This window comes from uncultured Microbacterium sp. (assembly GCF_900078385.1).
In the GTDB taxonomy this organism is placed as follows: domain Bacteria; phylum Actinomycetota; class Actinomycetes; order Actinomycetales; family Microbacteriaceae; genus Microbacterium.
The window spans coordinates 222288-445794 of sequence record NZ_FLQR01000006.1 but is presented as its reverse complement, the minus strand read 5'-3'; the positions used below and the strand labels follow the sequence as shown (position 1 = coordinate 445794).

The following is a 223507-nucleotide window of genomic DNA, read 5'->3' as shown; positions in this document are numbered from 1 at the left end:
TGCCGTCGGCCCTGCTCGCATCATCGGTCGCCTTGCCGTGGTTGTGGGTGAGGATCGCGTGGCTGAGCGCCGGCGTGGGCACCCACGCGTCGCGGGAGTCGACGCGCACGTCCACCCCGTTGGCGACGAGCACCTCGATGGCCGTCCGTTCGGCGGGCCGGGAGAGCCCGTGCGTGTCGCGGCCCAGGAACAGCGGACCCGTGATCCCCTGCGCGGCGCGATAGTCGACGATCGCCTGGGTCGTCGCGAGGATGTGCACCTCGTTGAAGCTCGTCGACAGCGACGAGCCCCGGTGACCGCTCGTGCCGAACGCGACCCGCTGCTCGGCGATCGACGTGTCCGGTTTGCGGTCGTAGTAGGCGGCGATCAACTCGTCGACGTCGATGAGATCGGATGCTTCGGCTGGCTGTCCTGCGCGGCTCATGGCCCCAGTCTGACACCGCGGAGTCGGCGAGGGCACCCCGCACTAGGCTTGTGGACCGTGAGCATCGATCCCGGAGCGCCTGCCCGTCGCACGTACAGCTACCTGGGCCCGGCGGGAACGTTCACAGAGACGGCGCTCGCGCAGGTGCCCGAGGCGCGTGAGCAGATCTGGCGGCCGGTGCGCAATGTCGGCGAGGCGCTCGCCGATGTCGTCGAGGGACGCTCGGATGCCGCGATGATCGCGATCGAGAACTCCGTCGACGGCGGGGTCTCGACCGCGCAGGATGCCCTGGCGACCATGCCGGGCCTCCGGATCGTCGGGGAGTACCTCGTCCCGGTGAACTTCGTCCTCGTCGCCCGCCCCGGCGTGCGGCTCGAGGACGTCTCGCTCATCGCCGCGCATCCCGTCGCCTACGCGCAGTGCCTGGTGTGGCTGAGCGAGAAGCTGCCCGAGCACGCGCACATCCCGGCGGCCAGCAACGTGGCATCCGCCGTGGGCATCGTCGACGGCGTCAGCGACGCGCAGGCCGCGATCGCCCCTCCCGGCATCCTGGAGCACTACGACCTCGAGCTGCTGGCCGAGGGAATCGGCGACAACGCCAACGCCGTGACGCGCTTCGTGCTCGTGAGCCGTACGGTCGCGGCGCCCGCTCCGACCGGCGCCGACAAGACGTCGCTCATCGTCGAGCTGCCGGAGGAGTACCCCGGCGCCCTGCTCGAACTGCTCGAGCAGTTCGCGACGCGCGGGATCAACCTGTCGCTCCTCGCGTCGCGGCCGATCGGCGACGAGCTCGGCCGGTACCGCTTCGTCATCGACGCCGACGGGCACATCGAGGACGAGCGGATGGCCGACGCCCTGCTGGGTCTCCGCCGCTTCTCGCCGAAGGTGATCTTCCTCGGCTCGTACCCGCGCGCGGACCGCGCGATCGTGCACTACCCCGACCGCTACTCCGACGACGTCTTCGTGGAGGCGCGGGACTGGCTCCGGGGACTCATCTCCGGCGAGCCCGACGCGTAGACGCGGGGTCGCATGGCGGCCTCGGTGGGTTCGCCGGTGAGGGGATGCCGCGGAGCGGCGCGGCTCGTTCATCCGCGCCAAAGTGCGGGTCGCGGCGCACTCCACCCACCTTTCGGCGCGGATGAATTGCGCCACGGGTTTTCGGTCGCGCCAAAGTGCGGGTCGTTGCCCGAGGCACCCGCAGTTCGGCGCGGACGAACTGCCGCGCGCGCCCTGCACCCCGTCAGGCGGCGAGGGCCTCGAGGGTCTGGATGCGGCCCGCGGCCGACTCCATCGGCTCCGTGTCGTAGGCGCCCGCGACCGGGGAGACCATGACCTCGTCGACGCCCCAGCGGGCGGCGAACTCGCCGAGCGCGGCGCGCACCTCCGCACCGGTGCCGACGAACCACTTCTGCCGCAGCGCGTCCAGCACGGGCGCGGCCAGGTGATCCCTGGCCTCCGCGGCGGCGGCCTGCTCGACGGTCTCGAGCGCGGTGAGCGGGCGGTTCCCGCGCAGCCGCGCCATCATGCGCGCCTGCGGCAGCATCCGCTCGTCGGCCTCCAGCGCCGTCCCCGCGGCGACCGCGTTCGCCGTGAGGAACGTGCGCGGGGCAGCCAGGGCCGCCGAGGGCTGGAACTGCGACCGGTACAGGTCGAGGGCACGCTCGAGTCCTTCACCGGAGAAGTGGTTCGCGAACACGTACGGCAGGCCGTGCGACGCGGCGAGCTGCGCCGAGTAGTCGCTCGAACCGAGCAGCCAGACCTCGGGCGTCGTCGTGGCGGCCGGGGTCGCGTGCACCTCGTACGTGCCGCCGGAGGTGAACCGCAGCGTCGCGCCGTCGCCCGAGACCATCGACACGATGTCGCGGACGTGCTCGGGGAACCGCTCCACGTCGCTCGTCGCGCCGCTCATGCGCAGCAGCTGCGTGATGACCGGGTCGCTGCCCGGCGCGCGTCCGATGCCGAGGTCGATGCGCCCCGGGGCGATCGCCTCGAGCGCCGCGAACTGCTCGGACACGACGAGCGGCGAGTGGTTCGGCAGCATGACGCCGCCCGAGCCCACCCGGATCGTCGAGGTGCGCGCCGCTGCGGCGGCGATCAGGACCGGCGGCGTCGTCGAGGCGACGGCGGGCATGTTGTGGTGCTCGGCGAACCAGTAGCGGCGATAGCCGAGCTCCTCCGCGCGCTGCACGAGCGAGAGGGATGCCGTCACCGCCTGCGCGCTGGTCTGGCCGGTGCGGACGGGGACGAGGTCGAGGGTGGAGAGCGCAGGAGTCATCCCCGAGGACAACCGTCGCGGCACCACCGCGTATTCCGGATGGACTCCCGGCGCCCTCGCGCGGCGCCATGCCGCCTCGGCCGAGGGCCACGCCCGCCGGGCTCACCGCCCGCGGCGGACCTCCTCGTACGCGGCCAGCGCCGCACCGCGCGACTCCTTGAGGTCGACGAGCGGCTCCGGCGGCTCGCCGCCGGAGCCGTACTCCGGGGCCCACTGGGCGACGTACTGCCCGTCCGCGTCGAACTTGCTCGCCTGCAGCTCGGGATTGAACACGCGGAAGTACGGCGCGGCGTCCGCGCCCGATCCCGCGACCCACTGCCAGTTGAACGGGTTGCTGGCGGCATCCGCGTCGATCAGGGTGTCCCAGAACCACTGCTCCCCGAGCCGCCAGTCGATGAGCAGGTTCTTGATGAGGAAGGATGCCGTCACCATCCGCACGCGATTGTGCATGTGGCCCGTCGCCCAGAGCTCCCGCATCCCGGCGTCGACGAGGCGGTAGCCGGTGCGACCGTGCTGCCACGCCTCGAGGAGGTCCGGTCGCAGCCGCGGCCACGGGAACGCGTCGAACTCGCGTCGGAGGTTCGTCGTCGCGAGGTCGGGAGCATGGAACAGCGTGTGCCACGCGAACTCGCGCCAGCCGAGCTCGCTGAGGAACCGCCCGCCGCCGCCGGCTTCGACCGCCGCATGCCACACCGTGTGCGGACTGAGCTCGCCCCACCGCAGCCGCGGCGACAGCAGCGAGGTCGCGCCGGCGGCCGGTTCGTCGCGCGCCCGGTCGTACGCGCCCAGGTCGTCGTCGAGGAACGCCCGGAGTCGGCGGCGCGCGGCCGGCTCGCCCGGCTCCCACGCCTCGCGGAGGCCTCCGGCCCAGTCGGGTGCGGTCGGGAGCAGATCCCACTCCGCCAGGTCGTCCGACGGCACGCCGCCGTCGAACCCGGAGATCGACCGGGGCTCGGGCAGGGGCGCGCGTGGCGCGGGCTGCTGCTGGCACGCACGCCAGAATGGCGTGAAGACCGAGAAGTGCGTGCCGGCGCCGGTGGTCACGGTCCACGGCTCGAACAGCAGCGAACCCGCGAACGAGGCGACCTCGACGCCGTCCTCGCGCAGCGCCGACTTCAGGTCGGCGTCGATGTCGCGCTCGGGGAGGCCATAGCGACGGCTCCAGAAGACGGCGCCGGCCCCGGCATCCCGCACCACGTCACGGACGACGGATGCTGCCGGCCCGCGCCGCAGCACGAGGCGCGCGCCCTTCTCGTCCAGGCGCTCGGTAAGCGAGGCGAGCGAGTGGTGCAGCCACCAGCGGGCGGCGCCGCCCAGCGGGCGGATGCCGGGGGACTCCTCGTCGAGGATGTACAGGGCGATCACCGGCTCGCCCCGGTCGACCGCCGCGCGCAGCGCCGGGTTGTCGGCGAGACGGAGGTCGTCGCGGAACCAGACGATCGAGGGCGACGTCATCCCACCATCCTGCCGTGCCGGAGACGGAAGCGGGCGGAGGATGCGGTCACGCCGTCGAGCCGGCGCTCAGCGCGCCGTGATCTCGTGCCCGCGCGGCACGGTGACCAGCAGGCCGCCGTTCTCGACGCGGCAGTGCAGGTGCGTGCCCTCGCCGAACTCATCGCCGTCCAGCTGCACGGGCTGGGCCGCCTGCGTCGCGATGTCGATGCCGACACCGCGGGTGTAGCGCACGGCACTGTCCTTCGTCGTGAGAGCGAGGAACTTCCGCCCCGCACGGAAGCGCCGCAGCACGCTGTTGTCCCACGCGACGCGGCGCCAGACCAGCAACCAGCCGAAGGCCCCCTTCGGCTGCACGACGACGACGTCGAGCTGGCCGTCGGTCACGGATGCCTCGGGGATGAGCTCGAGTCCGGCCGGGAGCGACCCGCAGTTGGCCACCAGCACGCTCTGCACGTTCGCACGGTGCATGCGGTGCCCGGGCAGCTGGTACATGACGGGGAAGGGCTTGGCGCCGACGAGCGAGCGGGCCGCGCCGTCGACGTAGGCGACCCAGCCGACCTTCTTCTTCAGGTCGCCGTTGGTGTTCGCGATCATGGCGGCGTCGAGCCCCATGCCGCCCATCACGACGAACGCGCGCTCCTCGGAGGCCGCGTCGGACCGCGTGATCTTGGCGAACCCGACGTCGATCGGCAGCGTCTCGCCGTCGAAGGTCGCACGGATCATGGCCTCCGCGTCATCCAAGGGCAGTTGCAGGTTGCGGGCCAGCAGGTTGCCGGTCCCGCTCGGCACGATCGTGAGCGGGACGCCGGATCCTGTCATCGCCTCGGAGACGGCGCGCACCGTGCCGTCGCCGCCGGCGACGAGGACGGCATCGACGTCTTCGGCCAGCGCCTGACGGGTCACGTCATCGCCCAGGTCGTCGACGGTGGTCTCGTAGAAGAGCGGCTCCACCCACCCTGCCTCGGCGGCCAGCCGCGTCACGGTCGCGCGCAGCTCGTCGGCGTCGACCTTGATCGGGTTGTAGACCAGCGCGGCCTTCGGGTTCGGCCGTCGGCCGCCCTCGGAGATCGGCTCGGTGCGGCCCTCGGCATCCACGCGGCGGGCTTCGCCGCCCTCGCCGTCGGTCGTGTCGGGCGCGACATCATCCGGCTCGCGGATGGTGTCGTCCGGCGCGGCCGCCTCGACGGGGTCGGGTGCGTCGGGCGTCGCGCCCCGCGCGGGGTCCGGCGCGTCGGACGGCTCGGCACCACGGTCGTCGTCAGAGAGAGGCCCCATGGGAACAGACTAGGACCCGCACGCGGGGGAGGAGCGACCACCCCGCTGGCTAGACTTGACGGATGATCGATCTCGCCCTCCTCCGCGACGCCCCGGAGATCGTGAAGCGCTCGCAGGAAGCACGTGGGGAGTCGGCCGATTCCGTGGATGCCGCCCTCGTCGCCGACCGGGAGCGCCGCGCTGCGCTGACGGCCTTCGAAGAGCTCCGCGCCGCGCAGAACGCGCACGGCAAGACCGTCGCGAAGGCTGCCAAGGAGGACAAGCCGGCGCTCGTCGCCGAGGCCAAGCAGCTCAGTGACCGCGTCAAGCAGGCGCAGCAGGCGGTCACCGCGGCGGAGCAGGCCGCCGACGCGGCCCTGGCGAAGATCGAGAACATCGTGCTGGACGGGGTCCCCGCCGGAGGCGAGGACGACTTCATCACCCTCCGCACGCACGGGCAGCCGGCGGCGTTCGACTTCGAGCCGCGCGACCACCTCGCCCTCGGCGAACTGCTCGGCGCGATCGACATGGAACGTGGCGCGAAGGTCTCCGGCGCGCGGTTCACCTTCCTCACCGGCATCGGCGCGCGCCTCGAGCTCGCCATCATGAACATGGGTCTGGACCGCGCGCTCGCCGCCGGCTTCATCCCCGTCATCCCGCCGACGCTCGTCCGCTCCGAGGTCATGCGCGGCACGGGCTTCCTCGGCCAGCACGCCGACGAGGTGTACCGGCTCGACGACGACGACCTCTACCTCGTGGGCACGAGCGAGGTCCCCCTCGCCGGGTTCCACATGGGGGAGATCCTCGACCTCACCCGCGGCGCGAGGCGCTACGCCGGCTGGTCCACCTGCTACCGCCGTGAGGCCGGCTCGCACGGCAAGGACACCCGCGGCATCATCCGCCTGCACCAGTTCAACAAGCTGGAGATGTTCGTCTACACCACCCCGGAGGATGCCGAAGCAGAGCACCTGCGTCTCGTGGAGATGCAGGAGCGGATGCTGCAGGACCTGGGCCTCAGCTACCGCGTGATCGACGTCGCCGCCGGCGACCTCGGCTCCTCGGCCGCCCGCAAGTACGACGTCGAGGCGTGGGTCCCCACCCAGGGCGCGTACCGCGAGCTGACGAGCACCTCGAACTGCACGACCTTCCAGGCGCGGCGCCTCGACATCCGCCACCGGCCGCCGGTCGAAGGGGGCGGGCTCGGCAAGACGGCGCACGTCGCGACGCTCAACGGCACGCTCGCCACCACCCGCTGGATCGTCGCGCTGCTGGAGACCCACCAGCGCGCCGACGGCTCGGTGTGGATCCCCGAGGCGCTGCGCCCGTACCTCGGTGGCCTCGAGATCGCGGAGCCGATCGCGTGAGCGAAGCGCATCTCCCGCCGACCGGCTCCGTCAAGGTGGTCCGGCCGACGAAGGCCGCGGAGCTCGTCGAGGAGATCGCCGAGGACACCGAGAACCCGGACGTCCCCACCGAGCGCCTCCTCATCGCCCTCGACGTCGACGGGACCGTCCTCCTCGAGGACGAGACCCTGAGCCCGGGCGTCGTCGCCGCGGTTGCGCACGCGCACCGCGCGGGGCACGAGATCATGCTCGCGACCGGCCGCTCATGGGAGGGCACCCGCGGCATCCTGCGCATCCTGGAGATGCAGCCCGAGTACGTCGTCTGCTCCAACGGCGCCGTCATCATGAAGCGGATCGCGGGCGACTTCGGCGACGAGCTGCGTTACGAGCGGTTCCACGTGGAGACGTTCGACCCGGCCGAGGTGCTGAAGCTGCTGCGCGAGCACCTGCCGGAGGCCCGGTACATGGTGGAGCTCCCCGACGGACGGCGCCTCTACACCGAGCAGCTCGACGACTGGAACCTGCAGAACGCCCGCCGCGTCCCGTTCGCCGAGCTCTCCGCATCCCCCGTCTGCCGTGTCGTCGTGGTCTCCCCGGACGATACCGATGAGGACTTCGTCGACCTCGTCGCGCGGATCGGCCTGAACAAGGTCTCCTACGCTGTCGGCTGGTCGGCATGGCTCGACATCGCCCCGCAGGGCGTGGACAAGTCCACGGCGCTGGAGAAGGTGCGGGTCTGGCTGGGCGTCGACCCCCCGCATGTGCTGGTCATGGGTGACGGTCGCAACGACGTGGGGATGTTCCGCTGGGCGCGCGAGCACGGCGGCCGCGCCATCGCGATGGCGCAAGGTCCCGAGGATGTCCGCAGCGAGGCGTCCGAGACGACCGGCTCCGTGCAGCACGGCGGCGTCGCCGACGTGCTCCGCAGGCTCTGACCGCCCCATTCAGCGGGTCCACAGCCGTTCCGGCGAAAATGGGGAGTGAACCCGTCCACTAGACTCGACGCCTGTTCGTCGGATGCCGTTGGCATCCGTCGGGAGGGTTGTCCGAGCGGCCGAAGGATCCGGTCTTGAAAACCGGTGGGCAGCAATGTCCCGTGGGTTCGAATCCCACACCCTCCGCAGTTTGTGAAAGGACGTCCGTGAGCGAGCCCACCCCCGCCGCCAAGGCGTCCCGGCACCGCCGGCACCCGGTCGCGCGGCACGGCATCCTCTCCTCGCCGCACCCGTTCGTCCAGGTGCTGCAGATCCTCGGGGCCGTCGTCGCGGTGCTGGCGATCAGCATCGGCGCGGTCGGCGCCTTCGCGGTGTGGGATGCCGCGCGCGCCCTGGAGGAGAGCGGGGTCTCGATCGGCGACGACGAGTCCTCGCTGCCGCCGACGATCGGCGAGATCGAGGGCGGCGTCAACATGCTCGTCGTCGGCACCGACTCGTGCGAAGGGCAGGACCTCGAACTCTTCCCCCGGTGTGCGCACGACGACGGCGGTGAGCGCAACGACGTGACGATGCTGCTGAACATCAGCGATTCGCCGCGCCGCGTCACCGTGGTCTCGTTCCCCCGCGACATGATCGTCCCCATCCCGTCGTGCCCGACCAAGGACGGCGGGAGCAACTCGGCCATGAGCGCCCAGATGCTCAACTCGTCGTACATGTACGGCGGCCTGCAGTGCAGCGTGCTCACGATCGAGGAGCTCACCGGGGTCGACATCCAGTTCGCGGCATCCATCCGCTGGACCGGCGTCATCAACATGTCCGATGCGATCGGCGGCGTCGACGTCTGCCTCTCCGACGACGTCCAGGACGCGCACACGGGCCTCAACCTGACCAAGGGTCAGCACACCCTCGTCGGCGCGGAGGCCCTGCAGTTCCTCCGCATCCGGCATGGCATCGGCGACGGCTCCGACCTCGGACGCATCTCCAACCAGCAGCAGTTCATGGGCTCGCTCGTCCGGAAGCTGAAGTCGGGCGCCGTGCTCGCCAACCCGCAGGCGCTCTTCGGCCTCGCGACGACCGCGCTGCAGCAGGTCAACAACGGCCAGCTCGTGCTGAGCTCGTCGCTCGCGAACGCCACGCGCATGGTGCAGATCGCGATGGCCGTCAAGGACGTCGCCTACGAGGACATCGTCTTCGTGCAGTACCCGACCGAGTACGCCCCGGGCGGCGCGCGGGTGCTCCCGGTGACGTGGGCGGCGGACGTGCTGTTCCAGGCGATCGCCGACAACAAGCCCCTCAAGCTGACCGGTGAGGTCAGCGGCGGCAACGGCGTCGAAGTCGTCGGTGAGGCCGACGGCGACGGCACCGCGGGATCGCCGACGGCGACCCCCGATGCGACCGCGACGCCGGACGCGACCGAGACGCCGACCGCAGACGACGCCGTCGAACTGCCGAGCTCGGTCACCGGCCAGACGGCGAAGCAGGTCACCTGCACCCGCGCCGAGCCGTAGTCCTCAGCCCCGACGCCACGCGTCGGATTCGAGGTGCGAGCCGGCCTGCGGTCCCATCGTCAGCATGCCGCCGTCGACCGGCCAGCTCGCCCCGGTGACGTAGGACGCCGCCGGTGAGGCGAGGAACGCGACCACGGCCGCGATCTCCTCGGGTGTGCCGGGGCGCGGGACCGGGATGCCGGGGCGGTGGGTCTTCTCGGCGTCCTCGGACTCCATGTCGTTGAGCGGTGTCGCGATCTCGCCGGGGGCGACGGCGTTGACGGTGATGCCGTGCGCGCCGAGCTCCTGCGCCATCGTCTTCACGAGGCCGCCGAGGCCGTGCTTGGCGGCGACGTAGTGCGACGAACCCACGCGCGGCTGGTGCTCGTGGACGCTCGTGATCGCGATGATCCGCCCGCCGTGACCGGCCGCGACCATCCGCTGGGCCGCGGCCTGCATACCGGCGAACGCGCCGTCGAGGTTCAGGGCGACGGTCTGCCGCCAGTCGTCGAGCGTGAGCTCGAGGAACGGGATGCCGCCTCCGCCGCCGGCGTTGTTGACGAAGACGTCGACGCCGCCCAGCTCGTCCGCGAGGGCGTCGATCGTCGCGGGAACCGTGCGCAGGTCGGTCGCGTCGAAGCGTGCCACGACGGCGCGGGAGCCCGCGGCGCGCACGGCCTCGGCGGTGCGCTGCGCACCCTCCTCATCGCTGTGCCACGTGATGCCGACCTCGATCCCAGCATGGGCGAGCGCGACGGCGGTGGCTGCGCCGATACCCGAGTCGGATGCCGTGACGATGGCGTGGCGGGGAGCGAAGTTGTCGGTCATGCCGTCACGGTACGGTCGGCCCCGGGGAGGGGAGCAGAGGCTTTACATCGGGATGCCGGTGGGGTACCGGGGCCGCGGGATGCGGTTCGGTCCGACGTCCCGGACCGGTTATGATTGCCGGGTGCATCTGCGCCGTTTCCGGCTGGATGCCTGGAGACGTCGCATAGTCAGGCCTAGTGCACCACCCTGCTAAGGTGGAGTTCCCGTAAGGGAACCGAGGGTTCAAATCCCTCCGTCTCCGCCATGAAAGCCCCGGTTGCCCGGGGCTTTTCACATTCCCGCTACGGGAGCGTCCGCGCTGTCGGGCTCTTCGCGATCGCGCCAGGTGTCCCCGAGGTGTCCTTCGTCGGATCCGGGATCGGTGAGGCCCCCGCGTGCCGCAGGATGGCCTGCGCGTCCGGGCTGATGGTCGTTGGAACTGGCATGCGGGGATCGTCTGCCCTCTGGGACGCGCGCACGATGCGATTCGGAATCGTACGGATCGTGAATGCGAGATCGGTATCGAGTGACTTCAACGGGCGCCGCGTGCGGACTCCGAGACCTCAGGTGGTACCGCCGCGCACGAGTGTGAACCCCGTCGGCAGGCGGGCGTCGGAGAGCGGCGGTGCGCCGAGCCGGGCGCGGAGATCGTCCGCGAGATGGTGGATCAACCCGCGCAGGTCGGTGTCGATCGTCGTGAGAGGCGGTGAACCCAGCCGACCCGCAGGTGTGTGGTCGACGCCCACGAGCGAGAGAGCCGTGGGAACCTCGACCGTGAGAACGCGGCAACCGGCGAGGACCGCCATCGCTACGTCGTCGTTGTAGCAGGCGACGCCTACGGGTTCGCCGCTTGTGAGCATCTTCTTGACGGCGGCCGTGCCGCCCTGTGTTGTCAGGGGAACAGCCACCCTCTGAATCGGCGGTAGGCCTTCGTCGACGCAGAACTGGCGCAGTGCCTGGAATCGCGTCGCGCCGTACGGATCGACACGAGCATCCTGGAGCGCGGCGAACCACAGTTCGCGTCTGCCCCCGTCGAGCAGCGCTCGCGCTTGGATGGCACCGATGCCGCCATCGGATGGCAGAGCGCCGGTCGCATTCTGTCTGCTCGGGACGGTAATCGTTCCGCGCATTTCGACGAACGCGCGCTCATCGTCTGAGAGGACACCCATGTCGACGAGGGCTAGGGGCCTGAGCGCGAGCACGGCTTCGATCGTCTCGTCGACCGTGCGACTTGCGAACCGCAGCACCACGTTGCCCCCAAGGGCGCTCATGCCAGACATCATTTCGTCGGCGGCGTCTTGGATGTTGCTGTTGAAGGTCGTGTTGGGCAACAGGACGACGATCGTCTCACTACGCCCAGAAACCAGCGACCGTCCCGCTGGGGAAGGGCGATACTCGAGTTCGGTCGCAGCGGCGCGGACGCGTTCTCTGGTTTCGGGTGAGAATCGTGCGTCGTTGCCGTTCAGGATGTTGCTGACAGTCGAACGGGAGACACCCGCCCGCTGAGCCACCTCGAGGCTCGTGGCGGGCCTCGGGCGCGATTCCCGAATAGTCACGGGGACATCCTGACACACCCGCACCTGCGTTAGTGGACATTAGTAACACGTGTGCCCTACAGTCAGTTGACACGTGTTACCGACCAGCGGTGGCGCACATCTGAGTGTTGGGACAAAGGAGTTCGGATGAAGAAGACACGCCTTCTCGCGGCGGGGGCTGTCACCCTGGCCGCCGTAATCGCGATGAGCGGATGCGCAGGTGGCGAAGCCGCTCCCGAGGCGCAGCCGACCACCCTCAAGTTGACGATCAACACCCCACCGTCGAGCTTCGCCATCGGCAACCTCGCCGGTCAGGACGCAACGCTGTCGCTGTCGATATACGACACGCTGGTGATGCGCGACCTCAACAACGAACTCGTGGCCGCCGCAGCAGAGTCCTGGGAGTACTCCGAGGACCGGCGCACGCTGACATTCGACATCCGGGACGGGCAAGAGTTCAGCGACGGGTCGCCGCTTGATGCCGACGCTGTCGTCGCCTCGCTCGACCTGGCCCGCACCGGGCCGTCGAGCCAGGCCGCATTCGCATCGATCAGCGCGATCGAAGCCCCCGACGAGTCGACCGTCGTGATCACCCTCGCCGAGCCGGACGCCGCGCTGTTGCCGAACCTGGCTCGTCCGTTTGGGGCCATCGGGGCGCCCTCCGTGCTCACCGAAGAGAGCTCGCAGCTCTCGCCTGTCGGCTCGGGGCCTTACGTGCTTGACCAGGACGCCACCACCGTCGGATCCGAGTACACACTCACGCGAAACCCAGCCAACTGGAACGCGGACGCCTACGAGTTCGACACGGTAAAGATCACGGTCATCCAAGATCCGGCGGCCGTCGTGAGCGCCACCCAGACGGGTGAGATCGACTACGCGCTCGTTTCGCCGCAGGAGGTCAACGTCTTCCCAACGTCCGAGTTCGCATCCGGTGAGAACTTGCCCACCGCGATCGGTGGGCTATGGATCGTCGATCGCGCTGGAAGTATCGTCCCCGCCCTCGCGGATCTGCGCGTCCGACAGGCGATCAATATGGCGCTCGATCGCGACGGAATCGCCGAGAGCCTCGGCGGCGGCACCAGCACTGCTACCAATCAGGTCTACAGCCCGGTCGACGGGGCCTTCTCTGACCAGCTGCTCGATGTGGACGCCTACGACCCGGCTGCGGCGAGGAAACTGCTCGCCGAGGCGGGATACGCCGACGGCTTCGACATCACGGTGCCCAGCACGGTGATATCACAGACGTTCGAATCGATCATCACCCAGCAACTCGGCGAGGTCGGCGTCCGTGTGACGTGGGAGCCTGTGCCGTTCCAGGACTTCTACTCCAAGGTGTTCGCCGGCAACTACGGGATGTTCTTCATGTACAACGCCATCTCCGGTTCCGACGCCCTCGACACCTCGGCCGTGCTCCAAGGTGTGTTCAACCCGTTCAACAGCACGACCCCCGAGCTCGACTCCCTGCTCGACGCGGCGAACGTCGCTGCCGAGGATGACCAGCCCGAGTCGTACCGAGCGATCAACGAGTACTTCGTCGACCAGGCGTGGTTCGCCCCGATGAGCTATTCGTCGCCGACCTATGTCGTGACCAGGAGTGTGGACTACACCCCGTCGACGATCAGCACCAGCAGCCTCCTTCCCTGGACGCCGGCGTCGTCCGAATGACCACTTCCGGCGTGAGGGCACATGCCCTCACGCCGGAAATCTGGAGCCACCGTGATCCTCTTCATCCTCCGTCGCCTCGGTGCGGGACTCGTCCTCATCGTGATCGCGACCGTCGCCACGTTCTTTCTCACCTACGGGATCGGGGTGCCGGTTGCGAGGAACATCCTGGGGCCAGGAGCCTCGGCGGACCAGGTGGCGGCGCTCAACGCTCAGCTGGGACTGGACCGGCCCGTCATCGTGCAGTACATCGACTGGCTCGGCGGGGTGTTCCGCGGTGACCTCGGTGCGTCGTATTACTCCAACGAACCGGTGGCGGAGGCCATAGCCGGCCGTCTCCCGGTAACGCTCTCCGTCGTCGTCCTCGCGCTGCTCATCACACTCGTCGTCAGCGTCGTGCTCGGGGTCGTGTCCGCTGTCCGCGGCGGCGTGGTCGACGGCATGCTCCAAGGGATCACAACCCTGTCCTTCGTCTTCCCTGCGATCATCCTGGGCATCGGGATGGTCTTCCTCTTCGCCGTGACGCTGCGATGGGTCCCCGCGGTGGGGTTCACTCCGATCGGCGAGAGCGTATCGGGATGGTTCGCGTCGATCATCCTGCCCGCGATCGTGCTGGCGATCGGCGGTATCGCCGCCCTCGCCGCGCAGATCCGCGGCTCGCTCATCGACCAGCTCAACCGGGATTACATCCGCACGCTTCGCAGCCGGGGCACGAGCGAGATGTCGATCCTGTTCAGACACGCGCTGCGCAACGCGTCCGGGCCTGGATTCACGACGTTCTCCCTCCAGTTCATCGCGATGTTCGGCGGCGCCCTGTTCGTCGAGAAGATCTTCGCTCTCCCGGGCTACGGCAGCTTCGCGTACACGGCAACCCTTCAAGGCGACCTGCCGTCGATGATGGGCGTCGCCCTGTTCGGCGTTGGTCTCGTGGTCATCGTGAACCTGCTCGTCGACCTTGCGAACGGCTGGCTCAACCCGAAAGCGAGGGTGTCATGAGCACCACGGTCACACTCGACGTCGCGGCGAGCGCGGATGCCGCATCCGCACCTCGGGCAGGTGCCTTCACCAAGCTCGTTCGCACGCCGCTCGGGCTGGGCTCTCTGATAGTCCTCGCTGGCATCGTCATCCTGGGGCTTCTCGAGCCGGTTCTGAGCACGCATGCTCCTGAGTTCGTGTCGCTCGATCACGTGAACGCGTCCCCGGGAACCCCCGGATATCCCTTCGGAGCCGACCAGTACGGGCGGGACATCTTCACTCGTGTTCTCGCGTCCATCAACGTCTCCGTGATCTCGGGACTCATCGGGGCAGGCGTCGCCGTCGTGCTCGGCACCGTCTTCGGGCTCCTCGCCGGGTACGTCGGGAGACGCACCGATTCTGTGACGTCGTGGATCTTCAATCTGCTGATGACTTTTCCGGCTCTCGTGCTCGTCATCGTCCTGTACCCCGTCACCGGAGGCACGTATCAGGGCATGATGGTCATCTTCGGGGTCTTCCTCGCACCCGGCGTCTACCGCGTGGTGCGCAACGAAGTCGTCGGCGTGCGCAACGAGCTCTACATCGACGCTGCGAGAGTGGCCGGCCTGTCCGACCGCCGCATCCTGTCCAGACACGTGCTGTACGTCGTGCGCGGACCCATCATCATCACCGCCGCGTTCCTCACCAGCGCCGCGATCGGTGTGCAATCGGGTCTCGCCTTCCTCGGGTTCGGAGACCCGCAGATCCCGAGCTTCGGCGCCATGACGGGAGCCGCCTTCGCCAACATCTACGTCTTCCCGGTGCAGATGGTGTGGCCGTCCGTGTTCCTGGCGCTCCTCAGTGGAGGTCTCGTCCTGTTGGGCAATGCGTATCGTGACGCGCTCTCCGGAGCGCCGACGGGTCCCACGGCTCGTCGCAGGCCGATCGGAGCAGAGGAGGCCGAGGCACCCGCCGAGCCCTCTCTCCCACGGTCGGCAGAGCCTTCTCTTCTCGCCGTGCGGGGTCTCCAGGTCCGGTACCCGCAGACCGACGGGTCGATGAAGTCGGTCGTCGAGGGCGTGTCGCTGGACGTGCGCCCCGGCGAGATCGTCGGACTCGTCGGCGAGTCGGGGTCGGGCAAGTCGCAGACCGCGTTCTCGGTCCTCGGGCTCCTCCCCAAGGATGCGCAGGTGACCGCGGACGTGCTCGAGATCGCCGGTACGTCGCTGCTGGGAAAGGGAGCGGCCGCTCGCCGCCGAATGCGCGGCGGAGTCATCGCCTATGTTCCGCAGGAGCCGATGTCGAACCTGGACCCGTCGTTCACCGTCGGCCGCCAGCTCATGGAGGGACTCACGCCCGCGATGTCCAGGAAGGAGGCTAAGGCCACGATCCTCGCCCTCTTCGCCAGAGTCGGTCTCGTCGATCCCGAGCGGACCTTCCGCTCGTACCCGCACGAGATCTCCGGCGGTATGGCGCAGCGTGCCCTCATCGCGGGGGCTGTGATGACGCGGCCGAAACTGCTCATCGCCGATGAGCCGACGACCGCGCTCGACGTGACCGTCCAAGCCGAGATCCTCGATCTGCTCCGCGACCTTCAGGGGGAGATGGGGATGGGGGTGCTCATAGTTACGCACAACTTCGGCGTGGTGGCCGATCTCTGCGACCGAGTGATCGTGATGCGGGCGGGGCAGATCGTGGAGAGCGGCGAGGTGCGTGACATCTTCCACCGCCCACAGCACCCCTACACGCGGGAGCTCATCGCGTCCATCCTCGACGAGGAGACGCTCCGCACCGATCCGCTGCCGATCTCGGCCAAGGAGGAGGACCGTTGACCGACCTGCTCGAGATCGCGAATCTGCGGCTGAGCTATCCGGGGAAGGGGCTGCGTGCCACCGGCCCCGAGGTTCTCCGCGGTGTGTCGGTGTCGATCGCCCCCGGCGAGACGCTGGGGCTGGTGGGGGAGTCCGGGTCCGGCAAGACCACGATCGGGCGCGCTGTGCTCGGACTCGCCCCCCCGACCGGCGGCTCGATCCTCTTCGACGGAGAAGACATCACCCACGCGAGTCGTCCCGTGCGTCGGCGCCTCGCGCGCGACATCCAGGTCGTCTTCCAAGACCCGTACACGTCGCTCAATCCTGCCCTTCAGATCGCCGACATCCTGGCGGAGCCTCTCATAGCCCAGAACCGATCGGCCAAGGATGCCCGAGTCGCGGTGACGTCGCTCTTGGACCGAGTCGGGCTCCCGGCCGATGCCGCGCGCCGCTATCCGCGCGAGTTCAGCGGCGGGCAGCGGCAGCGGGTCGCGATCGCACGTGCCCTCGCCCTTCGGCCGCGGCTGATCGTCTGCGACGAGCCCGTGTCGGCCCTCGACCTCACGACCCAGGCGCGCGTGCTGGATCTCTTCATCGAACTCCAGCGGTCCACCGGGGTCGCCTACCTGTTCATCACCCACGACCTCTCGGTGGTCCGGCACATCAGCCATCGTGTCGCGGTGATGAATCGGGGAGTGATCGTCGAGTCGGGCCGCACCGGTGACATCACGACGGTGCCGCAGGACCCGTACACGCAGCGACTGCTGCGCGCCGCACCGACCGCGGATCCGGATCGACAGCGTCTCCGCCGGGAAGCCCGCCGACAGGCCCGGCTCGCAGCCACGGCCTGACGACCCGAAGGTCGCGTCCGCGCAGGCAGCGACTCCCCGATCTCGGCGAAAGGAACACCATGCAGACCTCGTTCAACAGTGGATGGACCGTCAAGCGACGCGTCAGCGCTTTCTCGGAGATGTCGGGCGAGACAGCCGCCGAAACGGTGGTCACGCTCCCGCATGACGCGATGCTGTCGCTGGAGCGCACCGCCGAGGCCGCAGCGCCTTCGGGGTACTTCCCGGGTGGGGAGTTCGAGTACGGCAAGACGTTCGACGTGCCGGAGGACTATCGGACGAAGCGTGTCTCGCTCCAGTTCCAGGGTGTGTACCGGGATGCGATGGTCTACGTCAACGGCGCGTTCGCCGCGCAGCGCCCCTCGGGCTACGCGACCTTCACGGTTCCGCTCGATGCCTATCTGAGGTACGGCGAATCGAACACGGTGAGAGTCGAGGCGCGCGAGCATCTCGACTCCCGGTGGTACTCGGGCGCGGGGATCCACCGCGACACCGTGCTCATCGTCACGGACCTGGTTCACATCGAGACCGATGGACTGCGCGTGACCACACCCGACATCGACACGGACCGCGCTGTCGTGGAGGCTGTCGTGTCGGTTCGGAACCAGTCGATCGAGACGCGCACTGTGCGGGTTGCGGCCTCGATCGAAGACACGGACAGCGAGATCGTCGCTCGCGGCGAGTCCGTCGTCACGGTACGCGCGGGAGGAACCGCCGCCACGCGCCTACGCCTGTACGTCCGTCACCCTCGCCTGTGGAGTACCGATTCGCCGGCGCTCTACCGTGCCACCGCTCAGATCGTCGATCGAGGCGAGACTCTGGACCAACAGGCGGCGGTCTTCGGAATCCGCAGCATCCAGCTCGACCCGGAGCGAGGTCTTCGGATCAACGGCCGAGAGATGAAGCTTCGCGGTGCCTGCATCCATCATGACAACGGCATCTTGGGCGCCGCGACGATCTGCCGCGCCGAGGAACGGCGGGTGGAGATTCTGAAATCGGCAGGTTTCAACGCGATCCGCGCCTCGCACAACCCCCTCAGCCAGGCGATGCTCGACGCGTGCGATCGTCTCGGGATGATCGTCATGGACGAGACCTTCGACATGTGGACCGAGAGCAAGACTCCCTACGATTACTCGCTGTCGTTCCCGGAGTGGTGGGAGCGCGACGTCGAGGCCTTCGTCGCCAAGAACCACAATCACCCGAGCGTGGTGTTCTACTCGATCGGGAACGAGATCCCGGAGACGGGTAGCCCGCTCGGATCCGAGTGGGGGCGTCGTCTGGCGGAGAAGGTGCGGTCGCTCGACCCGACTCGTCTGGTGACGAACGGCATCAACGGCTTCGTCTCGGTGCTTCCCCAGTTCCTCGCCATGGCCGCGGCGCACGGTGACGGTGCGAGCGGCGGCGGGGTGAACACCTTCATGAACGCCGCGGGCGACATGATGAATCAGATCAGCGCCTCTGAGCTGGTGACGCATGCGACCGAGGAATCGTTCTCGGTGCTCGATGTGGCGGGACTGAACTACGGCGACGGACGCTACGTCATGGACAGGGAGCTCTTCCCGAACCGGGTCATCGTAGGCACCGAGACGTTCCCCACGAAGATCGATGCCAACTGGCGACTCGTCGAAGAGAACTCGCACGTGATCGGCGACTTCACCTGGACGGGATGGGAATACCTCGGCGAGGCGGGTCTCGGACGCACCGTCTACACTGACCGCGAGCCGCTGAGCCTCGCCGCCGCGTTTCCGATGCTGATCGCCGGCTGTGGCGACATCGACATCACCGGATTCCGGCGACCCGCCTCGTACTACCGGGAGACGGTCTTCGGGCTGCGTCACGAACCATACATCGCCGTGGTGCGACCGCAGTTCCACGGTGAGCCCCGCCACGAGGGGATGTGGACGTGGTCTGATGCGGTCTCGACCTGGACCTGGGATGTTGATGCCGGATCCCCTGTCGCCGTCGAGGTGTACTCCGACGCGGAGCAGATCGAGCTGATCGTGAACGGCCGGAGCGTCGGGCGGCAGCCCGCGGGCCGCGACAACGCTTTCCGCGCGAGCTTCGAAACCAGCTACTCGCCGGGCGAGATCGTAGCCGTCGCGTTCGCCGCCGGAGTGGAGGTGGCGCGTACCTCACTGCGCACCGCTCAGCGCGACGTCGAACTGGTCATCGACGTCGATCGCGCCGAGGTCGACGCCGACGACCGGGATCTGAGCTTCGTGTCGATCGAGATCCGCGACCGCTTCGGAGTGCTCGCGACCTCCCGTGATCACCGGGTCCGGGTCCGCGTCGACGGGGCCGGGGTGCTTCAGGCGCTCGGCAGCGCGCGACCCGATCCCGTCGAGGGCTACCTTCAGTCCTCGTACGAGACCTTCGAGGGGCGTCTGCAAGCAGTGGTGCGCCCGACCGCACCCGGCGCAATCACTGTTTTCGCGGAGGCAGAGGGCCTCGATGAGGTACGGGTCGAACTGCGTGCAGAGGAGAAGAAATGATGACATCAGCGAACGATCCGGGGACGCCCGAAGACGATCTAGCGCCTGTCTCGGTTGCGGGGGTGCGCGACCCGATCACTCCGGGCAGCTCACCCACCTACGTCCGGGGCCGGGCACTGAGACGGTACGCGCTCTGGTACGCCCTAGCGGCGGCCGCTTTCGCCGCGATCTGGGGTGGCGTGGGCTCGCTGTTGCTGCCGAATCAGGTGCAGATTCTCGAGTTCGCGAACTTCTTCTCCGGTGGCGATGCGGGGGTGGACCTCCAGGCGCTCACCTCGCTGCGTGACGCCGTCGCCGCGGGGACCACGACGGCGACCGCTGAACAGAGCCGTCTGCTGGCGATCCTCGCGTCGTTCGATGCCAGTCGTGCGCAGTCGCTGGCGATGGTGGCGTCGATCGGTCTCGCCGCGACGATGATCGTCCAACCGCTGATCGGGGTGTTCTCCGACCGGACGCGGTCTCGCCTCGGCCGCCGCGCGCCGTGGATGCTGGTCGGCGCGCTGGTCGGAGCCGCGTTCCTCGTCGGAGTCCGCTTCGCTCCCACCGTGGCGATTCTCGTCGTGCTCTGGACCATCGCCTCCGTCGCGCTGAACGCGGCACTGTCACCGATGACCGCTACGCTCGCAGACCGGATTCCGGAACGCAGACTCGGCACGATTTCGGGCATCGGCGGCTTCGGCTCTTTCTTCGGAGGCGTGCTCGGAAGCGTCGGCGCCGGTGCCGCACTCTCTCTGATCGGGCTGGACACGTACTTCGTCTTCGCCGGAGCGGTCGTGGTGTTCGTCATGCTGTTCGTCGCGCGAGTCCGCGACCGCTCGTCGCGCGAGATGGTGGTCGCTCCTTTCGCGTGGAAGACGTTTCTCTTGGGTTTCACCTACGCGCTGCGCTCGCGGGACTACCGGTGGGTCTGGATCGCCCGCGTCCTGCTGACGTTCGGCTATGGCGTCTCGGGAGCGCTGGGATTCTTCATGCTTCAGAGTTACGTCCGCCCCGCGCTCAGCCAGGCCGAGGCTGCCGCGACGGTTCCGCTCCTCGCCGTCGCCGGGCTGCCATCCACCGTCGTGGCGATCGTTCTCGCGGGATTCCTCTCCGACCGTTTCCGCCGTCGCAAGTCGTTCGTCTTCGCGGCATCCGTGCTTATGGCAAGCGCGATGCTGATTCCCTTGGTGTCCCCGACCGTGACATCGCTCTTCCTCCAGGCCGTGATCGCCGGATTCGCGTTCGGGATCTACATCCCGGTCGACCAGGCACTCATGGTCGATGTGCTCCCCGACCAGACCGCCGCGGGACGCGACCTCGGAGTCGCCGCGGTCGCGACGAACTTCGGGCAGGCACTGGGACCCGCGCTCGCCGGGGGTGTGGTGGCTGCGAGCGGAGGCTACGCGCTTGTGTGGGTATCGGCGTTCGTGCTGGTAGCCGCGGCCGCCCTCGCCATCTTGCCGGTCAGACGCCGCTGAGCGGCCGAATCCTCCCCGATCGAATCCGTAGACAGGACCCTCATGAACACCGACATCGACACAGGCGCCGACGACCTCACGCTGGAACAGCAGGCCGGGCTCGGCAGCGGCGCGGACTTCTGGACCACCAAGGCGACCGGCAACGTGCCGTCGATCTTGATGACCGACGGCCCGCACGGGCTGCGGAAGCAGCCAGGGCCGAGCGACCATCTCGCTCTGTCCGGCAGCCTTCCGGCCACCTGCTTCCCACCCGCGGTCGCCCTGAGCCAGACGTGGGACCGCTCGCTGGTGCGACGCATCGGCGAGGCGCTCGGCCGCGAGAGTCAGGCCGCCGGGGTCCAGGTTCTGCTGGGTCCGGGCATCAACATCAAGCGCGACCCTCGGGGTGGCCGCAACTTCGAGTACTTCTCCGAAGATCCTCTTGTCGCCGGCGTCCTGGGGTCGGCCTGGGTCGACGGGCTCCAGAGCACCGGAGTCGGCGCATCGCTCAAACATTTCGCCGTGAACAGTCAGGAGCACGACCGGATGCGCGTGAGCGCCGAGGTGTCGCCACGTCCACTGCGCGAAATCTACCTGCGTGCGTTCCAGCGCGTTGTACGAGATTCCCAGCCGTGGACGGTGATGTCCTCGTACAACCGCATCAATGGGGTGCACGCATCCCAGAACCGGTGGTTGCTCACCGATCTGCTTCGTGGTGAATGGGGCTTCGACGGCGTCGTCGTATCCGACTGGGGAGCCGTGGCAGACCGTGTTGCGGCCGTCGCAGCCGGCCTCGACCTGCAGATGCCCGCGAACGAAGGCTTCGACGACGCGAAGGTGGTGCGCGCTGTGCTCGACGGCCACCTCGACTCGGAGGTCGTGGCGGAGGCGGCGAGACGAGTGTCCCGCCTCGCACACAAAGCTCACGACGCGCGTCGCCCTGACGTCGAGTGGGACGCCGACGAACATCACCGGCTCGCGAGGGAGGTGGCGGCGCGCGCGGTGGTGCTGCTGCGCGACGATGCGCGCCTCCTGCCATTGGCGCCTGGGGAGAAGTTGGCCATCATCGGGCGATTCGCCAGCGAACCCCGCTTTCAGGGCGGTGGCAGCTCGCACGTCAACGCGTCGCGGGTTGACATCCCGCTCGATGAGATCCGTGAGCTCGCCGGCGACGCCGAGGTCGAGTACGCGCCGGGATTCGACGCCAGTGGGGACGATGGAGACGCCCTTCGCGCCGACGCGGTCGAGGTCGCGGCCCGTGCAGGCGTGGCTATCGTCTACCTCGGACTCTTCGAGAGCCAGGAGACGGAGGGTGCCGACCGTGCCGATATCGAGCTTCCGGCAGATCAGGTCGAGCTGCTTCGTGCGATCACGCGAGTTCAGCCTCGCACGGTCGTCGTCCTGTCGCACGGTGGCGTGCTGCGGCTGGCACCTGTCGTCGACACGGGGGCGGCCATCGTCGACGGCTCGCTTCTGGGCCAAGCGGCCGGGGGAGCCGTGGCCGACGTACTGTTCGGCGTGGTGAACCCGTCCGGAAAGATCTCCGAGACCGTGCCTGTCCGGATCGAAGACACTCCCGCGTTCACGAATTTTCCGGGTGATCGCCAGCGGGTCCGTCACGGCGAGGGCATCCACGTCGGATACCGCTGGTACGACGCGCGCGAGATCGATGTCACCTTCCCGTTCGGGCATGGCTTGTCGTACACCGCATTCGAATACGACGCGCTTCGGACCGACGCGTCCGACGCGTCGGTCACGGTGCGGGTCGTCGTGCGCAACATCGGAGAGCGCGCCGGGCGCGAGATCGTTCAGGTTTACGCGTCTCGAGCGGAATCGATCGTGACCCGCGCTCCGCAGTGGTTGGTCGGATTTGACGTGGTCGACCTCGAGCCCGGCGAATCCCGTGAGGTGGAGATCGATGTTCCCCTTCACGAGCTCGAGTACTGGGACGAAGATCTCGACCGGTGGGTTCTCGAGTCCGGCGTCTTCGGTGTGAGAGTCGGCTCGTCCAGCCGCGATATCAGGATGACGGACACGATCGATGTCGCCGGCGAGGTTCCGCGGTATCTCCTGGACTCCGACTCCTCGATCGGAGAGATCTTGCGGGACCCTGTCGCAGGACCCGCGCTGAGCACGCTCTTCGAAGCCGTGTTCGCACAGTTCTCAGACGACTCGGAGACCGACTTCGCTCCGATGCTGGACTCCCTGCCGTTCGGCCGCTTCCTGGGCACCATGGGCGCGGCGCTTCCAGAGGGTCTCGTCGAAGAGGCGCTCGCCGAGGCGAATGCGCGGAACGGCTTCGCCTGACCCGGGTGGGGTGACTGCCCCACTCGACCGATTCGGACAATCGACGCCCGCGAGGGCGCGGACAGCGGACGCGCACGCGTTCGGCGCTGAGAGGACACATCATGAACACACCGCCCATCGAACTCCGCAGGGAGGGACTTCACGTGCACGGGAAGCCGTTCACCGTGCTGGGAGCCGAGCTTCACAACTCGAGCTCCAGTTCGCTCCGCGCGATCGACGAGGCGTTCGCGCGGGTGCGCGAACTCGGCGCAAACACCGTGCTCGCCCCGGTCTCGTGGGCGCAGTTCGAACCGGCGGAAGGAGACTTCGACACCACCCTGATCGACGGGATGATCCGCGCCGCGGAACGCGAGGATCTGCGATTGATCCCGCTCTGGTTCGGCTCTTGGAAGAACGGGATGTCGAGCTACCTGCCGGCGTGGGTAAAGCGCGACACCACTCGCTTTCCCCGCGCCGTGGTCGCCGGAACGGGAGCGATCGAACACCTGTCGCCCTTCGCCGACGAGAATAAGCGGGCGGACTGTGCCGCCTTCGCCGCCCTCACGGCGCGCATCGCCGCTTCGGACGCCGCGTCGCGCGTGATCATGGTGCAGGTCGAGAACGAGGTGGGTCTGCTCGGAGACTCCCGAGATCGTTCTACACGCGCGGAGTTCCGATGGCAGAGCCCTGTGCCGGCCGAGGTGATCGATGCGGTCGACCGAGCTTCGGGATCGCCGATCCGGGCCGTCTGGGCGGACCGCGGTTGCCCGCGTGAGGGCGAGTGGAGCTCTGTGTTCGGCGACGGCATCGAGGCCGATGAGGTCTTCATGGCCTGGGGCTACGCGACGTACGTCGACAGCGTGGCGGCCGCGGGGAAGACCGTACTCAACATCCCGATGTTCGCCAACGTCTGGCTGGATTCGGAGATCGAGCTCGACCTTCCCGCTGAGGTGGCCGAGGCCATGCTCGCGATGGCGGGCGGTATGCGTCCGGGCATCTACCCATCCGGCGGGCCTGTGCCAGGCATGGCACCCGTATGGGCGTCGCTCATCTCGTCGCTCGACTTCGTGGGCCCCGATGTCTACTTCGGTTCGTTCGACGATCTCTTCGCCGACTATCGGGGTACTTTCGGCCACCTGTTCATCCCGGAGATGCGTGCGAGCCCGATCGGGGTGTCGCACATGTTCCGTGCGGTCGCAGAGCACCGAGCTCTCGGCGTCTCACCCTTCGGTGTTGATTCGATCGTGCAGGGCACCGCAGAGGATTCTGCACTGCGGGACGGGTACCGCCTGCTGGCCGCGGTGACGCAGTTCCATGAAGCTCATCCCGGATCGATCATGCGCGGGTTCATGCTGGATGCCGACACACCGTCCGCCGAGTTCGCGTTCGAGGGGATCACCGTCACGATCGGGACGCAGGACCCGTACGGATTCCAGACGCCGACGTACCCCGCATACGGTGCCGTCGTCCAGGACGCGGACGAGAGCTTCCTCATCGTCGGGAGAGGGTTCACCGCGCGCTTCTCCGCGCAGGGGAACCGCAGCGTGGGCATCCTCTCGGTGACGGAACTGGACAGTGGCGATGAGAGAGCAGTTGCTCGCGAGCTCAATGGCGATCAGACCGGATCAGGGTCGCACGTGAAGCTCGCTGCACTCGGCGACCCGGCACCCTCGATCTTCCCGATCCCGCATTCGGACGAGTCGACGGGGATCATGCGTGTGCGAACCTACGCGTACTGACGCGGCGCGACGCCATCTGATTCGGTGCCACACACTCGGTCGAAGGGAGCGTCCCGCCGCACACGTCGAGATGGGGCATCACCTCGCGCGTTCGCAGCGATGCCCGGAGGCACCCTCGAAGGGCAGCCACTGTCGGCGATCGTCAGGATAGGCATCGCGGCGAGCCGCAGCCCTTTCACGGGGGTGGTGGTCCCGGAACGCCTGCACGAGGCCAGTGTCGGTCGCGGTGCCTGTCGGCGATGCGCACCGTGCCAGACCCGCTCTGCGCGATCAAAGCTGCCATGGTCGGACGGCCAGACGAAGTGTTGGTCGACCAGTTCGCGAGATCGAGTCGTTCGAATCGCATGAGCTCGACCAGGTTGTGTCGGTTCGTATCGCTCAGGTGCGATCGAGGGATCTCAGCCGAGCGGGATGGATATCGCTCCGGTGAGCAAGGCGAACACCACGAACGCAATGGACCCGGCGAGAACCCAGAGGATCGCGAAGCGCTGGAAGTCGCCCAGTTCGCGCTTCAGCAGCCCGAGCAGTACCCACAGGGGTGCGGAAGCCGGCCCGATCATGTGCGCCATCTGTCCGATGACGCCCGCGCGTGCGATCTCGATCGGCGCGATGCCGTAGACCTCGGCCGAACTCGCCAACACCGGGAGGATGCCGAAGAAGTAGGCGTCGTTCGACATGAAGAAAGACAGTGGGATGCCGATGAGGGCGGTGATGAGTGGAATCCAGCCGCCGAGCGAGTCGGGGACCGCGGACAGCAGGGTGTCGGCCATCGCCTCGATCATCCCGGTCTCGGTAAGGATGCCGGTGAAGACGCCGGCGCCGAGGACGAGCATGACCACGGGGACGGCGCTCGCAGCGTGGCGATGGACGACCTCGGCCTGCTCCTTGAGGTTCGGATGGTTGACGACGAGCACGATGACGAAGCCGATGATGAAGAGGACGACGAGCGGTGCGATGTCCATGACGAGCAGGACGATGAGTGCGAGGGTGGCCGCAGCATTGAACCAGATGCGCCAGTCGGCCTTCTCCGCGTTCTTGGACTGCTCCTTGAGCTCGGCATTCAGCAGCGAGACCTGCATGGGGTCGACGTTCTTGCGCTCGCGCAGACCGAGAATCCACGCGATGAGGACGATGAAGAGCGCCGTCGCTCCGAGTGCGGGGAGCATCGGGACGAAGTACTCGCTGGCGTCGAGGTGCAGGACGCTGATTGCGCGGGTCGCTGCGCCGCCCCAGGGTGTCGAACCGGAGATGAGGCCGAGCGACATCGTTGCGACGACCGCGATGACGAGTCGGTTGATCCCGAGGCGCTTGTAGATCGGTAGGAAGGCCGAGCAGATGATCATGTAGCTCGTGGTGCCGTCGCCATCGAGCGCGATCAGAATCGCGAGGACTGCAGTGCCGATGGTGATGCGGACCGGGTCGCCTTTGGATAGGCGGAGGATGAGCCGCGAGATGGGGTCGAACAGTCTTGCATCCATCATGACGCCGAAGTACAGAACGGCGAAGAGGAGAAGGACGGCGGTCGGGGCGACCGTCTCGATGCCCGCGAGAATCATCTCGGGCAATTGGATGAAGTAGCCGCTGACGATGGCCGCCACGATAGGGGTGACGATGATGGCGATGAAGGCGGTCGCCCACTTCTTCATCACCAGGAGCATGAAGGTGGCGAGGACGCCGAAGCCCAGGATGGCGAGCACTAGTTCTCCCGACTCTCAACAACGAGCTCGTTCACGGGGGACTCCTTACGACGTCAGTGGCGTTTCAAAAGCAGCAGCATCGCAGAGCGAAGTGCGCGGGAGCGGTGTGCTGCGGAGGGGTGCCAGGCACGACCGGCTCCGCTGCCACCAGCGATCCTAACATGAGTGGTCGACCAGTCGACCACTCATGCCCAGCGATCGGCGAGATGATCGCCGGTCACCCGTCGAACCGTCTGGGACTGGGAGCGGAGAACGATGCTCTCGGTACGGATCCGGCCGCCGACCCGTTCCACTCCCCGGACAAGGCTTCCGCTGGTGACTCCGGTCGCGACGAAGTAGACGTTGTCGGACCGGACGAGGTCGCCGGACTCGAGGACGGCATCCACGTCGAGGCCCTGCGACTCTGCGCGCGCCCGCTCGAGGTCGCTGGAGGGTCGGAGCACGCCCTGGATGAACCCACTGAGAGCTTTGACCGCGCAGGCGGAGATCACCCCTTCAGGCGTCCCGCCCACGCCGATGCACATGTCGACTCGCGAGTCCTCGCGCGCCGCGTTGATGGCTCCGGCCACGTCCCCATCGAGTAGCAGCTCCGTCCCGGCGCCGGTGGCGCGGATCGCCTGGATGAGCTCGGCGTGACGTGGGCGATCGAGGACGGCTACGCGCATGTCTCCGACCGGCATCCCCTTCGCTGACGCGAGTGCACGGATGTTCTCCCCGATCGGCTGGCGGATGTCGATCACGCCGCGGGCTTCGGGGCCGGCGACCAGCTTCTCCATGTAGAAGACGGCGCTGGGGTCGAACATCGACCCTCGATCGGCCACAGCGATCATCGAGAGGGCGTCAAGGCGCCCCGCGGCCGTGAGCGAGGTGCCGTCGATGGGGTCGACGGCGATGTCGCAGCGGGGGCCGTGCCCGTCGCCGACTCGCTCGCCGTTGTACAGCATCGGCGCTTCGTCCTTTTCGCCCTCTCCGATGACGACGATGCCGTCAAAGCTCACCGTGCTCAGGAAGGCTCGCATCGCATCGACTGCTGCGCCGTCGGCGGCGTTCTTGTCGCCCTTGCCCACGTAGTGAGACGCGCGGATAGCGGCCGCCTCCGTGGCGCGGACGAGCTCCATGCCGAGGTTGCGGTCAGGATGCACGGGCGCGGCCGGGCGACGCCCAGGGTCAGCGACGTTCACCGCGGACTCAGAGCGTCGACCTGCTCGCGCGTAAGCGGGCGCGTGCGGTGACCCTGAAGGAGGAGGAACAACTTCGCGGTCTCCTCGAGCTCTTCCAGCGCGTCCATCGCGGCGCTGAGCGAGGCGCCCGCGACGACGGGTCCATGGTTGCTGAGCAGCAACGCAAGGTTCCTGCGCGCGGCGGCTTCCGCGATCTGCTCGAGCGAATCGTCTCCCGGGGCGTGGTAGGGCAAGAGGGGCAATCGCCCGATCCGCATCGCGAAGTAGGCGGTGAGGGGCGGGAGGGCGTCCTCGCTATCCAGTCCGTCCAGGCACGAGACCGCAGCGGAGTAGGTGGAGTGTGTGTGGACGACAGCGGTCGCGGTCGGCCGAGCACGCAGGACGGCGGCGTGCAGGAACGATTCCTTGGAGGGCTTGGCGCCGTCCACGTGCTGCCCGTTCAGGTTGATGACCGAGAGATCAGCCGGGAGGACGGTGCCGAGGCTGCTCCCGGTGGGCGTCACGAAGATGCGGTCGCCGACGCGGACACTGATGTTGCCGGTGCTCCCGTGCGTCAGAGATCGACTGAAGATCGACCGGGCGGCCTGGACGATCTGTTCGCGGGCAGAGGTGTCGTTCATGCGGCGCCCTCCATGACTGCACGGGTGAGCAGCTGCGGGTCGCCGAAGTTCCCCGACTTGAGCAGCAGGGCCACAGGGGCGTCGCCGCCGGTGAAGATCCACGGGACACCGGGGGCGGCTTCCTCGCCGATCACTCCGCCGTCGACATCGAGCGCCGTGACGACGGCACCGGAGGTCTCGCCGCCGGCGATGACGAGGCGCTTCACACCGCGGTCAACGAGTCCCCGGGCGATGAGGCCCATCGCGGTTTCGAGAATCGCAGACGCCCGCTCTGCGCCGAGTGCGGCCTGGGCGAGTCTGAGCTGCGCAGGCGGAAGCGAGGAATAAATGAGGGGTGCACTGTCGGCGTCCTGCTCGTCGTACCAGGCAAGTGCCTGCGCGGCGAGTGTCTCGGAGTCCGGAGTGGCCACGGCGTCGAGCAGCAGGGACGGGTGGTCGTGGCGCATGTGCGCGATCTGCTCGAGTGTGCGCGCGGAGCAGCTGCCTGCCAGCGCGACGGCGGGGACGACACCGATCGGGTCATCGTCACCGTCGCGGCGCGTCGACCGGCCGAGACGTCGTGCGACCGCGGCGCCCAGGCCGCCGGCGAGCCCCGCAGCTCCCGTCACGAGCGGGTCGAAAACCACGGCTTCGCCGATCTCCACGAGGTCTGCGTCGCTGATGGCGTCCACGACCACATACGGTGTGCCCTCGCGAACGGCGGTGTCCAGGAGTGCCGAGATGCGGTTACGCCCGCCCCGGACATCGCGATGGTCGATAAGTGCGACAGGGCGAGCCGTCTGACTGGCGAGGACGCTCGGGATGAACGAATCCGTCATCGGGGTCAGCGGGTGGTGCCGCATAGGAGAGTCGGACAGGAGGAGCCTGTCGACGAAGAGGTGGCCCATGTACTGGGTGCGCAGATGCTCTGGCGAGCTCGGTGCGAACACCGCGCGCTCCGTCGCCAACAGGTGCATCAATGCGTCGGCGACTGGACCGATGTTTCCCTCCGGCCGGGAGTCGAACGTCGAGCAGTACTTGAAGAAGATCTGCTTCGCGCCGTGTATGCGAAGCCATTCCACGGCCTCCACAGACTGGCGGACGGCCTCAGCGGGCGCGATGGTGCGCGTCTTGAGCGCGATGATGGTGACATCGTGATCAGGGAGATTCGTCTCGTGCGGTCCGTTGAAGAGGATGACGACGCGCAGACCAGCGCGACGGAACGCGACGGCGATGTCCGTCGCTCCGGTGAAGTCGTCGGCGATGGCACCTATCACGGCTTGTCCTTCGAGATGAGAGCGTGGAGACGCTTGACCGCGAACTGCGGCCCAGCGAGAACAGGGAGCCGCAGCCGCGCGGCGAGTGCCTCGGCGGCCGGAGCGAGCGAGAACTGGCCGAGGACGACGGCCTCGAAGCCCTCCGGCGACGCGCGCACTGCGGAGGCGATGGCATCCACGACAGCGCCGATGTCGCCACGGCGAGCGGCGAGAGCGGCATCCTCCGCAAGGGCGCCGAGAACGGTGACCTCCGGTCCGACGAATGCACGGAGTCGGGTGACGGAGTCTTCCAAGGGTCCGGCGCCGGACGAGACGAGAAGCACATTGCGGTAGCCCTCATCGATGATGGCCAGAAAGACCGCATCATCGGGGGCCAGGACGGGGACGTCGGCATCCACGGCGGCTTCATGCGCGACAGGGGCGTAGAGCGAGCAAGTGAGAAGGACGGCAGAGGCTCCTTCGACCAGTGCGTGGTCGATGAGCCGTTCCATGCGCAGCTGCAGGCGCGGCGTGAGTCCACCCTGCGCGTCGGCGTCCTCGAGCAGCCGGTCGTCAACGATGTTCCACGGCTGGGCCTCGGGAAAGCCGACCGCGAACGCATCGAGCGTCGGAGGGATCGAGGCGCGGACCGCACTGATGAGCGCGATGAGGGGCTTGTCGTCCATGCGTGACTCTCTGTCGACGGGAAGGGTAAGGAAGGGTCGGGGCCGCCTCATGGCTACCCCGACCCGTCAGATGGCGGTCAGACGCGTGCGACGTTCGCGACGACGGTGTCGGTGAAGCTCGATGTCGTGGCGGTGCCGCCCATGTCGGGTGTCACGATGCCTTCTTCGACGGTGAGGTTCACCGCTGCATCGACGATGTCGGCAGCCTTGTGGAGTGCCGCGTCGTCGTACTTGCTGCCGAGCCAACGCAGCAGCATCGACGAGGACAGGATCATGGCGATGGGGTTCGCCTTGCCCTGGCCGGCGATGTCGGGCGCGCTGCCGTGTGAGGCCTGGGCCATCGCGTGCGTGTCGGACGAGTTGATGGACGGTGCGATGCCGAGCGAGCCGGCGACCTCACCCGCGAGGTCGGAGAGGATGTCACCGAACATGTTCTCCGTGACGATGACGTCGAACTTGTCGGCGCGACGGACCAGGTGAACGGTCGCGGCATCGATGTGGAAGTCGTTCACCGCGACCTCGGGGTACTCCTTGGCGACCTCCCGCGTGACGTCGCGGAAGAGACCCGTGGTCATCTTGAGGACGTTCGCCTTATGGACGATGGTGACGCGCTTGTCGCGTGTCATCGCCAGCTTGAAAGCCTCGTGCGCGATGCGCTCGGTGGCAGCCCGCGTGATGATGCCGTGCATGATGGCGACATCGGGCGTCGGCATGAACTCACCCGTGCCGGCGTACGTGTTGCGGTCGGCGTAGAAGCCCTCGGTGTTCTCGCGGACGATGACCAGATCGGTGTTCTCGACGATCGCGTTCCCCCCGGCGAAGGCTTTGGCCGGTCGGATGTTGGCGAACAGACCGAAGTGCTTGCGGATGGTTCCGGACGGGTTCAGGAGCGACTTGTGCGGCTCGGGGTAGGCGGCGGAGTCGTGCGGGCCGAGCAGCCAGGCGTCGACCTCCGCAAGGGCGGCGAGGGTCTCTTCCGGCACGGCGATGCCGTGGCTGTCGATGGCCGAGCGGCCGAGGGGAAGCTCCTCCCACTCGATGCGGCTTCCAGCGGCGGCGGTGGCAGCATCCAGAATCTTGACGGATGCCGGCACGATCTCCGGTCCGATGCCGTCGCCGTTCAGTACGCCGAGGCGGTAGGTCTTGTCGGTCACGGGTGTTCCCTTTCGTTTTTCCTGAGTCTCATTGACGGACTCGAGGTGTTGATAGGAAGGACGAGCGGGTCTCGTCTTCGTCGCGGGGTGCTCGTGAGCCGGTCCCGCAGGTCTGAGTGACGACTCCCGGGAAGCAAGCGCGTGTCTGCGTCCGTGGGACTGTCTCTCCGTTGAGTGCGTCGATGACATCACCATCATGAACTAAAGTGGTCGACCAGTCAACCAGTCGCCACCAATCTTATCTCAGGTGGTTGACTGGTCGACCACTTTGAGTGATGATTATGCAATCCACCTCGCTCTGGCGAACTCAATGGAGAGGATTTGAACCAATGATGGCGACCTTCACGATGACGGGAGCGCGAGCATGACCTCCCTCATCGACCGCCCGGAGACGCGTGACCCGCGCGTCGAGACCTATCGGGCCCCACGCTACAAGCGCATCTTCGGTGTCGACCGCGGCAATGTCGTGTTCTGGGCGATCATCATCATCCTTGCGGTCTTCGTGCTTGCGCCCGTCGTCCCGACACTCGTTCAGGCGTTCTCGGATCGTCCGCTCTATGAGGCTGGCGGAATCTTCACCGTCGAGAATTTCACCAAGCTGTTCACTGAGGCGGACTTCGGCACCGTCATCCTGAACACCGTCCTCTTCGCGGGCATGACCACGATCCTCACGCTGGTCATCGCCGTTCCGATGGCCATCGTGGTGGTCCGCACGGATATCCCGGGTCGCCGAGTCTTCGGTGTCAGCATGCAGTGGCCGTTCTTCATCTCCTCCCTCATCCTCGGATTCGGGTGGATCACGATGTACGGACCCGCGGGGTTCCTCAGCACCGCGGTGCGACAGGCTGTCGGATTCGTCCCGTGGGACCTCTACACAATCCCCGGTATGGCGCTCACCGAGGCGGTCGCGCTCGCTCCCATCGCCTACGTCTTCTGTGCGAACGCGCTGCGGAACTCGGACGCGAGCCTCGAAGCCGCGGCGCAGACCGTCGGTGCGGGTCCGTTCCGCATCCTGTTCTCCGTCGTCATCCCCATGTTGCGCCCGCCGATCGTATACTCGGCCATCCTGGTGGCCTCGATGTCGATCGAGACCCTCTCGATCCCGCTGCTGTACGGCCAGCCCGTGGGCATCACGGTGTTCGCGACGTTCCTCTACAAGAACGGTCTTCAGTCCATCAACCCCGATTACGGGGTCCTCGGCGCCGCGTCGATGTTCATCCTCATCGTCACCGTCATTCTGGTGGCGGTCCAGGCGAAGCTCCTGAAGGACGCCAAGCGCTTCGTCTCGGTCCGAGGAAAAGCGACTCGTCCGCGGCGTCTGGATCTCGGTTGGACGAAGTACGTGGCCATCGTGTTCATCTCGATCTACCTGATCTTTGGCGCGATCATTCCCCTGGGTGGATTGCTCTTCCGCTCGTTCACCGCGTTCTTCACGCCGTTGGCCAACCCGTTCAACGCGCTCACGATGGACAACTATCTGCGCATCATCGAATTCCCCGTCTACGTGCAGTCGATCCGTAACAGCCTCATCGTCGCCGGCATCGGCATGATCGTGGTCAGCTTCGTCGCCACCGTCGCGGTGCTCGTCGCGCGCCGGTCGAACTTCCGGTTGCGCAAGCTCATCGAGTACTTGGCGCTGGCGCCCCAGGCGATGCCCGGTCTCATCATCGGTATCGGTCTGTTCTGGGCGATCGCCCTGCTCCCGTTCGGCCTCGGCGCGTTCCTCCAGGGGACGCTGGCCATCATCATCATCGCTTTCGGCCTGCGCGCGCTCCCTAGCGCTTACGGGTCGATCTCTCCGGCGGTCATGCAGATCGGCGAAGAGCTCGACAATGCAGCGCGTGTCTCTGGTGCCGATTGGGTGATGACCTTCTTCCGCATCATGCGCAAGCTCATCACACCAGCGTTCGTCGCCGCGATGATCCTGGTGTTCGTCACGATGCTCAAGGAGTACTCGCCCGCCATCTTCCTAGGGTCCGCCCAGACGAACATCATCGGCACGACGATGCTCGAGCTGTGGGTACAGGGCAACACCGGATCGGTCGCGGCCCTCGCGACCATCCAGATCGTCATCACTGCAGTGTTCGTCGGCGTCGCCGGCCTGCTCACGAGAGGAAAGAAAGAGAATGCCTGACGTCGTCATCTCTGACCTGCGCAAGGAGTACAACGGCAACATCGTGCTCCACGGCATCGACATCCACATCAAGGACGGGGAGTTCTTCACCCTCCTGGGCCCGTCCGGCTGCGGCAAGTCCACGACCTTGTCGTGCCTCGCCGGCCTGGAGAAGCCCACGAGCGGCGAAGTAAGCGTCGGCGATGTCGTCTTCGTTTCGGACCGGAAGTTCGTTCCCCCGGAGGAGCGCGACCTCGGGATGGTGTTCCAGAGCTACGCACTCTGGCCGCACATGACGCTCGAGCAGAACCTCGCGGTGCCGCTCAACATCCGAAAGGTGCCCAAGGCAGAGCAGAAGAGGCTCATCGCCGAGGCGCTCGATAAGGTCGGCCTCGCTCACCTGTCCAAGCGCTACCCTCACCAGCTCTCCGGCGGTCAGCAGCAGCGCGTCGCCCTGGCCCGCGCGCTGGTCTACTCGCCGAAGGTGCTGCTGCTCGATGAGCCGCTGTCCAACCTCGACGCGAAGCTACGCGAGCAGGCGCGAGTGTGGCTGAAGCGGCTGCAGGCCGATCTCGGGATCACGACGGTCTACGTGACCCATGACCAGGAAGAGGCGCTGGCTATGAGCGACCGAATTGCCGTCATGTCGATGGGACACCTTCTCCAGGTCGGGACGCCGCATGAGATCTACGAACAGCCGGCAACCGCAGAGGTCAACGCCTTCATCGGCCGGGCGAACTTCCTCGACGGCGTCGTGAAGGAAGCGTCGGCCAACTCGGTCGTCCTCCGCATCGATGACATGGATGACCTGATCACCGTTCCGTCCGTGGCGGGCTTCGCCGCCGGCGATGCTGTCACCATCGCGTTCCGGCCAGAGCGCACCAGCCTCGAACCGGAGGGATCGGCCGTGGCAACGCGAGACCGCATCGTCCTCGGCGCGGACGTACTCACCACCTCTTACGTGGGTTCGCGGTACGAGTACGACTTGCAGCTCGGCGCGAAAGTGCTGATCGCGGACCATCACCGCGGCGACCTCACCGGCCGTGTGGACGCCGTATTGGACGCGGATGCTGTGCGCATCTTCCCGCGGACCGCGGTTGTCAATGAAACCATGACGAACCTCATCATCGCGGCCGCGCACTGAGTCGTAGCTTCGGGCGGCACGCTCAGGCGCCCGCAGCACGGGAAGGAGCACAGATGAGCTCGGATCGTCCCCCTCTCATCGCACTGATCCACGGAGTCTCGACAGCCATCGAGCCCGCGAGCATCGCCGTCCGTGACGAGTTTCCAGAGGCGCGCATATGGAACGTCCTGGACGACAGGCTCATCGAGGAGGTGAATCAGCACGGTGGCGTTACGCCGCTCCTCCTGGAGCGCATGGTTCGCCTGATCGACCATGTTCTGCTCGAAGGGGCGGACGGTGTGCTCATCACGTGCTCGCTCTATTCCTTCGTGGCCTCGGCAGCCAGCGCGGACCGGCCCGTGCCCATCCTGGGCGCGGACTCGGCGGCATTCCACGACGTTCTCGCGGTCGCGCCTCGACGCGTCCTCGTCGTTGCCTCGGTGCAAGCTGCGCTGGCGGACTCCACGGTGCGACTGGGTGAGGTTGCGGCCGAGCATCACACAGAGTTCGAACTGGTCCCGATCTATGTCGAGGGAGCGTTGGAGGCCGTGGATGCGGGGGAAACCGCAGCGGTCGCCGAGCTGATCGCGACCGCTGTGCGGCCGCATCTGCGTGAAGGGGATGCAGTGCTCCTCGCTCAGTACTCGCTCGCGCCGGCTTCCTCCGAGGTCTCTTCGATTCTCGGAACCACGGTCTACTCCGGGCCTTCGCGCGCCGCCCGTGCGCTGCGCTCAGCCATTGAGCGGGGCGACCGCCGGCACCACCAGTTCTACGCCGACTGATTGATACCGATAACGACAGCATCACGCCAACGAGATGGTGGTTGACAGGTCGACCACTTGACCACATTATGAAGAAGGGCAGCCCGATTGCCCGCCCACCACAAAGGAGTGTCATGAAGATCCACGTCACGCAGCGTCCTGCTCGCCAAGCTCGACTCTGGACCACCGCCGCCGCTTCGGTGGCTGTCATCGCCCTGCTTGCCGGTTGCGGCAACGACGGTGCCGCCCCGGCTCCCTCCAATCCGATTGCGGAGGGCGAGTACCCCGAGTCCTACCCTGCGGACTACGCGGACTTGGTAGCCGAGGCAGAAGAGGAGGGCGGCACGCTCACCATCTACAGCAACACAGATCAGGAGAACTGGGCGCCCATCTTCCGGGACTTCCAGAAGAAGTACCCCTTCGTCACCACGATCAACGCGAACAACCTGGACTCCGACGAGGTCTTCCAGCGTCAGCTCTCCGAGACCGCGTCAGGCAGCTCGACGGCCGACCTGCTCGTGTCGAACGCTGCGCAGGCGTGGGCAGAGTTCGCGGAGGAGCCGGACCGCTTCCTCGAGTACGCGTCGCCCGAGCTGGGCGAGCTGCCCGACTTCGCTCAGGTCCTCCCGAATGTGTACGCGATGTCCACCGATCCAGTTGGCATTGCCTACAACAGCCAGCTGATGCCGGAGGCCCCGACCGGCATCGCGCATCTCGCTGAACTCGTCGCAGCAGAGCCGGACAAGTTCGCGGACAAGATCACGACGCGCGACGTCGGCGGAGCGTTCGGCTTCACCGTCTCCAACGCCTACACGGCGGCCCGCCCCGACGCGTGGAGCAGCCTCGAGAGCATCCTGCCGAGCGCGCGCCCCGAGAGCTCCTCGGGCTCGCAGGGTGAGAAGATCCTCGCCGGCGAGTACCTGGCCGGGTTCTTCATCAGTGCCGCCCCGTCGTACCCCATCGTCGAGAGCAGCGGCGGCCTGTACTCGTTCGTCTTCCCCGAGGATGGAACGGTCGTGCTTCCGCGAGGCATCGCGATTCCGGCGGAGGCTCCAAACACCGCGACGGCGAAGCTCTTCGTCGACTTCGTGCTCTCGGAGGAGGGCCAGAATGCGGTCGCTGAAGGAGGCCTGACCTCGTACCGCGAGAGTGTCGAAACCGCCGAAGGACGCCACACCTATCAGGAGGTCGTGGACACCGTGGGCGAGGACGAGATCATCTTCGTGGATTACGACCTGGTTCCCGACGCTGACGTCGCCGCGTTCACCGAGAAGTGGAACGGCCTGCTCGGATAACACCTCAACCCGCCCCGCCGATTCTGGCGGGGCGGGTTCGTCCCATCCCACACATCAAGGAGCGTGTACGCGGTGACCGGACAGATCTTCTCCGCCTCGGAGCTCACTGCGCTCGGCACCAGAATCCTCGTCGCCGAAGGAATGTCGCACGACGAAGCTCAGCTCGTCGCCGACAGTCTGGTCGTCGCGGACGGATGGGGTCACCCATCGCACGGGATGCTGCGGCTCTCCTGGTACGTCGCTCGGCTCCGATCCGGAGCGATGAACTCCGTCACATCTCCTGAGCGCGTTGTTGACTTCGGCGCCGTCGCAGTGCTCGACGGGCGAGAGGGTGTCGGTCAGATCGTCACCGACCTTGCGTGCCGTGAAGCGGTCGCCCGCGCGAAGACCCACGGCGTCGGCTTGGTCGCGGTTCGCAACAGCAATCACTTCGGCACCGCCGCGTACTGGACGAGGCGCATGGCAGATGCCGGCTGTGTCGGGATCCTCACCACCAACGGGAGCCCGGCCATGGCGCCGTGGGGCGGACTCGAGAAGACCGTCGGCGCGAACCCCTGGTCGGTTGCCACCCCCGGCGGCTCTCATGGGACCGTCGTCCTGGACATCGCCAATACCGGCGTCGCCCGCGGGAAGATCTACTCCGCACTCCAGAAGCAGCAGCCCATCCCCATCGAGTGGGCCCTCACGAAGGATGGCGCACCGACGACGGACCCGCGTGAGGCCATCGAAGGCATCCTCCTGCCGATGGCCGGACACAAGGGCTACGGCATCTCCTTCATGATGGACGTCCTCTCCGGGGTCCTCACCGGTTCCGGAATCGCGATCGAAGTTGCCGGCCCGTATGTGCCGAATGAGCGCAGTCGTTGCGGGCATCTCGCCATCGCCATCGACATCGATGCACTCGTCGGACTCGAACAGTTCGGCAACAGGATGGACGAACTCATCGCCATCACCAAGTCGGTGCCGCTCGCGCACGGCGTGGCGGAGGTCTTCTATCCCGGCGAAATCGAGAACCGCGCTGGCGCCAGCGCGGCCGCCGAAGGCATCTGGCTCCCCGACAAGACACTCGACGAACTGAAAGACCTTGCGACGTCAGCGCGCGTACCCTGGCCGCTTGCGGCATAGGAGGAGACACATGTACACCGTCTGGGTTCAGCTCGACGTGCAGCCCGACCGAGTCGACGAGTTCACCTCTGCCATTCACACAAACGCGCTGGCCAGCCTGAACGACGAGCCCGGCTGCATCCGGTTCGACGTGCAGCGCGACACGAGCGATCCGCGCCGGTTCTACTTCTACGAGATATACATCGACCAGGATGCGTTCGAAGTCGCCCACCGCAGCGCCCGCCACTATGCGGCATGGCGGGAGACTGAAGCGCGGTGTGTCGTCCCAGGGAGCAAGTCGATGCTGCTCAGTGCTCCGCTCTTCCCGGACGACATCCCCGAACGTCCGTGACATGACCGTCGAACAGCATCTCCCAGGCGCAGCGGCACGGTACGTGCCGATCCACACAGAGCCGGGACTGAACACGATGCCGTACAGCATCCGCATCCTCGTCGAGAATGCGCTCCGCCACAGCGGCGCTGACGGCGCGGACGCTCAGGCGTTGCGGAACTGGCGCGAGTCGTCGGCGGCCGGTCGCGCCATCGACCTCTTCCCATCCCGCATCTTCCTGCACGACACCAATGGCGTGCCGACCGTAGTCGACCTCGCGGCCATGCGGGAGGCTGCCCGCGCACTTGGGGCCGACCCGGCACGGGTGAATCCGCGGATACCAGCCGAGCTGGTCATCGACCACAGTGTCATCGTCGACATCTTCCGTTCGCCTGATGCCGTCGAGCGCAACGTCGACATCGAGTTCGAGCGCAACGCAGAGCGCTACCGCTTCCTCCGCTGGGGGCAGGAGCAGTTCGACCAATTCGCGGTCGTCCCGCCCGGCACCGGGATCATGCACCAGATCAACATCGAGCATCTTGCGAGGGTGGTCGAGGTCAGAGACGGCATCGCCATCCCTGATGTCTGTCTCGGGACAGACTCACACACAACGATGGTCGACGCACTCGGGGTCATCGGGTGGGGCATCGGCGGCATCGAGGCGGAGGCCGTCATGCTCGGCGAGCCTTACGCGATGGTGGTGCCGAAAGTCATCGGCATCGAGATGATCGGCACGCTGCCCGTTGGGTCCACCGCGACCGACCTCGTCCTCACGATCACGCAGCGGCTCCGCGAACACGGTGTCGTCGGCACGTTTGTGGAGTTCACCGGTGACGGGCTCTCCCGTATGTCGGTCGCCGACCGGGCGACGATCGCGAACATGTGTCCTGAATTCGGCGCCACCCTCGCGTACTTCCCCATCGACCAGGCGACCATCGACTACCTGCGCTTCACCGGGCGCTCGCCTGAACACGTCGCGCTGGTCGAGGAGTACGCGCGCGCTCAGCACCTGTGGCACGAGCCCACCGACCCGATCGACTTCGACGAGCGCATCGTCGTCGATTTGTCGACGATCGTCGCCTCGGTCGCCGGACCACGCCGCCCGCAGGACCGCGTCAGCCTCGACGTTGCCAAGTCGACGTTTCGGGCAGACCTCGCCGAGCTGACCGCGCAAAGCCCGGACGACCCCGGCTTCGCCATCGACTCCACGGGCGCGCGAGGGCTCCGGAACGGTGACGTTGCGATCGCGGCGATCACGTCGTGCACGAACACCTCGAACCCCGAAGTCATGGTCGCGGCGGGTCTCCTCGCCCGCAATGCTGCCGCATATGGCCTGACCGCCAAGCCATGGGTGAAGTCGAGTCTCTCGCCCGGCTCCCGCGTCGTCACGGACTACCTCGACCGTGCTGGGCTCACGCCCGCGCTGGATGCGACGGGATTCCGCCTCGTCGGCTTTGGATGCATGACGTGTATCGGCGCATCCGGGCCACTCATCGACGATGTCCAGCTCGCGGTGCGTGAGCACGGACTGAGTGTGGCGGCCGTCCTGTCCGGCAACCGGAACTTCGACGGCCGCATCAACCCCGACGTGCGACTCAACTACCTGATGTCGCCGCCGCTGGTCATCGCCTACGGGATCGCCGGCACCATGGACATCGATTTCGACCGTGAGCCGCTCGGGATCGCCCAGGACGGGACGCCGGTGATGCTCGCGGACATCTGGCCTTCCGTGGTCGAGACCCGCGCCGTCATCGCGGAGAGCATCACGCCCCAGATGTTCTCCGCAGCGTACTCCGACGTCTTCCGTGGCGATGCTCACTGGCGCGCCCTCACGACACCGACGGCGGCCACATACGAGTGGGACAACACCTCCACCTACCTTCGACTGCCGCCGTACTTCGACGGCATCACGAGTGAACCGGCGCCTGAGTGGACACTGAATGGCGGTCGAGTCCTCGCCTACCTCGGCGATCAGATCACCACCGACCACCTCTCGCCCGCGGGCGCGATCCCTCCCCACACTCCCGCGGGCGCGTACCTGACCGCCCAAGGCGTACCACGCTCGCAACTGAACACCTATGCGTCGCGTCGTGGCAATCACGAGGTCATGATGCGCGGTTGCCTCGCCAACGTGCGACTCCGCAACCGCCTCGTCCCTCAACGAGAAGGCGGTTACACGCTGTCACCTGTATCGGGAGTGGAGCGTACGATTTATGACGCCGCTCTCGAAGCGCGGGCGGCCGATATTCCGCTGCTCATCATCGGCGGCAAACTCTACGGCGCCGGATCATCCCGGGACTGGGCGGCGAAGGGGCCCGCCCTCCTGGGCGTGCGCGTCGTCCTCGCCGAGTCGTTCGAGAGGATCCACCGCTCGAACCTCATCGGGATGGGAATCCTCCCGCTCGAGTTCGAGGACGGACAGTCCGCCGAGTCCCTGCATCTGACCGGACGGGAAACCTTCACCGTCGTCGGGAACCCCCGGTCCGACGACGTGGTCGCGGTGACAGCCGACGGCATCACCTTCCCCGCGCGGGTGCGGCTGGACACGCCGCGCGAACGCACGTACTTCGCCCACGGCGGCATCATGCCCTTCGTCCTCCGGCAGCTCATCGCATGACATCGCGGCGGTATATCGTCGCGACGGTGCTGGCGAACACCGTCGTCGTGCAGGTCATCACCTACGCCTATCGCCCGACCCTCGCGTACGCGGCGCTCGATGCGGGTGGCGTCGCGGCGCTACTCGGAGTCATGTCCGCGGTGTTCGCCGTGCCGGCGTTGTTTCTCGCCATCCCGGCCGGGCGCCTGGTCGACACAGCGGGGGAGAGGCTGCTCTCCGTCTGCGGCTCTCTCCTCGTCCTCGCGTCGCTCGCAGTCGCACTGGTGTTCCCGATTTCACTGGCCGGGCTGATGGTCGCGACTCTGCTGCTGGGCATCGGGCACTTGGGTTGCATCGTCGGGCAGCAGACCCTCGTCGCGAACCGGGCGCGCACGGGTCGCAGTGACTCCGCGTTCGGCTGGTACACCCTCGCCGCATCGGTCGGTCAGGTGCTCGGACCACTGCTGCTCGCCATCCCGGGGGCGGACCCGCTCCGTCCGCCCGTACAGCTCATCCTGCTCCTGTGTCTCGGTCTCGGAGTCGTCCTGCTGGCCAGCGCGGTGATCCTGCCCCGCCGCGGCGCTCCGGTGTCTCCGATCGTCACGGGAAACGCGTGGCGTGCGGCCGCCGACAGTCTTCGCGAGAAGGGGACGATGCGTGCGCTCGTGGCGAGCGGCATCGCGTTGGCCTCCGTCGACATCACGCTGGTCTACTGGCCCGCGCTCGGCGACGAGCGCAATCTCGCTCCGACCGTCATCAGCGCCATGCTCGTGGCGCGAGCGCTCGCGACTATGGCTTCGCGCGGGCTCCTCGGATGGTCCACGCGCAGGTGGGGGCGCCGCGCGGTAATGATGACGACTCTTGCGAGCGCCGCCGTCGCTCTCGCAGCGACCACCCTGCCGGCCCCGTCGTATGTTCTCGTGGCGGCTGCCGTCGCCTACGGCCTCGGCATCGGGGCCTGTCAACCCCTCACGATGTCGTGGCTCTCGGCACTGGCAGCACCCGGTCAGCGCGGAGGCATCCTCTCGCTCAGGTTGGTCGGTAACCGGTTCGCGCAGTCGACCATCCCCGCCGTCGCGGGCCTGGTCGCCGCACCGCTCGGGGGCGCAGGGGTCATCGCGGCCGTCGCCGTCTCTCTGAGCGTGGCGACCTGGGCCGGCGCCGCCGTGCCCGATGGCGAGCCCGGATAGATCAGCTCGCGGCCGACGCCGCCTCATTGGCCTCGAGCGTCTGGACAAGCCGCTCGCTCGCCTTGTCCATATGCAACGTCATCGCCAACCGGGCGGCATCCGGGTCGCCGGCGCGGATGGCCTCCAGGACGGGCACGTGCTCCTGGAAAGACGACCACTTCGTCGGCCAGCTCGCCGGATCGTCGACCTTCGCGTACTCGGCCTCGACGACGCGGTGAATCCAGACGTGAAGGAGCGAGGAGATGTTGGTGAGCATGTTCCCGAGCACGCTGTTGCCCGACGCCTTCGCCACCGCGAGGTGGAATCGCACGTCGGCGTCCACGAACTCATCCACGTTGGATGCCGAGCGCATCGCGTCGAGCGCGGCTTCGATGTCGACAAGCTGCTCATCCGTCCGGCGGTCGGCGGCGAGCTCGGACGTCACGCGCTCGATGTGCTGACGAGCCTCCACGAGGTCGACCGTGTGCTGCTCGCCAAGCATCAAACCCCACTCGATGACACGAGGGAGAAGGTCTGAGTCTGCGCTCCTGAGGTACGTGCCGCCGCCATGGCGGAACTCCACAAGACCCAGCAGGCCCAGCGACTTGATGCCCTCGCGGACCACGGAGCGACCGACGCCGAACGACTCGCTCAGCTGACGCTCCGAGGGAAGCTTCTCGCCCAGCCCGACCTGGCCCGAGAAGATGTAGTCGAGGAGTGCTCGGGCGACCTCGGAGGACGCCGGCTCGGGACGTGTGAGGTTGACGGCGCGCAGCCCGACGATGCCGGTGCCTTTGGTGTTACCGCTCAACGAGTATCCCGTCCTCATCGCTGTAGAGGTGCGCGCCGACACGGAACGTGACGCCACCGAAGTCCAGGGGAACGTCGACCTCGCCCTCGCCGGTCTTCGTGCTCTTGCGTGGATTCGTTCCGAGCGCCTTCACGCCGAGCTCGAGCGAGCCGATCGCCACCCCATCGCGGATGACGCCGTTGATGACGACGCCCGCCCAGCCATTCTGCACGGCGATCTCGGCGATCATGTCGCCCATCAGCGCGCGTTCGAGAGAACCGCCCCCGTCGACCACGAGCACCGCGCCTTCACCCGGCGTCGAGACGGTCGCCTTGAGGAGCGCATTGTCCTCGAAGCATCGGACCGTCCGAATCGGCCCATCGAACGCGGCGTGTGCCCCATAGCGACTGAACTGGATCGGGACCGACTGGATGCTCTCGCCCAGTTCGTCGTACAGGTCGGCGGTGACAACAGACATATGACTCCCAACGTCCCCCTCAGCCTACCAAGAGGCCGACCAGTCGACCAGTGCTGATAGCGGCGCGTTTGCGCTGGTTGGCGCGTGGCATCAACTCACGGACGCACAGTGAGGGTTTGCACCGACGTGCCGAGGTATCCGGCTTGGTCGTGAAGTGCGGTGTGCGTGGTGCCGAATCCGTCCGGTCCGAAGGTGACGGTGGTGGAGCAGCCGATCCAGTCGCCTTCCGGCGCGCGCGTGAGGTGGGCGGTGAGATCGAGGTTCGGGAACGCGACCTCGCGCGGCGAAGTGCGCGGGGTGATGCCGTTCGCGATGTCGATGACTCCCAGCAGCCGGGCGGTGGGGCTGACGTCTTCGCCGGCGAGAAGTGGCACCCGGGGGCGGAGCCAGAACTCGGCGCGACCGGGGTGGTGCTCGCGTCGGCGGATGTCGATCGTGGTGACGAACAGGCCGGGCCAGATCGCTGTGGCCGACCAAGCTTTCAGATCGTGGCGGGGCGGCATAGGCGGCGGGGTGGTGCCCGCGAGCGTGGTCGTGTCGCGCGTAGCGAGCATCCATGCGCGCAGGACAACGGCGGCCCGGCCGTTGTGCGAGAGGGTCGCTTCGACGAGTTCGATCGTGCGCCCGGGGCGGAGGACGCGGATTTCGATGTCGACGTCGGCGATCGGGATGGTACCGAGGATGTCGTAGCAGGCGCGGGCGAGCTGAAAGGGAGTGTCGTGACGCGATGTGTGGTCGCGTTCGACCGTATGGGCGAGGAGGCCGAGTGCCGGCGCGATGTGCTGCTCGGTGGTATTCCACGCACCCTGAACGGAGTCGGTCGCTCGGAATCTCTGTTGGCCGAGGCGTTCGAAGTACGGGGTCACCTTCGGATCGTAGGCGGTCACAGGAAGAGTCGCTCGACGAGCAGGAACGCACCAATGCCTATCATCGCGATTCCCGAGACGCGGCTCACCATCTGTGCCGCGATCGGACGGGTACGCAGCAGTGCGCCGGCTCCGAGGCCGACCGCCAGATAGACCACGGCGCAGCTGGCGACGTGGACGGCGCCGAGCAGGGCGATCTGGACGGCGAGCGGCCAGTCGCCGCTGGCGTCGACGAACTGGGGGAGGATCGCGAGGAAGAGAAGGAAGACCTTCGGGTTCAGGCCGCTCACCCCGCATCCCTTGCCGAGCCACCCCCACCACGATCCCTCCGCCGGGGCGTCGGCTGCGCGGACGACCGCCGGATGCCTGAGGACGCTGATGCCCAGCCACACCAGGTACAGCGAGCCGGCGATGGTCAGCACGGTGAGCGCGCCGGGAATGCTCGCGATCAGCCCTCCGACCCCCGCCGCGACCACGAGCGTGGCGACGAGGTGCCCATACAGCATCCCGAGGACGGCGGGCACGGTGCGCCGAGCAAGTCCCGCCGTGATCGCGTATGCCCAGTCGGCGCCGGGAGTGATCACGAACAAGACCGACACTCCCCAGAACGCCCAGATCGCCGCAGAATCCATCTTCTTCTCCCTCGTCTGGAAGAAGAGTAAGAAAGATCATCCCGAAGGTGTTACCAAGATGTGGCTCGTTTGCGTACCACGACGGTAGATTCTGTTCATGGACGGGATCGACCGGAAGATTCTTGCGGAGCTGCAGTCCGATGGTCGCCTCACCATCACCGAACTGGCCGAGCGCATCCAACTGAGCTTGTCTCCTGCGCACCGGCGACTCCGGGACCTGGAGCGCTCGGGCGTGATCGCGGGCTACCGGGCGCTGGTCGATCCAGGATCCGTCGGACTACACTTCGAGACGATCGTCTTCGTCACGATGCGCGAGGCGACCCGCGACGCGATCGCGACGTTCGAGGCAGCCATCGCCGACGTGCCCCACGTCGTCGACGCGCAGCGGCTGTTCGGCGATCCTGACTACATCGTCCGTGTGGTCGCGCGGGACCTCGAGCACTTCCAGCGGATCTATGACGAGGAGCTATCCGCACTCCCCGGCGTGCAGCGCTTCAACACGACGCTGGTGATGAAGAACGTCGTCACGAGCAGGGCCCTCCCCATCTAGCGAATGGCCTCGACTGATCGCGCTATCGTCCGTCGTGCAGGACCGATCAAGGAGAGGAGGTCCGATTCGTGCGGGTGCTGACGCTGGGCGCTGGGTGTACCGCTGGCGGCCCGCGCCCGCTACGTTGATCCCGGACGGATGATGGGGACTCCGTCCTGGGGGAGGGAGAGTCGATGTCGACCACGCGTACGTCGGGACCGCAGCCGACGCTCGACGAACGGACGGCTCGCCGGCCGCACGCAGGGGCGTGGCGGGGCGTGTGGCTGTCCGCCCTCGGGGTGGCGATCACGGCCGTCGTCGCGTGGGGGCTGCTCCTGTTCGCCTGGATGATCGACGAGACGCATTTCGACCGCCCGAGCGCAGAGTTCGACGCGTTCACGACGCAGATCGAGCGGTTGCCCGGCGTCGCTCTCGTCGAGACCGAGCGGTGGGTCGAGGCGCCGGCGTTCTGGACGCCGACGTCATTGCTCAGCGCCGTCGTGGATGTGACGGCGCTGCCCGGCTTGCTCCGGACGGCCTGTTCGACCGTGTATGCCGAGCCCGTCACGTGGTCGCTTCGCGTGTCGACCGCCGCGGACGCCGAGGTCTCGATGCACGCCACGTCGGACGCGACCGGCGAAGCCCTCGGTGACGCGCGGTGTCTCGTCTTCGGGTACGACGCTGTGGGCCTCGTCCACGAGCTGGACCGGGCGGCGCCGGGTCTCGCGATCCAGCCGCTGGTGCTCGAGAACGAGACGCTCGCCTTCGTCGCGCTCGACGAGGAGCCGTCCGGTGGCTTCAGCCGCCTGCTCCCGCTCGTCGAGCATTGCGCAGATCTGGTCGCCGCCGCCGGACTCGACCCGAACACCCCTGTCGAGATCAGCTCTCCCGACCTCGGCGTCGTGCTCACGCCGGACGAGAGCGGCGAGTACCTCGCGCTGCTCACCCAACTCGCCGGCGACCACGCGGTCCGCAGCTTCTGGTCGAGCCCCGCCGACTCCCAGATGGACGGGAGCGCCACCATCCAGGTCGTGGCGCCGGAAGATCAGCGCACGGCGATCGAGAACGCCATCCGCGCCTCGGGGGTCGAAAGCGCGGACGCCCCCGTCGGATTCATCGAACCCTGACCCGGGGATGTCCCGGGACCGACGGCGGGGGTTCTTCTCCCGGCCGAGCTGACGGTCAGCCGTTCGCGATAGGCACTGCAGGTAGGAGGCATGCTCGCCGCCGTGCGGATCACGTGCTGCCGCTCCACGTCATCAGTCGAGGACTTCGACCGTGACGGTCCGGGTCGGAGCCGGGTGAGTCTTCGTGGTCCAGCTCGCGCGGCAGGTAGGCGATCTTCTCCACTCCCGCGAAATCCTCGATCACCGGCTCGGTGGGCAGCAGGGAGAGGAAGTCGCGTAGACCTGGGCTGTCCTTCCCGATCGTGACCTCGACGGTCGTACGTTCGGATGCGCACGCCGTCACCGCGGCGATGAGCAGGGAGAAGGCAACCGCGGGTGCGAGCTGCGACCTCCGCATCGCGGGCCTGCGTGTGGTCGTGCTGCGGGCATGGGCCGAGTCTCGGCGTGCCTCGGTCCGCGAGGGAGCCCCTGACCAGGGGGGTACAGACAGGGCACCCTTCACCCCGTGACGTGATCGCCCCAGGGGGGCATCGTAGGAGGGACGCAGGAAAGAGCAGGCAGGAGCCCCAGGCATGCGCATCCAGATCCGCCTATCGACAGGCATCGCCTTCACCGGTGAGCTGCTCGCGAACCCCGTCGCCATCGCCGTCGCGAGCAGGCTGCCGCTCACCGCGACGTTCTCCGACTTCCTCGACACCCTGCGGGCGCTGCCCGACGGATTCACCGCCCGAATCGCCCGCGCGGACGAGGAGGTCTGATGGCTCGGATCTTCATCACCGGAGCCGGGGCGGGATTGGGATTCAACACCGCGCACGCGCTGGCGGACGGCGGCCACGATGTCGTCGTCCACGCCCGCACCGATCAGCGTCTCCCGCCCGGTGACTGGCGCGGAACGGTTGTGGGCGACCTCACTGACCGGGCTGAGACGATCCGTGCGGGACGCGAAGCGAACGACCACGGCCCGTTCGACGCGGTGATCCACAACGCCGGAGCGCTGCACAGTCCGGCCGCGGTAGCAGTGAACACCGTTGCTCCTTACCTGCTGACCGCCGTGATGGCCCTTCCGGGACTCCTGATCTACCTGAGCAGCTCCATGCACCGAGGGGGTTCTGCAGATCTGGCCGGACTCCTCTCCGGGGTCGGTTCGTACAGCGACAGCAAGCTGTGGGTCACCGCCCTCAGCATCGCGCTCTCCGACCGGTGGCCCCGAACGGTCTGCCATGCCGTCGATCCTTTCTGGGTGCCCACACGGATGGGCGGGGCGGAGGCGCCGGACTCTCTCACGGACGGTCACCGGACGCAGGCCTGGCTGGCCACCGCCACCGCCACCGACATCACCCCCTCGATCGGTCGAATCACCGTCGATACATCACCAGCCGGCTCTGCCGACACGAAGGAGCACTCATGCACACCAGAACACTCGGTCGCGACCTGACCGTGTCCGCCATCGGCTTCGGCGCGATGGGCATGTCGCAGAGCTACGGGCCCAACCCCGGCGATCGCGACGACATGATCGGCGTGCTCCGTTACGCCGTCGATCAGGGGGTCACCTTCATCGACACCGCCGAGGTGTACGGCCCGTTCGTGAACGAGGAACTCGTCGGGGAGGCGATCAGACCCATCCGGGACCGTGTGGTCGTCGCGACGAAGTTCGGGTTCTCCTTCGCCGACGGCCGATCGCAGGGCGTGGACTCCCGACCCGAGCGGATCCGACAGGCGGTGGATGGGTCGCTGACGCGCCTCGGCATCGACTCGATCGACCTCCTGTACCAGCACCGGGTCGACCCCGCCGTCCCGATCGAGGACGTGGCCGGCGCCGTGGGCGATCTGATCCGCGCAGGAAAGGTCAAGCACTTCGGGCTGTCCGAGGCTGGAGCCGGCACCATCCGCCGCGCGCATGCGACCACCCCGGTCACGGCGATCCAGAGCGAGTACTCGCTGTGGACCCGCGATCCCGAGCCGGAGATCCTCCCGCTCTGCATCGAGCTCGGCATCGGGTTCGTGCCGTTCAGCCCGCTCGGGAAGGGCTTCTTGACCGGCACCGTCGGGGCCGACACGAGTTTTGCGGCGGATGAGATCCGGGCCCGCGTCCCGCGCTTCGAACCGGACAACCTGCGTGCCAACGAGGCCCTCGTCGAACACGTGTGACAGCTCGCGGCAGCGCGGGGGGCGACGCCCGCTCAGGTCGCGCTCGCCTGGCTGCTGGCGCAGCATCCCTTCATCGTGCCCATCCCGGGGACACGGCGCCGGTCCCGACTCGACGAGAACGCGGCGGCGACGACCATCGCCCTGTCGGCCGACGACATCGCCGACCTCGATGGGCTGGCCGCGCGCGTCGGCGTGGCCGGCGACCGGTACGACGCGAACGGCATGGCGGCGGTCGGCCTCTGACGCCGACCAGGACGGGAAACCCGCCGACCGCCGCCGGCCGACGGAATGGTCGCCCGGTTTCGGGTGGATCTGCATACAGATGCATCCATCCGGGCACTATCGGCGGAATCCTTCTGTGAGTGGTCGGGCGGCGCCGAGGGGTTGCCGCAACGCGATCGACGAATCGGGAAGCGAGTACGCCATGAAATCGAAGTCCCCGCAGGTGTCGTGGTTCGAGTACGGCCGTCATGGTGATGCGGACGTGCTGACGGAGCGCACGGAGACTCTGCCGCCCCCGGCTCCCGGGGAGGTGTCCGTCGAGGTCCTCGCCACAGGCATCAACCACATGGAAGTGTTCGTCCGCAACGGTCACGAGCCCGCATGGGCGGATGACGGATGGCCGCGCCGTTCGGGGAGCGACTTCGCGGGCATCGTGCTCGCGACGGCGCCCGGGACGCCGGGGCTCCGCCCGGGGATGGAGGTGGTCGGACACGTCCGCGCGGGCGCGCACGCGACCCACCTCAACGTGCCCGTCTCGGCCTTGGCTCTCAAGCCCCGCAGTGTTCCGTGGGAGGTCGCGGGCGGGCTGTACCTCGCCGGCGTCACCGCGCTGGACACCCTCGACGACGTGCGGATCGGTGCCGGCGACACCGTCGTCATCTCCGCCGCCGCGGGCGGTGTCGGAAGCATCGAGGCGCAGCTCGCCAAGCACCGCGGGGCCAAGGTCATCGGCACCTGCGGCGACCGCAACTTCGACTACCTCCGGCAGTTCGGCATCATCCCGGTGCGTTACGGCGACGGCATCGCCGACCGCATCCGCCACGCCGCGCACGGCCCCGTGACCGCGTTCATCGACAACTTCGGCAAAGACGGGCGCGCGATCTCCGACGAGCTCGGTGTCCATGCCGATCGCTACCGGTCCAGCGCAGACCGCAGGGAGGTCGAACTGCGGCTGCTCTCGAACGAGCCGGATGCCGTGGTGCACGGCACCACGCAGCTCACGCGACTCCTCGACCTCGCGCAACGCGGCGCCTTCCGCCTCCTCATCTCGGCGCTCTACCCACTCGACGAGCTCGTCGACGCCTACGAGGAACTCGCTGCACATCACTCCCGCGGAAAGATCGTCCTCGCCACGCATCCGGTCACCCGCTACCGCACCCGGAGAGCCCGCGACATCCACGAGAACATGAACGGCGGCTACGCCGCAGTCCGTCAGTGAGGCGTCCCTCACTCACGGGTGAGATCAGGCCATCCGTGCCGCCGGAATCGTGATGCGCATCACGGTCTTGCTCTTGCCGATGTGACGCTCGAACGTGAACCCCGCCTTCTCGAACATCGCGCGCGTGCCGTTGTGGAGGAACGAGGACGAGGTCCGCTTGCCGGGGACGAGCTCGTTGGGGAAGGAGACCACTTCACCGCCGCCGGCCTGCGCGATCAGCGCGAGCGCGCCGTCCAGCGCTTCGCGCGCCACGCCCGCCCGGCGATGGTCGCGGTCGACGAAGAAGCAGGTGATGCGCCACGGCGCCGGGTTGGCCTCGCCCGCGTCGTACTGCTTGCGGTGGTAGATGCCCGGCAGCTCGGTTGGACTCCCGTACTCGCACCAGGCGATCGCATCATCGCCGTCGAAGACGAGCGCAGCGTGCGCGATGCCCTCGTTCACGAGACGCTGCTTGAACGTCGGCCCGTCGTACTCGCGCTTGACCGTCTGCTCCGTGTCCCCGTGGAAGTACGAGCAGTAGCAACCGCCCCAGACCCCGTTGTGCTTCTGCGCCAGCGCCAACCATGCCGGGAAGGTCTCGGGAGTGAGCGGTTTGATCACGTGCGCGGTCGGAACGTCCACATCGGTCACGGAAGACTCCTCACCTCGGCGCGCCCAGTCTGCCAATGGGCTCCGACACCCGACAAGACCCCGCGCGCCGGAGCGCGCGCACCCTTGCGACCCCCGCCATGCGAGAGGACACTGGCGTCGTCAAGGCTTGTGCCCGCCCAAGTCGACGAAGCCTACCGATCGCCGCCGCGAGTCTTGGTGCCCAGGAGGTTCCCCATGACTCTTCGCAGGAGACGGATTCTGGCCGCAGCGATCGCCGCGGCCGTCTGCGTCCTCGCCCCGCTCGCGGTCGCCGCCCCGAGCCAGGCCGCCCCGCCGGTCGCAGCCGACCCGGCCGAGATCGGCCACTGGCACGCGATCGCCGCCCGCACGGTGGCGACCGAGAACGCCACACCGGTGCCGGCCATGCCCCTGTTCTTCTCGCTGGCCTCCCTCGCGATGTACAACGCGGTCGTCACGATCGAGGGAGGATACGAGCCGTACGTGTCCCAGCCGCGCGCGAAAGCGCATGCCTCTCCCGAGGTGGCCGCTGCGACTGCCGCCTACCGCGTGCTCCGTCACTACTTCCCGGCGTCGGCCGACAACCTCGCCGCGGACTACGCCGCCTCGCTCGCCGACGTGCCCAACGGCGTCGGAAAGGTGCACGGCAAGCGTGTCGGCGAGGCCGCGGCCGCCGCCCTCATCGCGGAGCGCGGCGACAACGGCATCGACCGGTCGATCGTGCTGCCGCCGCAGTCCGGGGTCGGCGCGTGGATCCCCACGCCTGACGCCTTCGCGCCGATGGCGGTGCCGTGGCTCGGCTTCGCGACGCCCTACACGCTCGATTCGGCGACCCAGTTCGCGTGGCCCGGCCCCGATCCGGTCGCCTCGACGGCGTACGCCCAGGACTTCACCGAGGTGAAGGACTTCGGGGCGAAGACCGACTCGGCCCGCACGCCGACCCAGACCGAGATCGCGCTGTTCTGGAGCGCCGCGCCCCCGCTGCAGCTGCAGGTCTCGATGACCGCGCAGGTCGCCGAGCGCGGGCTGGACATCGCGGAGGCGGCCCACGCGTTCGCCCTCCTCAACACGTCCGTCGCCGACTCCCTCATCTCCTGCTGGCGGGAGAAGTACGACAGCGCGTACTGGCGTCCGGTGACGGCGATCAGGATGGCGGCCGACGACGGCAACGCGGCGACGGACGCCGATGAGGACTGGACCCCCCTCATCCTGACGCCGCCCTACCCCGACTATCCGAGCGGGCACGCCTGCGTGATGGGCGCCGCGTCGGGCACCTTCGCGCACCTCTTCGGCGCCGGATCGATCGACCTCGATGTGTCCTCCGCGGTGACGGGGACGACCCGGCACTTCGACACCACGGCGGCGCTGGACGCGGAGACGATGAACGCGCGCATCTGGCTCGGCATCCACTTCCGCAAGGCGATGACCGATGCGAACGCGATGGGTCACGTCGTCGCCGGATGGGCCGGATCGCACTACTTCCAGGAGACCGACTGATCGGCGGGTGACCGACTGAGTGGCGGGTGACCGCGGAGGGGAGGGGGATGCTGGCGTCGATACTGCCCGGTGTCCGCCAGGTGCGGGCGCCCTTCGCGGCCGGCTCCCTGTGGTTCGCGGTGCTGTGGCTGCTCCTGGAGCCGAGCTGGTCGAGGATGGCGGAGAGCGGCTTCGTCGCCGGGGTCAACGGTCTGCTCGGCGCCTTCTCGGTGCTCGGGCAGGGGATCGTCATCGGCTTCGTCGTCTACTTCCTCGGGTCCTTCTCGACGTTCCTCTTCTCCACCGCGCTCGGAAGGCTCATCCAGTCCACGCGGACAGCCTGGAGACCACTGTCCGGGCTGTCGCGGAACGCGGACATCGCACTGAAGCGGATCGCGTCGAACGGGAGGAGGGACATCGAACGCGCGAGCGGCGGCGCCGGCCTCGCGGTCGACCGGGTGCTGGAGGGCGCGGCAGCCGACGCACCTCGCGCCCTCCCTGCCAAGACCCGTCCGCTCTCACGACGCCGTGCGCCCGTGATGGACGGACCCAGTGCGACCGGCACGCTCCCGGACTTGGAGGAGAAGCAGGAGCGTCAGATCGCCGACGGCGTGCTCCGCGACCTGCCGTTCATCGCCAACACGCAGCTCCTCGGCCAGCGTGAAGCCGTCTACTCGGCTGTGGACCGCATCGAGGCCGAGGTGGAGTTCCGGATCGCCCTCATCCCTCCGGTCATCGGGCTCTCCATCGCGATCGCCGTGGTGGTGCGCGCGACGCCGTTGCTCGCCGTCGGCGCGGTCCTCGTCGGCATCCTCGCGGCGATAGGTCTGATGCTGGATGCCGTGCGGCGGCGCACGCAGTCCAACGAGCTCATCCTCCTGCTGATCCAGTACCGATCCATCAGCGCACCCTCCATCACCGACCTCGAGGCGCGAGCGCGCGAGCTGAAGGATCGGACCACCGGCGCCGTTCTCGCCCGCCAGCTCGAACGGTATGCGCGCGCGGTGGGCAACTACTTCGGGAAGCTCGCCCTCGTCCCCCAGTCCGGCGGTTTCGCCCTCTTGGCGGAAGCGCATGAGGCCGCCCGGGTCGCCCACCTCGAGACGGGGAGGATGCAGCAGGCGCTGGAAGCCGCCCATGTGTCGGCGGCGGAGCTCGATTCCGCCGCCGTGCCCGCCCTGCTCGACCGAGTGCTGGCGCAGTGGAGCGCCATCAACCACGGCGTCACGGTCTCCGCACCGGCCGTCGCGATTCCCGACGTCGTCGGGATGAGTGGCGAGCAGCTCTCCGCAATGATGAGTGACGCGCGGCAGCGGTTCGAGGACTTCGAGGGCGACGTGTCCAAGATCGTCGAGCGGTTCCGCGCCGAGGAGAAGGCGACCGCGGAGCGGAAGCAGACTGGGGAGGCCACGCCGGCGGAGGCGCTCCCGCGTCGAGACGACGCGGCCCCGGCGGGTGCACCGTGATCGCGGTGGCGGGCGACTACGGTCGGGCGGCGCGAGCGCTGCAGGAGGGCTGGCGGCAGCTTGAGCCGGCGCTGAGCGCGCCGCGAGGCGCGATCATCCTCATCGACGTATGCGGGATGGGAGAGTGGAACGACAGGCTGGGCGAGGAGGGAGGCGACGAACTGCTCGCCCGACTCGGCGCGCGACTGCGCGACTGGACGGCACCCGCCGTCGTCGCGCGGATGGCCGGGGACCAGTTCGCCGTCGTGCGGCCGGGCGATCGGCCGCCCCTGATCATCGCCGCGGGACTCCGTGCGCACCTGCGGCGCGAGCGGTTCACCGGCGACGTCCTGCGACTGCACGTGGGCGTCGCAGGCTGGACTGCGCGGGTCCGATGGCCGCAGGCGATGATGCTCGCCGACCGGGAGTTGCGGTCGGGTCGGATGATGCCGGCTCGATCCGGTCCGCGTTGCGTGCGTCGGCCTTAGTCGTCCGCCGTGGCTACCTCCCGTTCACACCATCGCGGGGACGGGCCGGTCGGGGTAGAGCTCGAGCATCGCGCGGTCGTACCGCCTCTTCATCAGCAGCAGGTACAGCACCCGGATCGGTGCGGGGACGTTCGCGCGGAACCACTCGTCGCGCTCGCCCTCGGGGAGGCTGGCGAGGAGCAGCCCGAGCTGCAAGGACATGACGTCCTTCGGCAGTTCCTTCCGGTGTGCGATGAGGGCGGCCCGGGTGTGCGCCTCCAGCTCGTCCCACTCCTGCTGCGAGAGCACGGCCCCCGCGACCGGCATGATGTCGTCCTCCTCCTGGCCGAGATGCGCGAGGAGCGTGTCGCGGAGGACGTCGATGTCGCGTGCGAACGCATCCCGCAGCGTCGCGTCGGCTGTCGCGACCCACGGGCCCAGCTGCGGTTCGATGCGGGCCAGTTGGGATGCCACGTCCGCGTGCTGGGCCCGCATCCGGTCGACATGCAGGCCGCACGCGGGATCACGTGCGGTGAGGCGATCCCAGAGCACCGTGTCCTCGGTCTCGTGGTGCAGATGCAGGGCGAAGAAGTCGAGCTTCGCGTAGTCGCCGACGATGGCGGCGCGGTCGAGGTCGCCCGGCTGCACCTCGCGGACGAGGGTCGGCAGCTCGCGGTACAGCCAGCGGAAGATGCGGTGGACGAGGATGAGTCCGGACGGGTCGCAACCCGGTGATTGCCCCTCGGGCAGAGCCCCGGACGACGGGAGTTTCACGGCCACGTCGATGTCTCCCTCCCGCCACGGCCGATCGACGAACGACGCCCCCCACGTGGCGAACAGCGGCAGGATACACCCGCCCTGACCGCCGTCGCAGGGGGCGGAGCGGTGGTGAGCATCCTTGCCCACCGGGTGAGCGGAGTCGTACGCTTCCGACCGTGGAGCACCGCGCTCGTGGGGGGCGAGACCTGCATCGACGGTCGATGATCGCCGAACGTGAGGAGCGCGCCGCCACGAGCCGCTGGGAGCGCCGCGTCGTCGTGGACGCCACCGTCCGCCACCCCGTCGAGGCCGTGTTCCCATACCTGTCCGATCCGACCCGGTGGCACGATTTCGCTCCCGCCGTCGCGTTCCGCGCGCAGATCGATCACGGTCCGCCCCGAGTCGGGACGAGGTGGATGGCGACCGATCGCATCGGCCCGTTCCGCATCCACTTCATCGACACGCTGGATCTTCTCGACGAGGGGCGGCGCGTGGTGTGGCTGTCGTCGGCGCCGTGGAACTCGCGCGTCGAGTACGCGTGCGTGGGATCGGGCGCGCAGACGCGCATCCGGGCGGAGTACTCGGGGAAGTTGAGTGGCTCGCTGCGCTGGCAGCTCGGCTGGATGCCGGATCTGGCCACGCACTGGATCCTCGCCCAGGACTTCCGGCGCCTGGATCGGCTGCTGACCGAGCGGGCCCGTGCCGCCGGGCGGTGGCAGGGGCGGCATCCACCCGCTGAGGCGGGGGCAGAAGCAACGCACGAGGGGTGACGCGTCGCGACCCCCGGCCCAGGGCCCGCTACACCGGGCGGAGCAGGTCGACCAGGAGCGCCCGCATCGCCTGGACGGGATCGAGGCCGTCGGTGAGCCAGCGGATCTGGATGCCCTCCCACCCGCTCACCACCAGCGCGGCGAGCAGCTCGGGATCGCGCGGCGTCGTGATGCGCCCCGCACCCCGGTCGTAGGCGATGAGTTGGCCGTAGGACGTCGTCACCGCGGCGTACCGGTTCACGAGCCAGTCGTGCGCTTCATGCGCGGGGTGCGTCGCCTCCGCGCTGATGATGGAGAACATCCGCACGAGCTCCTGTCGACGAAGGTTTCGCTCGACGATCCCGAGGACCATGGGGATGAACCCATTCCTCCGGGAGCGCTCCTCGGCGTCCGGATCGGAGCGGTCCTCCTGGTCGAGGACGGCCGCCAGAAGCGACACCTTCGTGGGGAAGTGGTGCATGACGGTCGTGAGGCTGAGGTCGAGCTGCCGCGCGATCTGCCGGAGTGATCCGCCCTGGTAACCGTGCGTGCTGAAGATGGCCGTGGCGGATGCGATGATCTCGGCCCGCCGGGATGCCGTCTTGGCGTACGGCCCCCGCCGCGCGGTCTCGTTTCCCTCGGCCATGGGGTCAGCGTAGCGACCTGGCACCAAAATAGTGCATATGCACGTTTTTTACTTTACGATGACAGCATGACGATGGACGGCGGGCAGACACGGCGTTGGGTGAAGGACGGCGCTCTCGGGGCGGGGCGCATGCGATACGGCGCGGACTACAACCCGGAGCAGTGGCCGCGCGAGGTGTGGCGCGACGACATGCGGCTGATGCGCGAGGCCGGCGTCAACGTCGTGTCGCTCGCGATCTTCTCCTGGGCCCACCTGGAGCCGCGTCCCGGCGAGTGGGACTTCGCGTGGCTCGACGAGATCATGGATCTGCTGCACGAACACGGGATCGACGTCGATCTCGCGACGGCGACCGCCTCCCCGCCGCCGTGGCTGACGCGGCTCCACCCCGAGGTGCTCCCGCAGACCGTCGATGGAACGATCCTCTCGCCGGGGGCACGGCAGCACTGGCGGCCCACGTCGCCGATCTTCCGCGACTACGCGCTGCGGCTCACCCGCGTGATCGCCGAGCGGTACGCGCAGCACCCCGCCCTCGTGGCATGGCACATCTCCAACGAGCTCGGGTGCCACAACCTGTACGACTTCTCCGACGACGCCGCGCGGGCGTTCCGGATCTGGCTGCAGGAGCGGTACGCGACGCTCGACGCGCTCAACGACGCGTGGGGGACCGCGTTCTGGTCGCAGCGGTACAGCGAGTGGGATGAGATCCTCCCGCCTCGCGTCGCGCCGACGCAGCGGAACCCTGGACAGCAGCTCGACTTCGAGCGCTTCTCCTCGGACGCCGTTCGCGACCACCTCCGCGCGGAAGCCGCCGTGCTCGCCGAGATCAGCCCCAATGTGCCGCGGACCACGAACTTCATGGTCGCCGGCAACGTGCGCGAGATCGACTACGCGAGCTGGGTGGGCGACGTCGACTTCGTCTCCAACGACCACTACCTCGTCCCCGGCCCCGCCGGCCGGGATGACCTCTCCTTCTGGGCGAACCTGACCGGGAACCTCGCCGCGGGCCGGCCCTGGTTCCTCATGGAGCACGCGACGAGCGCGGTGAACTGGCGCTCCGCCAACACGCCGAAGCGCCCCGGCGAGCTCATCCGGGACGCTTTGACGCACGTGGGTCATGGCGCGGACGCGGTCTGCTACTTCCAATGGCGGCAGTCGCGCGCCGGCGGCGAGCGGTACCACTCGGGCATGGTCCCGCACGCGGGGCCGGACAGCAGGGTCTTCCGCGATGTCGTGCAGCTCGGTGCGGAGCTGGATGCGCTCGCTCCGGTCACCGGATCGCACCGCGAACAGGCACGCGTCGCGGTGCTCTTCGACTACGAATCGTGGTGGGTGAGCGGGCGCGACTCGCACCCCAGCGATCGGATCGCCTACGACGTCGAGGTGCAGGGGTGGTACCGGGCGCTCCTCGACCTCGGCGTCCGCGCCGACGTGCTCCCGGTCGGCGCGTCCTTCGACGACTACGAGGTCGTCGTCGCCCCCATGCTCCACATCGTCACCGACGAGCTGCGGGCGCGCCTGGAAGACGTCGTCCGTGACGGGCGGCACGTCGTGACCACCTACTTCTCCGGCATCGTGGACGAGCACGACCGCGTCTGGCTCGGCGGATACCCCGGTGCCCTCCGCGATCTCCTCGGCGTCACGGTCGAGGAGTTCGTGCCGCTCCTTCCGGGCGAGCGCATCGCGCTGGCATCGGGTGCCACCGCCTCCACCTGGACGGAGCGGATCACCCGCGTCGACCACGACGTCGAGGTCCTCGACGCGTACGCCGACGGCGACCTCTCCGGCGCCCCCGCCGTGACGCGCCGCCGAGTCGGCACGGGGACCGCGACCTACGTCTCCGCCGACATCGGCCGCGACGGTGCCCGAGAGGTGCTGCGCGGCCTCGCGGACGACGTCGCGGCGCTCCGCGGCGACGTCCGTGCGGCCCGCGGTGACCTCGAGGTCATCGTCCGCATCGGCGCCGACGCCCGCTTCGTCTTCCTGGCGAACCGCACCGACGAGCCGATCACGGTGGCGCGCGGCGGGGAGATCCTCAGCGGCGGCGAGCCGATCGGCGACATCGCGGAGATCCCGCCGCGGGGCGTGATCGTCCTTCAGACGGGTCTCGAGCAGGTCGGCACCGCACCGCTGCGGGAGACCGCCGCCGTCCTCGGCTGACGGCTGGGCTGACGCCTCGGCCGCGGCGTCAGCTCACCGCGGCCGACCCGGACATGCTCTGCGTACCGATCACGCACAGCAGCGCGAGCTTCTCGCCATCCGCTGTGCCGGGTGTCGCGGTGAAGACGAGCAGCCGCTGCCCCGTCTCGGTGTCGAGCAGCGTCTGGCAGTCCAGGGTGAGCTCGCCGACCTCGGCATGCACGAAGCGCTTCGTCGTCGGATGCTTCTCCATGACCTCGTGCTCAGCCCACCGCCGCGCGAATTCCGGGCTCGTCGCGAGCAGCTCCCGCACCGCCTGCCCCGCCCGCGAGCCCTCTCCCAAACGTGTGTACGCGCCGCGGAGCTCGGCGACGAACGTGCGCTCGCGCTCCTCGTGATCGGCGCGGGCGTAGACCTCCCGTGAGGCCGGCTCGGTGAACCATCGGTAGGCGACCATCCGCGACAGACCCGTGAGGCCGGAGAGATCCCCGAGGAGCGCCTTCGCGGGGCCGGTCTGGAGCAGCGCTTCGCCGAGCTCGTCGACGACCTGGGCGGGAGTGTCCTGGAGGCGGTCGAGGATGCGGAGCATCCCCGGCGACACGTGCGAGGTCGTGCCCACGCGGTCGGGGGCGGCGTGTCCCGCGAGCCGGAAGAGATGGTCGCGCTCGGCGACGTTGAGGTGGAGGGCGCGCGCGAGCGCCGTGAGCATCTGCGTCGACGGCTGCGGGCCCCGCCCCTGCTCGAGGCGGTTGAGGTAGTCGGTCGACATCATCGCTAGCTGCGCGACCTCCTCCCGCCGGAGGCCCGGCGTGCGCCGGCGCGGGCCGCGGGAGAGTCCGACATCTTCGGGCTGCAGCGCATCGCGGCGCCGGCGGAGGAACTCCGCGAGCTGTTCTCTGTCCACCGCTCCATGCTCGTCGACCCGTCGATGCCCAGCAAGGGACCGCCGATCCCACGATCAGCACTGCCTGGTCGGCGCCGCCTCGGTCGGGGAGCGTGGAGCCATGACCACTTCACGTATCGCCCTCATCACCGGCGGATCCCGCGGCCTCGGCCGGGCAGCCGCCCTCGCTCTCGCCGCCGCCGGCACCGACGTCATCCTCACCTTCCAGTCGAACGCGGATGCCGCCGCCGACGTCGTCGCGGCCATCGAGGCACAGGGGCGCCGCGCCGTGGCGCTCGCCCTCGACACGACCTCGCCGGAGACCTTCGCGCCGTTCGCGGAGGAGCTTCGTGCGACGCTCCGCTCGGCGTGGGGTCGTGAAGACATCGACGTCCTCGTCAACAACGCGGGCTTCGCGGGCAACACGCCCTTCGGGGCGATCGTGCGTGCCGAGATCGACGCGCTGGTCGCGGTCCACTTCACCGGCGTCGTGCTGCTCACGCAGCAACTCGAGCCCATGATCGCCGACGGGGGCGCCATCCTGAACACGTCGACCGGGCTCACGCGCTTCCCGGCCAATGGGGCCTATTCGGTGTACGCCTCGATGAAAGCCGCCGTCGAGACCTGGACGCTCTACCTCGCGCAGGAGCTCGGCCCGCGTGGCATCAGCGTCAACGTCGTCGCCCCGGGTGCCACGGCGACCGACTTCGGCGGTGGCGGCATCCGCGACAACGCCGCCTACCGCGACATGATCCTGCCGACGGTCGCGATGGGGCGGATCGGCGAGCCGGACGACATCGGCGCGGCCGTCTCGGCGATCGTCGATCCCCGGATGGGCTGGGTCACGGGCCAGCGCATCGAGGCGTCGGGCGGCCAGCGGCTGTGAGGCGGAGCCGGCACTTCGCGCAGGGCCCGCAGCGCCGTATCGTGGCGATGCGGGCTCTCCCGCGCGAACGGATCCGACCCTCGGGAGGCCCTTGTGAAGCTGCTCCTCACCTCCGGCGGCGTCACCAACGACGCCATCCGCGATGCCCTGCTCGACATGCTGGGCAAGCCGATCGAGGAGAGCGGCGCCCTCTTCATACCGACCGCGCAGTGGGGGCAGCCGCAGTGCTCGCCGGAGTCGGTGTGGATGTCGACCGCCGGCCGATGGCCCGACCAGGTCGGCCTGGTCGACCTCGGGTGGAAGTCCGTCGGCGTGCTCGAGCTGACGGCCCTGCCGAGTCTCGAGGAGTCCCGATGGATGCCGTGGGTGCAGGACGCCGACGTCCTCCTCGTGGACGGCGGCGAGGCGGTCTACCTCGCGCACTGGATGCGCGCGTCGGGCCTCGCCGATCTCCTTCCCTCGCTGGGCGACAAGGTCTGGGTCGGCGTGAGCGCCGGCAGCATGGTGATGACGCCGCGCATCGGCCCCGAGTTCGTCGACTGGAAGCCCGGGGAGAGCGATGAAACGCTCGGCGTCGTCGACTTCGCGATCTTCCCGCACCTGGACTACCCGGGCTGGGACGAGAACACCCTGGAGGCGGCCCGGCGGTGGGCGGCGAAGATCCCCGGCCCGGCGTACGCGATCGATGATCAGACGGCGATCGCGGTCGTCGACGGTGACGTCCGTGTCGTCTCGGAGGGGCACTGGGAGGCCTTCGGCGCCTGACGCCGCCGGCCGCGATCCCCGCTCACACCTCCCGAACGGCCTGAGCGAGTTCGCCCGCCAGTTCGCGGGCGAGAAACCCCAGCCCGAGCCGCTCGGTCAGCCGATCGCCGGCGCGCGCATGCGTCCACGCGCCCCACGCGGCGGCCCGGACGGGCGTCAGTCCCCGGGCGGCGAATCCTGTGATGGCGCCGGCGAGGACATCGCCCGATCCGGCGGTGCCGAGTCCCGGCCCACCGCCCCGCACCTCCCAGACATCGCCGTCCGGCGATGCGACGACCCCGTAGCAGTTGACGATCGCGCGGTGGGTCCGTGCGATCTCGGCGACGTCTGCCGGGATGTCCTCCGGCTCGCGCCCGAGAAGGATGGAGGCTTCATCGAGGTTGGCATTCACGATCAGGATGTCGGGGAGCGTCGCGCGGCGCACGTTCGTGATGGCGGCGACGGCGAACGCGTCGACGACGAGGCACGCCACGTCGCACGCGGCGATGGTTCTGAGTCGGGCGAGGGTCTCCCGCGGGTCGTCGAACCCTGGTCCGATGAGGACGGCGTCCGCCGCGATGAGCTCGGCCGCCAGCGTCGATTCGGCCTTGCGCCCGCGGGGTCCGAGTTCGAACACGCCGGCTTCGGGGAAGCTCATCCGGATCACATCGGCGATCTCGGGCGACACCGCGGCTCCGACCTTTCCGGCTCCGACGCGGAGCGCGGCCTCGCCGGCGAGACGCACGGCGCCGGGCGACAGTCCCGAACCTCCGACCACGACGACGCGGCCTCGGCTGTTCTTCGAGTCGCCCGCGTCGGGCAGCCCCCAGTCCCGCAGCAGCTCGCGCGTGACCGGGATGGGATCACTCGGGTTCGACATCGGGGCTCCCGGGGTGCACGGTCACGTCAGCGCCCGCGCGCTCGAGATGGTCGACGTTCGAGAACTCCGCGAGCGCCCATTCCCGGCCGTCGCGCCGCAGTCGGGTGACCGATGCGTTGAGCACCGTGTTCGTCGCCGCGAATCCGAGCAGCTCGGCCTCATCCATGCGCCGAAGGATGGCGATCAGCAGCATCACGACGGCGTCGTGCGCGACGATGAGTCCGACCGTCGCGGGGGAGTCGAAAGCATCCCGCAGGAACGACCGCAGTCGCAGCGCGACGTCGGCCCACGACTCGCCACCGGGCGGACGGTGGTAGTACTTGCCCAGGTGCGCGCGACGCTCCGCCTCTTCCGGATGCCGCGCCGCGACGCCGTTGCGGGTCAGGAGGTCGAGGATGCCGAGCTCCCGGTCGCGAAGCCTGTCGTCCGCGAAGACCGCGGGGATGGCAGGGCCGTCCGCCGTTCCCAACGCGAACGTCTGCTGCGCGCGGACGTATGGCGACACCCACGCGACCTGCGGCGCGGGGTCGGCGGCACGCAGGCGGGTGCTCAGTGCCTGCGCCTGCTCGACGCCGGTGTCCGAGAGCGGCACGTCGGCATCGCGCCACTCGAGCGGGATGGTCTCCTGCCCTTCGACCTCGGCGCGGGTCGCCGCGAGGTTGCCCACGCTCTCTCCATGCCGGACCAGCCAGAGCTCTTCCAAGGGCGCCATGTGGTGAGGCTTCCACATCGGTATGCCGGACCCCACGGGGTTGACGCAGTGCTCGTGGGCGGAGTATCCGCAGGGCGACGCAGCGAAACCATCGGCCGGCAGCTCCGCGTTCTAGAGTGGAGCGATGAGGGAGCCGGCGTACGCGAAGGGCGTCGCCCGTCGGGACGAGATGGTCACGGCGGCGATGCATGCGATCGCCGGTGCGGGGTTCCGCCGGATGAGCCTCCGCGAGATCGCGCGGCTCAGCGGGGTCGAAGCCGCGCACCTCGTGTACTACTTCGGGTCGCGCGACGGGCTGCTCCAGGCCGTCATCGAGCGCTGGGACGCGGACACGCAGGCGGCGCGCGTCGCGGAGGCGAGCCCCGACCGCCCTCTCGACTTCCTCGTCGAGCACGTGCGCCTCAACCTCTACGTCCCCGGGCTCGTGCATCTGCTGCACTCGTTCGCGGCGGAGGCCATCGCGCCCGACCACGTCGCGCACGGGTTCTTCCAGCATCGGTACGAGCAGGTCGCGAGCGGCCTCATCGAATCGATCGAGGCCGAGCAGGCCGCCGGTGCGATCCCGGCGTCCGTCGACGCCGCCGCAGAGGCGCAGCGGCTCATCGCGGTCTCCGACGGCCTCCAGCTGCAGGCCCTCCTCGACGACCGGCTGGACGCCGTCGCGCTGCTCTCCGGCGCGATCGAGAACCTGCGCTCGCTCGCCGCCGACCCGGCGGTGCGGCTCGGCGACGAGGCGGTGCCGCTGCTGACCGCCCAGCGCAAGGGAATCGCGGCGCCGGCCTGATCGGCATGGCGATCGGCGCGGCGCCGCGATCGACCGCGACAGCGTCGGGTCAGCCCTTCGGGGAGAACCCGAACAGGGACGGGTAGGAGTTGGTCGGCCACATTTCCAGCGCGGTGTCGGCATCGTGCGCGAAGCTGCCCTGCTTGCGGTACCAGGGCGCGAACCAGGCCTGCTCGGTGATGTAGGCGTTGAGGTCCTTCGTCGCCTGCTCCGCCTCGTCGGCCGTGCCCAGCTGGATCGCGCGGATGTACTCGTCGACCTGTGGATCCTGGCTGTCGAACGGGTTGAAGGTGGCCCCCGGGGCGAGCATGAAGTTGATCAGCTGCCAGTCCGGGTTCTGCTCGAGCGACATCCAGGTCGCGGGGTACTTCGGCGCGAGCATGTCGGTGATGAAGTTGCCGACGCCCGGGTCGGTGTACTTCACGGTGACGCCGATGTCGGCGAGCTGCTGGCCGACGAGGTCGAACGTCGTCTGGAAGGCCGGCGTCGACATCATGCTCAGCGTGAACCCGTCCGGGTAGCCGGCATCGGCCAGCAGCTGCCGGGCGGCTTCGGGGTCGTACGGGTAGGTGTCATCGAGCGCGGGGTCGAACGCGACCGACGTCGGCGGGAAGACCTGCTCGGTCAGCGTGCCGTATCCGGCCTGCAGCGCCTGCAGGAGCGCTTCGCGGTCGAACGCCATGTTGATCGCCTGCCGGACGCGCACGTCGGCCAGCTCCGGGGCCATGGTTCCGGCGCGATCCAGCAGCAGGATGCCGTGGAAGTCCAGCTCGTTCGAGGAGATCGTCCAGCCGGATGCCTCGACCTCGCTGATCGTGTCGTTGTTGACGAGGGGGAGACCGTTGGCCTCGCCCGCCTTCATCGCATTCAGCGCGGCGGTCGGGTCGTCGATCACGTTGATCGTGAGGTTGTCGTACTTGATCGCGTCGGCGTTCCAGTAGTCCGGGTTCGCGGTGTAATTGTACGTCGTGCCGGTGACCGTCGACGCGGCGTCGAGGATGTAGGGGCCGGACCCGACGGGGTTGGTCGCGGCCTCCGGGTCGTCGAACGTGGCCGGCGACTGGATCAGGCCGGGCGCGATCGAGAGCAGGTTCACGAGCGAGGGGTCCGGAGCGGGGAGGGCGATCTCGACGGTGGTGTCGTCGACGGCGGTGAACTCCTTGCCCGCCATCGTCGCGGCCTGCGGCGCGGTGCCGTCACGGAAGTGCTCGAGGCTCGCAGCGACCGCCTCGGCATCGACGGGGGTGCCGTCGGTGAAGGTGACGTCGTCGCGCAGCGTGAGCGTGAGGGTCGTGTTGTCCGCGTCGTACTCCCACTCGGTCGCGAGCCACGGGATGATCTCGCCCTCGGCGTCCTTCTGCAGCAGGGTGTCGAACACGGCCTGGAAGTACGGGCTGCGATTGCCGTACTCGGCGCCCTGCCCGATGTCGTAGCTCGTGGGGGCGGCGATCGCGACGAGCGTCAGTCGGTCGCCCCGGCCCGACTCTCCCGTCGCCTCTGTCGCTCCGCCGGCGCAGCCGGCGAGTGCGAGCGCCGTGATCACGGCGAGGGCTGCTGTGGCCTTCAAACGGAACATCCTCGGTCCCTTTCGTCAACGGCGACACCTCGGTGGATCGCCTTGGCGTGAGAAGCTACGCTCAATTTTCAGCATTGTCAAAGATTGTGCGAAGTCATGGCGAGATTTCTTTTACAATGCTAAAGTCATCGCATCACCGTCGATCGAAGGGACGCCGATGCTGCCGAGAACCCTCCCCGAACCTGAGCTCTTCCTGCCCGGACGAGGTGAGCCCTCCCTGCGCTGGGGTGTCATCGGCGCCGGATGGATCGCCGGCTTCTTCGCCGACGCGGTGCGAGCCCACACCGCGCAGACCGTGGTCGCGGTGGCGGCCCGGCGGCCCGAGCGTGCGGAGGAGTTCGCGCGGGCGCACGGCATCCACACGGCGCACGCGACCGTCGACGCGCTCATCGACGATCCGTTCGTGGACGTCGTCTACATCGCGGCCCCGCAGATCGACCATCTCGCGCTCGGCCTGCAGGTCATCGCGGCAGGCAAGCACGTGCTCATCGAGAAGCCTCTCGCCACGACCGCCGCGGATGCACGACGGCTCACGTCCGCGGCGCAGGCAGCGGGCGTCTTCCTCATGGAGGCGATGTGGAGCCGCTATCAGCCTCAGGCCCTCATGATCCGCGCGCTCGCCGCCGAAGGCATCCTCGGCGACATCACCTCCGTCATGGCCGACCACGGCCAGCCGCTCGCCGACGACCCCTCCCACCGGCTGCTCGTTCCGGGGACGGGCGGGGGTGCGCTGCTCGACCTCGGCATCTACCCGATCCAACTCGACTCCATGGTGCTCGGCGACCCGACCTCGATCACGGCCGTCGGCTCGCTCACCGCATCGGGCGTCGACGCGACGTCGACCGTCGTACTGGGGCACGGAGTCGAGCAGTCGACGCTGATGACGTCGATCCTGACGAAGACCCCGACGCTGGCGACGATCTGCGGAACCGATGCGCGGATCGAGATCGACGGCCCGTTCCACATCCCGACCGGCCTCACGCTGCGCTCGGCGGACCTCTTCGAGCCACCCGTCCGCTGGACCGACGACACCGGCGTCTCGCTCATGGACGGCTTGGCCTGGGAGGCGACAGCCCTCGCCCGGTTCGTCGGCGAGGGGCGCGCCGAGTCCCCGTTGCACACGCATGCCGAGACCGCCTCGATCCTCGCGACCATCGACGAGGCCCGCCGGCAGCTGGGCGCCCTCTGATGGGCTTCTCGCGATCGCTGGCAGCGGGCCAGGTCTCCCGCATCCAGGTCTTCGATGTCCGCTCGGGAACCTCGCGCGTCGTCCACGTCGACCACGCGGTGCTCCTCGAAGCGCCCAACTGGACGAGCACCGGCGACCTCGTCCTCAACGGGGACGGCCTGCTGTGGCGCATGCCCGCCGACGGGTCGACGCCGCCCTCGATCGTGCTGCTCGAGGGTCTTCCCGAGCTCAACAACGACCATGTCCTCTCCCCGGACCGCGCCACCGTCTACATGTCCGCCAACGACGGTCACCTGTACGCCGCACCGGTCGGCGGAGGAGCGGTGCGCCGCGTCACGGCTCCGGCGGCGCACTGGCACTTCCTGCACGGCGTGAGCCCTGACGGGGAGCGTCTCGCGTACGTCGCGCTCGACCCCGAGGACGGCTGGGACAGCGGGACGCTCCACATCGTCGGCGTCGACGGGGCGGGCGACCGCGCCGTGACGGCCGGGCGTGGCCCCGACGACGGCCCGGAGTTCGATCCGACGGGCGAGTGGGTGTACTTCAACACGGAGCGCTTCTCCGCAACGCCCGGGCACGCCCAGATCGCCCGCATCCGGCCCGACGGCACGGGTCTGGAGCAGCTGACCTTCGATGACCGGGTGAACTGGTTCCCGCACCTGGATCCCACGGGCCGCTTCGCCGTCTACCTCAGCTTCCCGCCCGGAACCACCGGTCACCCGGCGGACCGCGAGGTGCGGCTGCACCTCGTCGACGGCGCGGCCGACGCGGACGCGTGGGAGGATGCCACGGTCGCCGTCGAGCTCGACGGCGGTCAGGGCACGATCAACGTGAACAGCTGGTCGCCGGACGGCACGCGTTTCGCCTTCGTGGACTACCCCGTCGGCTGACGACGCGACGGAGAGAGGAAGACCGATGGATGACGTGACCGTCCTGGCAGCGCAGGAGTCCGAGCTCGAATGGACCCGGTTCGGCGTCGAGGAGGCGTGGGCGCTGGGTACGGCCGTCCGTGCGCTCGCCGTCGAGCGGGGGAGCGGCGTCGCGATCGACATCCGGCGCCCGACGGGGATGATCCTGTTCCGCACCGCCCTGGCCGGGGTGACCGTCGACCAGGACGACTGGATCCGGCGGAAGAGCGCGGTCGTCTTCCGCTTCGACACGAGTTCGGCCCTCTTCGCCGCGCGGATGGCGGCGGCCGGGTTCGACCCCGTCCAGGGCGGCTGGCTCGAGGCGCGTGAGGTCGCGGTGACGGGCGGATCGGTCCCGATCCGTGTGCGCGGAGCCGGCGTCGTGGCGGCGCTCACGATCTCCGGGCTGTCGTCCGAGGACGACCACGCGCTCGCCGTCGAAGCCATCCGCACCGTCCTTCGCTGAGGGTCGAGGCAGCCGGGGGCGGTGCTCGCCGGATCGGCCCCGGTGGTCGCTGAGGGTGCGACGATAGGACCGCATGCCGGGCTGTCGCAGCCCGTCTCGACGCGGGTGTCGCTCGCGTCGCCACCGATACAGGGAGTGACATCGATGCCCACCGCCATGACCTACACCACCCTCGGCCGCACCGGCACCTCGGTCTCGCGCATCGCGCTCGGCACGATGAACTTCGGCGATCGCACGTCGGAGGAGGACGCGTTCGCGATCATGGACAGGGCGCTCGAGCTCGGCGTCAACTTCTTCGACACCGCGAACGGGTATGGCGGCCGGGGCGGCCGCGGCGCGACCGAGGAAATCCTCGGACGCTGGTTCGCCGCCCGTCCCGGTGTCCGCGACGACATCGTGCTCGCGACGAAAGTGCACTCGCCCATGGTCGACCCCACGGACGACGGCGACGTCGTCAACGCGCGTGGGGCGTCGGCGTGGCAGGTGCGCCGCGAGGCGATCGGGTCGTTGAAGCGGCTGCAGACCGACCGCATCGATCTGTACCAGTTCCACCACATCGACCGCCACATCTCCTGGGCCGAGCTCTGGCAGGCCATGGAGGTCCTGGTCGCGAGGGGCGAGGTGGTCTACACCGGCAGCTCCAACTTCGCCGCCTGGAACATCGCGCAGGCGAACGAGATCGCCGCGCAGCGCCACTTCCTGGGGCTCGTGAGCGAGCAGTCCCTCTACAACCTGACTCAGCGCTCGATCGAGTTGGAGGTCATCCCGGCGGCGCGGAATTACGGCCTCGGGATCCTGCCGTGGTCGCCGCTCGGCGGCGGGCTGCTCAGCGGTCCTTCGACGGATGCGAGCGGCCGGTCGGCCGGCAGTTGGACGACGTCGGCCCGTGCGGAGCGCCAGGAGCAGATCGACGGCTACGAGACGTTCGCCCGCGAGCGCGGGTGGGCGCCGGCATCCCTCGGCATCGCCTGGCTGCTGCACCAGCCGGGCGTGACGGCGCCGATCATCGGGCCGCGGACGATCGCGCAGCTCGAGTCCGCCGTCGCGGCGCTCGAGATCCAGCTGAGCGAGGATGACTTGAAGGCGCTCGACGAGCTGTTCCCCGGGCCGGGCGGCCAGGCGCCGGAGGCCTACGCCTGGTAGTCCGCACCCGGGTGGTACTGGGCGATCTGCAGCAGATTCCCGCAGGTGTCGTCCAGCACGGCGATCGTCACGGGTCCGAACGCGGTGGGGGGCTGGGTGAACGCGACACCGGCGGCGGCCAGCCGCTCGTGCGCCGCGTGCACATCGTCGACCCTCAGCACGCACATCGGGATGCCGTCCGCGGCCAGGGCCTCGGCGAACGCGACGGCGGCCGGATGTGACTTCGGCTCGAGCGAGATCTCGGTCGCGTCGGGCCGGTCGGGATCGACCACCGTCAGCCACCGATGCTCGCCGAGGGGGACGTCCGCCGCCAGCGCGAACCCGAGGGTGCCGGTGTAGAACTCGAGGGCGTGCTGCTGGTCGTCGACGAAGATGCTGACCGTCTGGAGCTTCATGATGAGGCCTTCCGTGCGGGCCACCGCTCCGCGATCTGCGCGAGCGGTGACGTATCGATGGTGTGGAGCTTGAAGCGACCGCGCTTCTGCGTGCGCACGAGGCCCGCCGCCTCGAGGAGATCGAGGTGCTGGGACACGGCTTGGCGCGTCGGGGTCAGGCCGTGCTTCATGGCGATGCTCGAACACAGTTCGAACAGTGTCTGGTCGTCGCGCTCCATCAGCTGGTCGAGCAGTGCGCGTCTCGTCGGATCGGCGAGCGCCTTGTACACATCCGCGTGCACATCCGCCATGAGGAGATGTTAGGCAAGTGGATGCTTGCATGTCAAGGAGCGGCCGCGCGGCGTTGACGCTCGCTGCGACGCCGGGGATCATGGCAGCTGAGCACAGGAGGCGGCCATGACCGTGACGGGGATCGGCGGGATCTTCTTCCGCAGTCGCGATCCGGAGGAGCGCGCCGCGTGGTACCGCGAGCACCTCGGCATCCACGCAGGTCACGACGGGATCTGGCAGCAGGATGCCGGGATGACGGTGTTCGCGCCGTTCCCCGAGACGAGCGACTACTTCGCCGCCGACCAGGCGTTCATGCTGAACCTGCGCGTGACCGACCTGACCGCGCTCGCCGCGCGGCTCGAGGCCGCCGGCATCCCGGTCGAGCGGCGCCCGGAGTGGGACACCGAGGATTACGGCACGTTCGCGCGCATCCACGATCCGGAAGGGCTCCCCATCGAACTGTGGCAGCCACCGGCCGACTGAGCGGATGAAGGTCGACCTCAAGAAGGAGATCGCGAGCTACTCCGCGGCGCGCGGGCGGTTCGACGTCGTCACGGTGCCGATGCTGCAGTACCTCATGATCGACGGTCACGGCGACCCGAACACCTCTCAGACCTACGCGGAGGCGCTCGCCGCGATCTATCCGGTCGCGTACAAGCTCAAGTTCTTCAGCAAGCGGGAGCTGGATCGCGATTACACGGTGATGCCTCTCGAAGCGCTGTGGTGGGCGCGCGACATGGACGCGTTCACCGCGGCGCGGGCCAAGTCCCAGTGGAACTGGACCGTCATGATCCTGGTGCCGGAGTGGCTCACCGCCGAGCACGTGGATGCGGTGCGCGAGACCGTGCGCCGGAGCGGCGGCGGGCCCGCGCTCGACGCCATCCGTCTCGAATCCCTCGACGAGGGGACCGTCGTCCAGACGCTCCACCTCGGGCCCTACGACGACGAAGGTCCCGTCCTCGAGGAGATGCATCACGTCTTCATCCCCGCGCGCTCGCTGCGGATGGTGGGAAGACACCACGAGATCTACCTCAGCGACGCCCGCCGGACGGCTCCCGAGAAGCTCCGGACCATCCTCCGGCAGCCGGTCGCCCCCGCGACGGGAGTTCCGCCGGTTGCGGGGGCCATGGTGCCGCGGCGGCGCGAGGAGTAGCTTCCGCCCTATGGGCGAGTTCCACCGCCCGGGGGGCAGCGGGAGCGGTCGCCGTGCACGGGGAGAGTCGCACGGGCGAAGCGGCCGGCGCGCGCACCGCGACAGCGGGGCGGTGCGCTGATGGCCGAGAAGACACCGACCTCCGACGCCGACCTCGAGCTGCGCACCCTGCGTGCCCGCGCCTACGGTCCGCATCCCGACATCGCGGATGACCCCGTCGCGCTGGCACGGCTCACCGAACTCGAGACCGCTCGCAGGCGACTCGCGGCGCCGGCGATGCCCGAGCGTGCTGAGACCGCTGCCGCCCCCGGGGTTCCCGCCGCGGTTCCCACCGGGGTCGCCGCGCCCGCTGCAGAGGGAGACGCCGAGCGTTCCGCCGCGCCGGCAGGCGAGCCCGCCTCCTCGGTGAGGCCGTGGGTCGCCCGCGCTCTCGCCGTCGGCCTCGGCGCCGCCATCGGGGGCGTGGCCGCCGCGTTCCTCCTCTCGGGACCGCGACCGGACGCCATCCTTCGCCCCACCGGCGACGCGGCGGACAGTGCGCTGATCGCCCTGCTCGCGTCGGAAGGCCAGGAGTACTCCCTCGACCGTGGGGAGCTGCGCGGGGCGTCGGAGATGGAGATCGACCTGTCGACGCTCCGCGGATTCGACACCTATCAGGACATCGAGCTGTGGTCCGCGCGAAACGTCTTCGACGCGCCCTGCCTGATCGCGGTCCGCCGAGCGCGCGGGGATGTCGTGGATCGGCTCTGCGTCCCGTCCGGTGTCGACCTCTATGTCGACACCACGGGTCACGGGTCTTTGGCGCCGGGTGAAAGCGTGCGCTTCCTCCTGCGCGGCGAGACCGTGGAGGTCCGGCGCCTGACGCCGGAGGAGGTGCCATGAGGGTCACGCGGGAGGGCTGGGGTCGGATCGGGCTGGCGGCCGGAACCGCCGCCGCGGTCGTCGGCGGCGCCTACGCGGTCGGGTGGCTGACGCAGGCGCGCCCCGATGCCACCTTGGAGAGAGCCGACGGCCCGGCGAGTGCCGTGTCCCGTCTCCTCGGAGTCGACGAGTCGAGCCTCACTGCGTACGAGACCTTCCGGGGTGTGCGGCCGTGGTCGTTCGTGGACAGCTTCGGCAATCCGTGCCTGTTCCTCATCGAGCACTCCGCGCTTCTATGGGAGGAGTGCGTGCCGCGCGAGGGGGAGCTGATGGCGGACATCGGAGCCTGGCCGGCCGTGGATCCCGACTTCGCGACGGGGCTGCCCGACGGCAGCGTCATCCGGTTCCACTATCGCGGCGACGCGGTGGACGTCTTCGTCCACCGCGCGGACCCGCCACGGCGAACCGGGCCGTGATCGCCGTGGCGGGAGCGCCGATCTGATCAGCCGGCGGGTACCAGCACCCGGTCGATCGTGTGGATGACCCCGTTCGACGCCTGGATGTTGATCGCCCAGAGGACCAGGCGCGGATCGCGCAGCGCCGTCGTCTCATCGCGGAGCGTGATGCCGCGCGGCTTGACGATGCCGCCGTTGGCCATCGTGAGCGACTTCGACGTCAGCACCTTCACCGGGCCGAGCTTCTTGCCCGCCACGACGTGGTACAGCAGGATGTCGGCGATCTGATCGATCGTGAAGGCGCTCGTGATCGTCGTCAGCGCCGCCGCTTCGCTCGCGGGCTTCACACCCGTGAGGTCGGTGACGAGGCGGATGAACGCCCGGTCGTTCGGTGCGAACACCGTGTACGTCGTACTGGTGTCGGACAGCGCCCCGTCCAGGCCCGTCGCGACGACAGCCTGCACGAGCAGGTCGTAGTCGTAGGGGTTCGTGTCGGGGGTGCCCCCGCCGGAGGCGGCCACGGCCACGTCGACGATCGTCCCGCGGGCGGGGGAGCCGCCCCACGCCTGGGCGGGCAGGGCGGTGAGTGTCAACGCGGCGGCCGCGACAGCGGCGACGGCGAAGCGGACTCGGTTCTTCATCGTTCAGCTCCTTCGGTGAGATGCGTCCGAGCTCCTGTGCCGGGCGTCATGAAGGTATTCCGGCGCGGCGCGCCGGCTGGATGCACCCCACGCCGAATTCATCCGCGCCGAAATGCGTGTGCCCGCGCCATCCACCCGCCGTTCGGCGCCGATGAACGGCATCCCGTCGGTTCATCCGCGGCATATGGCGAGGAGCGATCCCCGGAACCCGCCATTTGGCGCGGCTCAACCCGGCGCTTCCCGCCCGGCGCGGATCGACCCCGGCGCGGCTCAGCCCGGCGCGGATCGATCCGGCAGGAAGGCGCCGATTCAGGCCGTGGCGGCGGAGATCGAACGCTGCAACGGCCGGTAGTGCTCGATGACGGCCAGGCGGTAGCCCGCGACGTCGCCGCGCAGCGCGGCGAGCATGATGCCGTGCGCCTCGGCCGTGTGCTGGATGTCCTCCGGCACGGGGATGCCGAGCTCCGGGATGACGGCGGTGTGGACATCCCAGAACGTTGCGACCAGTTGCACCGCCAGCCGGTTCCCCGTCACGGCGACGAGCCTCGTGTGGAACGCGCGGTCGGCCTCGAGGAACGATTCGCCGCGGGAGGCCTTCTCGACCATCTCGTCCACGAGCGCGGACAGCTCCGCGGCATCCTCGCCGACAGCGCCGCCGACGATCGTCTCGGCGAGTGCGAGGTCCGGGGCGAGTCGCACCTCGACGACCTCGCGCAGCGCATTGAGGGTCCCGTCGGGGGAGAAGACGCCACGGAACACGAGCGCCTGCACCATAGGGTCGAGGGACATGGCGCCGACGTATGTGCCATGACCGTGCCGGACGTCGACGATGTCCAGCGTCGACAGAGCCCTGATCGCCTCGCGCACCGACCGCACGGCATCCCGGCGCACGCGGTGCCTGACCCGGTCGTCTGATCCCGGTCTCCGTTCGACGCAGCGGTGCCGGCGGCGGGTCAGGCGCTATCACGGCGAGGTGGGCGCCTCAACCCCCGCGCGCCATGCCGTTGTCCGCGTTATCGTCCTGAACACGGAGCACACCGAGGAGAGGATGCCGCGATGAGCGATCACGCGAAGGAACACGATGAGCCGACGGCGGGCGGCCTCGATGAACACGGCACGCCGGTCGCCGACGGGCAGGGCGCCCCGACCGTCGACGATGCGGTGCGCGACGAGATGGACGGCGGTGCTCTGGCGACGCCGGACGTCGACCTCGACGAGCCGCCCGCTCGCGCGGACGACGACGCGTGAACGCGGCCGTCACCACCCCGGTCACGCTCGGCGCCTCGTCGCTCGGGACCCGTCCCGGCGCCGCCACCCTCGCCGATGCGCTGCTGGCCTCGCCCCTGGGCAACGTCGACACGAGCAACAACTACGCCGGCGGCCGCAGCGAAGCGGCCCTCGGCGAGGCGATCCGGCGAGCCGGAGGGCTGCCGGCCGGGAAGCTCGTCTACTCCAAGGCCGACAGCGACGGCGACACCGGCGTCTTCGACGGCGACCGCGTGCGACGATCGCTCGCCGAATCGCTCGAGCGTCTGGGCCTGGACTCCCTCCCGCTCTACCAGCTGCATGACCCGTACACGATCGGCTTCGACGAGGCCATGGCTTCCGGCGGGGCCGTGCCCGCGCTGCTGGCCCTGCGCGAGGAAGGCGCCATCGGCGCGATCGGGATCGCCTCCGGGACGATGGCCCAGGTGCACGAGTACGTCGAAACCGGCGTCTTCGACGTCGTCCTCTCGCACAACCGCTTCACCCTCGTCGACCGTTCGGCCGAGCCCACGTTCGTGCGGGCGCGGGAGCTCGGGATGACGGTGTTCAACGCGGCGCCGTTCGGCGGCGGCACGCTCGCGAACGGCTCAGACACGTACGGCTACCACGCGATGCCCGCCGCCTTCGCGGCGCACCTGTCCCGCGTCCGCGAGCTCGCGGCGGAGTGGTCGGTCGAGCTGGCCGCCGCCGCGCTGCAGTTCTCACTGCGGCATCCGCTCGTGGACACGACGGTCGTCGGCGTCAGCTCGCTGGAGCGGCTGGCCGCACTACCCGCGCTGATCGAGGCCGCCGTGCCCGACGGCTTCTTCGAGGCGGTCGAGCGTCTCGGCCCGCCGCCGGCCAGCGGCAACGACTGACTCCACGCCGACGCGCCGCGTGTCGGCGGTGCGTGCGAGACTGCTGGTAGACACCCGCGCACCGCTCTGCGATGCTTTCGGGTCGGATCGACATTCTCGGAGAGCTCGTGCTCGGCAAAATCCTCCTCAAATACCTCGCGCAGTACCGTTGGCTGCTGCTCGGCGTCCTGGCCTTCCAGTTCGTCGCGGCGGTCGCGTCGCTGTATCTCCCGCGGCTGAACGCCGACATCATCGACAAGGGTGTCGCACGCGGTGACACGGGCTACATCTGGTCGACCGGCGTCCTGATGCTCGGCATCTCGCTCGGTCAGATCGTCGCGTCGATCATCGCGACCTACCTCGCCGCCCGCGCGGCGATGGCGGCGGGCCGCGACATCCGCCGCGACGTGTACGAGAAGGTCAGCGGCTTCTCCGAGCGCGAGGTCTCGCGCTTCGGCCCGGGGTCGCTCATCACGCGCAACACGAACGACGTGCAGCAGGTGCAGATGCTGGCCATGATGGGCGCCACGATGCTCGTCACGGCACCGCTGCTGGCGATCGGCGGCATCATCATGGCGCTCCAGCAGGACGTCGGCCTGAGCTGGCTCATCGCCGTCGCGGTGCCGCTGCTCCTCGCGTTCGTCCTCCTGATCATCAGCCGCATGGTCCCGCTGTTCCGCAGCTTCCAGGAGAAGCTCGACGCCGTGAACCGCGTGATGCGCGAGCAGCTGACCGGCGTCCGGGTCGTCCGCGCCTTCGTCCGCGAGCGCATCGAGGAGGAGCGGTTCGCCGTCGCGAACACCGACATCATGGTCGTCGGACGCAAGGTCGGGTCGCTCTTCGTCCTGCTCTTCCCCGTCGCGATGCTCGTCCTGAACGTCACCGTCATTGGGGTCATCTGGTTCGGTGCGATCCAGGTGGATGCCGGCAACGTCGAGATCGGCACGCTCTTCGCGTTCATGCAGTACGTCGCCCAGATCCTCATGGGGGTCCTGATGGCGAGCTTCATGACGATCATGATCCCGCGCGCCGCCGTGTCGGCCGAACGCATCGGCGAGGTGCTCGCGAGCGAGTCCACCCTCACGCGCGCCGAGAACCCGGTGAGCGACTTCCCGGCGCCCGGAACGGTCGCCTTCGCGGACGCCGAGTTCACCTACCCCGGTGCGGAATCCCCCGTCGTGCGGGGCATCACCTTCGAGGCGCGGCGCGGCGAGACCGTCGCGATCGTCGGATCCACCGGCTCCGGGAAGACGACGCTGATCTCCCTCATCCCACGCCTGTTCGACGTGACCGGCGGCGCCGTCCGCGTCGGGGGGGTCGACGTGCGCGAGGCCGACCTCGATCGGCTGTGGAAGGGGATCGGGCTCGTGCCGCAGCGTCCGTTCCTCTTCTCCGGCACGGTCGCCTCGAACCTCCGGTTCGGTCGCGAGGAGGCGACCGACGACGAACTGTGGGCGGCGCTGGAGATCGCGCAGGGCCGTGACTTCGTCGAGGAGATGGAGGACGGGCTGAACGCGCGCATCGCGCAGGGTGGCACGAACGTGTCCGGGGGCCAGCGTCAGCGCCTCGCGATCGCGCGCGCCATCGTGCACCAGCCCGACATCCTCGTGTTCGACGACTCGTTCTCCGCACTCGACCTCGCCACCGACGCACGCCTCCGGCAGGCGCTGTGGCGGGAGCTGCCAGAGGTCACCAAGATCGTCGTCGCGCAGCGGGTGTCCACGATCACCGACGCGGACCGGATCGTCGTGCTGGAGGACGGCCGGATGGTCGGCGTCGGCACGCACGAGGAGCTGCTGGAGACGAGCGAGACGTATCGCGAGATCGTCGAGTCGCAGCTGGGGGTGGAAGCATGACCGCCACGGAGAACCTGACCGAGGACGAGCGCCGCGACCTCGAACTCGCCGAACAGGCACGTCAGAACTCGGGCGACTGGGACAGCGTCAAGCCCGGCAAGGCCGCGAACTTCGGTCAGAGCTTCGGCCGACTGATCGGCCTGCTGAAGCCGCACGCCCTCGCGTTCGTGTTCGTCTCAGTGCTCGGCGCGCTCGGTGTCGTGCTGGCCGTCATCGCGCCGAAGATCCTCGGCGAGGCGACGAACCTCATCTTCGAGGGCGTCGCCTCGACCGCCCTCGCGGAGCAGTTCCCCGCCGGCACGTCGCAGGAGGTCGTCGTCGACGCGCTCCGCGGCGCCGGCCAGACCGACCTGGCGAACATGATCGCCGCGATGAGCGACTTCACCGTCGGCGCCGGGGTCGACTTCGAGGCGCTCCGTGTGGTCATCGTCGCCGTGCTCGCGATCTACGTCGTGTCGTCGTTCCTCAGCTGGATCCAGGGCTACGTCATCAACGTGATCATGGTCCGCACGATGTGGCGGCTGCGCGAGTCGGTCGAGACGAAGATCAACCGCCTGCCGCTGTCGTACTTCGACAAGGTCCAGCGCGGCGAGCTGATCTCGCGCGTCACCAACGACATCGACAACATCACGCAGACGATGCAGCAGTCCCTCTCCGGTGTCGTGACCTCGGTGCTCACGGTCGTGGGCGTGCTCATCATGATGTTCTCGATCTCGTGGCAGCTCGCCCTCGTCGCCCTCGTCTCGCTGCCCTTCATGGCGGTCATCTTCGGCGTCATCGGACCCCGTTCGCAGAAGGCGTTCAACACGCAGTGGCAGAAGGTCGGGCGCCTCAACGCCCGTGTCGAGGAGTCGTTCTCCGGGCACGCGCTCGTGAAGGTCTTCGGGCGCGAGGTCGACTCGCGGGAGAAGTTCCAGGTCGAGAACGAGGAACTCTACGAAGCCGCCTTCAAGGCGCAGTTCCTCTCCGGCGTCATCATGCCGGGCATGATGTTCATCGGGAACCTGACCTACGTCGGGATCGCCGTGCTCGGCGGGCTCATGGTCGCGAGCGGCCAGCTGCGTCTCGGCGACGTGCAGGCGTTCATCCAGTACTCGCAGCAGTTCACCCAGCCGCTCTCGCAGTTGGGCGGCATGGCGGCGGTCATCCAGTCCGGCACGGCGTCGGCGGAGCGCGTGTTCGAGCTCCTCGACGCCGACGAGCAGGAGCCGGATGCCCTCGACGCGCCGGCCGCCGTCGACGGGCAGGGCGTCATCGAGTTCGAGAACGTGTCGTTCTCCTACGCGCCGGAGCACCCGCTCATCACCGACCTGTCGTTCCGCGTCGAACCCGGGCAGACGGTCGCGATCGTCGGACCGACCGGCGCCGGCAAGACGACGCTCGTGAACCTCATCATGCGGTTCTACGAGCTCGACGGCGGCCGCATCCTCCTCGACGGGCAGGACATCGCCGAACTCACCCGCGACGACGTGCGCTCCCGCACCGGCATGGTGCTGCAGGATCCGTGGCTGTTCGCCGGCACCATCCGCGAGAACATCCGCTACGGCCGCGAGTCGGCGACCGATCAGGAGATCGTGGATGCCGCGACCGCGACGCGCGTCGACCGGTTCGTGCACTCGCTCCCGGACGGGTACGACACGGTCCTCGACGAGGAGGCGTCCAACGTCTCGGCCGGTGAGAAGCAGCTGATCACGATCGCGCGTGCGTTCGTCGCGCAGCCGTCGGTGCTGATCCTCGACGAGGCCACCTCGTCGGTCGACACCCGCACCGAGCTGCTGCTGCAGCACGCGATGGCCGCGCTCCGCGAGGGGCGCACCTCGTTCGTCATCGCGCACCGCCTCTCCACGATCCGCGACGCCGACCTCATCCTCGTGATGGAGCACGGCGACATCGTCGAGAAGGGCACGCACGAGGAGCTCATCGCCGCCGAGGGTGCCTACTGGCGTCTGTACCGCGCCCAGTTCGAGCACGCCGCGACCGACGAACTCGCGGAGGAGACGGCTCAGACAGAGGCCTGAGCCCTCACGCGCCGAGGAAACGGCGCAGCGTCAGGGCGTTGCGGACGGCGTGGCCGTGCCCGTCGTTGTTGAAATACGCCCAGACGTCGTGTCCGCTCGACGACCACTCCCGGATGCGGTCGGCCCACCACCCGAGGTCGTCATCGGAGTACGAGCCCTCGTACAGGCGGTCGTGGCTCGGACCGTGGAACCGGATGTACACGACGGGTGCCGTCGCACGCAGAATGCACGCGATGTGCGCGCCGCTCACGACGCAGTACGCCGCGCCATGGCGCTCCAGGAGGTGGAAGACGGCGTCGTCGTTCCAGGTCGGATGGCGCAGCTCGACGGCCGCGGTCATCCTGTCGGGTACCCGCGCGAGGAAGTAGTCCAGGCGGTCGTCGTCGCGCGGCATGTCCGGCGGAAGCTGCACGATCATGCAGCCGGCGCGGTCGCCGAGCGCGCGCCATCCCCGTGTCATGCGCTCCAGCCACACCTCCGGGTCGTAGAGACGTTTGCCATGCGTCAGACCGCGTGGCGCCTTCACGGTCATCGCGAAGCCGGGCGGGAGCCGCTCACGCCATGAGGCGAAGCGCGCGTCGGGCGGCCAGCGATAGAAGCTCGCGTTCAGCTCGACCGTGTCGAACGCCTCGGTGTAGCGCGCGAGGCGCCCTGCCGCCGGCATCCCGGGCGGGTAGAGGACCCCCGTCCAGTGGTCGTAGCTCCAGCCGGAGGTGCCGATTCGGATCATGCCGGGCGGTCGCTCAATCCGCGTCGATGACCTCGAGGAGCCTGCGCAGCTCGTCGCGGATCTCGTCGTGGTCGTGTTGACCGGCGCGACTCTCCCCGGAGATCACGCCGGAGCGGTGCACCTTGCGGAAGTCGCCGAACGGGAAGGAGTACGCCTGCTTGGTCTCCGCATTCTCGGCCTTGTCGATGCCGAGATGCCAATGCGAGAACTCCGTCCAGCCGTGCTCCTCGATGAAGCTGTTCTCCTCGTCCGCGGTGGGCGCGGCCTCCGACCAGGCGTCGCGCTCGTCGCGCACGACCTTGCCGGCGCGGATCAGCGTGCGGGCGTTCTGCAGCGCGGGGCGGTTCAGTTCGATAGCCATGCCCGGGATGCTACGAGGGCGTCCATGCGCGAGTCACCGGGTTGACATCGGCCCGGTTGTTGTCAAGCCCCCTGAGGTGCCCGGTTGCCGCGCCTAGCGTGGCGACCATGACGAACATCAGCGACAACGACGTGGCCGCCGCCTCCAGTGACGCCGACCCGGGGGGCCAGCCGCTCACGGGACGCGACACGACGTCTTTCGACGACCCGTCGCAGGACCCGGCGCAGGCCGAGTGGGAGCAGGCCGGCGACAGCGAGACCACCGGGACGGGAGCCGACCCGGCGGAGATCCCCGACGAGTCGGACGAAGTGCCCGCCACCGACCTGCCGACCTCCGCAGAGCAGCCGGAGACGCAGGGCGAGGACCCGGTGATCGCCGAATTGGGTGAGGACGGTCAGGGGGAACTCGCGCCGGGGGACGTCTGAGACGAGCGGCGCGGAGCATTTGACGCACACGCGAATGCGTGGACCGCCGTCACGCGTCAGCGACCGCGGCCCCCGACGGCTCGGACGATCGCGCGGCCGACCCGGAACAGGGCCACCGCCGCGAGCACCCACGGCCCCACGGTCAGGAGCGGGTCGAGCCAGGCGTGCTTGAGATCGACCCGGCCACGCCCGAACCGCGAGGCGATCGGACGTCGGCCACGCTCGCCGAGCACTCCCGACTGGGTGATCGGATCATCCGGCCGGCGCGAGAGGAAGGAGCGCAGATGCGCGCTCACGGCGTCGACACGGTCGCCCACCACGAGCAGGAGCCAGTGCGCGGTCTGGCCCTCACTGTAACGGTCGTACGCGAACCGACGGATGACGCCGGCGGCGCCGCGCAACGGCTGCGCCGTTCCGAAGACCGGCGTCAGCCGGAGATGCTCGACCGACTTCTCGCGGGGACCGCGCTGGACCTGCTGCTCCGGGAGATCCCAGTGTGCGCCGGTATCGATGCCCGGCTGCTCGCGGGGGAAGGCGGGACGCTGGGCGTGATCGAGGTCGGAGCCCCAGCCGGGGATCCGGGCCCTGAGCGCCTCGGCATCATGGGCGGCGCCGGGCTTGTCGGCGGTGTAGGGCATGTCGTCCTCCTGGGGTCTACGCGACGGTCGCGATGATCGGCTTGATGATGCCGTCGAGCTTGGATGAGAAGAGGTGGTAGCCCTCGGCGATGTCCTCCAGCGCGATCCGATGTGTGATGAGCTCTCTCGGCGCGATGTGGCCGGCGCGGATGTGCTCGAGCAGTCGCGGCCACTGGCGCTTCACGGGTGCCTGATTCATGCGCAGCGTCAGCCCCTTGTTCATGGCGTCCCCGAACTTCACCGCGCTGAAGAGAGGACCGTACGCACCCATGACCGAGACGGTGCCACCCTTGCGGACCGAGTCGATGGCCCAGTTCAGAGCGATCGGCGACCCGCCCTGCATCTTCAGCTTCGCCGCTGTGACGTGCTGCAGCACGTGGCCGTCCGCCTCCGCCCCGACTGCTTCGACGATGCGGTCGGGGCCCAGTCCGTCGGTCCTCTTCTTCAGGGTCAGCACGACGTCGTCAACCTCGCCGAAGTGCACGGTCTCCGCGAACGCGAAGGTCTCAGCCTTGCGCAGCCGGTAGTCCAGGTGATCGACGACGATGACGCGTCCCGCACCCATGAGCCAGCAGGACCGCGCCGCGGCGAGGCCGACCGGGCCCGCGCCGAACACCACGACGCTGTCGCCTTCGTCGATGTCGGCGAGCTGCGCTCCGAAGTACCCCGTCGAGAACGCATCCGTGAGCAGCAAAGCGTCCTCCGGGTGGATGTCGTCGGGGATGAGGGCCGGCCCGACGTCGGCGAACGGCACGCGCACGAGCTCCGCCTGCCCGCCGTCGTACCCCCCGGTGGTGTGCGAATACCCGTAGATGCCGCCGATGGCCGTCGCGTTCGCGTTGACGTTGTGGCAGTTCGAGTACAGCCCGCGGGCGCAGAAGAAGCAGGAGCCGCAGTAGATGTTGAACGGCACCATGACCCGGTCGCCGACCTTCAGCTTCTGCACGGAGGCCCCTACCTCTTCGACCTTCCCGATGAACTCGTGGCCGAAGGTGTGCCCGACCCGCGTGTCAGGCATCATCCCGTGATAGAGGTGGAGGTCCGAGCCGCAGATCGCGGCCAGCTCGACACGGACGATCGCATCGTTCGGATGCTCGATGCGCGGGTCCGGCTTGCTGTCGACCCGGATCTTGTACGGTCCGCGGTAGGTCATCGCTCTCATGACTCCGGTCTTAGGCGCGGACGCCGATCCACGCAGGGGGGTTGCATCTCGCCGCGCGATGTGGAATCCCGATCCCGCTCTGCGCGCGGGACGTAGGTGAGCGAATGATCGGCTACCCCCGAGCAGGTTGCGTGTCAAGCCCCCGCGCGGAGCGGAATCGGCGATCTATCTTCTGCCCACCGCCCACTTCTCGGGCGCTCACCGAGGACAAAACGTAGGGGGACATCGTGCACACCACATCCAGACGACTCGTCGCGGTCGCCGCCGCACTCACCCTCTTCGGCGGCCTCACCGGCTGCGCGCAGGGGACCGGCGGCAACGACGATGACGACGCGGAGTACAGCCCCGACACCGAACTCACCGGGTCGCTCTCGATCATGGGCTTCACCGGCGTCGACGAGGTCGCGACGTCACGCCTCGATCTGGCGAAGGAGGCTGTCGGCGACGTCGACGTCAAGCTCGCGGAGGGCGACCTCGACATGCAGCAGCTCCTCTCGGCGATCGCGACCGGCGCGCCGCCGGACCTCGTCTACGCGAACCGTGACCAGGTGGGCTCGCTCGCCGCCCGCGGCGCCATCGTGCCCCTCGGCGACTGCATCGAGGGCGAGGACATCCCGACGCAGGACTTCGTGGAGTCCGGTCTCGCCCAAGTCACCCTGGCCGACGACGTCTACGGCATCCCCGAGTTCAACACCGTGCAGATCACGATGGCGAACGCCGATCTGCTGGAAGCGGCCGGCCTGACGCTCGACGACGTCAACGGGTCCGATTGGGATGCCATGGCGGGCGCCGCCGAGGCGATGACGACGGAGGCATCCGGCAAGCTCTCCGTCATCGGCGTGGACAGCAAGCTCCCCGAGTTCCTCCCGCTCTGGGCGATGGCCAATGGCGCGGCGCTCATATCGGATGACGGCAAGACCGCGCAGCTCGACGACCCAGCCGTCCTCGAGGCGCTCGAGTGGGCAGTGGGCATCTACGACTCCCAGGGCGGCTTCAGCGCGGTCAAGGCCTACCGCGACTCGGCCGACTTCTTCGGCGAGGGGAACCAGTTCGCGACCGACGTCCTCGGCGCCATGCCGATGGAGCAGTGGTACGTCAACGTGCTGAACGATGTGTCGCCCGATGCGCCGGTGACCTTCGACACGGTGCGCGACCGCAACGGCGAGCCGCTGGCGTACGCATCCGGCTCGGCATGGGTCATTCCGGCCGGCGCCGAGAACCCGGCCGCCGCGTGCCGGTTCGCGCGTGTCATGACCTCGCTCGACGCATGGGAGGCCGCGGCGAACGCGCGTCTGGAGGCGCGGAACGAAGAGGGCAAAGCGTTCACCGGCATCCTCACGGGCAACGCCGAGGCCGACTCGATGATCCGCGAGATGACGACGGCCGACGACGAGCCGTGGGCGACCGCCGTGGAGAAGATGTACGAGGCGAACGACCGCACCTTCAGCCTCCCGGCCAATCCGGCCGACGCGGAGTTCAAGGCGGCGATGTTCGACGCCGTCAACGCCGTGCTGAACGGCCAGAAGGAGCCCGCCGACGCACTGGCAGCGGCGCAGGAGAAGGCGCAGTCTGCCCTCGATGAGGGATGGGCCAAGCTGGAATCGAGTGACTGATCATGGCCGCGGCCACGATCGTCGCGGACGATCCGACCCAGCGGGCGCGTGACGCATCGCGCGCCCGCGCGCACCGGCGCAACGCCGGGACGGCTGTGCTGTTCCTGAGCCCCTGGATCATCGGCTTCCTCGTTTTCACCGCGTGGCCGCTGATCTACAGCGCGTACCTGTCGCTGACCGACTACGACGTGATCAACGACCCGACCTTCGTGGGGTTGGACAACTTCGCGGAGCTGTTCGATGACCCGAAAGTGGGACTCGCGCTCAGCAACACGTTCCTCTTCACGGCGCTCCAGGTGCCCCTGTATGTCATCGTGTCGCTGCTGCTGGCGTTGCTGCTGCATCGGGCGGGTCGTGCGTCGGGGTTCTACCGCACGATCTTCTTCCTCCCGAAGATGACCCCGCCCGTGGCCGTCGGCGTGCTGTTCCTGCTCCTGTTCAACGGGCAGAACGGCCTGTTCAACAGCATGCTCGGAACGATCGGGATCGACGGGCCGTCCTGGACCACCGACCCGGCATGGGTGAAGCCGGGCCTCGTGATCATGAGCCTGTGGACCGTCGGCGCCTCCGTCATCATCCTGCTCGCCGCGCTGCAGAGCGTGCCTGAGGAGCTGTACGAGTCCGCCCGCCTGGACGGCGCCGGGTTCTGGCGGCAGTCGCTCAGCGTGACCCTGCCGATGATCAGCCCGGCGCTGTTCTTCATCGTCATCGTCAACACGATCGCGGGGCTCCAGACCTTCGATGAGGCGTACACCGCGTTCTTCGGGGCAGGGAACACGACGTACAGCAATGACGCGGCGCTGTTCTACGTCATCTACCTCTTCCAGCAGGCCTTCGAATTCCTGCACATGGGATACGCGTCGGCGCTCGCCTGGGTGCTGTTCGCGCTGATCATGGTCGTCACCACCGTGCAGATCCTCATCTCGCGCCGGCTCGTCTACTACGAGGGGGAGGAAGCGCGATGACGCTGTCCGCCACCCGCCCGCCGGCGGCCGCTCCCCTCGGTGATGAACCACAGGGCAGCCCGGTCCGCGTGCGCGAACGGCGCAGGCCGCACCGGGTCAGCCGCGTGATCATCGGCATCGCCCTCGCGATCTTCGCCGTGATCTTCGCCTACCCCTTCGTGTGGCTGATCAGCGCCTCCTTCAAGCCCCGCGGTCAGGTCTTCGACAACCGCCTCATCCCGGAGACCTTCACGTGGGACAACTACATCCGGGTCTGGCAGGAGGCTCCGCTTGCGCTGTGGCTGCTGAACACGCTCATCGTGACGGTGCTCGCGGCCGTCGCCGTGACGATCTCCAGTGCCATGGTCGCGTGGGGCTTCGCCTATTTCAGCTTCCGCGGCCGCAACGCACTGTTCGGCCTCGTCCTCGCCACCATGATGCTCCCCGGCGCCGTGACGATGATCCCGACGTTCCTCATCTGGAATTCTCTGGGCCTCGTCGGGACGCTCGTCCCGATGTGGGGCCAGAACCTCTTCGCGAGCGCCTTCTACGTGTTCCTGCTGCGACAGTTCATGCTCGGGCTCCCGCGCGACCTGTTCGACGCCGCCCGGGTCGACGGGGCGACCCAGTGGGGGGTCTTCTGGCGGATCGCGCTGCCGCTGAGCAAGCCGGCGCTCGCCGTGACCCTGGTCTTCGAGGTGCAGGCCGTCTGGACCGACCTCATGCGCGCGCTCATCTACCTGCGCGACGCCTCGACCTTCACCATCCCGCGTGGACTCAAATCCCTCGTCGACGCGTTCGGCTTCGGCGGCGAATGGCACTGGGAGATCATCGTGACGGCGAGTGTCATCGCCACGATCCCGATGATCGTCATCTTTTTCCTCGGCCAGCGTCAGATCATCCAGGGCATCAGCGCTGGAGGGCTGAAGGGATGATCGTCGCGGCGCGAACGATAAGCACCGGAAAGCGCATGCGCAACCCCTGCGAGGCCGCGCGCCGTGTTGGGCAGGATGGCGTCATGCAACGATTCCACTACACCGGCGACACGATCCTGATGGCGGACGACACGGCGGCCGCGCTGCTGGATTACGCGTCGGCGCTCGCCGAGGCGAACACCTCCGACGTCGTCGCCGTGCCGGTGGTCGACGAGACCGGCGCCACGACCATCGCCGAGCTCCTCATCGGCCCGGCGAGCCAGCTCTACACGATGCCGGCGACCGGAGTAGAGGAGATCGGGGGTGACGCTGCGGTCATCGCCGAACTGCGGATGCGGGCCGCCAAGCTGCGCCCGTCGCGTCCCGTGACCGAGGAGGCCTCGTCGTTCTCCGACGCGGATGACGACTTCGATTGACGAGCCGGGAGCTTGCCATGGGACACGAGACGCCGCATGCAGGGATGCGGGCGATGTTCTGGTCATGGATGGTCGTCGCCGTGGTCGGGCTGGCGGTCATGATCGCCCTACCGCTTGCGGGGCGCTGAGATGACTCGCGTCGCGCGCGACAACGGGCTGAGCCTTGCTTTCCTCCTCATCTTCATGCTGTCCCTCCTCGGGCAGTCCTTTGCCGGACACGCCTACCTCAATGAGGAGAACGCGCAGCACGGCCAGGCTGCTGTCGGCTATTGGCAGTTCGTCACTTCCTCGGACTTCCTCGTCGACGTCGCCGAGAACTGGCAGTCCGAGTTCCTGCAGTTCTTCCTCTTCATCCTCGCGACGATCTGGTTGATCCAGCGGGGGTCACCCGAGTCGAAGAAGCCGGGAGATGAGGGGCTGGGCTCGGACGAGGACCAGATGGTCGGCGAGCACGCGCGCCCCGACTCGCCCTCCTGGGCGCGCGTCCGCGGCATCCGCCTGTGGATCTACTCGAACTCCCTGCTGATCGTGATGGGGACGATCTTCCTGCTGTCGTGGTTCGCGCAGTCTCTCGCCGGGCACATCGTGGCCAATGAACAGAATGCCCAGCACGGCATGCCGCCGGAGACGTGGCTGGACTACGTCGCGTCGGCGGAGTTCTGGAACCGTACGCTCCAGAATTGGCAATCGGAGTTCCTCGCGGTGGGCGCGATGGTCGCGTTCTCGATCTATCTGAGGCAGCGCGGGTCGTCCGAATCCAAGCCGGTCGGCACTCCGCACCACACGAGCAGCCTCGAATCGGAGTGATCCGCCGTCAGCGTCCTGCGGCCTTGAGGGTGAGGAGCGCGTCGAGAGTCACCCATTCGTTCGGCGTGCGGGTCGAGACCGTGTCCCACGGCACGGACTCGATGTTCGATCCCTCTGCGGCAAGTCGCCAGTAGCGTGCGGTCGCGCTCCACTGGCCGTCCGGGCGGCGCAATGATTCGAGGTGGTCGATCGCGTCATGGCAGCGGGGATCACCGACCATGTCGAGCTCGGCGAGACCGACGAGGCCGGCGAGTACGTCGTAGTGCCAGTAGACCGGGTGGTGCAGCTTCAGGACGTCGGACGCGATCGGCTCGCCGGGGGTCCGCCGACGCCATGCGACGCGGCGCTGCAGGAACACCTCTGCCGCCGCGCGTGCGCTCGCAGCGGCGACGGTATCTCCGGTCGCCTCGGCGAACGCGTGCAGCCCGCGCATGGGAAGGAGGGTCTCGTTCACCGACGACATCGCCGCTGCCGGGTCGCGGTCGCAGTTCCAGCCGCCGTCCGGCCACTGCCAGTCCGAGAGCCGCGCCGCGAGCACCTCCCCGCGCCCGTCGTCGACGCCGAGGCGGGTGATCGCGAGCAGGGCGCCGCCGTGCTGCGATCCGCACCGGCGTGACCGGCCCCCCACGCGGGGGACCGCCGTCCGCGTCACCTGAGGTGTCACGCGCGGCACGTCCCGGTCGACCAGGTAGCGGGGCGACAGCCAGTGACCCAGCACGGCATCGCGGAGCGGAAGGAGTGCGGCGTCGCCGGGCGGGTAGCCGAGGGCGGCGAGGGAAAGGAGTGCCCAGTGCGCGCCGCGCCATTTCGCGTACGGCTGCAGATCGGCCGCCGCGGCGATGATCGTGCGCACCCGCGCCGAATCGCGAATCTCCTTCCGGAGTGCCCGCATCGGCCGCGCGTCCACCGGTTCGCCGAGGAGCTCTGCACGCACGCGCCAGCGTATCGATGGCTCGTCGCTGCGCAGCAGGCGTGCCACGACGGCATCCGTTTCCGCGGTCGTCATCCGCGTGCCGCCCACGCTGCGAGCGCACCGAGGAGCGCGCGGCGCCCCGCCGAATCGTAGGACCGCTCGTCATGGCCGAGCAGGTCCACCGCGATCCGCGCGGCGCCCACTTCGCGCACCCAGGCGGTCGGTGACAGGACGCCGTCGTGCTCGTGGTGGGCGACCTCGGCGCGCGTACCGAGCAGCTGCAGGCCCAGGTACCGCTCGTCCTCGACGTCGAAGTCGGCCAGCGCCCCGCCGCCCGGCAGGGTGCCGCCGTGAATGGTCGTGCGTCCGAGCGGCGGGTGCCAGGACACGTCGTCGACCCACCGCCCGCCCAGCAGTTCCGGCCCGCCCGGGAGGGCCTGCAGGCAGCGCAGCCCGATGTGCACGGCGAGGACACCGATCCCACGCGCCTGTGCGTCCGCGAGGCCCGCCGCCGCGGCATCCGGCGGGGGAGCGCCGTCCCCCGGGGCGCCCGCATGGAGGACCAAGAGGTCGACACCCCGAAGCCGGGTCAGGGCGCTGTCGACGTCGTCGACGCTCACCTCGAACCCCGCGTCCGCCAGTGCGGCCGACACGAGTGGCGTCGTGCGCGGGAACGGATGCCACGGGTCGGCGTAGCGCCCCGCGCCGCTCGCGATGAGTGCCCGCATCCGACCTCCGACTCCACTCGTCACCACTGTAGACACGCGTCGCCGCCCCGGCACCTCTCCGGGCGGCGTAGGTTGACCGCATGAGCGCACCGATCACCGGTCCCGCGCGGACGGTCCTGACGGTCGCCGTGCTCGCCTCCTTCGTGGCGTTCCTGGACGGGACGATCGTCAACGTCGCGCTCCCCGCCATCAGCCGGGATCTCGGCGGCGGCCTCGTGACGCAGCAATGGGCGGTCGACGCGTACCTCATCACGCTCGGCGCGCTCATCCTGCTCGCCGGCTCGGTCAGCGATGCGTTCGGCCGCGTCCTCGTGATCCGCCTGGGCCTCATCGGGTTCGGCATCGCCTCGGTCGCGGTGGGTCTCGCGCCCGACCCCACGGTGCTCATCGCGGCGCGGGCCCTGCAGGGGGCCGCCGGCGCATTCCTGGTCCCGAGCTCGCTCGCGCTCATCACCTCGACATTCCAGGGGGTCGCGCAGGCGCGCGCCATCGGCATCTGGACCGCGCTCACGACCGCTTCCCTGCTCGCGGGGCCGCTGCTGGGCGGCGTGCTGATCGACCTCGCGTCCTGGCGGTGGGCGTTCTTCATCAACGTCATCCCGATCGCCGTGACCCTCTTCCTGCTGCCGCGCATGGGGGTGCAGGATGTCCGGCAGCCGGGCGCGCGCGCCGATTGGCTCGGGGCGACGCTGTGCGCCCTCGGCCTCGGCGCGACGGTGGTCGCCCTCATCGAACAGGCCCGCCTCGGGTGGGAGCATCCGCTCGTCTGGGGCACGGGCATCGGCGGCCTCATCCTGCTGGTCGCGTTCGTCCGCCGCCAGCGCCACGTCGCCTCGCCGATGCTGCCGCTCGAGCTCTTCCGGGTGCGGAACTTCTCGACGGGAAACCTCGCCACCCTGCTGATCTACGGCGCGCTGTCGCTGAACATGATGGTCGTCGCGGTGTATCTGCAGGAGAACGCGGGCCTCTCCGCGACGGCCGCCGGGCTCGCGAGCCTGCCCTCGACGGCGATGGTCGCTCTCTTGAGCTCCCGCGCCGGCGCTCTCGCCGGGCGGTGGGGTGCGCGCGTGTTCATGACCGTCGGGCCTCTCCTCATGGCCGCGGGATGCCTGCTGCTGCTGACCGTGTCGGAGGCGTTCTCGTACTGGTGGCAGGTGCTGCCGAGCATGCTCGTGTTCGGACTGGGGCTCGCCCTGACCGTGTCGCCCCTGACGGCGGCCATCCTGGGGGCGATCGAGTCGGTGCACGCGGGTGTCGCCTCGGCGGTGAACAACGCGGTGGCACGCATCGCGGGGCTCCTGACCGTCGCATCCCTCGCACTGATCGTCGCCGAAGATCTCGACCTCGCGGGGCTGCACCGGGTCGTGGTCGTGTGCGCAGTGCTGCTGGCCGGCGGGGGAGTGGTCTCCTGGCTCGGCATCCGCGACCCGCGACGCGCGACGGTGGATGCCGGCTGACGGGGCGGATCAGGCGGCCGCGGTCTCGACCTCCTCGAGCACTCGCGGGTGCGCGAGGATCCGGAAATGCCCGCCGGTCGTGAGCATGACGTTCCGGGCGCCTGCCAGTTCGCTCCGCTCCGGGATGTGCGGGTCGAACGTGCCGTAGATCGAGACGATGCGGGTGTTGAAGGTCAGCTGCCCGCCGAGCGCCACGATCGTGGCATCCCGTGGGGAGAACAGGCGCAGCGAGCGGGCCGGAAGCATCGTGGCGTAGCGGGACCCCGCGAACGGCGTCGCGACGGCCACCATCGACCGGACGCGGTCGCCGGCCGGGCCGACCATGACCTGCTTGCCGACGAGCCCGCCTTTGCTGTGCGCCACGAGGACGACGTCGCGGAGATCCCGCTGCTCGAGGTAGGCGGTGACCTTCTCGGCCATCTCGGCCACGGGGCGGCGGTTGCGGCGCAGCAGCTCGACGACGTGGACGGGATGGCCCCGATCGTGCATGGCCGCGACGAGGGGCTGCATGAACTTCCACGTCTCGTAGACGCCCGGCAGGATGACGATCGGCGTGCGATCGCCCGTGCGGAAGATCGCCGGATCGGTGCGGTTGAACGTGGCCCGCAGCTGCCAGAAGCCCGCATAGGCGTAGTCCCGGAACCACCACACCAGGACCCGCGCCGTGCGGATCACGGTGTCACCCGGGATCGTCCCGTGAGAGCGCGGATCGCGGAGGCCACCGCTCGTGGCGCGGTGTGCTGGACGACGTGGAACCCGCGCGGGATCTCGACGAGTGTCGCCGTCGCGGTGGCGTCCCGCAGGGTGCGGCACCACTCGCGCCCCGCGATCGGATCGCGGGCCCCGCGGAGAACCATCACCGGCACGTCCAGCGCCGCGACGCGGTCCTCGATGGGGTAGGACAGCATGTGCCGGACCTGCGCGAGGTACCACGGCACCCCACAGCGGAAATAGTCAGTGAGGACGATCGCATTGACGGTGGGTGTCTCGCCGAGCGTGTCGACGGCCAGTGCGGTGAGCTGGGCGCGGAGCGTGCGGTGCGCGGCATCGGCCACCGGTCCCATGACGACGACGTCGGTCACGAGGTCGGGCCGCTGCGCCGCCGCCTCGACGACCCACTGCGCGCCCATCGAGTGTCCGACCAGGACGACGGGACCGAGGTCGAGTCCGGCGATCACGGCCGTCAGTGCGTGCGCCATCGCCTCCACGGGGACGTCCCGCCCGGGCTTGGGGAGCCCCGCGTATCCGGGCATGTCGATGGAGTGCACCGACCCGTCGAGGGCCAGGGTGGCGTGGAGCCGGGCGAGGTAGCGGTGCGAGACGCCGATCCCGTGCACGAGGACGACCGGCGGCCGCAGCGCGCTCGCCGCTTCGGGCCCGCCGGAGATGACGCGGAAGGCCAGGTCCTCGACGTCGATGCGGCGCGGCCGCCGGGGTGCCGAGCCGGAAGCGGCAGTCGCCGTCGAAGTCGCAGTCACGTGCCGAGTATGCGGGATGCGCTGCGCACCCGGCAGCGGGTTGCCATCGGCATCCCGCCGCGCTATGCCACGCGAACCGTAGGAGGAGACGGTGCGGGTGGGGCGAACGGCGCGACATCCGCCCCACTTGTCACGTCCGATCCTGCCGTTCGCACCGCACCCCGAACCTGTGAGGCGCACAGGCTGAGGGCGTAGCGTCGGAGCCAGCTCCGCAGCCCTGAACATCGAGGAGGGCATCGTGGACGTCATCCGCACCATCCCACGCACCGACCGCGGCGCCGGTCGAGCGGTCAGCGAGTTCTCGGATCTGGCGCAGAAGGTCCGCGACAGCGGACTGCTCCGGCGGCGCTACGGCTACTACTGGTCCAAACTCATCGGGCTGCCGCTGCTGCTGGCCGCCTGCCTGGTCGCGTTCGCCGTCATCGGCGACACGTGGTGGCAGATGTTCACGGCGGCGGTCCTCGCCGTCGTCTTCACGCAGATCGCGTTCCTCGGCCATGACGCGGCGCACCGCCAGATCTTCGTGTCCGGGCGGTGGAACGATTGGACGAGCCTCGTCCTCGGCGACCTCCTCGTCGGGATGAGCTACGGCTGGTGGCAGCACAAGCACACCCGGCACCACGCGAACCCGAACAAGATCGGCGCCGATCCCGACATCGAGCTCCCGGTCATCGTCGTCGCCCCGGAGCAGCGCGCCCGGCCGCGCAACCGCGCGGTCCAATGGCTGCGCGCGCACCAGGGCATCTTCTTCTTCCCCATCCTGCTGTTCGAGGGGGTGTCCCTGCACGCGTCCGGCATCCGCCGCGTGGCCGTGCGCGAGCACCTCGACCGTCGCTGGGTCGAGATCGGGTTGATGCTCGTCCGGATCGTCGGGTTCGCGGTGCTCGTCTTCCTCGTGCTCTCGCCCGGGGTCGCGCTCGCATTCCTGGGTGTGCAGCTGGGCCTCTTCGGCTTCTACATGGGCATCTCCTTCGCGCCGAATCACAAGGGGATGCCGATCGTCCCGCGCGACATGAAGCTCGACTTCCTGCACCGCCAGGTCATGATGAGCCGTGACGTGCGCGGCGGCCGGCTGCTCGATGTCACCATGGGTGGGCTCAACTACCAGGTCGAGCACCACCTCTTCCCCTCGATGCCCCGCCCGCATCTGCGCCGGGCCGCGCCGATCATCGCGGAGTACTGCCGCGAGCACGGTGTGCCGTACACCAGCGTCGGGCTCCTCGCGTCGTACGCGATCGTCGTGCGCTACATCAACCGCGTGGGGCTCGGGGAGCGCGACGTCTTCACCTGTCCCCTCGTCGAGCAGCGCAGCTTCGTCGGCGCCTCATGAGGCGCGCGGCGGGGCATGAGCGTACCGCCGCACCGCAGCGAACGGCAGGGGCACCGGGTGCCGGCGGGGCGGATGGCGCGTCATGGGCCTCACGCGTCGCACCGGGTCCTGCAGATCGCGCCCCGGACGGCCTAGCCTGGCGGTATGACCAGCCCCGCCAGCTCCCCGATCCCGGTCGGACACGCCGGAGAACCGCACGCGGCCGGCCTCTCGCAGCGCCTGAACTGGCTGCGCGCCGGCGTGCTGGGCGCGAACGACGGCATCGTCTCGACGGCAGCCGTCGTGGTCGGCGTCGCGAGCGCGACCTCCGATTCGCTGCCGGTCCTGCTCGCGGGGGCCGCGGCGCTCGTGGGCGGTGCCATCTCGATGGCGCTGGGCGAGTACGTCTCGGTGTCCAGCCAGCGCGACAGCGAGCGGGCCCTGATCGCGAAGGAGCGCCGGGAGCTCGCAGAGGAGCCGGAGGAGGAGCTCGAGGAGCTCGTCGGCCTCTACGAGGCGCAGGGGCTGCGGCCCGAGACGGCGCGTCTGGTCGCGGTCGAGCTGACCGAGAAGGATGCGCTCCGGGCGCACCTCTCGATGGAGCTCAACATCGATCAGCAGGATGTCGTCAGCCCTTGGCACGCGGCGCTCGCGTCCGGGATCGCCTTCACGATCGGTGCGCTCCTGCCGCTGGCGACCGTGCTGCTGCTGCCGCATCCGGCCCGCATCGTCTGGACCTTCGTCGCCGTCCTCGCGGCCCTCGCGCTCACGGGCTATGTGGCGGCGTGGATCGGCGGCTCCAGCCGCGGACGCGCGGTGCTGCGCACCGTGATCGGCGGGATGCTGGCGCTGGGCGCCACTTTCGCGGTCGGGACGCTGTTCGGCGCCACGATCGTCTGACGCGCGTCAGCGCGCCCCCGCGACAGCCTGCCCCGGAGTCAGCGCGTCTTGGCGTCGGCCTCGGACAACTCGACGAGCGAGTCGGCGAGCTTCGAGATGATGTCGGCGCCGATCTTCGCGTCCTCGGGGGACAGCGACTCGATGACGTCGACCACGGCCTTGTGGTGAGCGGCGAACGCCTCGTCGACGCGTGCGATCGCTTCCTCGGTGGGGACGAGATAGTGGGCGCGACGGTCGTGCGGATGCTGCACCCGCTCGATCAGCGAGCGGTGCACGAGCCGGTCGACCACATTCGTCACCGTCGCGCTGGACGTGTCCAGCATGACGATGAGGTCCTTCGGGCTGAGGTCCCGGCCGTCCCGGTAGCCCTGCACGAGGTAGCGCAGAGCGGAGAGGTCGAGGTGGGAGAGGCCCGCACGCGTCAGCGTGCGTTGCGCCTGCACCCGTTCCGCCTCGCGCAACCTCAGGATTGCCGCACTCAATCGCTGACCCTCCGACGACGTGGGGGGCGCAGCGTAGAGGTGCTCGATTTCGTGCCGCATGACCAGCTTCGGCATATCTCTACCTCCGGAACTCCTTGTAATCCGCGGCGACTCGGCGTTATCGGAACCGTATCGCGATGGGGCGTTCCGTCGAGTATATACGCAATGTTGTGTGACAGCTGGAAAGTAACACAGCAAGTGTGATACATATTTAGTTAGATTCACATCAGCCGAGATCGGCGCCGACAGAAGGAGACACGAATGACCATCGCAATGCACACATTCGGCACAGTCCCCGAGCCGGTCACGGCCCCGCACGTGGGGTTCGGAACGGGTCTGGTCCCCGAGATGCGCCCGATCGGGCGGGGTGGCCTCGCGGACATACTGGCCGTGCGGCGCCACCAGCGCCGGCGCCAGCTCACCGTCCGGGCCGCGTGAACCCCCCATCATGAACAGCAAGAGCGAGAGGACCACCACCATGGGAAAGCTCTACTACGGAAACGGCGACGCGCCGATCCAGATGTCCGACCGGCTGCTCGCGCACCTGAAGTTCGTCGCGACGACCAAGCTGCGGCGCCAGGAGAGCTTCGCGCTCAACGTCTTGCACCCGACCGGAGACGAGGGTGGGCGCACCACGCTCTGGGTCCAGCCGGCCATTCCGCTCCGGTTCGTGTTCAGTTCCGCCGAGGCGGAGGCGCTGGATCGCGAGCTCATCCGGCAGCTCGCCGACGACGCGAACACGACCGGCGGGATGACGATCGACGCACGCGAGGCGGCCCGGCCGCTGAACGCCGTCCCCGCCGCGGCCTGACCCGGTCGAAGGAGCAGTGATGGCGATCACGATCGCGCCGCGGCTCGCACTCGAGCCGCTCGACGAGCGGTCCTGGCGACTGCGTGACCGCGATGTGGCGGTGAACGAGGCGTCCAGCGTCGTCGCGTACGTCGAGCAGACACCCGATGAGACCTACGAGGCGACCTGGGTTGCCCACCCCGGCGGAACCGATGTCTACGCGACGCTCGGCCACCTGCTCGCCGACGCCGAAATGCGCATGGCGCTGCACGCCCCGGATGTGCCGCGGACTGCCGTCGCGGTCCCCGAGGAGTCGCTCCTGGACGAGGTGGACGAGTTCGAGGATGCACTCGAGGAGGAGTGGACGCGGATGTACGGCGAGCGCCCCCTCGGGGTCTGACACGCTCGGCCTCTGACACACCGGGCTTCTGACGCATCACACGAGAGAGGGCCGGAGCGCACTGCGCTCCGGCCCTCTCTGCTGTGCGGGGTCAGGTCTGGCGGCGGACGAACCGCAGCAGCCAGGCGATGACCGCGATGATGACGATGATGAGACCGATCCAGAGGAGGAACTTGGCGGCCTCGACGAAGACGCCGAGCAGAAGCAGGACGATGCCGACGATGAGCAGAATGACAGCGAGTGAGGTCATGACATCATCGTCCCGCGCCTGCCGCGCCCGCGTCCACGGGTTGACAGCGTGCGGGACGCGGGGCTAAAGGAGCGAGATCTCGCGGGTGTCGGGCGCGCCGATCCGCCGCGCACGGTCGAGGAGCCCTTCCTGCAGGTAGCGGGCATAGCCCTCCGGCGCACGGCCCTCACGCCGACCGCTCGTGCTCACCCACGCGGCGTCCGTCGCCACCACACGCCCTCCGGCCTGACGGATCAGCTCGGCCACGCGGACGTCCTCGTGCGCGGGCGCCGGGGGGAACCCGCCGACCCCGATGAGCGCCGACGCGCGGATGCCGAGGTTCGCGCCGTGCACGTGCCCGTTCGCGACGCCCGGTGTGTGCGTCGCCCACCACGCGGCGGTCTGCTCGGGGGAGAGGTCGGCGAAGTCGGGTCGGACGGTCCCGATCACGAGATCGGCGCCACGACGGGCGTGGACGAGCTGATGCGTGATCCAGTTCGGGGGCACGACGGAGTCGGCATCCGTGTGGGCCGTCCAGATCCGCCGGAGGTCGTGGTCCGGCAGGGCGGCCAGAGCCTGGGCGATCCCGGCCGCGCGGGCGACCCCGACGGCGCGGGCGTCGATGGCGGTGACCGGCACGCCGGCGGCCGCCGCGATCCTCGCCGACCCGTCCGTGCACGCGTCCAGGACGACGTGGACGTCGACGCGCTCGACTACGGCCTGCGCAGCGAGCACCGCCACGGCGACCGAGTCGAGGCACGCGCCGAGCAGCTCCTCCTCGTCGTGCGCGGGGATCACGACCGCGACCGCGTCGATGCGCCGCGTCACCGGAGACCCTCCGCCTGCGCGACCGACGGCGCGCCGGGCGCCGTCCACACATCGAGGAGGACGTCGTCCTCGACGTGCCGAGCCAGTCGCGCGAGCCCGAGATGCGCGAGTGCGGCGTGCACGACCGCCCCATCGAGGGGGGCGCCCTCGATGGGGTGCCGCCAATGGCAGGCCACGAGCACCCCGGCGGGGGCGAGGGACGCCCTGATCCGCTGCAGGGCGAGGCGGAGGTCGTCCGCGGACCAGTAGTAGGCGATCTCGGAGAGGACGATGAGGTCGAACCGGCCTTCCGGCCACTGCGCGGGGAGGGTGAGGCGGGTGAAGTCCGCGCTCGCGACTCTGGACTCCGCCCGGCGCAGGGCCTCGGCGGAGGCGTCGACCGCGAGGAGCCGATCGCAGCGCGCCGCGAGCGCGGCCGTGAGCACGCCGGTGGCGCAGCCGAGCTCGAGCGCGCTCTCGAAGCGCGGCCGCGGCAGGCAGGCGAGCAGCAGCGCACGCTTGCGCTCCTCGTACCAGCGCGTCTCGAACCCCCACGGGTCGTCGTGCCGGGAGATGAAGGCCTCGAAGTCCGCAGGCGCGACCGACACGCGCGGCCGGTCCGGTTCCGCGGCGAGGAACAGCTCCACGGGCCGGTCGAAGTGCGCGAGCATGCCGGCGTGCAGGATGGGCTCGGGACCCGACGACTGCGAGACGAAAGCCGCGATGGCGGCGGTCTTCGCGGCGCGCGCGTCGTCATCGAGGGCGACCTCGCGCCACGGGCCGGGGTCGGGGGCCTCCGGGTCGCCCCAGTGCCAGTACCAGACGGGGTACCCGACGACGGCGGCTCCCCGCGCGCCGGCCCGCACCGCCTCCCCGAGGACGCGATGGTCGCGGTGCCCGTCACCCCACCAGGTCGTCGCGAGAAGCGTCGTCGTGACGTCGATGTCGGCGAGCTCCTCCGCGATCGCGGCGGACAGGTCCCCGACGTGCTCGCGGAGGCCGCCGTCGGGAAGACCGAGGAAGCGGATGCGGGCGCGCGGCGCCACGTGCCGCAGGGCCTCGACCAGCTCGCCGCGGCGGGTGCCGCCGTGCGCATCGTCGCCGGCGTCCGCGGGGCCTGCCGCCTCCCCGTCCGTCGCGACGACGACTGTGACGACGGCGCCGGCGGCCGACGCCCGCGCCATGAGGCCGCCGGCACCGAGCGTCTCGTCATCCGGGTGCGCCGCGAAGACGATGAGATGCTCCGGCAGCTCCAGCGGCACGGCGTCCGCGCCCGCATGGGACCACGCCGCTTCCGGGGTGCCCGCGTCGCGATGGTCGAACGCGACGCTCACGAGGCGACCAGAGCGCCGAGCCGGGCGAGGTCGCGCTCGGCGTGGTCCTGGCGGACGTAGACGCGCAGATCGGCGACCCGGCGCGCGTGGTCCTCGTCGGTCGTGAGCGGACCGGGACCGAGCGCCCGGTCGGTGAGATCCAGCACCCGCTCGACGGCATCGCTGACGACGGCGCGGACGCGCGCGGCGAGCAGGCGCGCGCCCGCGTCGTCGAGGTCGCCCGCGTCGACCGCTCGGGCCGCGTCGCTCAGGGCCGTCCTGGCTCCCCAGAGCGCGGCATCCGCGGCGCCGGCGTATGCCCGCGCCAGCTGGTCGGCGCGCTCCGCGCGCGCGGCGGCGGCGAGTGCGTCCGCGAGCGGGCGCGCGCCGCCGCACCAGATGGCCGCGACCCCGATGCCGCCCCACGCGAAGCCCGGGCGCCGCTGGTACCAGCCCGGCGCCCCCACCGGCACGGCGAACGCCTGCGTGAAGTCGACCGGCGCGCTCACGACCTGCTGCAGCCCGCGCGAGACCCAGGGACCCGAGTGGGCCGCGGCTCCGCTGCCGCGCAGACCGACGGCGAACAGCCGCCGCTGCTCGGGGCCCACCCATGCTGTGACGAGCGCGTGGGTGAGGTGCGCGGCGAGCGAGCACCACGGCTTGGTCCCGGACAGCTCCCACTCGCCGTGCTCGCGCCGCTCGGCGACGAGGCGCGCCCCCGGACCCTCGGCCGCGAACACGCCCCACGTGCTGTCGTCGTCGACGTCGAGCGCGCGCCGCAGTTCGCCGGTGTCGACGCCCGATGCGCCGGCCTGGCCGAGGATCGCGAGCGCATCCACGTGCGGCTCGAGGATGCGGGCCGCGCCGACATCGCGGGCGGCGACGGCGGCCAGCGCATGCCACAGCTCTGCGGTCGCGCCCTGGCCGGGAAGCGGCAGCGAAGGGGCGACGTCGCTCACCCACGCGAGCGTGGCGGGAACATCCGTCCCGAACCCCTCGACGTCCTCCGCAGACGCCACGAGTTCCGCCGCCGTCCGCCCCGTCATCACGTCCTGTGCCATGCTCGGCCTCGCTTCCTTCCCGAGCACTTTCGCCCGGATCGCGAACGACGGCCACGGGCTTGACGAGATGCGCCCGGCTGGGTAGGCGAAGCGATACCACCGGCATCCGGCAGGCGCAACCCCGATGCTCCCGCCGGGGGGAGTGCGTATCGTTCGAGACCCACCCGGAAAGGAAGGCGGCTCGACATGGCCACGACGCAGAAGGCGAAGAACACCTCCCCGAAGTCCTCCCCGAAGAACAAGCGGCGGCCGAGCGCGACGGGCGCCCAGTTGACGGACAAGCAGAACGCGGAGAACGGATTCCGGGCGTCGAAGGAGCTCAGCGAGAAGCTGCAGGCCGTGCTCGTCGACCTTCTGGAGCTCGCGTCGCAGGGGAAGCAGGCGCACTGGAACGTCGTGGGCAAGAACTTCCGGGACACGCACCGCCAGCTCGACGAGATCATCGAGGCGGCGCGGGGGTTCAGCGACACCGTCGCCGAGCGGATGCGGGCCCTGCACGCCCTTCCGGACGGTCGCAGCGACACGGTCGCGGAGACCACGACGCTGCCGGAGTTCCCCCAGGGTGAGATCGCCACGGGCGACGTCATCGACCTCGTGACCGAGCGCCTCGAGGCGACGATCGGCACGTGCCGTGACGTGCACGACGCGGTCGACGAAGAGGACCCCACGAGTGCCGACATCCTGCACGCGATCCTGGAGAGCCTCGAGCAGTTCGCCTGGATGGTCAGTGCGGAAAATCGCACGCCCGCGGCCTGACGATGGGCAAGCTCACCTACGACCGAGTGGTCAAGGTCGATTTCGAAGACCGCCAGCTCGCGCACCTGCAGCTCGTCATCGGGACGAAGCTGCGACGGGGCGAGTCCTTCCACTTCTCCTGGAAGGACGACACGAGCATCGGCGACGGACGCACGACCATCTGGCTGCACCCGCACTGCTCGCTCGTCTACAAGTACTACGGGAGTCGCCGGCCCCAGCTCAACATGGCCTGGGTCGAGGCGCTCGCCTACACGGCGAACTCGCCGTCGGGGCTGTACCTCGTGCCGGAGCCTGCCGAGCACGCCACTTCGGAGGGGACGGAACTGTGAAGCGCATCGACATCTACTACGGCGGCGAGCGGTACAGCGTGGGTCAGCGGGAACTCGCCGCGGTGCAGGCAGATATCGAGGCGGCGCTCTCCTCGAGCGGTCCGGCGTGGATCCAGGTGAACGACGGCGACGGCGCTCCGCGCACGGCGTATCTTCTGATCACGCCGGGAGTGCCGGTCGCCGTGATCCCGATCCCCGAAGGGGGCGGCGAGGACACCGGGCCGATCATCGACATCTCGGACTCGCTCGTCCCCAGCTGAGGCTAGGTCGTCGGTTCCTCGATGCCGTCCGGTGCCTCGACGTGGTCCGCGACGAGCATGATGCCGCCCGAGGAGTTGGCCGAGTTAGCGAGTTCCTCGATCCACTCACGGTTCAGCGGAGGAGGTTCGGGCTCGTCGAAGACGAAGCGCAGCGGAATGGAGGGGTGCAGCCACAGGGTGGTGCGCCCCGAAGGGTGGTCTTCCGGATGCTTCCAGGACACCGTGAAGCTCTCCGAGCGCCGGAGTTTCGTTGCGATAACCACCTTGAGGTGGGCCAGCGTCCGATCCTCGATATGGATCGGCGTGGCCGACCCGCCGTAGTAGATCATGCCCATACGGCCACCATAATGGGCAGGGGTGCTGTGTGTCGTATGGGACGACCGCGAGTGCCTTACGAGAGGATCTCCGGGTGGGCAAGTTCATCTACGAGGGCACCGTCAAGGTGGACTTCGACGACCGCGCGATGGCGCACATCCAACTCGTCATCGGCAACAAGCTCCGACGGGGTGAGTCGTTCCACTTCACGTGGCGTGACGACAAGAGCATCGGAGAAGGGCGCACCTCGATCTGGGTGCACCCGCAGGCCTCGCTCGTGTACAAGTACTACGGCAGTCGCCCGCTGCGGCTGAACCGCGCCTGGACCGAAGCACTCATGTTCACGGCGAACTCGCCGACCGGGCTGCACATCGTGCCCGAGCCCACCGACCCCGGAGACGGCGAGCTCTCCGCCTGACCCTGCCGGGGCTCGCGCGGGGCGGGCGCTGCGCCGTTGCGTGGCCCCGCCGGGCTAGCTCCGGATGCGAAACCTGTCAATCCCCTCCGGGCCACGGCCGACCTCGCGCAGTCTGGCGGTATGACACACCCCCTCCCGGGGCGTGACGAGCATCCCCCGCCTCCCACGCCGCCGGAACCCCAACGACTCGACAACCGGCAGCTCCGCCACACCAAACCCATCCCGGTGCCGCACCGGCCACCACTCGGCCGCGCGCAGGGGCGCGGCTGATCCGATCAGTACCCGTCGAGCGCCGGCACGAGGGTGAAGACGATCTCCTCGGCTTCTCGGCCGAGTCCCGGGGCGTACGCGATGCTGCGGGAGACCTCCGTGAAGCCGTTGCGCTCCAGCACGGCGATGGATGCCGCGTTGTGAGCCGCGACGCGCGCGAAGAGGGGACGCTCGGCCTCGTGCGAGACCAGGAGGCGCAATGCCGCGGTCGCGACGCCGTGCCCCCACGACTGGCGTTTGATCCAGAAGCTGACTTCGCGGTCGCCGTCGACCGTGAAGGCCGCCGCCGTGCCCGCGAAGCCGCCGCGCTCGGTCACGACGAGCATCGTGACGCCCTCGGCGGCGCGCTCGCGGGCGATCCAGGCATCGAAGGTCGCACGGTCGTCCGGCCGCTCGGCCGTGAAGGCGGCGATCGCCACCGCCTCCGGGTCGCGCATCATCTCGAAGACGGCGTCGAGGTCGTCGTCGTCGAGGTCGCGCAGTTCGATGTGGCCCACGACTCGACGCTACCGACCCGCTGGGACGGAGGGAACCCGTCAGGGATTCATCCCGGCGATGAGCACGACGCACGGACCCACGAGCACGATCCACATCGCGGCGAAGATGATCATCACACCGGTGGCGAACCGCCGCCATTTGGGCAGGAAGTAGAGCAGGGCCGTCAGGAGCGGGATGACGATGAACGGCCAGAACGGCAGGATGTACGACGATCCCCCGAGCAGGCCGTTGGCGGACGGCATCATGCTCCCGGTCGCGAAGAACAGCGCGATCGCGAGCACGAACAGCCCCGCGCCGGCCGCCGTGCCGAGCCCGATGCCCGGTCCCGGCCGTTTGGGCGGCACACCGTACCCGGGAGGCGGCGGCCCGTATCCGGGAGGCGGCGCACCGTAGCCGGCCGGCGGTCCGGCCTGCGGCGGTCCGGCCTGCGGCGGTCCGCCGTACGGGGGCACGCCGTGTCCCTGCGGCGGCACACCGCCGGCTCCCTGCGGTGGCAGCCCGTACCCGGCAGGCGGGACGGGCGGCCCCGGGTCGGGCGGGAGGGGCGGTCCCGGGTCGGGTGGGAGGGGCGGTGCGGCGGCCGGCGGCCCGGCGTCCGCTCCGACGGCATCCTCGTCGTCGGGCGGTTCAGGCGTGCTGTTGCTCATGATGCGACGTCCTTCCTGGTGCAGTGGGTGCGGGTGCGCGGAACTGTCCGCGCGAGGACTTGTAGACGATGCGGGCGATGAGGAGCGGGATCGTCACGAGGAGGAACAGCTGCGGCCGCGTGAGTCCGAGCCACGCGACGTCGTTGCCGCGGACGAACTCCACGAGGAAGCGGAAGACGCCGTAGGCCGCGATGTACAGCGTCAGCGTCTCGCCGGCGGCGAGCGGACGGTGCCGCAGCCACCACCAGAGCGCCGCGAACGCGAGGGCGTGGAAGACGATCTCGTACACGAAGCTCGGATGCAGCGGGACGCCCGCCGGCGCACCCACGCGGGCGGCGGCGTCCGCATCCAGCACAATTCCCCACCCCATGCCGGTCGGCGTTCCGGGCTCCTCGGTGAGGAGGCAGCCGATCCGACCGATCACCATCGCCAGCGCGACCGCCGGGGCGAACAGATCACCGGTGCGCTCCGGGTAGCGCACGATCCGCTTCGCGACATGCACGCCCGCCCACGCGCCGACGAGCGCGCTGAGCATCGACGCGTTCCCGTAGGCGAGCTGGTCGACGAGGCTGAGGTTCTGGGTGGGGTCGAGGTGCTGCGCCCACGTCCCGAGCCGGGAGAAGAGGGCGGCGCCGAGCAGGGCGCCGAGCACGATGTGCGGGATGCGGGGGTCGGTCACGCCGCGCCGGCGCTCCTCGACGAGGAAGACGATGCCCGCCGCCCCGAGTCCCAGCGCCACGAAGACCGCATGGGTGTCAGCCGGCGGCATCCACCCGACGAGGTCCTGCAGCGTGGGGAACACCGCTCAGGTCCAGACCGAGACCCAGAGCGATATCCACAGCGGCACGGCCGCCGCGGCGGCCACGGCGATCACCGCGAGGTAGGCGAGCACGAGCCGCGTGTCGCCGAGCTTGCAGCGCGAGCGCAGCAGCCCCGCGCGCCGGGCCTTGGCGTAGCCGGTGATAGCGACGACCGCGAACGCGAGCACCGCGATCGGTCCGAGCAGCGCCGCGAGCAGGGCGACCGTCGTGTAGACGCACAGCCGGAGCGGGTCGAACGGCGGCGCCGGATCGGCGACGGAGTCGTCGCGCCGGTTGAGGCCGCTGAAGTCGTAGGCGCTCATCGCGCCACGCTCACCGGGATCTGGCTGCGTGTGCCGGTCGCGGTCGACAGCCGGCGGCGCCCGAGCGGTGCCCACGCCTGCACGGCGCAGAACGGCGCGCACTGGTGCGCGTCGGTCGTCTCGTTGACGGTGGCCACGTGCACGCAGCACTGCGTGAGGCGCTCTTCGATCATCGTGTTGATGTCCATGAAGGGCTTGATGGTGATGCGCTTGACGCGCTCGCCGAGCATCTTGCGGAGCCGCTGATGCTGACCGGGGAGACCCGACGCCGCGAGGGTCGCGAGCGTCCCGATGCCGAGATCGCAGTTCTGGCAGATGTCGCTCCAGATCGACGCCATCGACGGGTGCGACAGCGACGACTGCTCGCTCAGCAGATCGAGCAGCGAGTTCTTCACGACCTGCCGGATCGCCTTGTTGAGCTGCGAGTCCGCGATCCGGTTCGCGATGAGGTCGGGTTCGAGTTCGAGGAACTCCTTGAGCCGGTCGTGTCCGATGAGCGAGGTGAGCGACTTCCAGTCGCCGGAGTCGTCCTGCAGCAGGTAGCCGACCGAGCAGCAGTGCGGGTGGCTGCAGGGCAGGGCGGTGAGGTCCTTCCAGGTGACCTCTCCGTCGGTCTGCGGCCCGAGCCGGGCCAGCACCCCGGTGTGCGTGAGGCGGTCGTCCGGATCGATGCCCGCCGAGCGCCCCGACCCGAACACGGGCTGGATCGTGACGCCGCCGACGTACGGCGTCCGCATCGCGCGCCGGATGACGTCGCCGATCTCGCCGTCGTTGACGCCGAGCGCGGCCGTCATCGTGAGCGTCGTGAAGATGCCGGCCTCGGACAGGCGTGCGAGCGCCTTCTCCTTGAAGCGGCGGATGTCCGCGCCGCGGTGGTGCGTCGAGGCCTGGGCGCTCTCCCCGTCGTACTGGAGGTAGACCTCGACCCGCTCCCGATGGCGCTTGAGCGTCTCGACGAACGCGTCGTCCTGCGAGATGCGGAGCCCATTGGAGTTCAGCAGGATGCGCACCACGGGCCGGGCCACCAGATGCTCGAGCAGCTGCTCGAGCCAGGGATAGAGCGTGGGCTCCCCTCCGGAGAGCATGAGGACGTCGATGCGGTCGTTCTCGCGGGCCAGGCGCGCGTCGACGGAGGCCAGGACTTCGGCCAGCGGCGCGACGGCGGAGGCGGCGGGGCTGGACTCGGCGAAGCACGTCGGGCAGCGCAGGTTGCAGTGGTCGGTGAGGTCCTGCAGCAGGATGCAGGTGTGCTGCGTCTGCATCTGCGGCAGGCCGTCCTCATAGGCCGAGGGGACGGGCTTGAAGTTGCCGGCCATGTCGGGCTCGTGCACCTTGGTGGGCGCCGTCCACTGCTCGAGGTAGGTGAGGATCTCGGCCGACTCGTCGTACATCGTGCGGACGAGGCCGTGGTCGGGGCAGCCCCGCTCGAGCCAGACGCGGCCGCCCCGGACCGCGAGCCAGCCGGACAGCCGCCGCACCTCGGACAGGGCGCGGTCGGGGTCCTCCTCGTGGCACCGCGGACAGAAGGCGTTCACGTACCGGTGAATGCGGTAGTCCCGCAACGGCATCCCGGTCCCGGCAGCGGCGCTCATGGGGCCACCCTAGCGACACGACACCGACGGGCGGGAGGTCAGACGGCGGACAGGCGCCCGCGCGGGCGCGGGCCGTGCAGTTCGCCGTGCAGGCGCTCCATCCGCGCGTCGAGCTCCGCGGCCGTGTCGGCGGCATCCTTCAGCTCGGCGAGGAGGGAGTCCGGTACCGCGCCGTCGTACTTGTAGTAGATCTTGTGCTCGAGGCTCGCCCAGAAGTCCATCGCGATGGTGCGGAACTGCACCTCGACGGCGACGTCCACCCGGCCGGACGAGAGGAACACCGGCACCTCGACGATGACGTGCAGGCTCTTGTAGCCGTTGGGCTTCGGCTCGGCGATGTAGTCCTTCACCTGCCGCACGCGGATGTCGTCCTGCTGGGTCAGCAGATCGGAGAGGCGGTACGCGTCTTCCACGAAGCTGCACGTGACCCGCACGCCCGCGATGTCGGTGATGTGCGCACGGATCGAGTCGAACTCCGGGTCGATGCCCTTCCGCGTGACCTTCTCGACGAGGCTGTCCGCCGACTTGACCCGGCTGGAGACGTGCTCGATCGGGTTGTAGTCGTGCGTCAGCTGGAACTCGTCACGCAGGATGCCGAGCTTCGTCTCGACCTCCCGCAGCCCGAACTGGTACTCGAGGAGGAATCGCTGGAACTCGTCGCGCATCGTGCGGAGCTGCTCCGGAGAGAACGTGGCCACTCCGTCGGCGGTCGTCACGACGAGGGAGTCGGGCTTCGCATCCATGGTCCGACCGTATCCACCGCGGCTACGCGGATGCTGTGAGATCAGGCGCGGCGGTACTCGCCGACCATGGGGCAGTCGAACGGGTCGCGCGCGGCGAGGCCGACGCGGTTCAGGTACTCGATGACGATCGCGTAGGAGCGCAGCAGGCTCGTCTCGGTGTACGGCACGCCCAGGGTCGCGCAGTGATCGCGGACGATGTCGCGCGCCTTCGACAGGTGCGGTCGCGCCATGCTCGGGAAGAGGTGGTGCTCGACCTGGTAGTTGAGGCCGCCCATGAGCCACGTGGCCCACCAGCCGCCGCCGATGTTGCGCGACGTGCGGACCTGCTTCGAGAAGAAGTCCAGGCGGGCATCCGGGGCGATGATCGGCATGCCCTTGTGGTTGGGCGCGAACGATGCGCCCATGTAGACGCCGAAGACGGCCAGCTGCACGCCCATGAACGCGAACGCCATGCCGAGCGGGAGGAAGAGGAAGACCGGCACGAGGAGCGCGGCGTGGCGGAGCACGATGAGCGACAGCTCGGTCCAGCGGCCCTTGACGCCTCGCGTCGTCACGAGGTACTTGATGCCGAGGAAGTGCAGGTTCAGGCCCTCGAGCGTCAGCAGGGGGAAGAAGAGCCAGCCCTGGCGCTGCGTGATGAAGCGCTGGATGCCGCGGGCCTTCGCGGCGTCCTCGTCGAGGAACGAGATCGTGTCGATCTCGATGTCGGGGTCCTTGCCGACCCGGTTCGGGTTCGCGTGGTGACGGGAGTGCTTGGCATCCCACCACGCGTAGCTCATGCCGACCACGCCGGAGGCGATGAAACGCGCGAGCCGGTCGTTGGCCGGGCCGCTGGACAGGATCTGGCGGTGCGCGGCCTCATGGGCCAGGAACGCGGCCTGCGTGAGCAGAAGACCGAGGGCGCCGGCCATGAGCAGCTGGAACCAGCTGTCGCCGAGCAGGATGAAGCCGGTGATGCAGCCGCCGATGCCGAGGGCCACGGCGGTGCCGACGAGGGAGTAGAACCACGGGGCCCGGCGGAGCAGGCCCGTCTCCTTCACGACGTTGGAGACTTCGGAGTACGCGCGGCCGATCGGCGGGAACGAATCGGAGCCGGCGTACGTCTGACGAATGGGCCCCAACGTGGAGGCGACGGTGGCAGCGGTCAAGTCTGCTCCTCGGATCTGCAGAAAGACCCGAGAGCCAGACTGTGTGGAGGGGCAGTCGTCTGACCGCCCTTCAGCGTGACTCTACGCGCGTATGGATTCCCGCAACGGCATGCGCGGGACATACACAGGCATGTGAGGCCGGACTGTCAGGTGGCCGCACATGCCGACGGCGGGACAGGCGCGAAGCCCGCCCCGCCGCCGCTTGCGATCACAGGACGCGGATACGCGAAGCCTGCGGGCCCTTCGGGCCGCGCTCGACGTCGTACTCGACGCGAGCAGCCTCGTCGAGCGAACGGTAGCCGTTGCCCTCGATCGCGCTGAAGTGGGCGAAGACGTCCGCCGAGCCATCCTCGGGCTCGATGAAGCCGAAGCCCTTTTCGGAGTTGAACCATTTCACAGTGCCAACGGCCATTGTGTTCTTCCTTCTTGGTGTGGGGCCGCGGTGCGACCCTGGTGATCCGAAGCGACGGCGTCGCGACGGAAGCGGGGTGGAGTGTCCGAGGGCGGCGAAGGGCGAGGGTCCGGAGAGGACGAACTCGGCCTGCGCGGCGGCGAGGGACGCATGGACGCCGCGTCGCCGTGCGAGCGCGTCGTGAGTGGTGTAGCCGTCGGCGTCGACGGTGATGAAGCCGGCGAACTCGCTGCCCCGCGTGGCGGAGTAGACATCGTCGTCGGCCTGATGCCAGATGACCTGGTGCGCACATGACGGGCACGCGACCGGAGGGGGTGAAGAGATGAAGAGTTGTTCGTTTCTTGAGGCAATCAGCCCGATGCGCGAGTGCGCGGATCCCTGCAGATTGAGTGGATGACGGTATTCGGTTCGCAGATCTCCGAGTGACCAGGAGATCCGGACGGCGGTATCCGTCTTGCTCACCTTAGCGGGTTCCGCTGTGCTTGCGCTGGGTTCTCGTCACATCCGCGCAAGAATCACCCGTGGTCATCGCGGGGGAGGAGCCCGCTCAGCGCCACGGTGAGCACGTCCTCGGCGAGCAGGGCGGGGTCCACGCGGCCGTCCGGGCGGTACCACTCGACGACCGAGTTGACCATCCCGAAGATCAGCCGCGTCGCGACGCCGGCGTCGATGTCGGCCCGGAGACGGCCTTCGCTCTGGGCGCTGCGCACGAGACCTGTGACGCGCTGGTCGAAGAGGCGGCGACGTTCGAGGGCCGCGACCTCCACGGCGCTGTTGCCGCGGAGACGCAGCAGCAGCGTGACCGAGGGGAGTTCGGCGGTGAGCACCGCGACGGCCCCGCGGATGACGTGTTCGAGCCGGTCGGCGGCGGAGGCGTCGAGTGCGAGCGCCCCGTCGAGGACGGCCTCCAGACGACTCAGCGCAGTCTCGAGGGCGATCGCGAGCAGCTCCTCCTTCGAGGCGAAGTGGTGGTACAGCGCCGACTTCGACAGCCCCAGGCGCTCTGCCAGGTCGGCGACGGAGGTGGCGTCGTAGCCCTGCTCGTTGAAGAGGGTCACTGCGACGTCGAGCACCTGCCGGCGGTCATAGCCCGGCCGGCCGCGGCGGGCGGCCGCCGTGTCGGCGGAGGTGGTCACGATTCAGTCTCCCATCCGCTCCGCGGCCCGTTGACCGTTCGTCGCACGCTCTGACACTATTACTGAACGATCGGTGAGTAACAGGGTGCGCCGTCGCCGCCCGCGACGCGGCGGGCAGACCGAGAGGATGACGATGTCCGGGGTGATGCGCGGAGAGCAGTCGTCGGGGCGCCCGCTCCGCATCGAACGCCGGGCCGACCGCGTCATCGCGACCCTCGACCGGCCCGAGGTCCGCAACGCGATCGACCGGGCCACCGTCGACGCGCTGCATGAGCTGTGCGCCGAGCTCGAGGCCGAGCCCCGCGTGCTGATCCTGCACGGAGCGGGCGGCGTGTTCGCCGGCGGCGCCGACATCGCCCAGCTGCGCGAGCGTCGCGCCGCGGACGCGCGCGCGGGCATCAACACCGCCGCGTTCCGGCGCGTGTGGGAGCTGCCGATGCCGGTCATCGCCGCCGTCGAGGGATTCGCGCTCGGCGGGGGCGCCGAGCTCGCGTACGCCGCCGACATCCGGATCGGCACTCCGGACGTCTCGATCGGCAACCCCGAGCCCGCCCTCGGCATCATCGCCGCCGCCGGAGCCTCGTGGCTGCTGCCGCGGCTCGTCGGCGCGGGGCGCGCCGCGGAGCTCCTGCTGACCGGGCGTGCCCTCACGGCCGATGAGGCTCTCGCGTGGGGGGTGCTCTCCGCCGTGCACCCGGCAGACGAGCTGCTGCCCGCGGCGCACGCGATCGCCGACCGCATCGCGCGCCTGGATCCGCTCGCCGTCCAGTACACCAAGCGCGCGCTGCACGCACCCCTCGAGGCACATCCCGCGATCGACCTCGAACTGCAGGCCGAGCTGTTCGAGAGCCCCGAGAAGTTCCGCCGGATGACGGCGTTCCTGGAGAGGAAGCGGTCGTGACCCTGCCCGAGCGCGTCGGCATCGTCGGCGGCGGCCGGATGGGCGCCGGCATCGCGCACGCCTTCCTCCTCGCCGGGTCCGACGTGACCCTCGTCGAGCGGGACGCGGCGTCGGGGGATGCCGCCCGGGAGCGGATCGCCGAGAGCCTCCGGCGCTCCCTCGAGCGCGGCGCGACCGCGCGGACGCCGGCCGACGTCGCGTCGCGACTGCACGTGACGGCGGATGCCGAGGACCTCCGCGGCAGCGAGCTCGTCGTCGAGGCGGTGTTCGAGGATCGGGACGTCAAGGTCGCGGCGCTCCGGCGCGCAGAGGCGGCGCTCGGCGCGGACGCCGTGCTGGCCTCCAACACCTCCTCGATCCCGATCGGCGACCTCGCCGCGGCACTCGATCGGCCCGCACGATTCCTCGGCCTGCACTTCTTCAACCCGGTCCCGTCCTCGGCGCTCGTCGAGGTCGTGATCGGCGCGGAGACCGATCCCGCGCTCGCCGATACGGCGCGCGGGTGGGTCGCCGCGCTCGGCAAGGCCCCCGTCGTGGTCCGGGATGCGCCGGGTTTCGCCTCCAGTCGGCTCGGCCTCGCCCTCGCCCTCGAGGCCATCCGCATGGTCGAAGACGGCGTGGCCTCGGCCGCCGACATCGACACCGCGATGGAGCTCGGCTACCGGCATGCGACCGGACCGCTGCGGACGACCGACATCGTCGGCCTGGATGTGCGCCTGGGCATCGCGGAGCAGCTGCACGCCGCGCTCGGCGAGCGGTTCGCCCCGCCCGAACTGCTCCGGCGGCTCGTCGCAGAGGGGCACCTGGGCCGCAAGAGCGGCCGCGGATTCTACGAATGGAGCACCGGATGATCGGCATCCTGCCCAGCTATCTCGCCGACGCGTGGTGGACCCCGGCGGACGACGTCGACGCCGTCGACGTGCGCGACGCGTCCACCGGCGAGACCGTCGCCCGCATGAGCGCGGCGGGCGCCGACCTCGTCGGCGCGCTCGCGCATGCCCGCACCCGCGGACAGGCCTCCCTCGGCGCACTGACCTTCCATCAGCGGGCGCTGCTGCTGAAGCAGTTCGCCCTCGCGCTCACCGAGCGCAAGCAGGAGCTGTACGACCTGTCCCGGAGCGCCGGCTCGACGCACCGCGACTCGCTGGGCGACGTCGACGGAGGCATCGGAGTGCTGTTCACCTATGCGTCGAAAGGGCGGCGCGAGCTCCCGAACGCCCAGGTGTACGTCGACGGAGCGGCCGAACCGCTGTCGAAGGACGGCTCGTTCCTCGGTCAGCACGTCTACACGCGGCTGCCCGGCGTCGCCGTGCAGATCAACGCGTTCAACTTCCCGATGTGGGGCGCCCTGGAGAAGTTCGCGCCCGCGTTCCTCGCCGGCGTCCCGAGCCTCGTGAAGCCGGCGACCCCCACGGCCTACGTCGCCGAGGCCTGGGTGCGCATCCTGATCGACTCCGGCCTCGTCCCGGCCGGGACGCTCCAGCTCGTGAGCGGCGGGGTGCCCGGGCTCTTCGACCACCTCCGCCTCGGCGACCTCGTGGGGTTCACCGGCAGCGCCGACACCGCCGAGCGCCTGCGCGCGCAGGCGCCGGACGGGGTGCGCTTCACGCGCGAGACCGACTCCATCAACGCCTCGATCCTCGGACCCGACGCCGTCGCCGGCACGCCCGAGTTCGACGCGTACGTCTCGCAGCTCGTCGTCGAGCTCACTGCGAAAGCCGGGCAGAAGTGCACGGCGATCCGCCGCGCGATCGTGCCCGCCGACGCCGTCGAGGACCTCGTCGCGGCCGTCCGCGAGAAGATCGACCGGCGCGTCGTGGTGGGCGACCCGCGCGCCGAGGGCGTCACGATGGGGCCGCTCGTGTCCCGCGCCCAGCGCGAGGAGGTGCTCCGGCAGGTCGAGGCGCTGCGCGCGGCCGGCGGTCGGGTGCTGCTCGGCTCCTTCGGTGAGCCGGACGTGGTCCGCGCCGACGGCACGACGGGCCCGGCCCCCGACGGCGCGTTCCTGACGCCGATCCTCCTCGGCTTCGACGACACCGCGACGCCGGCCGTGCACGCCGTCGAGGCGTTCGGGCCCGTCGCGAGCGTTCTCGCCTACGACACGGTCGCCGAGGCCGCCGATCTCGTCGCGCGCGGCGGGGGCTCGCTCGTCACGAGCGTCGCGACGCACGACCCCGCCGTCGCCGTCGAGCTGCTGAGCCGGATCGGCGCGTTCAACGGCCGTGTGCTCTTCCTCAGTCGCGAGAACGCCCGCACCTCGACGGGACACGGCGCGCCCGTCCCGCACCTCGTGCACGGCGGACCCGGCCGCGCCGGCGGCGGCGAGGAGCTCGGTGGCATCCGCGCCGTGCTGCATCACATGCAGCGCACCGCCGTGCAGGGCTCGCCCGACATGCTCACGGCGCTCACCGGCGTCTGGCACGCGGGTGCCGCGGCCGACCGCGGGGGACGGCATCCGTTCCGGAAGTCGCTCGCCGACCTGCAGGTCGGCGACCAGTTCGCCTCGCCCCTGCGGGAGGTCGCGCTCGCCGACATCGAGACGTTCGCGCACCTCACCGGCGACACCTTCTACGCGCACATGGACGAGGAGGCCGCCGCCGCCAATCCGTTCTTCCCCGGACGCGTCGCGCACGGCTACCTCCTGGTGTCGTGGGCCGCCGGCCTGTTCGTCGACCCCGCGCCGGGCCCGGTCCTGGCCAACTACGGGCTCGAGGCACTGCGGTTCCTCACCCCGGTCTCGCCGGGCGACGAGATCCGCGTGACACTGACGGCGAAGCAGATCACGCCCCGCGAGACCGACGAGTACGGCGAGGTGCGCTGGGACGCCGTCATCCACAACCAGCGCGACGAGATCGTCGCCCAGTACGACGTCCTGACCCTCGTGGCGAAGACCCCGACGGGGGATCCGGCCGAGACGCCCCCGGGATCGTCCGCAGCGGAGGTGGCGGCATGAGCGCCGCCATCCGCCCGATGATGCAGCGCGACCGCGCCTCGGCGGCGCTCGGCATGCAGGTGCAGCGCGACGAGCCCGGGGAGTCGATCGTCTCGATGGTCGTCCGGGACGACATGCTCAACGGCTTCGAGATCACCCACGGCGGCTTCGTCTTCGCGCTCGCCGACACCGCGTTCGCGATCGCGTGCAACGAGGGCGACCGCGTGACGGTGGCCTCCGGCGCGGAGATCACGTTCCTCAAGGCCACGCGCGAGGGGCAGACGCTGACGGCGCGCGCGACGCGGCGCGTGGTGAGCGGCCGGACCGGCCTGTACGACGTGACCGTCACGGACGAGAGCGGCGACGTCGTCGCCGAGTTCCGGGGTCGCTCGCTCGTGACGGCCGCCGTTGCCCCCTCGGCATCCGACATCTAGACTTACTGAACGAACGGTCTGTAAAGGAGTCGACGATGACCACCGCACCGGATCTCACCGCCCTGACCGCGGACGACACGGCCGCCGCGCAGGCGGCGTTCGACGCGCTCATCGACGCGGAGCAGCGCATCGAACCACGCGACTGGATGCCGGAGGGCTACCGGAAGACGCTCATCCGGCAGATCTCGCAGCACGCGCACTCCGAGATCATCGGCATGCAGCCGGAGGGCACCTGGATCACCCGTGCGCCCAGCCTCAAGCGCAAGGCCATCCTCCTCGCGAAGGTGCAGGACGAGGCCGGGCACGGCCTGTACCTGTACTCCGCCGCCCAGACCCTGGGCATCACGCGCGACGACATGACGACGCAGCTCATCGCGGGGACGGCCAAGTACTCCTCGATCTTCAACTACCCCACGCCGACGTGGGCCGACATGGGCGCGATCGGCTGGCTCGTCGACGGCGCCGCGATCTGCAACCAGGTGCCGCTGTGCCGCGCGTCGCACGGCCCGTACGGGCGTGCGATGGTCCGCATCTGCAAAGAGGAGTCCTTCCACCAGCGGCAGGGCTTCGAGATCCTCCTGACCCTCATGCAGGGCACCGACGCGCAGCGCGCGATGGCCCAGGAGTCCGTCGACCGCTGGTACTGGCCGTCGCTCATGATGTTCGGGCCGCCCGACGAGTCCTCGCCGAACTCGGCGCAGTCGATGGCCTGGAAGATCAAGCGCTTCTCCAACGACGAGCTGCGGCAGCGGTTCATCGGGATGCTCGTGCCGCAGGCCGAGATCCTCGGTGTCACGCTGCCCGACCCCGAGCTGCGCTGGGACGACGAGGCGCAGCGCTGGCACACGAGCGAGATCGACTGGACCGAGTTCCACGAGGTGCTGGCCGGTCGCGGGCCCATGAACGCCGCGCGCCTGCAGCATCGCCGAGCCGCCCACGAGGACGGCGCGTGGGTGCGGGAGGCCGCCGTCGCCTACGCGCGCCGCCAGGCGGAGAAGAACGAGAAGGCGGTGGCGTGATGACGACCCCCGGATCCTCCGATCGCGACACGTGGCCCCTGTGGGAGGTGTTCGTCCGCGCGAACCGTGGACTCTCGCACGTGCACGCCGGGTCGCTGCACGCCCCCGACGCCGACCTCGCGCTGCGCAACGCCCGCGACCTGTACACGCGTCGCGGGGAGGGCACGTCGGTGTGGGTCGTGCCGGCGGAGGCCATCACGACGAGCGACCCCGACGCCAAGGGCGCGTTCTTCGAATCGCCCGCCGGCAAGAACTTCCGCCACGCGCGGTACTACACCGCCTCCGAGGGGGTGCCCCACCTGTGAACGCCGGATACGACGCGCACGGCGACGTCACCGTCGACGAGGTGCAGCTGAGCGCCGAGCTCGCGGGCGCGGAGGGCCGTGCCGCGACGGCGGAGGTCGCCGCGTACGCCCTCTGGCTCGGCGACGACGCGCTCATCCTCGCCCAGCAGCTCGCCGGCTGGATCGCGCGCGCCCCCGAGCTCGAGGAGGACATGGCCCTCGGGAACATCGCCCTCGATCTGCTCGGCCACGCCCGCTCGCTGCTGCACTACGCGGGCACGTTCGACGGCCGCACCGAGGACGACCTGGCGTACTTCCGGGACGAGCCGGAATTCCGGTGCGCGTGGCTGTTCGCCCAGCCCAACGGCGACTTCGCGCAGACCATCGCGCGTCAGCTCGTGGCATCCGCGTACCTGTTCGAGCTCTACGCGGCCCTCGCCGGGTCGGCGGACGAGACACTCGCCGCCGTCGCCGCGAAGGCCGTCAAGGAGGTCGAATACCACCGCGACCACGCCGTGCAGTGGACCTTGCGCCTCGCCGGCGGGACCGACGAGTCGCGGCGCCGGATGATCCGCGCCGTGGGCGACGTGTGGCCGTACGTCGACGAGCTCTTCCGGGACACGCCGCTCATCGATGCGCTCGAGGGCGTCGCGGTGCGGCCGTCGAGCCTGCGCGCGCCGTTCGACGCGGTCATCGCCGCGGTGTTCGCCGAGGCCGAGCTGGAGACGCCCGCCGTCCAGCCCTCGGCGGCGGGCGGGCGCCATGGGCGGCACTTCCCGCAGCTCGCCTTCCTCCTCGCCGAGATGCAGGTCCTGGCGCGGCGCCATCCGGGTGCGACATGGTGACGGCCTGGGAGGCGGCGGCCGCCGTCTGCGACCCGGAGGTCCCGGTGCTCACGATCGAGGACCTCGGGGTGCTGCGCGGCGTCGAGGTCGAGGGGCAGCGCGTCACCGTCACGATCACGCCGACCTACTCCGGCTGCCCGGCCGTGTCCGCCATCCGCGACGACGTCGTGCTGGCCCTCACGCGCGCGGGGTTCGCGGAGGTCGACGTGCGGCTGACGCTGTCGCCCGCGTGGACGACGGACTGGATGAGCGAGGACGGCAAGCGCAAGCTGCTGGCGTACGGGATCGCGCCGCCGACGGGTTCCAGCCCGGCGGGTCGCCGAGCCGCCGGCCCGCTGCCCGTGCAGCTCGCCGTCCGGTGCCCGCAATGCGGCTCGCTCGACACGCGTGAGGTGTCGCGCTTCGGGTCGACCTCGTGCAAGGCGCTCTACGAGTGCCGCTCGTGCCTCGAGCCCTTCGATCACTTCAAGGTGCACTGATGGCTGTTCCGCAGCCGACGGGCACCGCGGATGCCGTCGCCGACGCCTTCCTGCACAGCGCCGTCGGCGGACCCACGGCCCCCGGCCGCACCCGCGCGCGCTTCCACCCGCTGACCGTCACCGAGGTACGACCGCTCACGGCGGATGCCATCGAGGTGACCTTCGCGGTGCCGAGCGCGCTGCGCGAGGACTACGGCTACCTGCCCGGCCAGTACGTCGCGCTGCGGACGACGCTCGACGGCCAGGAGATGCGCCGCTCCTACTCCCTGTGCCGCCCGCCGACGCCGGGATCGCTGAGCATCGCGATCAAGCGCGACCGCGGCGGACGGTTCTCGACGTGGGCGCAGACCGGGCTGCGCCCCGGGGACACCCTCGACGTCATGAGCCCGCAGGGCACCTTCACCTCCTCACTCGCCGACCTCGACGGCGCCCACATCGCCGGGATCGCCGCAGGATCGGGGATCACACCGGTGATGGCCCTCGCATCCGCCGTGCTGGGGCGATCGGACACATCGCGCGTGACACTCGTCTACACGAACCGCTCGAGCACCGACGTGATGTTCCTCGAAGACCTCGCCGACCTCAAGGACCGCTATCCGACGCGGCTCGCTCTGCATCACGTGCTCTCCCGCGAGCAGCGCTCCGCGCCGCTGCTGTCCGGCCGCATCGACGCGGAGAAGCTCCGCACGATCCTCGACGCCCTCGTGCTGCCCGAGACGATCGACGAGTGGTTCCTCTGCGGGCCGCTCGACCTCGTGCAGCTCTGCCGCGACACCCTCGCCGACATCGGCGTCGACCGCTCCCATGTCCGGTACGAGCTGTTCACGACCGGCGACGACCCGCGACCCGAGCCAGGCGATCGCCGCCCCGTCGTCGTCCGCGACGACCAGCCCGTCGTCACGGTCGAGGTGACGCTGGACGGCCACTCCGCGACCGTGCAGAGCCCCGTCGACGCGCACGAGTCCATCCTCACTGCCGCCCTGCGCGTGCGTCCCGACGCGCCGTTCGCGTGCGCCGGTGGCGTGTGCGGCACCTGCCGCGCCCGGCTCCTCACCGGCTCCGTGCACATGACCGAGAACTACGCGCTCGAGCCGGACGAGCTCGAACGCGGCTACATCCTCACCTGCCAATCGCACCCGACCAGTGACCGGGTCGCGGTGGACTACGACGTCTAGGAGCACGCATGATCGACCTCCGCATCGACGGCGCCGTCGCGCAGATCGTGCTCGAGAACCCCGACCGCCTCAACGCGCTCGACGAGCAGGCGGTGCGCGACCTCGCCGACGCGTACGCCGAGGCGGAGCTCGCGGGGGTCCGCGCACTCGTGCTGCGGGGCGAGGGACGCGCGTTCTGCGCCGGCCGTGACATCTCCGGCGTCGACCCGCGGAACGACGACGTCTCGGGCTACCTCGACGGGCTCGTCGAGCCGCTCCTCCAGCGGATGGCGGCGTTTCCCGCCCCGACCTTCGCGGCCGCGCAGGGCGCGTGCCTCGGCGTGGGACTCGGCCTCCTCATCGCGACCGACGTCGTCTACGTCGCGGAGAACGCGAAGATCGGGTCGCCCTTCGCCGCGCTCGGCGCGACTCTCGACTCCGGCGGGCACGCGCTGTTCTTCGAGCGGCTGGGTGCACACAAGACGCTCGACCTGATCTACACCGGGCGTCTCATGACCGGCGCCGAGGCGGTGGCATCCGGTCTCTTCTCCCAGGTCTTCCCCGCCGACGCGGTCCTGGAGCAGACGATGGATGCCGCGGCCCGCGCCGCGGCAGGCGCGACGGCCGCGTTCCTCGCGAGCAAGCAGCTCATCGCGCAGTTGCGCGACGAGCGGCTCGGACTCTGGCGGTCGATGCACGCCGAGAACGCGGCGCAGGTCGCCCTGTGCGACACGGAGGACTACCGCGAGGGGTTCGCCGCCTTCCAGGCCAAGCGGGCTCCCCTCTTCCGCGGTCGCTGACGCCGCGTCGGCTGCTCCTCCATGCTCATTGGGACGAAGGTCCCTATCGCGGCGCGAGCCGAACGAGGATCGTAAGTGTGGTCAGACCACAAACGAATCGCCCTGAGGTCACGAGCCGACGGGCAGAAGGAGTCAGAGAAATGACCACTCACGCGGTTCCCACCGTCCTCCCGATGGCGGCGGCCCGCACCGCCGCCGCCACGAAGCCCCTCGCCCTGCAGGCCGAGGTGGTCACCTCCGTGACCGCCCGTCGCTGGCTCGCCGTCACGCGGTTCGCGACCGGCTTCATCTTCCTGTGGGCCTTCCTCGACAAGACGTTCGGCCTCGGGTTCTCCACCCCGATCGAGCGCGCCTGGATCAACGGCGGCACCCCGGCCCAGGGCTTCCTCAACAGCCCCGCCGTCGTCGGCCCGCTGCAGCCCTTCTTCCAGAGCATCGCCAGCCCGCTCGTGGACGTGCTCTTCATGGCGGGGATGCTCGGCGTCGGCGCCGCGATCATGCTGGGCATCGGCACGCGCGTCGCGGCCGTCGCCGGCACCGCGATCATGGTCATGATGTACCTGGCCGAGTGGCCGTTCATGGCGGGCTCCACCAACCCGCTCGTGGACTACCACATCATCTACGCACTCGCCCTGATCGTCGTCGCGGCAACGATGGCCGGCGACACGTGGGGTCTGGGTGCCATGTGGAAGAAGCTGCCTCTCGTGCAGCGCTTCCGCTGGCTCGTCTGATACCCGGGCCGCACACGCGGCGCGGATCCCTCCGGGGTCCGCGCCGCTTCTTCGTGCGCTCGCGGGTCGCCCGAGCGGCTCAGCTGAGCGTGCGGCGGACGGCGTAGAGCGCGGCCTGGGTGCGGCTCTCCACCTGGATCTTCCGGAGCAGGCCCGTGACGTAGTTCTTCACGGTCTTCTCCGCGATCCCCAGCCGCCGCCCGATCTCGCGGTTGCCGAGCCCCGTGCCGATGAGCTCGAGGATCTCGCGCTCCCGCGTCGTCAGCTCCACGGCATCCTTCCGCGCCCGCATCCTCGTCGGGGCGACCCGCGGCCGCAGCGTCGCCGACAGGGTGCGGCCGGCAGCCACGGCTCGCAGCGCCTCGAGCAGGTCCGCGGCGCGGATGCTCTTGAGCAGGAACGCCGCCGCGCCGGCCTCCGCCGCTGCGGCACGGGCGGCGTCGTCGTCGACGGAGCAGATCACGACGCACCGGGTCGCGGGGGAGAAGGAGCGGATGCTGCGACACACCTGCGCGCCGTCGCCGTCGGGCAGGCGCATGTCGAGGACGGCGAGGTCGGGGGAGGTCGCCTGCGTGCGGGCGAGGGCCTGATGGGCGCTCGCGGCCTCGGCGACGACGTGGAAGTCGGGGGCGGAGTCGATCGTGTCGGCGATGCCCCGGCGGATCAGGTCGTGGTCGTCGAGCACGAGCACCGAGGTCATGGTGTCAGGCTAGCGGCGGGCTCCCGCATCCTCCGCCGTCGGGGCGGCGATGTCCACCCGCGTCGAAGTGCGGGTCACGACGCCCCGCACCCGCCCTTCGGCGCGGATGAACCGCATCCCGCGGGGTCGCGCGCCGCGCCGCGTCAGTCGATGCGCGAGTGGTCCCCGAGGCGGTGCCACGTGCGGTTGTGGTACACCAGCGCGTCGCCGTGCTCGCCCCCGTCGACGTCGCGCTCGAGGCGCGACTGCAGCGCGTGCGCGGCGATGACGGTGGAGCCGCCAGCATCCATCCGGCCGATGACGGCGCAGCGCACCCAGGCGCGCACGTCGTGATAGACCGGCTCGCCGGTCACGAGGCGCGACCACCGGTGCGTCTCGGCGAAGCGGTCGACCCCGCTCGTCGCGCCGAGCTTGGCGATGTCGATGTCCTGCGCGTCGAGGAGGTGCACGACGACGGTCTCCGCACGCGACAGCACATCGGATGCCGATGACTGCGCCGAGATGGAGAAGATGAGCAGCGGCGGCTCGGCGCTCACCGACGCGACCGAGGTGGCCGTGAGCGCGACGGGGCCGTCGCCGGCGTCGGCGGTGATGACCGCGACCCCGCCCGGGTGCCCGCGGAAGAGGGACTTGAACTCGTCCGCCGAGAGCGAGGTGCCGAGCGTGTGGGCAGCGTGTGCGGCGGCGGCCTCGGCGGTGGCGGTGCGGGTGGTCATGAGTCGACGCTAGAACCCCGCGGCGGCGGCGCGGGCCGAGTGTGTGCCCCTGTGACCGCGTGTGACGGCATGTGACGTCGCGGGTTTCGTCCTGTTGCGGCGGCGGCGGCGTGGATGCCGTTCCCCGGCGACGATGGGGGCATGTCGTCCCTCGTCCGCGTCGATGAGCTCGTCTCCGAGCTCTCCGCGGGCGCGCCCGTGCGACTGCTCGATGTGCGGTGGCGGCTCAACCAGCCGGAGGGGCGGCCGGACTACCTCGCCGCCCACCTCCCGGGCGCCGTCTACGTCGACCTGGAGCGCGAGCTCGCCCGCCCCGGGCGCCCCGAGGAGGGGCGGCATCCGCTGCCCGAGCGCGAGGACCTCGAGGCGTCCGCGCGACGCTGGGGTGTGCACGCGGGCGATCGCGTCGTCGCCTACGACGACAACGACGGCGTGGCCGCCGCCCGCGCCTGGTGGACGCTGCGCCGGCACGGCGTCGACGTGCGGGTGCTCGACGGCGGCTTCCGCGCGTGGATCGCCGCCGGGCTGCGTGTCGAGGCGAGCGACCGCGCCGTCCGGCCCGGGGACATCGCGCTCGCGGCGTCCGGGGCCGGGGCGGCGAGCATCGACGACGCGGCGCGCGCGCCGCGCGACGGCGTGCTCGTCGACGTGCGCGCGCCGCAGCACTACCGGGGACAGGTGCCGGGGGTCGACCCGGTCGCCGGGCACATTCCGGGCGCGGTGAACATCCCGACCGTGAGCCACATCGCGGCGGACGGTCTGCTGCGTCCCGCGGCGGAGATCCGCGCGACCCTGGCCGGGCACCGCATCGAGCCCGGGGTCCACGTCGTCGTGTACTGCAGCTCCGGCATCCCGTCGACGCACTCGGCGCTCGCCTTCGCGGTGGCCGGCATCGACGCGCGCGTCTTCGTGGGCTCGTGGAGCCAGTGGGCGCGCAGTCCCGGACGGCCGGTCGCGCGCGGCGCGGGCGACGCGCACGTCATCGCCGCGGTCTGAACGCCCCGGTCTGATCGCCGCGCTCTGAACGCCGCGGTCGGCACACGCGGTCTGAAAAGGCGGTCCGAACACGCGGCCCGTCGCCGCGGCCCGAGCGCGCGGTCGAGGCGCCGCGAACGCGAAACCGCCGACCGGACGTGGGAACGTCCGACCGGCGGTCGGGGCGGAGCGGGTCAGGCGACGCGGCGCGCGGCCTCCTCGTCCCGGCGGCGCGCACCCTCGCGGAGGAGCGGCACGAGCTCCTGCCCCCAGTCCACGACATCGCCGAGCGGGTCGAAACCGCGGATGAGGAACTTCGAGACGCCGAGGTCGTAGTACTTCAGCAGCGCCTCCGCGACCTGTTCCGGCGTGCCCACCGGCGCCGTCGAGTTGCCGCTCGGGCCGGTGAGCTTCGTGATTCCGAGCCACAGGCGCTCGTCGTGCACGTCGCTGAGCTGCGCGTGCTCCTGCAGCAGGTTCGCCGACACCGAGGTCCGCTCCTGGCGGCGGGGCGCGGCGAAGGCCAGTGTGTTGCCGGTGAGCTTGCGCTCCTGCAGCGTCTTGGTCTCGTCGTAGATGCGGCGGGCCTTCGCCCACGCCTCCTCCTCGGTGGCGCCGATGATCGGGCGCGTCGACAGGCTGAACTCGATCGACCGTCCGCGCGCGGCGGCGGCGGCCCGGATCGTGCGGACGTGCTCGCCGACGGCGGCCAGCGGCTCGCCGAAGAGCATGTACACGTCGGCGTGCGCGGCGCCCACGTCGACGGCGCCGTCCGAGAGCCCTCCGAAGAAGATCGGGATGCCGGCATCCGTCGCCGGCTTCACCGCCGAGTACGCGCCCTCCACGTGATAGAACTCGCCCTCGTAGTCGAACGGGGACTCCGATGTCAGCGAGCTGCGCAGCACGTCGATGAACTCGCCCGTGCGGCGGTAGCGGTCGGCCTTCTCGCTCCAGTCGCCGTCCCGGCGCTGATCGGCTTCGCTGCCCCCCGTGATGTGGTGGATGGCCACGCGCCCGCCGCCGGTGAGGTGGTCGAGGGTCGCGAGCTTGCGGGCCACGACGGTCGGGGCGACGAAGCCGGGTCGGTGCGCGATGAGCACCTTCAGGCGTTCGGTCGCGTGGAGGGCGGCGGCGGCCACGGCGAAGCCGTCCGGCGAGCTCGCGCTGTACCCGATGAGCACACGGTCGAAGCCGGCCTCCTCGTGCGCGCGGGAGAAGTCCCGGACGAAGCCGGGGTCGACGATGGGTCCGGTGAGCGCCTGGGACTCCGAGCCGGGGGTCGTGGCGATCATTCCGAGGATCTCGATGGGCATGTCTTCCTCCTGTAGTGGGTCAGGCGTCGACCAGAGCGCGCAGGGACGCGCGCTCCTCGCGGTCGGGGGCCTCGACGCCGATGAGCGGCACCGAGGAGATGAGCAGTCGGGTGTACGGATGCTGCGGGGCGCGCACGACCTGGCGGGTCAGGCCGTCCTCCACGATGCGTCCGCGGTAGAGCACGACGAGCCGGTCGCTCAGCGCCGCGAGCGAGCCGATGTCGTGCGAGATGACGAGCATGCCGAGGGAGTCGCGGCGTTCGTCGCGCAGGCGGATGAGGGATCGGACGACCCGGTCGCGGCTGGCGGCATCCAGCGCGCTCACCGGCTCGTCCAGGATGAGCAGGCGCGGGTCGACCGCGAGGGCACGGGCGATCGCGGCCCGCTGCCGCTGGCCGCCGGACAGCTCGCCGGGTCGCCGCCCGGCGAGCGCGGCATCCAACCCCACCTCCGCGAGCGCGGCGTCCACCCGAGCGGTCACCTCGACGCGGGGGCGCCCCGCGATCCGCGGGCCCTCGGCGACCGAATCGAAGATCGTGACGCCGGGATCCAGGGATCGCAGCGGGTCCTGGAACACGTACTGCGCGACCCCCGCACGCCGCCACCGACGCAGGGCGCGGCCACGGAGCGCGGTGACGTCCCGGTCCTCGACGGCGATCCCGCCGGCCGCGGTGGGAACGGCGCGGAGGATCGCGCGCGCCAGGGTCGTCTTGCCCGAGCCGGACTCGCCGACGACGCCGACGACCTCGCCCGCGCGGACCCGGAGGGAGACGTCGTCGAGGACGCGGACGCGGGGAGCGCGGCCGAGGTCGACCGACAGGCCGGTCACGTCGAGGAGCGTCATGCGAGGTACCTTTCGAGGCCGTACTGCGCGTGCGCGGCCAGGAGCTCGCGGGTGTAGGGGTGACCGGGTGCGCGGAGCACGCGGTTCGTGGCGCCGCCCTCGACGATGCGGCCGTCGCGGAACACGACCACCCGCTCGCACACCTGCGACACGACGGCCAGGTCGTGCGAGACGAGGACGAGGGCGAGGCCGCGCTCGATGCGGAGTGTCTTCAGGAGGTCGAGGAGCTCGGCCTGCACGGTGACATCCAGCGCCGTCGTCGCCTCGTCGGCGATGAGGACCGCCGGGTCGGCGGCGAGGGCCATCGCGATCATGATGCGCTGGAGCATGCCGCCGGACAGCTCGCCGACGCGGCGCCGCAGCACGAGGTCGACGTCGCGCAGCCCGAGACTGTCGAGCAGATCCCGCGCACGACCGCGGGTCTGGCCCCGGGGGACGCCCGCCGTCACGCGGAGCACCTCCTCGAGCTGCCGGCCGACCCGGATCCCCGGGTTCAGGTACGACGCGGGGTCCTGGAAGACCGCCCCGATCCGGGGCCCCCGCACGCCGCGCCACCGATCCGGGCCGGCGTCGGTGAGATCGGCCCCGTCGATGAGCACCGCGCCCCCTGTCACCTCGACGCCGTGCGGGAGGATCCCGAGCAGCGCGCGGCAGGTGAGGGTCTTGCCGCTGCCGGACTCTCCCACGACGCCGACGGCCTCGCCCGGCCGGACGGCGAGATCCACGCCGTGCACGAGCGGCGTGCCGTCGGGCCCGGCGATGCGGAGGCCTCGGACGGCGGCGACCGGGGTGACGACGAGCGAGGCCTCGTCGAAGGAGGGTGCGATGGGCGTCGGGGGCGGCGCCACCGCGACGGTGCGCCGCGGGTCTTCACGCAGTCGGGGCATCGACCGGCTCCTTCCGGGTGCGGGCGGGCGCGGGCAGGCGCCGCCCGGGACGACGCGCATCGATCCCCAGCGCGTCGCGGGAGGCGTCGGCGAGCAGGTTCAGCGCGCCGACGGTCACGATGATCGCCAGTGCGGGCGCGGCCGGCCCGAGCGGGCGCTGCGAGAGGTACTCGAGGTCGCTCGCGAGCATGCCGCCCCACGTGGGCGTCGGCGGCTGGATGCCGATGCCGAGGAACGTGAGGGACGACACGACGAGCAGTGCGCCGCCGAGGGCGCTGATCGCGGCGACCGCGACGGTCGGTGCCACCGCGCGCCACACGTGCCGCCGGGCGAGCCAGGCGGAGGACGCGCCGAGCAGGGTCGCGGCCTCGACGTACTGGGCAGAGGTCACGGTGAGCGCCGCGGCGCGCGAGACGCGGAAGAACCCCGGCGCAAGGAGGATGCCGATCGCGATCATCGCCTGCCAGACGCCGTTGCCGAGCAGGCCCGCGAACGCGATCGCGAAGAGGATGAACGGCAGGGCGAGGAGGGCGTCGACGGTCCGGAGCACCCCCCACTCGGCGGCGCGGGGTGCGAAGACCGAGAGGATTCCGGGGATCGCGCCGAGGACGAGCCCGATCGCCATGGCGAGGAGGGCGGACAGCAGCGACAGCGGAGCGCCGGCGAGGAGCCGGCTCACGACGTCGCGGCCGATGTAGTCCGTGCCGAGCCAGTGCGCGAGCGACGGACCCTGGAGGGCGTTCGCGGTGTCCTGGGCGAGCGGGTCGTAGGGGGCCAGGGCGGGTCCGAACACGCCGACGAGGGCGACGCCCACAAGGACGGCGAGGGCGATGCGGACGGCGGGGCCGGACGACCACAGGCGGGTCGCGGTGGCGCGGACGCTGCTCATGTCGCGGTCCTCTCGGCGGAGCTGAAGCGGGAGAGCACGAGGTTCACGGCGATGCCCGACACCACGACGATCGCGACGGACACGAGCAACACGCCCTGGACGACCGGGACGTCGCCGGAGATCGCGGACTGCCGGGCGACCTGACCGAGTCCCGGCATCCCGAACACGGCCTCCGTGATGACGGCGCCGCCGACGAGGCGCGGCACGTGCAGGCCGAGGGTCGCGATGGCCGGGCCGAGCGCGTTCGGCAGGGCGTGACCCCAGATGATGCGGCGGGACGGGATGCCGTGGACGGCCGCACCCACGACGTAGTTCTGCGACAGGGCGCCGACGAGGCTCGTGCGCAACTGGCGGGACAGGTCCGACGCCGCGTCGAGGCTCAGGGCGAGCGACGGAAGCACGAGGCAGGCGACCCAGGCGGTGATGCTGATGGTCGGCGGGACATAGCCGCCGACCGGGAAGATCGGGAGCGCGAAGGCGAAGACGAGGATGAGCGCGATGCCGGCGACGAACGCCGGGATCGTCGCGAGCGCGGCGTTGACCCCGCCGATCACCCGGTCGACCCACGTGCCGCGGCGGACGGCCGCGAGGATGCCCGTGGTGCCGCCGAGGAGGACGGCCGCGATCGTCGCGCCGACCGCGATGGACAGGCTCACGGGGAACGCCGCCGTGATCGACTGCGTCACCGGGATGCCGGTGAACCACGAGCGACCGAGGTCGCCGACCAGCGCCGAGCCGAGCCAGTCCGCGTAGCGGACGAGGAACGGCCGGTCCAGCCCGAACTCATGGTTCAGGCGGGCGACGTCTTCGGGTGTCGCCATGTCGCCGAGGGCGACGGCGGCGGGGTCGGATCCGCTGGCCGCGCCCAGCGCGAACGTGATGAAGCTCGCGATGAGCAGGACCACCGCGGACTGCGCGAGCACCGCGAGCGCGGAGCGTCCGGCCCGGCCCGCGGCGTGCGACCGCACCTGCCCGGAGGTGGGCGCGGTCGCACGTGCCGTGAGGGTTGTCATCGGATCATCCCGCGATCTTGACGTCCTCCCAGCGCTGCACGTCGATCCAGTGCTGGATCCCTGTGACACCGTCCGGGTGGATGAGGATGCGCGGCCACGTGAAGAGGAACGTGTTGGGCATGGTCTTCACGGCCGTGGAGACGGCCGCCTGCAGCTTCTCCTCGTACTCGGCGGAGTCGGTCGGCGTCGCGCGGGCGGCGTCGATCGCGGCGAGCAGCTCGTCCGGGGTGTTCCGGCCGAGGTTCATGAGGCCCTGCGGTCCGTACAGCACCTCCAAGGCCTGCAGCGGCGACTGGCGGCCGGAGTAGCTGTCGAGGACGAACGGGTACGTGCGGTTGACGTAGTTGTTCGCGTTCGGCGGGAGCACCGTGATCGTCGCGTCGATGCCGGCCTCGGCCCACTGCGCCTGCAGCACCTCGGCGATCGCGCTCGCGTCCTCGGTGATCCCCAGTTCGATCTCGAGGCCGTCCGGGTGGCCCGCGGCGGCGAGGAGGTCGCGCGCCGCGTCGACGTCGTACGGGTAGAGGTCGTCGAGCGATTCGTCGTAGGCGACGTAACCCTTCGGGAACGGCTGGTAGTTGGGCGTCCCCTGGCCGAAGTACGCCCCGTCCACGAGGGCCTGCCGGTCGGTGGCGTGGCTGATGGCCTGCAGCACGCGGGGGTCGTCGAACGGCGCGACGGTGTTGTCGACGTCGAGGGTGCGCACCGTGAGGGCGCGGATCTTCTCGACGACGAGGTCGGCGGCTTCCGATGCCTGCACCTGGGACGGCGGGATGAGGGCGACATCCCACTGACCGGTCTTCACGCCGGCGACGACGGTGGCGGGATCGGTCACGGGCACGACGTGGAACTCATCGATGAAGATGTGATCGGCGTTCCAGTAGTCCTCGTGCTTGACGAGGTCGGCGTGCGCGTTCGGGACGTACTCGGTGAGCTCGAACGGTCCCGATCCCTCCGGCTGCGTCGCGAGGGTCGTGACGTCGTCGAACGCCGCCGGGTTGACGATGAACCCGGTCTTGCCGGCGAACAGGTAGGGCACCTGATAGTCGGCCTGGTCGAGGTGGACCGTCACATTCTTCTCGTCGACGACGTCGACGCCCGTGACGATCTTGAGCTGCCCCGCGATGGTGGAGTCCGCCTGGTCGCGACCGCGCTCCAGGTTGAGCTTGACGGCCTCGGCCGTCACCGGCGTGCCGTCGGAGAACTCCGCGTCGCGGAGGGTGAAGGTGACGGCCGTGCCGTCCTCGCTGTACTCCCACTTCTCGGCGAGGCCCGGGACGACCTCGCCGTCGATGTCGAGCTGCGTGAGGCCGTCGTAGACGAGTGCGAGGGCGTGCGTGTCCCAGCCGGCGGTCGAGGTCACCGGGTCCCAGCTGGTGGGAAGGGCCCAGCCCCACGTCAGGGAGGTGGGCTCGGATGTGCCAGCGGGGGAACCCGCGGACGCGCATCCGGTGAGGGCGAGGGTCGCGGCCGTGGCGAGGGCGGCGATGCGCGTCGAGACACGCAGGGCGGAACGGCGAGTGGTCATGGGGAGTGACGTTAGGAAGGACGGTGCCGCCTGCTCAATCGGCCGCGACGCGCGGAGTCACCGGCCGCAACACTTCGACACACGCCCCCGCGGTGGGGGCCTCGCGCCGAACATGGACACCATGACGAACGCCACCGCCCCCGCGCCCGCCATCTGGGACCCGCCCGCCGCCGTCCGGGTGCGCGGCGCGCTGGCCGTCGTGGCCGGTGCCGGCGAGAGCGTGCGCGTGTACGAGCGGTTCGGGCGCCGACTCGCGGTCGACGGCTACACCGTCGCCGCGTTCGAGGCGCCGGCCGCTGCGGATGCGTCCGCTTGGCTCGCCGCGCAGGTGCACGCCCCGCGTGTCCTCGTCGGCTCGGACCGCGGCGCTGCCGCTGTCCTGGCGCTCGCCGCCGGCGGTGCTCCGGTCGACGGTGTCATCGTCGCCGGCGTCCCCGTGGGATCGGCCGATGACGCGCAGGCCGGCGACGCGGAGCGCACCGCGTGCCCCGTGCACCTCGGCGTCCTCGGCGAGGCGGCGGCCCACGCGGTCGCCGCGGCGCCCGCCATCGACGTCCCGGATGTCGCCGCGCTCGGCCGCGTCCGCATCCCCGTCCTCGCGATCCACGGCGGCGCCGACGCCATCGCCCCGTTCTCCGCGGCACGCGATGCGCTCGCCGCACTCCCCGAGGTGGAGCTCGTCGAGACCGTCGGCGGCCTGCACGACGCGCTCAACGACGCGAGCCACCGCTCGGTGGCGGCGACCATCGTCCTGTGGCTCGAGCGTCTCCGCGCCGGCGGCGTGCAGACGCCGATCGTGCGGGAGATCGTCCGATGAGCGACGGCTTCGCGTCGCTGCAGGTGCAGCGCGGCTACACCCCCGGCACGCCGCAGAACGCCGTCGCGCCGCCGATCTACCAGACCACAGCCTACGAGTTCGCCTCGCTGCAGGATGCCGCCGACATCTTCGCGCTGCGAAAGGTCGGCAACCTGTACAGCCGTGCCGCGAACCCGACGCAGCTCATCCTCGAGGAGCGCGTCGCCGCGCTCGAGGGCGGCCGTGCGGCCGTGGCCGTGGCATCGGGTCAGGCGGCTGTCGCGATCTCCCTGCTGGCCCTCGCGAAGGCGGGGGAGCACATCGTCGCTGCCCGCCAGCTGTACGGCGGCACCGTCGACCTCCTCCAGGAGACGTTCGCCGACTGGGGCATCGACGTCACCTTCGTCGACCAGGACGACCTCGACGCGTGGCGCGCGGCCCTGCGACCCACGACGCGCGCCCTGTTCGCCGAGTCGGTGACCAACCCGACGGCGCAGGTGCTCGACATCCGGTCGGTCGCCGACATCGCGCACGCGGCGGGCGTCCCGCTCGTCATCGACAACACCGTCGCCACGCCCTACCTGCAGCGTCCCGGCGAGTACGGCGCCGACATCGTCGTGCACTCCGCGACGAAGTACCTCGGCGGGCACGGCACCTCGATGGGCGGCGTCATCGTCGACATCGGCTCGTTCGACTTCGGCGCGGAGCCGGCCCGCTGGCCGCAGCTGACCGAGCCCTACCCGCGCATCGCGGACGTCGTGCTGTGGGACCGGTTCGGCCCGTCCGGGCAGGCGCTCGCCGTGCTCATCAAGACGAAGTACGTGCACGACCTCGGGCCGTCGCTGTCGCCGTTCAATGCCTTCCAGCTGCTGCAGGGCATCGAGACGCTCGACCTGCGGATCGCCAAGCACAGCGCCTCCGCGCTCGCCGTCGCGGAATACCTCGCGCAGCACGAAGGCGTCGCGAGCGTGCAGCATCCGGGCCTCCCGTCCAGCCCGTGGGCCGACGCCGCGCGCCGCTACCTGCCGCGCGGCGTGCCGGCGGTGTTCTCCTTCGACCTCGTCTCGTCCGGCGACGCGGAGGCCGATCGCGTCCGTGTGCACCGTTTCGTCGATGCGCTGCGGCTCGTCAAGCTCGTCGCCAACATCGGCGACGCGCGCAGCCTCGTCGCCCACCCGGCATCCATGACCCACAGTCACCTGACCGAGACGCAGCTGGCCGAGGCCGGCATCTCGCGCACGACCGTGCGCCTCTCGATCGGGCTGGAAGACCCGGCCGACATCATCGCGGACATCGCGCAGGCGCTCGTCGCCGCATCCATCGAGACCGTGGAGGTCACCCCATGACGATCAATCTCGGCTATTGGACGCCCGTCTACGGCGGGTTCCTGCGGAACGTCGCCGACGAGGAGGGCATGGCCGCCACGTGGGAGTCGATCCGCGAGGTCTCCGTGACCGCCGACCGGCTCGGCTTCCACACGACGCTCGTCCCCGAGCTGTACCTCAACGACCGGAAGGGCATCGACGCGCCGAGCCTCGAGGCGTGGTCGCTCACGGCGGCGATCCTCGCCGTCACCGACCGCCTGCGCGTCATGACGGCGGTGCGGCCGGGGTTCCACCTGCCCGCCGTGCTCGCGAAGACCGTCTCGACCCTGGACTCCATCGCTCCGGGCCGCATCGCGCTCAACGTCGTCGCGGCGTGGTGGGCGGAGGAGGCCCGCCAGTTCGGCGGGCGCTTCACGACGCACGACGACCGCTACGTGCAGGCCGAGGAGTTCGTGCAGGTCCTCCGGGGCCTCTGGGAGCACAGTCCCTTCACCTTCGCGGGCGACCACTACGAACTCGAGGGCACGATCGTCGAGCCCAAGCCGTCGGCCTCGCCCGTCGTCTTCGCCGGTGGCGAGAGCGAGGCGGGCAAGGAGTCGATCGCGCGGTTCGCGGACGCCTACGTCATGCACGGCGGCACGCTCGACGAGGTGCGCGCGAACGTCGCGGACATCACGGAGCGGTCGCTGCGCATCCACGACCGCCCGCTCCGCGAGATCGGGATGCCGGCGTACGTCATCGTCCGCGACACCGAAGCCGAGGCGCAGCGCGAGCTCGAGCGGATCACGACGGTCGACCCGCACTCTCCCGGCTACGCGTCGTTCGAGGAGTTCCAGCGCAACTCGAAGCTGTCGCTCGAGCTGACCAGGCGCGAGTACTCCGTCGGCACGCGAGGCCTCCGGCCGAATCTCGTCGGGACGCCCGAGCAGGTCGCCGAGCGCATTCGCGCGTACGGGGAGGCCGGCATCTCGCTGCTCCTCATCCAGTCCTCCCCACTCACGGAGGAGCTGGAGCGCATCGCCGAGCAGGTCTTCCCGCTCGTGCCGCAGGCGGAGCTGGTGCACTGATGTCCCTGCGGGTCGTGGCCGTCTCGGGGTCCCTCCGGTCGCCGTCCACGACCGCGGCCCTCATCGACGGCATCCTGGACGAGCTCTCGCCGCACGTCGACATCGTCCGCGAGATCGTCGACCTGCACCCGATCGCCGGGGATCTCGCCGCCGCGCTCACCGGCGGCGGGAAGACGGATGCCGTGACGGCGGCGCTGGACGCCATCGCCGGCGCCGACCTGCTCGTCGTCGCGACGCCGATCTACCGCGGCTCGTACACCGGGCTGTTCAAGGAGTTCTTCGACCTCGTCCCGCAGGATGCCCTCGCCGGCACTCCCGTGCTGCTGGCCGCCGGGGGTGGCGACGACCAGCACTCCCTCGCGATCGACCACCAGCTCCGGCCGCTCTTCGCGTTCTTCCGGGCCGTGTCGCTGCCGGTCGGGGTGTACGCCCGCACCGCGGACTTCACCGACCGCCGGATCAGCGGCGAGGCGCTTCCCGCCGCCATCGCGCGGGCCGTCGCGGCGGCCCTGCCGGCGCTGCCGCGGGTGTCCGTGCCGTAACTCCGCCTCAGCCGACCTGCAACCCGGAATCCTCCCGAACCGTGTCGCTCAGGCGGAGTTCTGACAGGCACCGGAGGCGGGAACCGCCCTCCACGGCACCGGCTCACGCCGAGTCGAGCATCCGGCGCAGCTGCGCGCGCAACGCGGCCAGCTCCTCCGGATCGAGGGCCCCGGTCAGTTCGGCGTCCGCCGCGTTCACCCGCGGCCGCAGGCGCGCGTACTCGGCATGCCCCTCCGGCGTCAGGGTGACGGCGTTGCGGCGCCGGTCGTCCGGGTCGCGTGTGCGCTCGACGAGTCCGCGGCGCTCCATCCGGACCAGGATGTCCGCGATCGTAGAGCGGTCGAGGTCGGCCTCGTCGCACAGCGTCCGCTGACTGGCCGCCCCGAGGCGGTCGAGCAGGGCGAGGATCGAGTACTGCACGCTCGTGGTGTCCGCCGACACGCGGCGCGTCCAGGTCGCGACGTGCAACTGCTGGGCGCGGCGCAGCAGATACCCGGTGTGCCGATACGGGTCCAGGTCTTCGCGCCCGTCCATGCCGACGACGCTACCGGGTGGTGGCCGCCCACTCGCGCTGCGGTAGCAGGATGCCGGCGAAGAAGTCCGTCAGCTCGCCCCGCGCCGCCAGCGGCAGCACGTGCGCGACGTACTGGTCGGGGCGCACCACGACGAGGGCGCCCGCGGCGCCGATCCCGCGCGCAGCGAAGATGTCGTCGGCCGGATCGACCGCCCACGCCTTCTCCCAGTCCTGCAGGCCGAGCGGCCCGGAGTGGGGGAGGAGGACTTCGGGCAGCGAGGTGATGTCGACGTCGTGATGCGAGCCGGCGAGGATGCCGTGCACGTCGAAGACGGCGTCGATGTCGGCCCCGGCCGGCGTGAATCGCGTGACGGGGGAATCGGGGGACTCGCCGAGCCAGGTCGCGACCTCGCGCAGCGCACTGCCTCCCGCGTCCCCGAAGGCGTAGATGCGCCACCGGCCGTCGGCGCGGGCGGCGTGGCCCAGCTGCATCCGCTTGCCGTCGGCGACGCGCACGACGGGCGCGGAGTGGAAGCGCGTGCCGATCTCGAACCCGGTCGCGAGGCCCTGATGCGCGGCCTCGCCGGTGAGGGCCGAGGAGCGGTAGGTCGTCGCGAGGCCCGCCGTGTAGCGACCCTGCCGCGAGAACTCCGCCTGCATCTGCTCGCTCGTGACGCCGCCGAGCTCGGGGTGCTCAGGGTCGACGGTGGGCTGTGCGATGAACGCCGACCAGAACCGGTCGAAGTCGATCAGGTCCTTCGCGACCGACTGCCGCTCGGCCGAGTAGGAGCGCAGCAGCTCGGGACCGGACAGACCGCGCAGCACGGCGGCGAGCTTCCAGCCGAGGTTGAAGCCGTCCTGCATCGAGACGTTCATGCCCTGACCGGCCTTCGCGGAGTGCGTGTGGCACGCGTCGCCTGCGATGAAGACGTGGGGCAGCGCGGTGTCGGCGTCCGCGTCCGCGGGGGCGACGTCGTCGAACCGGTCGGCGAGGCGCTGGCCCACCTCGTACACCGACGACCAGGCCACCGACCTCACATCGATCGTGTACGGGTGCAGGATGTCGTTCGCGACCGCCGCCAGCTGCTCCGCGGTCGTGCCGCGGATCGTCGTGTCGCCCGCCGGCACGACGCCGAGGTCGACGTAGACGCGGACCAGGCTGCCGCCTTCGCGGGGGATCATGAGGAGGCTGCCCTTGCCGGCGGACTGGATGACGTTCTTCGTGCGCCAGTCCGGGAAGTCGGTCGTCGCGAGGACGTCCATGACGCCCCACGCGTGGTTCGCGGCGTCGCCCTTCAACGACAGCCCGAGCGCACGGCGGACGTTGCTGCGGGCCCCGTCGCAGCCGATGACGTACTTCGCGTGAACCGTGAACTCCGTCTCGCCGCGGCGCAGCGTCACCTCGACCGGGTACTCGCCCTCGCCGACCGAGAGCGTCACGAACTCGATCCCGTAGTCCGGCTCGATGCGGCTCGCGGAGCGGGCCATGTGGTCGAGCAGGTACTGCTGCATGCGCGCCTGGTTCACGATGACGTGCGGCATCTCGCTGAGACCCTCGGGGGTGTCCTCGACCCAGCCGGTGCGCTCGATGCGGGAGCGGTCCTGCGCGGACGGCCCCCAGAAGCGGACCTCGTTGACCCAGTACGCCTCGCGCATGAGCGCGTCGGCGAGACCGAACGCCTGGAACATCTCGACGGTGCGGCACGCGACGCCGTCGGCCTGGCCCACCTCGAGCGCGCCCTCGCGGCGCTCCACGATCCGCGTGCGGATGCCGGGGAACCCGGCGAGCTGCGCACCGAGGACGGTGCCGGCGGGGCCGGTGCCCACGATCAGGACGTCGATCTCGGCGGGGAGGTCGGCAGGGCGGTCCACTCCCCACCCCGCGGCCGGGTGGATATCGGGGTCGCCGGGGCGGTAGCCGTCTCGATAGAACTGCACGTCGATCTCCTTCGAAGGCGTGAGCGGAATGGGTCCACAATATCGTCAGTACCCCAACGAATCAAGTGCGGTCATGTGAACGCCGGCTCTGGGGCGGATCAGCGGCGCTCGAAGACGAAGCGTTCGCGGCCCGCGACGACGCCGACGACACCTTGCCCGAGCATGATCGCGGCGGAGAGGAGAAGCGGCCCGATCCAGTCTCCGCTGAGCGCGTGCAACGCTCCGAAGGCGACCGGGCCGATCGCGGTGATGAGATACCCGACCGACTGCGACATGCCGGACAGGGCTGTCGCGCCGTCCTGGTCCCGGGCGCGCTGGGCCATGAGCGTGAGGCACATGCTGAGCGAAGCTCCGGAGAAGAGTCCGATGACGGCGATCCAGACGAGGATCGCGTGCGGAGCGAGGAGGAGGCCCGCGATGCCGAGGAGCCCGAGTGCGGGCAGAGCGGCCGGGATGAGGCGTTCGGCCCGGCCGCGCAGGATCAGCGGCAGCGTGAGCGATCCGGCCAGTGAGCACAGCTGGTAGACCGCGACATCGATACCGGAGAGCTCCTCGCTCCGCCCTATCGAGGTCGAGATCGCCGGGATCCACGTGACGAAGATGTAGAAGCTGGACGCTTGCAGCCCCATGTAGCCCGCGACGGTCCAGGCGACCGGGTCCGACCAGATCGCGCGGCGCGCGCGGGGGGCCGCGCCGTCGGTATCGGCGTCCTCACGCCGGATCGTGCGCCACCAGAGCGCGATCGCCCACGGCAGGAGCGCGCCGCCGGTGACGAGCAGGGCGAAACGCCAGCCCGTCTCGCCCTCGCCGAGCGGCAGGCGGGCCAGCGGCACGGCGACCCCGGACGCGAGCGCGCCGAACGCACCGAGGAGGGCCGAGTAGGCGCCCATCATGAGCGGCACGCGACCCGGGAAATCCCGCTTCACGACGGCCGGCATGAGGACGTTGCCGAATGCGAGGGCCGCGCCGATGAGCAGCGTCCCGAGCCACAGCCAGACGCTCGAGCCGGGGAGCGAGCGGATCACGACTCCCGCCGCGAGCAGCGCGAGAGCGCCCAGCAGGCTGTGGGACAGGCCGAAGCGGCGGCTCACTCCGTGGGCGAAGGGTGAGACAGCCGCCCAGACGAGGAGGGGCACGGAGGTGATCATCCCGAGGGCCGCGACGGACAGTCCCGTGTCGGCGCCGATGCGATCGAGCACCGGCCCGACGGCCGTGATCGCCGACCGCATGTTCGCCGCCACGAGGCAGAACGCGATGACGAGCGTCGCCGCCGCCGCCCGGCGAGGGGTGATCGCGGTCATGCAGGTCCTCGTCTCTGTGCGCCGGCCCCGGCATCCGTGCGACCGAACGGCGGAGATCGGGCTCAGCCCGCGGGGATCGTCCGCACCGTCATGGTGTCGCCGGTCGTGTCCTTCGCGCGCTGGATCTCGCCGTAGATCTTCAGGCGCAGCTCGGCGAACCGCGGGTCGGACCGGGTCGTGAGCTGATCGCGCTCGGCGGGCAGGTCGATGACCACATCGTCCTGCACGACCGTCGGCCGGTTCGACAGGACGATGACGCGCTCGCCGAGGTACACCGACTCGTCGATGTCATGCGTGACGAAGAGCACCGTGACGCCGAGCTCCTTCCAGAGCTTGCGGACGAGGTCCTCGAGTTCCGCACGCGTCTGCGCGTCGACGGCCGCGAACGGCTCGTCCATGATGAGGATCTCCGGGCGGTAGGCGACGGCCCGGGCGATCGCAACGCGCTGCTGCATGCCGCCGGAGAGCTGCCACGGGTACTTGTCGCCGGCATCGGCCAGGTTCACCGCGATGAGCGCTTCGTGCGACCGCGCGTGGCGCTCGGCCTTGCCGATGCCCGCGCTCTTCAGCGGCAGCTCGACGTTGGCCTGCACCGTCATCCAGGGGAAGAGGCTGCGCCCGTACTCCTGGAAGACGACCGCCATCGTGCGGGGCGGCCCGCTGATGGGCTTGCCCTGCAGCTCGAGCTTTCCGCCCGTGGGCGGCAGGAGCCCGGCGATGCACTTCAGGAGCGTCGTCTTGCCGGCGCCGGACGGGCCGACGATGCAGACGAGCTGTCCCTGGGGGACCGTGAAGGTGAGGTCACGGATGGCCTCGACGCTCTGTCCTCCCGCCGTGGGGGCGGGGTAGACCTTGCGCAGGCCTTCGACGACGAGGACGGGGGTGGTGGAATCAGGCACGCTGCACCTCTCTCAAACCGTGGTACCAAGCCAGGACGCGGCGCTCGACGAGCTGGAACACGAGACTCAGGGCGAGGCCGATGAGCCCGAGGACCAGGATGCCGCTCCACATCTGGGGGATGGCGAAGTTTCTCTGGAACTGGATGATGGTGAAGCCGAGACCCGACGACGAGTACGTCATCTCGGAGATCACCATGAGGATCAGGGCGATCGACAGGCTCTGCCGCACGCCGGTCATGATCTGCGGCGCCGCGGCGGGCAGGGTCAGGAACTGCAGCCGGTGCGCCTTCGTGAGCCGGTAGCTGCGGGCGGTGTCTCGCTGCACCTCGTCGGTGGCGCGGACGCCCTCGATGGTGTTCAGCAGCACCGGCCACATCGACCCGAAGATGATGACGGCGATCTTCATCTGGTCGCTGATGCCCAGGATGAGGGCGAGCACCGGGACCAGCACGGGCGGCGGGATGGCACGGAAGAACTCCAGCAGGGGCTCCAGCACCTGCCGCAGCGTGCGGAACGAGCCGATGAGGATACCGAGACCGACGCCGAGGATCACCGAGCCGGCGATGCCGACGAGGAGCCGGCCGACGCTGGGCAGCACATCGCGCCAGAAGCGGTCCCCGAACCAGGTGTCGACGAAGGCGGACAGCAGGCCGCCGGGCGTCGGCACGAGGTAGTTCGTGTTGCCGAGCGTCGCGATCCACCAGACGGCGATGAGGATGAGGGGCAGCCCGACGAGGAACAGGGCGGTCTTGACGGCGTTCATCCGACCAGCTCCATCCGCACGGACATGTGCCATCTCAGCACCCGTCGTTCGATGACGCGCATCACGAGGTTGATGAGCACGCCGATGAAACCGGTCGCGAGGATGAGCGCGTACATGCTCGTCACGGCGCCGCCCTCCCGGGTCTCTGCGATCTGCTTGCCGAGGCCGGGCGTCTGGATGATGAGCTCCGCCGTGATGGCGAGGATCAGCGCGACGCTGGCGGCCAGACGGATGCCGGTCATGAGGTAGGGGAGCGTCGTCGGCCACACGACGTGGCGGATGCGCTGCCAGCGGCTGAGTCCGTAGCTGCGGGCTGTCGCGTCGGCGACGGGGTCGACGTCCTTCGTCCCGTAGATGACCTGCAGGAGCACTTGCCAGATCGACGCGTAGACGATGAGCAGGAGCTCGGACTGGATCTTCGTGCCGAACAGGAGCACCGCGAGCGGGATGATCGCGACGGAGGGGATCGGCCGCAGGAACTCGATCGTGGACTGGGTGGCCCGTTCGAGGAACCGGCTCGAGCCGATGATGAAGCCGAGCACGGCGCCGGAGATGACGGCGATGGACAGCCCCAGGAACCAGGCCCACATCGTCGCGGCCACGTCGCGCCAGAACGCGCGGTCGAGAAGGTACTCGCCCAGGCGGACGAGCACGTCACTGGCCGGAGGGAAGAACCGCGGGTCGATGAGGCCGATGCGGGAGGCGAGCTCCCAGAGGACCAGGAACCCGACGACGCCGATGGCGCCGAGGGCCGGCCCCCGCAGGGCGGCGGAGCGCGTGCGCCCCGCCGCCTTGGGTGCCGTCAGAGTCGTCACGGCAGGAGGGCGTCGAAGTCCGGCGTCTTGGAGAGCACGCCGTAGCCCTGCGCGGCGGCGGCGAGCTTCTCGATCGCCGGGCGGTTGATCTCGGTCGGGAACAGCGGGAGCGTGATCTTCGCCAGGACCTCGGCGGGCGTCTGCGTGTAGGTGCCGATGATGCGACGGACCTCGTCCGGGTTCTCGTTCGCGAAGTCGAGCGACGTCTTCATCGCAGCCTGGAACTTCTCCAGGAGATCGGCGTCCACGTCGCTCTTCGCGAAGTACGCGGCGATGTCGAGCTTCGGGTCGAAGTCGGCGTACGCGTACGTGACGACGTTCAGGCCGGCGTCGATCGCGGAGGTGACGAACGGCTCGACGACGAACGCGGCGTCGACCTGATCGTTCTCGACGGCGGCGATCGCCTCCGGGAACGGCACCTCGACGAATTCGATGGTGGAGCTGTCGGCGCCGGCCTCGTCGACGACGTCGCGGACGGTCGTGTCGTTGATGTTGCCGATGCTGTTGCTGGACACGGTCTTGCCGGCGAGGTCGGCCGGGCCGGCGATGCCGCTGTCGGCCTTCGTGACGACGGCTCCCATGTCCTTGGCGGTGTCACCGGTCGTGGCGACGGCGGAGCTGACGATCTTCAGCGGGATGTTCTCCGCGGCCACCATGAGCGAGAGGACGTTGCTGAACCCGAACTGGTAGTCGCCGGCGACCACGGCCGGCACGATCGCGGCGCCGCCGGATGCGGTCTCGATCGTGAGGTCGATGCCCTCATCCTCGAAGAAGCCCTGCTCGTCGCCGAGCCAGAGGGCGGCGGTGTCGGCGATCGGGATGACGCCGATCGTCACGGGGGTCAGCTCGGTCGGCGCCCCGGCGTCGCCGCTCTCGGTGCTGCTGGGCGTCGCGTCCGAGTCGCTGCAGCCGCTCAAGGCGAGTGCGGCGATGGCGGCGATGGCGAAAAAGCTCGACTTCTTCATGTCACTCCGTCGTGTCATGGGCTCTGGGAGACCCGCCCTCCTCGGCCGGTCCCGCACCCTCGATACGGGCGACGATAGGCGGGCCGAATCAAAGCTGTCAATTCCGTCAACGAGATTGTTATCAATCTGCTCGGCGGCGAACGGCCTGTCAGAGCGCGGTGGCGCGCGCACTTCCGCGTTGCTCGGGGGCAAGTTCGGAGAGGGTGCGGATGACGCTTCCGACGTGCGCCGCCATCGCCGCGCTCGCCGCCTCCGTGTCGCGGTTGCACACGGCATCCACGATCGCGAGGTGCTCCGGCAGTGAGACGGTGGGGCGACCGGGCACGAGGAAGAGCCGGAACTGGTGTCGGACCATCTGCCCGTTCAACTGCTCCAGGATGCGCGTCGCCGCGCCGTGGCCGGCGATGTCGCGGAGCGTGCGATGAAGTGACACGTTCAGCTCGGAGTACCGCACCAGCTCGTTCTGCTCGACGGCCGCGCGCATGTCCGTCTCGATGCGACGCAGGACCACGATCTCCTCGTCGCTGATGTTCTCGGCCGCCCGGCCGGCGACGATGGCCTCGACGGCGCGGCGGATCTCCGTGATCTCGATGGCCTCCGCCACCGAGATCTCCCGCACCCGCGCCCCGCGGTTCGGCTGAAGCTCGACGAGCCCCTCGGCTGCGAGCGAGATGAGGGCGTTGCGGAGTACGAAGCGGCTCGCGCCGAACTCCTCGGCGAGCTCCGCTTCGATGAGGCGCTGCCGCGGTGCATACACGCCGCGGAGGATGGCATCGCGCAGCTCTGCGCGGACGTCGGACTTGTCGGCCACGGGTGTTCCTCTCGCGGATGAATGCATCCGATTGTGCACCACGGAGGCAGCGACAGGCATCTTGTGGCGATAATGTCGTCAGCAAGATTGTGGACGATCCTGGTCAGAGAGGACCACGACATGGCGCATCCCGAGAATTTCGACCTCGCGCACCTCGGCGCCGTCGAGCTGCTCACGCCGACGTTCGATGAGAGCCTGCACTTCTTCCGCGACCTGCTCGCGATGCGCGAGGTGGCCCGCATCGGCGACTCCGCCTACCTGCGGTGCTGGGACGAGTACCAGCTGTACTCCCTCAAGCTGACGGCCAGCGACACCAACGGTGTGGGCCGGACCCTGTACCGCACCACCTCGGCGGAGGCGCTCGAGCGCCGTGTCGCCGCGATCGAGAGGGCGGGCCTCGGGCACGGTTGGCGCGACCCCGAGGTGGGGGTCGGGAGGTCGTACGAGTTCGAGGACCCGGACGGTCATCTCATGGCGCTGTACTACGACACCGAGCTCTACGTCGCCGACGACGAGGATCGCCCGGCGCTGAAGAACCAGGCCTCGGCGTTTCCGGGCCGCGGCATCAACGTGCGGCGCCTCGATCACATCAACTATCTCGCGAGCGACGTCGGCGCCGCGGGCGCCTTCTGGCGCGACGTGATGATGACGAGGGAGTCCGAGGCCGTGCGCCTGGACGACGGCCGCTACGGCGCCTGGTGGTTCCGGTTCCACCAGAAGTCCTACGACGTCGTCTACTCCGATGACTGGACCGGACAGCGCGGTCGCTTCCACCACTTCGCGTTCGCGCCGGATTCGCGCGAGGACATCCTCCGAGCCGCGGACATCTGCCTGGAGAACGGGGTCCACATCGAGTACGGCCCGTACAAGCACGCCATCAACCAGACGTTCTTCCTCTACGTCTGGGAACCCGGCGGCAACCGCATCGAGTTCGCCAACGCGCAGGCGCGGCTCGTACTCGACCCCGACTCGCCCGTCGTGGAATGGTCGCAGGCGGAGCGCGCGAAAGGTCAGGCGTGGGGGATGAAGACGGTCTCCACCTTCCACACGCACGGTACGCCGTACGTGGCGGACCAGGAGGAGATCGACCGCGCGGCCCTCGAGGGTCGCTCACGCTGACTCAGGCCGTCATGGGCCAGCCGGTGTACGCCTCGGCAAGGTAGCGGGTGCCCGCCTCGGAGTCGACCACGCTGCGCAGCTCGCCGAGCTGGCGGCGGCGGTCGAAGTCGGTGGCATCCGCCGTCGCGTGGAGCATGCTCGTCATCCACCAGGAGAAGTGCTGCGCCTTCCAGATGCGCGCGAGCGCCGTCTCCGGGAACGCCTCGATGAGCCGTGTGTCGCCCTCGTCCAGCAGCGCGGTGAGCGCCTTCGCGAGCACGAGTACGTCCGCGACGGCGAGGTTCATGCCCTTGGCGCCGGTCGGCGGCACGGTGTGGGCGGCATCCCCGACGATGGCGACCCGCCCGCGCAGCAGCTCGTGCGCGACGAAGCTCCGGAACCGCAGGACGTCGCGCTGGAAGATGGGTCCCTCCCGCAGCGTCGTGCCGGGCACGCGGCGCTGCAGCTCGTCCCACAGCTGCGCTTCGGAGTAGGCGTTCGGGTCGACGCCCGGGTCGCACTGGAAGTACATGCGCTGCACCGACGCGCTGCGCTGGCTGATGAGCGCGAATCCGTCGGGGGAGTTGCTGTAGATGAGCTCGTCCGCGCTCGGCGGCGCGTCGCACAGGATGCCGAACCACGCGAACGGGTACTCGCGGAAGTAGCCGCCCGTCGAGGACCCGGTGACCGCCGCGCGGGCGACGCTCCGGGAGCCGTCCGCGCCGACGACGAACTCCGCGTCGATCTCGAGCGGCTCGCCGTCGCCCGTCGTGGCGACGACGCGCGGGCGGTCGGTCTCGGCGCCCTCGACGCGCACCGCGGTGACGCCGAAGCGGAGATCCTGCCCGCCGGCGAGACGCGCCGCGATGAGATCCTTGAGCGCCTCGTGCTGCGGGTAGAGCCAGACGCTCCGGCCGACGAGGTGCGCGAAGTCGATCCGGTGCCCCGCGCCGGCGAAGCGCAGCTCGATCCCGTCGTGCCGGTGTCCGACGGTGCGGGCGCGGCTGAAGTCGCCGAGACCGTCGAGGACCTCGACGGTGCCCTGCTCGAGGATGCCGGCGCGGATCGTCGACTCGATCTCCTCGCGGGTGCGCTGGTCGATGACGATCGATTCGACACCGGCCTCGGCGAGGAGGTGCGAGAGCAGGAGGCCGGCAGGACCGGCTCCGATGATCGCGACGCGGGTGGTGATCGGCATGGCGTCTCCTTCGACGGCGGGATGTCGGAGCCCAGTCTGCGCCGCCGACGGTCGCGCGTCTCGAGTCTTCCCGTTGAACGGGAGGCGATCACCGATACCGCGCAAGCGCTCCTTCGATGCCGCGCGCCGCACGGTGCAGCTCGGCGAGGGCCGGTTCGGGAGAGGATGCGCGGGGGAGCACGACCGAGAGCGCCGCGATCACGCGGCGCGAGCCGTCGCGGACGGGGACGGCGAGGCCGGTCGAGACGTCTTCGACGAAGCCCGGCGCCACAGCCTCGCCGCGGGCGCGGATCTCCGCCAGCAGCCGCCGGATCGCCGCGGGCTCGACGGGAGTCGCCGTCGTCAGCCCCGTCAGCGGGCGGCCGAGAACCCGGTCCTGCGTCTCCCGGTCGGCGTATGCGAGGAGCAGCAGACCCGAAGAGGACGCATGCAGCGGAAGACGCCCCGCCACCCGGGTGACGTTCGAGCCGGACCGCGGGCCGCTGAGCCGCTCCAGGAACAGCGCCTCGTCCTGCTCGAGGATCGCGAGCTGCGTGTGCTCGCGCACCCGCGCCTGGACGGCGTCCATGAAGGGCATCGCCGCCTGGCGCAGCCGCAGGGCAGCGGACGAGCGGGTCGCGAGCTCCCAGAGCCGCATCCCCACCCGGATGCCGTGGTCGTCGTCGCGCTCCAGGAGTCCCGCGTCGACGAGATCGGCGACGATCCGGTGGGCCGTCGAGCTCGGCAGATCCGCGCGGCGCCCGATCTCGGCGGCCGTCTGCACGGTGCGCGTGGGCGTGAAGGTCTCGAGCACCCGCACGAGTCGCTCGGTCATCCCATCGCCGGAGGAGGAGTTGGCCACGGGAACAGTCTGCCAGCGCCTCCCGTTGAACGGGAGGGACCCCAGGCGGACACCTTCTCGCGGCGGTCGCGGTCGGGCAGGATGGATGCCGGTGGATGCCACCGGCGCCGACGCCACGGAAGGAACCACTGACATGGGATCCAGCTACATCTACGCCGCCGTCCGCACGCCGTTCGGCCGCACCGGCGGCGCGCTCGCCGGCATCCGACCCGACGATCTGGCTGCCGTCGCCATGCGGGCCGTCGTCGAGCGCACCGGCATCGACCCCGCCCGCATCGGAGACGTCCTCTTCGGCGACGCGAACCAGGCGGGCGAGGACAACCGCAACGTCGCCCGGATGGGCGCCCTCCTGGCCGGCTTCCCGACGACGGTGACCGGCGTCACGGTGAACCGGCTCTGCGCGTCATCACTCGAAGCCGTCATCCAGGCGTCCCGGGTCGTCGAATCCGGCGATGCCGACCTCGTCCTCGCCGGCGGCGTCGAGTCGATGAGTCGGGCGCCGTTCGTCGTGGAGAAGTCCGCGAAGCCGTGGCCGGCCGTCGGCAACCCGACGATGTGGAACACGACGATCGGCTGGCGCATGACCAACGCCGCGCTGCCGACCCACTGGACCATCAGCAACGGCGAGGCGGCCGAGAAGACCGCCCGCACGTGGGGGATCACGCGCGAGGCGCAGGACGAGTTCGCGGTCCGCTCGCACCGGCTCGCGGCGCAGGCGTGGGCGAGCGGCGTCTTCGACGGCGAGATCGTGCAGGTCCCCGGCGCCGCGCTGACCCGGGATGAGGGCATCCGCGACGACACGTCGGTCGAGAAGCTCGCGGGCCTCCGCGCCCTCTTCGCCGAAGACGGGACCGTGACGGCGGGCAACTCCTCCTCGATCAACGACGGCGCCTCCGCCGTGCTGATCGGCGGGGAGGGTGCGCTCGACGTCGAGCCGCTCGCCCGCATCACGGGGCGCGCTGCGCACGGCGTCGACCCCGACGACTTCCCGACGGCGCCGATCGAGGCGGCGAACAAGGCGCTCGCGCGCGCCGGCCGGACGTGGGCCGATGTCGACGTCGTCGAGCTCAACGAGGCGTTCGCGTCGCAATCCCTCGCCTGCCTGGCCGGCTGGCCCGACCTCGATCCCGCGAAGCTCAACGCGCACGGCGGCGCGCTGGCGATCGGCCATCCGCTCGGTGCCTCCGGGGGCCGGGTCATCGCCCGTGCCGCCCACGATCTCCGTGCGCGGGGCGGCGGCGTCGCGGTGGTCGCGGTGTGCATCGGCGTCGGTCAGGGCCTCGCCGTCGTCCTCGAGCGCTGAGCGTCACATGACGACGCCGGGTGCGAAGCCGGGCGCGACGGGTTAGGGTGACTTCGTGCTTATCACCTGTCAGTGTTGTCGCTGAGCGCTTCTGCGCGCCTCCGACGAAACGACAGCCCGTCGCGCCTCTGAGCGCGCGACCACACCACAGGACACTCACGTGCGCTACGCATCACACATCGCCGACTTGGTCGGCAACACGCCCCTCGTCCGCCTCAACTCGGTGACCAAGGGGATCGCGGCCACCGTGCTCGCGAAGGTCGAGTACTTCAATCCGGGCAGCTCCGCGAAGGACCGCATCGCGCGGAACATCATCGAAGCGGCGGAGGCGTCCGGAGAGCTCCGGCCCGGCGGGACGATCGTCGAGCCCACGAGCGGCAACACCGGCGTCGGCCTCGCGCTGATCGCCCAGCAGCGCGGCTACCGCATGATCTTCGTCGTGCCGGACAAGTTCGCCGGCGAGAAGGTCGCCGTGCTGAAGGCCTACGGCGCGGAGATCGTCATGACGCCCACGAGCGTCCCGCCCGAGCACCCCGAGTCGTACTACAGCGTCTCCGACCGGCTCGCCCGCGAGATCCCCGGGGCGTTCAAGCCGAACCAGTTCGCGAACCTCAACGGCCCCCGTGCGCACTACGAGACGACCGGTCCGGAGATCTGGCGTGACACCGACGGCCGCGTGACGCACTTCGTCGCCGGTGTCGGCACCGGCGGAACGATCAGCGGGTCGGGGCGCTTCCTCAAGGAGGCCTCGGCCGGCGAGGTCGTCGTGATCGGCGCCGACCCGGAGGGCTCGATCTACTCCGGCGGGCCGATCCACGGCTACCTCGTCGAGGGCGTCGGCGAGGACTTCTACCCCGCCACGTTCGACCCGACCGCCGTCGACGGCTACGAGCGCGTCGACGACGCCGAATCGTTCGCGATGACGCGGCGCCTCGCCCGTGAGGAGGGCCTGCTCGTCGGCGGTTCGTCGGGCATGGCGGTCGTCGCGGCGCTGCGCGTCGCACGCGACCTGCCCGCCGACGCCGTGGTCGTCGTGCTGCTGCCCGACCACGGTCGCGGCTACCTCAGCAAGCTGTACGACGACGAGTGGATGCGCGAGCGCGGCTTCGCGACCGCGTCCGAGACCACGACCGAAACGACCAGGAGCCTCACATGACCGTCCACGCCCGCGGATTCGAGAGTCTCGCCGTCCATGCCGGACAGGAGTTCGACCCCACGACGGGCGCCGTCATCCCCCCGGTGCACTTCTCCACGACGTTCGCGCAGGACGGCATCGGCGGCCTCCGCGGCGGGTACGAGTACGGCCGAAGCGGCAACCCGACGCGGACGGCCCTGCAGACGCAGCTCGCCGCGATCGAAGGCGGAGCGCACGGCTTCTCCTTCTCGTCCGGGCTCGCCGCCGAGGACGTGCTCCTCCGCGCCGCGCTGAAGCCGGGCGACGAGGTGCTGCTCGGGAGCGACGTCTACGGCGGCACCCACCGCCTCATCGCGCGGGTCCTCGGCCCGTGGGGCGTGGGCCTGCGGGTCGTCGACATGAGCGACCTGGATGCCGTCCGCTCCGCGCTCGAGGAGAGCGCGCCCACCGTGCTGTGGGTCGAGACGCCGTCGAACCCGCTCCTGCGGATCACCGACATCGCGGGGCTCGCCGCGATCGGCCACGAGGCCGGCGCGCTCGTCGTCGTGGACAACACCTTCGCGACGCCCGCGCTGCAGCAGCCGCTCGCCCTGGGCGCCGATGTCGTCGTGCACTCGACGACGAAGTACCTCGGGGGCCACTCCGACGTGGTCGGCGGCGGTCTCGTGCTGAACGACGACGCGCTCGCCGAGAAGATCGGCTTCCTTCAGTTCGCCGCCGGCGCCGTGTCGGGCCCGTTGGACGCCTGGCTCACGACGCGCGGCATCAAGACGCTTGCGGTGCGGATGCAGCGGCACAGCGAGAACGCTGCCGCCGTGGCCGCGTTCCTCGAGGGCTCCGATCGTGTGGCCCGCGTCTACTACCCGGGGCTCGCCTCGCACGAAGGTCACGAGCTCGCAGCGCGCCAGATGTCCGGCTTCGGAGGCATCGTGTCGGTGGCGCTGGAGAGCGGTTCGGCGGCCCGCCGCTTCGCGGAGTCGACGCGGCTGTTCCAGCTCGCCGAGTCGCTCGGCGGCGTGGAGTCGCTCGTCAACTACCCCGACGCGATGACGCACGCCTCGGTCCGCGGGACCGAGGCGGCCGTTCCCGTCGAGGTCGTGCGGCTGTCGGTCGGCATCGAGTCGGTCGACGACCTCCTCGCCGACGTCGAGCAGGCCCTCGGCGCGTAGCGGGGCTCAGCGCCGCCGGAACCAGCGGCGCTTCGGCGCCGGATCCGGTGGGGGAGCCGAGGCCGCGAGCCGCGCGGCGCGGCGCTCCCGCCAGGCTGTGACCTCTTCGTCGACGTCATGGGTCGGGGTCACGACCGGCGGGCCGCCCTGCAGCTGCCGCCGCGCCTCGATGACGCGCCGGTTGAAGTCATCGACGTACTCGCGGACGTCGTCTTCGCGCGCGAGCCGGTCCAGCCGCTCGGCGAACTCCGCGTGCTCGGTGCGCAGTGTCAGGGCGGCGGGCCCGAGCCCCGTGAGCTTCTCGGTCTGGATCTTCCGGCGGATCCACCAATCCGGATCGTTGCCCTCGCCGAGGCCCTCGAGCGGCTTGCCGTAGCCGGGCAGGTCGTCGAAGTCGCCGCGGCGGATGGCCTGCTGGATCACCGTCTCGACGTACAGCGCACGTTCGTGCGCCGTGGGGGCCGCGGCATCCGTCGCCGCATCCCGCGGCTTCTCGTCGGCTTCCGGATCCTCGCCCAGCTCGCGGCGCAGCTTGTCGACGCGGTAGCGGGCGGCATCCAGTCTCGGATCCTCGCCCATCCGCGCTCCCTCCGGGTCGTCTCCTTTCCAGGCTACGACGCGCCGCCGGTAGGGGGGTTCCCGGACCGATACAGGGTATGTATATACTCAGAAATCACATACGCGGTATGCATGAACGCGTGCCCATGAACGGAGTCACGATGTCGGTGCGACAGAGCCTGCTGGCCATCCTCGATCAGGGGCCGTGCTACGGCTACCAGCTGCGGACGGAGTTCGACCGCCGCACCGGGTCGACCTGGCCGCTCAACGTCGGCCAGATCTACAACACCCTCGACCGCTTGGAGCGCGACGGGCTCGTGGAGAAGGGCGACGTCGACGAGCAGGGGCACGTGTACTGGCAGATCACGGATGCCGGCAGGCTCGAGGTGCGGGAGTGGCTCGCCTCGCCCGTCGAGCGGTCGCAGGGCACGCGCGATGCGCTCGCGATCAAGCTCGCGGTCGCCGCCACCCTGCCCGGTGTCGACGTCGCCGAGGTGATCCAGACGCAGCGGCTCGCGTCCCTGCGTCAGTTGCAGGAGCTCAACCGCGCGAAGTACGCCGGCACCAATCCGGACGGCCCCGAGGAGCTCGCCTGGTCGCTCGTCGTCGACTCGATGATCTTCACGGCAGAGGCCGAGATCCGCTGGCTCGACCACACCGAGCAGCGCCTCGCCCTGCACCCGCAGCACGCGATGCAGCTCGAGCTGTCGACCGAGCGGCCCAAGCGCGGACGCCCCGTCAAGACGGAGGCCGGCGCATGACCGACGCGCCGGTGCTGCAGCTGATCGGCGTCACGCAGCAGTACGGCGAGGGGGCGACCTCGGTGTCGGCGCTCTCCGGCGTGGATCTCGGCGTCGAGCGGGGCGAGCTCGTCGCGATCATGGGCGCGTCCGGGTCGGGCAAGTCGACGCTGCTGTCGATCGCGGGCGGCCTGCAGAAGCCCACGACCGGCGAGGTCGTCGTCGAGGGCACGTACCTGTCCACGGCATCCGCCCGTCAGCTCGCGCAGCTGCGGCGCCGGTCCCTCGGGTTCGTGTTCCAGGACTTCAACCTCATCCCGACGCTCACGGCGCTCGAGAACGTGACGCTGCCCCTCGAACTCGACGGGTTCCGGTCCCGCGTCGCCCGTCGGGCGGGCCGGGACGCGCTGGCCTCCGTCGGCCTCGACGACAAGATCGCCGCGTACCCCGACGACCTCTCCGGCGGACAGCAGCAGCGCGTCGCCATCGCCCGCGCCGTCGTCGGCGGGCGTCGGCTCATCCTCGCCGACGAGCCGACGGGGGCGCTCGACTCGGTCACCGGCGAGGCCGTCATGAAGATGATCCGCGCGCGCGTCGACCAGGGCGCCGCCGGGATCCTCGTCACGCACGAGGCGCGGCATGCCGCATGGGCCGACCGCATCGTCTTCCTCCGCGACGGCCGCATCGTCGACCAGTCGCGCCGCGCGGGCGCGGAGACGCTGCTGGCGGGGACCTCGTGACCGGTCTCCTCGAGCGCGCCGATGCGCCACCGGCCCCGCCCGCCGCCGCCGCACAGCGGGACCGTCCGAGCATCTGGCCGCGCCTGCGCGCCGACCTGCGCCTCGCACGGCGGCAGTCGCTGCACGGCTGGACGTCCAGCATCCTCGTCGTCGCGCTCATCGCGCTGCCGATGGCCCTCGTCGCCGGCGCGATCGTGTTCGGCATGGGTCACGTCGCGACGACGGATGAGCGGATCCGCGCCGAGCTCGGCGGTGCCGACGCGTGGGTCTCCGTCGTCACCGGCCCCGACCCGTCGATGACGCAGTACCTCGACGAGCCGCTGTGGTGGGTGACCGACTGGGATGAGGAGACGGGGGAGCCGGTCAACGAGCAGCTGCCCCTGCACGACAGTGCCCTCCCGTACCTGCCCGCCGGTGCGATCGAGATCGGCGCCGGCAGCGTCACGGCCGAGACGGCGGGCGGCATCGGACGGCTGACCGCAGTGATCGGGGATGCCGGCGCCGACATCCTGCGCGGACGCTTCGAGCTCCTGGAGGGTCGCGCGCCGGCGAACGCCGACGAGGTCGTCGTCTCGCCCGGCGCCCTGGAGCGCCTCGGGCTGCGGGTCGGAGACCGCCTGGAACTCAGGGAGCCGGCCGCGGCCTACACGGTGACCGGCGTGATGAAGCGCGCCGAGGACCCCGACGCCGCCGAGGTGGTCTTCCTGCCGGGCACCGCCGAGAACCGGTCGCTGCAGACCGACGTCGCCGGCACGCTGTGGTACCTCCTGGAGTGGAGCCCGACACCGGACGAGGTCCAGGCGCTCAACCGTGAGGGTCTGATCGTGTTCGACCGTCACCTGGTCGCGAACCCGGGCGACGGGGCGGCGCCGCGCTCCGGCATGGACGGACTCGCCTGGTCGATGGCATCCCTCATCGGCGCGGCGGCGGCGTTCTCCGGCTACCTCGTCGTCCTTCTCGCCGGGGCCGCGTTCTCGGTGAGCGCGCGGCGTCAGCAGCGTTCGCTCGCCGTCGCCGCGAGCGTCGGTGCGACGCGCGCCGACGTGTTCCGCGTCGTGCTGCTGCAGGGCACGGTCCTCGGCGCGATCGGCGGGCTCGTGGGGGCTGCCGCCGGCATCGGCCTCGGCATCCTGTTCCTCCATCTGTTCGACGACGGGTCGACGACCTCCTTCCAGGGCGTGCACGTGCCGTGGTGGGGCCTCGCCGCCGTCATCGGCTTCGCCGTGATCGTGGGGACGATCGCGGCCATCGCGCCGGCCCGCGCCGCGACGAAGGGCGAGGTGATGGCGGCGCTCCGCGGCTCGCGCCGGCCCGTGCGGGTGCGCGTGGACCGGCCGCTCTGGGGCGTGCTGCTCATCGCGATCGGCGTGGGGCTGACCGCCGTCTGCGCGCTGTGGCTCGCGGCCATCAACGCCGAGGAGTTCGTGGCACCCGACGACGGTCGCCGCACGATCTGCATCGTCGGGATCATCCTGGGCCCGATCCTGCTGCAGGTCGGGGTCATGCTGGGCGGGCATTGGCTCATCTCGCTCCTCGCGCGGCCGCTGTCCCGACTCGGCCTCGCTCCGCGCATCGCGAGTCGGGATGCCGCGGCGAACCCGGGCCGGATCGTCCCGGCCTTCGCTGCGATCGCGGCGTGCGCGTTCCTCGCCTCCGTGTCGCTGGGATCGATCGCCCTCGTGACGAAGCAGGCCGAGCGCGGCTGGACGTTCGCGGCACCCGTGGGCAGCGTCGCCGTCTCCGGGTGGATGGACGACGCCGACGCCGACGCCGATGAGGCGGGCGGGGAGTACATCGCCGCCGAGGAGACGGCGCGGTCCCTGCTGGAATCCGCGGGCCCCGCCGCGTTCGGGACCATGTGGGATGCCGGCATGGCGCGGTGGGACCGTGAGGGCAGGCTCCTCAACCCGGACGAGCTCGTCGCGTCGCCGCAGATCCAGCACGTCGACGAAGCCCGGGCGGCATCGGAGTGTCGCGGGCTGACCGCCGCGGAGTGCCGCACCGCGATCTCGTCGGGATCCGCCGGATGGTACTTGCGCATCGTCGCACCGGAGGAGCTGGCGACCGTGACGGGTGAGGAGATCTCGGATGCCGACCTCGCCGCCTACCGCGACGGCTCGGCCCTCGTGCTCGACCCGGACTACATCGCCGACGGCGGCGCACTGATCATCGAGACGTCGACGCAGAGCAGGGTCACGGCGGTCGACGCCGACGCGGCGCCGCTCGCGACGCTCGAGGTCCCGGCGATCCGGCTCGATCTGCCGCAGCGCGACATCAAGGCGATCATCGCGCCGGCGCTCGCCGAGCGCTGGGGGCTGCAGCAGGGCAACTGGACCGTCATCGCGACGTACGACGTGCCTCCGACCACGGCGCAGCTCGACAGCCTGCAGCAGGAGGCCGACACCCTGTCGCGCGGAGGCAGCGCGGTCAGCATGTGGCCGCACCAGGAGTCCGGCCCGCCGGACGCCGCCCCGTGGATGTGGCTCACCGTCGGCGCGACCGCGGTGCTCGTCATCGGGGCGTCGAGCGTCGCCCTCGGACTCGCGCGCGTTGAGCGGCGTCCGGACGACGCGACGCTCGCAGCCGTCGGCGGGACCCGCGGCCTGCGGCGCGGGATCGCGCTGTGGCAGGCGGCGATCGTCACGGGCCTCGGCACCCTGACCGGCGCGGTCGCCGGCATCCTTCCGGTCTGGGGGGTGGCGCTCGCATCAGAGCGGATCTACAACCCGCCGTCACTGGGCGACATGCCCTGGCTCTGGCTCGTCGTGCTCGCCGTGGGGCTCCCCGCCGTCATCGCGCTCGTGTCGTGGCTCGTGCCGCCGCGTGAACCCGACCTGACCCGGCGGACGGCGATCGCCTGAGGGTCACCGGGCGCTCCGCGACGCCTCCGCGTGCCGCCCCGCAGAGGTGGTCGCCGCGCCGGTCGGTCACCAACTCCTCCTGAGCTGTCGGAGCACGGGTGTACCGCCCCGCTCGGCGGGCTCAGGCGGAGTTGTGGTCCGCCGGCGTTGGCCTCCGCGGCCTACGCTCGGAGGATGGGCGCAGAACTGATCACCCCCGCCGAGCTGAGCCGGAGCCTCCGATCGGAGCGACCGCCGGTCGTCCTCGACATCCGTTGGCGGCTGGACGCGCCGGACGGCCGAGACGCATACCGCGCCGGCCACATTCCCGGCGCGGTATACGTCAGCCTCGACGACGAGCTGGCCGGCCACGGCGGACCGACGGCAGGCAGGCACCCACTGCCGGATCCCGCTGATTTCGAGGCGGCCGCGCGCGGCTGGGGCCTGAACGACGGCGACGCCGTCGTCGTCTACGACGACTGGCAGTCCTTCGGCGCGGCGCGCGCATGGTGGATGCTGACGGATGCCGGCGTCGCCGACGTCCGCCTGCTCGAGGGCGGTCTCGCCGCCTGGCGGAGCGCCGGGCTGCCGCTGGAGGCGGGCGCGTTCGAACCGCGTCGCGGCACGGTCACGCTGCATCCCGGACACCTGCCCCAGCTCACGATCGACGAGGCGGCGGCGCTGCCCGCTCGCGGTGCGCTCCTCGACGTCCGCGCGGGGGAGCGCTACCGCGGCGAGACCGAGCCGATCGACCCGCAGGCGGGCCACATCCCCGGCGCGCTCCACCTGCCCACGACCGAGAGCCTCGATGCCGACGGCCGATTCCTGCCGGGCGACGCGCTGCGGGCGCGCGTCGAGGCGCTCGGTGTCGACGGCCCGGTGGGCGTGTACTGCGGTTCCGGGGTCTCCGCGGCGCATGCGGTGTTCGCGCTGCAGCGCGCCGGCCTGGACCCCGCGCTGTACGTCGGCTCGTGGAGCCAGTGGTCGAACCATCCCGATCGCCCCGTCGCGACGGGGGCGCAGCCGTGACCGCCCGCTGGGCGATCCTCGGCGCAGGCGCGATCAGCCACGACTTCGCGAACGGCCTGACTCACGCGGCGCTCGGGCACCTGCACGCCGTCGGCGCGCGCTCCGCCGCCGACGCCCGTGCCTTCGCCGATGCGCACGGCGCCGCCGTCGCCGGCACGTACGACGAGATTCTCGCGCGGGACGACGTCGATGCCGTGTACATCGGCACCGTGCACACGTCGCACGGAGACCTCGCGATCGCGGCGCTCGAGGCGGGCAAGGCCGTGCTGTGCGAGAAGCCGTTGACGACGACCGCGGCCGACACGGATGGCGTGCTCGCCGTCGCGGCGCGCACCGGACTCCCGCTCGTGGAGGCCTTCAAATACCGGTTCGGGCCCTTCCCCGACCGGCTGCGCCGCGCCGTTGCGGACGGGGCGATCGGTGACGTCGTCGAGATCGTCTCGACGATCGGCTTCACCGCGACCGCGCGCACGGGACGCCTGTTCGACCCGGGGGTGGCCGGGGGCGCGATCCTCGACGCGGGCTGCTACCCCGTCTCGCTCGCCGTCGGCGCGGCCGCCTGGGCCGGGCAGCCGCTCGACGACGCGCGCGTGATCGAGGCGGAGGGGGTCATCGGCGAGACGGGTGTCGACGAGACGGCATCCGCTGTCCTCCGGCTCGGCGCCGTGACGGCGCGGGTCCGCACCGCGATCGTCGAGGACCTGCCGCGCGCCGCCCGGATCGTCGGCACCGCGGGGGAGATCGAGATCCCGAACGTGTGGGGGAGCCGGCAGCAGAGCACGGACGCCGCTGTCCTGCGTCGACCCGACGGCTCGGTCGAGCACCTCACGGCCGCGACGCTGAACCCGATGGCCGCCGAGGCGGATGCCGTCATCGCCGCTCTCCGCGACGGTCGCACCGAGGCGCCCGAGATGCCGTGGGTCCAGACCCGCGTGATCGCATGCCTCCTCGAGGACTGGCGCCGCGCCCTGGACTGACCGGGCCTCGCGGATCAGGTGATGAGGGGCCCGAGCTCGTGCGCCGCGGCCACGAGCACGGCGGCGGTCTCCGCCGGATCGTCCACGCGCCGCCGCGGGCCGGAGTACGCGAGGGCTCCCGCGAGCGCACCGGACGCATCGCGGATGGGCGCCGCCAGGCATCCCGATGTCGCACCGGCGCGACGGACGACCCCGTAGGCGCGAAGGTCCGCGGCGGCGTCCGGCGCGGCGGTCGGGTCGCCGTCGATCTCCCGCAGGAGGCCGAGCGCGAACCGGTCCGGCTCGCGCGCGAGGCGCTGCTCGTCGGAGAGCGGGAAGTCGGGGTCGGCGTCGGCCACGGCGATCCGACCCTCCGTGTACACGACGAGGTGGATGCCGCCGCGCACACGCCGGCGCGTCTCCTCCACGACGTCGCGCGCGGCCCGGGGGATCCGCACCGGGGCCGCCGCGGCGGCGAGATGGATGACTTTCGCGCCGAGCGCGAAGCCCGCGAGATCCGGCGTGCGGACGAGGTACTCGTCCTGGACCAGCAGGTTCAGCAGCCGGTAGGCGGTGGCGCGCGGCAGGCCCAGGGCGAGCGAGATCTCCCGCGCGGTGACGCCCGCGCCGAGCGCCGCGACGGCCTCGAGCACCGTGAGCGCGCTGTGGATCGCGCGCGGCTGCCGCGCGCTGAGCGTCGGCACGGCGCTCCCCGCCAGGCCACCCCCCGCCAGGCCGCCCCCCGCCGGGCCGCCGCCGGCCGCCTCGCCCGCCGTGTCATCCATCGCGGGCGACACCGCCGAGGACGTGGGAGGCGGTCGGCTCGTCGTACCCGCCGATCCCGTCGAGGCCGACGCCGCGGCGCAGCCGCCATGCGATCAGCGCTGCCGAGGCCGCGGCGAGGGCCAGCGAGATCCACACCCCGGGGTTGCCCTGCTGTGCTTCGACGACGAGGTACACGGCGAGGCATCCCACGATCGCGACCGCGGCCGTGACGGCGATGACGGCGGCCGCGATCGTCGTCTCCCCGATGCGGCGGAGGAACACCGGCGCCGCGACGCAGACGATCGCGTACGCCGCGATGTAGCCGACCGCGGAGATGACGATGACGGCGCCCATGGCATCCCACGGACGCACGCCCAGCGCGACGACGACGACCGGCAGCACCACGATCGCCCCGACGGTCGGCCACACGGCGCCGATCGGGGTGCGGTGCCGCGGGTGGGTGCGGCCGAGGAAACGCGGTCCGACTCCGTCGCGGCCCATCGCGAACAGCACGCGGGTCAGTGCCGTCGTCGAGGCGATCGCGCACGCGAGGAACGACGCCGCGATCCCGACGTCTGTCGCCGCGGCCCACGGCGCGAGCCCGAACGCGTCGGCGAGCTCGTCGATCGGCGCGGCGGAGGTCACGAGGTCGCCGCCGATCGCGGTGAAGCCGGCGACCTGCGTGTACGCGGCGAGCAGGTACAGGGCCCCCGTGACGAGCACCGTCCCCACGATCGCCCGCGGGATGTTGCGCAGCGGCGCACGCGCCTCGACCCCCAGCGTCGCGGAGCTCTCGAACCCCACGAACGCCGTGAGCGCCAGTACGGCCCCGGCGGCGACGGCCGAGGGCGACACCCCTCCCGTCGGGATCACCGCCGTCACGTCGAACGGTCCGATCTGCACGAGGAGGGCCGTCAGCAGCGTCACGATGAGGGCCACCGAGACCGCCTCGACGATGAGCGCGATGCGCGCCGAGAGGCGGATGCCGCGCACGAGCACGACCGCGAGCACCGCGGCCTCGCCCATGAGCGCGGTGATGGCCGTGAGCGGCGCGGGGACGCCGGGAAGGACCCGTCCGAGCAGCATGGAGAGGTAGTGCGCGCCGCCGAGCAGCGCGAAGACGGAGATGAAGGCGTACCCGATGATGATCGCGGCGCCCGTCGCGAGACCGGCCGCCGGCCCGAGGCCCCGCGCCGCGTAGGTGTAGAGCGATCCGCTCGCCGCGAGGCGCCGCGTGAACTGCGTGATCGTGCGGGCGACGAGCAGCGCCAGCACGGTGGCCAGGGCGACCGCCAGCAGCGTCGCGCCGCCGGCGGCACCCGCCACGAGCAGGATGACGGTGGTCGCGGCGGCGGCAGGCGCCACGGCGGCGACGGACTGCGCCAGGACGTCGGCGAACCCGACGGTCCGCCGCTCGAGGCCCTCCAGGGGGGAGGTGGCCGCGAAGTCGTGGACGGGGTCGGGTCGGGCGATCGCGCGCTCGAGAGCTGTCATGGGGCCTCCGCCTCTGGATCTGCGCGTGCGCCCGACGCTACCGAGCCGCCGTTGCCCCGTGACTACCGCCGTGTTTCGCGTTCGTGTCGCCCGAATGAGACAGCCCGGATGCGGCGTCCCGTTCGGGATGCGGCGAGGTTTCACGCGGCCGAGACGGCCGGGCAACGACGACGGTCCACGGTGGGGGAAACGTCCTGCCCGTCCGAAGGGAACCCCATGACCCAGCTCGAATCACCGGGAGTCGAGGCATCCGCGAAGCGGACGCTGTCGGGCTCCCTCGGCGCGACCGCCATCGTCTTCATGGTGGTCGCCGCCGCCTCGCCGCTCACCGTCATCGGCGGCGCCGCGCCGCTCGGCATCCTGCTCGGCAACGGCGCGGGGTTCCCGGCGCTGTACGCCATCAGCGCCGTCATCCTGCTCCTGTTCGCCGTCGGACTCGCGGCGATGTCGCGGCACATCCCCAAGCCCGGCGCGTTCTTCACCTACGTCGGCTACGGACTCGGGCGCTCCAACGGCCTGGCCGCGGCGTGGCTCGCGATGCTGACGTACACGACCATCCAGGTCTCGGTCTACGGCTACATCGGCTTCATCCTGAGCTACACCCTGGAGACCTACACCGCCATCGCCCTCCCGTGGTGGCTGTTCGCCCTCCTCGTCATCGGGCTCGTCGGCATCCTCGGCTACCGGCACATCGACCTCTCCAGCAAGGTGCTCGGCGTCCTGCTGATCGCCGAGGTCGGGATCGTCGCCGTGCTGGTCGCCGCGGTGGTCTTCTCCGGCGGCGCGGACGGACTGAGCCTCGCTCCGTTCGAGCCGGTCAACGTCGTCAGCGGCTCGCCGGGTGTCGGCCTCATGTTCGCGATCGCCGCGTTCATCGGCTTCGAGGCCACCGCGATCTTCCGGGACGAGGCGAAGGACCCCGACAAGACGATCCCGCGCGCGACCTACATGGCCGTCATCGGGATCGGCCTGTTCTACACGCTCGCGTCGTGGGGGCTCGTGATGGCGTGGGGTCCTGATGCCGTGCTCGACGAGGCCGCCGCAGACCCCGGCAGCCTCATCCTGCGGACGATGGCGACCTACCTCGGCGCGACCGGCGAGATCATCACGAACGTCCTCCTGATCACCTCGATGTTCGCGTGCGTGCTGTCCTTCCACAACGTCGTCACCCGGTACCAGCACTCGATGGCCGGTGCGGGCGTCCTGCCGGACAAGCTCGCATCCGTCCACCACGCGCACCTGTCGCCGCACGTGTCCTCGATCGTGCAGACGCTGACCTCGGTCGTCCTCATCGCCGTGTTCGCGCTGTTCCAGCTCGACCCCGTGCTCGCCGTCTTCACCTGGTTCGCCGGGGTCGCCACCCTCGCGATCGCGATCCTCATGGCGCTCACCTCGGTCGCCGTCATCGTCTACTTCGTGAAGACGCGGAAGGACACCCGCCTCTGGAACACCGTCGTGGCGCCGGGTCTCGGCTTCGTCGGGCTCGTGCTCTCGGCGGCGCTCATCGTCGCGTACTTCCCGATCATGGTGGGCGACGTGGATGCCGAGGGCAGCCCCGTCTTCGGGGGCCTGAGCTGGTTCCTGCTCGCCCTCGTCGTCGCCTTCCCCGTCGCCGGCTACCTGCAGGCGGCGTGGATCAAGGCCCGCCGACCCGCCGCCTACGCCAAGCTCACCGACTCGATCGCCTGACGTCCCACTGCAAGGAGAACCACCCATGAGCATCACCGACATCCAGCCCACCACCGCCCCGACCCCGCCGGCAGCCCCCGCGCACCCGCTGTCCTCGCTGACGGCGGCCGAGATCGAGGCCGTCCGCGCCGTCGTCCTGGCGCTTCCCGAGACGACCGACCGCACGCGGTTCGCCTACGTCGGGCTCGAGGAGCCGCACAAGGTCGAGATCCTCGCGTGGGAGGCGGGAGGGGAGCTTCCCGAGCGCCTCGCCCGCGTCCAGCTGCTCGACCTGACGACGACGCGCTCCTCCGACCTCGTCGTCTCCCTCGCGACCGGCGCCGTCGTCAGCGAGACGGTCCTCGACGGCACGGCCGGGCAGCTGCCGATCCTCGACGCCGAGTTCGAGGAGGTCGAGCTGATCGCGAATGCGGACGCCGGCTGGGTCGCGGCGCTCGCCGCCCGCGGCCTCACGACCGCCGACGTCGTGCTCGTTCCGCTGTCCGCCGGGCACTACGGCTACCCGGAGGAGGAGGGCCGCCGCATCCTCCGGACGTTCGCGTTCCAGCAGTTCCACCCCGCCGACCACCCCTGGGCGCACCCCGTCGACGGCCTCACGGCGTACATCGACGTCGCGGACCGCTCGGTCATCCGCATCGTCGACACCCCCGGGTTCGAGGTGCCGCAGACGAGCGGCAACTACGACGACCCCGCACTGCAGGGGGCACCGCTGGAGGGCCTCAAGCCCATCGTCATCACCCAGCCGGAGGGGGCGAGCTTCACGGTCGACGGCGAGCACGTGACCTGGGGCGAGTGGGATCTGCGCATCGGGTTCGACACGCGGGAGGGGCTGATCCTGCGTCAGCTCACCTTCGCGGGGCGCCCCGTCATGTACCGCGGCTCGATCAGCGAGATGGTCGTGCCGTACGCCGACCCGGCGCCGAACCGGTTCTGGCAGAACTACTTCGACACGGGCGAGTACCTCTTCGGGCGGTACACGAACGAACTCGAGCTGGGCTGCGACTGCGTCGGCGACATCACCTACCTCGACGCCGTGCTGGCCGACGAGCTCGGCTCGCCGCGCACCGTCCGCAACGGCGTGTGCATGCACGAGGAGGACTTCGGCTCGCTCTGGAAGCACACCGACATCTTCACGGGGGCGAGCGAAGTCCGCCGCCAGCGCCGCCTCGTCATCTCGTTCTTCACGACGGTCGGCAACTACGACTACGGGTTCTTCTGGTACCTCTACCTCGACGGCACGATCGAGTGCGAGGCGAAGCTCACCGGCATCCTGTTCACGTCGTCCTACCCGGGCGAGGACTACGCGTTCGCCTCGCAGGTCGCGCCCGGACTCGGCGCACCGTACCACCAGCACCTGTTCTCTGCCCGCCTGGACATGACCGTCGACGGCCTCGCCAACGTCGTGAACGAGATCGACGCGGTCCGCGTGCCGATCTCGGACGTCAACCCGGCCGGCAACGCCTTCACGAAGCAGGTCACGCCGATCACTTCCGAGCTGGTGTCGGGCCGCCTCGCGGACGGCGCCGCGAACCGCGTGTGGCAGATCGCCTCGACCGAGAAGACGACGTCGATGGGGCAGCCCACCTCGTACGTGCTCTTCCCGACCGAGACGCCCGTGCTGCTCGCCGACGACGCGTCGTCGATCGCCTCGCGGGCCGCATTCGCGACGAAGAACCTGTTCGTCACGAAGTACGACCCCGCCGAGCGCTACGCGGCCGGCGACTTCGTGAACCAGCATCCGGGCGGCGGCGGCATCCCCGCCTTCATCGCGGGCGACGAGCCGCTCGTCGGCGAGGACCTCGTGCTGTGGCACACGTTCGGCTTGACGCACTTCCCGCGCAACGAGGACTGGCCGGTCATGCCGATGGACTACGCCAAGTTCACGCTGAAGCCGTACAACTTCTTCGAGCGCAACCCCACATTGAACGTTCCGGCGCCGGTCTCCGACCACTGCTCGGCGGGCACGGCGGGTTCGCACGCCGTCGCCGGCGACCACGACCACCACGCCGGTCACGGGTCGCACGATCACGCCGGTCACGGGTCGCACGATCACGGCGCGCACGGCCACTGAGCGCATGGCCGACCTGCTCCACCTCTGGGCGCTCGCGCCCGCCACGCTCGGCGCGTGCTGTGTCGCCGCCGACCGGGGGCGGGCGCGGGCGCCCGAGCTCGCGGCATCCGTCCTGATGGTGCTCGCCATGGCGGATGCCGCGACCGGCTCTCGCATGCTCGCGCCGGTCCTCTGCGCGGCGCTGCTCGTCGTCGCCGCGATGGCCCTCGCGGCCGTGCGCGGTCGGCGCCGGTCCGCCGCGGCGCATCCCGCGCCGGCGATGAGCGTCATGACGACCCTCGGGCTCGTCGTGATGGCCGCACTCACCGTCGCGATGGGCGTCCACGGAGCGGGCCACGCCACCGGACACGCGCACGGCGTCGGCGCTCCCGGCCTCGCGCTGGGCGTCGGCGCCGTCACGGCCGCCTACGTCGGCGCCGCGGGCGTCCTCGCGGTGCGCGGGATGCCGCGGCTGGACCGCGTCCAATACGCGGCGATGGGCGCGTCGACCCTGCTCATGGGGCTCGCGGCCCTCGTCTGAGGCGACGTGACTCCGCCCGCACCCCCGCGGGGAGGGAACCCCGCGGCCCACCGCCCCACCATCCGTAGTTGAATCGGACCATGCGAGCCACCCACATGTTCGGCGCGGGCGACGTCCGCGTCGTCGACGCCCCCGACCCGACCATCGAGCAGCCCACCGACGCCGTCCTCCGTGTCGCGGCGGCGTGCGTCTGCGGCAGCGACCTGCACCCGTTCCACTCGATGCCGGTGCGCGAGCGCGGCTACCCGATGGGCCACGAGATGATCGGGGTCGTCGAGGAGATCGGCTCCGACGTCGCCACCGTGGGGCCCGGCGACGTCGTCATCGTGCCGTTCGTGTGGTCGTGCGGCCGGTGCGACTTCTGCCTCGAAGGCCTGCAGACCTCGTGCCGCTTCGGACGCCAGCGCACGGGCGGCGCGCAGGCGGAGTACCGGCGGGCACCGCTGGCCGACGGGACGCTGTACCGCCTCGACGTCGACGAGAGCGACGAGCGGATCCCGGGGCTCCTGACCCTCAGCGACGTCTACGGCACCGGCTACCACGCGGCCCTCACCGGCGGCGCCGCGCCCGGCGCGACCGTCGCGGTCATCGGGGACGGGGCCGTCGGGCTCCTCGCGGTGCTCTCCGCACGGCAGCTCGGCGCTGAGCGCATCATCCTCATGGGCCGCCACGAGGCGCGCACCGACCTCGGTCGCCGCTACGGCGCGACCGACGTCGTGGCGGCGCGCGGCGACGAGGGCATCGCGGCGGTCCGCGATCTCACCGGCGGCGACGGTGCGCACGTCGTGGTGGATGCCGTGGGCCACCTGCCCGCCTACGAGCAGGCGATCGGCATCGTCCGCGACGGCGGAGCGGTCAGCCGCGTCGGCGTCCCGCAGTACGAGACGGGGCCCATCGGCCGTGCGCAGTTCGAGCGCAACATCACGATCACGGGCGGCGTCGCGCCCGTCCGGGCCTACATCGACCGCCTGCTGCCGGGCGTGCTCGACGGCTCGGTCGACCCCGGCGCCGTGTTCGACCGGGAGGTCGGGCTCGAGGACATCCCGGAGGCCTACCGCCTGATGGACGCGCGCGAGGCGCTCAAGGTCCTCGTCCGGCCCTGAGCCGCGGCATCCCTCAACGGACCGGCACGCTCGCGCCCCTCAGCCGCTCAGCCCCGCGGGTCCCGCCAGGAGTGCCGCGGCTCGTATCCGAGCAGCCGTCGCGCCTTCGCCGTCGAGAACAGCGAGTCGTTGACGCCCACTTCCCCGCGCACCTCGACGTCCGGGAACACCTCGGCGATCAGCTCGGCGTTCGGGCGGGTCATGACGGTGTCGGCCGCCGCGATGAGGAAGCGGTCGAAACCGGGCGGAGCGACCTCGAGAGCGCGCAGGATGGCCTGCGCGCCGTCGCGCGCGTCGATGTAGCTCCACAGGTTCCACTTGCGCCCGCGCACGTCGGCCTCGAAGGCCGGGAAGTCGGCATAGTCGTCCGGGACCATGACGTTGGAGAAGCGCAACGCGGTGATCGATGCGTCCGGATGCCACCGCACGAGCTCGATCGCCAGCTGCTCCTCGAGATGCTTGACGAGGGAGTACACCGACTCCGGACGCGCGGGGTAGTCCTCGTCGACGGGCACATACGGCGGAGGCACGTCGAACGGCAGACCCTGCACGGTCTCGCTCGACGCGTACACGATCCGCGTGATGCCCAGACGCAGCGCCGCCCAGAAGACGTTGAACGTCACTGTGATGTTGTTGTGGAACGTCGCGACATCGGCGCGGATGCCGGGGGCCGGGATCGCCGCGAGGTGCACGAGCGCGTCGATCCCGTCGTGCCGGTCGCCGACGGCCGTCAGCGCGTCGATCACCTGCCCGTAGTCGGCGAGGTCGACCTGGACGAATCCCGGGCCGCGCGTGCCCACGACGTCGAGACCGATCACCTCGTGGCCGGCTTCCCGCAGCTCGTGGACGACGACGATTCCCAGTTTGCCGGAGGACCCGGTGACGGCGATGCGCATATGCCCAGCGTGGCACGCCGCGGCTAGGGGAGGGGCCGCGTCGACTCCCGCACGATGAGGTGGGTGGCGATGGGGGTGTCCTCGGTCAGCTCGTCGGGCTCCTCGACCGCGAGCAGCACCTTCTGCATCATCAGCTCGCCGAGCGCCTGGAAGTCCTGCCGCACGGTCGTCAGCGGCGGGAGGAGGTACGGAGCCTCGGGCACGTCGTCGAAGCCGACGACGCCGACATCCTGCGGCACCCGCAGGCCGCGCTGGCGGAGCGCCGAGAGCAGCCCGATGGCCATGTGATCGTTGCCCGCGAACACCGCCGTCCCGGGATCCACGTCGAGCGTGCCGCCGAGGGCGAATCCGCTGGCGGCCGACCAGTCGCCGTGCGGCGGGTCGACGGCCTCGAGGCGACGGGCGGCGAGCTCGTCGCGCCAGCCGCGGATGCGCTCGAGGGCGTCCGGGTTCTGCGCGGGACCGGCCAGGTGCAGGATGCGGGTGTGTCCGAGCTCCGCGAGGTGTCGCACCGCCGCCCGCGCCCCCCGGTACTGGTCGATCGACACGAGACTCGGATGGCGGCGCTGGGTGGCGGCTGCGGCGACCACGGGGATGCTGAGCTCGATCCCGCGGACCACTTCGAGCACGCCCACGTCGTTGACGATGAGCACGATCGCATCCACGCGCTGGCGGAGCAGGCCCTCGATGACGGCGCGCACGCTCGCCGCGTCGCCGTCCGGCGATCGCACGGCATCCACGGAGTAGCGGGCCACGCGCGCGGCGAGGTTGAAGTGCATGGCGATGGAGGTCGGGCCGAAGTCGGCGGTGACCGGCGTGATGAGGCCGATCGTGCGGGAGCGGCGGGTGACGAGGGCGCGGGCAGCCGGCGACGGGCTGTAGCGCAGCTGCGCGATCGCCTGCTCCACCCGGGCGCGGGTCGCGGGGCGCACGTTGGGCAGGTCGTTGAGCACCCGCGAGACCGTCTGATGCGAGACGCCCGCGAGGCGCGCGACATCGAAGATGTTGGCGGCGCGGCCGCCGCGCTCCTCGCTCACTCGGCATCCTCCGGCTGGGCGACGAGGGCCAGCACGGCGTCGACGCTGAGTCCGTCGGCCGACAGCGTGTCGACGACGCGCCCCTCGCGCAGGACGACGACCCGGTGTCCGACGCGCACGACCTCCTCCAGCTCGGCCGAGATGAACACGACCGACAGTCCGTTGTCGGCGAACTCGCCCACGAGCTTCTGGATCTCGACCTTCGCGCCGACGTCGATGCCGCGCGTCGGCTCGTCGAGCACGAGGACGCGCGGCGACAGCGCCAGCAGGCGGGCGAGGAGGAGCTTCTGCTGGTTGCCGCCGGAGAGGGTGCCGGCCGGGCGGTCGAGGTCGGGCGGGCGGAGATCGAGCGCCTCGACCCAGCTCGCGGCGAGCTCGCGCTGCCGCGCCGGGGAGAGCTTCCGGAGGGCTCCGCGCTGCGCCTGCAGGGCGAGGATGATGTTCTCCTGCACCGTCAGATCGCTGATGATCCCCTCGGTGCGCCGGTTCTCCGAGGAGTACACGATGCCCATGGTCATCGCGGCTCGGGGGCTCCCCGGCGCGGTCGTGTGGCCCTCGATGCGCAGGATGCCGGCATCGAGGCGGTCGACGCCGGTGAGGGCACGAGCGAGTTCGGTGCGGCCCGAGCCGAGCAGCCCCGCGACGCCGAGCACCTCCCCCTCGTACAGATCGACGTCCGCGTCGACGATCCCGCGGCCGGCGGAGATCCCCCGTGCGCTGAGCGTGACCGGCGGCCGCGGGCCGTCGGCGTCGGCCGCACGCACGGCGTCCTCGAGCTGCTCCGCGCTCCGCCCGAGCATCGCCTGCACGAGGTCGATCCGCAGCAGTTCGCGGATGAGGTACTCCCCGACGAGGCGGCCGTCGCGCAGCACCGTCACGCGGTCGCACAGCTCGTACACCTGGTCGAGGAAGTGCGAGATGAACAGGATGGCGACGCCGCGGTCGGCAAGGCTCCGCACGATGCGGAACAGCTCGGCGACCTCGTCGACGTCGAGGCTGGAGGTGGGTTCGTCGAGGATCAGCACCTTCACGTCGGTGGAGATCGCGCGCGCGATCGCGACCAGCTGCTGGACGGCGACGGAGTGGGTGCCGAGGATCGAGGCGGGATCGATGTCCAGGCCCAGATCGGCGAGGACGTCGTGGGCCTGCGTGCGCATGGCCGGCCAGTCGATGCGCCCGCGCTTGCGGGGCTCGCGGCCCAGGGAGATGTTCTCGGCGACAGAGATGTTCGGCAGCAGATCGATCTCCTGATAGACCGTGCTGATCCCGGCGCGCAGCGCGTCGAACGGCTGGGTGAAGCGGACCTCCGCGCCGTCGAGGGTGAGGACTCCCTCGTCGAGGGGGTGCACGCCGCTGATGGCCTTGACGAGCGTGGACTTGCCGGCGCCGTTCTCGCCCATGAGCGAGTGCACCTCGCCGGGGAACAGCCGGAAGTCCACGCCGTCGATCGCGGCGTCGGCTCCGAACCGCACGGTGGCGCCCGTGAGCTGCAGCAGCGGCCGTGGCTCGTCCATCAGGTCATTATCCCGGTGCCGGACGGCGCACCGTCGGCAGCCATCTAGGTGCGTCGCTGGGAGCGCGCCACGATGACGCGCTGCACGACCACGAACACGAGCAGGATGCCGCCGATGATGATCTGCATCCACGACTGCTCGGCGCCCATGAACGAGATGATCTTCTTGATGGTCCCGTAGACGAGCACGCCGATCAGCGAGCCCAGCACATAGCCGGTGCCCCCCGTGAGCAGGGTGCCCCCGATCACGACCGCCGCGATGGCATCCAACTCGGTCCCGATGCCGTTGCGGGGGTAACCGGCTCCCGAGTACGCCGTCAGCAGCACGCCGGCGAGGCCGCCGCAGACGCCGCTGATGACGTAGACGAGGATCTTCGTGCGCGCCACCTTCAGGCCCATGAGGCGGGCGGACTGCTCGCCGCCGCCGATCGCGTAGACGGTGCGGCCGAAGCGCGTCCAGTGCAGGACGTAGAACGCGATGGCGACCGTGAGCAGGGCGATGATGCCCGTGGGGGTGATGTACCAGCCGGCGACGGCGAGGCGGGTGCGCTGCAGCCACAGCACGATCGGGTCCTCCACACGGATCGAGGCGAGGCTCACGACGAACGCGAGACCGCGTGCCAAGAACAGGCCCGCGAGCGACGCGATGAACGGCTGGACGTCGAAGTAGTGCACCAGGATGCCGATCACGAGACCGATCGCGGCTCCTCCGGCCAGCACGATCGGGATCACGACGACGGCGGGGAGGCCCTGCGAGAGGAGGCTCGCGCCGAGGATGCCGGTGAAGGCCATGACGGACCCGACGGACAGGTCGATCCCCCCGGTCAGGATCACGAACGTCATGCCGACGGCGAGGACGAGCAGGTACGCGTTGTCCAGCAGCAGCGCCGAGAGGTTGCCCGGCGTGAGGAAGTTCGAGAACCGCATCTGCGCGCCGACGAGGAGCGCGACGAGGATCACGACGGCCGCGAACGTCGGCATGAGCGACGAGTGCCGGCTCATGAACGTGCTGTACCGGGAGGGCGAGGCCGCCCCCGCGCGGGTGGGTGATTCCAGGGTCGACGTCATGACGCCACCTCCGCCGTGGTCGGGTCCGCCGCACGCCGCGAGCGCGCGGAGACGAGCTGCCGCACGGCGTGATGCAGTCGCGGCGATTGGATGACGACGACCACCGCGACCACGATCGCGAAGAACACGGGGCTCTGCGCCGGCGGGACGCCCAGGAAGAGGATGGTCTTGTCGAGGGTCTGGATGATGAGGACGCCGACGACGGTGCCGGCGATCGAGAACTTCCCGCCCATGAGCGACGTGCCGCCGAGCACCACCGCCAGGATGGCGTACAGCTCGATGAAGAGACCGGCCGCGTTCGCATCGGCCGCCCGGATGTTCGCGCTGTAGATGATGCCCGCGATTCCCGCGAGGAAGGCGCTCAGCGCGTAGGCGCCGAAGATGATGCCCCGTGCCCGGACGCCGGCCAGGCGGCTGGCCTCGGGATTGATCCCGACCGCCTCCGTGAGCAGGCCCAGCGCGGTGCGGCGTTCGACGAGCGAGACGGCGAAGACGGCGACGAGCGCGAGGAGGAAGGCGACCGGGAGGCAGAAGAGGTAACCGGTCGCGAGGAACGAATAGGGCGCGCTGTTGACCGTCGTGATGAAGCCCTCCGTGAACAGCAGCGCGACGCCGCGGCCGGCGAGCATGAGCACGAGCGTCGCGATGATGGGCTGGATGCCGACGACCGACACGAGCAGTCCGTTCCAGGCGCCGAGGGCGAGCGAGACCCCGAGCGCGGCGGCCACCGCGACGGCCACCGTCGCCGGGTCGCCGGGGTCGGGCGAGGCGTCGATGATCGTGAGGGCGACCGCGCCGGAGACGGCCATGACGGCGCCGACCGAGAGATCGATGCCCCGCGTCGCGATCACGACCGTCATGCCCAGCGCGACGAGCAGGAGCGGCGCGCTCGTGCGCAGGATGTCGATCGGTGTGCCGTAGAGCTGGCCGTCGCGCACCGTGATGGCGATGAACTGCGGCGAGGCGATCGTGTTGACCACGACCAGCGCGAGCAGCGCGACGAGCGGCCAGAAGAGTCGGTACCGCAGGAGCTTCTTCACGCTGCGCTCCCTTCTGCCTTGTTGGCGATGTAGTCGATGAGCCCATCGAGGTCTACGTCGTTCGAGTCGAGCTCGCCGATGCGGCGGCGGTCGCGCATCACGACGACCCGCTGCGCGAGGCGCAGGACCTCCTCGAGCTCGGAGGAGATGAAGACGACCGAGAGGCCCTGTTCGCTCAGCTCGGCCACCTTCCGCTGGATGTCGGCCTTCGCGCCGACGTCGATGCCGCGGGTGGGCTCGTCGAGGATGAGCAGCTCGGGTGCGGTGGCCAGCCACCGGCCGAGAAGCACCTTCTGCTGGTTGCCGCCGGAGAGATTGCCCGCGAGCATGTCGGGGTCGGCCGGGCGAACCCCGAGCGCGTCGATGTATTCGGACACGACCGCATCCTGTTCCGCGCGACCGACCTTGCGCAACGCGCCGCGGCGAGCCTGGATGCCGAGGACGATGTTCTCGGCCACGGTGAGGTCGGCGATGATGCCCTCGGCGCGCCGGTTCTCGGAGGAGAACGCGATCCCGTGCTCGATCGCCTGACGGGGAGAGGTGAGCCGCACCGCCGCCCCGGCGACGTCGGTCTGCCCCGAATCCGGGCGGTCGGCTCCGTACAGCAGGCGGACGAGTTCGGTGCGCCCGGAGCCCAGGAGCCCGGCGATGCCGACGACCTCGCCCTCGTAGATGTCGAGGTCGGCGGGCTCGAGGACGCCGCGGCGTCCGATGCCGCTCGCGCGCAGCACGGGCGTGCCGGAGCGGTCGATCGCGCGGGCGGACACGGCCGAGAGGGCGGCCAGATCGTCGAGCTCGCGCCCGATCATCTTCGTCACGAGGGCGTTGCGGGGGAGGTCGGCCACGGCGTACTCCCCGACGAGCGCGCCGTTGCGCAGCACCGTGATCCGGTCGGAGATCTCGTAGACCTGGTCGAGGAAGTGGCTGACGAACAGGATCGCGACGCCCTTGTCGCGGAGGTCGCGGATGACGGCGAAGAGCTGCTCCACCTCGCCGCGGTCGAGGCTGGAGGTGGGCTCGTCGAGGATGAGGACCTTCGCGTCGAGCACCATCGCGCGGCTGATGGCGACGAGCTGCTGGAGCGCGATGGAGTGGCTGGACAGGAGCGAGCGGGTGTCGATGGACTGCCCGAGGCTCTCGAGGTGCCCGGCGGCGGCACGGTGGGCGGCCTTCCAGTCGATCGTCCGGCCGCGGCGCGGCTCGTGGCCGAGCATGATGTTCTCGCCCACGGACAGATTGGGGGAGAGGTTGACCTCCTGGTACACCGTCGAGATGCCGGCGGACTGCGCGTCGGCGGTGGAGGCGAAGACGCGCTCCTGGCCGGACACCACGATGCGGCCGGCGTCGATCGGGTAGACGCCGGTGAGCGCCTTGATCAGCGTCGACTTGCCGGCGCCGTTCTCGCCCATGAGCGAGTGCACCTCCCCGGCACGCAGGGAGAAGTCGACGTCGTCGAGGGCGAGGACGCCCGGGAAGCGGATGGTGATGCCGGTCATCTCGACCACGGCTGTGCGGGGAGTGTCCGCGGGCATGGGGCGGAATCCTTCGTGTCGTGCGTCGGCACACCCGCCGGGGGAGTCGATCCTCCGGCGGGGTGCGTCCGCGTCGTCGGTCGTTCGAGGGCGGTGCTCAGTAGAGCCGGGAGTCGATGACCTCGGCGGCCTGTTCCGGCGTGAACGACTGGTCGGTCACGAAGTAGGTCTTCTCGACCGTCTTGTCATCCAGCACGTCCTTGACGATGCCGGCAGCCAGCTCGCCCAGCAGCGGGTTGCACTCGACGATGTAGTTGATCTTCCCGTCGATGAGCGCCAGCATCCCGTCCTTGACCGCGTCGATCGAGATGATCTTGATGTCCTCGCCGGGCTTCGCGCCCGCCGCCTCGATCGCCTCGATGGCGCCGAGCGCCATGTCGTCGTTGTGCGCGTAGACGAGGTCGATGCCGTCGACCCCGTACTTGCCGAGGAAGCCCTCCATGACCTTCTTGCCGCCGTCGCGCGTGAACTCGCCGGTCTGCGAGTCGATCTTCTCGATCTGCGTGCCTGCGATGGCCTCGTCGAATCCTTCGGCGCGGTCATTGGCGGGAGCCGATCCGGTGGTGCCCTCCAGGACGACCATCTTCGTGGCGGTGTCGCCGTACTGCTCGGCCGCCCACTCGCCGGCCGTCACGCCCTCCTTCTTGAAGTCCAGGCCCACCCAGCTGGCGAACAGATCGTCGGACGCGCTCACGGTGCGGTCCTCGAGGACGACGGGGATGCCGGCGTCCTTCGCCTCCTGCAGCACGTCGTCCCAGCCGTCGGTGACGATCGGTGCGATGACGATCGCGTCGACGCCCTGGTTGATGAAGTCGCGGACCGCGGCGATCTGCGCGGCCGGATCGTTGTCGGCGGCGTTGAAGACCAGGTCGAAGCCGTTCTCTGCCGAGAAGGCGGTCTTCATGGACTCGGTGTTCGCCGAGCGCCAGCCCGACTCCGATCCGGTCTGCGCGAAGCCCACCTTGATGGGGCCGTCTCCGTCGCCGTCCGCGCCCGGTTCCGCAGTGCCGGCGCAGCCGGTCGCGGTGAGTGCCAGTGCGCCCAGCAGGGCGAATCCGGCGAGAATGCGCTTGTTCATTCCCAGAACCTCCTCGTTCGGGACCGACGTCACGACGTCGGCGTCGTAGTGATCATGGACGGCGGGTGCGTCCGGTACCCCGAATGTTAGCCTTCACAATTCCAGGCCGCGCAAGATGTGAGCGATAACATTCTCGTAACGACGCGGTGATGCGGGCGGCCACACGGGCGGCATCCGAAGACCAAGCCGGTTCGCGTCGTGAGCGATAACATTCGTGCGCGTTTCTCGGTGGCGGGCGTCGCACCGCGCGGCGGTCGCCGTGTCGCATGCCCCGCCCACGGACGCCGCCGCCCGGTGCGGCCGGTAACCTCGGCCTCATGGGACAGCGGGCGGGAGCCGAGCGCGTGGGCATGCGCGAGGTCGCGGCGCGCGCCGGGGTCTCGACGCAGACCGTCTCGCGCGTGCTGAACGAGCACCCGCACATCCGCCCCGAGACCCGTGAGCGCGTCGAGCAGGCGATGGCCGAGCTCGGCTACCGCATGAACAATGCGGCCCGCGCCCTCGGCACCTCGACGACCCGCACGATCGGCGTGCTCGCCTCCGACTCCGAGCTGTTCGGCCCGGCGGCGGGCATCGCGGCGCTCGAGGCGGCGGCGCGCGTCGCCGGTCGATGGATCTCCACCGCGTATGCCGACGGCGCCGACCCCGCCGCCGTCGGCGCGGCCGTGGACCACCTCCTCGCACAGGGCGTCGACGGCATCGTCGTCGTCGCGCCGCACACCGCGACGCTGCAGACGCTCGGCGAGAGCGTGCAGGGCGTTCCTCTCGTCGTCCTGCAGGGCGGAGCGGGCGAGCAGCCCCAGATCGACGGTGCGGCGCTCGCGGTCGATCATCTCGCGCAGCTCGGCCACCGCCGGATCGCCCGGGTCGCCGGCCCCGCCGCATGGCACGAGGCGGGGCTGCGCGACCGCGGCATGGACGACGCCCTCGCCCGCCACGGACTGACCGGCGCCGGGCGGTGGGAGGGCGACTGGTCGGCGGCGAGCGGCGCCGCACTCGCCGCCGAGGTCGCCGCCGCCGTGCGCAGTCCGGGCGGCCCGACGGCGATCGCGGTCGCCAACGACCAGATGGCCCTCGGCCTGACCGCCGGCCTGTTCGACCTCGGAGTGCGCGTTCCGGCGGATGTCTCGATCACCGGCTTCGACGACAATCCGGATGCCGGCTTCTACCGGCCCGCCCTCACGACCGTGCGCCTCGACATCGCGGGGGAGGCTCGACGCTGCATCGGCGAGCTCGTGGCGCCGTCGGGCAACATCCCCGCCGCCGCTCCGCGGCTCGTCGTCCGGGAGTCCACCGCCCCGCGCTGACCCGTCGTGCCCGCCTCTGGCGCGCAGGTCGTGTTACCGGTAACATTGCGCACATCACCCGTCACGAACCAACGGAGGCACCGTGACCGCTGCATCGGCCGCACACGACGCGATCGTCGCGGGGCGCACGGCGCTCGGCATCGAACTTGGCTCCACCCGGATCAAGGCGTGCCTCGTCGACGCCGACGACCCGACGACCGTCCTCGCGGTCGGCGTGCACGAGTGGGAGAACGAATTCGCCGACCGGCTGTGGACGTACTCGCTGGATGCCGTCTGGTCGGGCCTGCGCACCGCGTACGCCGACCTCGTCTCCGACGTCGAGCGTCGCCACGACACGCGCCTGGCGACGGTCGGCGCGATCGGCGTCTCCGCGATGATGCACGGCTACCTCGCGTTCGACGGGGCGGGCGAGCTGCTCGTCCCGTTCCGCACGTGGCGCAACACCCACACGGGCGCCGCCGCAACCGAGCTCAGCGACCTCTTCGGCGTGAACATCCCGCTGCGCTGGTCGATCGCGCACCTCCGTCAGGCGGTGCTCGACGCCGAGCCGCACGTCGCCGACATCGCGTCCTGCACGACCCTCGCCGGGTACGTGCACAGCCGATTGACGGGCCGCGCGGTCCTCGGCGTCGGAGACGCCTCGGGGATGTTCCCGATCGACCCCGCGACGCGCGACTACGACGCCGAGCTCGTGCGCCGCTACGACGAGCTCGCCGCCGGCTCCACCGGGCCGCTCCGCGACCTGCTGCCCGCGGTGCTCGTCGCGGGGGCCGACGCCGGCGTGCTCACCCCCGAAGGCGCGGCCCTGCTCGATCCGAGCGGCGCCCTGCGCCCGGGGATCCCGTTCTGCCCGCCGGAGGGCGATGCGGGCACCGGCATGGTCGCGACCAACGCCGTCGCCCCGCGCACCGGGAACGTGAGCGCCGGGACGAGCATCTTCGCGATGGTCGTGCTCGAGCGGCCGCTCGACGAGGTGCACCACGAGCTGGATGTCGTCACGACGCCGGCCGGCGACCCCGTCGCGATGGTCCACTGCAACAACGGGGCGAGCGAGCTCGCGGCCTGGGCCGCACTCTTCGGCCGCTTCGCAGAGGCGTCCGGGTCGCAGGTCTCCTCCGACGCCGTCTTCGACGTGCTCTTCCGCGAGGCGCTCGACGGCGACGCGGATGCGGGCGGGCTCCTCGCCTACAACCACCTCGCCGGCGAGCCGATCGCGGGGCTCGCCGAGGGGCGGCCGCTCTTCGTCCGGACTCCGGACAGTCGACTGACCCTCGCGAACGTCATGCGCGCGCAGCTCTACGGCGTGTTCGGCACGCTCGCACTCGGCATGCGGGTGCTCGCCGATGAGTCGGTCGCCCTCGACCGGATGACCGCGCACGGCGGACTCTTCCGTACCGCCGGCGTCGCGCAGCGCTTCCTCGCCGGAGCGCTCGACGCCCCGGTCGCCGTCGGCGAGACGGCATCCGAGGGCGGAGCGTGGGGGATCGCGGTCCTCGCCGCCTTCCGCCGCGTCGGCGGCGGCGACCTCGGCGCCTACCTCGACGGCCGGGTGTTCGCGGGCGCGCCGATCACGGTCGCCGATCCTGACCCTGCCGACGTCGCCGGCTTCACCGCCTACCTCGACCGCTACCGCGCCGGGCTCGCCGTCGAGGCGGCCGCCGTGGCATCCCTCTGACTCCACCCCATATCGAAGGAACACCGATGCCCCTCTCCTCCTCCCTCGACGGCTACACCGTCTGGTTCGTCACCGGCAGCCAGAACCTCTACGGCGACGAGACGCTGCGCCAGGTCGCCGAGCAGTCCCAGCAGGTCGTCGCCGGACTCGACGGCCTCCCCGTCCGCGTCGAGTGGAAGCCGGTCCTGAAGGATGCGGACTCCATCCGCCGCCTCGCGCTCGAGGCGAATGCCGACGACAGCGTCATCGGCGTCATGGCGTGGATGCACACCTTCAGCCCCGCCAAGATGTGGATCGCCGGTCTCGACGCGCTGCAGAAGCCGCTCCTGCACCTGCACACGCAGGCGAACGTCGAACTGCCGTGGGCCGACATCGACTTCGATTTCATGAACCTCAACCAGGCCGCGCACGGCGACCGCGAGTTCGGCTACATCCAGACCCGCCTGGGCATCCCCCGCAAGACGGTCGTCGGCCACGTGTCGAACCCCGTCGTCCGGCAGCAGGTCGAGGACTGGCAGCGTGCCGCGGCGGGCCGTCAGGCCGCGCGCACGCTCAAGCTCGCCCGCTTCGGCGACAACATGCGCTACGTCGCCGTCACCGAGGGCGACAAGACCGAGGCCGAGCTGCGCTTCGGCGTGCAGGTGAACACGTGGGGCGTCAACGATCTGGCGGATGCCGTGGCACGGGCCACCGACGCGCAGGTCGACGCGCTCGTCGAGGAGTACCTCGCGGCGTACGAGATCGCGGACGAGCTCCTGCCGGGCGCGGAGCGGCACCAGTCGCTGCGTGACGGCGCCGCGATCGAGGTCGGACTGCGCTCGTTCCTGGAGGCCGGCGGCTTCGGCGCGTTCACGACCTCGTTCGAAGACCTCGGCGCGCTGAAGCAGCTGCCCGGACTCGCGGTCCAGCGGCTCATGGCCGAGGGCTACGGCTTCGGCGCGGAGGGCGACTGGAAGACCGCGATCCTCGTCCGCGTCGCGAACGTCATGGGCGCGGGCCTCCCCGGCGGGGCCAGCCTCATGGAGGACTACACCTACGACCTCGTCGCGGGCGACGAGAAGATCCTGGGCGCCCACATGCTCGAGGTCGCGCCGTCGCTGACGACCGCGAAGCCGCGACTGGAGATCCACCCGCTCGGCATCGGCGGCAAGGACGACCCGGTGCGCCTCGTCTTCACCGCCGACCCGGGGCCCGCCCTCGTTGTCGCGATGAGCGACATGCGCGACCGGTTCCGGCTCGTCGCGAACGTCGTCGAGAACGTCGAAGCGCCCGACCTCCCGCAGCTGCCGGTGGGCCGGGCCGTGTGGAAGCCGGCGCCCGACTTCGCGACGTCCGCGGCGTGCTGGCTGAGCGCCGGCGCCGCGCACCATACGGTGATGACGACGGCCGTCGGGATCGAAGTGTTCCGTGACTTCGCGGAGATGGCCGGGACGGAGCTCCTGGTGATCGACGAGGACACGACGGTGCGCGGCTTCCAGAAGGAGCTGCGCTGGAACCAGGCCTACTGGCGTCTGGCGCAGGGCCTGTGAGTCCGGCGCCCGACCCCGTCTCCGGCACGCCGTACGAGCTGCGGTCCGGCGAGTACGCCGCGACCGTCGCGAGCATCGGCGCGTCGCTGCGACGCCTGACCCACGCCGGCCGCGACCTCGTCGTGGCGTACGGCGCGGACGAGGTGCGTCCCGGCTTCCGCGGCGCGACCCTCGCGCCGTGGCCGAACCGGGTCGTGGACGGCCGGTACACCTTCGACAGCACGACGTATCAGACGGCGCTCACCGAGCCCGAGCGCGCGCACGCGCTGCACGGGCTCGTCGCGTGGCTCGACTTCGGCCTCGTGTCGCAGAGCGAGGACGAGGTGACGCTGGCGACGGAGATCGTTCCGCAGACCGGATACCCGTGGCGCCTGCGCGTCGAGACCACCTACCGCATCGACGAGGCCGGGCTCACCCAGACGGTCCGGGCGACCAACCTGAGCACCGGAACGGCGCCCTTCGGCACCGGCCCGCACCCGTACCTCGTGGCCGGACCGAGCGGTTTGGACGCCTGGTCGCTCGAGCTGCCCGCCGCGGAGGTGCTCGAGGTCACGCCGGACCGGCTCGCCCCCGTCGCCGTGCACCCCGTGGACGAGTTCGATGCGGAGCGATTCGACTTCCGCGCCGCCCGCGTGCTGGGCGCCGTGGAGATCGACCACGCCTACACCGGGCTGTCGCGAGACGAGCAGGGGACGGCGACGGTGCGCGTCACCGATCCCGCCGGCGGTGGGGTCCAGATGACCTGGGGTGCGGACTGCCCGTGGGTGCAGGTGCACACGGCCGATCTTCCCGGCGGACCCGCGCAGCCGGGGCACCGCGGCGGGCTGGCCGTCGAGCCGATGACGTGCGCGCCGGACGCGTTCAACGCCGCCCGGTACGACTACGACGCGGGTCTGGTCGCCGTCGCGCCGGGTGCCACGGCGTCGGCGTCCTGGCGGATCTCCGCGCTCTGAGCACGGTCCCCGCCACCGGCGGGGGAGACCAATGGTCACGGGGAGAGGCCGGCGGGCCGCGCCGGTCGCTCCATCCCCGTGACCATTCTCGCGTCGAAGCGAGCCCGACGAACCGTGTAACACTTCCCCCCAGAAGCGAAACGCAGACCTCGTCATCGGGTGTTCGGAGCCCTCATCCGATCGGATGGGGCATTCAGAAGGCCCCGAGTCTCAGCTCGAGGCCCTCCGGGTCGGTGGTGTCACTCGTCGCCGCGCAGCTTCTCCTTGAGCTCGTTGCGCTGCTCGACGGAATCCTTCTCGGCCTCGGCCTTCTTCAGGTTCGCGTCGGCCTTCATCTCGTCGACCTTGTCGCCGATGCGATCGGCGGTGTCTTCCCACGCGTCTCCGGCCTTGCGGCCGGCGGTCTCTGCGACCTCTTTCGCGTCATCCAGGAATCCCATGTCGCTCTCCTTTCGTGAAGGTGGATCCCCACGCTACGTGGGGGTTCGATACCCGGCAGGGGGCTTGCCGCCGCCGATGCCGTGTGCTACCCCTCCGTCAGTGGGTGTGCTCGGCGGGGACGCTGTGCGCCCCGTGATCGGTCGCGAAGCGGCCGGCTTCCGTGGCGGCGAGCGCGGGGGTCACGAGCGCTGCCACGAGCACCGATCCCACGAGGATCCCGGTCATGCCGGCAGGCGCATACGCACCCGGCCCGCGGCGGAGGCCGAACGCGGCGCCGATCCCCACGACGAGCGACAGCACCACGGCCGCGGCCACCGCGAGGACGCTCGCGTGGACGGGGTCCACGAGCAGCGCCGCACCGGGTGCCAGGATGCCGGCGAGGCCGACGGCGACGCCCGTGCGGGTGCCGCGGTCGCCCGTCAGGCGGACGACACCCCACGCGAGGGTGCCGGCGCCGAGGGCCACGAGGACCGCGCCGAGCGCGCGAGCGCCGGCACCGGTCCCCGTGACCATCCCCGCGCCGAGCGCGAGCTGCACGAGACCCGATCCCCAGCCGCCCAGGGCGGGCCAGGTTCGCGTCAGGGCAGTCGGAGACATCAGACCGTCGCCGTGCGCGTTCCGCGCTCCGCGCCGAGACCGGCCGCCAGCAGCACCAGCGCGCTCGCGAGGTGCAGGAAGTGGTCGGGGGTGTTCAGGGCGAGGATGTTGGCCGCGGTCCCCACCAGGAAGAAGCCGACGATGCCGAGGAGCAGGTAGACCGCGCCGATGGTCGTGTTGACGGCCTTCGCGACCGGGACCGACTTCAGCCCGGCGAAGAGCAGGGCGGCACCGATCAGCAGATGGGCGATGTTGTGCAGCGGGTTGACCGCGAAGATGCCGAGGAGCAGGCCTCCCTCGGTGGCGATGAACCCGACGCCGCCGGTGACGGCGAATCCGAGCAGGCCGACGAGCAGATAGACCGCGCCGAAGATCGTGGCGACGAGGCGGTTCGGGGACGTGCGCATGATGTGGACCTCCAGTTCGTGCGCGGCGATCACCGCGACACAGATCATTCGGGGCCGTCTGCGGATCGGATGGGATCGGAGGGGGATCGCCTTCAGCGGGGATCGCCCGCAGGTCAGGGGCGGGTGCCGCCGCCCCCGCCGCCCGGACCCATCTCGGCCGAGGTCTGCTCGCCGGCGACCCCGGTCGCGACCGTCGTGGTCCCGGCCGTCCCGGGGCTCGCGAGGCTCCCGGCCACCGCTTCCCCGGCGCTGCCGCCGGAGACCAGCGTGTAGCTCTCGCCGTTGACGAGCGCCGACTCGGAGTACACGAGGCTCTGCGTCGCCTTGTCGGTCGTGAACGACGCGAGCGCCGTCCCGGACGCGTCGAGCACCGTCAGGACGGTGCCGGCCGCGACCGTCTGGGAGAAGGTGAACTGCACCGAGGCCTGGTCGGAGTCGGCCGACGGCGCGACGGCCATTCCGGCCGAGCCGGCCGCGAGCAGGATGCCGCCGGAGATCGTCACCCCGCCGTCCGCGTCGAGTGCGCCGTTGCCGCCGTTCGTCGGCCCCGACACGACGACGGTGCCGCCGGTCTGGGTGAGGGCGCCCTGGTTGACATCGAGACCATCGCCCTCCGCGTTCACGAGGAGGGTGCCGCCGCTGATCAGCATCGTCATCTCGGCGCTGCCCTCGTCGGGTTCGGCGACGTTCGTGCCGTCGTCGCTGCTCGTGACCGATGTGTCACCGCCTGTGACGGTGATCTGGCCCGCCTCGAGCCCTTCCACGGCCTCGGCGATCGTGTTCGTGCCCGCGCTGATGACGAGCTGCAGCTCGCTGTGCACGCCGTCGTCGCCGGAGCGGAGATCGACGGTCGCGCCGGCGAGGTGCGCGTACGCGTTCGTGTTGACCGCGTCGTCGGCGGCGTCGACGGCGAGCGAGCCGCCTTCGAAGACGGCGATGACGCCTGCCGAGACGCCCTTGGCGCCGTCGTCCGGGTCGCCGTCGGCGCCGCCGCCCGCCGTGATCGTCACGGCACCGCCGGTGAGGACGACATCGGTGAACGCGTCGATTCCCTCGTCGCCGCTCGTGATGTCGATCGTGCCGCCGCTTATGTCGACGTAGCCCCGCTCGGCGGCCTCCTCGTTGTCGGACTTGAGGCCGTCGCCGCCCGCCGTGACGGTGATCTCACCGCCCCGGACGACGAGGTAGTCCTTCCCGCGGATGCCGTCGTCGGCGGCGTCGACCGTGACGGTGCCGGACTGGATGACCAGCCCGTCCGCCGCCGCGATGCCGTCGTTGCCGTTCCCGGTCACCGACAGCGCCCCCGTGCCCGTGAGGGTCAGATCGGCGGCGCTGTACAGGGCCGCGTTCGCCGACGCGTCGTCGGCGTAGGACGCCGCGTCGCTCAGCGTGTTCGACGACCCGTCCGCGAGGACGACGATCGCCTCGTCGGCGGCCTGGATGTCGATCGCGGCGCCCGCGTCGGTGCTGATGTCGACGCCGTCGAGCACGAGCCGGACCGCGCCCTCCGCGTCGCTGGCGACGATCACCTGGCCGGTGTAGTCGCCGCTCAGGATGTAGGTGCCGGGAGCGGTGATCCGCACGGTGCCGTCACCGGTCTCCGCGCCGTCACCGGTCACCGCGGCCGACGAGCCGGACAGGTCGATCGTCGTGGCGTCGTCCACGGAGTACTCCGCGTCGTCGCCTGCGTCGTGCGTCTCCTGGTCGGCGGCGAGCACATCGGCGGCGGTCTGCGTGGCATCCGTCGCGCCGGTGAGCTGCGAGGTCGTGGCCGTCTCCTCGACGGTCACCGTGCCGGTCGAGTCGGCCGGCGTGGTCGCGGTGACCGCGCATCCGGCGAGGACGAGGGAGAGCGACAGGGCCGGAGCGGCGATCAGCCAGAGCCGGCGGGAGGGGGTGCGTTGTGCCATGAGGGTGTCCTTTCAGGCGGCGACGCGCGAAGGCGTCACGTCGGTGAAGTGGCGCGACAGGACGCGACGCCACTTATGGGAGGGGAGGGAGGGGTGCAGGGCCGCCAGGCCCGTGCCGTACTTCGAGAGGGTTGCCGGGCGGTGTCCGTGCCGCCACAGGGCGCGGTCGAGCGCCCCGGCGCGCTGGCCGGACTTCGTCTCGACGATCGCGGATGCGGGCAGCTCGAGGAGTGTGCCGTCGCCGTCGATCCAGGCGAGGTCGATGTCGATCGTGGCCCGGGACGGGTCTCCGCCCGCCGCGGCCGGCAGCAGGATCGTCGCACGCCGGTACTGCGTGACGAGCGTCGGCCGGAGCCGGCCGGCGAGATGCACCGCCGCGGGGATGCCGGCACCCGCCATGAGGTCGGCGGCATAGGAGACCGCGTCCTCGTCGAGTTCGTCGCCCGTCACGGGGACGCGCTCCTTGACGGTGGCCGACCGGCCGCCGCGGGTCTTGACCTCGAGGAACGTGCCGCCGGAGTCGAGGTAGGTGCGGGCGCGCACCTTGAACCGGCGGCGCCGGCCGCGCGCGGCACCGAGATAACTGTCGAGCTCGGGGGTGTCGAAGTACTGGGAGGCGTACCGCAGGGCCCGCTGCCCCCCGATGTCGAGCACCTCGCTGCCCTCCGGCAGGTCGGCCAGCACGCGGGGGAGAGCGGTGAGCGGCAGGATGTACTTCCGGTCGACGCGGGTCTGCAGGGCGGCGGCCGCGTTCAGCTCGGCGAGGTCGACGCCGCGGAGCGCATCGAGCCGGGTGAGGGCGCTCATCGGGCCACCTCGTACCGGCCGAGCGACTCCGACCGGCGCACGGGGGTCTCGCCGGGGCGGGGTGCGCTGTAGCGGACGTCGGCGGTCGTGGTGTCGGAGACGAGATCGACGGCGCGGACCGAGACGCGATGCACCGGCACGCCCAGGACCTGCTCGACGGCGGCCTGCAGCTCGGCCTCGTCGGTGTAGGCCCGGTCGAGGACGATCGTCTGCTCGCGGGAGCGGCGGAGGATCGCCGGGCTGTCCACGACGGCCAGGACCGCCACGATGAGGACGACGAGGCCGGCGCTCAGCCAGGTGATGCCGGTGGAGAGGCCGGAGATGAGACCGATCGCGAGCGCGGCGAGGTAGTACGACATCTCGCTCTGCTCGATCTCCCGCGAGCGCAGCCGGATGATCGACAGGACCCCGAAGAGGCCGAGGCCCAGGCCCGCGCCGACGGTCGTCCCGGCCAGCACCATCGCGACGGCGAGGACGCCGACGTTGACGCCGACGAACGCGACGGCGAGGTCGCGGCGGCGGTGCCGGGGGTAGTACACGCCGAAGGCGAGAACCGCGATGGCGATGAGATCGAGGGCGATGGGGGCGAGCGGTTCCATGAAGACTCCTGACGTTTCGTGTCCGGAGTCCATTGCATGCGGCGCCCCTATGCGGTTCCTATGCTCCGCATCGGGTGCGGTTACGAATCCGTTCCGCCGCCGCCCGAGCCGCTCACCGGGGTCGTCGTGTCGATCGCATCGCGGAGCGGACGGCGCATCGCGGCCCAGTACCGCGTCGGCGCGACCCGCGTCAGGACGTCGACGAGTCGCGCTTCGCGCCCGATCATGGTCCGCGGCCGGCGGGCGATCGCGGCGTCCACGATCCTCGCCGCGGCGTCCGCGGGCTCCGTGTGGTACATCCTCGCCTGGGCGTGGGCTGCCCGGTCGGCCACGGCCGGATCGATCGCCGCGGCGTACCGCCCGCGCAGGATGATCCCCGTCTTCACCCCGGCGGGGTAGACGGCGCCGACCGTGACGGTCGACCGCTCCAGCTCGTGACGGAGCGCCTCGGTGAAGCCGCGCACGGCGTACTTGCTCATCGCATAGGGGATGCGTCCGGCGGGGGCGGCGAGCCCGTAGATCGAGACGAGGTGGGTGATGTGCGCGGCGGGAGCACGGCGCAGCGCGGGGAGGAGTGCCTGCGTGATGTTCACGGTGCCCCAGAGGTTCACATCCATGAGCCAGCGCATCTCGGCCATCGTGAGCTGGTCGATGCTGCCGAGCATGGAGGAGCCGGCGCACGTGATGAGGATCTGCACGTGCGGGTGGGATGCCGTGATGTCGGCGGCCACGGCGGCCACGGCCGCGTCATCCGCGAGGTCGACGACGTGCGTCGTATGCCCTGTCCCGCGGAGGGAGGCCGCCACCGCCGCCAGGCCGGCCGCGTCGCGGTCGATCAGGGCGAGTCGTGCCCCGTCGCGGGCGAGCCGGTGGGCGACCGCGGCGCCTATTCCCGCGGCGGCTCCCGTGACGACGCTCGTCGCGCCGGTGACGTCCAGTCGTGGCATCCTGGCCCCGTTCTCGATTTGTTCCGCCTCTGCCGTCGATTCTCGTCGACGCCCTTCCCTAGGATCGAGGTGAGGGGGACCGGTGGCTGAGAAGCAGCAGCGTGTGCGCACGCGCGATGTCGTCGCTGAGGGACTGTACATCGCGTCCGCGGCGACGCGGCTGAGCCTGAAGAACAGCATCCTCGTGCACATCCTGGCCGAGGGGGAGGACTTCGACACGGAACGGTTCCTCCCCGATGCGCGCGCCGCGCTGCTCGCGCTCGCCGACGAGGCCGACGACGACGCCGCGCGCACCGAACGCGACCGCAAGGCTGCTCGCGGTCGCCACTCCGACTCGGACGGCACGCACGACTACCGGAGCAGGGACATCCGCAACCTCCGGCGCCGACGCAAGCAGTCGCAGCACGTCGCGCGCGAGCTGCGCGCCCGCGCGGAGGACGACGAGGAGCTCGGCAAGCTCATCGCCGATGCGCGCGAGGCGGCATGGCACGAGGTCGCCGGCAACATCGACCGGACGCTGCGGATCGAAGCCGCCCGCCCCGACCTCGAGCCCGACTACGACCGGATGCGCATCGCGCGCATGCAGGCCCTGCGGCTCGTCGACCTGCCGAAGCTGCGCGCCCACCGCCGCAGCGTCGAGAAGCAGGTGGCGCTGCGCGCGAGCGGCGCGGAGCCCGAGGTCATCGAGGGCGGCGCGAGCGCAGGCGGTTTCGACCCCGCCGAACTGGAGTGACGGCCCTCGATTCGGAGGATCCGGCGGCGTGGGGTATCCTGGTCGCTGGCCTTGCGAGAGCAAAGGCCATGCGCCCGTAGCTCAATGGATAGAGCATCTGACTACGGATCAGAAGGTTGGGAGTTCGAGTCTCTTCGGGCGCACACTGTGTTGAGACAGTAACGATCGAAAACCCGCGGAATCCCGCGGGTTTTCGTGGTTTCTGGCACGAATGAGTTCTTCGGCGGACGCCACAGCGCGACACAGCAGGACACCCGTATGTGTGCACCTATGTGTGCACTAAATCCGGCGCCGCGAAGACGCTTTCGGGCGGTCCGAGGGCTGAAGCGGCTGCCAGCAGACCCTGCGACGTTGCCGCCTACTCTAGGCGTCGAGAACCGGAGCCGCTGGGCTCAGCGGTGCTCGCGCAGGTAGGCGTCCAGCCGGGCGATTCCGTCCCGCGCCTCGACTTCGAGCTGGTGAGTGTAGCGGCGGGAGATGTCTTCGCTGGCGTGCCCGGAGATCCGGGAGTAGACCACCCAGGGGATGCCGGCGTGCTCGGACATGGTCGTGTATGTGTGGCGCAGCCAGTGCACCGTCGCGGGGCGCCTGATGCCCGCGCGGCGAAGCGCCTGTCGGAGGGAGGTGTTCATGTCGGCGTTGGTGAGCGGCGTGCCCTGTGCGCGGTGCCACACCAGACTGTGCGGGTTCGGGCCACCGTCCGCGTCGATCTGGGCGCGGAGCGCGTCGGCGAGCGGCTGCGTGAGGGGCACAAGGCGTGGCTTGTAGGACTTCGGGCGGACGAGCACCCACCGGCCCTCGAGAGGGATCGATTCCAGGTTGGGTGCGACGTCGAGGATGCGCTGGGGGCAGTTGCTGGCGCGCTTGTAGCCACACGTCCCGCCGCAGCCGTGTTGGGAGGTGGCTTCGGCGAGGTTCCAGGAGATGTGCGCGACTTTCGCTTCGAAGTCGATGTCCTCGACGCGCAGGCCGCGCAACTCGCCGTCGCGTGCGCCGGAGAGGAGGCTGAGGACCCACCTGGGCTCGCCGTCTTCGAGGAGCGCCTGGGTCTCCGCGCGCGAAAGCGAGTCCCGGTTGGTGGGTGCCCGGGTGGGGATGTCGACCGACTCGGCGACGTTGCGCGCGATCATCCCCTCGTCGACGGCGAAGCTGAGCATGGCCGATAGGGCGCGGTGGGCGCTGGCCACACTCGATGCGCCGACGCCGCGGGAGAATACCGCGGCGTGCAGCCGTCGAACGTCCGAAGGCCGAAGTTCGGAGACAACCCGTTTCCCGAGAATGGGAACAATGCTCGCGGATACGGCGGACCGGTACCCCTGCATCGTCTTGGGCTTGAGCCGGCCGCCGGCGTCTTCCAGCCAGGCCTTGGCGAGATCGGCGACTCGGGTGTGATGGTCCAGCGGCTCCCCATGGGTCGCGATCTCATTCATCAGCTTGCGAAGCTTCTTGACACACTCCTCGCGAGTCTTGGCATGCACGTACCGCTGCCGGCGCCTGCCGTCCGAGTGAAACCCGTTGTCGATGACCCCGCGCCACAGTCCGCGGCTTTCGAGGAAGAACACCGATCCCTGCCCGTGGTCGCGCCGCTTAGGCAACGCTCCGGTCGACGGACGCTCCCCACCGAACCATCGCACTCACGCCGTGAGCAGACGCTCCGGGTGGGTCGGAAGAGCTTCGATGAATCGCTGCAATTCCGAGACCGCGTACAGCGGCTTCGAGCCGGAGAAGTGCGGCGTGATGTCTCCGAGCCTCACGTGGTGACGCAAGCGGGACGGGCTGATCCCGATCGCCGCGGCCGCGGTGACATGGTCGACAGCGATGACAAGTGACGCAGTACTGGTGTCAGTCATCCGCCTGGCGGCCAGGCGTGAAGCTCATTCCCTTGAGGTAGCCGGCGGCACGGGCCTTGCCGATCCAGTCGCTGGCGGTGCGGTGCGGGACGCCAAGCTCGACCTGCACCGTGCGAACCGGAGGGAGTCCGGCGAGGGCGGAGGCGCCGTAGAGGATCTGGATGACTTCCATGCGTTCGGTCCTGGTGCCTCGCTTGACGACTTCGGCGGCGAGCCAGTCGGGGACGATGCGCCCCTCGGTCTGGGTGAGTTCGGCGATCGTGGTCCAACCCTTGTCAAGCTTGACGGCCACGCACTGGGGGACCGCGACTTGCAGGATCGCCTGCGGAGCGGTGTGCCTGAGCGCGATCTCGTCGAACCCGGGGCGGATGGCACGGTTGACGATCGTGGTGACGACGTACTTCCCGGCGTCCGCGTCGTAGATCGCGTCAAGTGTCGTCTCGATGCCGGTCTCGTCATCGAGAGTGGTGGCGCTGAAACCGGGCGCGATCCGCAATGCGGAACCGATGGGCTCTGTCGCTGCACGATGCGACATCTTCTTGCCCTCGATTGTCTTCACGTCGACCTTCACCCCCTTAGTTTGCTCGACCGCAATCAGGAATCGCAGCCCGGCCTTGACTAAGTGTACGGCTAAGACGTCTACTAGTGTCAATAGCCATTCGGGACACGCAGGAGGTTGAGGATGTACACGATCGCTGTTACCAATCAAAAGGGCGGCGTCGGGAAGACGACGATCGCGATGCAGGTCGCCGCGGCGATGTCCCGCCGACATAGGGTGCTGCTCATCGACACGGACCCCCAGCGGTCCACGCAGTGGTGGGCCGACAACGTCCCCCGCCCGTTGCCGTTCGACTACGCCGGCCCCCAGCAGGCGAGCGTCATCGCCCGGCTGCCGCTTCTACAGGTGGAGTACGACTTCGTCTTCGTGGACACCCCCGGGAGTTTCGAGGAGACTCGGACCCTTGACCTGGTGCTGGACGCCGCCGACTTCGCACTCGTGCCGATGACGCCCGAGCCGCTCGCGGTGGAGCCAACCATGCGAACCATCCACCGTCTTATCGAACCGCGGGGCCTCCGGTATGCGGTCGTGCTGAACAAGCTCGATCCCCGGACGCCTCATCAGTGGGACGTATGGATGCACCGGCTCGACACGGACTGGGGTTACCCACGAACCGCGGAGACGCTGCGGCGCTACAAGGCGCACGCCGACGCCCCAATCCTCGGCGAGCTGGTGACAGCGATGCCGACCAACCCTCGCACCGCGGGGCTGATCGGGGAGGTCACCCGCCTCGCAGTCGAGGTCGGCACGCACGTCGCCGCCATTTCGGGAACGTGGTGACGATGACGAAGGACCATGTCACGGAGCACCCCCGCAGGGGGCCTGTCGTGATCGAGCAGCCGACGGTCCCCGTGCCGGGCGAGACGCTCGCGGAAGCAGGACAGCGGATCCGCGCCGCGATGCCCATCCGCGGACACACCGCATCGGGCGACGAGTGCCTCGCCCGCCGGCTCGCGATCGACGCGACCCTCGCAACCCACCGGGTCTGGCAGCGAGAACGGCAATGGCACACCGCACTGATCGACGGGCGGATCACCGGGGTATGGGCCGGATCCCCTGAGGAAGCGGAACTCGACCTCACCGTGCGGCACGGGACCCGCTGCCACTGGGTCATCGCCGACCCGACGTCGGCGATCAGCAATGAGTATCTCCCGGGCGGGCGGCGTGCGAGCGCGCCACACCGCCGGTTCACCCTCGGCCCACCCTGCAGAGCCCGCGACAAGTTCACTCCGACCAACTCTCCCGATTCCCTCGAGCCGCCATCCACTGGACCCGCCCCCTCCCACTGACGAAAGGACCGCAGCATGACCACCGACGACGCCGACGAAATCATCCGCAAGACCGGGATGCTCGCCCTGCTCTACTACCCCGAGCTTCACGCCGACGACCCCGACTACTCCCTCGGCAGTGACGTGGACTGGGTGCTCGACCACGTGACCGCGCCCGATCCTGAAGGCGCAGTGGTGCTGCGGGACGCGATCGGTCGCACGATCATCGACCCCACCGCCTACCGCGCCGATCTTGCCTCGCTCGTCTACGCGGCCGGACCGACCGCCAGCTGACGGCCCGCTCGTGAGCACACCCGATGAGCGGTCTGCTGCGCGCCGGCGGCTGATCCAGACCGACCCGGATGCCGCCGATGCCGCCGAACGGGCACGCGCACAGCGTGCCGCGTACCGGGAGCAGAACCACGACCGGCTCGCCGACGCCGTCCGGAAGTGGAAGGACGCGAACCGGGACCGCGCCCGCCTGCACAACCGGGAATCGATGCGCCGAGCCGCCGAACGCAAGGCCGCCGCCGAGCAGCGCCGAGCGCGCGGACGCGCGTGGTACGCGCAACATCGCGCACAGGAACGAGCCCGCTCCCGCGCGTTCCGACGGGACCACCCGGAGCGGGTCCGCGAGTACCGGCGACGCTACATCGACCGCCATCCTGACCGGGCGGCCACCGCGGCGCGACAGGCGAGCCAGGCATGGCGGGACCGCAACCCCGACGCCACCCGGCGGCAGCAACGCGACGCCGCACGAAAACGTCGCGATGACGACCCCGACGGCTATCGCCGCTGGTACCGGCAGAACCTCGAACGGCAACGCGCCCGCGGCAGGGAGGCCAGCAGACTCCGCACCCGGCTCAAGCAGCTCGGCCTCCCACCCCGCCAGATCCATCACGTCTACGCCAACGAGAAGCGCGCCAACGACACCCGCGCTGACAACTTCTTCACCACCCGCCGCAACGCCGCACAGAAGCAGGCTCTCCGGCACGAGCTCGATCCGTTGGCGCACACCCGCGTGGCGATCCTCTCCGCTCGCGACAGGATCACGGGAACCGCGCCGGAAGCGTCATCCTCTGAACTGGAGCGAGAATCCGCGCTCAAACGGGAATGGCAAGCATGGCTGCACGCGCTCCCCACACTCATCGGCGGCTACGAGAACCGGCACCGCGCGCGCATCGCTGAAGAAGTCCGGATGGATTCCGTCGCCCGCACCACCTTCGGGCGAGCGCCTTACGACCTGCCCGCCGAGACAGCCCGCAGGCTTCGGGCCGACGCGTTCCGACACGCCGCCGCACACCTCGTCCCCACTGGCGATCGAGACAAACTCGCCCGGCTGCACCGACTTGTCTACGCCGCCAGCGAAGGGGCGCCACATCGGCAAGTCCGGCTTCCCCACACGGATGGCTCGGTCACCGCGCCAACAAGTCAAAACTCAGCGACATCACGCCGATAGACCCCGACCGATGTCGCTTCGGGACAGCGCGGGTGACTACAGCGAGCGGCTCGCTGCGGTCGGCGCGGGCACCGGGAGCGACAGCGCGACGTCTTCGTGGGCGTCGGTACCGGGGGCGTCGCGGAGCACGGAGAGTGTCGCTGACAAACGCGCGACCTGAATTCGGTTGAACTCGGAGTCGGCCGGGATCGGTAGCTCGGGGACGATCTCGGTGAGGGCGAACTCGTGCAAGTCGATCAGGTCATCCACCGCCCACCGGGGCGCCGATCGCTGCGATCCGAGGAACCGCGTCATGTGTCGCAGCTGACTCAACCAGAGTGTCGACCGCAAGGTCCCCAACCGCTCCGCCGCAGCCGCCTCGAAGGCCGAAACGGCGCCGGCATGGTCCGCGTTGGCGGAACGAAAGGCGACGTCGCCGGTGCGAGAGAGGACGACCACCTGTTGGACGGCAGAAGGATTCTCCGCCACCCCGCTCAGTACCGGTAGCACAGTCACGGGACCAGTCCGTCCCCCCGTTGCATCGCCGGCTCCGCGACGCCACTCAAGCAGCCGCGACGATGCTGCCGACAGCTTCACCTCCGCCTCCCGCTCCGCGATCGCGACGAACCGAGTCGAAAAGCCGGACGACGCAAACAAGCGGGCAAGCCCGACGGCGACCCCGGGCGTGCGGAACCGACCATCGAGAGCGACCGAGAACCGGTGGTGGCGGGCATGAGCGAGTGAGAGCTGAAGCAACGACGCCGCCGCCTCGGCGGCGTCACCTTCGACGGGAGCCAACATGCGAAGGTCGGCAGCGTTGAGGACCACCGACTCATCAGAGAATCTCGAAAGCGCGCGGGAACGCCCGATGGCGAGAGGAGAAGCCAGCAACGTGAGCGATGGGTGAGTGACGCTCTGGGCGCGCGCGAAGAGGAGCGGCTCAATGGACTCGTGGAAATACTCCTCCAGAGCGCTAATGGGCGTGGCCGACTCAACCACGGGAAGAACCCAGTTGCGAGGCCGCCAAGTTCTCTGCGAACTCGTCGACAGTCGCACGGTCGAACCCATCCAGGGCCGCCACGGATCCGAGGATCCGGTGGGCTGACTCCGCATCCCCCTGGCGCGCGAGACGAGCAGCGATCACGACGGCCGTAGAGCGCACCGCGTCGTACGCGGCCGCGTCATCGATGCGCCACTCCGACGTTCTGTCCACGGGTCCTCCTGCTAGATCGTATTGCCCCCGAGCGAACGGTGTTGGCCTCGCATGGAATGCCCCGTTGCCCCTTTGGGAAGGATGCCGGCCCGCGTGAGGTTCGATGTCCGCTTTGAATCGCGAGTGCCGAAGGCCGAAATGCCGCCACGTGGCGGGCCTCCGGGCGAGTGGGTGGCCAAGGCAGGCCTTCTGGCGGGAAGATCCGGTATGGGAACTCTCTTCTACGGGAACGGTTGCGTCTCGATTCCGATCGAGGATCGCGCTCTCGCGCATCTGAAGGTGGTGATCGTTGTGAAATTGCGAAGAGGCGAGAGGTTCACGGTGTCGTGGCGGCATCCTGACGATCAGCCGCCCGGTCGATCGACGATTTGGGTAGATCCGTCCATCCCGTTGCTCTTCACGTTTGATGAGCCGGAGCCACCGTCCCTGAATCACGAGTGGCTTGAGGAACTTGCTCAGTTGGCCTCCTCGACCAACGGCATCACGCTGACTCCGGAGCACCTTGCATCCAGCGCCCTCGGCGCAGAGTAGCGGCGGCGGACGGTCAAGGCGGCGGTGAGGGTGAGCCGAGCAGAACCCGAATTCCAGCAGACTCAGGTGTTGGCGACGCCCAGGTCGTGATGGCCGCTGCCGCCGCACGGCCGGCGTGCGTGGGTCACGGGGTGCTCGGCTCTGCTTCGCTACCGCGGTTCCGGGGGCTTCGTGTGAGGATCGTGGCCGCGGTGACGTTGATGCCGGCGACCGCCGTGACGAGGATCGCTGGCGCGAGTGTTCCGTCATGGCCGGTGATGGTGATGAGGATCATGGCGGCGACGATGCTCAGTGCCATGAGTGTGGAGAAGACGAGCAGAGGGAGTGTGAGGGCCGTCCCGGGCGGGATGCGGCGGATGCCGAGGGCTCCGACGACGATCATTCCGGGCAGGACGACGGAGAGGTCGATGACGTGCACAGGGTTCACGATCAGGCCAGCGAGCTCGAGGCTCTCGGGGATTTGGCCGGAGAACAGCGCAGGCAGGAGTTCACTGAACCACAGCAGCGCGAAGAGCACACCGGTACCGATCAGCACGCCTCCCGCGAACCGCCCGCCGCGACGGTGCGCGTCGGCGCGGTCGAGGTGGAGGTGGGCGGGGAGAACCGCGAGCAGGCTGAAGGTGACGAGCCCGAGGATCGCGACGTAGACGAGGAACAGCGCGTTGAGATGCACCGCGAACGCGTAGACGATGTACGCGTACAGCAGGTAGAACTGCGCGCCGATCCACACCTGCGTCGCCCGGTGCGAACCGCGGCGCATGCGGAGCGCGGCGGTCACGAGCACGATCACGGCGAGGAGGTTGCCGATGTCCTGTCCGCGCGCCTGCAGCAGCCAGTTCTCCGTCTCGAGCCGGTACGGCCAGCCGGTGAACAGCCCGCACATGCTCGCGACGGTCACGAGCGCCGCGATGGTGATGGACGCCGTCGTGATCCGATCCGCGCGGCGCCGCAGGGATGTCGCGGGCACGGGGCGCTCAGTCGTCATGGCGCGACCGTAGCGGCCGCACGACCCGCGGAGGCTGCTCCTGCGCCGTGCAAATGACGAAGATGAAGGGCCCTCCACTCAGCGTCTTGGGGACGAGGGGAGGGCCCTTTTGGACGCGGTCGCGTCGAGAAATGGGGGGGTCTCGTCGCGATTCAGACCGCCGCACAGCAAGTAAATGGGGGGGGGTGCCATGCGGGGGGTCATGCATCCGTATCGATGATGATACCCGGCGCGTGGTCTCCGCGCCTGTCACCCGTTCGGGGGATTACCGCCCGGGGGCATGGTGAAGGGCTCTCCACCGCGTCCCCAGCCACGCGAAGGGGAGCCCTCCACTCGATGACCGTACTCGCCGCCGACCGGCCCGTCTATCGAAACCGATCTTCGGCGCGGTGCACATCACGGAGACGAACGAGAATGCACACCATCCCATACGGCGATCCCGGCCCTTGTCATCATGTCAACAACAACGTCGTAGACCAGAACCGTGACCCCCGCCGCCGTTTGCCGAGGGATTCGTCAGTCGCCGTGACTGCGCCTAGGCGCATCATGTGTCCCTAGCCAATCGTGAGGACTCCGTCAGGCCGACCTTCAGCCGCGGGATTCCTCGATCGCGCTGCGACCGAATAGTCGTCCAAGAAACGATTGCGACCCGGACGCATGAGAGGGCCACAACTTTCTCTCGTTCGGTCTCAGCCGGCACAGTCATCCGTAAAATCGTCATCCGTAGGATCGTCATCCGTAGGATAAGCGCATGGCGATGCCGGTACTGGCGACCAAGCTCTTCGTGCCGCCGCCGCGCTCCCACGCCTTGTCCCGCCCCCGCCTCGTCAAGACGCTCGACGAGGGGTTCTCCGCCGGACAGAAGCTCACTCTCATCTCAGCCCCCGCAGGCTTCGGCAAGACAACTGTGCTGAGTGAATGGATAGCGGCCAGTCGACGGAACGACCCCGAAATCGGGGTCGGGTGGGTGTCCCTGGACGAGGCCGACAACGACCCGGTCCGATTCCTCTCCTACCTGGTGGCGGCATTCAATGAGGCCGCCGGCCATGCCGGCTCGGTTTCGAATGACCTCCTGACGTCGGCCGAGTCCGTGCTGACCTCGCTCGTGAACGACGCGGCGGCGAGCCCCCGACGACTCCTGCTCGTCCTGGACGACTTTCAGCTGATCGAGGATGCCTCGGCGCGAGATGCGGTCATGTTCCTGCTCGACCATGCGCCACCACAACTGCACCTTGCGATCGCCACACGGTCTGACCCCCTGCTGCCGATCGCGCGACTGCGCGTGCGTAACGAGCTCACCGAACTGCGAGCCGCTGACCTGCGCTTCACTCCGCAGGAAGCGGCGGCGTTCCTCGCTCAGGCGACGGGGCTGGCGCTCTCCCACGAGAATGTCACCGCGCTCGCGGCGCGGACGGAGGGCTGGATCGCAGGCCTCCAACTCGCAGCCCTCTCCCTACGCGAGCGGCCCAACCCCTCCGCATTCATCTCTGCATTCACAGGCAGCAACCGATTCGTCATTGATTACCTCATCGAGGAGGTTCTCGACAGGGCGCCTGTGCATGTCCGCGAGTTCCTGTGGCAGACCGCCATCCTCGGCCGCCTCACCGGACCACTCTGCGATGCTGTCACCGGCGGCACGGGGGGGACCGAGATGCTCGCCGAACTCGAGCGTGCCAATCTGTTCATCGTCCCGCTCGACGAGCAGCGACAGTGGTATCGATACCACCACCTGTTCGCCGATGTCTTGGAAGTGCGACTGCTGGCCTATGGTCACGAACGTGCGAACGCGCTGCACATCTTGGCGAGCGCGTGGTTCGAACGCCACGACTTTCCCGAAGACGCGGTGCGCCATGCGCTGGCCGCCGCCGACTTCCCCCGTGCGGCCAGGCTGATCGAAGCGACGATCCCCGGCGTCCGGAAGAGCCGCCAAGACGCCACTCTGCTCGGGTGGCTCGCGCTCCTGCCACGAGAAGCGATCGACGCCCGGCCGGTCCTGCGCGTGTTCGCGGCGTGGGCGTCGCTGGTCTCGGGGGATGTCGCCGCGGTCGAACAGCAGCTCGCCGATGCCGAGGCGCAGCTCGCGCGCGCCGCGGAAGGTGTCACTCATGAATCCGAGCCCGGCGAAGAGCTCGACATGCTTCCCGTGACCATCGCGCTGTATCGCGGCGCGGTAGCGATGGCCGCCGGTGACACTGCAGCCGTCGGCGCCCACGCCCAGCGCGCGCTGGAGGTCGCAGCATCCGCCGACTATCTTGGCCGGGGCGCGGCCGCCGGCATGTTGGGCCTGGCCGCATGGGCGAGCGGCGACCTCGAATCAGGCGTGCACTCTTTCCGCGAGTCGGCCCGCAACCTGCGGCGCGCGGGCAACCTTCTGGACGCGCTGAGCACGACGATGGTCGTCGGTGACATGCTGCTCGCGCTCGGTCGCCTCACGGAAGCCCAGTCGAACTACGAGTTGGCACTCCGCGAGACCGAAGGCAGCCCGCCAGCCGCCGACCTGCACGCCGGCCTCGGCGACGTGCTCCGGCAGCGAAACGATCTGAGTGCTGCGGCGGGACACCTTGCCGCGGCCGATGCGCTCGGTGTCGGTGCCTTCACACGCGAGCATCGCTACCGCTGGGCGGTCGGCATGGCGGAGCTCAGACGCTCCGAGGGTGATCTGGAGGCCGCGCTCCGATTCCTTGCAACCGCTGAGGGCCACTATCGTCGGGGGTTTCTCCCGGAGGTGCGTCCGATCGCCGGTCTGCGGGCGAGGGTCTGGATCTTGCAGGGACGTCACGACGACGCTCGCGCCTGGCTCGCAGACCGGGGTCTCACCAGCACCGCCGAACTCGACTACCTGAGCGAGTTCGGTCAGATCACGCTCGCGCGGCTGCTCATCGCCGAAGGCACCGACGAATCGCTCGATGCGGCCGCGACGCTGCTCGCCCTGCTCGCTGTCGCCGCGGACTCAGGGGGCCGCACCGGCAGCAGCATCGAGATCCTGACACTGCAGGCGCTCGCATGGCACGCACAAGGACGGACGGCGCGTGCCATGGTGCCGCTGGAACGCGCGCTGACGCTTGCGGAGCAGGGTGGCCACATCCGCGTCCTTCTGGACGAGGGCGCACCGATGTTGCGCGCGTTGAGTGACGCAGCAGGCGCGGGCATCCGGCCGCCGTACGTGCGGGCGCTCAGCCAGATGTTGAGAGGTGCGGGCGCGACCGCCTCCGACACGCTCCTGGCAGAACCGCTCAGCGAACGAGAGCTGAGCGTCATGCGGTTGCTCGGGACTCAGCTGACGGGCCCGGAGATGGCTCGTGAACTCCACGTTTCACTCAATACTCTCCGCACGCACACCAAGCACATCTTCGCCAAGCTCGATGTGAACAGCCGCGCTGCCGCCGTCCGCCGTGCCGAGATGCTCGGACTCATCTAGCCAAGAATCACCACGCTCACCGGCCATCTGGTGATGCCGCATCACCACCTTGCTCCGTACCTTCAGGACGTGCCCGGCAAACGGCCCGGGTGTCCCCAGCATCGGAGTACCGCCATGACCATCCTCACCTCCCTCGTCAGAGGGGCCGCTGTCGCCGCAGGTTTCGCCGGCCTCGCCTACATCGTGATCCAGTTCATCCATCCGGCCGACACGATCGAATCGCTCTCAACGCAGGCGTGGGTGAATGTCCACGTCCTCAGCTTTACGGAAGCCGTGCTCGCCCTGATCGGTGTGACGGGGATCTACCTGTATCAGTCGCGAAAGGTCGGTATCCTCGGTCTGGTCGGGTACCTGATGTTCGGCCTATTCTTCATCCTGCAGGCCTCGTTCAACTTCGCGGAAGCGCTCATCGCGCCGCTGATCGCGGTCGACGCGCCTCAGCTTGCAGTCGACTTCGTCGGACTCTTCGGCCGCTACGCGGCAGAGACCGATCTCGGCGCCCTCGCCGCCGTGCCGCTTGTCGGCCTCATTCTCTACGCGGGCGGCGCAGTGCTGTTGGGCGTAGCGACCATCCGCGCCCGTCTGCTGTCCCGCGGAGGGGCGATCCTGCTCCTCGTCGCCGCAGCCGTCACCCCACTCGCAGCGCTCCTGCCCCACGCCCTCGAACGCATGGCAGCTGTCCCCATGGGTGTCGCCCTGGTGTGGCTGGGGTTCTCCCTCTGGATGAAGACCCGCACGACGGCGGCGCTACCGGCCCCGGCCGAGGTCGACCGGGTCGCGACTCACTGACCCGCTCCCCATCGACACGGCATCACGTCGATGAGCAGCCCACCAGTACCTGGGAATCCCGAGCCCGGCCGATATGAGATCCGCCTCCGCGGGCAGCTTGATCAGCGCTGGAGCGGATGGTTCGACGGGTTCACCCTGACGAGCCAACGCGATGGCACCACCACGCTCACCGGTTCGGTTGCCGATCAGGCTGCCCTGCACGGCCTCCTCCGGCGGGTCGGGGACCTCGGCGTCACCTTGATCTCGGTCACCATCCCGAACGACGAGAAGAGAGACAGATCATGAGCAACAAGGACATGAAGAAGAATCCCTCGGCCAGTGGCGCCGGCAAATCCGCGGCGCTCCTCCTCCTGGTCGTGGTGGCTTTCCAAGCCGCGCTTGCCGCCGGTGCGCCATGGGGTGCAGCAACCCAGGGCGGCTCGAATGAGGGAGTCCTCCCGGATGCGCTACGAGTCGGAAGCGTGATCACGTCGGTCATGTACGCCGCCCTCGCGGCCGTCGCCGGAACGTCGATTGCGCCAGCGACGTTCCGGCGCCGCGTGCTTTACGCCGCCGCAGCGGTCATGGTGCTCGCCACGCTGTTGAACATCGCCTCCACGTCCTTCGTCGAGCGCATGATCTGGGCGCCCGTGACGATCGCACTCGTCATCACCATCTGGCACGCAGCCCGCCACGACTCGATCGCCCCGCTCGCGCGCCGCGCCCGGAGCGTGTCAGCGATCCCGATCGTGCGATGAACGACCAACCCGCCGCCACCGCGCGTGTCGCGAGTCGAGTGCCTCGTCGCCAGCACAAGGCTCTGGCGTCTACTCGAAACCCTCCTGGAGAACCGCAAGCGGCCACGGGGCAGGGCGGCGCGTGAACTGCGCCAACCCGGGCGGGGGCGCCGTAGGCGTGTCGGGCGATCGCGCGCATCAGGAGGCGTTGAGTTGCGCCGCCGGGTAGGGAACGTGGGTCAGCTCTTCGGATGCATCCCAGAGCCGTTCGGCGGTTCTAGGATCCGTCGCGGCGTCCGAGCGGCCCACCAGGACAGGTGCGCCGATCATTTCGCGCCGGTTGCCGGGCCCGGCGTAGCTGCCACCCGGAATGGGTGCGGTGGCGGCGAACAGGGTGGGTGCCGCGCCGCCGGTGGCGTCCTGCGCGAACAGGCGCACGACGAGGCTCCCGAGGGCAGTCAGGAAGGGGTTGCCGGAATGGGATCCCAGGTTGGTGGCGGCCATTCCTGGGTGCGCGGCCATGGCGAGAACGCGAGATCCGGATGCAGTCAGTCTGCGTTGCAGCTCGAGGGTGAACAGGAGGTTTGCGAGCTTGGATTGGCTGTAACCGCCGGATCCGCCGCCGTAGCGGCGTTGTTCCCAATTCAGGTCGTCGAAGTCGATGGTTCCGGAGCGGTGGGCGCCGCTGGCAACCGTCACGACGCGTCCGGTGATGTGTGGCAGCAGGAGATTCGTGAGGGCGAAGTGGCCGAGGTGATTGATGCCGAACTGCAACTCGAACCCGTCCTTCGTGCGACCGAGCGGGGGGATCATAACGCCGGCGTTGTTGACCAGGATGTGAATGTCACCGTCCCAGGCACCGGCGAACCTGCGCACGGAGCCGAGGTCGGCCAGGTCGAGGAGGCGAACTTCGGCGGACGTGCCGATCTGCGCCGCTGCCGCCTCCCCCTTCTGTCCGTCCCGCACTGCGAGGACGACGTGCGCGCCGTGATCTGCGAACGCGCGGGCGGTCTCGAAGCCGATTCCGCTGTTGGCGCCTGTGATGATGACCGTCCTGCCGGCGAGATCGGGGATCTCGGCGGTCGTCCAGTCGCGAGTGTGGGTAGCAGTATTCACGACGTTCCTGTCGATAGGGGTGTCGCGGGGAGTGAGGCGACGGGTCGATGTACGGCGTACGCTATACGTAATGTACGCCGTACGCAAGCGGTCGCGACCCTCGTGACCGAGCGCGGAGGTAGGAGGATCAGACAGCGGCATCGTTGCTGCCAGGTCGACCCGCGGCGGGCTGCAGCGATGTTCGCGACGCGCAGCGGCCTCTGAACTCAGCGGTTCCGAATGTGAGGACCATCCGTGCGCTGTTCACAGCAGCAGGGCGATGCCCGTGACGATCAGCCACAGCGACCAGACGATGTAGACGAACGGGGTGGCGGCCGCGGCTGGTTTCCATCCTTGGGGCTCGAACGGGCCGACGAACTCGAGTGAGCAGAGGGCCAGGGCGAGGCCGATGGCTATTCCAGTGACGCCGACCCACCCGTTCACGTTGGAGCTTTGCAGGATCGCGACACCAACCAGTGCCGTCCATGCCCCGGTGAACAGGAATCCGAGATGCTCGCCGACGGCGACACCGAGGTAGCGGTTGAGGGACTGGAATACGACGTCGATCGCCTCCCGGCGAGCCGGGGTGGCGTCGCGGCTTTCCGACTCGCGTGCCAGGTGTGGGACCAGGAACGGCCACCGCATCAGGCCGAGGAACTGCACCACACTGGCGACCACTCCAACCGCTGCCGCGGCAAGCAGAACCGCGGGCGTGGCCCCCTGCAGGGAGACGGACACCAGAATCACGAGCGGCGTCAGCAGCGCAGCCGTCATCGCAAACCCCCACCACAACAGCACCAGCGCCGAGCCGCCCGCGCTGAATTTCGCCAGCACGTCCGCGGTGGGCTTTCGCAGGATGTTCGGGTAATCGAACTTCACCGCCAACGCGGCGAAGGTGGCGTTAAAGGCGATCGGGACCGCGATCAGCAGGGTGCCGGCGATCACGGTCGAGGCGGGGTCGGTCAAGGGGTTCATCGGGCCGTCTCTCCATTTAATGTACGTTGTATGCCAGTTATAACGTACGACGTACACGAAGGGAAGAGATTTCCTTGCAAACTCACGCGAATGGCGCCTTTCGCGCCGACTCCGGCGACAGTCATCTGCATCGTGGTGGCGCAACAGTTCGCCCCGAAGGGTGCGCGACTGGGCGCAACAGAGGCTGACCAGCGCGCACGCCAGGCGATCTCGCGAGAATGAAGCAGGGGAGCCTGCGGAGGTGGGCTCCCTGTTCCGCTACTTCGTGTCGGCCGCTAGCGCCACGCCGGCGATCATCTGGCGGAGCGCAACCACGTAATGCGCGTGGCTGCCGTAGTTGCTGAGCTCGTCAGCGACGGAGAGGGTGAGCGGGAACCGGTCCGCGGGAAGAGTCGACAGGGATGCGGCCAGCACGGTCTCCGAATTCACTGATGCCCGAGTCGCGTCTCGGGCGGTGCTGAACGCGAACCATCCGTAGTTCAGGGCGAGAATGCCGCAGAAGATCGCCACCGCATCGCTGCCAGTGATGCCACCACGCGCCAGAATCTCCAAGGCGGTCTCTCCGATCACGGTCGCGTTCACGCCAGGGTTGGAGTGCGTGAACAGCGGAACGATCGCCCATGGGTGACCAGAGAGCACTGCCCGATGGGCGGTAGCGAATGCGCTCAGATCCGCCAGCCAGTCATCCGTCGGCGGCGCCAGGTCGATCCGGCCCAACACCCGATCCAGCATCGCGTCGACGAGCTCGTCCTTGGTGGCGAAGTACCGGTACAGCGCCATCGGGGACGCGCCCATCTGCGTGGCCACGGCGCGCATCGTTAATGCGTCGAACCCGGCGCGGGCCACGTGCTCCGCGGCCAGCAGGATCTCATCAGAGGTGACGGAGCTGCGTACCCGGCGAGGCCGATTCTGAACGGGGAACTTCTTTTCTGGCATCGCTTGACTTTCAGTTTGTTTACGGCGTACGTTACGGCTCACGTACATAGTACACTAACCGTTTGGAGCACCAGAAGATGGCTACGACACCCGCCGCCGCGAAGACCCCATCACCGACCGCCACGCGCATCCGCGCCCCGTTCCTCCGCGACATGCTGATGTGGATGCTGAGCTTTCTGGCCCTTCCAATCGCAGGCTTCCTCGGCACCGCGATCGTGGGTCGGGTCGACGACATTTTCTCTGCCCTGGTCGGGGGAGCAGTTGTGGGGCTGATCGTCGGGTTCGCGCAGGCGCTGCTCTCCCGTGGCCGCCTTTCGCTGGTTTCCTGGCCGGTCGCAAGCGCGGTCGGACTCAGCGTCGGGCTTGCTGTCGGCACGCTCGCCGTCGGCTACCAGACGTCGCTGGGCGCCCTCGCGCTCGCTGGATTGGTCACCGGCCTGATCGTGGGCCTTGTCCAGACCTTCGCGCTGCCTGCGACCACCCGGTTCCGCTGGCTCTGGCTTCCGGTCACCGCCGCGCTGTGGCCGCTGGGATGGACGGTCACCACCCTGATCGGGGTCAAAGTGGAGGAGCAGATCATCGTCTTCGGGGCCAGCGGCGCGTTCGTCTACACCCTCCTCGCCGGGCTCATGCTGCGGTTCATGATGCCGCAGCCGGTCGCCAAGACATCTACGCCCAGCCTGTCGGCGCGACGATAAGAGCGACGCATCGCGTCATCTTCGGCTCCGGCGCGATCGGCCTGGCCACGCGCGACGCCCTCCGCGTCGACGGCATCACCCCGCGGATCATGAGCCGACCCGGCGCCGCCTCCGTTCCGACCGACGTACCGAGAAAGCTGGGGCCGCCGATAGGGCGGTCAAGGCGAGGCTCTTCTCTTCGACGTGGCGGAGCAGCAGAGGTGTCCGGAGTGCGGAGTCGTCATGCGTGATGTTCCGGATGGATGGCAATGCCCCGCATGTGGACACTCGAACTTCCCCAATCTTGACCGCATCGTCATGCCGCCGCCATTCCGTGGGCCATGGGTCCACGGCGGATGAGCGAGACATGGCGGCGTGCACGATCGGCGCCTAGATAGTTGTACCGTTGCTGGGCCGCCCACCTTCCGCCAGGCTGTCGACGTGGCGTCAGTCCGACGCCACTGATTGGAGCGAGTGATGGCTGGGAAATTTGAGCTGTACAAGGGTTCTTCGGGTGACTTCCGCTTCCGTTTGAAGGCTGGCAACGGGGAGATTATTGCTACCTCGGAGGGCTACACCACCAAGGCGGCAGCGCAAAACGGAATCGCCTCCGTCAAGAACAACGCGGACTCGCCGACCGTCGACCTGACGTAATACCCGGCGACGTTGCATACCTCTACCGCGGCCCCGGATGCGGGTTTACAATCCGGGCGGGGGCCACGTTCGCGCGCCCGAATCGCCGATGCGCTGAGCTGGGCCGGCACGGGGATGACAACGCCTCCGGACTGGAAATCATCATGTTCGAGAATCTGATGGCGACGGCTGTCCTTCCGGCAGCGGACATCGATCGAGCGAAGGCCTGGTGGCACGACGTCCTCGGGCGCGACCCGGTCTACGCCGACAACGAAGGCGGCTCGCTGTTCTACGACGTCGGCGGCACCATGGTCATGGTCTACCGGACCGACTTCGCGGGTACGGCCAAGAACACCGCGTTCAATCTGGTGACCGACGACATCGATCGTGACACGACGGCGCTTCGCACGCGCGGGGTCGTCTTCCACGACTACGACATGCCTGGTCTGAAGACCGTCGACGGAATCGCCGAGCTCGGCGGGGAGCGCAGTGCGTGGTTCAGTGACAGCGAGGGCAACATCTTCGCGATCGGCCAGCCGACACCCGAGATGATGGAGATGGCGAGGAGGATGCGCGCCGATACAGCGAGCTGAACCCGAACCTGCTGAGGCTACCGACGGCGAAGACCCCCGCGATCGCGACTCCCAAGTCCGATAGTGAGGCTATGGAGCTAGCCAGAATCGCCATTGCGGCGAGGAGGACCGCGACCACCGCCGAAGGAGTCTCGGCGCCGGTCATACTGCGCGTTCGGAGGGTGCCGAGTACGGCGAGACGCACATTCGGAGATTCCTGGTGCCTTCGACGAACCACGCAACACGGTCGACGTTCAACATCTCGTCGGGGTCGCGAGAGAGGTCCTGCTTTGCCTCCTCGAGCATCCGATGGCTCGCATAAGGCACGGCAGAGGAGCCCAACGGCGAGCGAGATTTCGGCATCGCGCAATCATCTGCGGGTGTACCGACATCGGCGATCACATAACCGCCGCGCGACTGCCGACGGACTATCACGCCGGCCGGCCGCGTAAGGGAGAGAACGCGCGGGTCACGACTCTCCACCCCGCTCGAACGCCGACAAGCCCACCTCCCGCGTGCGATTTGAGCTCGGGAGGTGGGCCTCGTTGGTGGCGGGTCTTCCGCGGCGGGTCAGGCCAGTGGTAGCGCGGCCACCTGTCGCATCGGTGTCGGCGCGTAGTCCGCTGCGCGCCCGGCCTGGCCGAAGACGGCCATTCGCTCGGCGATCATCGCCGACATCGCGGCCCGGCCGGCCTTCGCGGCGGGCGCCGGATCAGCGGCCAGCGGGTCGGCCGCGAGCGCGACGCGCATGGCGGCGGCGTACGCCATATGCGAGTCCATGCCCTGGTTGATCTTGGTCACGCCGAGCTGGGTGGAGCGGGCCTTCTCGGGTTCCGGGACACCCCACGACTCGGGCAGCTGGCCGCCGTGCGCATTGATGATTTCTCGCAGATCCGCGGGCAGCGACGACGATCCGTGCATGACGAGGTGCGTGTCGGGGATGCGCGCGGCGATGGTCTCGATGAGGTCCATGCGCAGCACCGTGCCGTCCGGCGGGCTCGTGAACTTGTAGGCGCCGTGAGAGGTGCCGATGGCAACCGCGAGAGCATCGACCTCGGTCTCGGCGACGAAACGGGCCGCCTCGTCGGGGTCAGCAAGGACGATCTCCGCGTGCGTCGCGCCGTCCTTCGAGCCGCCGATGGTGCCGAGTTCCGCCTCGACCGACACGCCCCGCTCGCGGGCATAGGCGACGACCTTCTTCGTCACCGCGACGTTGGCCTCGAAGCTCGTGGGCTGGTGGGTGACCGGGTCGAGGCTGCCGTCGATCATGACGCTCGAGAAGCCGGCGTCGATCGCTCGCTTGCATGTCTCGAAGTCGGGGCCGTGGTCGAGGTGGACCACGACGGGCACCTGCGGGTAGTGGTCGACGGTGCGCAGAAGAAGGTCCCAGTACAGCTCGTCCGAAGCGAACGCCGATGCGCCGGCGATCGTCTGCACGATGATCGGCGAGTTGGTCGTCGCCGCGGCGTCGAGGGCAGCCTCCACCTGTTCGATGTCGGTCACGTTGAACGCGCCGACTCCGTAACTGCCGGCGCGGGCGTGATCGAGCACCTCGCGAAGGGTGCACAGTGTCATATCGGTACCTCTCAGTTTCGAACATCGTCGTTGCTCAGCGCAGATCTTCCGCACTGGACAGCTATGCTAACAGAACGAAAGTAAAGGTGCTTGTTTTAGTTTCACTTCCCAGGGAGATCAGGCTCATGTCACAGGTCGTCATCGGGATTGATTTCGGAAGTTCCCGCATTAAGGCCGCCGCCTACAGTCGCGAGGGCGAAATGGTCGCGCTCGAAGCCGTTGACACGCCACTGCGCCGCACCGCGGTCGGAGACGACTTCCCCGTACTCGACATGCTCGACGCTGCCTGCGACGTCCTGTCCACCCTTCGGGGGGATTCGATCGCAGCCGTCGGTCTGACGTCGATGGGCGAGGTGGGCACCGTCGTCACCGGGGAAGCCCTCGCGCCGATCGACTTCCCCTCCTGGTACGACGACCGAGGAGGAAAGGTGGTGGCGACGCTCGAAGAATGGTTCGGCGCTGAGCGCCTCCGCAACCTGACGGCACGCCACCTGCGCACGACCTCGACTGTCGCCAAGCTGGGGCACGTCCAGTCGACGAGCCGCGACGTTCCGCGCGGCCAGTTCACCGGCCTGTGCGGCGCGCTGGCCTACCAGCTCACGGGCGAGGTGTGGCAGGAGGCGGGGCTCGCTGCCACAAGCGGCGTATACGATCTCGTGGGTCGCCGGTACATCCCGGAGCTCTGGGCGTCGGCCGGGCTCGCGCACGTCGAGCTGCCCGAGGTGAGACCGCCGGGCTTCGGCGCGCCGGCGCGCGGCGCGGTCGCACGCTCCTTGCGTCTCGACGACGGCGCCCGTGTCGTGATCGCCGGCCATGATCACCCGGTAGCCGCGGTGGGCTCCGGCGTACGCGTGGGCGACATCTTTGACTCGATGGGCACCGGTGAGGCGATCATCTCGGCGTTCTCGGCCACAGCAGGGTTCGGCGCGGACGAGCTGATCGGCTATCTCGAGCGCGATCCCGATCTGTCCTTCGAGTTCTGGCCATCCGATGGCGCGCCCCTCGCGGTGTGGGAGCGGATGCGGCCGGGCCTCGCGATGCGGACGTTCCTCGACGGAAGCGACGCCGACCGCGCCACGCTCGAGATGGGGGCGGCGCGGCCGCGACGGGACCCCTCCTTCTCGTCCGCGGATCTCGCGGCCCTTCAAGCTGGTCTGCACGTCGACGGCCCCCGCGATGCGCACGCGTGGGGCGACCTTATCGATGCTTACGTGCTCCTCGCCAACCAGGGAAGCGCGCTCGTCCGCTCGATCTCGGGTGCCGAGGGGGCGACGGTCCTCACGGGCGGGGGGCTGCGTTCGCGCCGATGGCGCGAGGCCAAGCTCGAGCTCGCGACCGGGCCGATCGACGTGTCGACGGTGGCGGAGGCGGCGGCGCGCGGCTGCGCGGCGATCGCCGGCGCCGGCATCGGCTGGTGGCCGCGCCCGGAGGACATGCCCGGTGCGACGCGTCTGGCAGTGACGTCCCACCGGGAGATGGACGAGGCGATCGGCGACACCGTCCCGTCGTCCTAGGCGGCCACGCGCCCGTCCGTCCGCGCACCTGGCCGGTTGGTAATTCTTACGAATCACCTTCGTTTCCTTGCGTCGACGTGTACTCTCTGAACCGTGCATTCAACTCAACGTCGCGAAGCGATCATGACCGCGGTCTTCGAGCGGGGAACCGCGCGGACCCGTGATCTGGCCGAAGAGCTCAATGTCTCCGAAGTGACCATCCGCACCGATTTCGAGATCCTCGAGCGGCAGGGCCGCGTGACTCGCGTGCACGGCGGGGTCACGATGTCAGAGACGCCGCTCATGGGCTTCGACGCCCGATCGACGCAGAACGTCGAGGCGAAGCAGCGGATCGCCGTGGCGGCGGCCGCGCTCGTCTCCGACAACTCCACGATCATCCTCGACTCCGGGACGACCATCCTCGCGCTCGCCCGGCATCTGCCCGCGGTTTCGGACCTCGAGGTCCTGACGCCCGGGATCAACGTGGCCCTCGCCCTCATGGACGTGAGCGGCATCCGCGTGCGCCTTCTCGGCGGGCGCCTGGTGTCCGGCGTGGCCGCCACCGTCGGATCGCCACGGCAGCAGGGCCTCGACGGCGAGATCGCGCACGTCGCCTTCGTCGGCGCCGGCGGGATGGACGCCGATCAGGACGTCGTCGAGGGGGCGCTCGACATTGCCGAGTCCAAGCGCACGCTCATCGCGGCGTCGAGGCGCCGCATCCTTCTCGCGGACTCGACGAAGTGGTTCACCCGCGACCGCCACAAGGTCGTGAACGTCTCGCAGTTCGACACCGTCATCAGCGACTCCGACATGCCCGAGAGCACGCAGGACGCCATTCGCGCCGGCGGCGCGGAACTCATCCTCGCCTGAGGTCCGCTGACGGCACACCCTGGCGCCCGTCCGGAAGACGCGCGCCACCGCGCCCCCGCATCGAGTTTTGATACGAATCCATACAAAAGGCTTGTACTTCCGAATTCTTCCGGCTATCGTCACAATGCGCCGCGGAACAGTGGCGACACCTTCGATCCTTTCTCGTTGGTTTGACATCTCTCAAAGAGGAGAAACCCGATGCACCGTAGATTTGTCACTCTCATCACGGCCGGCGCAGCAGCCGCCCTGGTGCTCTCAGGATGTTCGGCCGGTGGCACGTCCGGTGGCGACGGAGACGTGACGCTCGACTTCAGCCAGTGGTGGGAGGTCGAGCTCAGCCCCGGGGTCATGCGCGGCCTGATGGACCGTTTCGAGGAGGAGCACCCGGGCATCAAGGTGAACCTCATCTCCAACCCGTACTCGGCGACGGTCGACCTCCAGACCTCCGCGGCCGCGACCGGCACCCTCGCGGACATTGTCGCCATCAACGGCGCGAGCGTGTACGACCTGCAGGACCAGGGCGCGATCGCGGACCTCAGCGCCCTCATGGCAGACGCCGACTTCGACCCGGCCCAGCTCGTCAGCAACGATCAGATCGACGGCGTGACGTACATGGTCCGCGCGCTGAACTTCGCCTACCCGATGTACTACAACACCGACCTCCTCGAGGCGGCTGGCATCGACACCCCGCCGACCACGTGGGACGAGTTCGATGCGGCGGCCGCCGCCGTCACCGACCCCGATAAGAATGTCTACGCGTGGTCGCTCCCCATCAACGTCCAGTCGCCGGCCGGGTTCGACTCGCAGTCGTGGCTCTGGTCGTCCGGTGACCGGATGCTGAACGACCGTCAGGCGAACTTCGAGACCCCGGAGATCGCCGAGTGGCTCGAGTTCCTGAAGGGCCAGTACGACGGGGGATACGTCACCCCGGGCGCCTTCACGCAGCAGGAGCAGCAGAAGGTGGAGGAGTTCACCGCAGGCCGCAACGCGTTCATGATCGGCTCGCTGGCGCACATCGCCGGCATCCGCGAGTCGAACCCCGATCTGAACTTCTCGATCGCCTCCGTTCCAGCGAAGGCCGGCGAGTCGTCGGGCATCGCGGGCGCCAGCTGGGGACTCGGGATCGCCGAGAACAGCGAGCACAAGGATGCGGCGTGGGAGCTCATCCAGTGGCTTGTGAGCGAGGACATCAACTCCGAGCTCGCGACCGAGGCCACCGGCTTCCCGGGCAACATCGACGCCGTCCCCGGCTTCGTCGACGGCGACGAGCTGTACCAGGCCGCCTTCGACGTGTACTCCAACAGCGAGTTCGTGACCGAGCTGGAAGGTCTGCCCCGAGCGCTCGACCTGAACCGCAACCTCAACGAGAACCTCGTGCGGCTCCTCCAGGGCGACGCGGATGTGGCTCAGACGCAAGAATCACTGCAGACCTACTGGACCGACGTCCTCAGCAAATAACACCTCGTGTGGGTGCCGGCGTCGACGCCGGCACCCACACGCCGCTTCCCGACCGTCCGAATGTCTGCGAGAAGAGCGATGACAGCTACCACGACCATCAGCCCGCCGACGGCGCCGCAGCCTCACAGCGCCGCGCGCTCACGTCGGAGGCGATGGACCACCCTGACGGCGTACGGCTACATGTCGCCGACGCTCGTGGTCATGCTGGTGATGATGGCCGTCCCCGTGGCCATGGTCCTCACGTACTCGACGCTCTCGAACGTCATCATGGTGCGCGACCCGCAGTTCGTCGGGATCCAGAACTACCTCACCCTGCTCGGCGACCCGATCTTCCAGCGGGCGCTGGGGCAGACCCTGATCTTCACCCTTACCTCCGTCACGTTCCATCTCCTCCTGGGCCTCGCGTTCGCCCTGATGCTTAACAGCGCGCTGCTTCCGCGGCTGGTGGCCTCGCTCCTGCGCGCCGTCTACATCCTCCCGTGGGTGTTCACCGCGTCGATCGTCGTGATCCTGTGGCAGCTGCTATTGAACCCCAACGGCGTCGTCAACTTCGTACTCGAGTCGCTGAACCTCATCACCACGAAGGTCGAGTGGTTCTCGAACCCCGATCTCGCGCTCGGCACGGTGATCTTCATCAACATCTGGGCGGGCTATCCGTTCTTCATGATCAGTCTCCTCGCTGGGCTGCAGGGGATCCCGAGCGACCTGTACGAGGCGGCCGCGATCGACGGGGCGGGCTGGCGGGCACGGCTCTTCAGCATCACGATCCCGCAGCTCATGCCGATCATCCTGGCGATGGCGATGCTCGACTTCATCTGGAACCTCCAGCAGTTCCCGATCATCTTCCTCGCGACCGGCGGCGGGCCCCTGAACGCAACCGAGACCATCGCGACCTACACGTACAACCTCGCCTTCTCGAAGCGCGAGTTCGCCCTCGCGTCGGCGAGCGGGATCATCCTCTTTCTGATTTCGGCGATCGTCGCCCTCTTCTATGTGCGGCACCAGAAAGCGAGGGACTGACATGTCCGCCGTCGCAACGCGCAGCCGCTCGGTCGGCTTCCAGAAGATCGGGCTGGCGATCGGTCTCACGCTCGGCGCCGTCTTCGCAGGCTTCCCGGCCCTGTGGATGCTGTTGAGCTCGATCAAGCCCAACACGGAGATTTTCCAGTACCCGCCGACGTTCCTTCCCGAGGTCTTCACCCTCGACGCGTACATCGGGATCTTCACGAACCCCGAGAAGCTCCGCTTCTTCCTTAACAGCTACACCGTCGCGCTGGCCGTCGTTGTCCTCACGCTCTTCGCCGGGATCATGGCGGGCTATGCGCTCAGCCGCTTCTCGTTCCCGTTCAAGGGCGTGGTGAACACGCTGATCATCTCCGTGCAGGCCGTCCCGCCCATCACGCTCCTGATCCCCTACTTCGGGCTCGTCGTGTGGCTGCGTCTCTACGACTCGCTCTGGGCGCTCATCCTCACCTACATGGTGGCGACGATCCCCTACGCGATCCTCATGATGACGGGCTATTTCAACACGATCCCGAAGGAGCTCGACGAGGCGGTGAAGGTCGACGGCGGCACGTCGTTCCGCGCCCTGTGGCAGGTTCTCGTGCCCGCGGCCCGACCGGGCATCGTCTCCGTCGGCGCCTACACCTTCATGGTCGCGTGGAACGAGTTCCTCTTCGCGCTGACCCTCACGCAGAGCCAGGCCAACCGTACGGTCCCGGTCGGCATCCAGCTCCTCATGGGCGAGCACTCGTTCCAGTGGAGCGAGATGATGGCGATGAGCGTGCTGGGGAGTCTGCCCGTCCTCATCCTCTTCCTGTTCTTCCAACGCCAGTTCGTCAGCGGCATCACCGCGGGCGCCGTGAAGGCCTGACACTCCCCAACAGAAGGAATCCACCATGCTCCTCACCGGTATCGACGTCGTCGCGCCTGCGTACGCGAACGGTTTCGCGGTCCCCGCGTACAACATCAGCGACTTCGGGATGCTCACGGCCGTGCTCGACGCCAGTGAAGAGGTGAATGCGCCGGTGATACTGCTGATCCACCCCGACGACTGGGAGTTCATCGGAGACCGGTTCTTCCCGTCGCTGTTCGCCATGGCGGCGGCGTCATCGGTGCCCGTGGCGATCAAACTCGACCACGGCGCCACCGTCGAGCAGGCGGCGGCGGCGCTCCGCCACGACTTCACCTCCGTGATGATCGACGGGTCGCTGCTGCCGTTCGAAGAGAACATCGCCCTCACCCGGAAAGTCGTGGAGATGGCGCACCTCGTGGGCGTCTCGGTCGAAGGCGAGATCGGGACCATCGGGCCGCGTGACCCCCGCTCGCTGGAGGAGATGAAGGACTTCGTCTATGCCGACCCCCAGCAGGCGCGGCGGTTCGTCGAGGCCACCGGCGTTGACATGCTGGCGGTCGCGGTCGGAACCGCGCACGGGGTCTATCCCCCGGGCTTTGTGCCGGAGCTGAAGCTCGACATCATCGAGCGCGTCACCGACGCCGTCGGCATCCCGCTCGTGCTGCACGGCGGCTCGGGCGCCGTCGACGAGGAGGTCTCTGCGGCCGTGAAACGCGGCATCGCGAAGGTCAACATCTCCGCCGACATGAAGACGGCGTACTACTCGACCCTCCGTGCCGTGCTCGAGAACCCCGCGCAACGCGAGCCGCTGGACATCTGCCCGCCGGCACTGGATGCCGTGCGCGCCGTCGTGCGCCACAAGGCCGATGTCGTCGGAGCCGTCGGCAGCGCCCGCCACTACGAGTACCGGCCGGCCGGCATCGGTCAGCGAGTCTGGACCGCGGGGCGCGCTACCGTCCAACACTGACCGATGTGATATTCGCATCGAGAACCCCGACCCGCAGCAACCCACCACGCTGCGACGTGAGGTCCTGATCGGCGGTCGATCTGTATTCTGTTCATGCAGCCGAGCATGCCCCGAGGAACGCGTACGCTCACCCGGATTGGATCCTCATCCGGCTTTGCCCGAGGCGGGAACCCTCGCGAGCGGTGTGTCCTTTGGTGGCGCAGGGCTTGTTTCGACAATCGGCTTCCCCACCCGGCGCTGACGCTCCGCGGTCGGGTTGCCATTGCGGGTCGAGAACGAGTTCGGGCATGCTTGTCGCGGTGTAAGTCCTAACTGGCATCCCGCAGGGCCGGGCTTGATACAGCCGCAGGCTCAGACGTCGGTCGGCAGACTAGGTCGGAGCGCGTCGTTTCCTCACTCGAAGGGAGCGGCGATGCCCGCCTGCCAGAAACACCCCTATCCGACGCCCATCAGCGCCGCGCGCGTGCTCCGCCGCATCCAATGCAGGTATCCAGCGCGGGGCGAGGTGGGGATTCACCCTTGTCACATCTGCCGCGCGTGGCACTTGACCTCGGATCGTCGGCGGCCCGCAACCGCTGGACCGCCACGGCGCTCGCCAAACTTGCACGTCGCGGGAGAGGCTACGAGTCGGTGCCGAACTGAGCCCTCGGTACGTTCGCCAGCACGTCGGTGGCTTCCGCTTCGGTCAGCTCCCACCGCGAGTTCTTCACGTGATCGGGGTAGGTCACCCGGAGGTAATTGCGCACCACGAGCCCTGGGCGCGCCTCGTTGCTGTACCCGAGGAGTCGCGCGAGCTCGACGGGCGTATACGGCTCCATGCCGAGAGCGTACGCGACAGGCTCACACCTCGCCGCGATCGGATCCGTAAACGGGCGATGCACGAAAGTGGCGCGTTCAACGTGCACCAAGCGCGAAAGCGCTGCCCTAAGCGGCGATGAGTCACCCGTGGGTCGGCTGCTGCAACGGCCTGATTCGGACGTCAGCTGGATTTGTTGCCGTATTCGCGAGATAGCGGTCGAACGCAGATGTGGGAACGGTGCGGCCGTCGGAGTAGGCGAGATTGAGCATTCGAACCAACGCCGCGAAACCGAGAATCGGGTCCTCCCTAAATGAGACGTGGGTCGCGCCGATGGGAGATAACAGCATCTTGGTCGTTGTGGACGGCATGATGAATCCCTCGGTCATCGAGACGATGATGTTCGGACTCAGGTGTCGCTCGGAGTTGCTCCACAGGCGCTCGGCCCGCTCGAGCATCGTCTCCGTCGTCAAGCTGAACTTGTTGCACAGGATGAACCCGAAGACCTGATCCGTGTGCTTGCGGATCTGATCGAACTCTTGCTCCTTGGTGCCAGCCATCGATAGCCGCGATCCGTACGGCCGATATGGCGCGATCGTCGTCCCGAGCGAGGGCTCCGGAACGGAGTGCCTTTTCGGTTCGATACGCCAGGGCGCGACGCGCGTTGACCGCGCGGAGCTGAAGGCTCCGCCGAAGCCGAGTGCGATCGGAAACGGGTCGATTAGCGTGCCCGGTCAGGACCGCCTGCGAAGAGGTGGGAGCAATGCGTGGATTGGGTGGCCTGCAGCGCTGCCAACGACATGGATACTGTTCGATGTGGTCTCGTACGAGCAGGCCTGTCGACCCCGGGTGCGCCGATGCTCCCGCCCGGGACTGTCTAGGGCGGACCGCCTTCTTCGGCTGCGTCACGCGGCTGGCCGAGAAGCGCTGGGCCCTTGCAAATGCCGCTCAATCCTCGGAGCGAAACCGGAACAGTTGCCCAACGGGACGAACCGGCGACCTCTCCTCGGCGGAGTGCCTGCCCGCATTCTGGGGATGCGTGTGGGCCGTACATGCGCGAATGGCACCGGACAGCCAGCGTCCTGAATGGGGCGCGGTCCCAACTGGTGTGGTCAACGGGGGAGCAGGCCAGCCCTCATCAGGTCGGTGATGAACGCCGCGAACTGGTGTGGCGCCCATCGGCGGTGGAGGACCAAAAGCTCGTACAGTTCGACTGAACTACACGCCCAGAGCACATCGGTGGCGATTGCGACGCTGACATCTGTCCGCAGGTACCCCTGTTCGGCGAGGAACTCAGCGTGATGGCGCATCCGCTCGAGACGCTCACCTTCGGTGCGCTCCAGAAGAGCGGCCATGTCGGGGTCCATCGCGGCAGCCGCGCGCAGGAGCAGCCGGACAGGCGTGACCGTCGCTGCCACCTCGGCGGTCAGCCGACCCCATTGCTCAAGGATGTCGGCGGGGTCCGTCTCGCGTTCTCGCATCTCGTCGGAGCGCTGGTAGGCGGGAACCGGGCCCGTGCCGGCAAGGCCGCGGTCGTAGAGCGCCCTCACGATGCCGCCCTTGCTGCCGAACGACTTGTAGATCAGTTCGGGCGAAACGCTCGCGTCAGCCGCGATAGCGGCCACCGTGGTACTGGCATAGCCGTGGGCGCGAAAGTGGCGCTCCGCGACGCCGAGCACCTTCTCTCGGTTTTTGGCCGCGGTCGCACGCCGCGCGCGGGAGTCGTATCCGCGAGGGGTCTTGACGTCCGCCATGCTACCGTCCCATACTGAATTGAATACAGTTTACTGTATCGGATTGTGGGGTTCATCATGAACGGGTTCTCCAACTCACTCGGCGTGTTGGACAAACTCGTGGCTGCACTGAACGCGCACGATATCGACGCCGTCGTCGCCTGCTTCGCGGAGGACTATCGCAACCGCACGCCAGCACATCCCGACCGCGGATTCGTCGGCCGGGACCAGGTGCGGAGCAACTGGATTCAGATCTTCGCGGGTGTACCGGACATCACCGCTGCCGTGACGCGCGCAACCGTGGACGGTTCACAGGTCTGGAGCGAGTGGGTCATGACAGGAGCCCGCGCGGACGCGCAACTCTTCGACATGCGAGGAGTGATCCTGTTCGAGATCCCCGCGCAGAGCATCCAGTCGGCGACCCTGTACCTCGAACTCGTCGACATGTCCGGCGAAGGGCCGGATCAGGGCGTGCGAAGCGTCCTGGCGGCACCCCCTCACAGCAAGGAGCAATCATGATTCTCATCGTCGGAGCCAGCGGCGCGCTCGGCGGCCAGATCGTCGATCGTCTGCTCGAGCGTGGCGAGCGGCTCCGCCTCGTGGCGCGCACCGACTCCCGGCCGACCCGTACCGACCGTGGTGACGTCGAGCACGTCGCCGCCGATCTCAAGGACCCCGAATCCCTGCTCCTGGCGTGCGAAGGGGTCGAAACCGTGATCACAACGGCGAACGCAGCCGGCAGACGGCCCCCGGACACCGTGCAAACCGTTGACCACGCCGGCAACGAGAACCTCATCCATGCCGCAGAAGTGACCGATGTGAAACGGTTCCTGTTCATCTCCGCGCTCGGAGCGCATCCGAACCACCCGATGCCGATTCTCGCGGCGAAGGGTGCCACAGAGCAGCGCCTGCGGGAGAGTCGCCTCGAATCTACTGTTCTGCAGCCGGCGACATTCATGGATCTCCTGATCCCGCTCGTCGTGGCCGGGCCGGCACAAGCGAACCGGCCGGTGACGCTCATCGGCAGTGGGCAACGCAAGCATTCGTTCGTCGCGTCCGCGGACGTCGCGGCCTATGCCGTCGCTGCTCTGACCCACCCTGAGGCGCGGGACCAAACCATCGTGGTCGGCGGACCGACGCCGTTGACCTGGCGCGACGTCGTCGCGGCGTTCGAAGATGAGCTGGGCAGAAGCCTGCCCGTCGAGCACCTACCCGTCGGGGAGGCAATCCCCGGCCTGCCCGAGTTCGTCACACACCTGCTGGCCGCGCTCGACGGATACGACTCGGAGATCGACATGACCATCACCAGTGACAGGTACGATGTGCGCCCAACACCCATATCGGAGTTCGTGCGGGACCTGCTCCGAGAGGAAGCGAACTCTGCCGCATAGGGTCCGCGACAGGACAATCCCTCGTCACTTCGGGGGTAGACCCTCACGATGCGCGCGACAGTGAGTGGATGGATCAGCGACTGGGCGTATCGATCCGGGTCGACCAGCGGGCGACGACTAAGCGATACCACCGACGCGCAGTCCACTTCTCTGACAGTCAGGCGGGCCTGTTGAAATGTCGCGCGAAGAACCGGGCAGCATCTTCGCCGGCGAACGACGGCACGCCGGTGTGGCCGCCCAGGTTCGCCTGCAGTGTCTTCTCTCTGGAGCCGAAAGCGTCGAAGAGGTCCAACGCCATTTGCCGATTGTCACCTTGGTCGTCCCATTGCAGCAGCACGTGCAAGGGGATCCTCTAACGAGCAGCGTGCGGTTGGCGGGCGGTCAGCGTGCGTTCGTGGATAGGGCCGAACATTCTGATGGTTCTAGACGAAGCTTGATCCGGTTTCCCCGACACCGAGTAGCGGGTGAATGAGTCCTCCTGCCGGCTCAACACGCCGCACGGTAGTCATGCCACAATGCCGACGCATTCACCCGCATACTTGTCCCAGTTTCGGGAGGCAGTAATGGGGCTGGATTTTGTCGCGCTCGACTTCGAGACCGCGAATCGGTCGCACGCGTCGGCGTGCGCGGTCGGCGCCGTCCGTGTCCGCGACGGTCAAGTGGTCGACGAGTACTTCACCTTGATCCGCCCGGCCGAAGGCCTCAATGACTTCGAGCCGGGCAACATCCGGGTGCACGGCATCACTGCCGACGTCGTCGCGACGGCGCCCGGCTGGACCGAGGTGTACGGTCCGCTCCGCGGGTTCATCGCCGACGACGTCGTCGTCGGTCACAACGCGGCCTTCGACATGTCGGTCCTGCTGAACACGTGCGGCGCGCACGATATCGACCTGCCCGTCCTCTCCACTCTGTGCACGCTCCAGCTGGCTCGCGCGTGCGTCAAGATCCCGTCCTACTCGCTGCCGTGGGTAGCGGAGCACCTTGAGCTCCCGTCTTTCGACCACCACGATCCGCTTGCCGATGCCCGCGCCTCCGCTATGGTGCTTGTCGCTCTGGCGACGATCGCCAGAGCATCGTCGGTCGCCGACCTCAGTGAATACCTACGCGTCCCCGCCGTTCCCACGTGGACGGAGCGTGACGACATGCTGTTTGCGCAGCTGACGGCAGAGAACGACGACCTCATCGGCACGGGGTTCGCCGGAGAGGTCGTCTGTTTCACCGGTGCGCTGAAAATGATGGTGCGAGACCGCGCGCGCGAGCTCGTCGTAGAGCAGGGCGGCAGGTGGCAGGACGGCGTCACTAAGACAACCAGCATCCTTGTGACAGGCGACTTCGATGAACGCACGTTCCGCCCTGGCGCCGCCTTCTCAGCGAAGCTGACGAAGGCGTTCGCGCAGGTGGGCGCCGGACAGAAGCTGGAGATCATCACCGAGGAAGCGTTCATCACCCGCATGACCATCGGTGAGCAGGAACTGCGCGCACGACTCGGGGCACGAAACGCACGGACGAAGGTGCCCGACTGGGTGGTCACACAGGCCGGGAACGGACCGGGTGAGGACTTCTGGGAGTGGTACCGCAGGGCCCTTGCCCATCCGTCCGGTCGAGCCTTGGGCGGCGAACCGTGCATCTGGTGCGAGGCCCCACTTCCCGCGAAGACGCACTGGATCCACCGCGACCGACATGTCTGCGGCGCCTACTGCAACGAACGGCTCAAGCGTGGCGCACGGCGTGCGTGGGATCGTGAGGGCATCCCCGTCCGCTCGGTGGACTGGGAGTACTGAGAGGCTCTCTGGCCCTACTCCGTCACGGGGTTTGCGGTCACCTGGCCGCCGGCGGCGGAGCCCAGATCACAACGAAGGTGAACACTCCTCCCGAGGCCCACCTCTAGTCGCTGCTGACCGCGCGGCCCGTGAGAAGCGGAATGACGTTGGACGCTCTGCTCTGGACCTCTCCGTCATCGTCACGGCCATCGAAGCGAGGGACCCGTGCAATGGCGATGTCGAAGAGGTCGCGGGGTGCGCGCGCCTGATCCACGAGTGACTCGCGCGGGATGCCCGACTCCTCCAGCAGCTCCGTCGACCGAGGCAGCATGGACGGCTGCTCGACCGCTGTCACCAGGCCGGGCTCGTTCCTGCGCCAACCGCGCTGGCTCAGGGTGATGATGGCGTTACGGTAGGTCACGTCGCTAATGGTGCTCAGCCGGCGCGCGCGAAAGAGGAGCGCCTGGATGCTGACGCCCCACTGCTCCTTGAGCGTCCCGAGGGCGTCCCATGCGCGAGTGTTCATCGCGGTCGGCAACACGTCCCGAATCTCCGCTGCCGGCATCAGCAGCTCCGACGCGAATCGGTTGGCCTGCTCCTCGACGACTCGACCGCCGGGCTCGGCGTCGCGATGCATCACGAGGTGGCCGAGTTCGTGGGCGACGTCGAACCGCTGCCGGTAGTAGTCGCTCTTGACGGGGTTGAGGACGACCACCGGTCGGCTCGCGGACTCGAAGGAGTACGCGTCCACCGAGGATGTTTGCGTCGGGCTGAACACGACGAGCACACCGTGGTTCTCGAGCAGGCGCACCATGTGTTTCATCGGTCCCGTGTCGATGCCCCATGCACGCCGGAGCTCGCGGGCTGCCTCCTCTGGCCCGTCTTCCACGTCGTCGGCGGAAACCTCGAATGAAGGAACGTCGACCTCGGGAAACTCGACATGCTTCTCGATGGCGTCCGCGATGTCGACGGCAAGCAGTCCATACGCGAACGCCTGGTCACGAGCCCGCTGGCTCGTTGACCGCAGCGAGCGGAAGTGAGGAACAGCGTCCTCGGTTGTCGCTTCTGTGCCTCGGGGTGCGAAGAACGCCGGTGTCACTCCGAGGCCCAACGCCAACTGGGCCACGTTGGCAGCGGTGGGACGCTTCGTTCCTGCCTCCCACGCAGCGACGGTCGTCGCGCTCTTCTCGATGCGAGCGGCCAGGTCGCTCTTGCGCAGACCCTCGAGCTGACGTGCGAGTGTTAGCCGGTCGCCAGCGAAGAGGGTGGGCACCTGTGGGGTGCTCAACCTGCGTCCTCCGCGGCATCCTTCTTGCGCAGGCGCACGGTGACGTCCGGTTCCTTCTGCGTCGGCGCCGGAGCGTCGGGGACCACACGGCCGGCCCGGTCGGGCTCCGGCCCGCTCAACAGATCCTCGTGCCAGTGCCACGGTCCACCGAGGTCGTCGTTGTAGTGGGCGTGACCGATGGCGAGTTCGCGTTCGGCTGTCTCGCGGTCCAAGGCATGTACCAGGACAAGCGTGGGCATGGGAACCGTCGGAAGGTCATCCTGAGAAGCGAGATCGTTGCGCTGCTCGATGTCGAGCATCACGTCGAGCAGCGTCAGAAGTCCCGTCTCGTCGGGCCGCTGGCGGGCAACCGCCTGAAGCGTCGGGCTAGCCTTCGTCCAATCGATCCGTGCGATCTCACCTCGCGAGAACGAGTGAGTGATGAATCGGAAACCGCCCACCGTCCAGCCGTTGCTGCCGCGGAAGTTCGAGCGGGTCACCGCTCCGGCGGGGATCACGGGCATCGTGAGACGCGCCCGCTCGCTCAGTCCCTCGTAGAGGACATCAAGTCCGACCGACTCCATGCCTTCGGTGACTTCATACTCCCCGCAGGAGAAGACACGGTCGAGGCGGTCGGCGATGAGCTCGTACCTACCGACCCCGGCGGTGAGCGCTCCGTACCCGTTGCCGCGGGTGAAGTCGTCGAGCGCCTGCTCACAGGCGGAGTTGAAGGCCCATGCGATGCCGCGTGCGACATCGTTAACCTGGAGGACATCGAGGGCGCGTTGGCGGGTGATCACGGGATCAGAGTACACCCACAGCCAGTATTCGTGTTAGTGAACTCACCCGCGTGTCGACCTTCGCGTCGTGGGCGCGCTGTAGAGTGTGGGTGCACGAAGGAGCCCCGACCGGCAGTTCAGAGACGGGCTCTGGACGCAGCAGGTCGGGGCTGAGGTGTCTGGTCGACTCCTTGACTCTAGAGGCTCCGTGGTCTCTGCACGAGTGGGCTCAAGTCCGATCGGGTGATCTGCTTCTCGGTAACAGAGAAGGAGTGCATCATGGCGAAGTCGTCGTCACGGTCGTCCAAGCCCTCGAAGGCCTCGCTGAGCAACGCGGGAAGGACGCTCGCGTCCAACTCGTCGAGCAAGCCGGCCAAGTCGAAGGCGGGCTCGACGCTCGGCAAGGGCTGAGCTTCCTGGGGGTCGACGGCGTTGCCGTCGGCCCCCTCTGCTATGACCACCCGTCAACTGCCCCAACACGGTCCTGGAACTGCGGCCTTCCTGCTTTGCGTTTCGACGTTCCTAGGCGGCATGGCCGGGGTGGCTGTTCCTGCGGGCTCGGCGCAGCAAGTTGCCGACGCGCTGTCTTCGCTCGTCGGGGCCGTAGGAATCTATGCGATCCAGGCCGCGATCGTCATCTTCCTGGTGTGGCTGGCGATCGACGTCAAACGGCTCGGCGTCGATCGTCGTCGCGCAGGGTTCGCGCGGGCCGTCACCTACTTGGTCGGCCAGCGCGTAGCGAGCGCGTGCGATCATCCTGCGGTCACGCGATGGATCATTGCGCTCACGTCTCCACTGCTGGTTTCGCTCGCTGCGGCAACTGCGATCGTCTCGATGTTCCTGCAGACGGCTGGATCGATTTCCTAAACCGCACCTCTCGCTTGCTCATATCGTCCGTAGATGTCGCGCGTACTTTGACCGGTCGCCCAGCGGTCCATGCGCTGAAGTGGATCGTCGTAGTTCGCGGTCTGAGACGCGCGATCGCCGCCGACGGTGCATATCTCGCTGGATAGGCTCGTCGACGTGTCATCGTCCCCGAATCCTCCCGAGACGCCGCCCGCTGATCCTTGGGCGAATCTCGCATGGTGGCCTGCGGATTGGTCGCAATTCCTCCCCGACTTCATCAACACGGCGATCGTTGGTGCTCTCGTCGGTATCGGCCTATGGATAATGCAGACGGTCGTGGCGAAGCGTGAGCGTCGCCGTCTTGCCGAAAGCGCATGGGCTCACGCCCAGCCGCTTATCCGAACCGCGGTCTCAGTACCGATGGAGCGGACCGCCCAAATCGACTTCTTCATGCAATACGTCGAGAACGTGCTCTCGAGTGCCAAGGGCATGGATCTGATCGCGTGGCGCGATGCGCTGCCTGAGAACACAGAGATCGCGGCGCTTGAATCGCTCGTCCGGGAAGCGCCGGCGTTGAAACATGCGATGAACGATCTGTCGGCATCAGTCCGAGAAGCGGTCGACGAGATATTGCCTGGCAGCGCGAGCAGGCGGAACGCGGTGCGCACGCATTACGCCGGGTGGCTGCTCGGAGTGGACGTGCCTCGCACGGGAATCTTTTCTGCGTCGCTCGACGTAGATGCGCTCATGAATCAGATTGCGGCGCACGGGCAGCCGCTCGGATATGGGGCGAAGTACATGCGACTTCTGACCGAAATTGAGTCGGACTATGCAGAGCTCGGTCGAGACGAAGTCCCGCCAAGTTCGAGGGCCCGACGGGCCTCTGCGAAGTGGTCAAAGAAGCGACGCGCCTAAGAAACTCGGTTCCGGCTGAGGATGTGGGATCAGCGACCGTCCATCAGCCTCTTGAGCGAGCAACCATGCTTCTGACCCCTCACATCTGGCTTGAGCCAAGGGTGGCGACCGATGAGCGGTCCTTGCTCGTGCGGTCGGCGCTCGGTGGGTGGACGTCGCAAAGGGCTCCAATGCGAAGCGCGCGAATAGCCCGCTCAATGACATGCACGCGGGTCGCCCCACATCCGAGCGACGGAAGGGGTGACAGGCCGATGAAATCGCATGGCACCACCGCGTAACGAAAACAGCGATGCACGCAGGCACTTTCTGTGAATCACGTGACGTGATTAACATTTTGGCGTAGCGTGTGAGACGTGCGGGGCGGACTTGAGCGGTGGAAGCGAGGCGTCGAATCCCACGGGGTTCGGTCGGCAATCGCGTACGCGCTCCAGGGGCAATGCGACGCAGCTCCAAGACTGTCCAGCGGCGTCGATGCGCTCGGCGCCTACTCCCGCGGTGACACCCCAACGGTGACCCGGTACACCGTCGAGGGTGGCGCGATTCGTGAGGATGAGCTGTCGCGCGCCGAGTTGATGGCGTGGGTGGACGGCCGTGACCCGGTGTCGGGGGATCGCCGGGGGAGGGAGTTGCTCTCGCCGCAGGCGGATCTGATCTTGGATGGCACGATCAATGCCCCGAAGTCGTTCAGCATCGTCGCCCTCGTCCACCCGGATCTTTCGCGGGAGTTCGAGGCCTTGCAGGACCGGTTGCGGTACCGGATCATCACCACCTGGCAGCAGGAGCTGAACGCGCGCCGCGGTGCCGGCGGCCGGATCCGGCAGGCGATTCATCGGCTCGAGGTCGTCGAACTGCAGCATCGTCGGTCCCGCGCGCTGGATCCGCACATCCACCGCCATCTGTGGCTGAGTGTGAAGGTGCAGGGCATCGATGGCCACTGGTCTAACGTCGACTCGCGGGTCGCTATGCGCCTGCACACGCTCATCAACGCAGAAGGCGATCTCGCGGCGCGAACCGATCCCGAGTGGGTCGCCGCTCTGGCCCGCCACGGTTACACCCTCAATGCCGGCGGTGAGATAGCGCAGGTCGCTCGCGCGGTTCGCCCACTGTCACGTCGATCGAACCAAATCGAAGCACATCGCGCGGTCGCTCTTGCCGAGTGGCGAGATCGGCATCCCGGCCAGGAACCGGACCGGGACGTGCTGCAGCAGATCGACCGCCTCGCCTGGGCAACGGGCCGCCCAGGCAGACCCACCAATCTCGCCGAGGATACATGGGAGCGACTCGTGCGGGATGAGCTCGCCGCTATCGACTCGGCCCTTCTGTGCGACGGCAACGCGACCGGGCGTGTCGTGCCGGAACCCGACATCGAGATGCTCGGAACCATGGCTCTCGTGGACGCCGACCAACGATCCGCCGCGAACGGCGGCCGCTTCAGCGCGGTCGACATCCGTGCCGGCGCCACCCGTGCCGTCGCGGCGAGCGGCGTGGTTGCCCCGCGAGACGATCTTCAGCCGGTTATCGACGCAGCCGTCGCTCGCGCCCTCGGCAATGTCGTCGACCTGCTGGACGGTGAGACGGACCGCCCCGCGCATGTGAAGGGCTACATGGCACCCTCCACCGCGGCTCTGAAGGTGGAACTGGCCGCCCTGTTCGACCAGCTCAACAAACCAGGCGTCACCATCAGCCGGCCGACCATCGCGACCGTGGCGAACGCCGCGATCGGCGACCTGCCGCTTGACGAGGACCAGGCCGACGCAGCCGCTGCGATCGCCGGCACGCATCGGCTGGTGACCATCACCGGGCCCGCGGGCACCGGCAAGACAACAATGCTCCGCGTCGCCAAACGTGCCCTCGACGTGCAACGGCGGCGCCTCGTGGTCGTCGCGCCGACGAAGAAGGCGGCCTCTGTCGCGGCCAGAGAGATCGGGACCGCCGGGTCGAGCCTGCATGCCCTTCTCGCCGACCACGGCTGGCGCTGGAACAACGACAGCACCGGATCGGAGCACTGGACGCGACTCGAGCCCGGCGACACCGACACCACCGGCCACATCTATCTCGGTCCCCGCCGGTACCCGCTGTCACCGGGAGATCGGATCGTGGTCGACGAGGCCGGGATGGTCGACCTACACACAGCCCGAGCCCTCGCGATCCTCGCCGCAGAGACGGGCGCTGGGATCGCGATGGTCGGCGACCACCTCCAGGCGCTCCCAGTCGGCCACTCGGGTGCGATGGCCTGCATGGCACGTCGCAGCGGCTCCGTCGTCGAACTCACCGCCGTGCACCGGTTCCACGACCACGAGTACGCCGCCCTCACCCTTCGTCTCCGCGAACCGGCCTCGCAGGCCGACGCGCTCAGCGTCGCCACGGCCCTCGACCGTGGCGGTCACCTCCACACCGTCGCTGACCTTCAGCAAGCACGCGACGTGATGATCGAGGGCTACTTCCGAGCCACCGCAATCCGTCACCGCATCGCGCTGGTCACGGCTACGAACGACGAGGCCGACGCGATCAACACCGCCATCCAGCAGCGTCGCGTCGAAAGGCGACAGCTCAGCCTTCACCGGATCGCGGTCGGGATGGACGGGCAGCGCATCCTCGAGGGCGACGTCGTCCAAACCCGACGCAACGACCGCACCGCCGGTGTCGAGAACCGAGCGCTGTGGGTCGTGCGACGCATCCACGATGCTGCGATCGACCTCGTCAGCACCACGGATAGCGGCGACGTTCGCACCATCGGCACCGACTACGCCGCCGACCACCTCAACCTCGCTTACGCATCGACAGTGCACGGCATCCAGGGAGAGACGACGGATCTCGCCATCGTCGGGCCCGACGTCGACGCCCCCGGCCTCTACGTGGGCATGACCCGCGGGCGCATCCACAACGAAGCCATCGCCATCCCCCGGCCCGGCCAGACCGCCGTCGACGTCGTCGCCGCGACGATGATGCGCGGCCTCCCGGAAGTGACGATCGCCGACGCCCGCCGCGGCGCCCGCGGCGAGCTCGGACGAGCCGCCCGCGGCGAAGCGCCGACACCCGTGCCGGAGTCGCGACCGGGAAAGCCGCCCGGAGCGGACCGCGGGCACTCCGCCACCATTTCGGCTATTGGTGTCGGGATTGGTCTCGATCGCTAGCTGATGCTCGGACTGTCGGGGACCTGAACGGCGCCGCGCCATACCCAGCAGCGGTACTCCTGCGTACCCACCCGGAACCGGATGGCGACGACGTGGGCGGTCCACATGCAGGCCTCAGCCTCGACACGGATGGGTGTCTTCCCGAAGCGGACCCATGCCTGCACGACGGCGGGCTTCGGGTCGGTTGTTACGGCGAGCTCGTCCAGCTGGAGTTCGCTGGTCGACAGGGTCTGAAGCGGCCCTTCCTGCGCGGTGCGTTCGAGTATCCGGGCGTCCATTCGCCGGTCGACGGATGCCGCGTAGCGGCGGTTGCTTCCCACCTCGTCACCGGCTCCCTCCCGGCCATCCGCATCGGGACGAGTCTAGCCGTAGGCGAACAAAGATTCTATACTTGCTTCCCCATGGTGTCGTCGTCGATCGAACACGCAGTGACGCTTTGTTTGGAGGGTGACGTCCCTTCGAGGATGGTCTACGCGGGGCGCCGATGGCGTGTGACGGACATGCCGACGCGGCTCCGGTCTCGGCGTGGCAGGTAGCTGCCGACGCGTCGTCGGGCTTCTATGGATGGCGGTTTCAAGCGACTGACGACGCCGACGAGTCCTTCGTCTTCGACGTCTTTCCGTCGGCCGAGGGGTGGCACGTGCACGGGATGTACGCGTGATCCGCCGGGACGTAAAGGTGCGGGTGGGGGTACGCTGACTCCCACCCGCACCTTGTCCTGATGGGGCTAGCGAAGGATTCCTGCGCTGGCGGTGGGTGTTGTTGACGGCCCCGTTGCCGCGGGGCCGTCAACTTTTGGGTGGCGCTCGACGGTGATGCTTGCGAACTTCAGGGATGCTCCGACGTTGTCGGCGACGATGTCGCGGGTCTCACGGGTTTCGCCGGTGTTCTTGTCGGTATAGGTCCCGAACCGGAGGTCGCCGGCGACGAGGACGTTGTCACCTTTGTGGAGCGAGGCGGCAACGTTCTTCGCCTGGTGGTTGAACACGACGACCCGGTGGTAGAGGGTGCCGGTGTCTTCCCATGTGCCGGTGGTGTCGTTGAAGCGTCGGTCGTTGACGGCGATGGTGAACCTGGCCCAGTCGTTGCCGGCGTCGCTGGCGCCGTGTTCGGGGTCGCCGGTGAGGTTCCCCTCGACGGTGACCGGGATGCGGGCGGTCATGGTGTGTCTCCTTTCGTGTGAGGCGGGGTGCCTCGGTGTGCGTGGGTCTGGGTGATCCACGTGTCCCATTCCTGGTCGTCGGTGATCCCGTCCCAGGAACGTGGTTTGACGGGTTGGTGGCCGTTGTTGCAGCCGCCTCCGTAGGCGCGGGTGAGGCGGGGGAGGGCGGCGGCGAAGCGTTCGTGCCAGCTGATCGGCCCGAAGCCGGCGTCGGTGGTGTCGAATGCGGCCAGGTGTGCGGTGTGCAGGGCGGAGAGCTCTTCAACGAGCGCGGGGTGCCGGTACCAGCAGGTCGGGACGGTGCTGATGGGTAGCTGGTAGCGGACGGTCACCCATTCCACGAACGCGCGCAGCAGCTTCCATTCCCGCGCGGCTTCTTCGTCGCGCAGTTCCCGCCAGGAGACGACGTGTGCGCCGAGCGGGGCGGAGGATCCGCCGCGGGCCGCCGGGGTGAACCCGGCGAGCTCGGCGGCGAACAGTGCCTCCATGTTCACCTCGTCCTCCTCGCTCATGGCCGCTCCCGGGTGAGGGCGGTGTGCAGGCGGATGAGGGCGTGGTCGCTGGCGGCTTTCCGGTCGCGGTGGCGGGCGAGGACGGTGTCCCGCTCCAGCAGACGATGCAGGAGCTCATGGCAGTACGGGTGCAGCGGGGTGAGGTCAACGTGTCGTTCGAAGGCCCGCCACACACCGTCCTGATACAGGACGCCGGCGTAGCTGCGGTGATGCAGCTCGAGCTCAGCGGGCGTCGCCCCGGTCCCGCACGCCGCACAGCGAAGAGGGCGCTGCAGGGCTGCTTCGCGACGGAACCAGCGGGCACGGCGGGTGTGCCAGGCGACAGAGGTGAGGAACTCCGTCCGGTACGGGTTTCCGCGTGCGGGGCGGCGTCGATTACTCATCGGCGACCACCTTCACCGGGTCGCGCTCCGCAGGGTTTGTAGCCCCAGCTGACGCGGGCGTGGTGGTGCGCGGGTGGAAGACGGTGCGTTGTTCGGTTTCGGTGGTGTGTTTGCCGGTGCGGATGGCGCGGGCGTCGGAGCGTTGGTCCCATCCGGCGAGGTCCAGGAGCACGCCGCGGCGGTTGCGGTAGGCGAGGAGGCCCAGGGTTTGCGGCATCCGGCGGATCTCGTCGACGGACATCAGCGGGAGGCGTTCGCGGTGCTCACTGGTGGAGTGCCCTGCCTGCCCGGACGTCCAGGAGCGTTGGGTGTGGCGGGTGTCTCGGGTGCCGAGGAGTGTTTCGATGTCGCGGAGGTGGTCCACGTGCGATGCGCCGCCGAGGAGGACCTTCGCGGTCGCCGCCGCCCAGATGGTGTCCGCTTCGGCTTTGGACCAGGCGGTCTCGGCTTGGGAGAGGGCCTGGAGGACCACGAAGGTGCAGATGCCGCGGCCGCCGCCGTCGGCCATCGTGCGGGGCAGGTTTGCCCACCGGAACATGTTCACGATCTCGTCGAGGATCAGCCCGAGCGGGAGGTGCAGCCGTGAGCCTTCGGAGGCGAGGGCCTTCTTGCGGGCGACGTCGACGATGTCATCCAGCAGCGCCCCGAGGAACCCGCCCATCGCCGCGGCCCCGGATGCGGACCCGATCAGGTAGAGGGTGTTCGGTGCGCTGAGGAACGCGTCGGGGTCGAAGTGGGGGTCGCCGGGGCGGGGGAGGAGGGTGTCGCGGATCTGGGGCACGGCGAGGGGTGCGACGGCGCCCTGCACGCCGAACCAGATGGAGGAGACGAGCTTCTCGTCCCCGCTGATGGTCGCCTCCAAGGCGTCCCCCCAGCCGGGTGCTCCGTCGCTTCGGAGGATGTCGACGGCTGCTCGGGCGAGGGAGGGGCTGGAGCCCCAGTCGTAGACGTCGGCGATGCTGCGCCCGCCGACGGCGGCGGCGTGCAGCAGTCGGCCGAGGACGACACCGGATGCTTGTGCCCACTCTCCGTTGGTGGTCGAGGCGCCCAGGGCGGTGCCGGTGATGATCGCGTCCCCGCGTTGCATCGCGACGAGGGGGTCTTCGCAGCCGGAGAGCGGGCTGATGCGGAGGGTGTGGCGGATGCCGGAGAGGCCTTGCGGGTCGAAGACGTGCACGTCGCCGCGGCGCCTCCGCATCTCCAGCGTGGCGGTGAGGTTGTCGTTCGTGGTGGAGGTGGTGATGAGCGGGCCGGACCAGTCCAGGATCGCGGAGATCAGCACCCGATACCCCTTCCCCGACCTCGGGGGACCTTCGAGGGCGACGGAGTCCTCGATGGACACGAACACGTCCCGCCCGCGGGAACGCCCCACCCGCCACCCGACGTCGGTGGCTTGCGGATGGCGCAGATCGGGTCGTAGCTGCCGGGCGCGGCGCAGCACTGCCCCGGCGGAGAGGTGGGCGCGGATCTCGGCGGCCTCGGCGAACCCGGGCCGCATGCGCAGGTCGGCGACGAAGGACCGGTCGGACTGCCGGTACCGCCGCCACCACACCATCACGCCGACAGTCGCGGAGGTGAGGAACAGGAGGAGGGCGGCGTCGGCGGCCCGGATCTGCCCCACCGGCAGCACGCAGCCTGTGGGCGCCTCGTACGCGGCGGGGTTGCCGGTGGCCGCGATCCACACGCCGGAGAAGAAGTGCGCCGGGGCGGGGCGCGCACCGCAGGCCAGGGCGGTGACGGACTCGGCGAGGAACCCGAACCCGAGAGCGAGGACCGTGCCGATCGCGATGAGGATCGCGAGGGCCTTCCCGAGCAGTCCGTCATTCATGGCCGGGTTCACGTTCGGCCAGCGTGGTGGCGGCTGCGGCGGCGACGCGGAGCCACGCGTCTCGGGTGGCCGGGCGGAGCTGATCGAACCGGAGCGCCCCGGACCTGAGGGCGGGATCGAACGGGATCGTCCCCACCGCGCGCACCGTCTGCGCGAACCGGTCCGCCATGCGTTGCACGGCGGCCGCCCCGTGTGGTTCTGCCTGGGTGACGATGACCACGGCGCCGTCGGCGAGGGCGGCGGAGGCTTCGTCCCGGTGCCGCAGCGCCTCGAGGAGGAGGGCGGCGGATTCGGCGGACTCGGGGACGGCGAGGGTGGGGATGACCAGCTGTTGGGTGGAGTCGATCATCCGCAGCCACCGGTCGGCGGACTCGTCGTTTCCGGAATCGAACAGCACGAGCCGGTAGTAGCGGGCAGCGACCCGCATGAGCAGGTCGAACTGGCCGCTGTCCAGACGCTGGTCGGCGGCGAGGAGCTCCGGGTTGGAGCGCAGCACGTCGTACCGGTCCGCGGGCTGTGGGTGCACGTACCGGGTGATGTCCGACACGGATGCGGCCGCGGTCAGCAGATTGTCTGCGGCGGGGAGGAGGTCGCGGAGGGTGGTGTCGTAGAGGCCTTGCTCGGTGCGCCAGCCGAGCGTGCCGCGGGTGTCGTTGTTGTCCCAGGCGAGGACTCGGCCCCCGCCGTGGCGGGCGTAGACGGCGGCGAGCATGGCGGTGGTCATCGTCTTCCCGACGCCGCCTTTGCCGTTGACGACCGCGATCGTGCGGCATCCGGCCCACTGCTGGGACACCGTCCGCACCCATCCGTCCCGCGTCACCTCGTACGGTGACGGACGCATCGGGATCCCGAGCCGCGCCAGCACGCCCCGCCACCCGGTCGTCGGAGGGGTCACGGGCGCGGTGCTCTCGATGAACGACAGTCGCTCACTCAGGTGTGACGCCCCGCCGGCTGGCGTCGCAGGGGTGGGTGTTGGTGCCGGTTCGTCATCGACCGTGTCCGCCTCCAGGTCTTCGGGCGTTTCCGGTTCGGGCCCGGTCGCCGTGGGTGTGTGGGCGGGGAGGGGGGTGAGGGTGCCGTCGGTGGTGATGAGGAGGTGGTGGTCGCCGTGATCGCCGCTGGTGACGAGCTCGAGGGGGATGCCGGCGCGGCGGGCTTCCTCGGTCGCACGGCGGAGCACCTCCGCGCGGATGTCACCGGCCGTGGTGACGTGTTCTCGGCGTCCGTCGGGTGTGGTGAAGACGGCGGTGGGACCGGCGACGGTCGCGTATGCGCGCACAGGGGTGAGGGTCATGACAGCTCCTTCGAACGTGCCAGCCACCCCTCCACATCCGCATCCACAGCCGGTGCTGCGTGCGGGCTAGATGTGGTGGGGGTGGTCCAGATGGCATCCAGTTCCGCGGCCGACAGGTCGGCCGGGTCGGCGTGGCTGGTCGGGTTGAGGGCGTCGTCGGTGGCGAACAGGTCCTGTTCCCACGGGGTGGAGGTGGAGAAGCAGTCCACCAGGTAGGAGTACTGGCCGACGTAGGCGAGGAACTCGCCCTTGCGCAGGTGACGGGCCATGTCCACGTGCGGGACGGGGATGTTCAGTCGGGTGCGGAGCGCCTGCTGCTCTTGATGGTTGGCTCGGAAGATGAACTTGTTCTCGATGTCCCCGACGATCGAGTACGCGAGGTTGCGTTCCTGGGAGTCGGCTTTCCCGACGGCGTCGAGGTCGCCCATCTTGTGCAGGATGACGATGTTGCTGATCCCGTAATGCCTGCTCAGCTTCAGCCACTGCTGGTACATCTGCAGGGCGGGGAGGGATGTCATGTCACGCCACCCTTCCTCCCGGATCACGTACCGGGTGCGGCGTGCGGACCGGTCGGAGACCACGGCTTGGATCCAGGCGGTGGTGCACACCTGGGTGAGCTGGGCGACGAGGTCGCCGCGGGCGAACAGTTCGGAGGTGTCCACGACCACGATCGGTGCCTGCTCGTCGAAGGACACCGTCGATTCGTCTTCGAATAGGCCGGAGAGGTCACCGTCGACGAACCGGCGCAGCACGAACCGGGGC

At 69.6% G+C, this 223507-nt stretch carries 227 protein-coding genes, 3 tRNA genes and 1 pseudogene (2 of these 231 only partly in view); 124 read left to right on the top strand and 107 right to left on the bottom strand.

Annotated elements, in window-relative coordinates:
* Nucleotides 1–424 carry the 5' end (the start) of a phosphoglucomutase (alpha-D-glucose-1,6-bisphosphate-dependent) gene (pgm, locus tag QZL85_RS07220; RefSeq protein WP_295575415.1) on the bottom strand. It extends 1217 nt beyond the left edge of the window, so only the first 424 of its 1641 coding nucleotides appear in the window; its start codon is at nt 422–424; its stop codon lies off the left edge, out of view.
* Nucleotides 425–487: 63 nt separating this feature from the next.
* Here pgm and pheA point away from each other — a divergent pair, with 63 nt between their 5' ends.
* On the top strand, nt 488–1441 hold the full coding sequence (gene pheA, locus QZL85_RS07215) for a prephenate dehydratase (RefSeq protein WP_295575665.1): 954 nt from the start codon (nt 488–490) through the stop codon (nt 1439–1441).
* Nucleotides 1442–1664: 223 nt separating this feature from the next.
* Here the strand turns inward: pheA and QZL85_RS07210 are convergent, their stop codons facing one another.
* From QZL85_RS07210 to QZL85_RS07200, 3 genes are all read right to left on the bottom strand, one after another.
* The gene (locus QZL85_RS07210; protein ID WP_295575412.1) at nt 1665–2699 is read right to left on the bottom strand and encodes an LLM class flavin-dependent oxidoreductase; all 1035 of its coding nucleotides are present in this window, start codon (nt 2697–2699) and stop codon (nt 1665–1667) included.
* A 102-nt stretch (nt 2700–2801) separates the two neighbouring features.
* Nucleotides 2802–4154, bottom strand: a complete 1353-nt coding sequence (locus QZL85_RS07205; RefSeq protein ID WP_295575410.1) for a deoxyribodipyrimidine photo-lyase — start codon at nt 4152–4154, stop codon at nt 2802–2804.
* Between the two features lie 66 nt (nt 4155–4220).
* Nucleotides 4221–5429, bottom strand: a complete 1209-nt coding sequence (locus QZL85_RS07200; RefSeq protein ID WP_295575407.1) for a diacylglycerol kinase family protein — start codon at nt 5427–5429, stop codon at nt 4221–4223.
* A gap of 62 nt (nt 5430–5491) precedes the next feature.
* On the opposite strand from QZL85_RS07200, the gene serS reads away from it, so the two are divergent.
* From serS to QZL85_RS07180, 4 genes are all read left to right on the top strand, one after another.
* On the top strand, nt 5492–6772 hold the full coding sequence (gene serS, locus QZL85_RS07195) for a serine--tRNA ligase (RefSeq protein ID WP_295575406.1): 1281 nt from the start codon (nt 5492–5494) through the stop codon (nt 6770–6772).
* Nucleotides 6769–7686 (top strand): HAD family hydrolase, encoded by a 918-nt coding sequence (locus tag QZL85_RS07190; RefSeq protein ID WP_295575404.1) that lies wholly within the window; start codon nt 6769–6771, stop codon nt 7684–7686. The genes serS and QZL85_RS07190 overlap by 4 nt, the downstream gene beginning before the upstream one ends.
* 101 nt (nt 7687–7787) lie before the next feature.
* Nucleotides 7788–7872, top strand: a tRNA-Ser gene (locus QZL85_RS07185).
* A 20-nt stretch (nt 7873–7892) separates the two neighbouring features.
* Nucleotides 7893–9194: an LCP family protein gene (locus QZL85_RS07180; RefSeq protein ID WP_295575402.1), complete on the top strand. Its 1302-nt coding sequence runs from the start codon at nt 7893–7895 to the stop codon at nt 9192–9194.
* A gap of 3 nt (nt 9195–9197) precedes the next feature.
* Here the strand turns inward: QZL85_RS07180 and QZL85_RS07175 are convergent, their stop codons facing one another.
* Entirely contained in the window at nt 9198–10001 is an 804-nt protein-coding gene (locus QZL85_RS07175) for an SDR family oxidoreductase (protein ID WP_295575400.1), read from the bottom strand.
* 152 nt (nt 10002–10153) lie between these two features.
* On the opposite strand from QZL85_RS07175, the gene QZL85_RS07170 reads away from it, so the two are divergent.
* A tRNA-Ser gene (locus tag QZL85_RS07170) sits at nt 10154–10245 on the top strand.
* 298 nt (nt 10246–10543) lie between these two features.
* On the opposite strand, the gene QZL85_RS07165 is transcribed toward QZL85_RS07170, so the two are convergent.
* Nucleotides 10544–11536: a LacI family DNA-binding transcriptional regulator gene (locus QZL85_RS07165; RefSeq protein ID WP_295575398.1), complete on the bottom strand. Its 993-nt coding sequence runs from the start codon at nt 11534–11536 to the stop codon at nt 10544–10546.
* A 126-nt stretch (nt 11537–11662) separates the two neighbouring features.
* Between QZL85_RS07165 and QZL85_RS07160 the strand changes: the two genes are divergently transcribed.
* The 8 genes from QZL85_RS07160 to QZL85_RS07125 all read left to right on the top strand — a co-directional run bounded on the left by QZL85_RS07160 (nt 11663) and on the right by QZL85_RS07125 (nt 24743).
* A complete protein-coding gene (locus QZL85_RS07160) occupies nt 11663–13180 on the top strand; it encodes an ABC transporter substrate-binding protein (RefSeq protein ID WP_295575396.1) in 1518 nt (505 codons plus the stop codon).
* Nucleotides 13181–13231: 51 nt separating this feature from the next.
* Entirely contained in the window at nt 13232–14173 is a 942-nt protein-coding gene (locus QZL85_RS07155; protein ID WP_295575394.1) for an ABC transporter permease, read from the top strand.
* Entirely contained in the window at nt 14170–15963 is a 1794-nt protein-coding gene (locus QZL85_RS07150; protein ID WP_295575391.1) for a dipeptide/oligopeptide/nickel ABC transporter permease/ATP-binding protein, read from the top strand. The genes QZL85_RS07155 and QZL85_RS07150 overlap by 4 nt, the downstream gene beginning before the upstream one ends.
* Nucleotides 15960–16793, top strand: coding sequence for an ABC transporter ATP-binding protein (locus QZL85_RS07145; RefSeq protein WP_295575389.1), 834 nt, complete (start codon nt 15960–15962; stop codon nt 16791–16793). The genes QZL85_RS07150 and QZL85_RS07145 overlap by 4 nt, the downstream gene beginning before the upstream one ends.
* 59 nt (nt 16794–16852) lie before the next feature.
* Nucleotides 16853–19282 (top strand): glycoside hydrolase family 2 TIM barrel-domain containing protein, encoded by a 2430-nt coding sequence (locus QZL85_RS07140; protein ID WP_295575386.1) that lies wholly within the window; start codon nt 16853–16855, stop codon nt 19280–19282.
* Nucleotides 19283–19344: 62 nt separating this feature from the next.
* On the top strand, nt 19345–20739 hold the full coding sequence (locus QZL85_RS07135; protein WP_295575384.1) for an MFS transporter: 1395 nt from the start codon (nt 19345–19347) through the stop codon (nt 20737–20739).
* A gap of 42 nt (nt 20740–20781) precedes the next feature.
* Nucleotides 20782–23025, top strand: a complete 2244-nt coding sequence (locus tag QZL85_RS07130; protein WP_295575382.1) for a glycoside hydrolase family 3 C-terminal domain-containing protein — start codon at nt 20782–20784, stop codon at nt 23023–23025.
* A 101-nt stretch (nt 23026–23126) separates the two neighbouring features.
* Entirely contained in the window at nt 23127–24743 is a 1617-nt protein-coding gene (locus QZL85_RS07125) for a DUF5597 domain-containing protein (RefSeq protein WP_295575380.1), read from the top strand.
* A 398-nt stretch (nt 24744–25141) separates the two neighbouring features.
* On the opposite strand, the gene QZL85_RS07120 is transcribed toward QZL85_RS07125, so the two are convergent.
* From QZL85_RS07120 to QZL85_RS07095, 6 genes are all read right to left on the bottom strand, one after another.
* Nucleotides 25142–26440, bottom strand: a complete 1299-nt coding sequence (locus tag QZL85_RS07120; RefSeq protein ID WP_295575379.1) for a CitMHS family transporter — start codon at nt 26438–26440, stop codon at nt 25142–25144.
* Nucleotides 26441–26625: 185 nt separating this feature from the next.
* Nucleotides 26626–27558 carry a class II fructose-bisphosphatase gene (glpX, locus tag QZL85_RS07115; protein WP_295575663.1) on the bottom strand — a complete coding sequence of 311 codons (933 nt, stop codon included), beginning with the start codon at nt 27556–27558 and terminating at the stop codon, nt 26626–26628.
* 59 nt (nt 27559–27617) lie between these two features.
* Nucleotides 27618–28241 (bottom strand): 3-oxo-tetronate 4-phosphate decarboxylase, encoded by a 624-nt coding sequence (gene otnC, locus QZL85_RS07110; protein ID WP_295575377.1) that lies wholly within the window; start codon nt 28239–28241, stop codon nt 27618–27620.
* Nucleotides 28238–29497 (bottom strand): 3-oxo-tetronate kinase, encoded by a 1260-nt coding sequence (gene otnK / locus QZL85_RS07105; RefSeq protein ID WP_295575375.1) that lies wholly within the window; start codon nt 29495–29497, stop codon nt 28238–28240. Before otnK ends, otnC begins: the two co-directional genes overlap by 4 nt.
* On the bottom strand, nt 29494–30162 hold the full coding sequence (locus tag QZL85_RS07100; protein ID WP_295575373.1) for an aspartate/glutamate racemase family protein: 669 nt from the start codon (nt 30160–30162) through the stop codon (nt 29494–29496). Before QZL85_RS07100 ends, otnK begins: the two co-directional genes overlap by 4 nt.
* Nucleotides 30163–30239: 77 nt before the next feature.
* Nucleotides 30240–31316 (bottom strand): isocitrate/isopropylmalate dehydrogenase family protein, encoded by a 1077-nt coding sequence (locus QZL85_RS07095; RefSeq protein WP_295575371.1) that lies wholly within the window; start codon nt 31314–31316, stop codon nt 30240–30242.
* A gap of 364 nt (nt 31317–31680) precedes the next feature.
* Here QZL85_RS07095 and QZL85_RS07090 point away from each other — a divergent pair, with 364 nt between their 5' ends.
* From QZL85_RS07090 to QZL85_RS07055, 8 genes are all read left to right on the top strand, one after another.
* Entirely contained in the window at nt 31681–33450 is a 1770-nt protein-coding gene (locus tag QZL85_RS07090) for an iron ABC transporter permease (protein ID WP_295575368.1), read from the top strand.
* Entirely contained in the window at nt 33443–34573 is a 1131-nt protein-coding gene (locus QZL85_RS07085; protein WP_295575366.1) for an ABC transporter ATP-binding protein, read from the top strand. The genes QZL85_RS07090 and QZL85_RS07085 overlap by 8 nt, the downstream gene beginning before the upstream one ends.
* 53 nt (nt 34574–34626) lie before the next feature.
* A complete protein-coding gene (locus QZL85_RS07080; RefSeq protein WP_295575364.1) occupies nt 34627–35334 on the top strand; it encodes an aspartate/glutamate racemase family protein in 708 nt (235 codons plus the stop codon).
* A gap of 113 nt (nt 35335–35447) precedes the next feature.
* Nucleotides 35448–36608 (top strand): ABC transporter substrate-binding protein, encoded by a 1161-nt coding sequence (locus QZL85_RS07075; RefSeq protein ID WP_295575363.1) that lies wholly within the window; start codon nt 35448–35450, stop codon nt 36606–36608.
* Nucleotides 36609–36671: 63 nt separating this feature from the next.
* Nucleotides 36672–37733, top strand: a complete 1062-nt coding sequence (locus QZL85_RS07070; protein WP_295575361.1) for an Ldh family oxidoreductase — start codon at nt 36672–36674, stop codon at nt 37731–37733.
* A 10-nt stretch (nt 37734–37743) separates the two neighbouring features.
* Complete coding sequence (locus tag QZL85_RS07065; RefSeq protein WP_295575358.1) at nt 37744–38064, top strand: putative quinol monooxygenase; 321 nt, start codon at nt 37744–37746, stop codon at nt 38062–38064.
* Nucleotide 38065: 1 nt separating this feature from the next.
* A complete protein-coding gene (gene acnA, locus QZL85_RS07060; protein WP_295575355.1) occupies nt 38066–40660 on the top strand; it encodes an aconitate hydratase AcnA in 2595 nt (864 codons plus the stop codon).
* Nucleotides 40661–40686: 26 nt separating this feature from the next.
* A complete protein-coding gene (locus tag QZL85_RS07055; RefSeq protein ID WP_295575353.1) occupies nt 40687–41829 on the top strand; it encodes an MFS transporter in 1143 nt (380 codons plus the stop codon).
* 1 nt (nt 41830) lies between these two features.
* Here QZL85_RS07055 and QZL85_RS07050 read toward each other — a convergent pair whose 3' ends face one another.
* The 4 genes from QZL85_RS07050 to QZL85_RS07035 all read right to left on the bottom strand — a co-directional run bounded on the left by QZL85_RS07050 (nt 41831) and on the right by QZL85_RS07035 (nt 44574).
* Nucleotides 41831–42619, bottom strand: coding sequence for a FadR/GntR family transcriptional regulator (locus tag QZL85_RS07050; protein ID WP_295575351.1), 789 nt, complete (start codon nt 42617–42619; stop codon nt 41831–41833).
* A complete protein-coding gene (rraA, locus tag QZL85_RS07045; protein WP_295575349.1) occupies nt 42609–43076 on the bottom strand; it encodes a ribonuclease E activity regulator RraA in 468 nt (155 codons plus the stop codon). The genes QZL85_RS07050 and rraA overlap by 11 nt, the downstream gene beginning before the upstream one ends.
* Before the next feature lie 95 nt (nt 43077–43171).
* Nucleotides 43172–43942, bottom strand: a complete 771-nt coding sequence (locus tag QZL85_RS07040; RefSeq protein WP_295575346.1) for a thioesterase family protein — start codon at nt 43940–43942, stop codon at nt 43172–43174.
* A gap of 17 nt (nt 43943–43959) precedes the next feature.
* Complete coding sequence (locus QZL85_RS07035; RefSeq protein ID WP_295575343.1) at nt 43960–44574, bottom strand: LysE family translocator; 615 nt, start codon at nt 44572–44574, stop codon at nt 43960–43962.
* A gap of 97 nt (nt 44575–44671) precedes the next feature.
* Here QZL85_RS07035 and QZL85_RS07030 point away from each other — a divergent pair, with 97 nt between their 5' ends.
* The gene (locus tag QZL85_RS07030; RefSeq protein WP_295575340.1) at nt 44672–45124 is read left to right on the top strand and encodes an Lrp/AsnC family transcriptional regulator; all 453 of its coding nucleotides are present in this window, start codon (nt 44672–44674) and stop codon (nt 45122–45124) included.
* 173 nt (nt 45125–45297) lie between these two features.
* Complete coding sequence (locus tag QZL85_RS07025; protein ID WP_295575337.1) at nt 45298–46230, top strand: hypothetical protein; 933 nt, start codon at nt 45298–45300, stop codon at nt 46228–46230.
* Between the two features lie 109 nt (nt 46231–46339).
* On the opposite strand, the gene QZL85_RS07020 is transcribed toward QZL85_RS07025, so the two are convergent.
* Entirely contained in the window at nt 46340–46627 is a 288-nt protein-coding gene (locus tag QZL85_RS07020; RefSeq protein ID WP_295575334.1) for a cyclophilin-like fold protein, read from the bottom strand.
* Nucleotides 46628–46802: 175 nt separating this feature from the next.
* On the opposite strand from QZL85_RS07020, the gene QZL85_RS07015 reads away from it, so the two are divergent.
* The 4 genes and pseudogenes from QZL85_RS07015 (at nt 46803) to QZL85_RS07000 (ending at nt 49819) form a co-directional block, all read left to right on the top strand.
* Nucleotides 46803–46988, top strand: coding sequence for a hypothetical protein (locus QZL85_RS07015; protein WP_295575331.1), 186 nt, complete (start codon nt 46803–46805; stop codon nt 46986–46988).
* On the top strand, nt 46988–47665 hold the full coding sequence (locus QZL85_RS07010) for an SDR family NAD(P)-dependent oxidoreductase (RefSeq protein ID WP_295575329.1): 678 nt from the start codon (nt 46988–46990) through the stop codon (nt 47663–47665). Before QZL85_RS07015 ends, QZL85_RS07010 begins: the two co-directional genes overlap by 1 nt.
* Nucleotides 47635–48621, top strand: a pseudogene (locus QZL85_RS07005) (aldo/keto reductase). The gene QZL85_RS07010 and the pseudogene QZL85_RS07005 overlap by 31 nt, the downstream one beginning before the upstream one ends.
* A 181-nt stretch (nt 48622–48802) precedes the next feature.
* Nucleotides 48803–49819: an NADP-dependent oxidoreductase gene (locus QZL85_RS07000; RefSeq protein ID WP_295575325.1), complete on the top strand. Its 1017-nt coding sequence runs from the start codon at nt 48803–48805 to the stop codon at nt 49817–49819.
* A gap of 24 nt (nt 49820–49843) precedes the next feature.
* Here QZL85_RS07000 and QZL85_RS06995 read toward each other — a convergent pair whose 3' ends face one another.
* Nucleotides 49844–50449 (bottom strand): GNAT family N-acetyltransferase, encoded by a 606-nt coding sequence (locus tag QZL85_RS06995; RefSeq protein WP_295575323.1) that lies wholly within the window; start codon nt 50447–50449, stop codon nt 49844–49846.
* A gap of 195 nt (nt 50450–50644) precedes the next feature.
* Here QZL85_RS06995 and QZL85_RS06990 point away from each other — a divergent pair, with 195 nt between their 5' ends.
* Genes QZL85_RS06990 through QZL85_RS06980 form a run of 3 tightly spaced genes read left to right on the top strand, consistent with a single transcriptional unit; the run spans nt 50645 to nt 53837 of the window.
* On the top strand, nt 50645–51925 hold the full coding sequence (locus tag QZL85_RS06990) for a vanadium-dependent haloperoxidase (protein WP_295575320.1): 1281 nt from the start codon (nt 50645–50647) through the stop codon (nt 51923–51925).
* 47 nt (nt 51926–51972) lie between these two features.
* Nucleotides 51973–53370, top strand: a complete 1398-nt coding sequence (locus QZL85_RS06985; protein WP_295575318.1) for a hypothetical protein — start codon at nt 51973–51975, stop codon at nt 53368–53370.
* The gene (locus QZL85_RS06980) at nt 53367–53837 is read left to right on the top strand and encodes a diguanylate cyclase domain-containing protein (RefSeq protein WP_295575316.1); all 471 of its coding nucleotides are present in this window, start codon (nt 53367–53369) and stop codon (nt 53835–53837) included. Before QZL85_RS06985 ends, QZL85_RS06980 begins: the two co-directional genes overlap by 4 nt.
* A gap of 24 nt (nt 53838–53861) precedes the next feature.
* On the opposite strand, the gene QZL85_RS06975 is transcribed toward QZL85_RS06980, so the two are convergent.
* Nucleotides 53862–54596 (bottom strand): hemerythrin domain-containing protein, encoded by a 735-nt coding sequence (locus tag QZL85_RS06975; RefSeq protein WP_295575314.1) that lies wholly within the window; start codon nt 54594–54596, stop codon nt 53862–53864.
* A gap of 200 nt (nt 54597–54796) precedes the next feature.
* Between QZL85_RS06975 and QZL85_RS06970 the strand changes: the two genes are divergently transcribed.
* Nucleotides 54797–55345: an SRPBCC family protein gene (locus tag QZL85_RS06970; RefSeq protein ID WP_295575313.1), complete on the top strand. Its 549-nt coding sequence runs from the start codon at nt 54797–54799 to the stop codon at nt 55343–55345.
* 28 nt (nt 55346–55373) lie between these two features.
* Here the strand turns inward: QZL85_RS06970 and QZL85_RS06965 are convergent, their stop codons facing one another.
* Nucleotides 55374–55970: a TetR/AcrR family transcriptional regulator gene (locus QZL85_RS06965; RefSeq protein ID WP_295575311.1), complete on the bottom strand. Its 597-nt coding sequence runs from the start codon at nt 55968–55970 to the stop codon at nt 55374–55376.
* 66 nt (nt 55971–56036) lie between these two features.
* On the opposite strand from QZL85_RS06965, the gene QZL85_RS06960 reads away from it, so the two are divergent.
* Complete coding sequence (locus tag QZL85_RS06960) at nt 56037–58127, top strand: beta-galactosidase (protein WP_295575309.1); 2091 nt, start codon at nt 56037–56039, stop codon at nt 58125–58127.
* Between the two features lie 28 nt (nt 58128–58155).
* On the opposite strand, the gene QZL85_RS06955 is transcribed toward QZL85_RS06960, so the two are convergent.
* Nucleotides 58156–59010 carry a helix-turn-helix transcriptional regulator gene (locus QZL85_RS06955; protein ID WP_295575306.1) on the bottom strand — a complete coding sequence of 285 codons (855 nt, stop codon included), beginning with the start codon at nt 59008–59010 and terminating at the stop codon, nt 58156–58158.
* Between the two features lie 100 nt (nt 59011–59110).
* On the opposite strand from QZL85_RS06955, the gene QZL85_RS06950 reads away from it, so the two are divergent.
* Both QZL85_RS06950 and QZL85_RS06945 read left to right on the top strand, forming a co-directional pair.
* Nucleotides 59111–59875, top strand: coding sequence for an SDR family NAD(P)-dependent oxidoreductase (locus tag QZL85_RS06950; protein ID WP_295575304.1), 765 nt, complete (start codon nt 59111–59113; stop codon nt 59873–59875).
* Between the two features lie 93 nt (nt 59876–59968).
* Nucleotides 59969–60640 carry a Type 1 glutamine amidotransferase-like domain-containing protein gene (locus QZL85_RS06945; RefSeq protein ID WP_295575301.1) on the top strand — a complete coding sequence of 224 codons (672 nt, stop codon included), beginning with the start codon at nt 59969–59971 and terminating at the stop codon, nt 60638–60640.
* A 22-nt stretch (nt 60641–60662) separates the two neighbouring features.
* Here the strand turns inward: QZL85_RS06945 and QZL85_RS06940 are convergent, their stop codons facing one another.
* Together QZL85_RS06940 and QZL85_RS06935 are read right to left on the bottom strand one after the other, a co-directional pair.
* On the bottom strand, nt 60663–61499 hold the full coding sequence (locus QZL85_RS06940) for an ADP/ATP-dependent (S)-NAD(P)H-hydrate dehydratase (protein WP_295575298.1): 837 nt from the start codon (nt 61497–61499) through the stop codon (nt 60663–60665).
* A complete protein-coding gene (locus QZL85_RS06935; protein ID WP_295575295.1) occupies nt 61483–62211 on the bottom strand; it encodes a histidine phosphatase family protein in 729 nt (242 codons plus the stop codon). Before QZL85_RS06935 ends, QZL85_RS06940 begins: the two co-directional genes overlap by 17 nt.
* Nucleotides 62212–62335: 124 nt before the next feature.
* On the opposite strand from QZL85_RS06935, the gene QZL85_RS06930 reads away from it, so the two are divergent.
* A complete protein-coding gene (locus QZL85_RS06930) occupies nt 62336–62995 on the top strand; it encodes a TetR/AcrR family transcriptional regulator (RefSeq protein ID WP_295575291.1) in 660 nt (219 codons plus the stop codon).
* A 49-nt stretch (nt 62996–63044) separates the two neighbouring features.
* Here QZL85_RS06930 and QZL85_RS06925 read toward each other — a convergent pair whose 3' ends face one another.
* A complete protein-coding gene (locus QZL85_RS06925) occupies nt 63045–64571 on the bottom strand; it encodes an ABC transporter substrate-binding protein (RefSeq protein WP_295575288.1) in 1527 nt (508 codons plus the stop codon).
* Nucleotides 64572–64728: 157 nt separating this feature from the next.
* On the opposite strand from QZL85_RS06925, the gene QZL85_RS06920 reads away from it, so the two are divergent.
* The 4 genes from QZL85_RS06920 to QZL85_RS06905 all read left to right on the top strand — a co-directional run bounded on the left by QZL85_RS06920 (nt 64729) and on the right by QZL85_RS06905 (nt 68277).
* The gene (locus tag QZL85_RS06920) at nt 64729–65760 is read left to right on the top strand and encodes a Gfo/Idh/MocA family protein (RefSeq protein WP_295575285.1); all 1032 of its coding nucleotides are present in this window, start codon (nt 64729–64731) and stop codon (nt 65758–65760) included.
* Nucleotides 65760–66650 (top strand): biopolymer transporter Tol, encoded by an 891-nt coding sequence (locus QZL85_RS06915; RefSeq protein ID WP_295575282.1) that lies wholly within the window; start codon nt 65760–65762, stop codon nt 66648–66650. Before QZL85_RS06920 ends, QZL85_RS06915 begins: the two co-directional genes overlap by 1 nt.
* Before the next feature lie 25 nt (nt 66651–66675).
* Nucleotides 66676–67134 carry a heme-degrading domain-containing protein gene (locus QZL85_RS06910; protein WP_295575279.1) on the top strand — a complete coding sequence of 153 codons (459 nt, stop codon included), beginning with the start codon at nt 66676–66678 and terminating at the stop codon, nt 67132–67134.
* A gap of 156 nt (nt 67135–67290) precedes the next feature.
* Nucleotides 67291–68277, top strand: a complete 987-nt coding sequence (locus QZL85_RS06905) for an aldo/keto reductase (protein WP_295575276.1) — start codon at nt 67291–67293, stop codon at nt 68275–68277.
* Here the strand turns inward: QZL85_RS06905 and QZL85_RS06900 are convergent.
* Nucleotides 68265–68672 (bottom strand): VOC family protein, encoded by a 408-nt coding sequence (locus QZL85_RS06900; RefSeq protein WP_295575274.1) that lies wholly within the window; start codon nt 68670–68672, stop codon nt 68265–68267. The genes QZL85_RS06905 and QZL85_RS06900 overlap by 13 nt on opposite strands.
* Nucleotides 68669–68962 (bottom strand): helix-turn-helix transcriptional regulator, encoded by a 294-nt coding sequence (locus QZL85_RS06895; RefSeq protein ID WP_295575272.1) that lies wholly within the window; start codon nt 68960–68962, stop codon nt 68669–68671. The genes QZL85_RS06900 and QZL85_RS06895 overlap by 4 nt, the downstream gene beginning before the upstream one ends.
* Nucleotides 68963–69068: 106 nt before the next feature.
* On the opposite strand from QZL85_RS06895, the gene QZL85_RS06890 reads away from it, so the two are divergent.
* From QZL85_RS06890 to QZL85_RS06875, 4 genes are all read left to right on the top strand, one after another.
* A complete protein-coding gene (locus tag QZL85_RS06890; protein WP_295575269.1) occupies nt 69069–69425 on the top strand; it encodes a VOC family protein in 357 nt (118 codons plus the stop codon).
* A gap of 4 nt (nt 69426–69429) precedes the next feature.
* Nucleotides 69430–70095 carry a GyrI-like domain-containing protein gene (locus tag QZL85_RS06885; RefSeq protein ID WP_295575266.1) on the top strand — a complete coding sequence of 222 codons (666 nt, stop codon included), beginning with the start codon at nt 69430–69432 and terminating at the stop codon, nt 70093–70095.
* A gap of 120 nt (nt 70096–70215) precedes the next feature.
* A complete protein-coding gene (locus QZL85_RS06880; protein WP_295575264.1) occupies nt 70216–70977 on the top strand; it encodes a hypothetical protein in 762 nt (253 codons plus the stop codon).
* Complete coding sequence (locus QZL85_RS06875) at nt 70974–71432, top strand: hypothetical protein (protein WP_295575261.1); 459 nt, start codon at nt 70974–70976, stop codon at nt 71430–71432. The genes QZL85_RS06880 and QZL85_RS06875 overlap by 4 nt, the downstream gene beginning before the upstream one ends.
* A gap of 26 nt (nt 71433–71458) precedes the next feature.
* Here QZL85_RS06875 and QZL85_RS06870 read toward each other — a convergent pair whose 3' ends face one another.
* Together QZL85_RS06870 and QZL85_RS06865 are read right to left on the bottom strand one after the other, a co-directional pair.
* Nucleotides 71459–72052 (bottom strand): fasciclin domain-containing protein, encoded by a 594-nt coding sequence (locus tag QZL85_RS06870; protein ID WP_295575259.1) that lies wholly within the window; start codon nt 72050–72052, stop codon nt 71459–71461.
* A gap of 309 nt (nt 72053–72361) precedes the next feature.
* Nucleotides 72362–72943, bottom strand: a complete 582-nt coding sequence (locus tag QZL85_RS06865; RefSeq protein WP_295575256.1) for a FadR/GntR family transcriptional regulator — start codon at nt 72941–72943, stop codon at nt 72362–72364.
* A gap of 165 nt (nt 72944–73108) precedes the next feature.
* Between QZL85_RS06865 and QZL85_RS06860 the strand changes: the two genes are divergently transcribed.
* The 4 genes from QZL85_RS06860 (at nt 73109) to QZL85_RS06845 (ending at nt 78028) form a co-directional block, all read left to right on the top strand.
* The gene (locus QZL85_RS06860) at nt 73109–73300 is read left to right on the top strand and encodes a hypothetical protein (RefSeq protein ID WP_295575254.1); all 192 of its coding nucleotides are present in this window, start codon (nt 73109–73111) and stop codon (nt 73298–73300) included.
* Nucleotides 73297–74175: an aldo/keto reductase gene (locus QZL85_RS06855; RefSeq protein WP_295575252.1), complete on the top strand. Its 879-nt coding sequence runs from the start codon at nt 73297–73299 to the stop codon at nt 74173–74175. Before QZL85_RS06860 ends, QZL85_RS06855 begins: the two co-directional genes overlap by 4 nt.
* 107 nt (nt 74176–74282) lie before the next feature.
* On the top strand, nt 74283–76010 hold the full coding sequence (locus QZL85_RS06850) for an ABC transporter ATP-binding protein (RefSeq protein ID WP_295575250.1): 1728 nt from the start codon (nt 74283–74285) through the stop codon (nt 76008–76010).
* Nucleotides 76007–78028, top strand: a complete 2022-nt coding sequence (locus QZL85_RS06845) for an ABC transporter ATP-binding protein (RefSeq protein ID WP_295575249.1) — start codon at nt 76007–76009, stop codon at nt 78026–78028. Before QZL85_RS06850 ends, QZL85_RS06845 begins: the two co-directional genes overlap by 4 nt.
* Before the next feature lie 4 nt (nt 78029–78032).
* Here QZL85_RS06845 and QZL85_RS06840 read toward each other — a convergent pair whose 3' ends face one another.
* Both QZL85_RS06840 and QZL85_RS06835 read right to left on the bottom strand, forming a co-directional pair.
* A complete protein-coding gene (locus QZL85_RS06840) occupies nt 78033–78758 on the bottom strand; it encodes a DUF72 domain-containing protein (protein WP_295575246.1) in 726 nt (241 codons plus the stop codon).
* A gap of 13 nt (nt 78759–78771) precedes the next feature.
* Nucleotides 78772–79119: a hypothetical protein gene (locus QZL85_RS06835; RefSeq protein ID WP_295575242.1), complete on the bottom strand. Its 348-nt coding sequence runs from the start codon at nt 79117–79119 to the stop codon at nt 78772–78774.
* A 107-nt stretch (nt 79120–79226) separates the two neighbouring features.
* Here QZL85_RS06835 and QZL85_RS06830 point away from each other — a divergent pair, with 107 nt between their 5' ends.
* The gene (locus tag QZL85_RS06830; RefSeq protein WP_295575239.1) at nt 79227–79544 is read left to right on the top strand and encodes a sugar ABC transporter ATPase; all 318 of its coding nucleotides are present in this window, start codon (nt 79227–79229) and stop codon (nt 79542–79544) included.
* 56 nt (nt 79545–79600) lie between these two features.
* Here the strand turns inward: QZL85_RS06830 and QZL85_RS06825 are convergent, their stop codons facing one another.
* Complete coding sequence (locus QZL85_RS06825) at nt 79601–80182, bottom strand: hypothetical protein (RefSeq protein ID WP_295575237.1); 582 nt, start codon at nt 80180–80182, stop codon at nt 79601–79603.
* A gap of 16 nt (nt 80183–80198) precedes the next feature.
* On the bottom strand, nt 80199–81344 hold the full coding sequence (locus QZL85_RS06820; protein WP_295575235.1) for a zinc-dependent alcohol dehydrogenase: 1146 nt from the start codon (nt 81342–81344) through the stop codon (nt 80199–80201).
* 227 nt (nt 81345–81571) lie between these two features.
* Between QZL85_RS06820 and QZL85_RS06815 the strand changes: the two genes are divergently transcribed.
* The 5 genes from QZL85_RS06815 (at nt 81572) to QZL85_RS06795 (ending at nt 86059) form a co-directional block, all read left to right on the top strand.
* Entirely contained in the window at nt 81572–82957 is a 1386-nt protein-coding gene (locus QZL85_RS06815; protein ID WP_295575233.1) for an ABC transporter substrate-binding protein, read from the top strand.
* A gap of 2 nt (nt 82958–82959) precedes the next feature.
* Nucleotides 82960–83922 (top strand): carbohydrate ABC transporter permease, encoded by a 963-nt coding sequence (locus QZL85_RS06810; protein ID WP_295575231.1) that lies wholly within the window; start codon nt 82960–82962, stop codon nt 83920–83922.
* Nucleotides 83919–84836: a carbohydrate ABC transporter permease gene (locus QZL85_RS06805; RefSeq protein ID WP_295575229.1), complete on the top strand. Its 918-nt coding sequence runs from the start codon at nt 83919–83921 to the stop codon at nt 84834–84836. The genes QZL85_RS06810 and QZL85_RS06805 overlap by 4 nt, the downstream gene beginning before the upstream one ends.
* Before the next feature lie 83 nt (nt 84837–84919).
* Nucleotides 84920–85252: a hypothetical protein gene (locus QZL85_RS06800; RefSeq protein ID WP_295575227.1), complete on the top strand. Its 333-nt coding sequence runs from the start codon at nt 84920–84922 to the stop codon at nt 85250–85252.
* A gap of 129 nt (nt 85253–85381) precedes the next feature.
* Nucleotides 85382–86059 carry a DUF6766 family protein gene (locus QZL85_RS06795; RefSeq protein ID WP_295575226.1) on the top strand — a complete coding sequence of 226 codons (678 nt, stop codon included), beginning with the start codon at nt 85382–85384 and terminating at the stop codon, nt 86057–86059.
* A 7-nt stretch (nt 86060–86066) separates the two neighbouring features.
* Here QZL85_RS06795 and QZL85_RS06790 read toward each other — a convergent pair whose 3' ends face one another.
* Both QZL85_RS06790 and QZL85_RS06785 read right to left on the bottom strand, forming a co-directional pair.
* Nucleotides 86067–87065: a hypothetical protein gene (locus QZL85_RS06790; RefSeq protein ID WP_295575224.1), complete on the bottom strand. Its 999-nt coding sequence runs from the start codon at nt 87063–87065 to the stop codon at nt 86067–86069.
* Nucleotides 87062–87700, bottom strand: a complete 639-nt coding sequence (locus tag QZL85_RS06785) for a ThuA domain-containing protein (RefSeq protein ID WP_295575221.1) — start codon at nt 87698–87700, stop codon at nt 87062–87064. The genes QZL85_RS06790 and QZL85_RS06785 overlap by 4 nt, the downstream gene beginning before the upstream one ends.
* A gap of 80 nt (nt 87701–87780) precedes the next feature.
* On the opposite strand from QZL85_RS06785, the gene QZL85_RS06780 reads away from it, so the two are divergent.
* Entirely contained in the window at nt 87781–89157 is a 1377-nt protein-coding gene (locus tag QZL85_RS06780; RefSeq protein ID WP_295575218.1) for an MFS transporter, read from the top strand.
* Nucleotides 89158–89166: 9 nt separating this feature from the next.
* Here the strand turns inward: QZL85_RS06780 and QZL85_RS06775 are convergent, their stop codons facing one another.
* Together QZL85_RS06775 and QZL85_RS06770 are read right to left on the bottom strand one after the other, a co-directional pair.
* Nucleotides 89167–89832: a triacylglycerol lipase gene (locus QZL85_RS06775; protein WP_295575216.1), complete on the bottom strand. Its 666-nt coding sequence runs from the start codon at nt 89830–89832 to the stop codon at nt 89167–89169.
* Nucleotides 89829–90635, bottom strand: coding sequence for an alpha/beta fold hydrolase (locus tag QZL85_RS06770; RefSeq protein WP_295575215.1), 807 nt, complete (start codon nt 90633–90635; stop codon nt 89829–89831). Before QZL85_RS06770 ends, QZL85_RS06775 begins: the two co-directional genes overlap by 4 nt.
* A gap of 238 nt (nt 90636–90873) precedes the next feature.
* Here QZL85_RS06770 and QZL85_RS06765 point away from each other — a divergent pair, with 238 nt between their 5' ends.
* Nucleotides 90874–91965, top strand: coding sequence for an acyl-CoA desaturase (locus tag QZL85_RS06765; RefSeq protein WP_295575213.1), 1092 nt, complete (start codon nt 90874–90876; stop codon nt 91963–91965).
* 144 nt (nt 91966–92109) lie between these two features.
* Nucleotides 92110–92844 (top strand): VIT1/CCC1 transporter family protein, encoded by a 735-nt coding sequence (locus QZL85_RS06760; RefSeq protein WP_295575211.1) that lies wholly within the window; start codon nt 92110–92112, stop codon nt 92842–92844.
* A 38-nt stretch (nt 92845–92882) separates the two neighbouring features.
* Here QZL85_RS06760 and QZL85_RS06755 read toward each other — a convergent pair whose 3' ends face one another.
* Nucleotides 92883–93287: a MarR family winged helix-turn-helix transcriptional regulator gene (locus tag QZL85_RS06755; protein ID WP_295575209.1), complete on the bottom strand. Its 405-nt coding sequence runs from the start codon at nt 93285–93287 to the stop codon at nt 92883–92885.
* A gap of 300 nt (nt 93288–93587) precedes the next feature.
* On the opposite strand from QZL85_RS06755, the gene QZL85_RS06750 reads away from it, so the two are divergent.
* From QZL85_RS06750 to QZL85_RS06740, 3 genes are read left to right on the top strand one after another with little or no spacing between them, the layout of a single operon-like run.
* Nucleotides 93588–93764: a hypothetical protein gene (locus QZL85_RS06750; RefSeq protein ID WP_295575207.1), complete on the top strand. Its 177-nt coding sequence runs from the start codon at nt 93588–93590 to the stop codon at nt 93762–93764.
* Nucleotides 93765–93804: 40 nt separating this feature from the next.
* Complete coding sequence (locus QZL85_RS06745; protein ID WP_295575205.1) at nt 93805–94137, top strand: hypothetical protein; 333 nt, start codon at nt 93805–93807, stop codon at nt 94135–94137.
* A 19-nt stretch (nt 94138–94156) separates the two neighbouring features.
* Complete coding sequence (locus QZL85_RS06740) at nt 94157–94516, top strand: hypothetical protein (protein ID WP_295575203.1); 360 nt, start codon at nt 94157–94159, stop codon at nt 94514–94516.
* A 91-nt stretch (nt 94517–94607) separates the two neighbouring features.
* On the opposite strand, the gene QZL85_RS06735 is transcribed toward QZL85_RS06740, so the two are convergent.
* From QZL85_RS06735 to QZL85_RS06720, 4 genes are all read right to left on the bottom strand, one after another.
* On the bottom strand, nt 94608–94766 hold the full coding sequence (locus tag QZL85_RS06735; protein WP_295575201.1) for a hypothetical protein: 159 nt from the start codon (nt 94764–94766) through the stop codon (nt 94608–94610).
* A 63-nt stretch (nt 94767–94829) separates the two neighbouring features.
* Nucleotides 94830–95573: a glycosyltransferase family 2 protein gene (locus QZL85_RS06730; protein ID WP_295575199.1), complete on the bottom strand. Its 744-nt coding sequence runs from the start codon at nt 95571–95573 to the stop codon at nt 94830–94832.
* On the bottom strand, nt 95570–96886 hold the full coding sequence (locus QZL85_RS06725) for a bifunctional PIG-L family deacetylase/class I SAM-dependent methyltransferase (RefSeq protein WP_295575197.1): 1317 nt from the start codon (nt 96884–96886) through the stop codon (nt 95570–95572). The genes QZL85_RS06730 and QZL85_RS06725 overlap by 4 nt, the downstream gene beginning before the upstream one ends.
* Nucleotides 96883–97926, bottom strand: a complete 1044-nt coding sequence (locus QZL85_RS06720; protein WP_295575195.1) for an acyl-CoA dehydrogenase — start codon at nt 97924–97926, stop codon at nt 96883–96885. The genes QZL85_RS06725 and QZL85_RS06720 overlap by 4 nt, the downstream gene beginning before the upstream one ends.
* A gap of 186 nt (nt 97927–98112) precedes the next feature.
* Here QZL85_RS06720 and QZL85_RS06715 point away from each other — a divergent pair, with 186 nt between their 5' ends.
* From QZL85_RS06715 to QZL85_RS06705, 3 genes are read left to right on the top strand one after another with little or no spacing between them, the layout of a single operon-like run.
* Nucleotides 98113–98682 (top strand): Dps family protein, encoded by a 570-nt coding sequence (locus QZL85_RS06715; RefSeq protein WP_295575194.1) that lies wholly within the window; start codon nt 98113–98115, stop codon nt 98680–98682.
* Between the two features lie 2 nt (nt 98683–98684).
* The gene (locus QZL85_RS06710; protein WP_295575192.1) at nt 98685–99011 is read left to right on the top strand and encodes an ATP-dependent DNA ligase; all 327 of its coding nucleotides are present in this window, start codon (nt 98685–98687) and stop codon (nt 99009–99011) included.
* The gene (locus QZL85_RS06705) at nt 99008–99271 is read left to right on the top strand and encodes a hypothetical protein (RefSeq protein ID WP_295575190.1); all 264 of its coding nucleotides are present in this window, start codon (nt 99008–99010) and stop codon (nt 99269–99271) included. Before QZL85_RS06710 ends, QZL85_RS06705 begins: the two co-directional genes overlap by 4 nt.
* 2 nt (nt 99272–99273) lie before the next feature.
* On the opposite strand, the gene QZL85_RS06700 is transcribed toward QZL85_RS06705, so the two are convergent.
* Entirely contained in the window at nt 99274–99606 is a 333-nt protein-coding gene (locus QZL85_RS06700) for a hypothetical protein (protein WP_295575188.1), read from the bottom strand.
* Between the two features lie 74 nt (nt 99607–99680).
* On the opposite strand from QZL85_RS06700, the gene QZL85_RS06695 reads away from it, so the two are divergent.
* On the top strand, nt 99681–100004 hold the full coding sequence (locus QZL85_RS06695; protein WP_295575186.1) for an ATP-dependent DNA ligase: 324 nt from the start codon (nt 99681–99683) through the stop codon (nt 100002–100004).
* 275 nt (nt 100005–100279) lie between these two features.
* Here the strand turns inward: QZL85_RS06695 and QZL85_RS06690 are convergent, their stop codons facing one another.
* From QZL85_RS06690 to QZL85_RS06650, 9 genes are all read right to left on the bottom strand, one after another.
* Nucleotides 100280–100771 (bottom strand): GNAT family N-acetyltransferase, encoded by a 492-nt coding sequence (locus QZL85_RS06690; protein ID WP_295575185.1) that lies wholly within the window; start codon nt 100769–100771, stop codon nt 100280–100282.
* 39 nt (nt 100772–100810) lie between these two features.
* Nucleotides 100811–101419 (bottom strand): hypothetical protein, encoded by a 609-nt coding sequence (locus QZL85_RS06685; RefSeq protein WP_295575182.1) that lies wholly within the window; start codon nt 101417–101419, stop codon nt 100811–100813.
* The gene (locus QZL85_RS06680) at nt 101400–102221 is read right to left on the bottom strand and encodes a prolipoprotein diacylglyceryl transferase (protein WP_295575181.1); all 822 of its coding nucleotides are present in this window, start codon (nt 102219–102221) and stop codon (nt 101400–101402) included. Before QZL85_RS06680 ends, QZL85_RS06685 begins: the two co-directional genes overlap by 20 nt.
* Nucleotides 102222–102224: 3 nt before the next feature.
* On the bottom strand, nt 102225–102542 hold the full coding sequence (locus QZL85_RS06675) for a hypothetical protein (protein WP_295575179.1): 318 nt from the start codon (nt 102540–102542) through the stop codon (nt 102225–102227).
* Nucleotides 102539–104134, bottom strand: a complete 1596-nt coding sequence (locus QZL85_RS06670) for a radical SAM protein (RefSeq protein WP_295575177.1) — start codon at nt 104132–104134, stop codon at nt 102539–102541. The genes QZL85_RS06675 and QZL85_RS06670 overlap by 4 nt, the downstream gene beginning before the upstream one ends.
* A 38-nt stretch (nt 104135–104172) precedes the next feature.
* A complete protein-coding gene (locus tag QZL85_RS06665) occupies nt 104173–104799 on the bottom strand; it encodes a GTP pyrophosphokinase family protein (protein WP_295575660.1) in 627 nt (208 codons plus the stop codon).
* A gap of 119 nt (nt 104800–104918) precedes the next feature.
* Nucleotides 104919–106025: an acyl-CoA desaturase gene (locus QZL85_RS06660; protein ID WP_295575174.1), complete on the bottom strand. Its 1107-nt coding sequence runs from the start codon at nt 106023–106025 to the stop codon at nt 104919–104921.
* A gap of 208 nt (nt 106026–106233) precedes the next feature.
* Complete coding sequence (locus QZL85_RS06655; RefSeq protein ID WP_036273086.1) at nt 106234–106437, bottom strand: cold-shock protein; 204 nt, start codon at nt 106435–106437, stop codon at nt 106234–106236.
* 515 nt (nt 106438–106952) lie between these two features.
* Nucleotides 106953–107573, bottom strand: a complete 621-nt coding sequence (locus QZL85_RS06650) for a TetR/AcrR family transcriptional regulator (RefSeq protein WP_295575172.1) — start codon at nt 107571–107573, stop codon at nt 106953–106955.
* Between the two features lie 133 nt (nt 107574–107706).
* Between QZL85_RS06650 and QZL85_RS06645 the strand changes: the two genes are divergently transcribed.
* From QZL85_RS06645 to QZL85_RS06595, 11 genes are all read left to right on the top strand, one after another.
* A complete protein-coding gene (locus QZL85_RS06645) occupies nt 107707–108474 on the top strand; it encodes an enoyl-CoA hydratase/isomerase family protein (RefSeq protein ID WP_295575169.1) in 768 nt (255 codons plus the stop codon).
* Nucleotides 108471–109325 (top strand): 3-hydroxyacyl-CoA dehydrogenase family protein, encoded by an 855-nt coding sequence (locus QZL85_RS06640; RefSeq protein ID WP_295575166.1) that lies wholly within the window; start codon nt 108471–108473, stop codon nt 109323–109325. The genes QZL85_RS06645 and QZL85_RS06640 overlap by 4 nt, the downstream gene beginning before the upstream one ends.
* Complete coding sequence (gene paaZ, locus QZL85_RS06635) at nt 109322–111427, top strand: phenylacetic acid degradation bifunctional protein PaaZ (RefSeq protein ID WP_295575164.1); 2106 nt, start codon at nt 109322–109324, stop codon at nt 111425–111427. Before QZL85_RS06640 ends, paaZ begins: the two co-directional genes overlap by 4 nt.
* Nucleotides 111424–111840: a hydroxyphenylacetyl-CoA thioesterase PaaI gene (gene paaI / locus QZL85_RS06630; protein ID WP_295575161.1), complete on the top strand. Its 417-nt coding sequence runs from the start codon at nt 111424–111426 to the stop codon at nt 111838–111840. The genes paaZ and paaI overlap by 4 nt, the downstream gene beginning before the upstream one ends.
* A 35-nt stretch (nt 111841–111875) precedes the next feature.
* On the top strand, nt 111876–112859 hold the full coding sequence (gene paaA / locus QZL85_RS06625) for a 1,2-phenylacetyl-CoA epoxidase subunit PaaA (RefSeq protein WP_295575158.1): 984 nt from the start codon (nt 111876–111878) through the stop codon (nt 112857–112859).
* Entirely contained in the window at nt 112859–113164 is a 306-nt protein-coding gene (gene paaB / locus QZL85_RS06620; RefSeq protein WP_028497090.1) for a 1,2-phenylacetyl-CoA epoxidase subunit PaaB, read from the top strand. The genes paaA and paaB overlap by 1 nt, the downstream gene beginning before the upstream one ends.
* Nucleotides 113161–113988, top strand: coding sequence for a 1,2-phenylacetyl-CoA epoxidase subunit PaaC (paaC, locus tag QZL85_RS06615; protein WP_295575155.1), 828 nt, complete (start codon nt 113161–113163; stop codon nt 113986–113988). Before paaB ends, paaC begins: the two co-directional genes overlap by 4 nt.
* Entirely contained in the window at nt 113982–114467 is a 486-nt protein-coding gene (gene paaD, locus QZL85_RS06610) for a 1,2-phenylacetyl-CoA epoxidase subunit PaaD (protein WP_295575152.1), read from the top strand. Before paaC ends, paaD begins: the two co-directional genes overlap by 7 nt.
* The gene (gene paaE / locus QZL85_RS06605) at nt 114467–115642 is read left to right on the top strand and encodes a 1,2-phenylacetyl-CoA epoxidase subunit PaaE (RefSeq protein WP_295575149.1); all 1176 of its coding nucleotides are present in this window, start codon (nt 114467–114469) and stop codon (nt 115640–115642) included. The genes paaD and paaE overlap by 1 nt, the downstream gene beginning before the upstream one ends.
* An 8-nt stretch (nt 115643–115650) precedes the next feature.
* Nucleotides 115651–116421, top strand: a complete 771-nt coding sequence (locus QZL85_RS06600) for an enoyl-CoA hydratase/isomerase family protein (protein WP_295575146.1) — start codon at nt 115651–115653, stop codon at nt 116419–116421.
* Nucleotides 116422–116561: 140 nt separating this feature from the next.
* Nucleotides 116562–117152 (top strand): DoxX family protein, encoded by a 591-nt coding sequence (locus tag QZL85_RS06595; protein WP_295575144.1) that lies wholly within the window; start codon nt 116562–116564, stop codon nt 117150–117152.
* A gap of 79 nt (nt 117153–117231) precedes the next feature.
* Here the strand turns inward: QZL85_RS06595 and QZL85_RS06590 are convergent, their stop codons facing one another.
* Nucleotides 117232–117852 carry a response regulator transcription factor gene (locus tag QZL85_RS06590; protein ID WP_295575142.1) on the bottom strand — a complete coding sequence of 207 codons (621 nt, stop codon included), beginning with the start codon at nt 117850–117852 and terminating at the stop codon, nt 117232–117234.
* Nucleotides 117853–117995: 143 nt separating this feature from the next.
* Nucleotides 117996–118568, bottom strand: coding sequence for a flavin reductase family protein (locus QZL85_RS06585; protein WP_295575140.1), 573 nt, complete (start codon nt 118566–118568; stop codon nt 117996–117998).
* A gap of 141 nt (nt 118569–118709) precedes the next feature.
* Between QZL85_RS06585 and QZL85_RS06580 the strand changes: the two genes are divergently transcribed.
* Nucleotides 118710–119564 (top strand): sulfurtransferase, encoded by an 855-nt coding sequence (locus tag QZL85_RS06580; protein WP_295575138.1) that lies wholly within the window; start codon nt 118710–118712, stop codon nt 119562–119564.
* Between the two features lie 173 nt (nt 119565–119737).
* On the opposite strand, the gene QZL85_RS06575 is transcribed toward QZL85_RS06580, so the two are convergent.
* From QZL85_RS06575 to QZL85_RS06550, 6 genes are read right to left on the bottom strand one after another with little or no spacing between them, the layout of a single operon-like run.
* Nucleotides 119738–120856: an LLM class flavin-dependent oxidoreductase gene (locus tag QZL85_RS06575; protein ID WP_295575137.1), complete on the bottom strand. Its 1119-nt coding sequence runs from the start codon at nt 120854–120856 to the stop codon at nt 119738–119740.
* 19 nt (nt 120857–120875) lie between these two features.
* Nucleotides 120876–121700 (bottom strand): ABC transporter ATP-binding protein, encoded by an 825-nt coding sequence (locus tag QZL85_RS06570; protein ID WP_295575134.1) that lies wholly within the window; start codon nt 121698–121700, stop codon nt 120876–120878.
* Nucleotides 121697–122587, bottom strand: coding sequence for an ABC transporter ATP-binding protein (locus QZL85_RS06565; protein ID WP_295575132.1), 891 nt, complete (start codon nt 122585–122587; stop codon nt 121697–121699). Before QZL85_RS06565 ends, QZL85_RS06570 begins: the two co-directional genes overlap by 4 nt.
* On the bottom strand, nt 122571–123476 hold the full coding sequence (locus QZL85_RS06560) for an ABC transporter permease (protein WP_295575129.1): 906 nt from the start codon (nt 123474–123476) through the stop codon (nt 122571–122573). The genes QZL85_RS06565 and QZL85_RS06560 overlap by 17 nt, the downstream gene beginning before the upstream one ends.
* The gene (locus QZL85_RS06555; protein ID WP_295575127.1) at nt 123473–124489 is read right to left on the bottom strand and encodes an ABC transporter permease; all 1017 of its coding nucleotides are present in this window, start codon (nt 124487–124489) and stop codon (nt 123473–123475) included. Before QZL85_RS06555 ends, QZL85_RS06560 begins: the two co-directional genes overlap by 4 nt.
* Before the next feature lie 4 nt (nt 124490–124493).
* A complete protein-coding gene (locus QZL85_RS06550) occupies nt 124494–126017 on the bottom strand; it encodes an ABC transporter substrate-binding protein (protein ID WP_295575124.1) in 1524 nt (507 codons plus the stop codon).
* Nucleotides 126018–126138: 121 nt separating this feature from the next.
* On the opposite strand from QZL85_RS06550, the gene QZL85_RS06545 reads away from it, so the two are divergent.
* From QZL85_RS06545 to QZL85_RS06530, 4 genes are read left to right on the top strand one after another with little or no spacing between them, the layout of a single operon-like run.
* Nucleotides 126139–126834 (top strand): alpha/beta hydrolase, encoded by a 696-nt coding sequence (locus QZL85_RS06545; protein WP_295575121.1) that lies wholly within the window; start codon nt 126139–126141, stop codon nt 126832–126834.
* Nucleotides 126831–128159 carry an O-acetylhomoserine aminocarboxypropyltransferase/cysteine synthase family protein gene (locus QZL85_RS06540; RefSeq protein ID WP_295575118.1) on the top strand — a complete coding sequence of 443 codons (1329 nt, stop codon included), beginning with the start codon at nt 126831–126833 and terminating at the stop codon, nt 128157–128159. Before QZL85_RS06545 ends, QZL85_RS06540 begins: the two co-directional genes overlap by 4 nt.
* Nucleotides 128156–129205 (top strand): LLM class flavin-dependent oxidoreductase, encoded by a 1050-nt coding sequence (locus QZL85_RS06535; protein ID WP_295575115.1) that lies wholly within the window; start codon nt 128156–128158, stop codon nt 129203–129205. Before QZL85_RS06540 ends, QZL85_RS06535 begins: the two co-directional genes overlap by 4 nt.
* Nucleotides 129205–129747, top strand: a complete 543-nt coding sequence (locus QZL85_RS06530) for an NAD(P)H-dependent oxidoreductase (protein ID WP_295575113.1) — start codon at nt 129205–129207, stop codon at nt 129745–129747. The genes QZL85_RS06535 and QZL85_RS06530 overlap by 1 nt, the downstream gene beginning before the upstream one ends.
* A 103-nt stretch (nt 129748–129850) precedes the next feature.
* Here the strand turns inward: QZL85_RS06530 and QZL85_RS06525 are convergent, their stop codons facing one another.
* The 8 genes from QZL85_RS06525 to QZL85_RS06490 form a co-directional block, all read right to left on the bottom strand.
* A complete protein-coding gene (locus QZL85_RS06525) occupies nt 129851–130282 on the bottom strand; it encodes a MarR family winged helix-turn-helix transcriptional regulator (RefSeq protein ID WP_295575111.1) in 432 nt (143 codons plus the stop codon).
* Nucleotides 130283–130292: 10 nt separating this feature from the next.
* Entirely contained in the window at nt 130293–132200 is a 1908-nt protein-coding gene (locus tag QZL85_RS06520) for an FAD-dependent monooxygenase (protein ID WP_295575109.1), read from the bottom strand.
* 98 nt (nt 132201–132298) lie between these two features.
* Nucleotides 132299–133501, bottom strand: coding sequence for an MFS transporter (locus tag QZL85_RS06515; protein WP_295575107.1), 1203 nt, complete (start codon nt 133499–133501; stop codon nt 132299–132301).
* A gap of 62 nt (nt 133502–133563) precedes the next feature.
* Complete coding sequence (locus QZL85_RS06510; protein WP_295575105.1) at nt 133564–134400, bottom strand: ABC transporter ATP-binding protein; 837 nt, start codon at nt 134398–134400, stop codon at nt 133564–133566.
* On the bottom strand, nt 134393–135163 hold the full coding sequence (locus tag QZL85_RS06505; RefSeq protein ID WP_295575103.1) for an ABC transporter permease: 771 nt from the start codon (nt 135161–135163) through the stop codon (nt 134393–134395). The genes QZL85_RS06510 and QZL85_RS06505 overlap by 8 nt, the downstream gene beginning before the upstream one ends.
* Complete coding sequence (locus QZL85_RS06500; RefSeq protein WP_295575658.1) at nt 135160–135969, bottom strand: ABC transporter permease; 810 nt, start codon at nt 135967–135969, stop codon at nt 135160–135162. Before QZL85_RS06500 ends, QZL85_RS06505 begins: the two co-directional genes overlap by 4 nt.
* A 5-nt stretch (nt 135970–135974) precedes the next feature.
* Nucleotides 135975–136943: an ABC transporter substrate-binding protein gene (locus QZL85_RS06495; protein ID WP_295575102.1), complete on the bottom strand. Its 969-nt coding sequence runs from the start codon at nt 136941–136943 to the stop codon at nt 135975–135977.
* 148 nt (nt 136944–137091) lie between these two features.
* Complete coding sequence (locus QZL85_RS06490; RefSeq protein ID WP_295575100.1) at nt 137092–137754, bottom strand: GntR family transcriptional regulator; 663 nt, start codon at nt 137752–137754, stop codon at nt 137092–137094.
* A gap of 120 nt (nt 137755–137874) precedes the next feature.
* Between QZL85_RS06490 and QZL85_RS06485 the strand changes: the two genes are divergently transcribed.
* Nucleotides 137875–138873 (top strand): VOC family protein, encoded by a 999-nt coding sequence (locus QZL85_RS06485; protein ID WP_295575098.1) that lies wholly within the window; start codon nt 137875–137877, stop codon nt 138871–138873.
* A gap of 1 nt (nt 138874) precedes the next feature.
* On the opposite strand, the gene QZL85_RS06480 is transcribed toward QZL85_RS06485, so the two are convergent.
* Together QZL85_RS06480 and QZL85_RS06475 are read right to left on the bottom strand one after the other, a co-directional pair.
* Nucleotides 138875–140050 (bottom strand): 4-hydroxybenzoate 3-monooxygenase, encoded by a 1176-nt coding sequence (locus QZL85_RS06480; protein ID WP_295575095.1) that lies wholly within the window; start codon nt 140048–140050, stop codon nt 138875–138877.
* An 88-nt stretch (nt 140051–140138) separates the two neighbouring features.
* Nucleotides 140139–140891: an IclR family transcriptional regulator gene (locus QZL85_RS06475; RefSeq protein ID WP_295575093.1), complete on the bottom strand. Its 753-nt coding sequence runs from the start codon at nt 140889–140891 to the stop codon at nt 140139–140141.
* 133 nt (nt 140892–141024) lie between these two features.
* Between QZL85_RS06475 and QZL85_RS06470 the strand changes: the two genes are divergently transcribed.
* The 3 genes from QZL85_RS06470 (at nt 141025) to QZL85_RS06460 (ending at nt 144498) form a co-directional block, all read left to right on the top strand.
* Entirely contained in the window at nt 141025–142194 is a 1170-nt protein-coding gene (locus QZL85_RS06470) for a thiolase family protein (RefSeq protein ID WP_295575091.1), read from the top strand.
* Nucleotides 142195–142354: 160 nt separating this feature from the next.
* The gene (locus QZL85_RS06465; RefSeq protein ID WP_295575089.1) at nt 142355–143350 is read left to right on the top strand and encodes a pyridoxal-phosphate dependent enzyme; all 996 of its coding nucleotides are present in this window, start codon (nt 142355–142357) and stop codon (nt 143348–143350) included.
* On the top strand, nt 143347–144498 hold the full coding sequence (locus tag QZL85_RS06460) for a cystathionine gamma-synthase (RefSeq protein WP_295575087.1): 1152 nt from the start codon (nt 143347–143349) through the stop codon (nt 144496–144498). The genes QZL85_RS06465 and QZL85_RS06460 overlap by 4 nt, the downstream gene beginning before the upstream one ends.
* Before the next feature lie 6 nt (nt 144499–144504).
* On the opposite strand, the gene QZL85_RS06455 is transcribed toward QZL85_RS06460, so the two are convergent.
* A complete protein-coding gene (locus tag QZL85_RS06455; protein ID WP_295575085.1) occupies nt 144505–145077 on the bottom strand; it encodes a DUF1992 domain-containing protein in 573 nt (190 codons plus the stop codon).
* 140 nt (nt 145078–145217) lie between these two features.
* On the opposite strand from QZL85_RS06455, the gene QZL85_RS06450 reads away from it, so the two are divergent.
* The 5 genes from QZL85_RS06450 (at nt 145218) to QZL85_RS06430 (ending at nt 151382) form a co-directional block, all read left to right on the top strand.
* Nucleotides 145218–145817 carry a PadR family transcriptional regulator gene (locus tag QZL85_RS06450; RefSeq protein WP_295575655.1) on the top strand — a complete coding sequence of 200 codons (600 nt, stop codon included), beginning with the start codon at nt 145218–145220 and terminating at the stop codon, nt 145815–145817.
* Entirely contained in the window at nt 145814–146536 is a 723-nt protein-coding gene (locus tag QZL85_RS06445) for an ABC transporter ATP-binding protein (protein ID WP_295575083.1), read from the top strand. Before QZL85_RS06450 ends, QZL85_RS06445 begins: the two co-directional genes overlap by 4 nt.
* The gene (locus QZL85_RS06440) at nt 146533–149397 is read left to right on the top strand and encodes an ABC transporter permease (protein ID WP_295575080.1); all 2865 of its coding nucleotides are present in this window, start codon (nt 146533–146535) and stop codon (nt 149395–149397) included. The genes QZL85_RS06445 and QZL85_RS06440 overlap by 4 nt, the downstream gene beginning before the upstream one ends.
* Nucleotides 149398–149571: 174 nt before the next feature.
* Nucleotides 149572–150405 carry a sulfurtransferase gene (locus tag QZL85_RS06435; protein ID WP_295575077.1) on the top strand — a complete coding sequence of 278 codons (834 nt, stop codon included), beginning with the start codon at nt 149572–149574 and terminating at the stop codon, nt 150403–150405.
* Nucleotides 150402–151382: a Gfo/Idh/MocA family protein gene (locus QZL85_RS06430; protein ID WP_295575074.1), complete on the top strand. Its 981-nt coding sequence runs from the start codon at nt 150402–150404 to the stop codon at nt 151380–151382. Before QZL85_RS06435 ends, QZL85_RS06430 begins: the two co-directional genes overlap by 4 nt.
* 14 nt (nt 151383–151396) lie before the next feature.
* Here the strand turns inward: QZL85_RS06430 and QZL85_RS06425 are convergent, their stop codons facing one another.
* Both QZL85_RS06425 and QZL85_RS06420 read right to left on the bottom strand, forming a co-directional pair.
* Nucleotides 151397–152146, bottom strand: a complete 750-nt coding sequence (locus QZL85_RS06425; RefSeq protein ID WP_295575072.1) for a helix-turn-helix domain-containing protein — start codon at nt 152144–152146, stop codon at nt 151397–151399.
* On the bottom strand, nt 152139–153620 hold the full coding sequence (locus tag QZL85_RS06420; protein WP_295575069.1) for an APC family permease: 1482 nt from the start codon (nt 153618–153620) through the stop codon (nt 152139–152141). Before QZL85_RS06420 ends, QZL85_RS06425 begins: the two co-directional genes overlap by 8 nt.
* A gap of 216 nt (nt 153621–153836) precedes the next feature.
* On the opposite strand from QZL85_RS06420, the gene QZL85_RS06415 reads away from it, so the two are divergent.
* The 4 genes from QZL85_RS06415 (at nt 153837) to QZL85_RS06400 (ending at nt 159003) form a co-directional block, all read left to right on the top strand.
* Nucleotides 153837–155309, top strand: a complete 1473-nt coding sequence (locus tag QZL85_RS06415) for an APC family permease (protein WP_295575068.1) — start codon at nt 153837–153839, stop codon at nt 155307–155309.
* A 25-nt stretch (nt 155310–155334) separates the two neighbouring features.
* Nucleotides 155335–157380: a primary-amine oxidase gene (locus tag QZL85_RS06410; protein ID WP_295575067.1), complete on the top strand. Its 2046-nt coding sequence runs from the start codon at nt 155335–155337 to the stop codon at nt 157378–157380.
* 4 nt (nt 157381–157384) lie between these two features.
* A complete protein-coding gene (locus QZL85_RS06405) occupies nt 157385–157900 on the top strand; it encodes a hypothetical protein (protein ID WP_295575065.1) in 516 nt (171 codons plus the stop codon).
* An 80-nt stretch (nt 157901–157980) separates the two neighbouring features.
* Complete coding sequence (locus QZL85_RS06400; protein ID WP_295575064.1) at nt 157981–159003, top strand: zinc-binding dehydrogenase; 1023 nt, start codon at nt 157981–157983, stop codon at nt 159001–159003.
* A gap of 47 nt (nt 159004–159050) precedes the next feature.
* Here QZL85_RS06400 and QZL85_RS06395 read toward each other — a convergent pair whose 3' ends face one another.
* The 7 genes from QZL85_RS06395 to QZL85_RS06365 all read right to left on the bottom strand — a co-directional run bounded on the left by QZL85_RS06395 (nt 159051) and on the right by QZL85_RS06365 (nt 167167).
* Nucleotides 159051–159899 (bottom strand): NAD(P)-dependent oxidoreductase, encoded by an 849-nt coding sequence (locus QZL85_RS06395; RefSeq protein WP_295575062.1) that lies wholly within the window; start codon nt 159897–159899, stop codon nt 159051–159053.
* Between the two features lie 23 nt (nt 159900–159922).
* Complete coding sequence (locus tag QZL85_RS06390; RefSeq protein ID WP_295575059.1) at nt 159923–160936, bottom strand: LacI family DNA-binding transcriptional regulator; 1014 nt, start codon at nt 160934–160936, stop codon at nt 159923–159925.
* Entirely contained in the window at nt 160933–162450 is a 1518-nt protein-coding gene (locus QZL85_RS06385; protein WP_295575058.1) for a sugar ABC transporter ATP-binding protein, read from the bottom strand. The genes QZL85_RS06390 and QZL85_RS06385 overlap by 4 nt, the downstream gene beginning before the upstream one ends.
* A gap of 44 nt (nt 162451–162494) precedes the next feature.
* Nucleotides 162495–163517: an ABC transporter permease subunit gene (locus QZL85_RS06380; RefSeq protein WP_295575057.1), complete on the bottom strand. Its 1023-nt coding sequence runs from the start codon at nt 163515–163517 to the stop codon at nt 162495–162497.
* Nucleotides 163514–164557, bottom strand: a complete 1044-nt coding sequence (locus QZL85_RS06375; RefSeq protein WP_295575056.1) for an ABC transporter permease — start codon at nt 164555–164557, stop codon at nt 163514–163516. The genes QZL85_RS06380 and QZL85_RS06375 overlap by 4 nt, the downstream gene beginning before the upstream one ends.
* Complete coding sequence (locus tag QZL85_RS06370; RefSeq protein ID WP_295575053.1) at nt 164554–166089, bottom strand: sugar ABC transporter ATP-binding protein; 1536 nt, start codon at nt 166087–166089, stop codon at nt 164554–164556. Before QZL85_RS06370 ends, QZL85_RS06375 begins: the two co-directional genes overlap by 4 nt.
* A gap of 97 nt (nt 166090–166186) precedes the next feature.
* Nucleotides 166187–167167, bottom strand: coding sequence for an ABC transporter substrate-binding protein (locus QZL85_RS06365; RefSeq protein WP_295575051.1), 981 nt, complete (start codon nt 167165–167167; stop codon nt 166187–166189).
* A gap of 317 nt (nt 167168–167484) precedes the next feature.
* On the opposite strand from QZL85_RS06365, the gene QZL85_RS06360 reads away from it, so the two are divergent.
* The 4 genes from QZL85_RS06360 (at nt 167485) to QZL85_RS06345 (ending at nt 172631) form a co-directional block, all read left to right on the top strand.
* A complete protein-coding gene (locus tag QZL85_RS06360) occupies nt 167485–168474 on the top strand; it encodes a LacI family DNA-binding transcriptional regulator (protein WP_295575050.1) in 990 nt (329 codons plus the stop codon).
* Nucleotides 168475–168556: 82 nt separating this feature from the next.
* Nucleotides 168557–170149 (top strand): xylulokinase, encoded by a 1593-nt coding sequence (locus tag QZL85_RS06355; protein WP_295575048.1) that lies wholly within the window; start codon nt 168557–168559, stop codon nt 170147–170149.
* A gap of 26 nt (nt 170150–170175) precedes the next feature.
* The gene (gene araA, locus QZL85_RS06350) at nt 170176–171678 is read left to right on the top strand and encodes an L-arabinose isomerase (RefSeq protein WP_295575046.1); all 1503 of its coding nucleotides are present in this window, start codon (nt 170176–170178) and stop codon (nt 171676–171678) included.
* Nucleotides 171675–172631 (top strand): aldose 1-epimerase family protein, encoded by a 957-nt coding sequence (locus tag QZL85_RS06345; RefSeq protein ID WP_295575044.1) that lies wholly within the window; start codon nt 171675–171677, stop codon nt 172629–172631. The genes araA and QZL85_RS06345 overlap by 4 nt, the downstream gene beginning before the upstream one ends.
* Before the next feature lie 239 nt (nt 172632–172870).
* Here QZL85_RS06345 and QZL85_RS06340 read toward each other — a convergent pair whose 3' ends face one another.
* From QZL85_RS06340 to QZL85_RS06310, 7 genes are all read right to left on the bottom strand, one after another.
* Nucleotides 172871–173071, bottom strand: a complete 201-nt coding sequence (locus QZL85_RS06340; RefSeq protein ID WP_295575042.1) for a hypothetical protein — start codon at nt 173069–173071, stop codon at nt 172871–172873.
* 97 nt (nt 173072–173168) lie between these two features.
* A complete protein-coding gene (locus tag QZL85_RS06335; RefSeq protein ID WP_295575040.1) occupies nt 173169–173669 on the bottom strand; it encodes a hypothetical protein in 501 nt (166 codons plus the stop codon).
* Nucleotides 173669–174076 (bottom strand): DUF4383 domain-containing protein, encoded by a 408-nt coding sequence (locus QZL85_RS06330; protein ID WP_295575653.1) that lies wholly within the window; start codon nt 174074–174076, stop codon nt 173669–173671. Before QZL85_RS06330 ends, QZL85_RS06335 begins: the two co-directional genes overlap by 1 nt.
* Nucleotides 174077–174189: 113 nt before the next feature.
* Nucleotides 174190–175986 carry a carbohydrate-binding domain-containing protein gene (locus QZL85_RS06325; RefSeq protein ID WP_295575038.1) on the bottom strand — a complete coding sequence of 599 codons (1797 nt, stop codon included), beginning with the start codon at nt 175984–175986 and terminating at the stop codon, nt 174190–174192.
* 12 nt (nt 175987–175998) lie between these two features.
* The gene (locus QZL85_RS06320; protein ID WP_295575036.1) at nt 175999–176793 is read right to left on the bottom strand and encodes a polyphosphate polymerase domain-containing protein; all 795 of its coding nucleotides are present in this window, start codon (nt 176791–176793) and stop codon (nt 175999–176001) included.
* Nucleotides 176790–177392: a DUF4956 domain-containing protein gene (locus QZL85_RS06315; RefSeq protein ID WP_295575033.1), complete on the bottom strand. Its 603-nt coding sequence runs from the start codon at nt 177390–177392 to the stop codon at nt 176790–176792. The genes QZL85_RS06320 and QZL85_RS06315 overlap by 4 nt, the downstream gene beginning before the upstream one ends.
* An 80-nt stretch (nt 177393–177472) precedes the next feature.
* On the bottom strand, nt 177473–178339 hold the full coding sequence (locus tag QZL85_RS06310; protein WP_295575031.1) for an SDR family oxidoreductase: 867 nt from the start codon (nt 178337–178339) through the stop codon (nt 177473–177475).
* 82 nt (nt 178340–178421) lie between these two features.
* Here QZL85_RS06310 and QZL85_RS06305 point away from each other — a divergent pair, with 82 nt between their 5' ends.
* Entirely contained in the window at nt 178422–179072 is a 651-nt protein-coding gene (locus tag QZL85_RS06305; RefSeq protein WP_295575028.1) for an asparagine synthase, read from the top strand.
* A 70-nt stretch (nt 179073–179142) separates the two neighbouring features.
* Nucleotides 179143–179215 (top strand) — tRNA-Arg (locus QZL85_RS06300).
* 249 nt (nt 179216–179464) lie between these two features.
* Here the strand turns inward: QZL85_RS06300 and QZL85_RS06295 are convergent.
* Both QZL85_RS06295 and QZL85_RS06290 read right to left on the bottom strand, forming a co-directional pair.
* Nucleotides 179465–180634 (bottom strand): site-specific integrase, encoded by a 1170-nt coding sequence (locus tag QZL85_RS06295; protein ID WP_295575025.1) that lies wholly within the window; start codon nt 180632–180634, stop codon nt 179465–179467.
* A 280-nt stretch (nt 180635–180914) separates the two neighbouring features.
* Nucleotides 180915–181493 (bottom strand): hypothetical protein, encoded by a 579-nt coding sequence (locus QZL85_RS06290; protein ID WP_295575022.1) that lies wholly within the window; start codon nt 181491–181493, stop codon nt 180915–180917.
* Between the two features lie 111 nt (nt 181494–181604).
* Here QZL85_RS06290 and QZL85_RS06285 point away from each other — a divergent pair, with 111 nt between their 5' ends.
* From QZL85_RS06285 to QZL85_RS06270, 4 genes are read left to right on the top strand one after another with little or no spacing between them, the layout of a single operon-like run.
* Nucleotides 181605–182261 (top strand): ParA family protein, encoded by a 657-nt coding sequence (locus QZL85_RS06285; RefSeq protein WP_295575020.1) that lies wholly within the window; start codon nt 181605–181607, stop codon nt 182259–182261.
* A gap of 47 nt (nt 182262–182308) precedes the next feature.
* A complete protein-coding gene (locus QZL85_RS06280) occupies nt 182309–182770 on the top strand; it encodes a hypothetical protein (protein ID WP_295575017.1) in 462 nt (153 codons plus the stop codon).
* Nucleotides 182771–182785: 15 nt separating this feature from the next.
* Nucleotides 182786–183043: a hypothetical protein gene (locus tag QZL85_RS06275; protein WP_295575014.1), complete on the top strand. Its 258-nt coding sequence runs from the start codon at nt 182786–182788 to the stop codon at nt 183041–183043.
* 10 nt (nt 183044–183053) lie between these two features.
* The gene (locus QZL85_RS06270; RefSeq protein ID WP_295575011.1) at nt 183054–184208 is read left to right on the top strand and encodes a hypothetical protein; all 1155 of its coding nucleotides are present in this window, start codon (nt 183054–183056) and stop codon (nt 184206–184208) included.
* A 36-nt stretch (nt 184209–184244) separates the two neighbouring features.
* Here the strand turns inward: QZL85_RS06270 and QZL85_RS06265 are convergent, their stop codons facing one another.
* Nucleotides 184245–185186, bottom strand: a complete 942-nt coding sequence (locus tag QZL85_RS06265; protein ID WP_295575009.1) for a hypothetical protein — start codon at nt 185184–185186, stop codon at nt 184245–184247.
* 421 nt (nt 185187–185607) lie between these two features.
* Here QZL85_RS06265 and QZL85_RS06260 point away from each other — a divergent pair, with 421 nt between their 5' ends.
* Nucleotides 185608–185931: a hypothetical protein gene (locus QZL85_RS06260; protein ID WP_295575007.1), complete on the top strand. Its 324-nt coding sequence runs from the start codon at nt 185608–185610 to the stop codon at nt 185929–185931.
* 124 nt (nt 185932–186055) lie between these two features.
* On the opposite strand, the gene QZL85_RS06255 is transcribed toward QZL85_RS06260, so the two are convergent.
* Complete coding sequence (locus tag QZL85_RS06255; RefSeq protein WP_295575004.1) at nt 186056–186916, bottom strand: hypothetical protein; 861 nt, start codon at nt 186914–186916, stop codon at nt 186056–186058.
* Nucleotides 186917–187667: 751 nt separating this feature from the next.
* Between QZL85_RS06255 and QZL85_RS06250 the strand changes: the two genes are divergently transcribed.
* From QZL85_RS06250 to QZL85_RS06235, 4 genes are all read left to right on the top strand, one after another.
* A complete protein-coding gene (locus QZL85_RS06250) occupies nt 187668–190334 on the top strand; it encodes a LuxR C-terminal-related transcriptional regulator (protein WP_295575001.1) in 2667 nt (888 codons plus the stop codon).
* Nucleotides 190335–190448: 114 nt separating this feature from the next.
* On the top strand, nt 190449–191123 hold the full coding sequence (locus QZL85_RS06245; protein WP_295574998.1) for a hypothetical protein: 675 nt from the start codon (nt 190449–190451) through the stop codon (nt 191121–191123).
* A 30-nt stretch (nt 191124–191153) separates the two neighbouring features.
* A complete protein-coding gene (locus QZL85_RS06240) occupies nt 191154–191408 on the top strand; it encodes a hypothetical protein (protein ID WP_295574996.1) in 255 nt (84 codons plus the stop codon).
* A complete protein-coding gene (locus QZL85_RS06235) occupies nt 191405–191860 on the top strand; it encodes a hypothetical protein (RefSeq protein WP_295574993.1) in 456 nt (151 codons plus the stop codon). Before QZL85_RS06240 ends, QZL85_RS06235 begins: the two co-directional genes overlap by 4 nt.
* 177 nt (nt 191861–192037) lie before the next feature.
* Here the strand turns inward: QZL85_RS06235 and QZL85_RS06230 are convergent, their stop codons facing one another.
* The 3 genes from QZL85_RS06230 to QZL85_RS06220 all read right to left on the bottom strand — a co-directional run bounded on the left by QZL85_RS06230 (nt 192038) and on the right by QZL85_RS06220 (nt 194845).
* On the bottom strand, nt 192038–192955 hold the full coding sequence (locus tag QZL85_RS06230) for an oxidoreductase (protein WP_295574990.1): 918 nt from the start codon (nt 192953–192955) through the stop codon (nt 192038–192040).
* Between the two features lie 243 nt (nt 192956–193198).
* Complete coding sequence (locus QZL85_RS06225) at nt 193199–193909, bottom strand: DUF4386 domain-containing protein (protein ID WP_295574987.1); 711 nt, start codon at nt 193907–193909, stop codon at nt 193199–193201.
* Nucleotides 193910–194167: 258 nt separating this feature from the next.
* Nucleotides 194168–194845, bottom strand: a complete 678-nt coding sequence (locus tag QZL85_RS06220; protein WP_295574984.1) for a TetR/AcrR family transcriptional regulator — start codon at nt 194843–194845, stop codon at nt 194168–194170.
* Nucleotides 194846–194922: 77 nt separating this feature from the next.
* Between QZL85_RS06220 and QZL85_RS06215 the strand changes: the two genes are divergently transcribed.
* From QZL85_RS06215 to QZL85_RS06205, 3 genes are all read left to right on the top strand, one after another.
* On the top strand, nt 194923–195543 hold the full coding sequence (locus tag QZL85_RS06215) for a hypothetical protein (RefSeq protein WP_295574982.1): 621 nt from the start codon (nt 194923–194925) through the stop codon (nt 195541–195543).
* A gap of 456 nt (nt 195544–195999) precedes the next feature.
* Nucleotides 196000–196176, top strand: a complete 177-nt coding sequence (locus QZL85_RS06210) for a YegP family protein (protein ID WP_295574979.1) — start codon at nt 196000–196002, stop codon at nt 196174–196176.
* 143 nt (nt 196177–196319) lie between these two features.
* A complete protein-coding gene (locus QZL85_RS06205; RefSeq protein ID WP_295574977.1) occupies nt 196320–196748 on the top strand; it encodes a VOC family protein in 429 nt (142 codons plus the stop codon).
* Between the two features lie 549 nt (nt 196749–197297).
* On the opposite strand, the gene QZL85_RS06200 is transcribed toward QZL85_RS06205, so the two are convergent.
* Nucleotides 197298–198302, bottom strand: coding sequence for a ketose-bisphosphate aldolase (locus QZL85_RS06200; protein WP_295574973.1), 1005 nt, complete (start codon nt 198300–198302; stop codon nt 197298–197300).
* Between QZL85_RS06200 and QZL85_RS06195 the strand changes: the two genes are divergently transcribed.
* The 6 genes from QZL85_RS06195 (at nt 198296) to QZL85_RS06170 (ending at nt 204945) form a co-directional block, all read left to right on the top strand.
* Nucleotides 198296–199816: an FGGY family carbohydrate kinase gene (locus tag QZL85_RS06195; RefSeq protein WP_295574970.1), complete on the top strand. Its 1521-nt coding sequence runs from the start codon at nt 198296–198298 to the stop codon at nt 199814–199816. The genes QZL85_RS06200 and QZL85_RS06195 overlap by 7 nt on opposite strands.
* Before the next feature lie 93 nt (nt 199817–199909).
* Nucleotides 199910–200665 (top strand): DeoR/GlpR family DNA-binding transcription regulator, encoded by a 756-nt coding sequence (locus QZL85_RS06190; RefSeq protein ID WP_295574967.1) that lies wholly within the window; start codon nt 199910–199912, stop codon nt 200663–200665.
* Nucleotides 200666–200962: 297 nt separating this feature from the next.
* On the top strand, nt 200963–202123 hold the full coding sequence (locus tag QZL85_RS06185) for a sugar ABC transporter substrate-binding protein (RefSeq protein ID WP_295574964.1): 1161 nt from the start codon (nt 200963–200965) through the stop codon (nt 202121–202123).
* Nucleotides 202124–202201: 78 nt separating this feature from the next.
* The gene (locus tag QZL85_RS06180; RefSeq protein ID WP_295574961.1) at nt 202202–203143 is read left to right on the top strand and encodes a carbohydrate ABC transporter permease; all 942 of its coding nucleotides are present in this window, start codon (nt 202202–202204) and stop codon (nt 203141–203143) included.
* Nucleotide 203144: 1 nt separating this feature from the next.
* On the top strand, nt 203145–203996 hold the full coding sequence (locus tag QZL85_RS06175) for a carbohydrate ABC transporter permease (protein ID WP_295574959.1): 852 nt from the start codon (nt 203145–203147) through the stop codon (nt 203994–203996).
* A 25-nt stretch (nt 203997–204021) separates the two neighbouring features.
* On the top strand, nt 204022–204945 hold the full coding sequence (locus QZL85_RS06170) for a ketose-bisphosphate aldolase (protein ID WP_295574956.1): 924 nt from the start codon (nt 204022–204024) through the stop codon (nt 204943–204945).
* Nucleotides 204946–205565: 620 nt separating this feature from the next.
* Here the strand turns inward: QZL85_RS06170 and QZL85_RS06165 are convergent.
* The 3 genes from QZL85_RS06165 to QZL85_RS06155 form a co-directional block, all read right to left on the bottom strand.
* Complete coding sequence (locus QZL85_RS06165; protein ID WP_295574953.1) at nt 205566–205763, bottom strand: hypothetical protein; 198 nt, start codon at nt 205761–205763, stop codon at nt 205566–205568.
* A gap of 121 nt (nt 205764–205884) precedes the next feature.
* On the bottom strand, nt 205885–206301 hold the full coding sequence (locus QZL85_RS06160; protein ID WP_295574950.1) for a hypothetical protein: 417 nt from the start codon (nt 206299–206301) through the stop codon (nt 205885–205887).
* 552 nt (nt 206302–206853) lie between these two features.
* Complete coding sequence (locus tag QZL85_RS06155; protein ID WP_295574948.1) at nt 206854–207495, bottom strand: TetR/AcrR family transcriptional regulator; 642 nt, start codon at nt 207493–207495, stop codon at nt 206854–206856.
* 57 nt (nt 207496–207552) lie between these two features.
* Here QZL85_RS06155 and QZL85_RS06150 point away from each other — a divergent pair, with 57 nt between their 5' ends.
* Both QZL85_RS06150 and QZL85_RS06145 read left to right on the top strand, forming a co-directional pair.
* Complete coding sequence (locus QZL85_RS06150; RefSeq protein ID WP_295574945.1) at nt 207553–207993, top strand: nuclear transport factor 2 family protein; 441 nt, start codon at nt 207553–207555, stop codon at nt 207991–207993.
* Nucleotides 207990–208865, top strand: a complete 876-nt coding sequence (locus tag QZL85_RS06145) for an SDR family oxidoreductase (protein WP_295574943.1) — start codon at nt 207990–207992, stop codon at nt 208863–208865. Before QZL85_RS06150 ends, QZL85_RS06145 begins: the two co-directional genes overlap by 4 nt.
* A gap of 157 nt (nt 208866–209022) precedes the next feature.
* Here QZL85_RS06145 and QZL85_RS06140 read toward each other — a convergent pair whose 3' ends face one another.
* Nucleotides 209023–209208, bottom strand: a complete 186-nt coding sequence (locus tag QZL85_RS06140; RefSeq protein WP_295574939.1) for a hypothetical protein — start codon at nt 209206–209208, stop codon at nt 209023–209025.
* A gap of 172 nt (nt 209209–209380) precedes the next feature.
* Here QZL85_RS06140 and QZL85_RS06135 point away from each other — a divergent pair, with 172 nt between their 5' ends.
* Nucleotides 209381–210646, top strand: coding sequence for an exonuclease domain-containing protein (locus tag QZL85_RS06135; protein ID WP_295574938.1), 1266 nt, complete (start codon nt 209381–209383; stop codon nt 210644–210646).
* A gap of 103 nt (nt 210647–210749) precedes the next feature.
* Here the strand turns inward: QZL85_RS06135 and QZL85_RS06130 are convergent, their stop codons facing one another.
* Nucleotides 210750–211898: an XRE family transcriptional regulator gene (locus tag QZL85_RS06130; RefSeq protein ID WP_295574935.1), complete on the bottom strand. Its 1149-nt coding sequence runs from the start codon at nt 211896–211898 to the stop codon at nt 210750–210752.
* A gap of 11 nt (nt 211899–211909) precedes the next feature.
* Nucleotides 211910–212692 carry a hypothetical protein gene (locus QZL85_RS06125; RefSeq protein WP_295574932.1) on the bottom strand — a complete coding sequence of 261 codons (783 nt, stop codon included), beginning with the start codon at nt 212690–212692 and terminating at the stop codon, nt 211910–211912.
* A gap of 258 nt (nt 212693–212950) precedes the next feature.
* Between QZL85_RS06125 and QZL85_RS06120 the strand changes: the two genes are divergently transcribed.
* The 4 genes from QZL85_RS06120 to QZL85_RS06105 all read left to right on the top strand — a co-directional run bounded on the left by QZL85_RS06120 (nt 212951) and on the right by QZL85_RS06105 (nt 217566).
* Complete coding sequence (locus tag QZL85_RS06120; protein ID WP_295574929.1) at nt 212951–213082, top strand: hypothetical protein; 132 nt, start codon at nt 212951–212953, stop codon at nt 213080–213082.
* Nucleotides 213083–213202: 120 nt separating this feature from the next.
* On the top strand, nt 213203–213538 hold the full coding sequence (locus tag QZL85_RS06115; RefSeq protein ID WP_295574926.1) for a hypothetical protein: 336 nt from the start codon (nt 213203–213205) through the stop codon (nt 213536–213538).
* A gap of 156 nt (nt 213539–213694) precedes the next feature.
* Nucleotides 213695–214432 carry a hypothetical protein gene (locus tag QZL85_RS06110; RefSeq protein ID WP_295574924.1) on the top strand — a complete coding sequence of 246 codons (738 nt, stop codon included), beginning with the start codon at nt 213695–213697 and terminating at the stop codon, nt 214430–214432.
* 509 nt (nt 214433–214941) lie between these two features.
* On the top strand, nt 214942–217566 hold the full coding sequence (locus tag QZL85_RS06105) for an AAA family ATPase (protein ID WP_295574921.1): 2625 nt from the start codon (nt 214942–214944) through the stop codon (nt 217564–217566).
* On the opposite strand, the gene QZL85_RS06100 is transcribed toward QZL85_RS06105, so the two are convergent.
* The 7 genes from QZL85_RS06100 to QZL85_RS06070 form a co-directional block, all read right to left on the bottom strand.
* Complete coding sequence (locus QZL85_RS06100; protein WP_295574919.1) at nt 217563–217886, bottom strand: hypothetical protein; 324 nt, start codon at nt 217884–217886, stop codon at nt 217563–217565. The genes QZL85_RS06105 and QZL85_RS06100 overlap by 4 nt on opposite strands.
* A gap of 407 nt (nt 217887–218293) precedes the next feature.
* Nucleotides 218294–218728, bottom strand: coding sequence for a single-stranded DNA-binding protein (locus tag QZL85_RS06095; protein ID WP_295574918.1), 435 nt, complete (start codon nt 218726–218728; stop codon nt 218294–218296).
* Entirely contained in the window at nt 218725–219240 is a 516-nt protein-coding gene (locus QZL85_RS06090; protein WP_295574915.1) for a hypothetical protein, read from the bottom strand. Before QZL85_RS06090 ends, QZL85_RS06095 begins: the two co-directional genes overlap by 4 nt.
* A complete protein-coding gene (locus QZL85_RS06085) occupies nt 219237–219623 on the bottom strand; it encodes a hypothetical protein (protein WP_295574912.1) in 387 nt (128 codons plus the stop codon). The genes QZL85_RS06090 and QZL85_RS06085 overlap by 4 nt, the downstream gene beginning before the upstream one ends.
* Nucleotides 219616–221451, bottom strand: a complete 1836-nt coding sequence (locus tag QZL85_RS06080; RefSeq protein ID WP_295574909.1) for a type IV secretory system conjugative DNA transfer family protein — start codon at nt 221449–221451, stop codon at nt 219616–219618. The genes QZL85_RS06085 and QZL85_RS06080 overlap by 8 nt, the downstream gene beginning before the upstream one ends.
* Complete coding sequence (locus QZL85_RS06075) at nt 221444–222745, bottom strand: AAA family ATPase (protein ID WP_295574905.1); 1302 nt, start codon at nt 222743–222745, stop codon at nt 221444–221446. The genes QZL85_RS06080 and QZL85_RS06075 overlap by 8 nt, the downstream gene beginning before the upstream one ends.
* Nucleotides 222742–223507 carry the 3' portion of an ATP-binding protein gene (locus QZL85_RS06070; RefSeq protein ID WP_295574902.1) on the bottom strand. It continues 842 nt past the right edge of the window, so 766 of the gene's 1608 nt are visible here — the last part of the coding sequence; its start codon lies off the right edge, out of view — the gene reads right to left on this strand; the stop codon is at nt 222742–222744. Before QZL85_RS06070 ends, QZL85_RS06075 begins: the two co-directional genes overlap by 4 nt.

What these genes read in the sequence shown, in the direction of transcription:
- QZL85_RS06255 (WP_295575004.1), bottom strand. Translation starts at nt 186,916, where the DNA reads ATGACGACTGAGCGCCCCGTGCCCGCGACATCCCTGCGGCGCCGCGCG.
- QZL85_RS06845 (WP_295575249.1), top strand. Translation starts at nt 76,007, where the DNA reads ATGACCGCCACGGAGAACCTGACCGAGGACGAGCGCCGCGACCTCGAA.
- QZL85_RS06960 (WP_295575309.1), top strand. Translation starts at nt 56,037, where the DNA reads ATGACGATGGACGGCGGGCAGACACGGCGTTGGGTGAAGGACGGCGCT.
- QZL85_RS06570 (WP_295575134.1), bottom strand. Translation starts at nt 121,700, where the DNA reads ATGACGCTCCTCGACGTGACCGGCCTGTCGGTCGACCTCGGCCGCGCT.
- QZL85_RS06880 (WP_295575264.1), top strand. Translation starts at nt 70,216, where the DNA reads ATGGCCGAGAAGACACCGACCTCCGACGCCGACCTCGAGCTGCGCACC.
- QZL85_RS06405 (WP_295575065.1), top strand. Translation starts at nt 157,385, where the DNA reads ATGGCCGACCTGCTCCACCTCTGGGCGCTCGCGCCCGCCACGCTCGGC.
- QZL85_RS06275 (WP_295575014.1), top strand. Translation starts at nt 182,786, where the DNA reads ATGACCACCGACGACGCCGACGAAATCATCCGCAAGACCGGGATGCTC.
- QZL85_RS06900 (WP_295575274.1), bottom strand. Translation starts at nt 68,672, where the DNA reads ATGAAGCTCCAGACGGTCAGCATCTTCGTCGACGACCAGCAGCACGCC.
- QZL85_RS06860 (WP_295575254.1), top strand. Translation starts at nt 73,109, where the DNA reads ATGAGCGATCACGCGAAGGAACACGATGAGCCGACGGCGGGCGGCCTC.
- QZL85_RS06340 (WP_295575042.1), bottom strand. Translation starts at nt 173,071, where the DNA reads ATGGGATTCCTGGATGACGCGAAAGAGGTCGCAGAGACCGCCGGCCGC.
- rraA (WP_295575349.1), bottom strand. Translation starts at nt 43,076, where the DNA reads ATGTCTGTTGTCACCGCCGACCTGTACGACGAACTGGGCGAGAGCATC.
- QZL85_RS06535 (WP_295575115.1), top strand. Translation starts at nt 128,156, where the DNA reads ATGACGATCAATCTCGGCTATTGGACGCCCGTCTACGGCGGGTTCCTG.
- QZL85_RS06445 (WP_295575083.1), top strand. Translation starts at nt 145,814, where the DNA reads ATGACCGACGCGCCGGTGCTGCAGCTGATCGGCGTCACGCAGCAGTAC.
- QZL85_RS07210 (WP_295575412.1), bottom strand. Translation starts at nt 2,699, where the DNA reads ATGACTCCTGCGCTCTCCACCCTCGACCTCGTCCCCGTCCGCACCGGC.
- QZL85_RS06135 (WP_295574938.1), top strand. Translation starts at nt 209,381, where the DNA reads ATGCCGACGCATTCACCCGCATACTTGTCCCAGTTTCGGGAGGCAGTA.
- QZL85_RS06925 (WP_295575288.1), bottom strand. Translation starts at nt 64,571, where the DNA reads ATGTTCCGTTTGAAGGCCACAGCAGCCCTCGCCGTGATCACGGCGCTC.
- QZL85_RS06715 (WP_295575194.1), top strand. Translation starts at nt 98,113, where the DNA reads ATGGCCACGACGCAGAAGGCGAAGAACACCTCCCCGAAGTCCTCCCCG.
- QZL85_RS06530 (WP_295575113.1), top strand. Translation starts at nt 129,205, where the DNA reads ATGTCCCTGCGGGTCGTGGCCGTCTCGGGGTCCCTCCGGTCGCCGTCC.
- QZL85_RS06685 (WP_295575182.1), bottom strand. Translation starts at nt 101,419, where the DNA reads ATGAGCAACAGCACGCCTGAACCGCCCGACGACGAGGATGCCGTCGGA.
- QZL85_RS06745 (WP_295575205.1), top strand. Translation starts at nt 93,805, where the DNA reads ATGGGAAAGCTCTACTACGGAAACGGCGACGCGCCGATCCAGATGTCC.
- serS (WP_295575406.1), top strand. Translation starts at nt 5,492, where the DNA reads ATGATCGATCTCGCCCTCCTCCGCGACGCCCCGGAGATCGTGAAGCGC.
- QZL85_RS06550 (WP_295575124.1), bottom strand. Translation starts at nt 126,017, where the DNA reads ATGACCACTCGCCGTTCCGCCCTGCGTGTCTCGACGCGCATCGCCGCC.
- QZL85_RS07030 (WP_295575340.1), top strand. Translation starts at nt 44,672, where the DNA reads ATGGACGGGATCGACCGGAAGATTCTTGCGGAGCTGCAGTCCGATGGT.
- QZL85_RS06155 (WP_295574948.1), bottom strand. Translation starts at nt 207,495, where the DNA reads ATGGCGGACGTCAAGACCCCTCGCGGATACGACTCCCGCGCGCGGCGT.
- QZL85_RS06495 (WP_295575102.1), bottom strand. Translation starts at nt 136,943, where the DNA reads ATGAAGAAGTCGAGCTTTTTCGCCATCGCCGCCATCGCCGCACTCGCC.
- paaA (WP_295575158.1), top strand. Translation starts at nt 111,876, where the DNA reads ATGACCACCGCACCGGATCTCACCGCCCTGACCGCGGACGACACGGCC.
- QZL85_RS06740 (WP_295575203.1), top strand. Translation starts at nt 94,157, where the DNA reads ATGGCGATCACGATCGCGCCGCGGCTCGCACTCGAGCCGCTCGACGAG.
- QZL85_RS07160 (WP_295575396.1), top strand. Translation starts at nt 11,663, where the DNA reads ATGAAGAAGACACGCCTTCTCGCGGCGGGGGCTGTCACCCTGGCCGCC.
- QZL85_RS07000 (WP_295575325.1), top strand. Translation starts at nt 48,803, where the DNA reads ATGAAATCGAAGTCCCCGCAGGTGTCGTGGTTCGAGTACGGCCGTCAT.
- QZL85_RS06940 (WP_295575298.1), bottom strand. Translation starts at nt 61,499, where the DNA reads ATGTCGAACCCGAGTGATCCCATCCCGGTCACGCGCGAGCTGCTGCGG.
- QZL85_RS06795 (WP_295575226.1), top strand. Translation starts at nt 85,382, where the DNA reads ATGACTCGCGTCGCGCGCGACAACGGGCTGAGCCTTGCTTTCCTCCTC.
- QZL85_RS06790 (WP_295575224.1), bottom strand. Translation starts at nt 87,065, where the DNA reads ATGACGACCGCGGAAACGGATGCCGTCGTGGCACGCCTGCTGCGCAGC.
- QZL85_RS06910 (WP_295575279.1), top strand. Translation starts at nt 66,676, where the DNA reads ATGGATGACGTGACCGTCCTGGCAGCGCAGGAGTCCGAGCTCGAATGG.
- QZL85_RS06415 (WP_295575068.1), top strand. Translation starts at nt 153,837, where the DNA reads ATGACCCAGCTCGAATCACCGGGAGTCGAGGCATCCGCGAAGCGGACG.
- QZL85_RS06160 (WP_295574950.1), bottom strand. Translation starts at nt 206,301, where the DNA reads ATGGCTGGCACCAAGGAGCAAGAGTTCGATCAGATCCGCAAGCACACG.
- QZL85_RS06180 (WP_295574961.1), top strand. Translation starts at nt 202,202, where the DNA reads ATGACAGCTACCACGACCATCAGCCCGCCGACGGCGCCGCAGCCTCAC.
- paaE (WP_295575149.1), top strand. Translation starts at nt 114,467, where the DNA reads ATGGCTGTTCCGCAGCCGACGGGCACCGCGGATGCCGTCGCCGACGCC.
- QZL85_RS06115 (WP_295574926.1), top strand. Translation starts at nt 213,203, where the DNA reads ATGGCCGGGGTGGCTGTTCCTGCGGGCTCGGCGCAGCAAGTTGCCGAC.
- QZL85_RS06700 (WP_295575188.1), bottom strand. Translation starts at nt 99,606, where the DNA reads ATGGGCATGATCTACTACGGCGGGTCGGCCACGCCGATCCATATCGAG.
- QZL85_RS06895 (WP_295575272.1), bottom strand. Translation starts at nt 68,962, where the DNA reads ATGGCGGATGTGCACGCGGATGTGTACAAGGCGCTCGCCGATCCGACG.
- QZL85_RS07205 (WP_295575410.1), bottom strand. Translation starts at nt 4,154, where the DNA reads ATGACGTCGCCCTCGATCGTCTGGTTCCGCGACGACCTCCGTCTCGCC.
- QZL85_RS06710 (WP_295575192.1), top strand. Translation starts at nt 98,685, where the DNA reads ATGGGCAAGCTCACCTACGACCGAGTGGTCAAGGTCGATTTCGAAGAC.
- paaZ (WP_295575164.1), top strand. Translation starts at nt 109,322, where the DNA reads ATGATCGGCATCCTGCCCAGCTATCTCGCCGACGCGTGGTGGACCCCG.
- QZL85_RS06225 (WP_295574987.1), bottom strand. Translation starts at nt 193,909, where the DNA reads ATGAACCCCTTGACCGACCCCGCCTCGACCGTGATCGCCGGCACCCTG.
- QZL85_RS07085 (WP_295575366.1), top strand. Translation starts at nt 33,443, where the DNA reads ATGCCTGACGTCGTCATCTCTGACCTGCGCAAGGAGTACAACGGCAAC.
- QZL85_RS06485 (WP_295575098.1), top strand. Translation starts at nt 137,875, where the DNA reads ATGGCGCATCCCGAGAATTTCGACCTCGCGCACCTCGGCGCCGTCGAG.
- QZL85_RS06675 (WP_295575179.1), bottom strand. Translation starts at nt 102,542, where the DNA reads ATGAGCGCCTACGACTTCAGCGGCCTCAACCGGCGCGACGACTCCGTC.
- QZL85_RS07140 (WP_295575386.1), top strand. Translation starts at nt 16,853, where the DNA reads ATGCAGACCTCGTTCAACAGTGGATGGACCGTCAAGCGACGCGTCAGC.
- QZL85_RS06400 (WP_295575064.1), top strand. Translation starts at nt 157,981, where the DNA reads ATGCGAGCCACCCACATGTTCGGCGCGGGCGACGTCCGCGTCGTCGAC.
- QZL85_RS06200 (WP_295574973.1), bottom strand. Translation starts at nt 198,302, where the DNA reads ATGACACTGTGCACCCTTCGCGAGGTGCTCGATCACGCCCGCGCCGGC.
- QZL85_RS06260 (WP_295575007.1), top strand. Translation starts at nt 185,608, where the DNA reads ATGGGAACTCTCTTCTACGGGAACGGTTGCGTCTCGATTCCGATCGAG.
- QZL85_RS06720 (WP_295575195.1), bottom strand. Translation starts at nt 97,926, where the DNA reads ATGGCACAGGACGTGATGACGGGGCGGACGGCGGCGGAACTCGTGGCG.
- QZL85_RS06325 (WP_295575038.1), bottom strand. Translation starts at nt 175,986, where the DNA reads ATGGCACAACGCACCCCCTCCCGCCGGCTCTGGCTGATCGCCGCTCCG.
- QZL85_RS07075 (WP_295575363.1), top strand. Translation starts at nt 35,448, where the DNA reads ATGAAGATCCACGTCACGCAGCGTCCTGCTCGCCAAGCTCGACTCTGG.
- QZL85_RS06870 (WP_295575259.1), bottom strand. Translation starts at nt 72,052, where the DNA reads ATGAAGAACCGAGTCCGCTTCGCCGTCGCCGCTGTCGCGGCCGCCGCG.
- QZL85_RS07035 (WP_295575343.1), bottom strand. Translation starts at nt 44,574, where the DNA reads ATGGATTCTGCGGCGATCTGGGCGTTCTGGGGAGTGTCGGTCTTGTTC.
- QZL85_RS06665 (WP_295575660.1), bottom strand. Translation starts at nt 104,799, where the DNA reads ATGCGCGACGAGTTCCAGCGATTCCTCCTCGAGTACCAGTTCGGGCTG.
- QZL85_RS06335 (WP_295575040.1), bottom strand. Translation starts at nt 173,669, where the DNA reads ATGTCTCCGACTGCCCTGACGCGAACCTGGCCCGCCCTGGGCGGCTGG.
- QZL85_RS06645 (WP_295575169.1), top strand. Translation starts at nt 107,707, where the DNA reads ATGTCCGGGGTGATGCGCGGAGAGCAGTCGTCGGGGCGCCCGCTCCGC.
- QZL85_RS06805 (WP_295575229.1), top strand. Translation starts at nt 83,919, where the DNA reads ATGACGCTGTCCGCCACCCGCCCGCCGGCGGCCGCTCCCCTCGGTGAT.
- QZL85_RS06595 (WP_295575144.1), top strand. Translation starts at nt 116,562, where the DNA reads ATGACCACTCACGCGGTTCCCACCGTCCTCCCGATGGCGGCGGCCCGC.
- QZL85_RS06285 (WP_295575020.1), top strand. Translation starts at nt 181,605, where the DNA reads ATGTACACGATCGCTGTTACCAATCAAAAGGGCGGCGTCGGGAAGACG.
- QZL85_RS07125 (WP_295575380.1), top strand. Translation starts at nt 23,127, where the DNA reads ATGAACACACCGCCCATCGAACTCCGCAGGGAGGGACTTCACGTGCAC.
- QZL85_RS06555 (WP_295575127.1), bottom strand. Translation starts at nt 124,489, where the DNA reads ATGACAACCCTCACGGCACGTGCGACCGCGCCCACCTCCGGGCAGGTG.
- QZL85_RS07090 (WP_295575368.1), top strand. Translation starts at nt 31,681, where the DNA reads ATGACCTCCCTCATCGACCGCCCGGAGACGCGTGACCCGCGCGTCGAG.
- QZL85_RS06785 (WP_295575221.1), bottom strand. Translation starts at nt 87,700, where the DNA reads ATGCGGGCACTCATCGCGAGCGGCGCGGGGCGCTACGCCGACCCGTGG.
- QZL85_RS06515 (WP_295575107.1), bottom strand. Translation starts at nt 133,501, where the DNA reads ATGACCGCGATCACCCCTCGCCGGGCGGCGGCGGCGACGCTCGTCATC.
- araA (WP_295575046.1), top strand. Translation starts at nt 170,176, where the DNA reads ATGCCCCTCTCCTCCTCCCTCGACGGCTACACCGTCTGGTTCGTCACC.
- QZL85_RS06240 (WP_295574996.1), top strand. Translation starts at nt 191,154, where the DNA reads ATGAGCAGCCCACCAGTACCTGGGAATCCCGAGCCCGGCCGATATGAG.
- QZL85_RS06235 (WP_295574993.1), top strand. Translation starts at nt 191,405, where the DNA reads ATGAGCAACAAGGACATGAAGAAGAATCCCTCGGCCAGTGGCGCCGGC.
- QZL85_RS06885 (WP_295575266.1), top strand. Translation starts at nt 69,430, where the DNA reads ATGAAGGTCGACCTCAAGAAGGAGATCGCGAGCTACTCCGCGGCGCGC.
- QZL85_RS06310 (WP_295575031.1), bottom strand. Translation starts at nt 178,339, where the DNA reads ATGCCACGACTGGACGTCACCGGCGCGACGAGCGTCGTCACGGGAGCC.
- QZL85_RS06545 (WP_295575121.1), top strand. Translation starts at nt 126,139, where the DNA reads ATGACGAACGCCACCGCCCCCGCGCCCGCCATCTGGGACCCGCCCGCC.
- QZL85_RS06455 (WP_295575085.1), bottom strand. Translation starts at nt 145,077, where the DNA reads ATGGGCGAGGATCCGAGACTGGATGCCGCCCGCTACCGCGTCGACAAG.
- QZL85_RS06315 (WP_295575033.1), bottom strand. Translation starts at nt 177,392, where the DNA reads ATGGAACCGCTCGCCCCCATCGCCCTCGATCTCATCGCCATCGCGGTT.
- QZL85_RS06800 (WP_295575227.1), top strand. Translation starts at nt 84,920, where the DNA reads ATGCAACGATTCCACTACACCGGCGACACGATCCTGATGGCGGACGAC.
- QZL85_RS06835 (WP_295575242.1), bottom strand. Translation starts at nt 79,119, where the DNA reads ATGGCTATCGAACTGAACCGCCCCGCGCTGCAGAACGCCCGCACGCTG.
- QZL85_RS06565 (WP_295575132.1), bottom strand. Translation starts at nt 122,587, where the DNA reads ATGCCCCGACTGCGTGAAGACCCGCGGCGCACCGTCGCGGTGGCGCCG.
- QZL85_RS07015 (WP_295575331.1), top strand. Translation starts at nt 46,803, where the DNA reads ATGCGCATCCAGATCCGCCTATCGACAGGCATCGCCTTCACCGGTGAG.
- QZL85_RS07020 (WP_295575334.1), bottom strand. Translation starts at nt 46,627, where the DNA reads ATGCGGAGGTCGCAGCTCGCACCCGCGGTTGCCTTCTCCCTGCTCATC.
- QZL85_RS06590 (WP_295575142.1), bottom strand. Translation starts at nt 117,852, where the DNA reads ATGACCTCGGTGCTCGTGCTCGACGACCACGACCTGATCCGCCGGGGC.
- QZL85_RS06830 (WP_295575239.1), top strand. Translation starts at nt 79,227, where the DNA reads ATGACGAACATCAGCGACAACGACGTGGCCGCCGCCTCCAGTGACGCC.
- QZL85_RS06950 (WP_295575304.1), top strand. Translation starts at nt 59,111, where the DNA reads ATGACCACTTCACGTATCGCCCTCATCACCGGCGGATCCCGCGGCCTC.
- QZL85_RS06120 (WP_295574929.1), top strand. Translation starts at nt 212,951, where the DNA reads ATGGCGAAGTCGTCGTCACGGTCGTCCAAGCCCTCGAAGGCCTCGCTG.
- QZL85_RS06505 (WP_295575103.1), bottom strand. Translation starts at nt 135,163, where the DNA reads ATGAACGCCGTCAAGACCGCCCTGTTCCTCGTCGGGCTGCCCCTCATC.
- QZL85_RS06575 (WP_295575137.1), bottom strand. Translation starts at nt 120,856, where the DNA reads ATGCCCATCGAGATCCTCGGAATGATCGCCACGACCCCCGGCTCGGAG.
- QZL85_RS06320 (WP_295575036.1), bottom strand. Translation starts at nt 176,793, where the DNA reads ATGAGCGCCCTCACCCGGCTCGATGCGCTCCGCGGCGTCGACCTCGCC.
- QZL85_RS06525 (WP_295575111.1), bottom strand. Translation starts at nt 130,282, where the DNA reads ATGGACGGGCGCGAAGACCTGGACCCGTATCGGCACACCGGGTATCTG.
- QZL85_RS06380 (WP_295575057.1), bottom strand. Translation starts at nt 163,517, where the DNA reads ATGACGTCGACCCTGGAATCACCCACCCGCGCGGGGGCGGCCTCGCCC.
- QZL85_RS06095 (WP_295574918.1), bottom strand. Translation starts at nt 218,728, where the DNA reads ATGACCGCCCGCATCCCGGTCACCGTCGAGGGGAACCTCACCGGCGAC.
- QZL85_RS06655 (WP_036273086.1), bottom strand. Translation starts at nt 106,437, where the DNA reads ATGGCCGTTGGCACTGTGAAATGGTTCAACTCCGAAAAGGGCTTCGGC.
- acnA (WP_295575355.1), top strand. Translation starts at nt 38,066, where the DNA reads ATGACCGTCGAACAGCATCTCCCAGGCGCAGCGGCACGGTACGTGCCG.
- QZL85_RS06220 (WP_295574984.1), bottom strand. Translation starts at nt 194,845, where the DNA reads ATGCCAGAAAAGAAGTTCCCCGTTCAGAATCGGCCTCGCCGGGTACGC.
- QZL85_RS06540 (WP_295575118.1), top strand. Translation starts at nt 126,831, where the DNA reads ATGAGCGACGGCTTCGCGTCGCTGCAGGTGCAGCGCGGCTACACCCCC.
- QZL85_RS06360 (WP_295575050.1), top strand. Translation starts at nt 167,485, where the DNA reads ATGGGACAGCGGGCGGGAGCCGAGCGCGTGGGCATGCGCGAGGTCGCG.
- QZL85_RS06585 (WP_295575140.1), bottom strand. Translation starts at nt 118,568, where the DNA reads ATGACCACCCGCACCGCCACCGCCGAGGCCGCCGCCGCACACGCTGCC.
- QZL85_RS06760 (WP_295575211.1), top strand. Translation starts at nt 92,110, where the DNA reads ATGACCAGCCCCGCCAGCTCCCCGATCCCGGTCGGACACGCCGGAGAA.
- QZL85_RS06935 (WP_295575295.1), bottom strand. Translation starts at nt 62,211, where the DNA reads ATGGCGCCCTTGGAAGAGCTCTGGCTGGTCCGGCATGGAGAGAGCGTG.
- QZL85_RS06825 (WP_295575237.1), bottom strand. Translation starts at nt 80,182, where the DNA reads ATGCCCTACACCGCCGACAAGCCCGGCGCCGCCCATGATGCCGAGGCG.
- QZL85_RS06990 (WP_295575320.1), top strand. Translation starts at nt 50,645, where the DNA reads ATGACTCTTCGCAGGAGACGGATTCTGGCCGCAGCGATCGCCGCGGCC.
- QZL85_RS06075 (WP_295574905.1), bottom strand. Translation starts at nt 222,745, where the DNA reads ATGACCCTCACCCCTGTGCGCGCATACGCGACCGTCGCCGGTCCCACC.
- QZL85_RS06150 (WP_295574945.1), top strand. Translation starts at nt 207,553, where the DNA reads ATGAACGGGTTCTCCAACTCACTCGGCGTGTTGGACAAACTCGTGGCT.
- QZL85_RS06370 (WP_295575053.1), bottom strand. Translation starts at nt 166,089, where the DNA reads ATGCCCGCGGACACTCCCCGCACAGCCGTGGTCGAGATGACCGGCATC.
- QZL85_RS07080 (WP_295575364.1), top strand. Translation starts at nt 34,627, where the DNA reads ATGAGCTCGGATCGTCCCCCTCTCATCGCACTGATCCACGGAGTCTCG.
- QZL85_RS06425 (WP_295575072.1), bottom strand. Translation starts at nt 152,146, where the DNA reads ATGGATGACACGGCGGGCGAGGCGGCCGGCGGCGGCCCGGCGGGGGGC.
- QZL85_RS07175 (WP_295575400.1), bottom strand. Translation starts at nt 10,001, where the DNA reads ATGACCGACAACTTCGCTCCCCGCCACGCCATCGTCACGGCATCCGAC.
- QZL85_RS06205 (WP_295574977.1), top strand. Translation starts at nt 196,320, where the DNA reads ATGTTCGAGAATCTGATGGCGACGGCTGTCCTTCCGGCAGCGGACATC.
- QZL85_RS06450 (WP_295575655.1), top strand. Translation starts at nt 145,218, where the DNA reads ATGTCGGTGCGACAGAGCCTGCTGGCCATCCTCGATCAGGGGCCGTGC.
- QZL85_RS07100 (WP_295575373.1), bottom strand. Translation starts at nt 30,162, where the DNA reads ATGGACGACAAGCCCCTCATCGCGCTCATCAGTGCGGTCCGCGCCTCG.
- QZL85_RS06250 (WP_295575001.1), top strand. Translation starts at nt 187,668, where the DNA reads ATGGCGATGCCGGTACTGGCGACCAAGCTCTTCGTGCCGCCGCCGCGC.
- QZL85_RS06905 (WP_295575276.1), top strand. Translation starts at nt 67,291, where the DNA reads ATGACCTACACCACCCTCGGCCGCACCGGCACCTCGGTCTCGCGCATC.
- QZL85_RS07065 (WP_295575358.1), top strand. Translation starts at nt 37,744, where the DNA reads ATGTACACCGTCTGGGTTCAGCTCGACGTGCAGCCCGACCGAGTCGAC.
- QZL85_RS06330 (WP_295575653.1), bottom strand. Translation starts at nt 174,076, where the DNA reads ATGCGCACGTCCCCGAACCGCCTCGTCGCCACGATCTTCGGCGCGGTC.
- paaB (WP_028497090.1), top strand. Translation starts at nt 112,859, where the DNA reads ATGACGACCCCCGGATCCTCCGATCGCGACACGTGGCCCCTGTGGGAG.
- QZL85_RS06085 (WP_295574912.1), bottom strand. Translation starts at nt 219,623, where the DNA reads ATGAGTAATCGACGCCGCCCCGCACGCGGAAACCCGTACCGGACGGAG.
- QZL85_RS06215 (WP_295574982.1), top strand. Translation starts at nt 194,923, where the DNA reads ATGGCTACGACACCCGCCGCCGCGAAGACCCCATCACCGACCGCCACG.
- QZL85_RS06920 (WP_295575285.1), top strand. Translation starts at nt 64,729, where the DNA reads ATGCTGCCGAGAACCCTCCCCGAACCTGAGCTCTTCCTGCCCGGACGA.
- glpX (WP_295575663.1), bottom strand. Translation starts at nt 27,558, where the DNA reads ATGGAGCTCGTCCGCGCCACGGAGGCGGCCGCTATCCGCGCGTCTCAC.
- QZL85_RS07150 (WP_295575391.1), top strand. Translation starts at nt 14,170, where the DNA reads ATGAGCACCACGGTCACACTCGACGTCGCGGCGAGCGCGGATGCCGCA.
- QZL85_RS06145 (WP_295574943.1), top strand. Translation starts at nt 207,990, where the DNA reads ATGATTCTCATCGTCGGAGCCAGCGGCGCGCTCGGCGGCCAGATCGTC.
- QZL85_RS06820 (WP_295575235.1), bottom strand. Translation starts at nt 81,344, where the DNA reads ATGAGAGCGATGACCTACCGCGGACCGTACAAGATCCGGGTCGACAGC.
- QZL85_RS06970 (WP_295575313.1), top strand. Translation starts at nt 54,797, where the DNA reads ATGATCGCCGAACGTGAGGAGCGCGCCGCCACGAGCCGCTGGGAGCGC.
- QZL85_RS06580 (WP_295575138.1), top strand. Translation starts at nt 118,710, where the DNA reads ATGTCGTCCCTCGTCCGCGTCGATGAGCTCGTCTCCGAGCTCTCCGCG.
- QZL85_RS07130 (WP_295575382.1), top strand. Translation starts at nt 20,782, where the DNA reads ATGAACACCGACATCGACACAGGCGCCGACGACCTCACGCTGGAACAG.
- QZL85_RS06470 (WP_295575091.1), top strand. Translation starts at nt 141,025, where the DNA reads ATGGGATCCAGCTACATCTACGCCGCCGTCCGCACGCCGTTCGGCCGC.
- QZL85_RS07025 (WP_295575337.1), top strand. Translation starts at nt 45,298, where the DNA reads ATGTCGACCACGCGTACGTCGGGACCGCAGCCGACGCTCGACGAACGG.
- QZL85_RS06875 (WP_295575261.1), top strand. Translation starts at nt 70,974, where the DNA reads ATGAGGGTCACGCGGGAGGGCTGGGGTCGGATCGGGCTGGCGGCCGGA.
- QZL85_RS06395 (WP_295575062.1), bottom strand. Translation starts at nt 159,899, where the DNA reads ATGCGCATCGCCGTCACCGGGTCCTCCGGCAAACTGGGAATCGTCGTC.
- QZL85_RS06890 (WP_295575269.1), top strand. Translation starts at nt 69,069, where the DNA reads ATGACCGTGACGGGGATCGGCGGGATCTTCTTCCGCAGTCGCGATCCG.
- QZL85_RS06435 (WP_295575077.1), top strand. Translation starts at nt 149,572, where the DNA reads ATGGGCGCAGAACTGATCACCCCCGCCGAGCTGAGCCGGAGCCTCCGA.
- QZL85_RS06385 (WP_295575058.1), bottom strand. Translation starts at nt 162,450, where the DNA reads ATGGACGAGCCACGGCCGCTGCTGCAGCTCACGGGCGCCACCGTGCGG.
- QZL85_RS06210 (WP_295574979.1), top strand. Translation starts at nt 196,000, where the DNA reads ATGGCTGGGAAATTTGAGCTGTACAAGGGTTCTTCGGGTGACTTCCGC.
- QZL85_RS06670 (WP_295575177.1), bottom strand. Translation starts at nt 104,134, where the DNA reads ATGAGCGCCGCTGCCGGGACCGGGATGCCGTTGCGGGACTACCGCATT.
- QZL85_RS06090 (WP_295574915.1), bottom strand. Translation starts at nt 219,240, where the DNA reads ATGAGCGAGGAGGACGAGGTGAACATGGAGGCACTGTTCGCCGCCGAG.
- QZL85_RS06410 (WP_295575067.1), top strand. Translation starts at nt 155,335, where the DNA reads ATGAGCATCACCGACATCCAGCCCACCACCGCCCCGACCCCGCCGGCA.
- QZL85_RS06165 (WP_295574953.1), bottom strand. Translation starts at nt 205,763, where the DNA reads ATGGAGCCGTATACGCCCGTCGAGCTCGCGCGACTCCTCGGGTACAGC.
- QZL85_RS06365 (WP_295575051.1), bottom strand. Translation starts at nt 167,167, where the DNA reads ATGAACAAGCGCATTCTCGCCGGATTCGCCCTGCTGGGCGCACTGGCA.
- QZL85_RS06175 (WP_295574959.1), top strand. Translation starts at nt 203,145, where the DNA reads ATGTCCGCCGTCGCAACGCGCAGCCGCTCGGTCGGCTTCCAGAAGATC.
- QZL85_RS06915 (WP_295575282.1), top strand. Translation starts at nt 65,760, where the DNA reads ATGGGCTTCTCGCGATCGCTGGCAGCGGGCCAGGTCTCCCGCATCCAG.
- QZL85_RS06965 (WP_295575311.1), bottom strand. Translation starts at nt 55,970, where the DNA reads ATGGCCGAGGGAAACGAGACCGCGCGGCGGGGGCCGTACGCCAAGACG.
- paaI (WP_295575161.1), top strand. Translation starts at nt 111,424, where the DNA reads ATGAGCGCCGCCATCCGCCCGATGATGCAGCGCGACCGCGCCTCGGCG.
- QZL85_RS06245 (WP_295574998.1), top strand. Translation starts at nt 190,449, where the DNA reads ATGACCATCCTCACCTCCCTCGTCAGAGGGGCCGCTGTCGCCGCAGGT.
- QZL85_RS06735 (WP_295575201.1), bottom strand. Translation starts at nt 94,766, where the DNA reads ATGACCTCACTCGCTGTCATTCTGCTCATCGTCGGCATCGTCCTGCTT.
- QZL85_RS06560 (WP_295575129.1), bottom strand. Translation starts at nt 123,476, where the DNA reads ATGAGCAGCGTCCGCGCCACCGCGACCCGCCTGTGGTCGTCCGGCCCC.
- QZL85_RS06460 (WP_295575087.1), top strand. Translation starts at nt 143,347, where the DNA reads ATGACCGTCCACGCCCGCGGATTCGAGAGTCTCGCCGTCCATGCCGGA.
- QZL85_RS07200 (WP_295575407.1), bottom strand. Translation starts at nt 5,429, where the DNA reads ATGGGGCCTCTCTCTGACGACGACCGTGGTGCCGAGCCGTCCGACGCG.
- QZL85_RS06780 (WP_295575218.1), top strand. Translation starts at nt 87,781, where the DNA reads ATGAGCGCACCGATCACCGGTCCCGCGCGGACGGTCCTGACGGTCGCC.
- QZL85_RS06420 (WP_295575069.1), bottom strand. Translation starts at nt 153,620, where the DNA reads ATGACAGCTCTCGAGCGCGCGATCGCCCGACCCGACCCCGTCCACGAC.
- QZL85_RS06480 (WP_295575095.1), bottom strand. Translation starts at nt 140,050, where the DNA reads ATGCCGATCACCACCCGCGTCGCGATCATCGGAGCCGGTCCTGCCGGC.
- QZL85_RS06750 (WP_295575207.1), top strand. Translation starts at nt 93,588, where the DNA reads ATGACCATCGCAATGCACACATTCGGCACAGTCCCCGAGCCGGTCACG.
- QZL85_RS06840 (WP_295575246.1), bottom strand. Translation starts at nt 78,758, where the DNA reads ATGATCCGAATCGGCACCTCCGGCTGGAGCTACGACCACTGGACGGGG.
- otnC (WP_295575377.1), bottom strand. Translation starts at nt 28,241, where the DNA reads ATGAACGACACCTCTGCCCGCGAACAGATCGTCCAGGCCGCCCGGTCG.
- QZL85_RS07010 (WP_295575329.1), top strand. Translation starts at nt 46,988, where the DNA reads ATGGCTCGGATCTTCATCACCGGAGCCGGGGCGGGATTGGGATTCAAC.
- QZL85_RS06170 (WP_295574956.1), top strand. Translation starts at nt 204,022, where the DNA reads ATGCTCCTCACCGGTATCGACGTCGTCGCGCCTGCGTACGCGAACGGT.
- QZL85_RS06985 (WP_295575318.1), top strand. Translation starts at nt 51,973, where the DNA reads ATGCTGGCGTCGATACTGCCCGGTGTCCGCCAGGTGCGGGCGCCCTTC.
- QZL85_RS06930 (WP_295575291.1), top strand. Translation starts at nt 62,336, where the DNA reads ATGAGGGAGCCGGCGTACGCGAAGGGCGTCGCCCGTCGGGACGAGATG.
- QZL85_RS06080 (WP_295574909.1), bottom strand. Translation starts at nt 221,451, where the DNA reads ATGAATGACGGACTGCTCGGGAAGGCCCTCGCGATCCTCATCGCGATC.
- QZL85_RS06810 (WP_295575231.1), top strand. Translation starts at nt 82,960, where the DNA reads ATGGCCGCGGCCACGATCGTCGCGGACGATCCGACCCAGCGGGCGCGT.
- QZL85_RS06600 (WP_295575146.1), top strand. Translation starts at nt 115,651, where the DNA reads ATGATCGACCTCCGCATCGACGGCGCCGTCGCGCAGATCGTGCTCGAG.
- paaD (WP_295575152.1), top strand. Translation starts at nt 113,982, where the DNA reads ATGGTGACGGCCTGGGAGGCGGCGGCCGCCGTCTGCGACCCGGAGGTC.